The sequence below is a fragment of the Acinetobacter sp. TSRC1-2 genome, assembly GCF_049895885.1.
GTDB lineage: Bacteria > Pseudomonadota > Gammaproteobacteria > Pseudomonadales > Moraxellaceae > Acinetobacter.
Genome location: NZ_JAFCTF010000002.1, coordinates 57,672 through 288,357 on the forward strand (window position 1 = coordinate 57,672; position 230,686 = coordinate 288,357).

220 protein-coding genes, 9 tRNA genes and 11 pseudogenes (1 of these 240 running past the window's edge) are annotated in these 230,686 nt (G+C 41.1%); 160 read left to right on the forward strand and 80 right to left on the reverse strand.

The genetic code is table 11. The features are described 5' to 3' along the window. The first annotated feature begins 208 nt into the window (after positions 1 to 208). Both ACP69Y_RS03245 and ACP69Y_RS03250 read left to right on the forward strand, forming a co-directional pair. Positions 209 to 1,327 carry a DNA/RNA non-specific endonuclease gene (locus tag ACP69Y_RS03245; protein ID WP_425916569.1) on the forward strand — a complete coding sequence of 373 codons (1,119 nt, stop codon included), beginning with the start codon at positions 209 to 211 and terminating at the stop codon, positions 1,325 to 1,327. Between the two features lie 69 nt (positions 1,328 to 1,396). Further along, positions 1,397 to 1,642, forward strand: coding sequence for a hypothetical protein (locus ACP69Y_RS03250; RefSeq protein WP_425916161.1), 246 nt, complete (start codon positions 1,397 to 1,399; stop codon positions 1,640 to 1,642). 501 nt (positions 1,643 to 2,143) lie between these two features. Here the strand turns inward: ACP69Y_RS03250 and ACP69Y_RS03255 are convergent. Both ACP69Y_RS03255 and ACP69Y_RS03260 read right to left on the reverse strand, forming a co-directional pair. Beyond that, positions 2,144 to 2,608, reverse strand: a pseudogene (locus ACP69Y_RS03255) (aquaporin); the annotation flags it as partial. Next, on the reverse strand, positions 2,609 to 3,610 hold the full coding sequence (locus ACP69Y_RS03260; RefSeq protein ID WP_425916163.1) for an AraC family transcriptional regulator ligand-binding domain-containing protein: 1,002 nt from the start codon (positions 3,608 to 3,610) through the stop codon (positions 2,609 to 2,611). A gap of 111 nt (positions 3,611 to 3,721) precedes the next feature. On the opposite strand from ACP69Y_RS03260, the gene ACP69Y_RS03265 reads away from it, so the two are divergent. Then, entirely contained in the window at positions 3,722 to 4,333 is a 612-nt protein-coding gene (locus tag ACP69Y_RS03265; RefSeq protein WP_425916165.1) for a sterol desaturase family protein, read from the forward strand. A gap of 357 nt (positions 4,334 to 4,690) precedes the next feature. Here ACP69Y_RS03265 and hisF read toward each other — a convergent pair whose 3' ends face one another. Continuing rightward, a complete protein-coding gene (gene hisF / locus ACP69Y_RS03270) occupies positions 4,691 to 5,449 on the reverse strand; it encodes an imidazole glycerol phosphate synthase subunit HisF (RefSeq protein ID WP_425916167.1) in 759 nt (252 codons plus the stop codon). 113 nt (positions 5,450 to 5,562) lie between these two features. On the opposite strand from hisF, the gene ACP69Y_RS03275 reads away from it, so the two are divergent. The 3 genes from ACP69Y_RS03275 to ACP69Y_RS03285 are packed head-to-tail and all read left to right on the forward strand — an operon-like array spanning position 5,563 to position 7,579. Continuing rightward, a complete protein-coding gene (locus ACP69Y_RS03275) occupies positions 5,563 to 6,513 on the forward strand; it encodes a homoserine kinase (RefSeq protein WP_425916169.1) in 951 nt (316 codons plus the stop codon). 19 nt (positions 6,514 to 6,532) lie between these two features. Then, complete coding sequence (locus ACP69Y_RS03280; RefSeq protein ID WP_425916171.1) at positions 6,533 to 7,156, forward strand: DUF1294 domain-containing protein; 624 nt, start codon at positions 6,533 to 6,535, stop codon at positions 7,154 to 7,156. Positions 7,157 to 7,186: 30 nt separating this feature from the next. Further along, positions 7,187 to 7,579, forward strand: a complete 393-nt coding sequence (locus ACP69Y_RS03285; protein ID WP_425916173.1) for a DUF4870 family protein — start codon at positions 7,187 to 7,189, stop codon at positions 7,577 to 7,579. Positions 7,580 to 7,732: 153 nt separating this feature from the next. Here ACP69Y_RS03285 and ACP69Y_RS03290 read toward each other — a convergent pair whose 3' ends face one another. The 6 genes from ACP69Y_RS03290 to hisB all read right to left on the reverse strand — a co-directional run bounded on the left by ACP69Y_RS03290 (position 7,733) and on the right by hisB (position 12,212). Then, entirely contained in the window at positions 7,733 to 8,635 is a 903-nt protein-coding gene (locus ACP69Y_RS03290; protein WP_425916175.1) for a DMT family transporter, read from the reverse strand. Between the two features lie 69 nt (positions 8,636 to 8,704). Beyond that, complete coding sequence (hisA, locus tag ACP69Y_RS03295; RefSeq protein WP_131215235.1) at positions 8,705 to 9,436, reverse strand: 1-(5-phosphoribosyl)-5-[(5-phosphoribosylamino)methylideneamino]imidazole-4-carboxamide isomerase; 732 nt, start codon at positions 9,434 to 9,436, stop codon at positions 8,705 to 8,707. A gap of 67 nt (positions 9,437 to 9,503) precedes the next feature. Beyond that, positions 9,504 to 10,181: a 3'-5' exonuclease gene (locus tag ACP69Y_RS03300; RefSeq protein ID WP_425916177.1), complete on the reverse strand. Its 678-nt coding sequence runs from the start codon at positions 10,179 to 10,181 to the stop codon at positions 9,504 to 9,506. Positions 10,182 to 10,287: 106 nt separating this feature from the next. Further along, the gene (locus tag ACP69Y_RS03305; protein WP_425916179.1) at positions 10,288 to 10,821 is read right to left on the reverse strand and encodes a DUF805 domain-containing protein; all 534 of its coding nucleotides are present in this window, start codon (positions 10,819 to 10,821) and stop codon (positions 10,288 to 10,290) included. 180 nt (positions 10,822 to 11,001) lie between these two features. Next, entirely contained in the window at positions 11,002 to 11,619 is a 618-nt protein-coding gene (gene hisH, locus ACP69Y_RS03310; RefSeq protein WP_425916181.1) for an imidazole glycerol phosphate synthase subunit HisH, read from the reverse strand. Beyond that, positions 11,619 to 12,212, reverse strand: coding sequence for an imidazoleglycerol-phosphate dehydratase HisB (gene hisB / locus ACP69Y_RS03315; protein ID WP_131215223.1), 594 nt, complete (start codon positions 12,210 to 12,212; stop codon positions 11,619 to 11,621). Before hisB ends, hisH begins: the two co-directional genes overlap by 1 nt. Before the next feature lie 96 nt (positions 12,213 to 12,308). Between hisB and ACP69Y_RS03320 the strand changes: the two genes are divergently transcribed. The 7 genes from ACP69Y_RS03320 (at position 12,309) to ACP69Y_RS03350 (ending at position 15,981) form a co-directional block, all read left to right on the forward strand. Beyond that, positions 12,309 to 12,686: an acetyl-CoA sensor PanZ family protein gene (locus ACP69Y_RS03320; protein WP_425916184.1), complete on the forward strand. Its 378-nt coding sequence runs from the start codon at positions 12,309 to 12,311 to the stop codon at positions 12,684 to 12,686. 198 nt (positions 12,687 to 12,884) lie between these two features. Next, positions 12,885 to 12,960 (forward strand) — tRNA-Phe (locus tag ACP69Y_RS03325). A 135-nt stretch (positions 12,961 to 13,095) separates the two neighbouring features. Continuing rightward, positions 13,096 to 13,171, forward strand: a tRNA-Phe gene (locus ACP69Y_RS03330). Between the two features lie 107 nt (positions 13,172 to 13,278). After that, complete coding sequence (locus ACP69Y_RS03335; RefSeq protein WP_425916186.1) at positions 13,279 to 13,728, forward strand: hypothetical protein; 450 nt, start codon at positions 13,279 to 13,281, stop codon at positions 13,726 to 13,728. A 30-nt stretch (positions 13,729 to 13,758) separates the two neighbouring features. Further along, a complete protein-coding gene (locus ACP69Y_RS03340; RefSeq protein ID WP_425916188.1) occupies positions 13,759 to 14,460 on the forward strand; it encodes a hypothetical protein in 702 nt (233 codons plus the stop codon). Positions 14,461 to 14,487: 27 nt separating this feature from the next. Then, entirely contained in the window at positions 14,488 to 15,222 is a 735-nt protein-coding gene (locus ACP69Y_RS03345; protein WP_425916190.1) for a class I SAM-dependent methyltransferase, read from the forward strand. Between the two features lie 267 nt (positions 15,223 to 15,489). Continuing rightward, complete coding sequence (locus ACP69Y_RS03350) at positions 15,490 to 15,981, forward strand: hypothetical protein (protein ID WP_425916192.1); 492 nt, start codon at positions 15,490 to 15,492, stop codon at positions 15,979 to 15,981. A gap of 141 nt (positions 15,982 to 16,122) precedes the next feature. Here the strand turns inward: ACP69Y_RS03350 and ACP69Y_RS03355 are convergent, their stop codons facing one another. Then, complete coding sequence (locus ACP69Y_RS03355) at positions 16,123 to 16,569, reverse strand: hypothetical protein (RefSeq protein ID WP_425916194.1); 447 nt, start codon at positions 16,567 to 16,569, stop codon at positions 16,123 to 16,125. A gap of 671 nt (positions 16,570 to 17,240) precedes the next feature. Between ACP69Y_RS03355 and ACP69Y_RS03360 the strand changes: the two genes are divergently transcribed. Together ACP69Y_RS03360 and tehB are read left to right on the forward strand one after the other, a co-directional pair. Beyond that, positions 17,241 to 17,510, forward strand: coding sequence for a hypothetical protein (locus ACP69Y_RS03360; protein WP_425916196.1), 270 nt, complete (start codon positions 17,241 to 17,243; stop codon positions 17,508 to 17,510). Positions 17,511 to 17,711: 201 nt separating this feature from the next. Then, positions 17,712 to 18,581 carry an SAM-dependent methyltransferase TehB gene (gene tehB / locus ACP69Y_RS03365; protein ID WP_425916198.1) on the forward strand — a complete coding sequence of 290 codons (870 nt, stop codon included), beginning with the start codon at positions 17,712 to 17,714 and terminating at the stop codon, positions 18,579 to 18,581. A gap of 82 nt (positions 18,582 to 18,663) precedes the next feature. Here the strand turns inward: tehB and ACP69Y_RS03370 are convergent, their stop codons facing one another. From ACP69Y_RS03370 to ACP69Y_RS03385, 4 genes are all read right to left on the reverse strand, one after another. After that, positions 18,664 to 19,515 carry a hypothetical protein gene (locus tag ACP69Y_RS03370; RefSeq protein ID WP_425916200.1) on the reverse strand — a complete coding sequence of 284 codons (852 nt, stop codon included), beginning with the start codon at positions 19,513 to 19,515 and terminating at the stop codon, positions 18,664 to 18,666. A gap of 167 nt (positions 19,516 to 19,682) precedes the next feature. Further along, positions 19,683 to 20,855: an acetyl-CoA C-acyltransferase FadA gene (gene fadA, locus ACP69Y_RS03375; protein WP_425916201.1), complete on the reverse strand. Its 1,173-nt coding sequence runs from the start codon at positions 20,853 to 20,855 to the stop codon at positions 19,683 to 19,685. A gap of 12 nt (positions 20,856 to 20,867) precedes the next feature. Beyond that, a complete protein-coding gene (fadB, locus tag ACP69Y_RS03380; RefSeq protein WP_425916203.1) occupies positions 20,868 to 23,021 on the reverse strand; it encodes a fatty acid oxidation complex subunit alpha FadB in 2,154 nt (717 codons plus the stop codon). A 477-nt stretch (positions 23,022 to 23,498) separates the two neighbouring features. Then, the gene (locus ACP69Y_RS03385; RefSeq protein WP_425916205.1) at positions 23,499 to 24,548 is read right to left on the reverse strand and encodes an AAA family ATPase; all 1,050 of its coding nucleotides are present in this window, start codon (positions 24,546 to 24,548) and stop codon (positions 23,499 to 23,501) included. Positions 24,549 to 24,738: 190 nt separating this feature from the next. Between ACP69Y_RS03385 and uvrC the strand changes: the two genes are divergently transcribed. The 3 genes from uvrC to pgsA all read left to right on the forward strand — a co-directional run bounded on the left by uvrC (position 24,739) and on the right by pgsA (position 28,138). Beyond that, the gene (gene uvrC, locus ACP69Y_RS03390; protein WP_425916207.1) at positions 24,739 to 26,538 is read left to right on the forward strand and encodes an excinuclease ABC subunit UvrC; all 1,800 of its coding nucleotides are present in this window, start codon (positions 24,739 to 24,741) and stop codon (positions 26,536 to 26,538) included. A 109-nt stretch (positions 26,539 to 26,647) separates the two neighbouring features. Next, positions 26,648 to 27,442 carry a thioesterase family protein gene (locus ACP69Y_RS03395; protein ID WP_425916209.1) on the forward strand — a complete coding sequence of 265 codons (795 nt, stop codon included), beginning with the start codon at positions 26,648 to 26,650 and terminating at the stop codon, positions 27,440 to 27,442. 108 nt (positions 27,443 to 27,550) lie between these two features. Then, positions 27,551 to 28,138, forward strand: coding sequence for a CDP-diacylglycerol--glycerol-3-phosphate 3-phosphatidyltransferase (gene pgsA / locus ACP69Y_RS03400; protein WP_425916211.1), 588 nt, complete (start codon positions 27,551 to 27,553; stop codon positions 28,136 to 28,138). 796 nt (positions 28,139 to 28,934) lie between these two features. Here pgsA and ACP69Y_RS03405 read toward each other — a convergent pair. After that, on the reverse strand, positions 28,935 to 29,204 hold the full coding sequence (locus ACP69Y_RS03405) for an oxidative damage protection protein (RefSeq protein ID WP_171528256.1): 270 nt from the start codon (positions 29,202 to 29,204) through the stop codon (positions 28,935 to 28,937). 11 nt (positions 29,205 to 29,215) lie between these two features. Next, complete coding sequence (gene argH, locus ACP69Y_RS03410; protein ID WP_425916213.1) at positions 29,216 to 30,646, reverse strand: argininosuccinate lyase; 1,431 nt, start codon at positions 30,644 to 30,646, stop codon at positions 29,216 to 29,218. Between argH and ACP69Y_RS03415 the strand changes: the two genes are divergently transcribed. The 30 genes from ACP69Y_RS03415 (at position 30,637) to ACP69Y_RS03560 (ending at position 60,122) form a co-directional block, all read left to right on the forward strand. Continuing rightward, the gene (locus ACP69Y_RS03415; RefSeq protein WP_425916215.1) at positions 30,637 to 31,791 is read left to right on the forward strand and encodes a sensor histidine kinase; all 1,155 of its coding nucleotides are present in this window, start codon (positions 30,637 to 30,639) and stop codon (positions 31,789 to 31,791) included. The genes argH and ACP69Y_RS03415 overlap by 10 nt on opposite strands. 54 nt (positions 31,792 to 31,845) lie before the next feature. Continuing rightward, positions 31,846 to 32,586, forward strand: coding sequence for a LytR/AlgR family response regulator transcription factor (locus tag ACP69Y_RS03420; protein ID WP_425916217.1), 741 nt, complete (start codon positions 31,846 to 31,848; stop codon positions 32,584 to 32,586). 107 nt (positions 32,587 to 32,693) lie between these two features. Then, positions 32,694 to 33,611, forward strand: coding sequence for a hydroxymethylbilane synthase (hemC, locus tag ACP69Y_RS03425; RefSeq protein ID WP_425916218.1), 918 nt, complete (start codon positions 32,694 to 32,696; stop codon positions 33,609 to 33,611). Position 33,612: 1 nt separating this feature from the next. Then, positions 33,613 to 34,380: a uroporphyrinogen-III synthase gene (locus ACP69Y_RS03430; protein ID WP_425916220.1), complete on the forward strand. Its 768-nt coding sequence runs from the start codon at positions 33,613 to 33,615 to the stop codon at positions 34,378 to 34,380. 8 nt (positions 34,381 to 34,388) lie between these two features. Continuing rightward, complete coding sequence (locus ACP69Y_RS03435) at positions 34,389 to 35,237, forward strand: hypothetical protein (protein WP_425916222.1); 849 nt, start codon at positions 34,389 to 34,391, stop codon at positions 35,235 to 35,237. Between the two features lie 7 nt (positions 35,238 to 35,244). Continuing rightward, complete coding sequence (locus tag ACP69Y_RS03440) at positions 35,245 to 36,438, forward strand: heme biosynthesis protein HemY (RefSeq protein ID WP_425916224.1); 1,194 nt, start codon at positions 35,245 to 35,247, stop codon at positions 36,436 to 36,438. Positions 36,439 to 36,448: 10 nt separating this feature from the next. After that, entirely contained in the window at positions 36,449 to 36,877 is a 429-nt protein-coding gene (locus ACP69Y_RS03445) for an acyl-CoA thioesterase (protein ID WP_425916226.1), read from the forward strand. A 155-nt stretch (positions 36,878 to 37,032) separates the two neighbouring features. Next, on the forward strand, positions 37,033 to 37,359 hold the full coding sequence (locus tag ACP69Y_RS03450; RefSeq protein ID WP_425916228.1) for an H-NS family nucleoid-associated regulatory protein: 327 nt from the start codon (positions 37,033 to 37,035) through the stop codon (positions 37,357 to 37,359). Between the two features lie 172 nt (positions 37,360 to 37,531). Then, a complete protein-coding gene (gene gspN / locus ACP69Y_RS03455) occupies positions 37,532 to 38,275 on the forward strand; it encodes a type II secretion system protein N (RefSeq protein ID WP_425916230.1) in 744 nt (247 codons plus the stop codon). Then, entirely contained in the window at positions 38,275 to 39,123 is an 849-nt protein-coding gene (locus ACP69Y_RS03460; RefSeq protein ID WP_425916232.1) for a type II secretion system protein N, read from the forward strand. Before gspN ends, ACP69Y_RS03460 begins: the two co-directional genes overlap by 1 nt. 43 nt (positions 39,124 to 39,166) lie before the next feature. After that, a complete protein-coding gene (gspD, locus tag ACP69Y_RS03465; RefSeq protein ID WP_425916234.1) occupies positions 39,167 to 41,440 on the forward strand; it encodes a type II secretion system secretin GspD in 2,274 nt (757 codons plus the stop codon). Between the two features lie 69 nt (positions 41,441 to 41,509). Beyond that, positions 41,510 to 42,241 carry an FHA domain-containing protein gene (locus ACP69Y_RS03470; RefSeq protein WP_425916236.1) on the forward strand — a complete coding sequence of 244 codons (732 nt, stop codon included), beginning with the start codon at positions 41,510 to 41,512 and terminating at the stop codon, positions 42,239 to 42,241. 93 nt (positions 42,242 to 42,334) lie between these two features. Further along, positions 42,335 to 43,006 (forward strand): phosphoglycolate phosphatase, encoded by a 672-nt coding sequence (locus ACP69Y_RS03475; RefSeq protein ID WP_425916238.1) that lies wholly within the window; start codon positions 42,335 to 42,337, stop codon positions 43,004 to 43,006. A 114-nt stretch (positions 43,007 to 43,120) separates the two neighbouring features. After that, a complete protein-coding gene (gene trpE / locus ACP69Y_RS03480; RefSeq protein WP_425916240.1) occupies positions 43,121 to 44,614 on the forward strand; it encodes an anthranilate synthase component I in 1,494 nt (497 codons plus the stop codon). Between the two features lie 98 nt (positions 44,615 to 44,712). Continuing rightward, positions 44,713 to 44,788 (forward strand) — tRNA-Thr (locus ACP69Y_RS03485). Positions 44,789 to 44,842: 54 nt separating this feature from the next. Continuing rightward, positions 44,843 to 44,926, forward strand: a tRNA-Tyr gene (locus ACP69Y_RS03490). Positions 44,927 to 44,963: 37 nt separating this feature from the next. Next, positions 44,964 to 45,039 (forward strand) — tRNA-Gly (locus ACP69Y_RS03495). A 14-nt stretch (positions 45,040 to 45,053) separates the two neighbouring features. Further along, positions 45,054 to 45,128, forward strand: a tRNA-Thr gene (locus ACP69Y_RS03500). A gap of 149 nt (positions 45,129 to 45,277) precedes the next feature. Next, entirely contained in the window at positions 45,278 to 46,468 is a 1,191-nt protein-coding gene (tuf, locus tag ACP69Y_RS03505) for an elongation factor Tu (RefSeq protein WP_425916242.1), read from the forward strand. Positions 46,469 to 46,519: 51 nt separating this feature from the next. After that, positions 46,520 to 46,595, forward strand: a tRNA-Trp gene (locus tag ACP69Y_RS03510). 73 nt (positions 46,596 to 46,668) lie between these two features. After that, positions 46,669 to 47,109: a preprotein translocase subunit SecE gene (secE, locus tag ACP69Y_RS03515; RefSeq protein ID WP_131218272.1), complete on the forward strand. Its 441-nt coding sequence runs from the start codon at positions 46,669 to 46,671 to the stop codon at positions 47,107 to 47,109. A 7-nt stretch (positions 47,110 to 47,116) separates the two neighbouring features. Continuing rightward, positions 47,117 to 47,650: a transcription termination/antitermination protein NusG gene (gene nusG, locus ACP69Y_RS03520; protein WP_067869011.1), complete on the forward strand. Its 534-nt coding sequence runs from the start codon at positions 47,117 to 47,119 to the stop codon at positions 47,648 to 47,650. Between the two features lie 120 nt (positions 47,651 to 47,770). Further along, on the forward strand, positions 47,771 to 48,199 hold the full coding sequence (gene rplK / locus ACP69Y_RS03525) for a 50S ribosomal protein L11 (RefSeq protein WP_086214352.1): 429 nt from the start codon (positions 47,771 to 47,773) through the stop codon (positions 48,197 to 48,199). Positions 48,200 to 48,202: 3 nt separating this feature from the next. Beyond that, on the forward strand, positions 48,203 to 48,898 hold the full coding sequence (gene rplA / locus ACP69Y_RS03530) for a 50S ribosomal protein L1 (RefSeq protein ID WP_425916245.1): 696 nt from the start codon (positions 48,203 to 48,205) through the stop codon (positions 48,896 to 48,898). A 302-nt stretch (positions 48,899 to 49,200) separates the two neighbouring features. After that, complete coding sequence (gene rplJ / locus ACP69Y_RS03535; RefSeq protein WP_425916247.1) at positions 49,201 to 49,725, forward strand: 50S ribosomal protein L10; 525 nt, start codon at positions 49,201 to 49,203, stop codon at positions 49,723 to 49,725. A 42-nt stretch (positions 49,726 to 49,767) separates the two neighbouring features. After that, on the forward strand, positions 49,768 to 50,133 hold the full coding sequence (gene rplL / locus ACP69Y_RS03540) for a 50S ribosomal protein L7/L12 (RefSeq protein ID WP_067726912.1): 366 nt from the start codon (positions 49,768 to 49,770) through the stop codon (positions 50,131 to 50,133). Between the two features lie 304 nt (positions 50,134 to 50,437). Beyond that, positions 50,438 to 54,526 carry a DNA-directed RNA polymerase subunit beta gene (gene rpoB / locus ACP69Y_RS03545; RefSeq protein ID WP_425916249.1) on the forward strand — a complete coding sequence of 1,363 codons (4,089 nt, stop codon included), beginning with the start codon at positions 50,438 to 50,440 and terminating at the stop codon, positions 54,524 to 54,526. A 186-nt stretch (positions 54,527 to 54,712) separates the two neighbouring features. Further along, positions 54,713 to 58,903, forward strand: a complete 4,191-nt coding sequence (gene rpoC / locus ACP69Y_RS03550; protein ID WP_425916251.1) for a DNA-directed RNA polymerase subunit beta' — start codon at positions 54,713 to 54,715, stop codon at positions 58,901 to 58,903. A gap of 251 nt (positions 58,904 to 59,154) precedes the next feature. After that, the gene (locus tag ACP69Y_RS03555; protein ID WP_425916253.1) at positions 59,155 to 59,625 is read left to right on the forward strand and encodes a hypothetical protein; all 471 of its coding nucleotides are present in this window, start codon (positions 59,155 to 59,157) and stop codon (positions 59,623 to 59,625) included. A 137-nt stretch (positions 59,626 to 59,762) separates the two neighbouring features. After that, entirely contained in the window at positions 59,763 to 60,122 is a 360-nt protein-coding gene (locus tag ACP69Y_RS03560) for a DNA transfer protein p32 (RefSeq protein ID WP_425916255.1), read from the forward strand. 49 nt (positions 60,123 to 60,171) lie between these two features. Here the strand turns inward: ACP69Y_RS03560 and ACP69Y_RS03565 are convergent. After that, positions 60,172 to 60,659, reverse strand: a pseudogene (locus ACP69Y_RS03565) (DUF4442 domain-containing protein). Between the two features lie 115 nt (positions 60,660 to 60,774). Here ACP69Y_RS03565 and ACP69Y_RS03570 point away from each other — a divergent pair. From ACP69Y_RS03570 to htpG, 5 genes are all read left to right on the forward strand, one after another. Continuing rightward, the gene (locus tag ACP69Y_RS03570) at positions 60,775 to 61,644 is read left to right on the forward strand and encodes an alpha/beta fold hydrolase (RefSeq protein WP_425916257.1); all 870 of its coding nucleotides are present in this window, start codon (positions 60,775 to 60,777) and stop codon (positions 61,642 to 61,644) included. Positions 61,645 to 61,773: 129 nt separating this feature from the next. Beyond that, the gene (locus ACP69Y_RS03575; RefSeq protein ID WP_425916259.1) at positions 61,774 to 63,186 is read left to right on the forward strand and encodes a Na+/H+ antiporter family protein; all 1,413 of its coding nucleotides are present in this window, start codon (positions 61,774 to 61,776) and stop codon (positions 63,184 to 63,186) included. Between the two features lie 319 nt (positions 63,187 to 63,505). Next, positions 63,506 to 64,120 (forward strand): OmpW/AlkL family protein, encoded by a 615-nt coding sequence (locus ACP69Y_RS03580; RefSeq protein ID WP_425916261.1) that lies wholly within the window; start codon positions 63,506 to 63,508, stop codon positions 64,118 to 64,120. Positions 64,121 to 64,285: 165 nt separating this feature from the next. Next, a complete protein-coding gene (locus tag ACP69Y_RS03585; RefSeq protein ID WP_425916263.1) occupies positions 64,286 to 64,630 on the forward strand; it encodes a lysozyme inhibitor LprI family protein in 345 nt (114 codons plus the stop codon). Positions 64,631 to 64,723: 93 nt separating this feature from the next. Beyond that, positions 64,724 to 66,643 carry a molecular chaperone HtpG gene (gene htpG, locus ACP69Y_RS03590; RefSeq protein ID WP_425916265.1) on the forward strand — a complete coding sequence of 640 codons (1,920 nt, stop codon included), beginning with the start codon at positions 64,724 to 64,726 and terminating at the stop codon, positions 66,641 to 66,643. 89 nt (positions 66,644 to 66,732) lie between these two features. On the opposite strand, the gene ACP69Y_RS03595 is transcribed toward htpG, so the two are convergent. The 5 genes from ACP69Y_RS03595 to ACP69Y_RS03615 form a co-directional block, all read right to left on the reverse strand. Next, positions 66,733 to 67,857: a hypothetical protein gene (locus ACP69Y_RS03595; RefSeq protein ID WP_425916267.1), complete on the reverse strand. Its 1,125-nt coding sequence runs from the start codon at positions 67,855 to 67,857 to the stop codon at positions 66,733 to 66,735. An 84-nt stretch (positions 67,858 to 67,941) separates the two neighbouring features. Next, a complete protein-coding gene (locus tag ACP69Y_RS03600; protein WP_425916269.1) occupies positions 67,942 to 69,063 on the reverse strand; it encodes a hypothetical protein in 1,122 nt (373 codons plus the stop codon). Positions 69,064 to 69,408: 345 nt separating this feature from the next. Further along, positions 69,409 to 69,588 (reverse strand): hypothetical protein, encoded by a 180-nt coding sequence (locus tag ACP69Y_RS03605; RefSeq protein WP_425916271.1) that lies wholly within the window; start codon positions 69,586 to 69,588, stop codon positions 69,409 to 69,411. Between the two features lie 346 nt (positions 69,589 to 69,934). Next, the gene (locus tag ACP69Y_RS03610; protein WP_425916273.1) at positions 69,935 to 70,120 is read right to left on the reverse strand and encodes a hypothetical protein; all 186 of its coding nucleotides are present in this window, start codon (positions 70,118 to 70,120) and stop codon (positions 69,935 to 69,937) included. A 223-nt stretch (positions 70,121 to 70,343) separates the two neighbouring features. Further along, positions 70,344 to 70,571, reverse strand: a complete 228-nt coding sequence (locus tag ACP69Y_RS03615) for a glycine zipper domain-containing protein (protein ID WP_425916275.1) — start codon at positions 70,569 to 70,571, stop codon at positions 70,344 to 70,346. A 243-nt stretch (positions 70,572 to 70,814) separates the two neighbouring features. On the opposite strand from ACP69Y_RS03615, the gene ACP69Y_RS03620 reads away from it, so the two are divergent. Continuing rightward, a complete protein-coding gene (locus tag ACP69Y_RS03620; RefSeq protein WP_425916277.1) occupies positions 70,815 to 71,015 on the forward strand; it encodes a dodecin family protein in 201 nt (66 codons plus the stop codon). A gap of 92 nt (positions 71,016 to 71,107) precedes the next feature. On the opposite strand, the gene ACP69Y_RS03625 is transcribed toward ACP69Y_RS03620, so the two are convergent. Continuing rightward, complete coding sequence (locus tag ACP69Y_RS03625) at positions 71,108 to 71,806, reverse strand: DsbA family oxidoreductase (protein WP_425916279.1); 699 nt, start codon at positions 71,804 to 71,806, stop codon at positions 71,108 to 71,110. Between the two features lie 180 nt (positions 71,807 to 71,986). Between ACP69Y_RS03625 and ACP69Y_RS03630 the strand changes: the two genes are divergently transcribed. Continuing rightward, complete coding sequence (locus tag ACP69Y_RS03630; RefSeq protein ID WP_425916281.1) at positions 71,987 to 72,736, forward strand: hypothetical protein; 750 nt, start codon at positions 71,987 to 71,989, stop codon at positions 72,734 to 72,736. A 141-nt stretch (positions 72,737 to 72,877) separates the two neighbouring features. On the opposite strand, the gene ACP69Y_RS03635 is transcribed toward ACP69Y_RS03630, so the two are convergent. From ACP69Y_RS03635 to ompR, 3 genes are all read right to left on the reverse strand, one after another. Continuing rightward, positions 72,878 to 74,395 carry an acetyl-CoA hydrolase/transferase family protein gene (locus ACP69Y_RS03635; RefSeq protein WP_425916283.1) on the reverse strand — a complete coding sequence of 506 codons (1,518 nt, stop codon included), beginning with the start codon at positions 74,393 to 74,395 and terminating at the stop codon, positions 72,878 to 72,880. A gap of 205 nt (positions 74,396 to 74,600) precedes the next feature. Next, positions 74,601 to 76,061, reverse strand: coding sequence for an ATP-binding protein (locus ACP69Y_RS03640; protein ID WP_425916285.1), 1,461 nt, complete (start codon positions 76,059 to 76,061; stop codon positions 74,601 to 74,603). 275 nt (positions 76,062 to 76,336) lie between these two features. After that, positions 76,337 to 77,101, reverse strand: a complete 765-nt coding sequence (gene ompR, locus ACP69Y_RS03645) for a two-component system response regulator OmpR (protein ID WP_067726874.1) — start codon at positions 77,099 to 77,101, stop codon at positions 76,337 to 76,339. Between the two features lie 336 nt (positions 77,102 to 77,437). Here ompR and ACP69Y_RS03650 point away from each other — a divergent pair, with 336 nt between their 5' ends. Both ACP69Y_RS03650 and ACP69Y_RS03655 read left to right on the forward strand, forming a co-directional pair. Beyond that, a complete protein-coding gene (locus tag ACP69Y_RS03650; RefSeq protein ID WP_425916288.1) occupies positions 77,438 to 79,804 on the forward strand; it encodes a Tex family protein in 2,367 nt (788 codons plus the stop codon). A gap of 83 nt (positions 79,805 to 79,887) precedes the next feature. Then, positions 79,888 to 81,859: pseudogene (locus tag ACP69Y_RS03655) on the forward strand (DUF2075 domain-containing protein). Positions 81,860 to 81,887: 28 nt separating this feature from the next. Here the strand turns inward: ACP69Y_RS03655 and ACP69Y_RS03660 are convergent. From ACP69Y_RS03660 to ACP69Y_RS03670, 3 genes are all read right to left on the reverse strand, one after another. After that, positions 81,888 to 82,202, reverse strand: a complete 315-nt coding sequence (locus ACP69Y_RS03660; RefSeq protein WP_425916290.1) for a hypothetical protein — start codon at positions 82,200 to 82,202, stop codon at positions 81,888 to 81,890. 94 nt (positions 82,203 to 82,296) lie between these two features. Beyond that, entirely contained in the window at positions 82,297 to 83,184 is an 888-nt protein-coding gene (locus ACP69Y_RS03665; RefSeq protein WP_425916292.1) for an SDR family NAD(P)-dependent oxidoreductase, read from the reverse strand. A 313-nt stretch (positions 83,185 to 83,497) separates the two neighbouring features. Further along, positions 83,498 to 84,775, reverse strand: coding sequence for an O-acetylhomoserine aminocarboxypropyltransferase/cysteine synthase family protein (locus ACP69Y_RS03670; RefSeq protein ID WP_425916294.1), 1,278 nt, complete (start codon positions 84,773 to 84,775; stop codon positions 83,498 to 83,500). 307 nt (positions 84,776 to 85,082) lie between these two features. Between ACP69Y_RS03670 and ettA the strand changes: the two genes are divergently transcribed. Beyond that, positions 85,083 to 86,744, forward strand: coding sequence for an energy-dependent translational throttle protein EttA (gene ettA, locus ACP69Y_RS03675; protein ID WP_425916296.1), 1,662 nt, complete (start codon positions 85,083 to 85,085; stop codon positions 86,742 to 86,744). 61 nt (positions 86,745 to 86,805) lie between these two features. On the opposite strand, the gene ACP69Y_RS03680 is transcribed toward ettA, so the two are convergent. Then, on the reverse strand, positions 86,806 to 87,183 hold the full coding sequence (locus ACP69Y_RS03680; RefSeq protein ID WP_425916298.1) for a tetratricopeptide repeat protein: 378 nt from the start codon (positions 87,181 to 87,183) through the stop codon (positions 86,806 to 86,808). Positions 87,184 to 87,394: 211 nt separating this feature from the next. Between ACP69Y_RS03680 and ACP69Y_RS03685 the strand changes: the two genes are divergently transcribed. Then, entirely contained in the window at positions 87,395 to 88,360 is a 966-nt protein-coding gene (locus ACP69Y_RS03685; protein ID WP_425916300.1) for a cation diffusion facilitator family transporter, read from the forward strand. A 30-nt stretch (positions 88,361 to 88,390) separates the two neighbouring features. On the opposite strand, the gene ACP69Y_RS03690 is transcribed toward ACP69Y_RS03685, so the two are convergent. The 5 genes from ACP69Y_RS03690 to ACP69Y_RS03710 form a co-directional block, all read right to left on the reverse strand. Next, on the reverse strand, positions 88,391 to 88,732 hold the full coding sequence (locus tag ACP69Y_RS03690; protein ID WP_131268439.1) for a hypothetical protein: 342 nt from the start codon (positions 88,730 to 88,732) through the stop codon (positions 88,391 to 88,393). Between the two features lie 137 nt (positions 88,733 to 88,869). Next, positions 88,870 to 88,945, reverse strand: a tRNA-Glu gene (locus ACP69Y_RS03695). A 30-nt stretch (positions 88,946 to 88,975) separates the two neighbouring features. Then, positions 88,976 to 89,051 (reverse strand) — tRNA-Ala (locus ACP69Y_RS03700). Positions 89,052 to 89,108: 57 nt separating this feature from the next. Beyond that, on the reverse strand, positions 89,109 to 90,617 hold the full coding sequence (gene gltX / locus ACP69Y_RS03705) for a glutamate--tRNA ligase (RefSeq protein WP_425916302.1): 1,509 nt from the start codon (positions 90,615 to 90,617) through the stop codon (positions 89,109 to 89,111). A gap of 131 nt (positions 90,618 to 90,748) precedes the next feature. Further along, complete coding sequence (locus ACP69Y_RS03710; protein WP_425916304.1) at positions 90,749 to 91,051, reverse strand: hypothetical protein; 303 nt, start codon at positions 91,049 to 91,051, stop codon at positions 90,749 to 90,751. A gap of 368 nt (positions 91,052 to 91,419) precedes the next feature. On the opposite strand from ACP69Y_RS03710, the pseudogene ACP69Y_RS03715 reads away from it, so the two are divergent. The 9 genes and pseudogenes from ACP69Y_RS03715 to ACP69Y_RS03755 all read left to right on the forward strand — a co-directional run bounded on the left by ACP69Y_RS03715 (position 91,420) and on the right by ACP69Y_RS03755 (position 101,941). Further along, positions 91,420 to 92,420: pseudogene (locus ACP69Y_RS03715) on the forward strand (sulfate ABC transporter substrate-binding protein). Positions 92,421 to 92,668: 248 nt separating this feature from the next. After that, entirely contained in the window at positions 92,669 to 93,688 is a 1,020-nt protein-coding gene (locus ACP69Y_RS03720; RefSeq protein ID WP_425916306.1) for a sulfate ABC transporter substrate-binding protein, read from the forward strand. Between the two features lie 236 nt (positions 93,689 to 93,924). After that, a complete protein-coding gene (rsmH, locus tag ACP69Y_RS03725) occupies positions 93,925 to 94,848 on the forward strand; it encodes a 16S rRNA (cytosine(1402)-N(4))-methyltransferase RsmH (protein WP_425916308.1) in 924 nt (307 codons plus the stop codon). Continuing rightward, the gene (ftsL, locus tag ACP69Y_RS03730; RefSeq protein ID WP_425916310.1) at positions 94,848 to 95,180 is read left to right on the forward strand and encodes a cell division protein FtsL; all 333 of its coding nucleotides are present in this window, start codon (positions 94,848 to 94,850) and stop codon (positions 95,178 to 95,180) included. Before rsmH ends, ftsL begins: the two co-directional genes overlap by 1 nt. A 13-nt stretch (positions 95,181 to 95,193) precedes the next feature. Further along, complete coding sequence (gene ftsI / locus ACP69Y_RS03735; protein WP_425916312.1) at positions 95,194 to 97,017, forward strand: penicillin-binding protein PBP3; 1,824 nt, start codon at positions 95,194 to 95,196, stop codon at positions 97,015 to 97,017. A 10-nt stretch (positions 97,018 to 97,027) separates the two neighbouring features. Further along, positions 97,028 to 98,524: a UDP-N-acetylmuramoyl-L-alanyl-D-glutamate--2,6-diaminopimelate ligase gene (locus ACP69Y_RS03740; protein WP_425916314.1), complete on the forward strand. Its 1,497-nt coding sequence runs from the start codon at positions 97,028 to 97,030 to the stop codon at positions 98,522 to 98,524. Between the two features lie 9 nt (positions 98,525 to 98,533). After that, entirely contained in the window at positions 98,534 to 99,940 is a 1,407-nt protein-coding gene (locus tag ACP69Y_RS03745; RefSeq protein WP_425916316.1) for a UDP-N-acetylmuramoyl-tripeptide--D-alanyl-D-alanine ligase, read from the forward strand. Then, positions 99,940 to 101,058 (forward strand): phospho-N-acetylmuramoyl-pentapeptide-transferase, encoded by a 1,119-nt coding sequence (mraY, locus tag ACP69Y_RS03750; protein ID WP_425916318.1) that lies wholly within the window; start codon positions 99,940 to 99,942, stop codon positions 101,056 to 101,058. The genes ACP69Y_RS03745 and mraY overlap by 1 nt, the downstream gene beginning before the upstream one ends. A gap of 79 nt (positions 101,059 to 101,137) precedes the next feature. Then, positions 101,138 to 101,941 (forward strand): putative RNA methyltransferase, encoded by an 804-nt coding sequence (locus ACP69Y_RS03755; protein ID WP_425916320.1) that lies wholly within the window; start codon positions 101,138 to 101,140, stop codon positions 101,939 to 101,941. Positions 101,942 to 101,982: 41 nt separating this feature from the next. Here the strand turns inward: ACP69Y_RS03755 and ponA are convergent, their stop codons facing one another. Next, positions 101,983 to 104,502 (reverse strand): penicillin-binding protein PBP1a, encoded by a 2,520-nt coding sequence (gene ponA / locus ACP69Y_RS03760; protein ID WP_425916322.1) that lies wholly within the window; start codon positions 104,500 to 104,502, stop codon positions 101,983 to 101,985. Between the two features lie 165 nt (positions 104,503 to 104,667). On the opposite strand from ponA, the gene ACP69Y_RS03765 reads away from it, so the two are divergent. From ACP69Y_RS03765 to ACP69Y_RS03860, 20 genes and pseudogenes are all read left to right on the forward strand, one after another. Further along, positions 104,668 to 105,741: a pilus assembly protein PilM gene (locus ACP69Y_RS03765; protein WP_425916324.1), complete on the forward strand. Its 1,074-nt coding sequence runs from the start codon at positions 104,668 to 104,670 to the stop codon at positions 105,739 to 105,741. Continuing rightward, positions 105,728 to 106,369: a PilN domain-containing protein gene (locus tag ACP69Y_RS03770; RefSeq protein WP_425916326.1), complete on the forward strand. Its 642-nt coding sequence runs from the start codon at positions 105,728 to 105,730 to the stop codon at positions 106,367 to 106,369. The genes ACP69Y_RS03765 and ACP69Y_RS03770 overlap by 14 nt, the downstream gene beginning before the upstream one ends. Beyond that, positions 106,366 to 107,091, forward strand: coding sequence for a type 4a pilus biogenesis protein PilO (locus tag ACP69Y_RS03775; RefSeq protein ID WP_425916328.1), 726 nt, complete (start codon positions 106,366 to 106,368; stop codon positions 107,089 to 107,091). Before ACP69Y_RS03770 ends, ACP69Y_RS03775 begins: the two co-directional genes overlap by 4 nt. Then, positions 107,091 to 107,618, forward strand: a complete 528-nt coding sequence (locus ACP69Y_RS03780; RefSeq protein WP_425916330.1) for a pilus assembly protein PilP — start codon at positions 107,091 to 107,093, stop codon at positions 107,616 to 107,618. The genes ACP69Y_RS03775 and ACP69Y_RS03780 overlap by 1 nt, the downstream gene beginning before the upstream one ends. A gap of 61 nt (positions 107,619 to 107,679) precedes the next feature. Next, the gene (pilQ, locus tag ACP69Y_RS03785) at positions 107,680 to 109,800 is read left to right on the forward strand and encodes a type IV pilus secretin PilQ (RefSeq protein ID WP_425916571.1); all 2,121 of its coding nucleotides are present in this window, start codon (positions 107,680 to 107,682) and stop codon (positions 109,798 to 109,800) included. Positions 109,801 to 109,836: 36 nt separating this feature from the next. Next, complete coding sequence (gene aroK, locus ACP69Y_RS03790) at positions 109,837 to 110,385, forward strand: shikimate kinase AroK (protein WP_131217374.1); 549 nt, start codon at positions 109,837 to 109,839, stop codon at positions 110,383 to 110,385. Between the two features lie 17 nt (positions 110,386 to 110,402). Beyond that, on the forward strand, positions 110,403 to 111,488 hold the full coding sequence (aroB, locus tag ACP69Y_RS03795; RefSeq protein ID WP_425916332.1) for a 3-dehydroquinate synthase: 1,086 nt from the start codon (positions 110,403 to 110,405) through the stop codon (positions 111,486 to 111,488). A gap of 3 nt (positions 111,489 to 111,491) precedes the next feature. Next, complete coding sequence (locus ACP69Y_RS03800; protein ID WP_425916334.1) at positions 111,492 to 112,352, forward strand: hypothetical protein; 861 nt, start codon at positions 111,492 to 111,494, stop codon at positions 112,350 to 112,352. 163 nt (positions 112,353 to 112,515) lie between these two features. Next, entirely contained in the window at positions 112,516 to 113,658 is a 1,143-nt protein-coding gene (locus ACP69Y_RS03805; RefSeq protein ID WP_425916336.1) for an RNA-guided endonuclease TnpB family protein, read from the forward strand. 583 nt (positions 113,659 to 114,241) lie between these two features. Further along, the gene (gltB, locus tag ACP69Y_RS03810) at positions 114,242 to 118,717 is read left to right on the forward strand and encodes a glutamate synthase large subunit (RefSeq protein ID WP_425916573.1); all 4,476 of its coding nucleotides are present in this window, start codon (positions 114,242 to 114,244) and stop codon (positions 118,715 to 118,717) included. A gap of 73 nt (positions 118,718 to 118,790) precedes the next feature. After that, the gene (locus tag ACP69Y_RS03815) at positions 118,791 to 120,212 is read left to right on the forward strand and encodes an FAD-dependent oxidoreductase (protein ID WP_425916338.1); all 1,422 of its coding nucleotides are present in this window, start codon (positions 118,791 to 118,793) and stop codon (positions 120,210 to 120,212) included. 316 nt (positions 120,213 to 120,528) lie between these two features. Then, positions 120,529 to 121,416: a metal-dependent hydrolase gene (locus ACP69Y_RS03820; protein ID WP_425916340.1), complete on the forward strand. Its 888-nt coding sequence runs from the start codon at positions 120,529 to 120,531 to the stop codon at positions 121,414 to 121,416. A gap of 144 nt (positions 121,417 to 121,560) precedes the next feature. Further along, positions 121,561 to 122,151, forward strand: a complete 591-nt coding sequence (locus ACP69Y_RS03825; protein ID WP_424618947.1) for a LemA family protein — start codon at positions 121,561 to 121,563, stop codon at positions 122,149 to 122,151. A 28-nt stretch (positions 122,152 to 122,179) separates the two neighbouring features. Next, positions 122,180 to 123,274 (forward strand): TPM domain-containing protein, encoded by a 1,095-nt coding sequence (locus tag ACP69Y_RS03830; protein ID WP_425916342.1) that lies wholly within the window; start codon positions 122,180 to 122,182, stop codon positions 123,272 to 123,274. Continuing rightward, positions 123,268 to 123,828 (forward strand): TPM domain-containing protein, encoded by a 561-nt coding sequence (locus ACP69Y_RS03835; RefSeq protein ID WP_425916344.1) that lies wholly within the window; start codon positions 123,268 to 123,270, stop codon positions 123,826 to 123,828. The genes ACP69Y_RS03830 and ACP69Y_RS03835 overlap by 7 nt, the downstream gene beginning before the upstream one ends. A 208-nt stretch (positions 123,829 to 124,036) precedes the next feature. Beyond that, positions 124,037 to 124,486, forward strand: a complete 450-nt coding sequence (locus ACP69Y_RS03840) for a pilin (protein ID WP_425916346.1) — start codon at positions 124,037 to 124,039, stop codon at positions 124,484 to 124,486. Continuing rightward, complete coding sequence (locus tag ACP69Y_RS03845; protein ID WP_425916348.1) at positions 124,486 to 125,754, forward strand: O-antigen ligase family protein; 1,269 nt, start codon at positions 124,486 to 124,488, stop codon at positions 125,752 to 125,754. Before ACP69Y_RS03840 ends, ACP69Y_RS03845 begins: the two co-directional genes overlap by 1 nt. 23 nt (positions 125,755 to 125,777) lie before the next feature. Next, positions 125,778 to 126,510, forward strand: a pseudogene (gene tfpZ, locus ACP69Y_RS03850) (TfpX/TfpZ family type IV pilin accessory protein). A 102-nt stretch (positions 126,511 to 126,612) separates the two neighbouring features. Next, positions 126,613 to 128,250, forward strand: coding sequence for an O-antigen ligase family protein (locus ACP69Y_RS03855; RefSeq protein ID WP_425916350.1), 1,638 nt, complete (start codon positions 126,613 to 126,615; stop codon positions 128,248 to 128,250). An 84-nt stretch (positions 128,251 to 128,334) separates the two neighbouring features. Next, positions 128,335 to 129,701: pseudogene (locus ACP69Y_RS03860) on the forward strand (IS3 family transposase). 57 nt (positions 129,702 to 129,758) lie between these two features. Here the strand turns inward: ACP69Y_RS03860 and bfr are convergent. Beyond that, positions 129,759 to 130,223 carry a heteropolymeric bacterioferritin subunit Bfr gene (bfr, locus tag ACP69Y_RS03865; protein ID WP_425916352.1) on the reverse strand — a complete coding sequence of 155 codons (465 nt, stop codon included), beginning with the start codon at positions 130,221 to 130,223 and terminating at the stop codon, positions 129,759 to 129,761. A 253-nt stretch (positions 130,224 to 130,476) separates the two neighbouring features. On the opposite strand from bfr, the pseudogene ACP69Y_RS03870 reads away from it, so the two are divergent. After that, positions 130,477 to 131,546 (forward strand): annotated as a pseudogene (locus tag ACP69Y_RS03870) (RNA-guided endonuclease InsQ/TnpB family protein). Positions 131,547 to 131,697: 151 nt separating this feature from the next. On the opposite strand, the gene ACP69Y_RS03875 reads toward ACP69Y_RS03870, so the two are convergent. The 5 genes from ACP69Y_RS03875 to gmk all read right to left on the reverse strand — a co-directional run bounded on the left by ACP69Y_RS03875 (position 131,698) and on the right by gmk (position 135,814). Further along, on the reverse strand, positions 131,698 to 131,892 hold the full coding sequence (locus ACP69Y_RS03875) for a bacterioferritin-associated ferredoxin (RefSeq protein ID WP_407306984.1): 195 nt from the start codon (positions 131,890 to 131,892) through the stop codon (positions 131,698 to 131,700). 164 nt (positions 131,893 to 132,056) lie between these two features. Beyond that, the gene (locus ACP69Y_RS03880; protein ID WP_425916354.1) at positions 132,057 to 132,440 is read right to left on the reverse strand and encodes a RidA family protein; all 384 of its coding nucleotides are present in this window, start codon (positions 132,438 to 132,440) and stop codon (positions 132,057 to 132,059) included. Between the two features lie 68 nt (positions 132,441 to 132,508). Continuing rightward, on the reverse strand, positions 132,509 to 134,614 hold the full coding sequence (locus tag ACP69Y_RS03885) for a RelA/SpoT family protein (protein ID WP_425916356.1): 2,106 nt from the start codon (positions 134,612 to 134,614) through the stop codon (positions 132,509 to 132,511). A gap of 218 nt (positions 134,615 to 134,832) precedes the next feature. Next, positions 134,833 to 135,114, reverse strand: coding sequence for a DNA-directed RNA polymerase subunit omega (rpoZ, locus tag ACP69Y_RS03890; protein WP_131217345.1), 282 nt, complete (start codon positions 135,112 to 135,114; stop codon positions 134,833 to 134,835). 76 nt (positions 135,115 to 135,190) lie between these two features. Next, on the reverse strand, positions 135,191 to 135,814 hold the full coding sequence (gene gmk, locus ACP69Y_RS03895; protein ID WP_425916358.1) for a guanylate kinase: 624 nt from the start codon (positions 135,812 to 135,814) through the stop codon (positions 135,191 to 135,193). A gap of 134 nt (positions 135,815 to 135,948) precedes the next feature. Here gmk and ispH point away from each other — a divergent pair, with 134 nt between their 5' ends. From ispH to rplS, 12 genes and pseudogenes are all read left to right on the forward strand, one after another. After that, positions 135,949 to 136,899 carry a 4-hydroxy-3-methylbut-2-enyl diphosphate reductase gene (ispH, locus tag ACP69Y_RS03900; RefSeq protein ID WP_425916360.1) on the forward strand — a complete coding sequence of 317 codons (951 nt, stop codon included), beginning with the start codon at positions 135,949 to 135,951 and terminating at the stop codon, positions 136,897 to 136,899. 102 nt (positions 136,900 to 137,001) lie between these two features. Then, positions 137,002 to 137,697 (forward strand): IS1 family transposase, encoded by a 696-nt coding sequence (locus ACP69Y_RS03905; protein WP_425916362.1) that lies wholly within the window; start codon positions 137,002 to 137,004, stop codon positions 137,695 to 137,697. Between the two features lie 180 nt (positions 137,698 to 137,877). Continuing rightward, a complete protein-coding gene (locus ACP69Y_RS03910; RefSeq protein ID WP_425916363.1) occupies positions 137,878 to 138,336 on the forward strand; it encodes a prepilin-type N-terminal cleavage/methylation domain-containing protein in 459 nt (152 codons plus the stop codon). Continuing rightward, positions 138,330 to 138,803 carry a pilus assembly FimT family protein gene (locus ACP69Y_RS03915; RefSeq protein WP_425916365.1) on the forward strand — a complete coding sequence of 158 codons (474 nt, stop codon included), beginning with the start codon at positions 138,330 to 138,332 and terminating at the stop codon, positions 138,801 to 138,803. Before ACP69Y_RS03910 ends, ACP69Y_RS03915 begins: the two co-directional genes overlap by 7 nt. Then, a complete protein-coding gene (locus ACP69Y_RS03920; protein ID WP_425916367.1) occupies positions 138,778 to 139,194 on the forward strand; it encodes a type IV pilus modification PilV family protein in 417 nt (138 codons plus the stop codon). The genes ACP69Y_RS03915 and ACP69Y_RS03920 overlap by 26 nt, the downstream gene beginning before the upstream one ends. An 11-nt stretch (positions 139,195 to 139,205) precedes the next feature. After that, positions 139,206 to 139,910, forward strand: a complete 705-nt coding sequence (locus ACP69Y_RS03925; protein WP_425916368.1) for a PilW family protein — start codon at positions 139,206 to 139,208, stop codon at positions 139,908 to 139,910. A gap of 67 nt (positions 139,911 to 139,977) precedes the next feature. Next, the gene (locus ACP69Y_RS03930; RefSeq protein WP_425916370.1) at positions 139,978 to 141,399 is read left to right on the forward strand and encodes a hypothetical protein; all 1,422 of its coding nucleotides are present in this window, start codon (positions 139,978 to 139,980) and stop codon (positions 141,397 to 141,399) included. Between the two features lie 798 nt (positions 141,400 to 142,197). Continuing rightward, positions 142,198 to 142,371: pseudogene (gene pilV, locus ACP69Y_RS03935) on the forward strand (type IV pilus modification protein PilV); the annotation flags it as partial. A 338-nt stretch (positions 142,372 to 142,709) separates the two neighbouring features. Then, the gene (rpsP, locus tag ACP69Y_RS03940; protein WP_067868778.1) at positions 142,710 to 142,970 is read left to right on the forward strand and encodes a 30S ribosomal protein S16; all 261 of its coding nucleotides are present in this window, start codon (positions 142,710 to 142,712) and stop codon (positions 142,968 to 142,970) included. 29 nt (positions 142,971 to 142,999) lie between these two features. Continuing rightward, a complete protein-coding gene (gene rimM, locus ACP69Y_RS03945; RefSeq protein WP_425916372.1) occupies positions 143,000 to 143,548 on the forward strand; it encodes a ribosome maturation factor RimM in 549 nt (182 codons plus the stop codon). Between the two features lie 57 nt (positions 143,549 to 143,605). Continuing rightward, positions 143,606 to 144,346, forward strand: a complete 741-nt coding sequence (trmD, locus tag ACP69Y_RS03950) for a tRNA (guanosine(37)-N1)-methyltransferase TrmD (protein ID WP_425916374.1) — start codon at positions 143,606 to 143,608, stop codon at positions 144,344 to 144,346. A gap of 149 nt (positions 144,347 to 144,495) precedes the next feature. Beyond that, positions 144,496 to 144,870 (forward strand): 50S ribosomal protein L19, encoded by a 375-nt coding sequence (rplS, locus tag ACP69Y_RS03955; protein WP_131217323.1) that lies wholly within the window; start codon positions 144,496 to 144,498, stop codon positions 144,868 to 144,870. A gap of 68 nt (positions 144,871 to 144,938) precedes the next feature. Here rplS and ACP69Y_RS03960 read toward each other — a convergent pair whose 3' ends face one another. The 5 genes from ACP69Y_RS03960 to ACP69Y_RS03980 form a co-directional block, all read right to left on the reverse strand. Then, entirely contained in the window at positions 144,939 to 145,073 is a 135-nt protein-coding gene (locus ACP69Y_RS03960) for a hypothetical protein (protein ID WP_425916375.1), read from the reverse strand. 428 nt (positions 145,074 to 145,501) lie between these two features. Further along, positions 145,502 to 145,645, reverse strand: coding sequence for a hypothetical protein (locus tag ACP69Y_RS03965; RefSeq protein ID WP_425916376.1), 144 nt, complete (start codon positions 145,643 to 145,645; stop codon positions 145,502 to 145,504). A 346-nt stretch (positions 145,646 to 145,991) separates the two neighbouring features. After that, entirely contained in the window at positions 145,992 to 146,957 is a 966-nt protein-coding gene (locus ACP69Y_RS03970) for an esterase/lipase family protein (RefSeq protein ID WP_425916377.1), read from the reverse strand. Between the two features lie 201 nt (positions 146,958 to 147,158). Further along, positions 147,159 to 148,142 carry an esterase/lipase family protein gene (locus ACP69Y_RS03975; RefSeq protein ID WP_425916380.1) on the reverse strand — a complete coding sequence of 328 codons (984 nt, stop codon included), beginning with the start codon at positions 148,140 to 148,142 and terminating at the stop codon, positions 147,159 to 147,161. A 92-nt stretch (positions 148,143 to 148,234) separates the two neighbouring features. Then, positions 148,235 to 149,263, reverse strand: coding sequence for a lipase secretion chaperone (locus ACP69Y_RS03980; RefSeq protein ID WP_425916382.1), 1,029 nt, complete (start codon positions 149,261 to 149,263; stop codon positions 148,235 to 148,237). A 154-nt stretch (positions 149,264 to 149,417) separates the two neighbouring features. Here ACP69Y_RS03980 and truB point away from each other — a divergent pair, with 154 nt between their 5' ends. From truB to ACP69Y_RS03995, 3 genes are all read left to right on the forward strand, one after another. Further along, positions 149,418 to 150,323 carry a tRNA pseudouridine(55) synthase TruB gene (gene truB / locus ACP69Y_RS03985; RefSeq protein WP_425916384.1) on the forward strand — a complete coding sequence of 302 codons (906 nt, stop codon included), beginning with the start codon at positions 149,418 to 149,420 and terminating at the stop codon, positions 150,321 to 150,323. Between the two features lie 29 nt (positions 150,324 to 150,352). Next, a complete protein-coding gene (locus ACP69Y_RS03990; protein WP_425916385.1) occupies positions 150,353 to 151,123 on the forward strand; it encodes a sulfite exporter TauE/SafE family protein in 771 nt (256 codons plus the stop codon). A gap of 135 nt (positions 151,124 to 151,258) precedes the next feature. After that, the gene (locus ACP69Y_RS03995; RefSeq protein ID WP_425916387.1) at positions 151,259 to 151,717 is read left to right on the forward strand and encodes a hemerythrin domain-containing protein; all 459 of its coding nucleotides are present in this window, start codon (positions 151,259 to 151,261) and stop codon (positions 151,715 to 151,717) included. Between the two features lie 67 nt (positions 151,718 to 151,784). Here the strand turns inward: ACP69Y_RS03995 and ACP69Y_RS04000 are convergent, their stop codons facing one another. The 3 genes from ACP69Y_RS04000 to serA form a co-directional block, all read right to left on the reverse strand. Further along, on the reverse strand, positions 151,785 to 152,660 hold the full coding sequence (locus ACP69Y_RS04000) for an EamA family transporter (protein ID WP_425916389.1): 876 nt from the start codon (positions 152,658 to 152,660) through the stop codon (positions 151,785 to 151,787). Between the two features lie 178 nt (positions 152,661 to 152,838). Beyond that, positions 152,839 to 153,720 carry an EamA family transporter gene (locus ACP69Y_RS04005; RefSeq protein ID WP_425916391.1) on the reverse strand — a complete coding sequence of 294 codons (882 nt, stop codon included), beginning with the start codon at positions 153,718 to 153,720 and terminating at the stop codon, positions 152,839 to 152,841. 411 nt (positions 153,721 to 154,131) lie between these two features. Further along, positions 154,132 to 155,364, reverse strand: a complete 1,233-nt coding sequence (gene serA, locus ACP69Y_RS04010) for a phosphoglycerate dehydrogenase (protein WP_424619394.1) — start codon at positions 155,362 to 155,364, stop codon at positions 154,132 to 154,134. Between the two features lie 356 nt (positions 155,365 to 155,720). Here serA and ACP69Y_RS04015 point away from each other — a divergent pair, with 356 nt between their 5' ends. The 4 genes and pseudogenes from ACP69Y_RS04015 to ACP69Y_RS04030 all read left to right on the forward strand — a co-directional run bounded on the left by ACP69Y_RS04015 (position 155,721) and on the right by ACP69Y_RS04030 (position 159,438). Further along, positions 155,721 to 157,130, forward strand: a complete 1,410-nt coding sequence (locus ACP69Y_RS04015) for an FAD-binding oxidoreductase (protein WP_425916392.1) — start codon at positions 155,721 to 155,723, stop codon at positions 157,128 to 157,130. Between the two features lie 109 nt (positions 157,131 to 157,239). Beyond that, entirely contained in the window at positions 157,240 to 157,620 is a 381-nt protein-coding gene (locus tag ACP69Y_RS04020; protein WP_425916394.1) for a hypothetical protein, read from the forward strand. Between the two features lie 213 nt (positions 157,621 to 157,833). Continuing rightward, a pseudogene (locus tag ACP69Y_RS04025) lies at positions 157,834 to 158,106 on the forward strand (transposase); the annotation flags it as partial. Between the two features lie 267 nt (positions 158,107 to 158,373). Then, positions 158,374 to 159,438: an RNA-guided endonuclease InsQ/TnpB family protein gene (locus tag ACP69Y_RS04030; RefSeq protein WP_425916396.1), complete on the forward strand. Its 1,065-nt coding sequence runs from the start codon at positions 158,374 to 158,376 to the stop codon at positions 159,436 to 159,438. Between the two features lie 230 nt (positions 159,439 to 159,668). On the opposite strand, the gene ACP69Y_RS04035 is transcribed toward ACP69Y_RS04030, so the two are convergent. From ACP69Y_RS04035 to ACP69Y_RS04055, 5 genes are all read right to left on the reverse strand, one after another. Beyond that, positions 159,669 to 159,980 carry a DUF3817 domain-containing protein gene (locus tag ACP69Y_RS04035; RefSeq protein ID WP_425916575.1) on the reverse strand — a complete coding sequence of 104 codons (312 nt, stop codon included), beginning with the start codon at positions 159,978 to 159,980 and terminating at the stop codon, positions 159,669 to 159,671. Between the two features lie 121 nt (positions 159,981 to 160,101). Next, complete coding sequence (gene yccS, locus ACP69Y_RS04040) at positions 160,102 to 162,252, reverse strand: YccS family putative transporter (RefSeq protein ID WP_425916398.1); 2,151 nt, start codon at positions 162,250 to 162,252, stop codon at positions 160,102 to 160,104. 164 nt (positions 162,253 to 162,416) lie between these two features. Continuing rightward, the gene (gene sodC / locus ACP69Y_RS04045; RefSeq protein WP_425916400.1) at positions 162,417 to 162,968 is read right to left on the reverse strand and encodes a superoxide dismutase [Cu-Zn] SodC; all 552 of its coding nucleotides are present in this window, start codon (positions 162,966 to 162,968) and stop codon (positions 162,417 to 162,419) included. Positions 162,969 to 163,077: 109 nt separating this feature from the next. Next, positions 163,078 to 164,208: an AI-2E family transporter gene (locus tag ACP69Y_RS04050; protein ID WP_425916577.1), complete on the reverse strand. Its 1,131-nt coding sequence runs from the start codon at positions 164,206 to 164,208 to the stop codon at positions 163,078 to 163,080. Positions 164,209 to 164,347: 139 nt separating this feature from the next. After that, a complete protein-coding gene (locus tag ACP69Y_RS04055; protein WP_425916402.1) occupies positions 164,348 to 164,992 on the reverse strand; it encodes a ParA family protein in 645 nt (214 codons plus the stop codon). A 119-nt stretch (positions 164,993 to 165,111) separates the two neighbouring features. Between ACP69Y_RS04055 and ACP69Y_RS04060 the strand changes: the two genes are divergently transcribed. After that, on the forward strand, positions 165,112 to 165,579 hold the full coding sequence (locus tag ACP69Y_RS04060; RefSeq protein ID WP_425916404.1) for a Holliday junction resolvase-like protein: 468 nt from the start codon (positions 165,112 to 165,114) through the stop codon (positions 165,577 to 165,579). Positions 165,580 to 165,646: 67 nt separating this feature from the next. Here ACP69Y_RS04060 and ACP69Y_RS04065 read toward each other — a convergent pair. Continuing rightward, a pseudogene (locus ACP69Y_RS04065) lies at positions 165,647 to 166,269 on the reverse strand (class I SAM-dependent methyltransferase). Between the two features lie 172 nt (positions 166,270 to 166,441). Here ACP69Y_RS04065 and ACP69Y_RS04070 point away from each other — a divergent pair. Beyond that, positions 166,442 to 167,002 carry a hypothetical protein gene (locus ACP69Y_RS04070; RefSeq protein WP_425916406.1) on the forward strand — a complete coding sequence of 187 codons (561 nt, stop codon included), beginning with the start codon at positions 166,442 to 166,444 and terminating at the stop codon, positions 167,000 to 167,002. Positions 167,003 to 167,154: 152 nt separating this feature from the next. Here ACP69Y_RS04070 and ACP69Y_RS04075 read toward each other — a convergent pair whose 3' ends face one another. Next, entirely contained in the window at positions 167,155 to 167,487 is a 333-nt protein-coding gene (locus ACP69Y_RS04075) for a HopJ type III effector protein (RefSeq protein ID WP_425916408.1), read from the reverse strand. Between the two features lie 175 nt (positions 167,488 to 167,662). On the opposite strand from ACP69Y_RS04075, the gene crcB reads away from it, so the two are divergent. Continuing rightward, the gene (gene crcB / locus ACP69Y_RS04080; protein ID WP_425916409.1) at positions 167,663 to 168,043 is read left to right on the forward strand and encodes a fluoride efflux transporter CrcB; all 381 of its coding nucleotides are present in this window, start codon (positions 167,663 to 167,665) and stop codon (positions 168,041 to 168,043) included. A gap of 117 nt (positions 168,044 to 168,160) precedes the next feature. On the opposite strand, the gene ACP69Y_RS04085 is transcribed toward crcB, so the two are convergent. The 4 genes from ACP69Y_RS04085 to ACP69Y_RS04100 form a co-directional block, all read right to left on the reverse strand. Then, positions 168,161 to 168,415: a type B 50S ribosomal protein L31 gene (locus tag ACP69Y_RS04085; protein ID WP_425916411.1), complete on the reverse strand. Its 255-nt coding sequence runs from the start codon at positions 168,413 to 168,415 to the stop codon at positions 168,161 to 168,163. Positions 168,416 to 168,518: 103 nt separating this feature from the next. Next, entirely contained in the window at positions 168,519 to 169,817 is a 1,299-nt protein-coding gene (locus ACP69Y_RS04090) for an ABC1 kinase family protein (protein ID WP_425916413.1), read from the reverse strand. Between the two features lie 223 nt (positions 169,818 to 170,040). Next, the gene (locus ACP69Y_RS04095; protein WP_425916415.1) at positions 170,041 to 171,399 is read right to left on the reverse strand and encodes an MATE family efflux transporter; all 1,359 of its coding nucleotides are present in this window, start codon (positions 171,397 to 171,399) and stop codon (positions 170,041 to 170,043) included. 38 nt (positions 171,400 to 171,437) lie between these two features. Next, entirely contained in the window at positions 171,438 to 171,899 is a 462-nt protein-coding gene (locus ACP69Y_RS04100; RefSeq protein ID WP_425916417.1) for a DMT family transporter, read from the reverse strand. A gap of 123 nt (positions 171,900 to 172,022) precedes the next feature. Here ACP69Y_RS04100 and hemW point away from each other — a divergent pair, with 123 nt between their 5' ends. Further along, positions 172,023 to 173,177, forward strand: coding sequence for a radical SAM family heme chaperone HemW (hemW, locus tag ACP69Y_RS04105; RefSeq protein WP_425916419.1), 1,155 nt, complete (start codon positions 172,023 to 172,025; stop codon positions 173,175 to 173,177). Between the two features lie 123 nt (positions 173,178 to 173,300). On the opposite strand, the gene ACP69Y_RS04110 is transcribed toward hemW, so the two are convergent. The 7 genes from ACP69Y_RS04110 to ribA all read right to left on the reverse strand — a co-directional run bounded on the left by ACP69Y_RS04110 (position 173,301) and on the right by ribA (position 180,622). Continuing rightward, positions 173,301 to 173,894, reverse strand: coding sequence for a DUF4142 domain-containing protein (locus tag ACP69Y_RS04110; RefSeq protein ID WP_425916421.1), 594 nt, complete (start codon positions 173,892 to 173,894; stop codon positions 173,301 to 173,303). 309 nt (positions 173,895 to 174,203) lie between these two features. Next, positions 174,204 to 175,163, reverse strand: a complete 960-nt coding sequence (locus ACP69Y_RS04115) for a hypothetical protein (protein ID WP_425916423.1) — start codon at positions 175,161 to 175,163, stop codon at positions 174,204 to 174,206. A gap of 124 nt (positions 175,164 to 175,287) precedes the next feature. After that, a complete protein-coding gene (locus tag ACP69Y_RS04120; RefSeq protein ID WP_425916425.1) occupies positions 175,288 to 177,111 on the reverse strand; it encodes an acyl-CoA dehydrogenase C-terminal domain-containing protein in 1,824 nt (607 codons plus the stop codon). A gap of 389 nt (positions 177,112 to 177,500) precedes the next feature. Then, positions 177,501 to 178,289, reverse strand: coding sequence for a shikimate dehydrogenase (aroE, locus tag ACP69Y_RS04125; protein ID WP_425916427.1), 789 nt, complete (start codon positions 178,287 to 178,289; stop codon positions 177,501 to 177,503). A gap of 146 nt (positions 178,290 to 178,435) precedes the next feature. Further along, positions 178,436 to 178,642, reverse strand: coding sequence for a hypothetical protein (locus tag ACP69Y_RS04130; RefSeq protein ID WP_131217239.1), 207 nt, complete (start codon positions 178,640 to 178,642; stop codon positions 178,436 to 178,438). 304 nt (positions 178,643 to 178,946) lie between these two features. Further along, a complete protein-coding gene (gene hemF / locus ACP69Y_RS04135) occupies positions 178,947 to 179,888 on the reverse strand; it encodes an oxygen-dependent coproporphyrinogen oxidase (protein ID WP_425916429.1) in 942 nt (313 codons plus the stop codon). A 131-nt stretch (positions 179,889 to 180,019) separates the two neighbouring features. Beyond that, on the reverse strand, positions 180,020 to 180,622 hold the full coding sequence (ribA, locus tag ACP69Y_RS04140; protein ID WP_425916431.1) for a GTP cyclohydrolase II: 603 nt from the start codon (positions 180,620 to 180,622) through the stop codon (positions 180,020 to 180,022). Positions 180,623 to 180,932: 310 nt separating this feature from the next. On the opposite strand from ribA, the gene dxs reads away from it, so the two are divergent. From dxs to ACP69Y_RS04180, 8 genes are all read left to right on the forward strand, one after another. Continuing rightward, positions 180,933 to 182,843 (forward strand): 1-deoxy-D-xylulose-5-phosphate synthase, encoded by a 1,911-nt coding sequence (gene dxs, locus ACP69Y_RS04145; protein ID WP_425916433.1) that lies wholly within the window; start codon positions 180,933 to 180,935, stop codon positions 182,841 to 182,843. Positions 182,844 to 182,955: 112 nt separating this feature from the next. Next, a complete protein-coding gene (locus ACP69Y_RS04150) occupies positions 182,956 to 183,786 on the forward strand; it encodes an inositol monophosphatase family protein (RefSeq protein WP_425916435.1) in 831 nt (276 codons plus the stop codon). A gap of 546 nt (positions 183,787 to 184,332) precedes the next feature. Beyond that, positions 184,333 to 186,261, forward strand: coding sequence for a DEAD/DEAH box helicase (locus ACP69Y_RS04155; protein WP_425916437.1), 1,929 nt, complete (start codon positions 184,333 to 184,335; stop codon positions 186,259 to 186,261). A gap of 390 nt (positions 186,262 to 186,651) precedes the next feature. Beyond that, positions 186,652 to 187,464 (forward strand): ABC transporter ATP-binding protein, encoded by an 813-nt coding sequence (locus ACP69Y_RS04160; protein WP_425916439.1) that lies wholly within the window; start codon positions 186,652 to 186,654, stop codon positions 187,462 to 187,464. Next, a complete protein-coding gene (mlaE, locus tag ACP69Y_RS04165; RefSeq protein WP_425916441.1) occupies positions 187,461 to 188,240 on the forward strand; it encodes a lipid asymmetry maintenance ABC transporter permease subunit MlaE in 780 nt (259 codons plus the stop codon). Before ACP69Y_RS04160 ends, mlaE begins: the two co-directional genes overlap by 4 nt. Beyond that, complete coding sequence (locus ACP69Y_RS04170) at positions 188,237 to 188,905, forward strand: outer membrane lipid asymmetry maintenance protein MlaD (RefSeq protein ID WP_425916443.1); 669 nt, start codon at positions 188,237 to 188,239, stop codon at positions 188,903 to 188,905. Before mlaE ends, ACP69Y_RS04170 begins: the two co-directional genes overlap by 4 nt. An 18-nt stretch (positions 188,906 to 188,923) precedes the next feature. After that, entirely contained in the window at positions 188,924 to 189,556 is a 633-nt protein-coding gene (locus ACP69Y_RS04175; RefSeq protein WP_425916445.1) for an MlaC/ttg2D family ABC transporter substrate-binding protein, read from the forward strand. A gap of 15 nt (positions 189,557 to 189,571) precedes the next feature. After that, positions 189,572 to 189,862 carry an STAS domain-containing protein gene (locus tag ACP69Y_RS04180; RefSeq protein ID WP_425916447.1) on the forward strand — a complete coding sequence of 97 codons (291 nt, stop codon included), beginning with the start codon at positions 189,572 to 189,574 and terminating at the stop codon, positions 189,860 to 189,862. Between the two features lie 114 nt (positions 189,863 to 189,976). Here ACP69Y_RS04180 and ACP69Y_RS04185 read toward each other — a convergent pair whose 3' ends face one another. Then, positions 189,977 to 190,990, reverse strand: a complete 1,014-nt coding sequence (locus ACP69Y_RS04185; RefSeq protein ID WP_425916449.1) for a CorA family divalent cation transporter — start codon at positions 190,988 to 190,990, stop codon at positions 189,977 to 189,979. Between the two features lie 149 nt (positions 190,991 to 191,139). On the opposite strand from ACP69Y_RS04185, the gene ACP69Y_RS04190 reads away from it, so the two are divergent. Together ACP69Y_RS04190 and ACP69Y_RS04195 are read left to right on the forward strand one after the other, a co-directional pair. Next, positions 191,140 to 191,733 (forward strand): TIGR00730 family Rossman fold protein, encoded by a 594-nt coding sequence (locus tag ACP69Y_RS04190; RefSeq protein WP_425916451.1) that lies wholly within the window; start codon positions 191,140 to 191,142, stop codon positions 191,731 to 191,733. Between the two features lie 2 nt (positions 191,734 to 191,735). After that, positions 191,736 to 192,143 carry an NUDIX hydrolase gene (locus tag ACP69Y_RS04195; RefSeq protein WP_425916453.1) on the forward strand — a complete coding sequence of 136 codons (408 nt, stop codon included), beginning with the start codon at positions 191,736 to 191,738 and terminating at the stop codon, positions 192,141 to 192,143. A gap of 56 nt (positions 192,144 to 192,199) precedes the next feature. Here ACP69Y_RS04195 and ACP69Y_RS04200 read toward each other — a convergent pair whose 3' ends face one another. Next, positions 192,200 to 192,832 (reverse strand): ComF family protein, encoded by a 633-nt coding sequence (locus ACP69Y_RS04200; protein WP_425916455.1) that lies wholly within the window; start codon positions 192,830 to 192,832, stop codon positions 192,200 to 192,202. A gap of 320 nt (positions 192,833 to 193,152) precedes the next feature. Continuing rightward, positions 193,153 to 195,198 carry an ATP-dependent DNA helicase RecG gene (recG, locus tag ACP69Y_RS04205; protein WP_425916457.1) on the reverse strand — a complete coding sequence of 682 codons (2,046 nt, stop codon included), beginning with the start codon at positions 195,196 to 195,198 and terminating at the stop codon, positions 193,153 to 193,155. A gap of 35 nt (positions 195,199 to 195,233) precedes the next feature. Here recG and ACP69Y_RS04210 point away from each other — a divergent pair, with 35 nt between their 5' ends. Further along, entirely contained in the window at positions 195,234 to 196,040 is an 807-nt protein-coding gene (locus tag ACP69Y_RS04210) for an NAD-dependent epimerase/dehydratase family protein (RefSeq protein WP_425916459.1), read from the forward strand. A gap of 127 nt (positions 196,041 to 196,167) precedes the next feature. Here the strand turns inward: ACP69Y_RS04210 and plsB are convergent, their stop codons facing one another. Beyond that, positions 196,168 to 198,744 carry a glycerol-3-phosphate 1-O-acyltransferase PlsB gene (plsB, locus tag ACP69Y_RS04215; protein ID WP_425916461.1) on the reverse strand — a complete coding sequence of 859 codons (2,577 nt, stop codon included), beginning with the start codon at positions 198,742 to 198,744 and terminating at the stop codon, positions 196,168 to 196,170. A gap of 292 nt (positions 198,745 to 199,036) precedes the next feature. Here plsB and ACP69Y_RS04220 point away from each other — a divergent pair, with 292 nt between their 5' ends. Both ACP69Y_RS04220 and ACP69Y_RS04225 read left to right on the forward strand, forming a co-directional pair. After that, positions 199,037 to 199,909: an acyl-CoA thioesterase gene (locus ACP69Y_RS04220; protein WP_425916463.1), complete on the forward strand. Its 873-nt coding sequence runs from the start codon at positions 199,037 to 199,039 to the stop codon at positions 199,907 to 199,909. Between the two features lie 378 nt (positions 199,910 to 200,287). Next, positions 200,288 to 201,526, forward strand: coding sequence for a dicarboxylate/amino acid:cation symporter (locus ACP69Y_RS04225; RefSeq protein ID WP_425916465.1), 1,239 nt, complete (start codon positions 200,288 to 200,290; stop codon positions 201,524 to 201,526). Here ACP69Y_RS04225 and ACP69Y_RS04230 read toward each other — a convergent pair. The 7 genes from ACP69Y_RS04230 to ACP69Y_RS04260 form a co-directional block, all read right to left on the reverse strand. After that, complete coding sequence (locus ACP69Y_RS04230; protein ID WP_425916467.1) at positions 201,523 to 201,942, reverse strand: VOC family protein; 420 nt, start codon at positions 201,940 to 201,942, stop codon at positions 201,523 to 201,525. The genes ACP69Y_RS04225 and ACP69Y_RS04230 overlap by 4 nt on opposite strands. Before the next feature lie 93 nt (positions 201,943 to 202,035). Continuing rightward, positions 202,036 to 202,980 (reverse strand): metal-dependent hydrolase, encoded by a 945-nt coding sequence (locus ACP69Y_RS04235; protein ID WP_425916579.1) that lies wholly within the window; start codon positions 202,978 to 202,980, stop codon positions 202,036 to 202,038. 154 nt (positions 202,981 to 203,134) lie between these two features. Next, on the reverse strand, positions 203,135 to 203,995 hold the full coding sequence (gene yihA, locus ACP69Y_RS04240) for a ribosome biogenesis GTP-binding protein YihA/YsxC (protein WP_425916469.1): 861 nt from the start codon (positions 203,993 to 203,995) through the stop codon (positions 203,135 to 203,137). A gap of 101 nt (positions 203,996 to 204,096) precedes the next feature. After that, on the reverse strand, positions 204,097 to 204,540 hold the full coding sequence (locus ACP69Y_RS04245; protein WP_425916471.1) for an RrF2 family transcriptional regulator: 444 nt from the start codon (positions 204,538 to 204,540) through the stop codon (positions 204,097 to 204,099). Between the two features lie 94 nt (positions 204,541 to 204,634). After that, complete coding sequence (locus tag ACP69Y_RS04250) at positions 204,635 to 205,399, reverse strand: globin domain-containing protein (protein WP_425916473.1); 765 nt, start codon at positions 205,397 to 205,399, stop codon at positions 204,635 to 204,637. Positions 205,400 to 205,549: 150 nt separating this feature from the next. Next, positions 205,550 to 207,133 carry a helicase HerA-like domain-containing protein gene (locus ACP69Y_RS04255; protein ID WP_425916475.1) on the reverse strand — a complete coding sequence of 528 codons (1,584 nt, stop codon included), beginning with the start codon at positions 207,131 to 207,133 and terminating at the stop codon, positions 205,550 to 205,552. A gap of 33 nt (positions 207,134 to 207,166) precedes the next feature. Next, complete coding sequence (locus ACP69Y_RS04260; RefSeq protein WP_425916477.1) at positions 207,167 to 208,369, reverse strand: PLP-dependent transferase; 1,203 nt, start codon at positions 208,367 to 208,369, stop codon at positions 207,167 to 207,169. Positions 208,370 to 208,527: 158 nt separating this feature from the next. Here ACP69Y_RS04260 and ACP69Y_RS04265 point away from each other — a divergent pair, with 158 nt between their 5' ends. The 30 genes and pseudogenes from ACP69Y_RS04265 (at position 208,528) to ACP69Y_RS04410 (ending at position 224,761) form a co-directional block, all read left to right on the forward strand. Continuing rightward, complete coding sequence (locus ACP69Y_RS04265; protein WP_425916479.1) at positions 208,528 to 209,265, forward strand: type 1 glutamine amidotransferase; 738 nt, start codon at positions 208,528 to 208,530, stop codon at positions 209,263 to 209,265. 258 nt (positions 209,266 to 209,523) lie between these two features. Further along, positions 209,524 to 209,835 (forward strand): 30S ribosomal protein S10, encoded by a 312-nt coding sequence (gene rpsJ / locus ACP69Y_RS04270; RefSeq protein WP_000070912.1) that lies wholly within the window; start codon positions 209,524 to 209,526, stop codon positions 209,833 to 209,835. A 60-nt stretch (positions 209,836 to 209,895) separates the two neighbouring features. Next, positions 209,896 to 210,534 carry a 50S ribosomal protein L3 gene (gene rplC, locus ACP69Y_RS04275; protein ID WP_131217797.1) on the forward strand — a complete coding sequence of 213 codons (639 nt, stop codon included), beginning with the start codon at positions 209,896 to 209,898 and terminating at the stop codon, positions 210,532 to 210,534. Between the two features lie 11 nt (positions 210,535 to 210,545). Next, the gene (rplD, locus tag ACP69Y_RS04280; protein ID WP_425916481.1) at positions 210,546 to 211,148 is read left to right on the forward strand and encodes a 50S ribosomal protein L4; all 603 of its coding nucleotides are present in this window, start codon (positions 210,546 to 210,548) and stop codon (positions 211,146 to 211,148) included. Continuing rightward, positions 211,145 to 211,465, forward strand: coding sequence for a 50S ribosomal protein L23 (gene rplW / locus ACP69Y_RS04285; RefSeq protein WP_425916483.1), 321 nt, complete (start codon positions 211,145 to 211,147; stop codon positions 211,463 to 211,465). Before rplD ends, rplW begins: the two co-directional genes overlap by 4 nt. A gap of 11 nt (positions 211,466 to 211,476) precedes the next feature. After that, on the forward strand, positions 211,477 to 212,301 hold the full coding sequence (gene rplB / locus ACP69Y_RS04290) for a 50S ribosomal protein L2 (protein ID WP_067726653.1): 825 nt from the start codon (positions 211,477 to 211,479) through the stop codon (positions 212,299 to 212,301). 19 nt (positions 212,302 to 212,320) lie between these two features. Then, complete coding sequence (gene rpsS / locus ACP69Y_RS04295) at positions 212,321 to 212,596, forward strand: 30S ribosomal protein S19 (RefSeq protein WP_004281508.1); 276 nt, start codon at positions 212,321 to 212,323, stop codon at positions 212,594 to 212,596. A 9-nt stretch (positions 212,597 to 212,605) separates the two neighbouring features. Beyond that, positions 212,606 to 212,935, forward strand: coding sequence for a 50S ribosomal protein L22 (gene rplV, locus ACP69Y_RS04300; RefSeq protein ID WP_131217794.1), 330 nt, complete (start codon positions 212,606 to 212,608; stop codon positions 212,933 to 212,935). Between the two features lies 1 nt (position 212,936). Then, positions 212,937 to 213,753, forward strand: a pseudogene (gene rpsC, locus ACP69Y_RS04305) (30S ribosomal protein S3). Then, positions 213,693 to 214,106 carry a 50S ribosomal protein L16 gene (gene rplP, locus ACP69Y_RS04310; protein WP_067726649.1) on the forward strand — a complete coding sequence of 138 codons (414 nt, stop codon included), beginning with the start codon at positions 213,693 to 213,695 and terminating at the stop codon, positions 214,104 to 214,106. Before rpsC ends, rplP begins: the two are co-directional and overlap by 61 nt. After that, positions 214,106 to 214,303 carry a 50S ribosomal protein L29 gene (gene rpmC, locus ACP69Y_RS04315; RefSeq protein ID WP_005012982.1) on the forward strand — a complete coding sequence of 66 codons (198 nt, stop codon included), beginning with the start codon at positions 214,106 to 214,108 and terminating at the stop codon, positions 214,301 to 214,303. Before rplP ends, rpmC begins: the two co-directional genes overlap by 1 nt. Then, entirely contained in the window at positions 214,300 to 214,557 is a 258-nt protein-coding gene (rpsQ, locus tag ACP69Y_RS04320; RefSeq protein ID WP_131217792.1) for a 30S ribosomal protein S17, read from the forward strand. The genes rpmC and rpsQ overlap by 4 nt, the downstream gene beginning before the upstream one ends. A 91-nt stretch (positions 214,558 to 214,648) precedes the next feature. Then, a complete protein-coding gene (rplN, locus tag ACP69Y_RS04325; RefSeq protein WP_004650480.1) occupies positions 214,649 to 215,017 on the forward strand; it encodes a 50S ribosomal protein L14 in 369 nt (122 codons plus the stop codon). A gap of 9 nt (positions 215,018 to 215,026) precedes the next feature. Further along, positions 215,027 to 215,347 carry a 50S ribosomal protein L24 gene (rplX, locus tag ACP69Y_RS04330; RefSeq protein ID WP_131217791.1) on the forward strand — a complete coding sequence of 107 codons (321 nt, stop codon included), beginning with the start codon at positions 215,027 to 215,029 and terminating at the stop codon, positions 215,345 to 215,347. Positions 215,348 to 215,363: 16 nt separating this feature from the next. After that, positions 215,364 to 215,900, forward strand: coding sequence for a 50S ribosomal protein L5 (gene rplE, locus ACP69Y_RS04335; RefSeq protein ID WP_131217790.1), 537 nt, complete (start codon positions 215,364 to 215,366; stop codon positions 215,898 to 215,900). Positions 215,901 to 215,909: 9 nt separating this feature from the next. Beyond that, positions 215,910 to 216,215 (forward strand): 30S ribosomal protein S14, encoded by a 306-nt coding sequence (gene rpsN, locus ACP69Y_RS04340; RefSeq protein ID WP_086164635.1) that lies wholly within the window; start codon positions 215,910 to 215,912, stop codon positions 216,213 to 216,215. Positions 216,216 to 216,228: 13 nt separating this feature from the next. Continuing rightward, positions 216,229 to 216,624, forward strand: coding sequence for a 30S ribosomal protein S8 (rpsH, locus tag ACP69Y_RS04345; RefSeq protein ID WP_067726639.1), 396 nt, complete (start codon positions 216,229 to 216,231; stop codon positions 216,622 to 216,624). A 13-nt stretch (positions 216,625 to 216,637) separates the two neighbouring features. Next, positions 216,638 to 217,171: a 50S ribosomal protein L6 gene (gene rplF / locus ACP69Y_RS04350; RefSeq protein ID WP_425916488.1), complete on the forward strand. Its 534-nt coding sequence runs from the start codon at positions 216,638 to 216,640 to the stop codon at positions 217,169 to 217,171. Between the two features lie 14 nt (positions 217,172 to 217,185). Further along, positions 217,186 to 217,536 (forward strand): 50S ribosomal protein L18, encoded by a 351-nt coding sequence (gene rplR, locus ACP69Y_RS04355; protein ID WP_086184234.1) that lies wholly within the window; start codon positions 217,186 to 217,188, stop codon positions 217,534 to 217,536. A 2-nt stretch (positions 217,537 to 217,538) separates the two neighbouring features. After that, positions 217,539 to 218,036 (forward strand): 30S ribosomal protein S5, encoded by a 498-nt coding sequence (rpsE, locus tag ACP69Y_RS04360; protein ID WP_086164633.1) that lies wholly within the window; start codon positions 217,539 to 217,541, stop codon positions 218,034 to 218,036. A 6-nt stretch (positions 218,037 to 218,042) separates the two neighbouring features. Continuing rightward, positions 218,043 to 218,219 carry a 50S ribosomal protein L30 gene (gene rpmD / locus ACP69Y_RS04365; RefSeq protein WP_034682838.1) on the forward strand — a complete coding sequence of 59 codons (177 nt, stop codon included), beginning with the start codon at positions 218,043 to 218,045 and terminating at the stop codon, positions 218,217 to 218,219. Positions 218,220 to 218,222: 3 nt separating this feature from the next. After that, positions 218,223 to 218,663 carry a 50S ribosomal protein L15 gene (gene rplO / locus ACP69Y_RS04370; protein WP_425916491.1) on the forward strand — a complete coding sequence of 147 codons (441 nt, stop codon included), beginning with the start codon at positions 218,223 to 218,225 and terminating at the stop codon, positions 218,661 to 218,663. A gap of 45 nt (positions 218,664 to 218,708) precedes the next feature. Next, positions 218,709 to 220,028 carry a preprotein translocase subunit SecY gene (gene secY, locus ACP69Y_RS04375; protein ID WP_425916581.1) on the forward strand — a complete coding sequence of 440 codons (1,320 nt, stop codon included), beginning with the start codon at positions 218,709 to 218,711 and terminating at the stop codon, positions 220,026 to 220,028. 19 nt (positions 220,029 to 220,047) lie between these two features. Then, positions 220,048 to 220,164 carry a 50S ribosomal protein L36 gene (gene rpmJ, locus ACP69Y_RS04380; protein ID WP_000867907.1) on the forward strand — a complete coding sequence of 39 codons (117 nt, stop codon included), beginning with the start codon at positions 220,048 to 220,050 and terminating at the stop codon, positions 220,162 to 220,164. 106 nt (positions 220,165 to 220,270) lie between these two features. After that, a complete protein-coding gene (gene rpsM, locus ACP69Y_RS04385; RefSeq protein WP_053579520.1) occupies positions 220,271 to 220,627 on the forward strand; it encodes a 30S ribosomal protein S13 in 357 nt (118 codons plus the stop codon). 19 nt (positions 220,628 to 220,646) lie between these two features. Then, complete coding sequence (rpsK, locus tag ACP69Y_RS04390) at positions 220,647 to 221,033, forward strand: 30S ribosomal protein S11 (RefSeq protein ID WP_004281491.1); 387 nt, start codon at positions 220,647 to 220,649, stop codon at positions 221,031 to 221,033. Between the two features lie 12 nt (positions 221,034 to 221,045). Beyond that, positions 221,046 to 221,669, forward strand: coding sequence for a 30S ribosomal protein S4 (rpsD, locus tag ACP69Y_RS04395; protein WP_131217788.1), 624 nt, complete (start codon positions 221,046 to 221,048; stop codon positions 221,667 to 221,669). 18 nt (positions 221,670 to 221,687) lie between these two features. After that, positions 221,688 to 222,695 (forward strand): DNA-directed RNA polymerase subunit alpha, encoded by a 1,008-nt coding sequence (locus tag ACP69Y_RS04400; protein ID WP_004650465.1) that lies wholly within the window; start codon positions 221,688 to 221,690, stop codon positions 222,693 to 222,695. Between the two features lie 18 nt (positions 222,696 to 222,713). Continuing rightward, positions 222,714 to 223,079: a 50S ribosomal protein L17 gene (gene rplQ / locus ACP69Y_RS04405; protein WP_067726622.1), complete on the forward strand. Its 366-nt coding sequence runs from the start codon at positions 222,714 to 222,716 to the stop codon at positions 223,077 to 223,079. 191 nt (positions 223,080 to 223,270) lie between these two features. Then, entirely contained in the window at positions 223,271 to 224,761 is a 1,491-nt protein-coding gene (locus tag ACP69Y_RS04410) for a flavin-containing monooxygenase (protein ID WP_425916495.1), read from the forward strand. 48 nt (positions 224,762 to 224,809) lie between these two features. On the opposite strand, the gene ACP69Y_RS04415 is transcribed toward ACP69Y_RS04410, so the two are convergent. Continuing rightward, positions 224,810 to 225,982: an acyl-CoA dehydrogenase family protein gene (locus tag ACP69Y_RS04415; protein ID WP_425916497.1), complete on the reverse strand. Its 1,173-nt coding sequence runs from the start codon at positions 225,980 to 225,982 to the stop codon at positions 224,810 to 224,812. Between the two features lie 187 nt (positions 225,983 to 226,169). Here ACP69Y_RS04415 and ACP69Y_RS04420 point away from each other — a divergent pair, with 187 nt between their 5' ends. From ACP69Y_RS04420 to ACP69Y_RS04440, 5 genes are all read left to right on the forward strand, one after another. Further along, complete coding sequence (locus ACP69Y_RS04420) at positions 226,170 to 226,427, forward strand: succinate dehydrogenase assembly factor 2 (protein WP_425916499.1); 258 nt, start codon at positions 226,170 to 226,172, stop codon at positions 226,425 to 226,427. Further along, the gene (locus ACP69Y_RS04425; protein WP_425916501.1) at positions 226,420 to 226,806 is read left to right on the forward strand and encodes a hypothetical protein; all 387 of its coding nucleotides are present in this window, start codon (positions 226,420 to 226,422) and stop codon (positions 226,804 to 226,806) included. The genes ACP69Y_RS04420 and ACP69Y_RS04425 overlap by 8 nt, the downstream gene beginning before the upstream one ends. Positions 226,807 to 227,322: 516 nt before the next feature. Further along, a complete protein-coding gene (locus ACP69Y_RS04430) occupies positions 227,323 to 228,375 on the forward strand; it encodes a hypothetical protein (RefSeq protein ID WP_425916503.1) in 1,053 nt (350 codons plus the stop codon). Positions 228,376 to 228,462: 87 nt separating this feature from the next. Further along, a complete protein-coding gene (gene rrtA / locus ACP69Y_RS04435; protein WP_425916505.1) occupies positions 228,463 to 229,032 on the forward strand; it encodes a rhombosortase in 570 nt (189 codons plus the stop codon). Between the two features lie 184 nt (positions 229,033 to 229,216). After that, positions 229,217 to 230,686 carry the 5' portion of a TRAP transporter large permease subunit gene (locus tag ACP69Y_RS04440; RefSeq protein WP_425916507.1) on the forward strand. It continues 729 nt past the right edge of the window, so only the first 1,470 of its 2,199 coding nucleotides appear in the window; it begins with the start codon at positions 229,217 to 229,219; the stop codon falls past the right edge of the window.

Sequence of the window (230,686 nt, forward strand, 5' to 3'; positions counted from 1 at the left end):
CTTGTCATAGTTAGGATCGGTTTTTCAATCAAACATACGTAAAGTCATTAAGAGTCTTCATAAAAGCTTTAGAAAATTAGACATATTGTTACAACAACTGTATTTTTGTTAACCATGTTTTGTTTAAATGTTAAACAAACAACTTTCGCTACATATACTTCATTTTTCCTGCTTGTTAAGCTCATGGAAAATGAGTGTTTATTTAGAAATGGCAATTAAGAAACGTAAAACCAGTAAATCTTGGCTTCAACTTTTAAATCAAAATAGTTTAAAAATTATTTTGGGTTTAGTCGCGACCAGTAGTTTTGCGATTGCCTTTGGACAAGAAAAAATTCAGCAATTTGTTTCATTGCCATCTTCATCGAATTCAGCGTGTTTAGATCAATTTTATCGTGATATTCCACCTTATTTAACAAAAGAAAGTCTTCATAAAAATACTTATCCCTTGTGTTTTAATGGTTTCAATGTGATGTATTCAGGCGTGTCTAAAACGCCTTTGTGGGTTGCGGAAGCCTTGACTCCGCAACGTTTAAGTCAAAAAATTCCGCGTGAAGATAGTTTTCATGAAGAATCCAAAGTCAAAGTAGAGCATCAGGCGACATTGTCGGACTACAAAGCATCAGGTTATGACCGCGGACATATGGCGCCAAATGCAGACATGCCCAATAAAGCTGCACAAAATGACAGTTTCTCGTTAGCCAATATGGTGCCGCAAGCACCAAAAAATAATCAGCAAGTTTGGCGTGAGTTAGAAGAAGCCACACGTGCGATTGTGACCAAGCAGAAGCAAGATGTTTATGTGGTGACTGGACCAGTATTTGCTGCTAAAAAACTTAAAACCATTGGTAAGGGTGTAATTGTTCCAACAGCGACCTATAAAGCCATCTATATACCAAAAACAGGAGCGGCAGGGGTGTACTATGCCGACAATACCCTGAAAAATACTGCACCAAAAGTTCAGGTGATCAGCATATGTGCCTTGGAAGATCTCACGGGAATTAATATTTTTCCTCAGTTAACAGAAGACCAAAAGCGTAATACTTACAATTTGCCATTAAAGGCAAGTGCGGTCAAAGCGACGCAGAAAATTGCTTATTCATATTGGGATGCAGAAAGCCAATGTGCCGAAGAGGTCAGTACAGATGCACTTGCCACTTTACAGAAACAGTTTAAATCTTCCTCTGTAAGTTCATCTTCAAAGGCTACGACAACGCAATCGGGTGAGAACAAGAATGCAGCTCCGACAATTGATCCAAATACTCAAGATGCGATTGTTAAACAATTGATCGAAGGACTTTTACAGTACATTTTACAGTTGTTGAAATAAGCCTTTTTTAGGTAGGATGGAGGTAATCATCCTACTTTTTAAATGACAACAAAGATCAGTGAGAATACAATGTTCAAGCCTTTTGAAAATGGTAGCGAATCGCATGCTATTCATGACCTCACTTTAGAAAACCAAGAAGATTGCGTCAGTATTTATGGCAACTTGCAGCTGACTAAAGATCAGGCCGGTTTGCAGGCTGCTAAAGCCTTACAGGCTTTTTTAAATGCTGTAGTCAGTGCTTTAGAAAATGAAGCCAACTTGCCTGAAAAAATTGATCGTCAAGATGAACAGGAAATTGAGAATCCATTTTTATAAATACCACTAAAATATTATGTTCCATATGGAACATAAAAAAACTTATCAGAGGTGTAATATCAATTGGTTGACAATTGATAGGAGTTTTTAACTTTGAATTCATCATGTTATTTGATAAGTGGAAACGTCATTCGTAACTTGAGCAAGAACAAAGCCATGCTTTGTTTACAGCGCAAGGTAAAACTAAATTTAAAAAATACAGTTTTTGCAATTTTTCTTCATTTACGCAGTGGACAAGTTTTGTGATGAAAAGAGTTTAAATAAATGATTTAAACTCTTTGTAAGGTGCTTTTCTTGCGAACTCAAAATATATTTTGAGGCTTCTTATTTTGTTATTGAGAAGCAAAGCTTCGCAAGGAGCAAAACAAGCTACAAATATTTGATTTAGAAAGATAAGTATCTGCTGTGGATTACTCCAGAGGTCAAGAAGTTTATGGTGAAACCCCTTAACTGATCGGCATTACACCAGATGTGAGCTTTTTTTATTGAGGTTGTTTTAGTCTTTTCCGAGACCACTACTTTATAAATCAGTGTGCCAAGAATGGCACCAAAAGTTGGAGTTACCCTGAATGACCAAAGCTGGCTTATAATGTGACTGTTTCTGCAAAGAAGGCAACACCGCTACTACGTGCCGGATTCACCAAGGTTTGTACTGGAATACTGATTAAATGAATCAGGGTTAAAGTCAGACCGATGGCAATAGGCGAAAACCCCGCAGGTGCACGTTTTTCAGTCCCCCCATAATCCCAATCAGAAATATGGCAGTTAATACAATCCTAATAATTAAAGCCGAGGTCATGGAATATTTACCCCGAGATAACTCGGAAAATCCATTACTGGCAAAACCGTCTGTGCCTGTAAAGCCTGCTTGACCTTGTACAATCACATATAAAAAAATAGTGCTGCTAAGGTGGCATCAATGACTAGATAAATAACGACTCGATAAATAATACAAGGAATCAGATTTTATAAATATTGCTGTTGTCGCCATTGTTGAGGGGTAGAGCCAGTCCACTGTTTAAAGGCACGTTGGAAGGCACTTTGTTCAGAATAGCTCAGTAATAAAGCAATTTCTTGTAGGCTCAAATGCGGATCTTTTAAATATTGTTCGGCCAACAGATGTCGAACTTCTTGCATACGCTGCTGGTAAGTGGCACCTTGCTGGTGTAAATGGCGTTGCAACTGGCGTACAGACATGCCTAATTGTTCGGCAATCGGTTTAATTTGATAGCGGTTTTTTTGAAGACCGGTCAAGATAGCTCTTTGCAGACGATGGTCAAGCTGGGTGGAGTTAGGGAGCTTATCGAGTAAAGCATACGCTTGCTGCATCAGTAAATGCTGTAAGGTTTGATCGCCTTGAGGGAAGGGTTTAGCCAGTTCTTGAAGTGGTATAATAATCTGAGCAGTGGGTTGAGAAAAGCGGACTTTACAATGGAAATACTGCTCATACAACGCGATATTTTTTGGAACCGGATGGACAAAATGAACCTCATGTAAATGTATATCTTCAAACTCCATAAAGTGTTTAACAAACTGCAGCATTAATGCGATAGCAATTTCATGAGTGACTTGAGTGGTCAAATGAACAGGAATTTCTCCCCAACCAATTGCCAAATAATCTCCACGCATATTGACATGTAAGCTACTGCCATCATAAACCAAACGATGAAAATCGTGATAACGATATAAAGCTTCGCCCAAGGTATTACAAGACAGCGCAATATAGGCAATAATTCCGAGATGCTTGGGTTGCATATGTTCGGCAATGTCCAGACCCAAGGTCGCAATTTGGACCTGTTGTTCAATATCTATCAGTAACTCGCGCCAAAGACTGAAGTCGAAACGTTCAAGATTTTGAACCCGTTCCAGTTTTTCAGAAATAGCGAGACCCTTAGCTTGACTGTAAGCGTAAAGTAAATGCCCGAGTCCACCGTATACCGAGCCTGTATAGTCTTTTAATTGCTGCATCGTGATCGTGATCTTTTTGTTGTCGTAATTTGTCAATGAGGTTTTATTTTAGGGTCAATATTTAGCACAGTTCATTGCCTATATTCAATACAGGATGAGGAGAAAATAGATATGTGGAAAGGTTTTCTGGTTGGATTGGTGGTGGCCAATGGCTTTGAATGGGTCGCTCATAAATATATTTTGCACGGTACTCATCGAAGTGGAAAGCCGCGCTATAGTCCCGTACCTGACAGTATGAAATCGCATTGGGAGCATCATCGTGAAGTTCGAAAAACGGATTTTTATGACCATGGCTATGTCGAAGGTATTTCAAATTGGCGTACGAAAAATGAAATCGTTTCTCTGGCAGTGGTAGCGACCAGCACCAGCTTAATGTTTTATCCTGTCTCTAAAGGCATGGCTCTGGCTGCGGTATATAGCACCTGTAACTATTATTATATTCATCGACGTGCCCATTTAGAGTCGGATTGGGCAATGAAAAAAATTCCCTGGCATTATGATCATCATATGAACTCAAATCAGGATGCGAACTGGTGTGTGACCAAGCCCTGGTTTGACTACGTGCTCGGAACGCGAGTGATTTCAACTAAAGATTTGCAAGAACAGAATCCGTTAGGTATCACCTTACCCCAGTCTATTTCCAAGCTATTGAATTTTGTCGCAGATAGTTACTTTCCAGCAAAATGGGTAGAAAGGTTACCTGAAGAATCAGGGAAGCTATAAAGGAATTTATCTTATGATATTTTAATGCCAACGAATTACACTGAGCTTTTGAGCTAAAATATACGCTATAGACGGTCTTTTTTAAGATATGTCGTAAATTGTCAATATTTTCGGCATGGATAGTCAATATTTCGTTTATTTTTTACTCTATATTTGCCGCATCGTTAATTTATAAGATAACTTGACGGCGAATAGATATGTTTTTGGTTTTACGTTTCAGGAAACCGCGCTGTAGTTTTCTTGATTTATAGGGAGTCTCAAAGACTCCTTTTCTTTATCTCAAATTTTATTATTGCTTTATTAAAATAAAAAAGAGTGTTGTTAAAACACCCTTTTAAGCTTGATCACATCAAAAAATTAAAGACGCATTTCAATGCCTTGAGCTGCCAGATATTGTTTTGCTTCAGGAATGGTGTGTTGACCAAAATGGAAAATAGAGGCTGCCAAAACTGCATCGGCTCCGCCTTGTAAAATACCATCTGCTAAATGTTGTAAACAGCCGACCCCACCTGAAGCAATAGTTGGAATATTCACACGATTATTGATTTGACGCATTAACTTAAGATCATAACCGGCTTTGGTACCGTCTGCATCCATCGAAGTAATCAGTAGTTCACCCGCACCGTATTCGGCCATTTTCACCGCCCACTCAATGGCATCAATGCCAGTCGGCTTACGGCCGCCGTGAGTGAAAATTTCCCATTTATTGTCGCCGGTTTTTTTCGCATCAATGGCGACCACAATGCATTGTGCACCAAAACGTTGCGATGCCTCTTGTACAAATTCCGGATTAAACACCGCAGCCGAGTTAATGCTGACTTTATCTGCACCTGCATTGAGTAATGATCGAATATCATCTACTTTGCGCACACCGCCACCCACGGTTAGTGGAACGAATACACTTTCTGCCATACGTTCAACAGTACGATATGTAGTGTCACGGCCGCTAGAGGTTGCAGTAATGTCTAAAAAGGTAATTTCATCGGCACCTTGTTCATTGTAGCGACGTGCCACTTCAACCGGATCGCCTGCATCACGAATATCAAGGAATTGCACACCTTTCACCACTCGACCATTATCTACGTCAAGGCAAGGAATAATACGTTTAGCAAGCATAATTTTTTCCAAAAATAACAGCCGATTATGAAACTTCGCCACGAAGGTGCTACACCTTGGTAGTGGGAGCAGGTATTCTATCAAAATTATGTAAGTTTTTTTGCAGGTTTTCTATGTCGGTTTATACCACTTTGACTTTACAGGAAGTTCAGGCTTTTGCAGCACCTTATGGATTAGAGGTGATTGACCTGATTCCCATTCAAGGAGGTATTCAAAATACGAATTATTTTTTAGTCTGTGAAAATGGTACCCAGTACGTACTGACTATATTTGAAGAGATGGATGAGCAAGGTGCAGGGGAATTGGTTCCTGTACTTGAACATTTAGGCAAACAGGGTTTAGCGGTGCCGGTGCCATTAAATTATGCGGGTAAAGCTATTCATAGCTTAAAAAACAAGCCTGCTCAAATTGCGCCACGTCTGATGGGTCAACACCCAATGCCATCGACTATGGAACAAGCACAAGCGATAGCGATTGCTCAGGCGAAAATGCACATCGCACTACAAGATTTTCCCTTAGAACGGGCAGAATATCGTAATCATGATTATTGGTTACAAGTCGCTAAAGAATTAAAACCGACTTTAAATCCTGCAGATGCTATTTTATTGAGTGAAGTTTTGGGTCTGCATGATGCTTTAACAGCGGTCTATCCTAACCGTCCAAAAGGCTTTATTCATTCAGACTTGTTCCGTGACAATACCTTGTTTGAAGACAATGAATTAAAAGGTATTCTGGATTTTTACGAACTGAATAAAGATGAGTTCCTGTTTGATATCGCCATTACTTTAAATGACTTCTGTACCGAATATCCAGATGTGCATTTAAATGAAGTTAAAGCACAAGCGTTCTTAGAAGCGTATGAAACGGTACGTCCATTAACGACTGATGAAAAAGCCTGTTTAGAGATATATTTGGCGATGGCAGCAGCGCGGTTTTGGCTGATGCGTTTACAAGTGGCACAAAAAAATGCACAACAGGGACGTATTGGAGATGATATTTTGCAGAAAAACCCACAAGAGATGCGTAATATGCTCGTAGAGAGACTAAAATTTGTGACTGCTTAAAAATAAATAGGAAATAAAAATGCGCGATCAGGGGCGATTAGTCGAATGGTTTGATGAAAAAGGCTATGGTTTTATTCAACCGAATGATGCCTCGAAAGATCGCGTGTTTTTACACATAAAGGATTTTGTTCGTCAAGGTCCACGCCCGATTGTTGGTTGTGCACTAGAATACACGGTATTACTGGACGGGGAAGGGCGTTTTCGTGCGCAACAGGTCATGTATCTCAAAGCATCGCAAACACAAAAAATAGTGCCAAAACCGAAAAACGTAAAGGGACAACCACAAAAATTAAAACCAATGCAAATCGCCTGTGTGGGCTATATTTTGGCTTTGGCTGTTTTCGCTATAGCCGGTTTATTGAGTGGAATGGTGTTGTTATTTATCAGTATCATCAATGCTCTGACTTACTGGATGTATGGGCAAGATAAAGAGGCAGCATTATTGGGTAACCGCCGTGTACCTGAGCAGACTTTGCATATTTTATCTTTTCTTGGGGGCTGGCCTACAGCATGGCTGGCACAGGAAAAATTGCGCCATAAAACACAAAAACAACCGTTTAGAAAGATTTATTTTTGTACCATAGCCTTAAACATTCTTTTGATTTTATGGCTAATTTCTCCTTTAAATGTCATTAAATTTTAAAGGAGAGCAATTACTTTAAAAGGTATAACAATGAATTATTCTATAGATAAAGATTCTAATCGTACCCTGACTTTAGTTCTTTATATCCTTTATATTATTGCTATTTTTTCAGGTGGTTTACTGGCGGTCATTGCATTAATCATTAACTATGTCAAACGCAACGATGTACGCGGCTCTATTTTCGAAAGTCATTTTACCTGGCAAATTCGTACCTTCTGGTGGTATTTATTCTGGAATATTATTGCTTTTATTCCGTTCTTTTTCTTATTTTTTACCGGTGAAAATACCGATCTTTTTGCAGGTGTTGCACTTATTGCAACCACGTTCTGTGTTACGGTTATTGGCATTTCCTGGATCTGGATTGTCTATCGTGCTATCCGCGGCATTATCCGCTTGAACGATAATCAACCGATGTATCAATAAGAACGATTGATAATAAAAAAGGCAGCTTAAAGCTGCCTTTTTTATTTATTCTTTTTAAGGTAAAAATAATTTTGTCTAAGTGAGCTTATTCACTAATTTTGGTTAAATTTGATCAATTTTCATCTTAGTAATTGAGCTAATAAAAAGAGAAAATTAGCGAGCTAGCTCTTTATTCTTCTTCAAAAACTTCGGTTTCCATTCGCTCACAATCACACCCATTACCACCAATGCACCACCTAAAATGGCAACAATAGGTAAGCGTTCACCAGCGATACGTCCAATCAAGGCAGCCCAGACCGGTTCACCCGAATAGATAATAGCAGCTTGTGAAGGATCAACTTCGCGCTGTGCCCAGTTCATCACCAATTGAATGGCTGCACTGGCCAAGCCTAGTCCACATAGAATGATCATCAGTGGCCAAGAAAATGATGGATTCCATGCTTCACCCGTCACAGGCATCATGCAAAAAGCAAAAACAGACGCAAAGCCGAGCTGAATCACGGTTACGCGGCGTACATTGACTTTACCGGCAAAAAAACCAATCAGGATAATTTCAAGGGCAATCGCGATTGAACCGAGAATGGTAATAATTTGCCCAAAGTTCAGTTGTACTTGCCCAAAGCCATTGCCGGTCAAAAATACTAAACCGAGAAAAGCCAATCCTGCACCACACCAGGTCATAATTTGCGGAGTTTTACGAAACAATAGCCACAATAGAAGCGGTACTAAAGGCACATACAGCGCGGTTAGAAAAGCTGATTCACTGCTACTGATACTTTGTAGCCCAATGGTTTGGGTGCCATAGCCAATCGCGATCAACAAGCCAATTAATGCACCCGCAGCAATTTCTTTCAGATGAATACCCCTTAAATCTTTCCAGGAAAACAAGCTGACAAAAAGCATGGCTGTCATAAAGCGACAGCCGACAAAAAACATTGGACTGGCAAAATTTAAACCGTATTGCACGGTAAGAAATGACCCGCCCCAAATCATGGTAATCATAATTAAGGCCAGTTGCGGGGCTTTGTTTTTAAACCAGGAAGGAGCGTTTGACATGTCTACACAAAGATAAATTGATTGAAATAAAAAAGAGGTCCGAAGACCTCTTAAGGATGTGGAACCTTATTAAATGGATTGATCATCCCAAAGTGATTGCGCTTCACGAAGGTTCAGTGTGCCTTCATAGATTGCACGGCCGGTAATCGCACCTAAAATGCCGGGTTGGCCTTTTAAGTTGCGAACGTCGTCAAGGTTGGTCACACCGCCAGACGCGATCACAGGAAGACCTGAATAGGTCGCCAAATTTACAGTCTGTTCGATGTTAACACCTTGCATCATGCCATCACGTGCGATGTCAGTATAGACAATGCTCGATACACCCGCATCTGCAAAACGTTTGGCAAGATCAGTCGCTTTTACATCAGTGACATTTGCCCAGCCATCGGTAGCCACCATGCCATTCATGGCATCGATACCAACAATAATGCGGCCTGCAAATTTCTTGCATGCTTCTTCGACGAAAGCTGGATCTTGAACCGCTTTCGTTCCGATAATGACAAAAGATACGCCTGCATCCAAGTAATGTTCAATGGTTTCAAGCGAACGAATACCGCCACCAATTTGAATTGGAAGTTCAGGCTGCGCTTTAGCAATCGCTTCAACCACAGGTTTATGAATTGGCGTACCGGCAAAAGCACCATTTAAATCAACCAAATGTAAGCGGCGCGCGCCTTCATTTACCCAATGCTGTGCAGTTGCCACGGGGTCGTCGGAAAATACGGTATCATCTTCCATACGGCCTTGTTTTAAACGGACACATTTGCCATCTTTCAGGTCAATTGCAGGGATGATCAGCATGCTTTCGCTCCTTGCTTAATCTCGTTAAAGTTATTGTTTGTCATCTTAGCAAAATATTGTTAAATCTCTAAGCCTCAGTTTCAGCTTTTATTTTATTCGGGCGAATGCGTAATTTTAATGAAGTGTTGGGAATAAGTTTAGGCACTAAGCCTAAACCCAGCAATTCTTCAAACACCAGTACAGGTGCATACGCATCGGCAGCCGCATATTGAATTTGATGGGGTGTCAGTGTTTTACGTGCCCAATTTGAGGTACTGATTTTTTTGCTTTTGGGAAAATTCACTTGAAATAGAAGTGCCATGGCATTTTTTAGCCCCATGGGATTAGAAAAGCCAAAGGCGGAAAAACATTTCGACAGTTCAATCACGCTATTCAGCTCAATGCCTTTTTTGCGAAAAAGATGGGCATCATTTTTTAAGCCGAAACCTACTTTAACTTGATCCCGATTCTCAAAAACAGGTTTTAGAAATTCTAATATTTGAGGGTTAATTTGAAATAAATAGGCTGTGTCATGACTGGCCAATTGAATCAGATGCGGCCCTGTTGACACTTCACCTTTGGCAAAGGTCGGTTTGGATTCGGTATCGAAACCCAGTAATGCATAGCTTTTCAGCTCATTTTCAAGGGCAAGACATTGTTCAATGCTGTTAATAAGATGAATCTGTTGCATGGGAAGATTCTGAAATATAGGTAATTCCTGAATTTGTTCTTTGCTGGGTAGCGTTTGAAGCAGAGGCTCTTCCATGATGAATCGATACAGTGATTTATTTTAAATTCAGCTTAATCGCTTTTCAGATTTTAGGCAAAAATAAAGCCCATTCATTATGAGCTTTATCCAGAATTTAGAAGCATTAATCAACGTGATGGATACTCTGTTCTATCTGCGCTTGTTGAGAGGGAGTCACGTAGTCTTGATAAGCTGGTATCGCAATCGCTGCTAAAACACCGATCGGAAAAATGAGTATATACATCCATCCTAAAACCTTTTCCCAGCCTTTGGTGATACGTCGAGGCCCATATTGGTTGCTTCTGTCATCGCCTTTGGCAAAAATCAGGTAAACAGCAAAAATAATATTGATTCCAGGAACCAAGATTAAAAGGGATAACCAACCCATGTGATTACGGTCATGCAGGCGGCGAATGGTAAAAACAAAACTAAAATATAATAAGGCAAGGTAGGCGATCCCCATGAGCACAGCCGCCACCATGGAAGAGCCGGTCATGGTAGAAGGATCAGTAAATAAGTTAGGTGAAAAGGCCGCAATAATCCCAATAATGATCAGGATGAAAAAGCTCATCAGCATGTTCCAGCCTAAATAAGAGAGGCGGCCAAAACGTCCACTTGGGCTTAATGCGGATTCACTGGTTGGATATGTTTGATTCATTTTTTTATTCCCCTTAATTTTAATTATTGTTTAAATATAATGATTTGTTTAATCATCATAGCAACTGAAATGCATAAAAAACAGTCAAATTTATATAAGTCAGGCAATTTACGGCAATAAAAAAGCCCAACCAGAGTTGAGCTTTTAAAATGTTTATCTAAGTTTTTTAAAAGTCTGATTTTAGATGCTCCATTCCACAAAGTTTTTCAGTAACTGTAGACCTGCGGTATGACTTTTTTCTGGATGGAACTGGGTCGCAAACAGGTTTTCTTTATGCAAGGCCGTGCAGAACTCTAAACCGTAGTCACAGGTTGCAGCAACCAGGGCAGCATCTTTCGGTTCAACATAGAAACTATGCACAAAATAGAAACGCGCATCCTGTTCAATGTCTTTCCACATGGGATGGCTTGGGTCTGCCTGATGGACTTGATTCCAGCCCATGTGCGGCACTTTTAAACCCGCCATCTCAGGAAAATGCTTTACTTCGCCTTCAAAAATACCCAGTGCATCTGCACCGCCATTTTCTTCAGAGTGCTGCATTAACGCTTGCATACCGACGCAAATTGCTAGAACTGGTTTGTTGAATACGGCATTGCGTACCACTTCATCAATACCAGCTTCATGCATGCCTTGCATACAGTCACGCATTGCACCGACACCGGGAAATACAATTTTATCGGCCTGGGTAATTAATTTAGGATCATTGGTCACATCGACAGTTGCGCCCACATGTTCCAGGGCTTTGGCTGCAGAGTGTAAATTTCCCATGCCATAGTCAAGAAGGGCAATACGGGTCATTACAACGTTCCTTTGGTTGAAGCAACAGTATTTTCAGCACGTGGATCAATTTCACAGGCCATACGTAGCGCGCGTGCAAAGGCTTTAAATGTACATTCGATCTGGTGATGACTGTTTTTGCCTTTCAGGTTGTCAATGTGCAGCGTCATTAACGCATGATTCACAAAGCCTTGAAAAAATTCAGAGAATAGATCAACATCAAAGGTACCAATACGGGCGCGAGTGAATGGAATATCCATCCATAAGCCAGGACGACCGGATAAATCGACCACAACACGGCTTAAAGCTTCATCCAGTGGTGCATAGAAATGACCATAACGTCGTAAGCCTTTTTTATCACCCAATGCTTGGGCGAAAGCCTGACCGAGTGTGATACCACAGTCCTCGACAGTATGATGGTCATCGATATCCAGGTCACCATCACAGTGAATATCGATATCGAACAAGCCGTGTCGCTTGATTTGATCAATCATATGATCTAGAAATGGAACACCTGTGTTGAGGGTGCCTTGACCCGTACCATCAAGATTCACACGAACTCGGATTTTGGTTTCGTTAGTGTTTCTTACCACTTCACTGATACGTTGCGTCATAGACACGTTCCTCAAAAACGTCAAAAATGATGATGTAAAATGTTTTTTCGCGATGACGAAATCATCGCATATTAGATTGCTCAGGAGGGTTAATCAATGCCTATTACCGTACATGCTTATACTTCACTAGAAAATGACGAAGTGCGCAGCCAGCTTGAGCGACTGTATGACACTAGCCCGGAATTTGGAGATGGGCAGGATGCCATTGAACAACTAGAGCAAAACTTGGCTCAGTATACCTTAGTTTACACAGCAGAATTTAATACTAAGTTGATTGGGGCGATTTGGTGCACTGGACAAGGGGAAAGCAAGATCCTGGAAAATATCGTAGTTCATCCTGCGAACCGTGGACGCGGCGTCGCGGAAAGGTTGGTAAGTGAAGTCTGCCGAATCGAAGAAGAAAAAGGCGTTAAAGTTTTTGAACCGGGCTGTGGGGCAATTCATCGTTGTCTGGCGCATTTAGAAAAAATTTAAACCTGAATAAATGATAAAAAAAACAGCCATTGCGCTGTTTTTTTATACCTAAAAATAGTTTTGGATTAAATAATGAATTAAGTTTTAAATAAAAAATAATCAAACAACTTGAGATTTGCTGTAAAAATAAACGTTTGTTTAAAAAAGCATAAAACCTGCTTGACTGAAAAACACTTAGACTGTTTAATACGCGACATCGGCGTGATAGCTCAGTAGGTAGAGCAACGGATTGAAAATCCGTGTGTCCCCAGTTCGATCCTGGGTCTCGCCACCATATTCAAAATCTATTCCAAGATTTCAATCCCTGATCCCATCAGGGATTTTTTTTGGGTAAAAAATATTCGATCAAATAAAAATGTGATGAATTATATTGACTATTGATGGCAGATCCGGCTTAATACACCGCATCGGCGTGATAGCTCAGTAGGTAGAGCAACGGATTGAAAATCCGTGTGTCCCCAGTTCGATCCTGGGTCTCGCCACCATATTCGAAAAAACCTCAAACTATGTTTGAGGTTTTTTTTTGTCAGCGTTTTTTTCGGCTGAACTTTTTTCGTATAAAATAACGTCAATAACAATTCGAGCATAAAAAATGAAAAGAATCGGATGTTCAATTTTAACTTTACTCTCTGTCCTGCTGACTGCCTGTGGGGGCAGTGGAAGCGGAGATAACTTTAACTCTTCTTTTGAAAAAACTTTTACTTTTGGTTCACAAACCTATATCTGTCGCAGTGAAAGAGCAGCCAATGCTTGTGGCGGTGCGAGTCAGGATTGTTCCGCATGTGATTTACAGTCTTCATCTTCACCAGTGGTTACTCAGGTATGTGCTCAGCCAGTGGTAAATACGCAGAAAGTAACAACGAATGGCTGCGTGTTAAGACTCACAAATAATACCCAGACGGGAATCTGTACTTCAGAAGGATTAAGACTGCTGTCCGGAACCAATTTCACCAGACAGCAAGTCAGTGCAGGCACATTATTTCCGAGTGGAAGTTTAAGTGTGAATGTCGGAAACCTGACTGAAACCATCACTTGTAATTAAAAATTGTAATTAAAAATCATGAAACTTTTTATGCCGCTCATTATTGGCATTCTCTGCTTTGGATTGGGCTATTTTTTTGCCTCATCCCAGCTTGAATCTGAACAGCCTGTTCCTGAGCACAATCAGGATATTGCTGTGGAAAATTTTATTCAGCGTATCCAACCCAAAGGGCAGACTCAGCCTGAAGAGGGTCTTGTCTTACAACAGCAGCTGAAAAATCAGAAAGCGCAGGTTAATTCAGTTATAGATAGCGCGACCACTGAACAGATCAATAAATATCTGAACCAATCCTTTCCAGGCTATGACTTATCCGATATTCAAAATAAACACGCGTTTGCCAAGCGTCTGATCGCTGAATTTATCGATGCAAAAAATGATCCGAATGAAGTTTTGGCAGGTCGTGCTACGGTGACGACCCAGCAACAATATTCAGTAGGGAGTGTGTTGCCGAGGCAGATTTATGCCGGACAACAGTTATTTGCCCATTTTGATACTTTGGGAAAAGTACCCAATAATGAGCAGGTCTTTGTGCGCTGGAGCAACCAGTCTACAGGTGAAGTGCTGTTTTTTATGCCACAGCGGGTGAGCGTCAATCGAGAGCAGAACTGGGTTAGTTTTAATCCAGTGAAAGGCTGGAAAGTCGGGACTTATGATGTTAAATATTATCAGTTGAATGATCAGCTCAATCCAATTGCCCAGACCAGTTTTACACTTGATCAGGTAATGGATTAAATTAAGAAATATTTTGAGAATAATTAAATGAAAGACCTCTTTTCTAATCATAGTCTTCACTATAAACAAGCGCGTCCAAATTATTCCATCCAAATTGTGAAAGAAATTTTAAAGCATGTTTCAGAACGGACGTTTGCATGGGACTGTGGAGCAGGCTCTGGACAATTCACCCAATTATTAGCTCCGTATTTCGATCATGTGATCGCAACTGATATCAGTGAAGCACAGTTGCAGCAAGCGCCTTATTTTGAAAATGTCAGCTATCAGGTGCAAGCGGCAGAACAGAGTAATCTTCCTGCACACTCTATTGATCTGGTCACGGTGGCTCAAGCCATTCACTGGTTTGACTTTGATGCCTTCTATAAAGAAGTCAAACGGGTGCTTAAACCAAAAGGGGTTTTTGCTGCCCTTGGTTATAGCTTAATTCAGGTAGAGGATGCTGCGATTAATAGCCTGGTTCAACAGCTGTACTTTGAAACGCTAAACGGTTATTGGGATGCTGAGCGCCGTTATATTGATGAGCTGTATCAGACTATTCCATTTCCTTTTAATGAACAGGCTGTTCCAGAATTGCATTTACAATATCAATGGGCACCGCAGCAATTGTTGAGTTATTTAAAAACCTGGTCAGCGCTCAAGCATTATCAAGATAAAAATGATCATGATCCGCTACAGCTGATTTCAGAGGCTTTACAAGCTGCACCAGACAATTTAGATGTAACATTTCCTGTCTTATTACGCGTGGGAACGATGGAAAAATAAAGATTTAGCTGCTCGCTTTATATCGTGATGTTAATGTGATCAAGTGAATATAAAAATATGATTTTTTAAGTTTTAATAGAATAAATATTTTATTTTTTATTAGAAATCCTAAGTATATAAAGATTCTTAATCAAATGATTTTTAAATAAAAATTAGAATTTTTTCGGGACCGCTTATCTGAGCAAAGGCAGTCAAATAGAGCATTTATTATAGAATAATGGGTGTTGAAGGGTGTTTGTTTACTTTTATTTTTCGAGTAAAACTGCCATGAATCTCCTGAAATATCTATCTTTTGCTGTCGTTGTGATGGCTACAAGTTTTTCAACCTCCTTTACTTTTGCCGATACAGTCGATTTACCTGGATTAAGTGCCTTAACAGAATCCGAGTTAAGTGCTGAAACCGAAACCACACGTGTAATTCAATATCAACAAGACCTTCAACAAGAGAGAGTTTTGCAGCATCGGATTATGCAGATCCAGCTGGATACTCAAAATTTTGTTGTTGATCCGACTATTGTGGCGACCATAGATCTGGTGCCTGATGGACCAATGCCCGATATAAACAGTTTGCCATTGGAACAGCAGCAATATGTTCTGGCGGTTGCACGAGGTTTACAGTCACCTGATCCAAGAGAAGGCTTGTATATTATCCTCGCGCCTTTTGGTATAGACCGTAATGCCGTCAATGTACAAATCGCTCGAGAGCAAATTTTATTGGGTCTTCTGGAAAATACCTCGCAAAATGAAGCAATCAGGTAGTTGCAACAACAGCAAGGAACTACACTGAATAATGGTATTCGTTAGTCGAGCAGTATTTAAATAAAAATATTTTTTCCTCTAACTAAAAAGGATGCTCATTAATGGCATCCTTTTTTTACGGCTAAAATGCGTTACCGCAGATTAAGCAGCAGATTTTTTAAACCAAGAGAAGAAACCTTTTTTCTCAGCTTTTACTTCAGCTTTAGCAGCATCCGCTTTTTCAGCAGTCGCATCTTTCACTTCAGCAGTTTTTTCTACTACAGCATCTTTAGCTTCAGTTGCTTTAGCAACAGTCGCACCTTTAGCTGCTACAGTTTTAGTAACAGTCGCATCTTTTGTTTCTACTGCTTTTGCTACAGTTGCATCTTTAGCTGCAACAGTGTTTGCCACAGCAGCATCTTTAGTCGCTACGGCTTTAGCTACCGCAGCGTCTTTAACTGTGGTTGCAGTTGGAGTGGTATCTGCTTTTACTTGTGCTTTTAATGCAGCAATTTTAGCAGCTGGAGTTGCTTCTACAGTGGTAGTCGCCATAGCAGAAGTGGTTACAGTAACTAAAGCAATCGCCATCGTCGTTTTAATCGTATTCATAGTCATCATTCTATAAAAAATGTTTTGAAAATAATGCGTTGTGAATACTATGCTTTCTGTGGATTCGTTTGGTTACAGGGTGCTTGACAAGTGTTTTGGTTGCATGATTATTCAACCAAAATTACAAAGTGCTAACATGATGTTGCGGATGGGTTACATTGCCTTTAGTTTTTATCTAGGTTGGATGATATAGAAATTGATATTTTTTGATGATTGTAATGATTCAATTTTCTTGATTTTTCGCGGCAGAGCTATAGCGATTTACGAAAATAAGTCATACGCTAGGTAATCAATAAAATTTATATCAAATAAAATACCTATATAAACTTAAAGAAATGCTGATATTTAAATATTCTCGCGTAGATGATTTTTTACTTTGCTGGCACAAAGTAAGCAAATGCCTGTGCTGAACAGAAGTTCATCCCTGAAACCTCTGTTCAACCGTTGGCATCCATGCCACCTTGGCGCGTATCCATGATGGGTTAAAAGTTTCTCAATGGAATTAAACATAAATATTCTTTAGAATTTAGCTATATCATGCAGTTGAACAAAAGCATCTCATCTTTTCAAACATGACAGTTTTGCAATAAGACTGTCATTTGTTGTTCAAACTCTGTTGTTAGATTAAAACGGTCGCAAAGATCACAACATGAAATCTAGGCAGGTGAGTCATGAAAACCCTACATGTTTTTGATGATATTCAGCATGTATACAGTGAGTTTGTTGAAAATAAAAAATATCCGAAACTGGAAAGCCTGAACAATTGGGGCAAGAGTCGGTCTTTCTTCAACCAGTATTTCCAGCTGATTGAAGGCTGGCATCATACCGAACAGATTGTGATTCAGTTCAATCAGCAATATTTTAGTCTGGACACAGGCAATTCGCCTGATTTTATGGACCGAGAAAAATACATGGCGTGGTTACGCGAACAACTGTTGTAGTAAAACCGAAGTTTTATTACTTCTCTTTTTTAAAAAACAAAAAACTGTCCGTACCGGACGGTTTTTTGTTTTTTATAGGGTAGCTGGTTTGTATGCAATACGATCGGTTTATTTCAATTTGCTGTTAAACGGCATATGCTAAAAACCTAGTCAACTGATTGATTTCAGACCGACAATCGATGCTTTGGAGCGCAGTCTTTTATGGAACAGCTTATTTGTTATAAAGAACTTCCTGTCTGGACACAGCAGAGTATTCCGCAAGGTTTTAAAAATCAGCACAATACTAAAGTCGGTACTTGGGCAAAACTGACCGTATTAAAGGGTGAGTTGCATTTTGCCATGCTGGATGAATCGGGTGCTGTACAGTCTGAGCATGTATTTACCCCAGAGCAACAGCCTCCATTTATTGAACCACAGGCCTGGCATAAGATTGGTTCTGCCAGTGATGATGTGCAATGTCAGCTACGGTTTTATTGTCTGCCACAGGATTACTTCAGCAAAAAATATCAGCTGACCGCCACCCATTCCGAAGTACTGGCAGCCATGCCTTATTTACACGGTGGCCGTGCTTTGGATGTGGGTTGTGGTTCGGGTCGTAATGCCCTGTATTTAAGTCAACACGGCTTTAAGGTTGATGCCTGGGATGTCAACGAAAACAGTTTGCAGACCTTAAGACAGATTGTGCAGACGGAGCAGATTGATCAGTTACAGATACAGCGCCGCGATCTCAACACGGATACAAGCATTCCAGGGCAATATGAATTTATCTACTGTACCGTGGTGATGATGTTTCTGGAGGCGAAAACTATTCCATCGCTCATTGCACAGATGCAGCAGGCGACTGTATCTGGTGGCTATAACCTGATTGTCTGTGCAATGGATACGCCTGACATACCTGCACAGCCTGATTTTCCTTTTGCCTTTCAGCCAGGGGAGCTAAGTTCTTATTACGAAGGTTGGAAAATTGTGAAATACAATGAAAATGTCGGTGAATTGCATCGGGTAGATGCGCAAGGGCAGCAGATTAAACAGCATTTTGCGACTTTGTTGGCGCAGAAGCCTGAAGCGTAATGTTCTAAGTTCAGCAAGTTGAAAAAAGGTTTTTTCAACTTGCTGAACTGTATTTTTAAAACTTAAAGCATGGAATTTGCTACTAATTCACTTTTACTTCAAATAAAGGATTTAATATAGTATCGGCTTGAACAGTATGATTTTTAATAGAATAAATTTTACCTTTAAGCAAATCATATTTATTCCATTCAAATGCTTGTTTATCTAAATCTAAAAGACGAACAGAATATTGTTGCCCTTCTCTTGGCATATAGGCAGTCACGATTCCAGCACCTGCACCCATCGTTGCAAGTGTTACCCCTACACTTAAAGCACCGAATGTGAATTTAGAACCCAAAGACGCATCTAATCCATCCAATGAAACAACAAAAATATAATTTGATTTTGACCAATTTTTTAGTGTGTTGATGGTTCTATCATCTAGCTGAGGTATGTCTAAGATTGTCTTTTGCTTTTGCACCATCTTTAGCTGTACTGCATCAAATTTAGCAATATATTGATTTAAAACTAGAACAGCTGCCCTTTGCTCATCGGTCATATTAATATTATTTTGATTTAACAGAGGATAGGTATTAATCAGTGCTCTTTTAGATTTTGTATCTGCTTGAAACTCATATTTTTTAAGTTGTTCTTCTGGCATTGTTCCACAAATGAATGGTACGGCAGAAGCGCTGACGGTCACATTATGTTGGTTTAACTGTTGTGTAAATGCTTGAATGAACTTCTCAGCAGTGAGTTTAGAAGGCTCATTGAGTACTAAATCTTTCCCCAATTCATTGTTTAAAAGGCATGAATTGACTAAAATTGCAACAGGTTTTGCTTGAATTGCAGCTTGTGTTTTATTTAATTGTTGGCGCGCTTCTGGTGAAATTTTTGTCGTAGCACAACCAGTAAATACCAAACTAGCAATAAGGGGTAATATAATTTTTTTCATAAGTGCTCTTATTTGATTTTGATGAATTTGCTTGAGCATTATGTATAAGTAATATTAAAAATTTAATAATTTTTTTATTTAAATGAATATATTTCATAATTTTATTTTTAAAAATAGATAAAAAACCCCGCATTAAGCGGGGTTCTTTTTATCTAAGTATTTAAAAATTAAACACGTTCGATAATCGTTGCAATACCTTGACCCAAACCAATACACATGGTCGCAAGTCCGATCTGCGTATCTTGCTGTTCCATCACGTTAAGCAATGTCGTCGTGATACGCGCACCAGAACAACCCAGTGGGTGACCAAGCGCAATCGCACCACCATTCAAGTTCACACGGTCTTGCTGGTCATAAATGCCTAAGCCTTTAAGAACAGACAAACCTTGTGCAGCAAACGCTTCATTCAATTCAAAAGTCTGGATGTCAGCAATTGACAAACCAGCACGTTTCAACGCTTTTTGAGTCGCTGGAACTGGACCATAACCCATAATCGCAGCATCACAACCTGCAACCGCCATAGAGCGAATGACAGCACGTGGCTTAAGACCAAGCGCTTGAGCACGTTCAGCAGACATAAGCAACATTGCAGAAGCACCGTCAGACAACGCTGAAGATGTTGCAGCAGTGACTGTACCGCCTTTCGGATCAAACACAGGACGTAAACCAGCAAATGTTTCAATGTTTGCATCAGGACGAATTACTTCGTCTACATCACACAAAATTTTGAAACCGTTTTGGTCGTGACCTTCAACACCAATAATTTCGTTTTTGAAACGACCTTCTTGCGTTGCGGCCCAAGCGCGGCGGTGAGATTCCACACCAAACGCATCTTGTTCTTCACGCGTAATGCCGTTCATGCGACCCAACATTTCAGCGGTTAAGCCCATCATGTTAGACGCTTTGGCATAGTGCTTAGACGCTTCAGGGTTTAGGTCGATGCCGTGCATCATGCCTACGTGACCCATGTGCTCTACACCACCAATGATGAAGATATCACCTTGGTTGGTTGCAATTTGTGCCGCCGCAGTATGAATTGACTGCATAGACGAACCACAAAGACGGTTGACAGTTTGACCTGCAACAGTTTTTGGTAGGTCAGCAAGCAATGCGATGTTACGCGCAATGTTCATACCTTGTTCTAGGGTCTGGTTTACACAGCCCCAGATCACGTCTTCAACTTCGTTTATATCAAACTGGTTACGAGCAACCAAGGCACGAACTAATTCAGCAGATAAGCTGTCAGCACGTACATTGCGGAACATACCGTTTTTGGTTTTACCCATTGCTGAACGTACGCCATCAACGATGACAACGTCACGTGGATTTAAAGTAGCCATTCACGTTGCTCCTTAACCGTAGAATTTTTTGTTGTTAGCAGCCATGTCACGCAACATTTGTGGCGCTTCATAAGCTTTACCTAAGTGTGCATATTTGTCGCAAAGCGCAACGTATTCAGCCACACCTGTTTGGTCGATATAACGTGCAGGACCGCCACGGAATGGAGGGAAACCTACACCCATGATCATTGCCATGTCTGCTTCTGAGGCAGTCGCTACAATGTTGTCTTCCAGGCAACGAACAGTTTCGTTACAGAAAGCCAGCATCATACGGTCAATGATTTCTTGCGCATCAAATTTACGTTTTTCGCCAGTCACTACAGATGCAATCAGATCATACGCTGTAGGATCAACTTTTTTCGCTTTCTTGCCCTTACGGTCTAACTCGTATTTGTAGAAACCAACGTCATTCTTTTGACCTAGACGTTTGTTTTCATACATGGTTTGAATCGAACCTTTAAAGTCCGGTTTCATACGGTCAGGGAAGCCTTCAGCCATGACTTCTGCACCGTGAACGCCCGTGTCGATACCAACAACGTCCATCAAGTAAGCAGGACCCATCGGCCAGCCGAAGCGTTCCATCACTTTGTCAATTTGCTGGAAGTCAGCACCATCTTTAAGAAGAAGGTCAAACGCACCGAAGTAAGGGAACAATACGCGGTTTACAAGGAAGCCTGGGCAGTCGTTGACAACGATTGGTGTTTTACCCATTTTCTGAGCAAGTACAACAGTCGTTGCAATCGCTTCATCAGATGTCTTCGCACCACGGATCACTTCGACCAAAGGCATCATGTGAACTGGGTTAAAGAAGTGCATACCGACAAAGTTTTCAGGACGTTGCAGGTTTTCCGCCAAACGAGTGATTGAGATGGTTGAAGTATTTGAAGCAATAATCGTGTTTTCACGAACATTCTTCTCAGTTTCAGCCAATACAATGCCTTTTACTTTTGGATTTTCAGTCACCGCTTCAATCACGATGTCCACTTCTTTAAACTCGTCATAGCTTAAAGTTGGGCGGATGCGCGCAAGAGTTTCACCCATTTTTGCAGGGGTCATTTTCTTACGTTCAACTTGTTTGGTCAGTAAGCCATTTGCTTCTTTCATACCCAAAGCAAGTTGCGGATTACCAATATCTTTCATAATGATTGGTGTGCCTTTGCTTGCCGCTTGGTAAGCAATACCACCACCCATGATACCCGCGCCGAGAACAGCCGCCTGGTTGACTGGGTGCGCGCCTTTTTCATAGCGCTTCGAGGTTTTTTTCACGATTTGATCGTTGATGAATAAACCAATCAACGCACCTGCTTGAGGCGTAATTGCAGCTTTAGCGAAACCTTCAGCTTCAATTTTTAATGCTTCGTTACGTGGAAGGCTTGCACCCGCTTGTAAAGAATCAAGAAGAAGTTTTGGCGCAGGATATTGCGCAGGGTTTGCTTTTGCTAAAACCATCCCTTTAGATGAGTTAAACGCCATCATCTGTTCGATTGGGCTGAGTTTAACTGGATCCAGCTTTTCCTGACGTTTGGTTTTCCAGTCAAGGCGACCAGCAATGGCTTGTTTAACCAGGTCAATTGCAGCTGCTTGAAGTTTGTCCGCAGCAACCACCGCATCAACCGCACCGTCTTTCAGTGCTGCATCAGGGCGTTTAGGATTCGCCATCGCCATCCATTCAACGGCGTTGTCGATACCAATCACGCGGCTTAAACGAACTGTACCACCAAAGCCCGGGAAAATACCGAGTTTGATTTCAGGCAGGCCCACTTGAGCTGCTTCTGACATGACACGGTAGTCACAGACCAAGCACATCTCAAAACCACCGCCCAATGCCATACCATTGATTGCAGCAACTTTAGGAACATCTAAATCTTCAAAGCTGTTGAAAATTTCGTGAACAGGCATTGCCCAATCCACAATTGCTTTTTCGCCTTGAGCAAAGTTATCACCAAATTCAGTGATGTCTGCACCCACGATAAATGTTGATTTACCAGAGGTAACGATTAAACCTTTAACGTCGCTATTGGCTTTAACAGCCTCAATAGCGGCTTTAAAGTCTTCAATCGTTGCACGGTTAAATTTGTTGACCGACTCACCTTGTAAGTCAAAGCGGAATTCTGCAATTCCGTCCGAAAGCATTTGGACGGTAATGGCATTGCCAGCGTGGATCATGCCTGATCTCCTTTATTTTGGAGGACTTATTAAGTTGATGTTTTGAAGCATGTACGCATTTCCCGCGTACATCGAGCTTCGCTAATCTTACGATAACTATATCCAAAAAGAACATAACAAGTTGTATCAAGCGGTGACGCAAGGGTCATCAATTTTTTTTCAACACACCCTTGTAGTGGACAGCTTTACTTTTACCGTGCTTTATAAAAATGTAATGAACTTTTTGTTTAAATTAAGTTTTTTTAATCATTGCGTGGCTATTTATAGCGGGTATAGGTTTTCAATTTCAAGTTTTTTATTACTTTGTTTTAGTCAAAATGGTCAATCAATTAAAATTTTCTGCTTTATAAAGGGTCTTTAAACATGAAATTTTAAGCTAAATATTGCCAGTTCAACCTTTTTGAAGGATATTGAAGTTGATCAGAATGCTACTGTTTGCAGCCAAATTTTGGGTGAGGCATTTGACTGCTATAATAATTAATCTGGCTGAATCATCAATTGCCCGTCCGCATAGTTCACGGTAAGCAGGGCTTTTTCCGGGTAATTTAAAAAGTAAATGGCTAGAATCGGTTCCAGTTCAGTCCGCATTTTACGTGCCAAATGACGTGCGCCAAAACGAATATCATGTCCTGTATAAAAGTGCGCTTTGGCAACATCGGTTAAAACCACCGCACGTTTTTGATGTTGCAGGCGTTGGTTGAGTTTTTCCAGTTCAATTTCCACCAGCTTCGGTAGGGCATTTTCCTGTACCGCTTGATAATGCAAAATACGATCAATCCGGTTTAAAAATTCAGGATCGAATTTTTTAAACATGACTTTTTCAATAATAGTTTTGGTTGGTATTTTTTTAAGGCAAATAGCCTGCATTTTCTGGGGAAGGAAATTCAATTTATTCAGGTATTGCTGCGCAGCTTGAGTGCCGACATTACTGGTCATAAAGATCATGCAGTTGCGAAAATCAATGGTTTTTGTGCCTGAGGTTAATGTCAGTTTTCCGGTATCCAGTATATTCATTAAGCCGCGAATCACTTCAGTGGAAGCCTTTTCCAACTCATCAAACAATACAATCCCGGGGCGGGTATGACTGCCCGCAATCGCGGTTTCATCAAACAGGCTATGACCTTCTTTAGAACCGACATAACCGGGAGGGGCACCAGTTATGGCTGCGGCATAATGTTCTTGTGCCAAGGTGTTCATATCAATCCGACAAAAAGCATCGGGACGGCCATAAATGGCTTCAGCGATCAGGCGTACCGTTTCGGTTTTACCCACGCCGGTTGGACCCAGCATAAGCGTTACCGAGAGAGGGCGTTCCGGACTGGAAAAATCGGCTTTGACCACATGCAGCATTTTTTCGATTTCTTGTAATGCGGCGTCCTGTCCGATAATGCGGGTATGCAAGAGTTGCATGACCTGTTGAGGTTCAAAATGAAAACGAGGTTTGCCCATCAATTTATCTTTTTCAGATGTGCTATGCGTTGCAGTTACCGGCTTAACGATATGCATGGCATGATTGTGGTTCGTCATTCAGTTTGATCCAAATTCTTCAGATGGCTTGAGCATAGCAAAATAAGCCCGATTTACTTATAGCTTTTAGCAATCAAGTGATTGTTATAACTTTGTATGATTACGGGAAAAATCCCGAATTGGCTTGAAAATGGCGTGAAAACCATCACATCATGTAGCAAAGCAGACATCATTGTAAATAAGGCTGAATGTGAACGAAAACGCACGTGATAATATTGAAAAGATTTTAGCCCATATGACGACTTTGCCCGGCGTTTACCGGATGCTGGGTAAAGACGGTGAACTGCTGTATGTCGGTAAAGCCAAGAATCTAAAAAACCGTGTGTCGAGCTACTTCGTTAAAACCATCGAGCATCCGAAAACCCAGGCTTTAGTAGCGCGGATTTATAATATCGAAACGCTGATCGTCCGTTCGGAAACCGAAGCCTTATTGCTAGAACAGAACCTGATTAAACTGCATCGCCCGCCGTACAATATTATGTTGCGGGATGATAAATCCTACGTCTATATCTTTGTCTCTAGCGACAAGCCTTATCCACGTATTGCAGCAGGACGAGGCAAAGGCAAGCATCAGGTCGGCAAGTTTTTTGGACCTTATCCGAGTGCCTATAATGCCCGTGACACCTTGGTGGTGCTGCAAAAACTGTTTAACGTGCGCCAGTGTGAAAATAGTTATTTTTCCCAGCGTAAACGTCCTTGTTTGCAATATCAGATCAAGCGCTGTACCGCACCTTGTGTCGGCTTGATTTCGCCTGAAGATTATCAGGAAGATGTTAAAAATTCGATTCGCTTTTTACAGGGTGATACCAGAGAGCTGAATCAGGAACTGATTGCCAAAATGGAAGCAGCGGCTGAAGCTTTGGAATTTGAAAAAGCAGTATTTTACCGTGACCGAATGGCACTACTGCGTGACGTGCAATCGCAACAGGCGATTTATAAACTCAAAGGTGAAGCTGACATTCTGGCGATTGCCTATCATGCCGGGGTGACCTGTGTGCAGATTATGCATGTACGCAATGGCAAAATGCTTGGTGGGAAAAGCTATTTCCCGGATATGCTGGGCGATGATCTGGGGCAAATGCTGTCTGACTTCATGGCGAACTTCTATTTTCAGGTCGCAGATGAAGTCCCTGTCGAGCTGATTATAAATACCGAATTACCCGATCGCAAAGAACTAGAACAGGCGCTGCAACAGGAATTTGGCAAGAAAGTTCAGATTAAGTCCAATGTTCGGGAAACCCGTGCCGAGTGGTTAGAGCTGGCCAATATGAATGTACAGCATGCCATTAAAGGACAGTTGGCCAATCATTTTGAACTGAATGAACGTTTCCATCAGTTAGAAAGTGTGGTCGGTCGTCCGATTGACCGGATTGAATGTTTTGATATCTCGCATACCATGGGTGAAGCCACGATTGCTTCCTGTGTGGTGTTTGATTCGGGCGGTGCACGCAAACGTGATTATCGCCAGTTTTCCATTGAAGATATTACCGGTGGCGATGACTATGCGGCCATGCGCCAAGCGCTGACCCGCCGTTATAAGAAAGCCATGTTGCCCGATTTACTGCTGATTGATGGCGGTAAAGGTCAATTGCATATGGCGATGCAAGTCATACAGGATCTGGGACTGGAAGCCTTTATGGTCGGAGTATCCAAAGGCGAGGGGCGTAAACCCGGTCTGGAAACCTTACATTTTACTGATGGTACTAAAATTCAACTCCCTGAAGACCATAAAGCGCTGCATTTGATTCAGCAGGTACGAGATGAAGCACATCGTTTTGCCATTACCAAGCATCGAGCCAAACGCGATAAACGTCGTGCTGGTTCGGTACTGGAAGTGATTCCGGGTCTTGGTCCGAAACGCCGCCGTGATTTGCTGACCCATTTTGGCGGCATTCAGGGTGTACTCAAAGCCTCGGAAAATGACTTGAAGCTGGTTCCGGGTTTGGGCGATGTCATGGCTCGAACAATTTATAAGGTACTGCATGAATAAATACAGACCGATTGGCCGAAGTGCTCACTGACGCTGCAGTCATTGATCATTCACAACACTTCAAAATAAGTAAAAGATAGAGCAAATCAAAAACTTCAAAGGACAAAGGATGTCACTGCACCAATTATTTACCGACATTGAACAAAATGAATGGGTTGATATGCCACAGGGATGGTTACAAGGCCGCACCATTTATGGGGGCTTGGTTGCAGGGATGATGATGCAAAAAGCAGTGGTGGCAATTGCTGATCCCTTAAAACGTTTATTAAGCACCAGTGTGACTTTTGTCGGCCCCGTACAACAGACACCCGTTCAATTAAGTGCTGAAATCTTGCGTCAAGGCAAGTCCGTGACAACGGTTGAAGTACGGCTCTGGCAGGATGATGCGGTGCAAAGTATTTTGATTGCCAGTTTTGGTACCCAGCGTCAGTCGGCAATTTCGGTACAACAGGAACGCGTTGCACCAGCGTTTCCAGCACCTGAGCAATTAAACATTGCACAGCATCACCCTCTAGCACCTGAATGTTTTGGACAGATGGACTTGATCTGGGTGGATGGGCAGTATCCATGTAGCGGTAGTGTGAAACCTGATTTTAGTGGCTGGATGCGTTTTAATCCGGATCTACATGAGAACCGGGAAATGACAGTGGCTGATTTGATGGTGGCCTTTGATATGTGGCCTCCTGGTGTTTTGCCCATGTTTAACAGCATGGCACCAGCCAGTTCACTGACCTGGCATGTGACTTATGTTCATCCTTTGAATAACCATCTGCAGGATTGGTTTAAATATAAAGTATTTACCGATTATGCTGCAGAAGGGTATTCCACTGAATATGCCCATCTCTGGGATGCCGAGAATCGACTGATTGCGATTTCCAGACAGACAGTTACCGTGTTTGCCTAGTGACACTTTATAGCAATTCGTATAAAGTGAGTCTGAATTAACGATGAATCCATCCCAAAATATGTGTGGTTTTTCATTGTACATACAGGGGAAAAATTGGCGGTGTCTATGACTACAGGTCGCATCCTGAATATTCCAAATATCTTGACTTTGGCGCGTATAGCTTTAATACCTGTTTTTTTGTTGGTGGCTTATTGGCCGCCTGCAGTTGGTGTTGCGGAACACGACACTAACATGACTCGTCACATTGTTTTAACGGCGATTTTTGTGGTTGCTGCGGTAACTGACTGGTTCGATGGTTATTTGGCACGTTCACTGAACCAAACTTCAGCCTTTGGTCGTTTTCTTGACCCTGTAGCCGATAAGCTGATGGTTGCAGCTGCACTGATTGTTTTGGTGCAATGGCAACCGAGCATGTCCATGGCATTTGCAGCGATTGTGATTATTTCGCGCGAAATTACCGTATCTGCTTTACGTGAGTGGATGGCTGAATTGGGCGCACGTACCAATGTGGCGGTATCCACCGTCGGTAAATATAAGACGGCGTTTCAAATGATTGCGATTTCAGTGTTTTTACTGAACTGGCAACCACTGGATACCTTAGCTTATCTTTTACTCTATACCGCGGTGATTTTGACGTTATGGTCCATGTTCATTTATTTGAAAGCTGCATGGCCGTATTTAAAACAGCCCTAAATTAGATTTAAAAATTAAGTAAAAGCACCCGTTTCAGGGTGTTTTTTTTGATCTTATTTTAAGAGATTTCAAAATCTGAACACAAAAAAAATCCTAGATTTTGGGGGAAACCTAGGATTGAAATCGGGTATCGTTATATCTTTTATAAGATGTTTAACCATCTTCTTGAAACTGATTATAGGAGAATGAATTCTATGAATCATGTAGGTTATTGTATTGTAATGTAGAGTTTTATTGAGAAATGTAGTTTTGGTTTACAGTTATTTCTAGATGTAAAAAAATCGTATCAAAGATGAGGTTTTAATGGCACAGAAAATTAAAAGATTGTTCTAAAAAATGAAAATCAATCAATCTTATCTTTTAATAAGTCTCTAACTTACTAACTACGCACTTTCATCGGTTTTATAGAAAAATAAGGCAGCATCTTCAAAATATTAAAAAGCCTAAATTATGTCATCAAGGCTTTTATAACATCGAAATTAGGCACTTCGCTTGTCTTGCAGAAAAATAAGGCAGCGCATAAAAAAACCTATTTTTTGTGGGCTTTCAAATTAAAGCCTGCGCGAGTCAAGCTCTTTGCCTTGCGGCGTGGCGGAGCAGTGCTTCCAAAAATAAAAAAGGAGCCTTTTAAAAGACTCCTTTATGACGCTTGAAACTACGCGCTTCACTTGTCTTGCGTAATTTTCAGAGCAGTTTAAAAAAGAAATCCCCTTAGATAGGGGATTTCTTTCGGATTAAAGCCTACGCGCCCCTTCGGTACTTGTCTTGCGTAAAACTTAAAGCAGCGCTTTAAGTTTTACTCAGGCTTTAGGCCTTCAGCTTTTTCTAGTGACTCATCGTTACTAAAGAATTTTTCACGTTGCTCTTCTAGAAATTTTTTCGCATCTGGTTCAAACACGTTTAAACGCTTTTCATTGATTAGCGTGGTCTGGTGTTTGAGCCATTCTTGCCAAGCCTGTTTAGATACGCTGTCAAACAATTCTTGACCTTTTGCACCTGGGAAGGGTGCAAAATCTAAACCTTCCATGTCAGCCTGATACTTACGGCAAAATACTTGTCGAGACATATCATTATTCCTTAAGCGTAAAGTTTTTCTAAGCGTGTATAGGCACGAGCAATTGCAGCTTCAACTTGAGCCGGTGCAGTACCGCCAATATGGTTACGTGCATTCACCGATGCTTCAAGTGTTAATGCTTTTTCAAATACGTCTTCAGAAATCAAATCAGAGAACTGTTGCAGTTGTTCAAGTGTCAGTTCAGACAAGTCTTTAGACTCGGCAACACCTAAAGCAACCGCTTTACCGACAATTTCATGTGCATCACGGAACGCAACGCCATTTTTTACCAAATAATCGGCAAGATCGGTTGCAGTTGAGAAACCGCGCAGTGCAGCTTCACGCATAATTTCGATGTTTGGAACCAATGCAGGAATCATGTCGGCAAAGGCCATCAATGAACCACGAACGGTATCAATTGCATCAAACAATGGTTCTTTGTCTTCTTGGTTGTCTTTGTTATAGGCCAATGGTTGACCTTTCATGAGTGTCAAAAGACTCATTAAGTCACCATAAACACGCCCGGTTTTACCACGAATCAATTCAGGAACATCCGGGTTTTTCTTCTGCGGCATAATTGAAGAGCCGGTGCAGAAACGGTCCGGAATGTTCACAAACTTGAACTGAGCAGATGTCCACAAAATCATTTCTTCAGACATACGAGACAAGTGCATCATAATTAAAGATGCAGCAGCATTGAATTCAATACCAAAGTCACGGTCAGACACGGCATCCAGCGAGTTTTCACAAACCGCTTCAAAACCTAAAAGTTGTGCTGTGTATTCACGTTCGATTGGGTAAGTTGTACCAGCCAATGCAGCAGAACCTAATGGTAGACGATTGACACGTTTACGACAGTCAATCAGACGTTCAGAGTCACGTACCAGCATTTCAAACCAGGCCATTAAATGGTGACCGAAAGTCACAGGCTGAGCAGTTTGTAAGTGAGTGAACCCAGGCATAATGGTTTGGGTGTTTTTAGCGGCTAAGCTCAAAATGCCTTTTTGTAATTTTTCCAATAATTTTAAAATCGCATCAATTTCGTCACGTACGTATAAGCGAATATCAGTTGCAACCTGGTCGTTACGGCTACGACCGGTATGTAGTTTTTTACCTGTAATACCAATACGCTGAGTCAGGCGAGACTCAATGTTCATGTGGACATCTTCCAGGTCAACGCGCCATTCAAAGTTACCCGATTCAATATCAGCCTGAATAGCAGTTAAGCCAGTGATGATATCGTCACGTTCTTGCTCGGTAAGTACGCCAACTTTTGCAAGCATGGTTGCATGTGCAATAGAACCTGCAATATCTTGTTTATAAAAGCGTTGGTCAAATTGTACAGATGCTGTAAATTCAGCAACAAAAGCGTCCGTCGCTTCAGAGAAACGACCGCCCCACATACCCGAAGTTTGGGTTTGTGACGGATTTGAGGAATTAGAAGATGTGGTCATGTCGGCTCAATAGGATAAAAAGCATTAGAACTAAAAAGAGTATAACAAATTCAGGTTCACTTGCCGAAGGACAAGACGACCAAACTTTTGCTCATACGCAGGGAAATAAAACATACGCTTATTTTTTTACGAAAATAGGACGTTGGCAACATTTAATCGAATTATTTATTGCCAGTAATATTTTGGCAATGATTTTAGCTTTAGCGGAAGCACAATCATGGACGGCCTTAAGTGTAGAGCGTTTATTGCAGTATATGTTTTTCATTAACTGGGTGTTACTGGCTTTTGCGGCATTGCTTGAACTGTTTCAGAAAAAAATTCAGCATTTAAGTTTTGGCCAAGTCTTATGTGTCAGCTTCATTCTGTTGCAAATGATTGTTTTATTGACCACCGTGGTACTAAATGGTGTGATTTATTTTGGACAAAATTTTCACATTCATAATTTGAATCTTGCTATTTTATTCGATGGTGTGGTGTTACATCTTAGTTATGGCGTGCTGATCGGGACATTTTGTTTCCGTTATCTGTATTTTCGAGAACAATGGGCACGTCAGCAAAATAGTGAGTTGAATGCAAGAATTCAGGCGATGCAGGCACGAATTCATCCACATTTTTTGTTTAACAGTTTAAATACGGTAATCAGTTTAATTACCATTGATCCGGATAAAGCAGAGCAAATGTTACTGAATTTATCACGGCTATTTCGTGCGAGTTTTAAAGAACTTAAACTGGTTCGCTTAAAAGATGAAATTGAACTGTGTCAGCATTATTTAGCGATTGAGCAGATTCGTTTGGGTGATCGGTTACGCGTAGAGTGGAAATATGACGATGAAGTTCTGTTTTCTCAGATACAAATTCCGTTATTAACTTTACAACCTTTAGTAGAAAATAGTATTTTTCATGGAGTTGAAAAATTTTTAACAAAGAGTACGATAAGCATATTGGTTGAAATATTGCAAAATCAAGTCAATATAGTCATTACTAACCCCTATACACAGGATAAAATAAATATACGACAAGGAAATGGTATTGCAGTTGAGAATGTGAAACAGCGTCTAGAGGCTTATTATGGACGGACTGTGATCTTTCAGACATACGCGGGAAAGGGAATGTTTACCACAGTTGTGCAATATCGATATAAATAAAAAAATCATAGTTAACCTATAAAAAAAATCATGGTAACTGTGAAAGGAGGAAAAATGGACATCCTGATTTGTGATGATGAGCCTCTTGCCGTAGAGCGCTTATCACGTTTAGTCACACAACTGGGACATCAAGTGGTTGCAACCGCAACTCATGGTCAGCAGGCGATTGAGATGGTTCAATTTTATGAACCAGATGTCGTGCTTTTAGATATTCAAATGCCTGAAATGGATGGTTTAAGCTGTGCGCAGTATTTGCGTCAGCTAGAGCCCATGCCCGCTATTATTTTTTGTACTGCCTATGATGAACATGCTTTAGAGGCATTTAAGTCGAATGCAGAAGGCTATCTATTGAAACCGGTAATGCAGCAGGAATTGCAACAGGTTTTAGATCATTTAACAAAACTGACTCAAGCACAAATGAGCACTTTAAAACAAAAAGAAGATATGAACGAAATTAATATAAAACGCCATCAAATTGTGGCAAAAACCTACCGTGGGGTAGAGCTGGTGCCTGTGGAAAATATTTATTATTTTTTAGCAGACCAGAAATATGTCACGGTACGCCATAAAAATGGCAGTGTACTGATTGATGAAACCTTGAAAGACCTGGAAAATGAATTTGGCGATCAATTTGTCCGAATTCATCGTAATGCTCTAGTTTCTGTACATTTTCTAGATGGACTTGAAGTCATTAGTTCAGGGCAATATCAGGTACGTTGTCGTGAATTGGAGGAACGCTTGGCAGTCAGCCGGCGACATTTACCCAATTTAAGAGAACGAATACAAAAAATTTAAATCTGTCTTCATGGTTTTAGTGACAACAACTGTGCGAATGTACTTGCATTTTTAAGTCAGCGCGTTAAGTTTAGAATAACGCACTTAATTGACTGTTTCTAAAATTTATGAAGATTTTGAAGATTGCAACTCGACAAAGCCCGCTTGCATTATGGCAGGCTGAACATATTCGTGCCCGTTTAGAGGCATTGCATACTGATCTTAAAGTTGAGTTGGTGACCTTCGTCACTCAAGGTGACAAAATCCTGGATACGCCTTTGGCAAAAATTGGCGGTAAAGGTTTATTTGTTAAAGAGTTAGAAGCCGCGTTGCTGGATGGCCGTGCAGACTTGGCGGTCCATTCGATGAAAGATGTTCCTATGGCTCTGCCTGAAGGCTTGAGCTTGGCGGTGATTTGCGAACGTGAAGATCCTCTGGATGCTTTCGTATCAAATACATATCACAGTTTTGATGAATTACCGCAGGGTGCAAAAGTAGGGACTTCAAGCCTACGTCGTAAAACCCAGATTTTAAAACAACGTCCGGATTTAAATATTATTGATTTGCGCGGAAATGTTGGCACGCGTTTATCTAAACTGGATTCAGGTTTATACGATGCGATTATTTTGGCAAGCGCGGGTTTAAAACGTCTGGGTTTAGTCGAGCGTATCCGCCATACCTTGCAACCTGAAATTAGTTTGCCAGCAGTTGGACAAGGGGCACTCGGCTTGGAATGTCGCGCCACCGACCAGGTTGTACTCGATCTTATTTTACCGCTTTTACATGCTGAAACTGATGTGTGCGTTCGTGCAGAACGCGCATTCAATGCCTATTTGGAAGGGGGTTGCCAAGTGCCTATTGCAGGTTATGCCACTTTAAATCAAGGAAAACTCCATATAGAGGGTCGTGTGGGTAGTGTCGATGGTTTAACGCTATTAAAGGTTGAACTGAGTGGCACTCCAGAACAAGCTGAACAGTTAGGGGTGAGTCTCGCACAGAAATTGCTGGAACAAGGGGCAGGTGATTTGCTTAAAGCACTCTATTAATATGCTGTTTATTAATACCCGTCCTCAAGACCGCGCAGAAAAATTGAGTCATACCTTGCGTATGGCTCAAGTCCCTGTTTTGGATTTACCTTTACTGGAATTGCTGGCTCGACCTTGGTCAGAGGCATTGTCTGAGTTGTATCCGCAATTACTTTCTGCACAGGTGATCGTGGTGGTGAGTCCAACTGCGGTTCAAGTGGGGATGGATTATTTAAAACAGGCAGGGATTAGCCTTGATGAACTTTTGCATATTCAGTGGATTGCGGTAGGTGAAACAACGGCGCAAGCTTTAGCGAACTATGGAATTGCTGCTGAAGTTCCTTTGGTTGAAACATCAGAAGGGATGTTGCAACTTCCAATGCTTAAAAGTATGAATGCTGGAACGTGCATTGCTTTTTGGCGAGGGGAAGGTGGTCGTCCATTTATGATGGAGCAGTTAAAACAGCAAGGCATGCATATTCTAAATTTTATTTTATATGAACGCCGTTGTCCTTTACTTACTCGGCAGAACCTTCCACATATATTGCCTTTATTAGAACGAGAGCAACAGTATGCTATGGTGGTGAGCAGTGAGGCGGGCTGGCTAAACTGGATTAAGTTAATGCAGGGCCAAGATGCGATTATTGCAAAAGGCTATTATTTTGTTTTGGGCGAGCGCTTGTATCAAGTTGTTTCAGATTATAAAAAAAATCAACAGGCATGTTTTAATATCGCGCGATTACCTGATTTAAAAACAGATTCAATTTTGCAGCAGCTTGTTGTTGTGTAAGGGAACACATGAAGAAAATTCTTATTTTATTACTCATTTTAAGTTTACTCTGGATTATAAAATTAAGTTATGACGTATTTAATGTCTCTGCACAACAAACAGAATTAATCAGCAGTCTGCATCGTATTGAACAAAACAATGCAAATTTAAATGACCAACTGGTGGCTTTACAGCGTCAGGTAAAGGGTGAAGTTGGGGCAGTAGCGCAAGGTGCTAAAACTCAAACAGAGCATGATTTAAAAACCATCGAAGCATCCAGTATTGATCCGGTTGTGGTGATTAAACAGCAGTTAGATTTGATTGAATTTATGTTGAAACAGCAAAAAATCAGTGATGCCCTCGACAAGTTAATGTATTTAGACCGCAATTTAGAGCAATATGCTTTAGCACCCTCCTTGAAGCAGAGTTTACATCAGGTGATTGCGAAAGATCAGCAGGTGATTCAGCAGTTTGCAAGTACTCGCGTTGCACAGCAGACAAAAGTAGATGGGTTAATACATCAGTTAGATCAAGCCTTATCTCAAGAAATAAATATTCCAAAATTAAGTTCAGGCCAACCACAAAGTAAATATTTTTGGCAGCGCTGGGTGGTTATTGAACCTGCAAAACAACCTGCTATCGCTTTAATGCAACGTCCCTTAATCTTGAAGGAAGCGCAACTGAGATTATTATTGGCTCATCAGGCTCTACAACAAGGTCAATATTTAGAATATCAGGAATCTCTAACTGAAATCATCCAATTGTTAAATCAAATACCGGATGAGAAATCACGCCAACTGATTCAGAATATCCAAAAAATAAAAGGATTTACTGTTATTCCGACGCCAATTTTAAATACGCGTGCATTATTGGGGTGATGGATCAATGAAACAGGTTTTACTTGCCTATGCTTTTATAAGCTTATTTATAATCGCCGGTCTGAGTGTTTTAAGTTATGGTTATGGTGCAGGTTACGTTTATTTATATTGGCGTGAATGGCAAATTCAAACCAATATCTGGGTTATTTTTATTTTCCTGGCCTGCCTGAGCTTAATCATTCAACTGTTCTGGTTGGTAATCAAGCGCTACTTAAAAAGAGAAAAAAGAAAGCTGGAAACTGTTTTTGATTTTAAAAATTTACATCCTTATGAACAATTGGCTGTGGTTTGGTTGTTAGAAGCAGCGCAAGACCAACGTGAATTTATTCAAGGGGTATTTTCGCAATCGGGTTTATTAAAAGGCATTATTGGTTCGAGATTGTATTGGATGCAGCAGCAATACCCACAAGCGCTCGCAATATTAAATCAAAGCAATGCCATGGCATTTGAGTTGGCTGAAATACAACGCATTGAAATTTATTTGTCTCAAAATGATGGAGAGCAAGCCTTAACCCATCTTGAGTTCTTAAATCAGCATGAACTTTCGCCGTGGTTAAACGATGTAAAAAGTGCCTATAATTTACGCTTGACCGCCCTGTGGGGAGAGTTTGCCATTCAATTTCCATGGATGTATTTACGTTCGACTAAATATGGTCATTTAGGAGCCGAAAACAAACAGGAATGGTTGCAACAGTTATTGCTTGGCTTTGATCAAGCTAGTGTTGAGGATTTACAAAATTTACAACAACGTTATTTAGACTTGCAAGATCAAATTTATAGTCGCAATTATGAGATAAAAACTTTATGGTTGAAACTGTTATCTCGTATGCCAGAAATGAGTCAGTCACATGAAGACTTGGCCTTGCATTTGTTAGATGAGCAATTTAATCAAGATGTTTTTTATTTATGGTTTCAACAGCAATTATTGAAACAAAACCCCGATTATTTAAAGGTTGAGCAACGAATTGACTATTGGGAAAATAAATATCTTTCTTTGCCGGTTTTTAGCTTTGCAAAATGGCATATATATGATGCAACAGCCCGTTATGCTGAAGCCGAAAAATTGCTTGAATTATATCCAGATAATGTAATGATGAATTATTTAAGAATTAAATCTACCTTAAAAGGTCAGGATGATTTAATTAAACAGTTAAATTTAATATTTGAAAATAATGCAAATTTTGTTGAAATAAAAATATGAGGTCAATTCAATGTTAACCCTGTCAGATTATCCTGTTATTTATGAACAGCCAGTTGCCTGGGGAGACATGGATGCTTTCGGGCATGTAAATAACGTCATGTATTATCGTTATATCGAAAGTGCACGCATCCGTTATATGGATGAGCTCAATATTTTTCAACAAGATATTTATACGGTGGTGGCATCAAATCAGTGTAAATATATTCGTCCGGTATTTTATCCAGATCAGCTTAAAATAGGCGTACGTGTTGAGGAAATGCGTAATAGCGCACTTCGTATGAGTTATTTATTATGGAGTGAGGCGCAGCAAACTGTAGTTGCATTGGCAGAGGCAGTTATTGTTTGTGTAAATAAAGAAAATATGAATAAAACTGAAATACCCGCTGTGATTCGAGAAAAAGTGATTGAAATTGAATTAATCGTAAATCATCAAATTTAAAAATATTAAAAAAGTGGTCATAGATAAATATAGATATGTTAAATCTTTTTTAAATATTTTTATTTATTTGAATATTTGTATTGAATATTTGGGATAATAAAAATATTATGAGCGAGTTCAAATAAATAAAATATAAAGTCTGTTTTGGAGTTAATATGATGCCGGACATCAGTAATTTATCTGTTGAAGAGTTAAAACGTTTACAAGTTGAAGCAGAAGTATTAATTGCTTCTAAAAAAGATCAAGCCGTTGAAGATGCTTATCAGCAAATTTTAGATATTGCAGAGAATGTGGGTTTATCGATTGAACAAATTTTAGAATTTGGCGCAACGAAACGTAAAAAAAATACTCGTAAATCTGTAGAGCCTCGTTACCGTAGTAAACAGAATCCATCTGATACTTGGACGGGTCGCGGTAAACAACCACGCTGGTTAGTTGCTGAACTGGAAAGCGGTGCGAAACTGGAAGACTTCCTCATCTAATTTGAAAATTCATGAGATTGTCATCCAATTGGATTAGGCTAAAAAAACCAAGCATATAGGCTTGGTTTTTTTATATCTTTGAATTGGCGTTGTGGAAAAAGTGTGCATAATGTGTATAGAAAGATAATATCGTGGCTCAGGGAAGAAAAATAGATATGTTGGTCGTGGTGGGATGATAAAGAAACCCAAATACATAACGTGGTGGATCTTTGCCATCATCGTTTTTTTTATTTTCGTATTACTCCAAATTCCAGCGGCTTGGCTCATTTCAAAATTTTATAAAAACAACCAGGTTTTGCAAAATGTAAGCGGTAATATCTGGCAAGGGCAAGCAGATTGGCATAAGGGAAATTTAAGAGGGTCGTTAAGTTGGAAAACACGTCCCTTGGATCTGTTTTTGCTACGTTTAGGGGCACATGTCGAAGTTCATAGTGGACATACCGAGCTTGATGGTGTGGTGGGGTATGGTTTTGGCAAGAAAGTCACGATTCATGATTTGAATGGACAAATTGCACCTGAAACCCTAAAAAATATAGTGGACTGGCAATGGCCTGCAAATGCCATTCAATTGCAGGATATCAATTTTAACTATAAAAAAGAGCAGGGCTTTTCACAGACAGAAGGTCAATTACAGTGGGCGGGTGGTGAGCTAATTTATACCTATGCTCAGCGACAGGATCGAATGAATATGCCGTCATTGAAAGGAAAACTGTCAGATGAAAATAATAAGCTGATGTTTGATATTCGTGACCAGCGTGATCAAAAACTGATGGCTTTGACTTTGGATCAAAACTTGATGCTTGATGTGCAACTCACCCAGCGTTTATTGATCAATATTCCTTCCTACGATGGTAAAGCAGGTCTAGATACGTATGTGATTAGTTCGCGACAGCCTTTATTTAAAGGTGGTTTCTAATGAATGAATGGATTGAAAAAATTCAACAGTTAAATTGGAAACAAGCGGATCGGATTGCACCAGCGGTAATGGCACTGCTTATTTTATATCTATGCTGGAAGTTGGCGAGTATTTTCTGGTTATTGTTGGCGCCGCCTCAAGTCATGCAAGTCGAGCGTGTGGAATTGGGCTCACAACAGCCGCAAGTTCCAAACATTTCTTCGTTTGCATTGTTTCAAGAGACTGGAAAGACGGCGGCAGCGGACGAGAACATCAATTTAATATTACAAGGTGTCGTGGTTGGCTACCCAAGTCAATTTTCTTCTGCCGTAATTAAAGTCAATGACGTCGCAGATCGCTATCGGGTTGGAGAAAGTATTGATACCACGTCTTACCAGCTGGCTGAAGTGTACTGGGATCGCGTGGTATTGCGTCAAAATAATGGCACCACCCGAGAGTTACAGTTTAAAGGAATTGAAAATGGATTGGATCAATCTATTATTCCACCTGTAGTGAATGCGGCGAACTCTAATAATCAATCGAGTCAAACGACTCAAGCTGCGCCGAGTCAGGAAAATAATGCTTTGGGGCAAGCAGTACAGAAAATACAGGAAGACCGGGAACAATATTTAAAAGATATGGGGGTGAATGCGGCTAGTGGCGGATATGAAGTTACCGCAAGAACACCGGCAGCATTACGCAGCAAGCTGGGTTTGCAACCGGGTGACCGAATTATGTCTTTAAATGGACAGGCTGTGGGTCAGGGGCAAAGTGATGCTCAGTTGCTGGAACAGGCGAGACGCGAAGGTCAAGTTAAACTGGAAATAAAGCGTGGTGATCAGGTGATGACCATACAACAGAATTTTTAAGTGATGTATCGTCACATTATAGGGTTAGGAAGCACGGAATTTTATGGCTTTATTTAATCATCATCGTTCAGTTTGGACCTTATTTGCAGCTGCACCACTTATTGCTATGGTGAGTACTGCGAGTCACGCACAGACATGGAAAATCAACTTACGTGACGCGGATTTAACAGCGTTCATTAATGAAGTTGCAGACATTACTGGGAAAAATTTTGCTGTAGATCCGCGTGTGCGTGGCAATGTGACCGTAATTTCGAATAAACCCTTAAATAAAGCTGAAGTTTACGAGTTATTTCTGGGTGTATTAAATGTGAATGGCGTGGTGGCCATTCCTTCGGGCAACACCATCAAATTGGTGCCTGATAGTAATGTTAAAAGTTCCGGTATTCCTTATGATGGCAAACAACGTGCCACGGGTGATCAAATCGTGACTCGGGTGATTTGGCTTGAAAATACCAATCCAAATGACCTGATTCCTGCGATTCGTCCTTTAATGCCGCAGTTTGCACATTTATCCGCGGTCGCGGGGACCAATGCGCTGATTATTTCAGACCGTGCCAGTAATATTTATCAGCTTGAAACCATTATCCGTAACCTGGATGGTACCGGACAAAATGATATTGAAGCGGTGACGTTGCAATCCAGTCAAGCTGAAGAAATGATTGGTTTACTGGAGTCAATGAGTTCGACTGGCGCAGCCAGAGATTTAAAAGGCTCGCGTATTCGCATCATTGCCGATACACGTACCAATCGGATTGTACTGAAAGGCGATACTGCAACCCGTAAACGTATCCGTCAAATGATTGAAATGCTGGATGTACCTGCGGCAGATCGTTTGGGGGGCTTAAAAGTCTTTCGGTTAAAATATGCCAGTGCAAAAAATCTGGCGGAAATTTTACAAGGCTTGGTCACCGGTCAGGCGGTTTCAAGCTCATCCAATTCGAACAGTTCATCGTCGAACACCAGTAATGCGATGAATAATTTGAGTAATAGCAATTCGAATAATTCAAACAGCGGCTCATCGAATATTTCAACCCCAAGTATTAATTTGAGTGGTGGCTCGAACAGTAATAATCAAAATAGCATCACCAGTTTTAATGGTAATGGCGTCAGTATTATTGCCGATGACAGCCAAAATGCGCTGGTGGTGAAAGCTGATCCACAATTGATGCGTGAAATTGAATCCGCCATTCAACAACTGGATATCCGTCGTCAGCAAGTGTTAATCGAAGCTGCCATTATCGAAGTTGAAGGTACCGATGCCGATCAACTCGGTGTGCAGTGGGCACTGGGCGACTTAAGTAGTGGTATCGGATTGATTAGCTTTGATAATGCAGGGGCAAGTCTGGCGAGTTTAGCCGGTGGTTATTTAACAGGTGGTTCTGCCGGTTTGGGTGCCGCAGCAGCTGGGTTAAAAGGCACCTCATTGATTCTTGGAGATTACAAGGAAGGCAGTGATGGATCTCGTCGACTTTATGGTGCACTGATTCAGGCACTCAAAAGTAATACAAAATCCAATTTACTTTCCACGCCATCCATTGTGACCATGGACAATGAAGAAGCCTATATTGTGGTGGGACAGAACGTACCCTTTGTCACAGGCTCTGTCGCCACGACCACAGCCGGCATTAATCCATATACCACGGTTGAACGTAAAGATGTCGGTGTGACTTTAAAAGTGGTGCCGCATATTGGTGAAGGTGGCTCGGTTCGGTTAGAAGTCGAGCAGGAAGTTTCTGCAGTACAGGCAAAAGGTGAAGCGCAGGATTTGGTCACCAGTAAACGTGCCATCAAAACCTCAATTTTGGCTGAGCATGGTCAGACCATCGTGTTGGGGGGGTTGATTTCCGATAACTCGATTCATGGTCGTCAGTCTGTACCGGGGTTGGGGGCTATTCCGGGAATTGGGCGTTTGTTTAGATCTGATGTTAAATCCAATGAAAAGCGCAATTTATTGGTCTTTATCCATCCCACTATTGTCGGTGATGCTAAAGATGTGAAGCGTTTATCGCAGCAACGTTACAGTCAGTTGTATAGCTTGCAGTTGGCCATGGATCAGGATGGCACTTTCTCGAAGTTACCCGAAAATGTGGATGATATTTATCAGCAACGTATTCCAGTCACGCCTTCAGCTCCAAAAGTATCGGGCTATCAAACAGTACCCTCAGGTGGGCAGCAGAATCAGTCCGGTGCTGCTGTGGTCACTACCCCTGTAGCGATTGAGCCAGTGGTACAGAGACAGGTCATCCCGGCACCCAAGTCTGAGATTAAAAAAACTAAAAATACCGTAACCACGACTACGATTCGATCAGGTTCTTAACAGAGTAGGTAAAAAATTGAAGATTTGCCGTGATATGATGAGAAAAAATCGCAAAGAGAAGTGCATTTCATGACTTGGAAAATACAAGCAATTACCGGTGAATTGACGGGACAAGAAATTAGCATCGACCGTGATATGGTGGTCGGTCGTCATCAGAGCGCAGATATTGTATTGCAGGCCGGGGAAATCTCACGCAAGCATGCGGCTTTCTTGCTGAAAGAGCAGGCCTTGTGGGTGCAGGATTTGAATTCATCTAACGGCACATTTGTAAATGATTTACGGATTGAACATGAAACCTTGTTGAAACAAGGCGATATCCTCCAGTTTGCCAGTCTGAAGTTTTCCGTACTGGAACCTGCAAAAGACATTGCACGTGTCGTAATTGAATCAGCTGCAGTTGCGCTTGAGCCTGTAGTCACTGAAACAGAAGTGGTTCCTGCCACTGAGCAACCTTCGGAAGCCGTTGCTGTTTCTGAAACTGCAGCCGCAGAAGCTGAAGAAGGATCTAAAACAGTCGCTCAACAAATGAATGATCAAGGCATGCCGGAGCTGAAAGAACGTGATAGTAATGTTCAGGTCAGTCGTGATGGTATGCCGCAAGGTGTTGCAATCCCGAAACCTGCGCCTATTCCGGAAGGCATTGATATTAAAGCACAGCTTGAACCGCAGCCTGTTGCAATTGAAGAGCCGGTATCTCGTGTTGAGCTGGAAAAAACCGAGCAAAAAAATGCATCGGTTGGCTTAATGACCATTATTGCATTGATTATCCTTGCAATCATTGCATGGTTATTATTTAAATAAATGTGTGCTCGACATACAATTAAGGCATGCAATCGCATGCCTTAATTGTTTGACTGGATGTTGTTGTGTGAGATGAATCAAGAGAGGAACAAGATGTCTGTAGCAAACTTGGCAAGTCGTGAACTTATTTTATTTGACTTGGATGGCACATTGGTGGATTCCGCATCTGATTTATATCGCGCCATGAATATGAGCCTGAATGTTTTGCAATTACCGGAAGTAACTGAAGAACAGGTTCGGACGTGGGTGGGTAAGGGCACATCACTTTTTTGTCATAGCACTTTGCAGTATTTAACCGGACAGGTCGATCCGGCTCAACATCAACAATTATTAGACACATTTTTGGAAATTTATAATGCCGAGCCATGTGTAGACACTCAGCCTTTTAATGGCGTGGTAGATTTTCTCGAATGGGGTTTAAGTAATAACAAACACATGATCTGCGTGACCAACAAGCCTGAACAACCGGCGCGCATGATTGTGGAAGCCTTGGGCTTAAGCAAATATTTTGTCGATGTGATTGGTGGCGATCGCTTTGAAGAACGCAAGCCGCATCCGCGCCAATTGCTGTTTTGTGTCGATGAATATCAGCTGGCAAAAGACCAGGTATTAATGCTGGGCGATTCCAGTAATGATGTAGAAGCAGCACGACGTGCAGGAGTGGATTGTATTGTGGTTAGCTATGGCTATAATCATGGTGAAAATATTCAGGACTGCCAGCCACAACAAGTGGTCGATGATTTAACAGAATTACTCGCGAAATAATTTAAAAGTAAGGATATTGGAATGAGAAATTGCATGGTTTTTCGATGGCGACACTAAGTCAGATAATACCAAAACCAACTTAAATAAGCCCCTATCGAAAAATAGAGAATACTCATGACCACTCAAACTCAGTTCGACAGCTTGAAATCTGACGGTTACAACCTTATTCCTGTTTACCGTCAGCGTTTGGCTGATACTGAAACGCCACTTTCCGTGTTTGCGCGCCTTAAAGACCATCTACAAGCCTATTTATTTGAATCGGTGGAAGGTGGCGAAAACTGGGCGCGTTATTCTATTATTGGCTTGGGTGAATCGACTATTTTTTCATGTAATGAAAGTGTTTTAACCATCCAGCAAGCCGATGGTTCAATTAAAACCCAAACCTGTAGCGATCCATTTCAATATATTCGTGATTTTCAATCTCAATTTCATGTGCCAACGCAAAAGGACTTGCCAGCCTTGCCTAGTTTTACCGGGGGCTTGGTGGGTTACTTTGGCTATGATGCGGTGCGTTATATTGAACCGCGCTTGACCAATGTACCGGCAGCCGATCCGGTCGGATTACCTGATATCTGGATGATGCTGTCTAAAACTGTGATTGTATTTGATAACTTAAAAGATACCTTATTCTTGATCGTACATGCAGAGGCCAATGATCCTGATGCTTACGCCAAGGCCCAACAGCAATTAGATGATTTAGAAGCAGTACTGGCTCAACCGATCAGTCTGCAAGCAAAAAAACACACTGCGCCGCATTTTGAATCGCTCACAGGCAAAGAAAAGTATCTTGAGTCGATTGAAACCGTCAAAGAGTACATCCGTGCAGGTGATGTGATGCAAGTGGTGCCTGGGCATCGTATGGTGTCAGATTTCGATGGTGAGCCATTACAGGTTTATCGTGCGCTACGTCATCTCAATCCATCACCGTATTTGTTTTTGGTGCAAGGTCAAACCTTAGACAATAAAAAACCATTCCACATTGTGGGATCTTCTCCTGAAATTCTATCGCGTCTGGAAAATGGCATTGCCACAGTTCGTCCACTGGCAGGTACACGCCCACGTGGCAAGACCAAAGAGGAAGATTTAGCATTAGAAAAAGACCTGCTGTCTGATGAAAAAGAGATTGCTGAACATTTAATGCTGATTGACCTGGGGCGAAATGATGTCGGACGCGTGTCAAAAATTGGCAAAGTGCAAGTCACGGATCAAATGGTGATCGAGCGTTATTCACATGTCATGCATATTGTCTCGAATGTACAGGGCGAAGTGCGCGATGATGTCGATGCTTTGGATGTCTTTAAAGCCACTTTCCCCGCAGGGACCTTATCTGGTGCACCGAAAATCCGTGCCATGGAAATTATTGATCAGGTCGAGCCGGTAAAACGTGGTGTTTTTGGTGGTGCTGTCGGTTATTTAGGCTGGCATGGTGAAATGGACATGTCGATTGCCATTCGAACCTGTGTTATTCGTGAAAATAAGGTCTATGTACAGGCTGGAGCAGGGCTGGTGGTGGACTCAAATCCTGAATCTGAATGGAACGAAACCCAGATAAAAGCCCGTGCAGTGATCAAGGCGGTTGAATTATCGTCAAATGGATTGATTTTATGAGTTTTTGAGGGGTTTTTTAAAAAAAACACTTGCAAGGATTCAGAGTTTTGCTAAACTGCACACCGTTCCGATACGAAACGTACGAAACACTAAGAAACGCCGGCATAGCTCAGTTGGTAGAGCAACTGACTTGTAATCAGTAGGTCCACAGTTCGAATCCGTGTGCCGGCACCATCTTGGAGTGTTTGAATAGTTAAGTTGAAGGATGACACTGAAATAAGTGTATGTGGTGAGGTTCCCGAGCGGTCAAAGGGGGCGGACTGTAACTCCGCTACGAAAGTTTCGAAGGTTCGAATCCTTCCCTCACCACCAATTTAAGAAATTCGATACAGTGTAGTTGTACCAATATGCGGGAGTAGCTCAGTTGGTAGAGCGGCAGCCTTCCAAGCTGCATGTCGCGAGTTCGAACCTCGTCTCCCGCTCCATCGAAGATTTTATTGCTCTTATAGCTCAGTGGTAGAGCACTCCCTTGGTAAGGGAGAGGTCTCCAGTTCAAATCTGGATAAGAGCTCCAGATATACAGTTTAGTGACTTGTTCACAAAGTTTAAAAGAAAGCAGGCTTATTAGTCTGCTTTTCAAGTATTGGGTGTTTAGTTTTTTAGGCGACCTGTCGAAGCTGAGTTGTTTAAGACCGTGTTCGACGTAAAACGAGGAAGATCATCATGGCTAAGGCTAAGTTTGAACGTAATAAGCCACACGTAAACGTGGGTACAATTGGTCACGTCGACCATGGTAAAACAACTTTAACTGCTGCAATTGCAACAATCTGTGCAAAAACTTACGGCGGTGAAGCTAAAGATTACGCAGCAATTGACTCTGCACCAGAAGAAAAAGCGCGTGGTATTACCATTAATACTTCACACGTAGAATACGATTCTCCAACTCGTCACTACGCTCACGTAGACTGTCCAGGTCACGCCGATTATGTTAAAAACATGATCACTGGTGCTGCTCAAATGGACGGCGCGATCCTTGTATGTGCTGCGACTGATGGTCCTATGCCACAGACTCGTGAACACATCCTTCTTTCTCGTCAGGTTGGTGTACCTTACATTCTTGTATTCCTTAACAAGTGTGACCTTGTTGATGATGAAGAATTACTTGAATTGGTAGAAATGGAAGTTCGTGAACTTCTTTCTACTTATGACTTCCCAGGTGATGACACTCCAATCATCCGTGGTTCAGCGCTTCAAGCATTGAATGGTAATGAAGGTCCGTATGGCGAATCTGCTGTAATCGAATTGGTTGCTGCGCTTGATTCTTACATTCCTGAACCAGAACGCGCAATCGACAAAGCATTCTTAATGCCAATCGAAGACGTATTCTCAATTTCAGGTCGTGGTACTGTAGTAACAGGCCGTGTTGAATCTGGTATCGTTAAAGTTGGCGAATCAGTTGAAATCGTTGGTATTCGTGACACTGTAGTGACGACTGTAACTGGCGTAGAAATGTTCCGTAAATTGCTTGACGAAGGTCGTGCTGGCGAGAACTGTGGTGTTCTTCTGCGTGGTACTAAACGTGAAGACGTTCAACGTGGTCAAGTACTTGCTAAACCAGGTACAATCAAACCGCATACTAAATTCGACGCAGAAGTATACGTACTTTCTAAAGAAGAGGGTGGCCGTCATACTCCATTCCTTAACGGTTACCGTCCACAATTCTATTTCCGTACAACTGACGTAACTGGCGCAATCCAATTACAAGAAGGCGTGGAAATGGTAATGCCGGGTGACAACGTTGAAATGTCAGTAGAACTCATTCACCCAATCGCAATGGACCCAGGTCTACGTTTTGCGATCCGTGAAGGTGGTCGTACAGTGGGTGCTGGTGTAGTTGCTAAAGTAACTCTATAATACGACAAGTAAAACTACAAATCGGGAACTGTGGTTTCCGATTTGTGTTATAGGTCAGTAGTTCAATTGGTAGAGCGTCGGTCTCCAAAACCGAATGTTGGGGGTTCGAGTCCCTCCTGGCCTGCCATTTTTTTAAAAAAAAGCTTGATGCTGGTTAAATTGTCATATAATAAGTCGCGAAGCCTACGACGAGTACAAAAATGTCGAATGATAAATCGCGTGACGCATTAAGCGAAGCGCCAATTCCACAAAGAAATAATCCTGCTGAAGTTGTTAATTCTGGGTCTCCTTTAGATATAGTTCTATGGGTTATCGCATTGATTTTATTAGTCGGTGCAGCCATGGCGGGTCAGTATTTGCCAGCGTATTGGGCACCGGCGAATAATGTTGGTGTGCGCGTTGGTGTGATTTTGGCTTGTATCATCGTGGCTTTAGGTTTATTATACGCCACCCATCAAGGCAAAGGCTTTGTTCGTTTATTGAAAGATGCGCGAATCGAGTTACGTCGTGTGACTTGGCCGACCAAGCAAGAAACAGTGACCACATCTTGGCATGTTCTTGCAGTTGTTGTAATCGCTTCCATTGTTTTATGGTGTTTTGATTACATTTTAGGCTGGTTAATGAAGTTTATTATCGGGTAAGAGAGCTATGAAACGTTGGTACATTATTCATGCCTATTCAGGTTATGAAAAACAGGTGTTACGCTCGCTTAATGATCGAATCCAGCGTAGCGCTGTTGCCGATAGCTTTGGTGAAGTCCTTGTTCCGACTGAAGAAGTCGTAGAGATGAAGGATGGTAAGAAGCGTAAATCAGAGCGTAAATTCTTTCCTGGCTATGTATTAGTTGAAATGGAAATGAACGATGATACTTGGCACATTGTTAAAGAATGTCCAAAAGTATTAGGTTTTATCGGTGGGACTGCAGAAAAACCTGCACCCATTACGCAAAAAGAAGCTGATGCGATTCTTGCGCGTGTACGCAATACTGGCGAAGCACCTCGTCCTAAGACGATGTTTGAACCAGGCGAAGAATTACTTGTGACTGACGGTCCATTCACCGACTTTAAAGGCGTGGTGGAAGAGGTTCAGTACGAGAAGTCACGTTTAACGTTGACGATTAATGTATTCAACCGACCAACTCAAGTTGAACTCGAATTTCGCCAAGTCGAAAAAGCGAACTAATTTAAGTTGGTTGGAAAACGCCCGATTTTTTATGAGTCGGGCATTGTTGTTGTAACGGTTATCGTTACTTAGAATCATTGGGGAGCCTTCATCGGCGTTTGCACCCAGAGGTAATTTGAAATGGCTAAGAAGATTGACGGCTATATCAAGCTGCAAGTTCCAGCTGGTAAAGCGAATCCATCTCCACCGATTGGTCCTGCACTAGGTCAACGTGGTGTTAACATCATGGCATTCTGTAAAGAATTCAATGCTGCTACACAAAAAGTTGAAGCTGGTCTACCAATTCCAGTCGTGATCACTGTGTACAACGACAAGTCGTTCACATTTATCATGAAAACTCCGCCTGCTGCGATTCTTCTTAAGAAAGCTGCGGGTATTGCTAAGGGTTCAGCTGTACCTAACAAAACTAAAGTTGGTAAGTTGACTCGCGCTCAATTAGAAGAAATTGCGACTACTAAAGAACCAGATTTAACTGGTGCTGATTTAGACGCACGTGTACGTACCATTGCTGGTTCTGCGCGTTCTATGGGCTTGGAAGTGGAGCTATAAGACATGGCTAAATTAACTAAACGTCAAAAAGCCATTGCTGCTGCTGTTGAAGCACACAAAGTTTATACTTTGGAAGAAGCAGTACAAGTTCTTAACACTATTCCTGCTGTTAAATTCAAAGAATCTTTGGATGTTTCAGTAAACCTTGGTGTTGACCCTCGTAAATCTGACCAAGTTGTTCGTGGCGCGACTACACTTCCTGCAGGTACTGGTAAAACTGTACGTGTTGCTGTGTTTGCTCAAGGCGCTGCTGCTGAAGCTGCTAAAGCTGAAGGCGCGGACATCGTTGGTTTTGAAGATCTTGCTGAAAGCATTCAAGCTGGCAACTTAGACTTCGACGTAGTGATTGCTGCTCCAGATGCAATGCGCGTTGTTGGTAAGTTGGGTACGATTCTTGGTCCACGTGGCTTAATGCCAAACCCTAAAGTGGGTACTGTAACTCCTGACGTAGCTAACGCTGTTAAAAACGCGAAAGCTGGTCAAGCACGTTACCGTGTAGACAAAGCGGGTATTATCCACGCTGCGATTGGTCAAGTTGGCTTTGAGGCTGCTGCGATCCGTCAAAACCTTGAAGCTCTTGTAGCTGACCTTAAGAAAGCGAAACCTGCTACTTCTAAAGGTGTTTACATCCAAAAGATCACTTTGAGCTCAACTATGGGTCCTGGTCTTATTGTTGATGTGGCTAACGTTTCTAAATAAGTTTCGACTTATTACAGAATTTTAAAGCCCTGAGTAAAAATCAAAGCACTGCTTTGATTTTTACGCAAGAAACGCTCAGTCTCTTGCGACACTTAGGCAAACTTTGAATTGATAAATATTTGTTTATCAGCGTCAAAGACCTCGGGCGAGGGGAGTTCTTCGGAATTCACTTCTTAAAAATCCAGTCCGAGTAGACGCGGTGGTGTGATTTGTTCATCCTCCGCGTGTAAATTCAGCAATGAATTTACGAATTGGGAGTGTGCTTCGCGTAAGCACATAAATCACCGTTAGGAGGTTTTACAATGGCTCTTCTTATCGAAGGCAAAAAACAGATCGTAGCTGAAGTAACTGAAGTTGCTTCTACTGCATTTGCTGCTGTTGTTGCTGACTACCAAGGTTTAACTGTTGAGCAATTAACTGCTCTTCGTGTTGAAGCTCGTAAACTAGGTGTTGCTACACGTGTTGTACGTAATACTTTAGCTAAACGCGCTCTTCAAGATACTCCATTCAATATCTTGAACGACAACCTTGTTGGCCCAACAATCTTAGCTTTCTCTACTTCTGAAGATGACATGGGCGCTGCTGCTCGTTTGTTTGAAGAATTTGCGAAAACTAACAAAGCATTTGAACTTAAAGCTGCTGCATTTGATGGCAAGCTTTATCAAGGCGAAGAAATTGGCGTTATCGCGAATCTTCCGAACCAAGAAAAAGCGCTTACTATGCTTGCCTCTGTTCTTCAAGCTCCTATTTCAAAATTGGGTCGCTTACTTACAGCGCTTCAAGAGAAAAACGAAGCTCCAGAAGTTACAGAAGTTACAGAAGCTTAAATTCACTTTCACACCATTCAATACCCATTTGGAGTTACTCTCATGGCTTTAACAAACGAAGAAATCCTAAACGCAGTTGCTGAAAAAACTGTTCTTGAACTTGTAGAACTTATTTCTGCTTTCGAAGAAAAATTCAATGTATCTGCTGCTGCAGTTGCTGTAGCTGCAGGTCCTGCTGCTGCTGCTGCTGAAGAGCAATCAGAATTCAATGTTGAATTGACTTCTTTCGGCGCGAACAAAGTTGCTGTAATTAAAGCAGTTCGTGAAGTTACTGGTCTTGGCTTGAAAGAAGCTAAAGACATGGTTGAAAGCGCTCCAGCTATCCTTAAAGAAGGCGTTTCTAAAGAAGAAGCTGCTGAACTTAAAGCTAAGCTTGAAACTACTGGTGCTACAATTACTGTTAAGTAATGGTGCCAGGGGGCAATTTTTAAATTGACCCCGAAATTTGGCTGATGGCTCTTGGGTCATCAGCCTTTTTGCGTTACAATAATCGGCTCGATTTTTGTTTGATTGATGTAAAAACCGTCAATTATTATAATAAATCAATAAAATCAAACGTTTACCAATGTTTATCATATTTGAAAATATTGCTAAGCGTTTTAATACCACTAAAAATTGCAGCATTTGTAAAAAGTGGTGGCCATATCGGCCTGTATAATTCCTTCTAGGCTCGTTCTGCAGGCGGGCTTAGTTTACTTTCCGAGGACTCCAGATGGCATACTCATATACCGAAAAGAAACGGATCCGTAAGAATTTTGGTAAATTGCCTAGCGTCATGGATGCTCCGTACTTGCTTTCGATTCAAGTCGACTCGTACAGAACATTCCTACAAGATGGCAAAACTCCAAAAAACCGCGAAGATATCGGTCTGCAAGCCGCATTTCGTTCAGTTTTTCCTATTGAAAGTTATTCTGGCAATGCTGCTTTAGAATTTGTTGAGTATAGTCTTGGTAAGCCTGAGTTTGATGTGCGTGAATGTATTTTACGTGGTTCGACTTATGCAGCGCCAATGCGTGTAAAAATTCGTTTGATCATTAAAGATCGCGAAACCAAATCAATTAAAGACGTACGTGAACAAGAAGTGTACATGGGCGAAATGCCGCTCATGACCGAAAATGGTACCTTTGTCATCAATGGTACTGAGCGTGTAATTGTATCTCAATTGCATCGTTCACCAGGTGTATTTTTCGACCACGATAAAGGCAAAACTCACTCGAGCGGTAAAGTTCTTTATTCAGCACGGATTATTCCTTACCGTGGTTCATGGTTAGACTTTGAATTCGATGCGAAAGATCTAGTTTTTGTACGTATTGACCGTCGTCGTAAATTACTCGCGACTGTTGTACTTCGTGCATTAGGTTATAGCAACGAACAAGTCCTAGACATGTTCTATGAAAAAGTCCCTGTCTATCTTGACATGGGTAGCTACCAAATTGACCTTGTGCCTGAACGCCTGCGCGGTGAAATGGCTCAATTCGACATTCTTGATGCTGACGGCAAAGCGATTGTTGAACAAGGTAAACGTATTAATGCACGTCATGTACGTCAAATGGAGGCATCTGGCTTAACCAAGCTTTCTGTTCCTGATGAGTACTTGTACGAGCGTATTACTGCTCAAGACATCGCATTAAAAGATGGCGATGTGATTGCTGCAAATACCGTATTGAGCCATGAGATCATGGTGAAGATTGCAGAAGGCGGCGTTAAGCAGTTCAATATTCTATTTACCAACGATATCGATCGTGGTTCTTTCGTTGCGGACTCTTTGCGTGCAGATACAACTTCTGGTCGTGAAGAAGCACTTGTAGAAATCTACAAAGTAATGCGTCCAGGTGAGCCACCAACAAAAGAAGCTGCTGAAAACTTATTCAACAACTTGTTCTTCTCATCAGAACGTTATGACCTCTCTCCAGTGGGTCGTATGAAGTTCAACCGTCGTTTGGGTCGTCCTTACGAAGTGGGTACTGATCAGAAGTCTCGTGAAGTTGAAGGCATTCTCTCAAATTCAGATATTACAGATGTTCTAAAAACACTTGTTGAAATTCGTAACGGTAAAGGTGAAGTCGACGATATCGATCACTTGGGTAACCGTCGCGTACGTTCAGTCGGTGAAATGACAGAAAACCAATTCCGTGTTGGTCTGGTTCGTGTAGAACGTGCTGTTAAAGAGCGTTTAAGCCAAGCTGAAACAGACAACTTGTCTCCACAAGATTTGATTAATGCGAAACCAGTTGCTGCTGCAATCAAAGAATTCTTTGGTTCAAGCCAGTTGTCTCAATTCATGGACCAAAATAATCCACTGTCTGAAATCACGCATAAACGTCGTGTTTCGGCGCTTGGGCCCGGCGGTTTGACGCGTGAACGTGCGGGCTTTGAAGTACGTGACGTACATCAAACTCACTACGGTCGTGTGTGTCCAATTGAGACTCCTGAGGGACCAAACATTGGTTTGATCAACTCGCTTTCTGTTTATGCAAAATGTAATAATTTCGGTTTCTTGGAAACACCATACCGCAAAGTTGTTGATGGCCGTGTAACAGATGATGTTGAGTATTTATCTGCGATTGAAGAAGTAGGTACTGTGATTGCACAGGCCGATTCTGGCGTAGATAAAGATGGTAAATTAATGGAAGACTTCGTATCTGTACGTCACCAAGGTGACTTCGTACGTATGCCTCCTGAAAAAGTAACACATATGGACGTATCTGCTCAGCAGATCGTATCTGTTGCGGCATCACTTATTCCATTCCTTGAACATGATGACGCCAACCGTGCGTTAATGGGTTCAAACATGCAACGTCAGGCTGTACCTACGCTGATTGCTGACAAGCCACTTGTCGGTACCGGTATGGAAGCAAACGTAGCGCATGACTCCGGTGTGTGTGTGCTTGCGAAACGTGGCGGTCGTATCGAATTTGTTGATGCATCACGTGTCGTTATTCGTGTAAACGAAGAAGAAATGATCGCCGGTGAAGCGGGTGTAGATATCTACAACCTGATCAAATATACACGTTCGAACCAAAACACTTGTATTAACCAAAAAGTTCTTGTGAACATTGGTGATAAAGTGGGTCGTGGCGACGTATTGGCAGATGGTCCATCGACTGATGGTGGTGAATTGGCGCTTGGTCAAAACATGCGCGTAGCGTTCATGACGTGGAACGGTTACAACTACGAAGACTCGATCTTGTTATCTGAACGTGTTCTTCAAGAAGACCGTTTAACTTCGATTCATATTCAAGAATTGTCATGTGTGGCTCGTGATACCAAGTTAGGTGCAGAAGAAATTACTGCTGATATTCCTAACGTAGGTGAAGCTGCACTGTCTAAACTGGATGAGTCAGGTATCGTTTATATCGGTGCTGAAGTGACTGCGGGTGACATCCTTGTTGGTAAAGTTACACCAAAAGGCGAAACCCAGTTAACACCGGAAGAAAAGTTGCTTCGCGCAATCTTCGGTGAAAAAGCCGCTGACGTTAAAGATTCATCTTTACGCGTGTCTTCGGGCGTTAAAGGTACAGTCATTGACGTTCAAGTGTTTACACGTGACGGTCTTGAAAAAGACGAACGTGCTCAAGCAATTGAAAAAGCGCAATTGGATGCTTACCGTAAAGACTTGAAAGAAGAGTTCAAAATCTTCGAAGAAGCAGCACGCGAACGTATTATTCGCTTGTTGAAAGGTCAAGAATCGAACGGTGGCGGTACAACTAAACGCGGTGACAAACTGACTGAAGATTTGTTATCTGGTTTAGAGCTTGTTGATCTACTTGAAATTCAACCTGTTGATGAAGGCATTGCTGAACGCTTAACTCAAATTCAAGTGTTCTTGAAAGAGAAAGGCATTGAGATTGACGAGAAATTTGCAGAGAAAAAACGCAAACTTTCTACAGGTGATGAACTGACAACTGGCGTATTGAAAGTTGTTAAAGTTTACCTGGCTGTAAAACGTCGCATCCAACCGGGTGATAAAATGGCGGGTCGTCATGGTAACAAGGGTGTTGTATCTAACATCTTGCCAGTAGAAGACATGCCGCATGATGCCAACGGTGTACCTGTTGATATCGTGTTGAACCCACTGGGTGTACCTTCACGTATGAACGTGGGGCAGATTCTTGAAACTCACTTGGGTATGGCTGCAAAAGGTCTTGGCGAGAAAATCGACAAGATGTTGCAAGAACAGCGTACCATTGCCGAACTGCGTATCTTCTTAGACAAGATTTACAATAAAGTTGGCGGAGAGCAAGAAGATCTTGATAGCCTGACTGATGATGAAATCTTGGCGCTTTCTAAAAACTTGCGTAAAGGTATTCCTTTAGCAACTCCTGTATTTGATGGCGCTGATGAAAGCCAAATCAAAGAGTTGCTTGAACTTGCAGACATTCCACGTTCTGGTCAAACCGTATTGTTTGACGGACGTACAGGTGAACGTTTTGACCGTCCAGTAACTGTAGGTTACATGTACATGTTGAAACTGAATCACTTGGTTGATGACAAGATGCATGCGCGTTCAACAGGTTCTTACTCACTTGTGACTCAACAACCATTGGGCGGTAAAGCTCAGTTCGGTGGTCAGCGTTTCGGTGAGATGGAAGTCTGGGCGCTTGAAGCATATGGCGCAGCTTACACGCTTCAAGAAATGCTTACTGTTAAGTCGGATGACGTTGAAGGCCGTACTCGCATCTACAAGAACATTGTAGATGGTAACCATTATATGGATCCGGGCATGCCTGAATCGTTCAACGTATTGACCAAAGAGATCCGTTCTTTAGGTATCAACATTGAACTGAAAAATGGTGACTAAGTAACCATTCAATCCCCCCGGCCCCCTTTGTGAAAGGGGGGGATTTGCTCCTCTTTATGTAAGGGGAGTTTCTCCCTGAGAAGCGTCGCTTCCTAAGAGAGAAGCGAAGGGGATTACTCAGTTAAAAAACAATATTTGTGACCCAGTCGGGGAGGAGAAAAACTCCTCGACACACGGAGAAAAAAATTGAAAGACTTGCTCGATATCATGCGCAAAAAGACGGATTCAGACGGTCATGCTCCAGTAGAGTTTGATCGCATCCGCATTGGTCTTGCGTCACCAGAAATGATTAAGTCATGGTCTCATGGTGAAGTTAAAAAGCCTGAGACAATTAACTATCGTACGTTCAAACCAGAACGTGATGGTTTATTCTGTTCCAAAATCTTTGGTCCAGTAAAAGATTACGAATGCTTGTGTGGTAAATACAAGCGTATGAAATACAAAGGCGTCATTTGTGAAAAATGTGGCGTTGAAGTAACAACTGCTAAAGTACGTCGTGAGCGTATGGGTCATATTGACCTTGCGTCACCGGTTGCACACATCTGGTTCTTGAAATCATTACCATCCCGTATCGGTCTTCTTTTAGACATGACTTTACGTGATATCGAACGTGTATTGTATTTCGAATCTTATGTTGTAACAGATCCGGGTATGACTCCAATGGAGAAATACCAACTTCTTAACGATGAAGAATACTTCACAGCGTTAGAAGAACACGGTGATGAATTCAGCGCGAAAATGGGTGCGGAAGCGATTCAAGATTTGTTGAAAGACATCGATCTTGAAGCTGAAATTGCGCGTCTTCGTGAAGAAATTCCACAAACAACTTCAGAAACGAAGCTTAAGAAAGCGTCTAAGCGTTTGAAGTTGATGGAAGCATTCAACGATTCGAACAACAAGCCTGAATGGATGGTGTTGACTGTACTTCCAGTACTTCCACCAGATCTTCGTCCGTTAGTTCCTCTTGAAGGTGGTCGTTTCGCGACTTCTGACTTGAATGACCTTTACCGTCGTGTGATCAACCGTAACAACCGTTTGAAACGTCTTCTTGACCTTTCAGCTCCAGACATCATCGTACGTAACGAAAAACGTATGTTGCAAGAGTCTGTAGATGCATTGCTTGATAACGGTCGTCGTGGTCGCGCAATCACGGGTTCAAACAAACGTCCTCTTAAATCTTTGGCAGACATGATCAAAGGTAAACAAGGTCGTTTCCGTCAAAACTTATTGGGTAAACGTGTCGACTATTCAGGTCGTTCGGTTATTACTGTAGGTCCGACTTTACGTTTGCACCAATGTGGTCTTCCTAAGAAAATGGCACTTGAATTATTCAAACCATTTATCTTTGCGAAACTACAAGCATCTGGTCAAGCAACAACCATTAAAGCTGCGAAGAAAATGGTTGAACGCGAAACGCCAGAAGTTTGGGACGTTCTTGCTCATGTAATTCGTCAACACCCTGTGATGTTGAACCGTGCGCCAACACTTCACCGTTTGGGTCTTCAAGCATTTGAACCGACCCTGATTGAAGGTAAAGCGATCCGTCTACACCCCCTCGTATGTGCTGCGTTCAACGCCGACTTCGACGGTGACCAAATGGCGGTACACGTTCCATTAACAATCGAAGCTCAATTAGAAGCTCGTGCGTTAATGATGTCTACCAACAACATCTTGTCTCCAGCGAACGGTGAACCAATCATCGTACCGTCTCAGGACGTTGTCTTGGGCTTGTATTACATCACGCGTGATGCAATCAATGCCAAAGGTGAAGGCATGGTGTTTGCGGATACTGATGAAGTAAACCGCGCATTGGCTACCGGTCAAGTGAACTTGCACGCTCGCGTAAAAGCACGTGTACACCAGACTGTGATTGATGAAGATGGTAACCGCGAACAGCAAACCATTATTGTTGATACCACTCCTGGTCGTTGCTTGCTTTGGGAAGTTGTTCCTGAAGGTATGGACTTCCAGCAAATTAACGTTGAGATGACGAAAAAGAACATCTCTAAGTTAATTAACTCTTGCTACCGTAAATTGGGTCTTAAAGATACCGTTATCTTTGCTGACCAGTTGATGTACTTGGGCTTCCGTCAAGCGACTCGCTCTGGTGTATCTGTTGGTATGGAAGATATGCTTATTCCGCCAACCAAGTATACGATTATCGAAAAAGCAGAAACTGAAGTTCGTGAAATTGAACAACAGTTTGAACAAGGTTTCGTAACTGCCGGTGAACGTTATAACAAAGTGGTCGATATTTGGGCGCGTACCAATGACCAAGTCGCGAAAGCGATGATGGACAACTTGTCTTTCACTACTGTTAAAAACAAACAGGGTGAAGACGAGAAGCAAAAATCATTCAACAGTATCTACATGATGTCTGACTCTGGTGCCCGTGGTTCGGCAGCTCAGATTCGTCAGCTTGCAGGTATGCGTGGTTTGATGGCGAAACCGGATGGTTCGATCATTGAAACTCCGATTAAAGCAAACTTCCGTGAAGGTTTGACCGTACTTCAGTACTTCATCTCGACACACGGTGCGCGTAAAGGTTTGGCCGATACAGCACTTAAAACTGCGAACTCTGGTTACTTGACGCGTCGTTTAGTAGACGTAGCGCAGGATTTGGTTATTACTGAACCTGATTGCGGTACTTTAAGCGGTCTTGTGATGACTCCATTCATTCAGGGTGGCGATGTCATCGAGAACCTTGGTGCTCGAGTATTGGGTCGTGTTGTTGCTGAAGATGTGAAACGTGCTGGTTCTGACGACGTTATTCTTCCACGTAATACGCTTATTGACGAAAAACTTGCTACCTTTATTGAAGAAGCGGGTGTCGACGAAGTTAAAGTACGTTCAGTGGTTTCTTGTGAATCTACGTTCGGTGTATGTGCGAAATGTTATGGTCGTGATCTTGCACGTGGTCATCAGGTAAATCCTGGTGAGTCTGTAGGTGTTATGGCTGCACAATCAATTGGTGAACCGGGTACCCAGTTAACCATGCGTACATTCCACGTGGGTGGTGCTGCAAGCCGAACCTCTGCTGCAAACAGTGTTCAAGTACGTAATAAAGGTACTGTACGTTTCCATAATGTGAAAACGGTACAACATGCCAAAGGTCACTTGGTATCGACTTCCCGTTCAGGTGAAATCGGTATTGCGGATGACTTAGGTCGTGAACGCGAACGCTACAAAATTCCATACGGTGCTTCGATCATTCTGAAAGATGGCGAAGCAGTAGCAGCTGGCGGTATCGTTGCAACTTGGGATCCGCATACGCATCCACTTGTTACCGAAGTTGCTGGTAAAGTACGTTTCAGCCAAATTGCTGATGGCGTAACTGTGACATCGAAAACTGATGATGCAACAGGTATGACGACGATCGAAATCTTGCCAGTGACTTCACGTCCTGCATCAGGTAAAGATTTGCGTCCTGCAGTTGTACTGGATACAGTGGAAGGCGGTGAACAGTTCTACTTCTTGCCACAAAACACGATTCTTTCTGTCCGTGATGGCGAAACGATTGGTGTGGGTGACGTTATTGGTCGTGTACCACAAGAAACTTCACGTACTCGTGATATTACCGGTGGTCTTCCGCGTGTAGCTGACTTGTTCGAAGCACGTAAACCGAAAGAGCATGCAATCCTGGCTGAAATTTCAGGTGTTGTAAGCTTCGGTAAAGAGACTAAAGGTAAAAACCGTTTAGTGATTACTCCAGACGACGGCTCTGAAATTTACGAAGAGTTGATTCCGAAATGGCGTACCATTAACGTGTACGAAGGCGAACATGTAAACCGTGGTGAAACAGTTTCTGACGGTCCACAAAACCCGCATGACATCTTACGTCTAAAAGGTGAAGTGGCGTTGACTAACTACATCGTGAACGAAGTTCAGGACGTTTACCGTCTGCAAGGTGTAAAAATCAACGACAAGCACATCGAAGTTATTGTGCGTCAAATGTTGCGTAAAGTTGAAATCACTGATGGTGGTGATACGAGTTTCATTAAAGGCGAACAAGTGGATTACATCCGCATGGTTGCTGAAAACCAAGCTGTACTTGCTCAGAACAAGTTCCCTGCGAAGTATGAACGTCAATTGATGGGTATTACCAAAGCCTCGCTTTCTACTGACTCGTTCATCTCTGCTGCATCGTTCCAGGAAACAACTCGTGTGTTAACTGAAGCGGCTGTAACAGGTAAAGAAGATGATTTACGCGGTCTGAAAGAGAACGTCGTTGTGGGTCGTTTGATTCCTGCAGGTACTGGTTTGGCTTACCATTTAGAACGTCGTCGTCAAGAAGCTGAAGCTGCAGAGCATGAGCTTGTAAATGACTTCTCTGATGTAGACCAAGCATTAAGCCAAGCATTTAACCAAGAGTTTTAATTCTTAAGTTAAGTGAGTGAAAAAGGCGCCTTCGGGCGTCTTTTTTTTATGTCTTTTGTTACCCTGTAACTAAATGCCTTTAATAACAATCACATTTTTTTTATAGTAATAAAATAAAGTTTAAATTTATGACTCGTTGTAATTAAAAGTATTAATAAAATATTAAAGGATAATTTAAAATGAAATATCTATAAAAAGTCTTAAGTGTAGCCATTCTTACCACATGTGCGGGTAGCGGTTTTGCTGCGCCTATGCCACCTACCATTGTCATAGAAGATAAAGCGGTAGTGCCGGTATTAAAGACCGAAGTGATTCGTACCGTTAAAGGGCAACAGCCGGTTCGAAGCGTGGATGCAACGATTTTTGAAGTGACTAATCAGGGTAAAGATATTATTGCACGTGAAGTTTATTTAGAAGATAACCAAACCCAATTTTCGGAGAAAAAACTTGCCGTTCCAGTGCTTCAAAAAGGAGGCGTAATTGTTCCCACTTCTAAAATTGAAGTGTCTAGCCAAGTAAAGAAAGCTGGAGAAACCGTTGCTAAAACTAAAAAAATTGATGCTGAAGGAGTGGAGTTCAAATCAGGTCAAGATCCAGTGAAACGAACATTAAAGTTAGATCAGAAAAAGAATGTAAAAAATAACATTCAAACCTCACATGCAGTTTTAACCGAAAATGGAGAAATGACTAAAGATATTGTGATACTCAGTGAGGATGAATAAACCAGAATAAAGAACTCTAAAATGTTTCAGGATTTTTTACAAAATGATGCATTTTAGCTGTAATAGATAACATTTTAAGATCATTGCTTCCATAAAATAGGCATAAGCTGAAAGAATGAAAAAAGGAGAGAAATCCCATGAAAAAGTTAATGAGTGTAATGGCAATGGCAACCTTGTCAACTTTCATGCTGGTGGGTTGTGATTCGATGTCTCCAAGGGAACAACGCATTGGCGCAGCTGCACTGGGTGGTGCAGTGGGTGGCGGTGTAGGTAATAAAGTCGGCGGTGGCGTGGGTGCGGCAGTCGGTGGTGGTGCAGGTGCAGCAGTGGGTAGTAAAGCCCAAGGCGGTTCTAACCGTAATGCCACTTATAGTGGTGTAGGCGGTGCCATTGGTTCTGCAGTCGGTAAGGGCGTATTTGGTGGTAATACCGGTGCTGCGATTGGTGGTGCGATTGGTGGCGGTGCTGGAGCTGCCATTGAACAGAAAAAACGTTAATTCAACGTCTTAATTGAAATAAAGCGCTTGATCAACAAGCGCTTTTTTATTATCGAGTAGTAGGTTTAGGATTTTTTCTACGGATATAGACAGTTTTTTCAACTTCTGCAATGCGGATAGCCGCATCATCAAAAATATGGACGGTGTATTTGCGATGTACAGCAGCATAATTGTGGGTTAGCTCTTTAATGTGAGCTATTTCAGCCGCATCTAGGCAAATATCAGCATAGACGGTACTGCGTCCAGTAGATAGAAAATTAACATTAGCCCGATTTGTCCCAGACGATATATTTTGATCCGAGATGATGCATCAGTAAAAGCATAAAAAATGGATCGACCATGGAATACAAGCTTCTTCCAAAATGCACCCCCAACCACATTTTGATTTTTACGCGTTAAAGGCATTTTCACACGAATGTGATAATTTGCCAGATCCATTTTTTCAATCTCAATACCTGCCCCACGCTAAGGTGCATAGCGATTGATCATGAATTTAGAGATCGCAGGTATTGTCTGTAGTTTTTTTAAAAGGCGCATATGGGTCAATTGTTTTTATGGCTACCCAGACCATACTAGAGTAGAACTAAAATTGAGGCATTGATCAGATTGCCCCATCATCAAGATAAATAGTCAATAAAAATGAGAAAGGATTATGCAAGCGAAAACCCAATGGATAGCGACCCAAGATCAACAGCGTCTTTATGTGAAAACGTGGGGGAGCGATGAAAAACCGGCTTTAGTATTGGTTCATGGTTATCCTGATAATCAAGAAGTGTGGGAGCCGATTATTCAGGAACTGATTCAAGATTTTTATATTATTACTTATGATGTACGCGGAGCGGGGCAGTCCTCCATTCCAAGACGTATTCGTGACTATCGCTTAGAACAGTTATCTTTAGATTTAGAAAGTGTAGTCAATGCTGTATTAAAAGATCGGCCTTTTCATTTGGCAGCGCATGATTGGGGTTCTATCCAGTCTTGGGAGTCAGTCACTGAAGCTAAATTTAAATCTCGAATTTTATCTTATAGTACGATTTCAGGCCCGTGTTTAGACCATGCTGCATTTTGGATGCGCAATCAGTTTAAACAGCACAAGGGCAAGTTCTTTAAGCAACTCACCAAGTCTTGGTATATTGCAGTATTTCAACTGCCATTATTGGCACCTACGGTATGGAATTTCTTCACTCCTGAAAAATGGGGCAAAGTGTTGGAAAAGTTAGAGCACAAAAAAAACTTAGCTTTAAATCCTCATATTGCATCAGATGGAAAACATGGAATAGGACTATATCGTGCCAATTTTCTACCACGCTTAACTCGGCCACGTCAGCGTTTTGCAGTTTGTCCCGTCCAGGCGATTGTGCTGAAACGAGACAATTTTGTCAGTCCTGAACTGATTGATGAAATGCCAAAATGGGCTGAAAATTTTCAGCGTGTAGATATTGATGCCAATCATTGGGCAATATTAAGCCAACCCGAATTGGTCGCAGATTATATTCGCAGCTTTGCATTGGAACAGATTTAAAACCGTTTACTTGTATTTAATTATATGAATTTAAATGGAAATTTACATGACGGATAAAAGCAAGCAATTTACAGTTTCAATGTCTGGGATCTGCTAAAATACCGACTTTTCATCTTCCTCAAAATTTCCATGAATGCAGTAGTAATTGCGATTGCCGTGATGTTTATTCTCTCACTGGCACGAGTTTCTGTTGTTTTGACTTTGGTCATTTCAGCGATTATTGGTGGCTTGGTTGCAGGACTAAGTTTGTCAGATACCGTAGCTGCCTTTAATGCCGGTCTAGGTGATGGGGCAGAAGTCGCCCTCGCTTATGCGGTATTGGGTGCTTTTGCTTTAGCCTTGTCAAAATCGGGTTTACCTGATTTGTTAGCACATAAGTTAATTGGTTTATTGGGTGCAGAAGCAACCCATCAAAGAGCCAAAAAAGTGAAATATCTACTGTTAAGTATTTTGCTGATTGCCGCAATTTGCTCGCAAAATTTAATTCCTGTACATATTGCCTTTATCCCGGTCTTGGTTCCGCCTTTATTAAAAGTGATGAACCACATGAATTTAGACCGTCGTGCAGCAGCATGTGTGCTGACGATGGGTTTGGTCGGAACCTATATTTTCCTGCCAGTCGGCTTTGGTGCCATTTTCCTTGAACAAATTTTGATGGGCAATATCAATAAAATTGGTGCTGCTTACGATTTGCATGTCGATCGCTGGATGATGCCGATGGGTATGGCGATTCCTGTGGTTGGTATGTTGATCGGGACACTTTTTGCGGTATTCGTGAGTTATCGTAAACCGCGTCATTATGTCGATCGTGCGGTTGCTCGTGTCACCACAATTGATCTAGATAAGCCTATTCGTGCCAGTGAAGTGAATTTAGCAGCCGATGCGAAAGAGCTACAGCAAGAGGCAGAACAGGCTCCTGTGATTGCGAAAAAAACCATTTTTATGGCATTGCTCGCGATTGTTTTGACCTTAATTGCACAATTGTATTCAGGCTCGATGATCTTAGGTGGTTTGGTTGGTTTTGCAGTGCTGTCGGGTGCTGGAATTTTCAAATGGCAAGATGCTGATGATGTCTTTGTACAAGGCATGCGCATGATGGCATTGGTTGGCTTTATCATGATTTCAGCCGCCGGTTTTGCTGCTGTCATGACGCATACAGGCGACATTAATAGTCTGGTCAATGGAGTCGTCCATCTGATTGGTGACAATAAAGCTTTGGCTGCATTCTTAATGCTGTTTATTGGCTTATTTGTGACCATCGGGATTGGTTCTTCTTTCTCTAGTGTGCCGGTTTTAGCCGTGATTTATGTCCCGCTTTGCGTGCAATTTGGTTTTTCTCCATTAGCGACTGTGGCCTTAATTGGTACAGCAGCAGCCTTGGGAGATGCCGGTTCTCCAGCTTCGGATTCAACCTTGGGACCAACAGCAGGTTTGGGCGTAGATGGTCAACATGATCATATCTGGGATACGGTTGTTCCTACATTTATCCATTTTAATATTCCATTATTAGTATTTGGATGGATTGCGGCAATGGTTCTTTAATCCAAACTGATATTTTAATTTGGTTTTCTTTTATTTTATATCTAATATTAATAGATGTATTTAAAATGAATGTTTTAAATAAATTAATATAATAAATCCGAGTAATATAATCAGATTATAATAATAAACTTGATTAACCTGGTTGGTTTTAAATACCAACCAAGTTAGTCTGTTTAAAATAAATACATATAACTATCAATATCTTAAAAATAAATAAAAACATTATTAAATTACCTCTATTGCATATTATTAATACTCATGTTTATTATTAATTAATACTTATGTTTTTTAATTATTATTCTTCCAGAGGTTATTTAAAATGTTAAAGCAAACTGCTTTTATTGCATTATTGGGGATGTCTTCTTCAGCGATGGCTGGTGATTGGCAGGTGAAATTTGGTGCTTCTGCTTTGGCGCCACAAAATGATGATAATGGTATTATTGCAGGTGGTAAGGCGACTGTAAGTAATGAGCTAGGTTTTACCCCTTCCGTAGAGTATTTTTTTGCTAACTCTCCTATTTCTGTAGAATTATTATTGGCGACTCCTTTCAAACATGATGTAAGTATTGAAGGTGTGGGCGAGAACGTAGTGAGTTTTAAACATTTACCACCAACAGTGACTGCTAAATATAACTTTAAAAACTCAACTCGCTTTACGCCATATGTAGGTGTGGGTGCGACAGTTGTTATTCCTTGGGATGAAGAACTAAAAGGTAATTTGAAGGGAGCAGGTAAATTAGAAGCTGATGTAGCTTATGGCGTTGCCGGGCAAGTCGGTTTTAATTTCCAACCTGCAGATGCTAAAAACTGGGGTGTATATGCAGATGTACGCTATGCTCAGGTTGAAACAGATTTAGAGTTAAATGGTACAAATATTGGCGAATTGGAAGTAAACCCTTGGGTCTACACTCTTGGTTATAGCTACAAATTCTAAGATAAAAATAAAAAGCAGCGTAAACAAACCTCATCTTTATAGATGAGGTTTTTTAATGAAAAACTTACAATAAATCACATAGATTGATCACATTGATACTATTTAATGAGCAAAATTTTGTTTAAGTTGATGATAGAAAATAAGCTAAAAAGAGAAGAACAAATCATGAAATTATTCAACTTCTACAGTATGGTCTTTTTTAGCCTATTCAGTGGATCTGTTTATGCCGCGAGTTTCAATTGTGATCATGCCCGAACACAGACAGAGCAGGTCATTTGTGAGCATCTGGCTGTAAATGATGCCGATGTGAAAATGGCAACTACCTATACTATTATTAAGCGTCTGGTTCCTATGGGAACACGTGGCGTCATTCAGGATGAACAGGTGAAGTGGTTACAATTACGTGATCAATGTGGCAATTCTCGTAATTGTCTTATTGAAGTATATAAAATGCGTCAACAAAAACTGGATATGTATATGGATCGTGTTTATAGACAAGGTCCATTTTAAGAAAAATTTATTATTTACTATTGAAAATTTCTTAAGTCACTCCATTCATTAAGCATTCAATAAAAAGTGTTTGATGAATTTAAGGAGTGACTGATGAGCGAACAAAGTACACAAAAACATAGTTTTCAGGCAGAAGTAGCACAACTTCTCCATTTGGTGACACATTCACTTTATTCAAATCCTGATATTTTCTTGCGCGAACTGATTTCGAATGCGTCTGATGCCTGTGATAAGTTGCGTTTTGAAGGGATAAACCATCCTGAATATTATGAAAATGATCCGGAACTGCATGTTCGTGTCAGTCTAGATAAAGACAATAAAACTCTTACCATTTCAGACAACGGCATTGGTTTGACTGAACAAGAAGCCATTGATAACTTAGGGACCATTGCCAAATCTGGCACCAAAGACTTTATGTCTAAATTGTCGGGTGACCAAAAAGCCGATGCGCAATTGATTGGTCAGTTTGGTGTTGGTTTCTATTCCGGTTTTATTGTGGCTGAAAAAATTACTGTTGAGTCCCGTCATGCTGCTACAGATACTGCTGAAGGAGTACGTTGGATCAGTACCGGCACAGGTGATTTTGAAGTTGAACAAATCAATAAGACTTCACGTGGAACAGATATCATTTTACATTTGCGTGACAATGCGCTTGAGTATTTAGAATCTTATAAAGTTAAGCAAATTATCAATAAATATTCTGACCATATTAGCCTGCCAATTGAAATGCAAAAAGAAGTTTGGCAGCAAGAAGAAGCAGTTGAGGGTGAAGAACCTAAACCAGGTCAGATGGTCAAAACAGATGAATGGGAAGCGATTAACTCTGCCAGTGCCCTTTGGACTCGAAATAAGAATGAGATCACTGACGAGCAATACACAGAGTTTTACAAGAACTTAAGCCACGATTTTGAAGCACCCTTGGCGTGGGCGCACAATCGAGTTGAAGGCAGCACTGAATATACCCAGTTACTCTATATACCGAGTAAAGCAGCAAACAATATTTTCACCCGTGAAGCCAAAGCCGGTATCAAACTGTATGTAAAACGGGTTTTCATTATGGATGAAGCGGATAACCTGATTCCAAATTATTTGCGTTTTGTACAGGGCGTGGTAGATAGTGCTGATCTTCCGCTGAATGTTAGCCGTGAACTGCTACAAGAAAGTCGTGATGTGAAAACCATTCGCGAAGGCAATACCCGCCGTATTTTGACCATGCTGGATGGTTTGGCGAAGTCGGAAGAGGAAAAAGATCAGCAAAAATTCAAACAGTTCTATGCTGAATTTGGTTCAGTGATTAAAGAAGGTTTGGGTGAAGATTTTGGTAACCGTGAACGTATTTTAAAACTATTACGCTTCTCAACGTCAACCAATGATGAAATTTCAACTTCATTGGCAGGTTATAAAGCCCGCATGAAGGATGGCCAGAAAGCGATTTATTATGTCACTGCGGACAGCTTAACTGCTGCGAAAAATTCACCGCAATTGGAACTGTTCAAGAAAAAAGGCATCGAAGTGCTATTGATGGCGGATCGTGTTGATGAATGGGCGATGGAATTCGTCAATGAATTCGATGGTACGCCTATGCAAAATGTATCTAAAGGTGCAGTGGACTTGGGCGACTTGCAAGATGCTGAGGAGAAAAAGGCGTTAGAAGCTGCGGCTGAACAGTTTAAACCTGTTGTAGATAAACTTTCAGATTCACTCAAAACTAAAACTAAAGAAGTGCGTGTAACCACACGTTTGGTTGATTCCCCTGCATGTTTGGTGACGGGTGAAGGAGAGCTTTCTCCGCAATTGATTCGTATGTTGAAACAGGCAGGTCAGGCTATTCCGGAAAGCAAACCGATTCTGGAAATTAATCCAGAACATCCCTTGGTGAAAAAACTGGAGGAATCGAACCAGTTTGATGATTTGGCCAACGTGATCTTTGATCAGGCCGTAATTGCAGAAGGGGGCTTGCCTGATGATCCAGCGGCATATATTAAACGTATCAATAGTTTACTGTTGAAATAAGTCTATGATAGATAATAAAAAACCTCCTTCGGGAGGTTTTTTATTGTAAATTATCTGGAGGACAAGTAAATAGTCATGCTTAAGCCTAATTAAAACAATGCTTCTAAGCGCACCGATGTACCAATGAAATGACTGCGATCATCCCGATGATTATTAAGGTAATTTAAATTGCCTTGTACATAAAACCATTCACGCCATAAAGGTTGTCGCCAAGAAACGAAGGGACCCCAGCTATTTAAACGCAAGTCATTGTTATTTAAAAAACCGCCGGTATAGATACCATAACTAAAGGTATTTTCACGAAAAAACTGATGCTGTCTAAACAGGTTGTTATCCCAGGTAAGGTCATCATCTTGATCATCGGCATAGGTAAGATTGAGCTGATTGGAAAGAATGGCTTGATTTGGACGGGCATGGGTGAGCTCAAGGTTGGTTCTTGAGTAATTTTTACTATCAATGCCATAACGATAAATTTCTTCTACGTAAAAACTGAAATCATTTTCCAATTTCCAGTCTTTGGAGGCTTTAAAACGCAGATAAATATCATCTCCGGAACGAAGACCTAAATCTACATCAGTTTCAAAAGGTAAGTGCTTGGAAAAGTCTGACCAGCGAAATGCAAAAGAACTGTTATTTTCACGGGTACGTTGCCGATCCAAGGTTTTATCATCGCTATTGCCTGGATTTTCATCGGTAATGGCAACATTATTATCCAGTTCATTATCTAGGGAGTCATCACCAAACACTAAGCTCAGTTTCTGCTTTAAAGTTGGAAGTTTAATTTTGCCTCGAATACGCGGTTTAATTTCATAACCATCATGTTTATTCCAGCTGTTGTCCACGATCACGCGTAAGGTCGCAGACGCTGGTTTCTCTGGATCTGTTTTGCCAAACCAATTGTCAATTTTATGCGAGGTATGATCTGCCCAGTTTCGAACTCTAAGCTGGTTGCGGTCTAACCAAGTTCGATCTGCAGTTTGCAAGATGGGTGGAACAATAGGTTCATTTGACTGCTGTGGCAAAAATGTCGGCAGCGCATCAACCCAACTAGGAATTTGATACAGCAAACTATGATCTTCATCCTGAGTCGAAATTGAACTCGTGGCTGGGTCAGTACTTTGTTGTGAATTCTCAGATCCATTTGAGGCGTTCATGATCCCCGATAACAATATAAATAACACGAGTTTTGATAAACTTATTCTCTTTTTGGGCATATCCTTGCTCTTAAATTTTGATCATTTGATAGTCTTGTAAAAATTGCGATAAAAAAGCAAGCTTTGGCTACAAAAAAATAAAACTTAATCTGAAATATGCTTTTGAATTGCCTCATATAATTGATAACAGTCGATTGGAGATTCCACTCGGTTAATAATATTCTGAATCAATTGCCAGCTTACACCGTGGTGACGTTCTAATAAAAAATAAGGATAAGCAGATTCAATTCGTGACAGATTTAAACGTTTTTGCCCATGAATAACCCGAATTTTCTGCCTCTCTTTTAGTAAGAGTAGCGGTGTCTTAAAGTCAGCAGGACTTTCCTTAAATTGAATAAATTTTTGTGTTTGGAAAAGTCGTGCAGGAATAAAGGGAAGATAGTTTTCATTTTTCCAAATTAAAGCTGCTTTTTGTGTATAGCTATAAAATAGTGCCTCGAAACCGGTAAAGTTTTCTGCAAGGTCTTCCCAGGAAATTTCTTTAATCGCAGCGATACGATGTTGGTATGGTTCAGTAAATCTATGCATTACATGAACCGCTTGGATTTGATTTTCAGCGCCCAACAACACTAAATATTTCATAAAACAATTCTGCGAATCGATTTGTTCAGCCAGATAAATTGGACGTTCTTGCCAATTTTTTACATCTGAAGCATGGATGAGTAAATCAACATATTGAGAAATTTCTGGAAGACTTGAAATTTCTAAACCATATACCGCTTCTGCAGCAGCATTTTTTTCATGAAGAGGCTGAAGATGCGCAATATACGATGCTAGTTCTACTGTTTGTGGAAAATCCTTACTGATTGATTTTTGATTTGTTGTTGCAGCAATTGCCTGTTGATTATTCTCTGATATAGGGGGCAGTTCATTAATACCTTGCGTATTCGTTTGCTGCACTTCTGAAGCGATGCGGTTTACATGGTCGGAAGCAGGAATGATATCAACTTTGGGTTCAAGCAAACTTGAATTATAGACCTGATTTTGTTGCTGTATTGCAGGTGTATCCGGACTCAAATTTGTTTCGGGTTTGGCTGAAGTAAGGGTAATGGGTTGTTCTAACATGCCCAGTTTTTGTTTTAACTTATCGTCAGTTTTCAGGCAGCTATAGCGTTGTTGCTGTTCTAGCATCCACCGATAAATATCATCTAGACTCCCCCAAGCACTTGTCAATGCGCTGCGGTTTGAGGCTGGAATTAACCACATTTGCCAACCTTGTGCAGGGCGGTACAAAATGGCCCAACCTGATTCAGCATTTTGGTAAAGTGCTTGTTGTAAATCATGATCTTGTTGAAAAAAACCACGATAAGAAAGTTTAAATAGCGTTTGATTCGCAAAATTTGTTGCGGCTTGCTCAGGTTGAGTTCGAGACTTAAATTTTAAAATTTGTTTTTTAAAAATGGGTTCATCACATAAACGAAAAATTTCGATTAAACGTGATTTTGATTTTGCAATTTCAAAAAAAATAAAGAACCATGTTCCGAATTATTTAGCAAATGATGTAATTCTTTAATCAGCAGAGCTTTTTCTAGGGTATTCATAAACTGATCTCTAGAGATGTTTTTGTGCTTTTTCTAGATAACTTGCCAATACTATATTAATAGCAAGTTCAAGTAATTTATATTCTGCAGAGCTGGGTTTTGGATAGCATTCGGCGAGTGCAATCAAACGATCAATGTTGATGGTTTGCGGAGGAATTTTACCTTGAATCAATGCTTGAAGTTCGTGCATAAGAAAACGGTTTCATTCAATGAAGTTATTAAGTTAATACTTTGATTATATGGATTTAAAAAGAAAAAGCATGGAAAAATATTGTCATATTTTGAGCATTTGTAGACATAAACAGCGAAAAATGTAGATTTTAGATAAAAAATATTCAAATTTTTTACTGCTAAAGTTGGAAAATAGACCGTGATTTATTGTTTTATTTTTCATCACATTGAACATAAGTAGATTAATTTGTAGTCAATATTTTATATCGAGTATAAAGAGGATAAAAGAAAATAAAATTAATTTTTGACCAAAAAAAACAGACTGAGTTAGGTCAGTCTGTTTTTTTAATGGAATAAAGTAGCTTTTAAGCTGCTTTTTTAACGGTCATTTTAGTCTGCTCTACGGATTCCGAAGCAGGAGCTTTTTGTTCCGCATTTACAGTTTCAACGGCCTTTTTAGCAGGAAAATCTGGAACAAAAACAATTTGAGCAGATACATTTGCAGAAAAAGCCAACACAGCGATAGCAAAAAAAGATTTTACAGCGTTCATCATTATTTCCTTTAGGTGAAAGGATGCCTAAGAAAAATAGGCAAGGGAGAGAAATAAAATAGATTTCATATAAAGAGTATCAAAAAATGAGCAAGTTATGGAAGTGCTAAAAGCAGGAAAAAAATGAACGGTGAGTTTAAATTATTATATAAATCATATATTTAGAGTTTTTGCTCTAAGACAGATTGCCATTTCACAATCTGTCTTAAATGGTTTAAAAATATCAATTTTTATGACATTTGCTTTGGCATTTTTTCTCATAAACTTTGCCAGAAATGCCGCCAATAATAGCGCCACTCACGGTACCAAATACAGGTAATATACTACCCGCAACAGCACCAATCAAAGCACCGGTGACCGTAGGAGAAAAAGGTGATTTTATGCTTGAGCGCTGTCCAGGCGTAGAATCGACAGTTGAATCAACACTAGAATTTTGAGCTTCAGTATTCATATTTACCTCTTATAAAGTTAAATGATTGAGAACTTAAATGTTCCGCATATCAGCCTAGCGAATTGTGCCTCTGGTTGTGTCAAAGCCTTGTATATATAAGTTGTGTTTTGTAAGAACTAAATCGTTGATATTGGTATTGTGTCTTACGTGTAAGTTTTTGCGGTGTAATGTTAAAACCCAAAATTTTGTTTAGAAAATATCCTATGATCAGGACTCACAAAAATAAAACTCGAGGTTTAAACTATGGCTATCGCAAAGGTTGTTGAAGTTAATTCAAGCAGTAATAAAAGTTTTGAAGATGCAATTCAGACCGGTATTGAGAAAGTAACCGAAACAATAAAAAATGTGCAGGGTGCATGGATCAATGAGCAAAAAGTAGTGATTAAGGACAATAAAATTATTGAGTATCGCGTGAATTTAAAAATTAGTTTCTTGGTCGACTAAATTGATGAAGTGTAAAATTAAAAAATCCCCTACGTAGGGGATTTTTTAATGATTATTCGCCATAAATCTATAGCATCAATCATGAGATAAAATTATTTTTCTGGAACATCACAGAGATCATCTTTGCAGACTGCTGCATCATCAGTTTTAACCTCCGCTTGAGGTGCTTCCAAAGCTTTCTCGAAGACTTGTAAAAACACTTCACGCGGTTGTGCGCCAGCTAATGCAATGCGTTGATCAAAGACAAAAAACGGTACACCAGTTACTTTTAATTGATCACGTGCGACTTCTTCATCAAATTTAACGAAGTCAGCATATTCTTCGGAGTTTAAAACATCTTCCACTTCAACTGGATTTAAGCCAATACGTGCAGCAACATCTTCAATTGTTTCACGTTCACCAATGGGTAGACCTTGAGTCATATAACTATAGAAAAAGGCTTCTTTGGCTTCTGAACCCAAACCTTTACTTTGAGCCAGGTGAATAATGCGATGTGCATTGAAGGTATTTCCCGAGTTGGCATTTTCCCAATTGAATTGAATCCCTTCTTCAGCTGCCATAGCGGCAATATTGCGTTGCATCTCTTCAACGTCCGCAACGCTGCGCCCGTATTTTTGCGCGAGACGTTCAGAGTTTGAAACTTCCTGGCGGATGGGCGCTTCTGGATCTAATTCATAACTATGCCAATGAACTTCAAGTTCTAAACCTGCTTGTTCAGCAGCAGCTTCAAGACGTTTTTTACCAATATAACAAAATGGGCAAACCACATCTGACCAAATATCTACGCGCATGAGAAATCTCGAATCTTTTATTGCCTATATTGATGGGGGTTCGGATAAAAATTTAAAGCATGAAAATTGAATTAAAGCTGAATTGGGCTGGAAAAACTCGATCTGTTTTAGCAGAATAAATAAACGGTATGGTTCTGAATCGGGTTATGCTATGGAAAAGTCAGTAGAGGGGAGTTTCGCATGCCAAGGATTTTTCTCATCTTAGGATTGGCGACATGTACCGTATTTGGTTGGCTATTTTATCAGTATTCGGTACAACAAAATGACCTGAGCCAACTTAAGGACTACCAAAAGGTATTGTATGAAAAAGCAGAACTCATTTATGAGCAAGCCCAAGACTGGTCTGAACCGATTGATATCAATGTGTCAGATAGCCGTTTACAGGGTGACTATAAAGTAATGGCAGACTTTGTCCTCAGTCAGATGATTCAAAATGCTGAAGCCAGGAATGAATATTTACGAGCGCTTAAAGCGATTCATTGGGATGAGTTTTTAAATATCGATCGCTTAGATAAAGACCGTAAACAGAAATATGTAGAAACCGAGCAGATGCTGAAACAGGCACATCTACTTACTTCTCAGTATCAACAGCAAACCCAGCAACGTGAAGAAGATACTTTAACGCGAGCCAAGCATTTATCCATTAAAGCCAATCTGCGACATCAGTTAACGGATAGCCTGCGGGAAAGTCGAGACAGTGATAAAACCCATGCTTTATTTGCATTGGAGTTGCAAATGTTAACTAAAGCCGATGCTTTGTTTGAAATTCTGAAAAATAATAAATGGGAGAAAAAGAACAAAACGTTTATGTTTTATGAAGATCAACCTTTAAAGCAATTTAATGCCTTGTATCAGGAGGTATTGCAATTAAATGCAGAAATGGAAAAAATTAAAAAGCAAAATCGCAAAGCGGTGGAACAGCATTTATAGGGTTTGAACGTGCATCATCTTGAACAGATCAGGATTGAATTTAATTTTTTCTGTAAAAGAAATGATCTGCTTGGAATCATTTTCTTAAAATCAAAAAAGCGTACCGAAGTACGCTTTTTTAATGTCATTCAATCTTTGTGATTAAGCACTTTTAGCTTCTGGCTGAGCTGCAAGCATATGGCCAGTTTCTTCAAAGTTAGAGTGCCATGAAAGCGCTTCACGAAGCAGGTGAGGAGTATGGCCACCTTTTGCACATGAACGGTCAAAGTAATCATTCAATGCATCACGGTACATTGGATGCGCACAGTTGTCGATGATTGCACGAGCGCGTTCACGTGGTGCTAAACCACGTAAGTCGGCAAGACCTTGTTCAGTCACAAGAATATCAACATCATGCTCAGTATGGTCGATATGTGATGCCATTGGTACGATTGAAGAGATGTCACCACCTTTTGCAATCGACTTGGTCACAAAGATCGCCAAGTGAGCATTACGTGCGAAGTCACCTGAACCACCAATACCGTTCATCATTTTAGTACCGCAAACATGAGTTGAGTTTACGTTACCGTAAATATCAAACTCGAGCGCAGTGTTGATGCCGATAATCCCTAAACGACGAACCAATTCAGGGTGGTTAGAAATTTCTTGTGGACGAAGTACCAGTTTGTCTTTGTACGCTTCTAGATTGTTAAATACTTTTTCGCCATATTTAGCAGAAAGCGTAATTGATGAACCTGATGCAAATTTCATTTTACCGGCATCGATCAATTCGAAAGTACAGTCTTGCAGTACTTCAGAATACATCACTAAATCTTCAAAGTTTGAATCTTTAAGACCGGTCAATACTGCGTTGGCAATAGAACCAATCCCCGCTTGTAATGGGCCTAAATCTTTCGGTAAACGACCTTCAGCAACTTCTTGTTCAAAGAAATTGATCAAATGGTTGGCAATACCTTGAGTTTCATCATCTGGAAGGGTCACAGTAGATGGAGAGTCATGATATTCATTGTTAATTACAATACCGACAATTTTAGCAGGGTCGATATTGATCGCATGTGTACCAATACGTTCATCTACTTGAGTCAAAGGAATTGCTTGACGTGTTGGACGATAGGTCGGGATATAAATATCGTGTAAGCCTTCAAAAGCAGGGCTTAAGTTCGTGTTAATTTCTACAATTACTTTTTCAGCAAAAATGGCAAAGCTTGCAGAGTTACCTACAGATGTGGTTGGGATGATGCCGCCATCTTCAGTAATTGCAACTGCTTCAATAATTGCAATATCCGGTTTTTTAAGCTGAAGGTTACGCATTTGTTCAACGGTTTCAGACAAATGCTGATCGATGAACATCACTTCGCCTTGGTTAATGGCTTTACGTAAAGTATTATCCACTTGGAAAGGTAAACGGCGAGCAAGAACACCCGCTTCAGTTAATTGTTTGTCTAGGTCATTACCAAGACTCGCGCCAGTAATTAAAGTAATTTTCAAAGGATTACTGTGAGCTTGCTTTACAAGTGCTAAAGGAACAGCTTTTGCCTCACCTGCACGAGTAAATCCACTCATACCTACAGTCATACCATCTTGGATAAAAGTAGCAGCTTGTTCTGCATTCATGACTTTGTCATGAAGTGACGCTAAACGAATACGATCTAAAGACATGGTTTACGCTCAATTCTTGTTCAAAACTAGACGGATTGTACCGCCCTAAAAAGGAATTGTGCATGCCTGTTAGGCTAAGGTCTAATTTTTTGAAAAAATGTGGGTATAACAATTTTTTATGGTTTTTAGTGTATTGATTTTAAAAACATAAAAAACAACAGATTAATAGTTAAGCTAATCTGTTTGTTGGTTATTTATACAATTGTTAAAAGTGTTCAGTCAATGTTTGTTTAATTTTTCCCAAAGTAGTTGGGGGAACCTCATCTTCTGTTTGATTGTGAAGAATAGGTAAACAAATAAGCGCTTCCAACCCTCCTTGAGGGCGATTGTGAATTGTAAGTTGCCCCTGATGCATATCGACAATACGTTTTACAATGGCTAAACCCAAACCACTTCCTTGTATGGTGCGCGCTTCATTGCCTCGTACAAAAGGTTGCATCAAGTCTTCAACCTGATCTTCTGGAATACCCTCTCCATTGTCCGCAACACTAATAAAAATATGCTCATTTTCAACTTTGGCTGATAATTCAATCGGTTCAGCACCATAGCGTTTCGAGTTATTAATTAAATTGCCAATCATACGTTTTAAAGACTGGCTACGGGCCTGAATGAGGGGTATATCTTGGACTGTAAAACGGATATCTAAAGGTTTGAACTGAATGACTAATTCTTGCAACAGCATATTAATGTCAGTGTCTTGTAATTCCTCATCTGAGCCATCTCGCATGTATGAAATGAACTGATCAAGAATGGCATCCATATCTTCTACATCATAAATCAAACCTTCTTTAAGAAAGTCTTCATCAGGCATCATTTCTGCGCTTAAGCGAATTCGGGTCAAGGGCGTACGCAAGTCATGTGAAATTCCTGCCAGCATAATACGACGGTCACGCTCAGTCTGATCCAAGGTATAAATCATATGATTAAACGCTTGGTTTACCTCACGAATTTCTTGAGGACCATGATTGGTTTCCAGATAAGGTGCAGAACCGGTTTTACTATAGTTATTTGCCGCATTTTGCAAACGACGGAGGGGGCGATTTAATTGGCGAACCAAGGTCAAAATAATGGCGGCGGCAATCAGTGGCACACCGAGCAACCAGCCAAAAACCAGTTCCGGGCTATAGTTGGCATAGGTTTTTAACGGTTCACGTACCCAATGACCATTCATCTCCGGTGTTTGAATCCAAATCCGTGGGCTCGGTTTAAATTGAAAATAGACCGTCACATTCTCAACTTTTAGTTCTTTGGCCAGTTTCTTTTCAATTTGATTAGTAAAAAACTCGGCAATGACTTTGTCACGAACACTTGGATAGTCTTTAGGATTGGTAATGTATTCAATTCCAACCCGGTTTTTTAACCAGGTGTCGACATCCACTTCGGCATCGTTATGAAAAATCCGCAAGTCAGGATTATTGATAATTTCTAGTTCAACCCCTAAATAACGTGCATGCTGCTGAATTTCAGGTAAATAAAGTGTGCGCCAAAAGAACCACAACGACATAAATAAACTGAAGAATACAATGAATAACACAAGCACTGTGGTACGCATTGCAGCAGAACGTGGCTTGACCTTGTCAAAAAAGCGTTCCGAGCGGGTTCGCTTCTTTTCAGAATAAGTCTCAAAATCAGTAAATTTCTGTGGGTCGATGGGTTCGAGTTTCACACCTGATTCCTATGGTGAATTTGAGGCGAACAATTTAAGGCTAATAGCGGAGTCTTCCTGTTTGTACGTTTATTGGAAGGAGCTCAACACGTTACTTTTTCGAAAAAAGTAACCAAAAACTTTTGCCATTCACCAAACCTGTTCACTGTTATCTGTTTACTTAGAGCATCGCAGAAACAATATTTATCGAATGAAGGACAGGTTGTGAATGGCATGCATGCGTATCTAATCTCAGTTTGAATAACAAATAGCTTTGTATTCAAACATTGTAGTCATTATTCCGCGCCATCTGGAACAAAAACATAACCCACGCCCCAAACGGTTTGGATATAACGTGCACGGGCAGGGTTTTCTTCAACCAGACGACGTAAACGAGACACCTGAACATCAATCGAGCGTTCCATCGCGCCCCATTCACGACCACGGGCAAGGTTCATCAACTTGTCACGAGTCAATGGTTCACGCGGATGTTGTACCAGTGCTTTAAGTACAGCGAACTCACCTGTAGTCAGTGTAACCACTTGACCTTCACGGGTCAGCGTACGTGTCGATAAATCCAGTGACCATGGACCGAAGCTGACCACTTCCATGTGCTGGCTAGGCGCACCTGGAACTTCGCGTACTTGACGACGCAATACTGCACGAATACGCGCTAACAGCTCATTTGGGTTAAATGGTTTTGGCAAGTAGTCATCTGCACCGGCTTCAAGCCCGGCAATACGGTCAGAGTCACTACCGCGTGCAGTCAGCATGATAATTGGTGTATCAATATTGGACTGGCGTAAACGACGGCAAATGCTTAAGCCATCTTCGACAGGAAGCATGAAATCGAGCACGATCAGAGAGAAAAGTTCGCGCTGTAATAAACGATCCATTTGTGTTGCATCGTGTGCAGTTTTGACCACGAAGCCTTTATCTTCTAGAAAGCGCTGTAATAACGTACGTAAACGCACATCATCATCTACAACGAGAATGCGTTCGACGCGATCAGTTTCGTTTTGTACTGGATCTGTTTTTTCAGCAGGTACAACTAAACTCATGATGTGCTCCTTTATTCTTTATTGTCATCGTAAACAAAAGTTCGGATAGTCTTGAGTATACGATTCATTTGTATCTGTTTACTATGCTCTAAAGCAACAAATATAGCAGGTAAAATCAAGACATAGATACCAAATGTATACATCTAAATTGTAGGGAATCTCGCTCAATAAGTGGGTTAAAAATCTACTTATCACTTAATTTTGTAGGGAATTATGAAAATGACATGAATTGGCAATATTGACCACTTATAAATTTAATAAAAACAATTGTGGATTTTATAGTCTTGGTCTTTATAATCATGCCATTTAGTACTTATCCTTGTGGGATCAAACACGATGACTGACTTAGTTCAGCAGTTAGCAAAAGAAATTGCCGTACGTCCAAATCAAGTAGAAGCTGCCATCAAGCTGATTGATGAAGGTGCAAGCGTTCCATTTATTGCACGTTACCGTAAAGAGGTAACTCAGGGCTTAGACGATACGCAGTTACGCCAACTCGACACGCGTTTATCGTATTTACGCGATTTATTTGAGCGCCGTGAAAAGGTGATTGAATCTCTGAAAGAACAAAATAAATTGTCAGATGATTTACTGAACCGCGTCAACGCTGCTGAAACCAAGAATGCTTTAGAAGAACTTTACGCGCCGTACCGTCCAAAACGTACCAGCAAATCTTTTAAAGCCAAAGAAGCAGGCTTAGGTCCAATCGCGGAAAAAATCTTTACAGAGCAAGTTGATCCAACTGAAGCTTTAGCTGGCTTTAGTCATGAAGATTATCCAGATGTGGAAAGTCAGCTTGATGCGATCCAACATATTCTGATTGATGACTGGGCGCAAAACATTGCTTTGACTACAGAATTAAAAGCGAGCTTTGCGAAAACTGCGGTTTTAAAAAGCGCAGTGGCAAGTGAAGAGAAAAAAGAAGTTGGCAAGAAATTCCGTGATTACTTCGATTTCTCTGAAAACTTCAATAAAGTCCCTTCACACCGCTTGCTTGCAATGTTACGTGGCCGTCAAGAAAACGTATTGGGCTTAAAGGTGGATGGTGAAGATGATGCACTATTGGCGCGTATTGAAACTGAATACAATCTTGATTCGGTTCAACCACAAGCGCGTGCAGATTACTTGAAACAGACCGCTAAACTGTTCTGGTTAGGTAAGGTTCGCCCGCAAATCGAACATTCATTGTTGACTGAAAAACGTCTTGCCGCTGAAAGCGAGGCAATGGATGTATTTGCAGAAAACTTACGTCATTTATTGCTTTCTGCACCTGCAGGCGCGCGTACCACTTTAGGTGTCGATCCTGGCATCCGTACTGGCGTAAAATTAGCCGTGGTTAATGCTTCTGGTGATGTTGTTGCACACAGCACGATTTACCCATTTGCGCCAAAAGAAGACAAAGAAGGTTCAATTACTGAACTTGCACGTCTGTGTCGTGAATTCAATGTCGATCTAATTGCGATTGGTAACGGTACAGCAAGCCGTGAAACTGAAGCTGTAGTTGCGGAAATGATGGCTGCAAACACAGACTTGAACCTTACCCGTGTTTCAGTATCTGAAGCGGGTGCATCGGTTTATTCAGCGTCTGAATTGGCATCACAAGAATTGCCAGAATTAGACGTTTCTATTCGTGGTGCCGTATCGATTGCACGTCGTTTACAAGATCCGTTAGCGGAACTGGTAAAAATTGATCCGAAATCAATTGGTGTAGGTCAATATCAACATGACGTAAACCAAACAGGCTTGGCGAAAACCCTTGAAGCTGTGGTTGAAGACTGTGTGAACTCGGTTGGTGTAGATGTAAATACCGCATCTCCTGCAATTTTGTCGTATATCGCAGGTTTAAACAAATCAATTGCACAACAGATTTTTGAATACCGTAAAGAAAATGGTCGTTTTGACAACCGTCAAGCCTTGAAAAATGTACCTCGTTTAGGTGAGCGTACTTTTGAACAGGCGGCTGGTTTCTTGCGTATTCAAGATGGCTCTGAACCATTGGATGCATCTGCGGTTCACCCTGAAAGTTATGCTTTGGTGAGCAAAATTGTTGAAGCAAAAGCAACGACTGTAAAAGATATTATTGGTAATTCAGAAATCATTCGCCAAGTGAATGCTGAAGCTTTTGCGGATGAAAAATTTGGTCTGCCAACGATTCAAGACGTACTGAGCGAACTGGAAAAACCAGGTCGTGATCCACGTCCAGAATTCCGTACTGCGAAGTTCCGTGAAGACATTACCGAAGTATCGCAATTGACTGATGGCATGCAACTTGAAGGCGTGATTACCAATGTCACGAACTTCGGTGCATTCGTGGATGTCGGCGTACACCAAGACGGCTTGGTACATATTTCTGAACTGGCGAATGAGTTTGTGTCGGATCCACACAAAGTGGTGAAACCAGGTCAAATCGTTCAAGTACGTGTATTACAAGTAGATGCTGAGCGTAACCGTGTGAACTTGTCTATGCGTCCTGAAGGTTCTGAAGCACCCGCTAAAGCGCCACGTCAGCCACGCCGTGAGCAAAATGCTCAAACTGAACAACGTGGTGAACGCAAGCCACAAGCGAAGCGTCCGCAAAATGCACGTCCTCAAGGCGACCGTCCACAAGGTCATAAAAAACCTCAAACTGCTAAACCACAAGAGCAAAAAATTGGTGGTTTGGGTGCATTGTTATTACAAGCTGGGATTAAAGGTTCGAAATAATCTTTAATTGCTAAAAAAACCTCCCTAATGGGAGGTTTTTTATTTTATATTTCAATATATTAAATATATGATTTAAAGTGAAAATGCTTCGTAGTTATTACCACAATATAATTCAAAATTTCATTTCTACTTCGTCCGAAGAGATTTTTGGTGTTTTGACCCAAGCACATCAATTTGCATTGGAAGAACGACAAAAAAATGCGTGGCTTAAACAAATTCAAATTTTAAAAAATAGCTTTGCCGAATTTGAACAAGGACATTTATTTTTCGAGTTTTCAATTCCTCGTATGGGAAAACGAGTTGATAATATTTTGATTATTAAAAATTTAATTTTTGTCATTGAATTTAAGGTAGGTGAAAAAGAATATTCGTCTTATGCAAAGACACAAACCATCGATTACTGTTTGGGTTTAATTAATTTTCATGCAGAAAGCTACAACCGAAAGGTTATTCCTGTATTGGTTGCGACACAGGCGGATGAGAAAGAGATCGACTGGTCTGAGGTACTAAGCCTTGAGGAAGTTGTGTGTTGCAATGAGTTAAATTTAAAAGAAACAATAGAACAGATTATTCAGCAATATGCAGGTTTAGAGCGCATTGATGCAATGAGCTGGTTAAATTCAATTTATAAACCTACACCTACGATTATTGAAGCAGCCCAGGCACTTTATCAAGGGCATCAAGTTGAAGAGATTTCTCGCAGCGATGCGGGGGCTATTAATCTAGAGTTAACCTCAAAAAAGATTGAATCAATTATTGAAAAAAGTAAGCAAAACAATCAGAAAGCAATTTGTTTTTTAACTGGGGTTCCAGGTGCTGGAAAGACTTTAGCAGGGTTAAATATTGCTAATCAAAGATTAAAGGCAGATGAATCGGAGCATTCAGTATTTTTATCTGGAAATGGTCCTTTGGTCGATGTGTTAAGAGAAGCTTTGACCCAGTAATACTGTAGAAATTGGAAAAAGTGTAGCTAAAAATATTAAACGCTCAGAGGCTGAACGGGGGGCAAAAACATTTATTCAAAATATTCATCACTTTCGTGACCATTATTTAAAGTCGGCAGAAGTTCCGATTGAGAAAGTCGTTATTTTTGATGAAGCTCAAAGAGCATGGAAAAAAGAACAAGTTTCTAATTTTATGAAGCAAAAAAAGGGCATTGATGACTTTGATATGTCTGAGCCTGAGTTTCTGATTCAAGTTATGGATCGTCACCAGGATTGGTGTGTCATTGTATGTCTAATCGGGGGTGGGCAAGAAATTAACACCGGAGAGGCGGGTGTCACGGAGTGGATTTCGGCATTAAGACAGAATTATCCGAATTGGAATATTTATTACTCAGATAAAGTTTTGAACGAGCCTGTTTATTTAGCTGAAACTGAAAAGAAAAAATGGCTAAAAGAGCAAGGTGTTAGTGAAAAATCACTTCATTTGGCAGTATCAGTTCGGTCATTTCGTAGTGAACGTGTTTCTCAATTAGTCCAATATCTTTTAGAGGGTCAGTCCGAATTTTCAGCTGAACTTTATCAACAAATAAAAAATGACTATCCGATTTATCTAACGCGAGATTTAAGGCAAGCAAAAAAATGGCTTAAGACCAAAGCTAAAGGCTCCGAGCGTTATGGATTAATTGCGAGTTCTAGTGCGCGCCGATTGAAAGCAGATGGAATAGATGTAAAAAATAAAATATCTCCAGCAGATTGGTTTCTAAATTACAATACGGATGTTCGGTCTTCTTATTATTTAGAGGAAATAGCGACTGAGTTTGATATACAAGGTTTAGAAATAGACTTTACATGTTTGGCTTGGGATATCAATTTTTACTATGATAATGGATGGCGGTATCAGTCGTTTAAAGGGACCTGTTGGCAACAGATAAAACAGAATGAAAAACAGAAATATTTGTTAAATGCATATCGGGTGTTATTGACTCGAGCTCGGCAAGGAATGGTGATTTATATTCCGAATGTAGATGATAATGATTGGACACGTCCAAAGTCAAAATATGACAGCACATACACATATTTAAAGACATGTGGCTTTGAAGAAATAATTTAAAGCAAAACCTCCCAAGCGGGAGGTTTTTTTATACAAGCTTTGGCACAATCCAGCTACAGATAATCAGCATAATGCCCAAATGCCCCAATTTACGGCTCACTTTTTCTAATGTTGAAACTTCTACTGGTGACTGTTGAGATGCACCTTTCATTTTTATCGATGCCATCGACTTATTGAAATGCAGAAATATAGCCAGATCGATACAAATTAAAATACTACCGACATCACTGACTATATCCATCAATTGATAATCTTGTTGATAGATAGAAGTTACTATTTGGTAACAAAGGAACAGGGCAAAAGCACAACATGCATATTGAAAAATAACAGCAGCAATCCGCATAAAAAATCTAAAAGCAAAAAATGATGCGTGTTTATAACATAAAAAAGCCAGTCTCATGACTGGCCTTCATTTGAAAATATTTTATGAAAAGATCTTACCAATGTTCACCCGGGAACAAACGAGCATACGCTTTTTGCACCCAATTCAATTTCTGTGGTTGACCTACCGAAGCTGAAGAGCTTGGAAACAGGTTATAACCAATAGACATCAATTTGTTATTGATGTCTGGCGCAATAGAGTAGGTGATAGAAGCCAAACGACCTAAGTGAGTCGCCACTTTCTTCGGACGCTTCACAATGGCATAAGCAATTAGATCTGCCGCCTGTTCAGGAGAAAGAGTAGGTACATATTTATAAATTTTGGTTGGCGCAATCATCGGTGTGCGTACCAACGGCATGTAAACTGAAGTAATCGCAATTTTATGCGAATGAACTTCGGCAGACAGACAGCGGCTAAACGCATCCAGTGCAGCTTTAGATGCGACATAAGCTGAAAAACGTGTTGCATTGGCCAATACACCAATCGAGCTGATGTTAATGATATGACCATCACGGCGCATCATCATCTGCGGCAAGATATTCATTACTAAACGGATGGCACCGAAGTAATTCAGTTGCATTGTACGTTCAAAATCATGAAAACGATCGGATGATTCGTGTACTGCACGACGAATAGAACGTCCCGCATTATTAATTAAAATATCAATATGATCGACAGAATCTAAAATTTGTTTAGAGACTTCATCAATCGATTCCATGTTATTTAAATCACATGGAAACACTGAGGCCTGTCCACCTTTTGCTTCAATTTCTTGTTTAACTTGATCTAATGTGTCTTTGGTACGGGCCACCAATAAAACATGTGCGCCTGCATCGGCAAGTTTATGTGCAGCAGTTAAGCCAATACCACTGGATGCACCTGTAATTAAAACCACTTTGCCGTTGACGCGGTTGCGAAAAAGTTTCTCTAGTCTTGAATTCACGCTGTTTTTCCTAATTTAAATAGAACAAAATGCTAGCTTATGTTTTTTCTAGTTGATTATTTGACTCAAAATATTGGGGAATTGAGCTCTTCTCGTGTAGGTTATGATAACCAATGTTAAAAAAAAATCTATAAATAAGTTGTTGAATTTACAAATATAATTAGAGTAATTGCTCTATTTTTATTCTTCTTATAACTTAATTTTTACCATGAATTTAAAAAAAAGCAAAGAGAAATAAGCAAAAACCATTTAATAAATAAAAACCTTCTTCTCATCGAGGAAGAAGGTTCAGTCTAAAGTAGATTATAAAAAATTAAACTTGAGCAAGCGCCTGTTCTAAATCATCAATTAAATCATCAATATGTTCGATCCCAACCGACAAGCGAACCATGTCAGTGCTGACACCCGCTGATTTCAATTCTTCCTCATTGAGCTGGCGATGGGTGGTCGTGGCAGGGTGGCAAGCGAGACTTTTTGCATCCCCAATATTCACCAGACGGGTAAAGAGTTGCAATGCATCGATAAATCGAGTTCCACCTTCAAGCCCATCCTGTACCCCAAAAGACAGAATCGCAGATGGTTTACCTTTCACGTATTTTTGCGCCAAAGCATGCTGTGGATGATCTTTTAAGCCAGCATAATTGACCCATTTTACTTTTGGATGCTGCTGTAAATATTCCGCCACTTTTTGCGCATTTTCAGTATGTCGTTCCATACGTAAATTTAGCGTTTCTAAACCTTGCAAGATGAGAAAGACACTGAGAGGACTAATGGCAGCACCTGTATTGCGTAGTGGCACCACACGTGCACGCGCAATATAAGCCGCTTCACCTAAAGCTTCCACATAGTTCACACCGTGATAACTCGGATCAGGTGTATTCAGCACTTTGAAACGTTCAGGATATTTGCCCCAAGGGAATTTGCCACTATCCACAATGGCACCGCCAATTGAGTTACCGTGACCGCCAATATATTTGGTCAGTGAGTGCACCACAATATCGGCACCATGTTCAAAAGGTTTGAGTAGAGCAGGGGTGGCAACCGTGTTGTCGACAATGACGGGTACGCCATATTCATGCGCAATTTTCGAAATCGCTTCCAGGTCGATAATATTGCCCAGTGGATTGCCAATCGATTCCACAAACACCAGCTTGGTTTTGTCATCAATCAGACCACGCAGCGCTTCAGGATTTTGATAATCAAAAAAACGTACTTCAATGCCTTGTTTTGGCAAAGTGTGTGCAAATAAGTTGTAAGTGCCACCATATAAAGTGGAAACAGAGGCAATATTGTCACCGGCTTCAGCAATGGTCTGAATAGAATAGGTAATGGCTGACATGCCGGATGCCAATGCTAATGCACCAATACCACCTTCAAGCGCAGTTAGACGTTGCTCCAGTACAGCTGTGGTCGGGTTCATAATCCGGGTGTAGATATTGCCCTGAACCTTTAAATCAAATAAATCGGCCCCATGTTGCGTATTATCAAAGGCATAAGATGTGGTTTGATAAATCGGTACTGCCACTGCTTTTGTGGTTGGATCTGGACTATATCCCGCATGAATGGCCAGCGTTTCGTCTTTATAGGTCATGTTTACATCATCTTCGTGAGTTAAATATTGATCGAGTTTAGCATTTCTATATATGAATCAAAGTGCTATTTAAATGAAATTGTTATCTTAAATATTCATATCAATGATGATTTTTCAATTCAGCTTGAACCAGTTTAAGTTTGGGTAATATGTTTAAAAAATAAACGCGACCTGAGTTGTAACATTCTATTGAAGATGCGAGCTATGCCTTATTTTTTCGGCACTTTCATCGTATAATGCCCGCTATTATTTGTTCGCATAATATTATGGTTATGCGAATGTGGTTTTTTCTATAGAGGAGTCCTACGTGGCCCAATATATTTACACGATGAACCGTGTGTCAAAGATGGTTCCGCCTAAGCGCGAAATCCTGAAAGACATCTCTTTATCATTTTTCCCAGGCGCAAAAATTGGTGTGCTTGGTTTAAACGGTGCAGGTAAATCTACCTTGCTTCGTATTATGGCGGGCGTAGATAAAGATTTCTCAGGTGAAGCACGTGCTCAACCGGGTATTAAAATCGGTTATCTTGAGCAGGAACCACCATTAGATCCAAATAAAGACGTTCGTGGTAACGTTGAAGATGGTTTACGTGAACCCCTAGATGCCTTGGCGCGTCTGGATGAAGTATTTGCTGAATATGCAGCAGAAGATGCTGACTTCGATGCACTTGCAAAAGAACAAGAGAAGTTGGAAGCAATTATCCATTCTTGGGATGCGCATAACCTGACTAACCAAATGGATCAGGCTGCAGCAGCACTGAACCTTCCAGCTTGGGATGCAGACGTAAACTTGCTTTCAGGTGGTGAACGCCGCCGTGTTGCATTGTGTCGTTTATTACTTTCTAAGCCTGACATGTTGCTTCTTGATGAACCGACCAACCATTTGGATGCAGAATCTGTCTCTTGGTTAGAACGTTTCTTGAAAGACTTCGCCGGTACAATCGTTGCGATTACGCATGACCGTTATTTCTTGGATAACGTTGCCGAGTGGATTCTGGAGCTTGACCGTGGACATGGTATTCCTTACCAAGGCAACTATTCTTCTTGGTTGGAACAGAAAAATGCCCGCTTAGAACAAGAGAATAAACAGGAAGAATCTTTTGCTAAAGCATTGAAAAAAGAACTTGAATGGGTTCGTTCAAATGCTAAAGGTCAGCAAAAGAAAAACAAAGCGCGTATGGAACGTTTTGAAGAGCTTAACTCTAAAGAATTCCAGCAACGTAACGAAACTTCTGAAATCTATATTCCACCTGGTCCACGCCTAGGTAACAAGGTTGTAGATGTTGAAGGGATCAGTAAATCATTTGATGGTCGTTTGCTCTATGAGAACTTAACCTTCACTGTGCCACCGACTGCTATTGTGGGTATTGTGGGTCCTAACGGTGCAGGTAAAACCACACTGTTCCGTATGATGACCGGCGAGCAACAACCCGATACTGGTACAGTAACACTGGGTGAATCCGTTAAAGTGTCTTACGTGGGTCAGCTGCGTGATACTTTGGATGACAATAAAACCGTTTGGGAAGAAATTTCTGGTGGTCTCGATATCTTGAAAGTAGGCGATTACGAAATTGCATCACGTGCTTATATCGGTCGTTTCAACTTTAAAGGCCAAGATCAGCAAAAACGTGTTGGCAGCTTGTCTGGTGGTGAACGTAACCGTCTGCAACTTGCAAAAGTCTTGCAACAAGGCGCAAACGTGATTTTGCTGGATGAACCATCAAACGACTTGGATATCGAAACGTTACGTGCACTTGAGGATGCAATTCTTGTATTCCCAGGTACGGTAATGGTGGTGTCGCATGACCGTTGGTTCCTCGACCGTATTGCAACGCATATCTTGTCATTTGAAAATGAACAGCCTGAATTCTATGCAGGTAACTATGCAGAATATGAAGCATATCGCCAGTCACGTTTGGGTGATGCTGCTGTACAGAAGCGTTCTAAATACAAAAAAATCGGCGTTTAGTTGATTGTTTTTATATAATTAAAAAACCAGCCTCAGGGCTGGTTTTTTATGCAATAAACCGTTATGAAAATACTATTTGGCCATATGCTTTTTCTAAGGTGATTTGTGCTTCATGATGACCTTGCTTAGCGGCTTTTTTTAGCCATTCTTCTGCATGTGTATAGTTTTTATCTAAGCCTAATTGTCCATGAAGATAACATAAGCCTAATTGGAATTGTGCTTCACTCTGACCTTTCAGTGCTGAACTTAAAAAGTTCCAGATTGCATTACGTGCATCACGGTCATCTTCAAGTGAAGTTGAATGCGAAGGTTTTGAAGGATTTTTTTCGAAGTAATGGGTTGGGGTTAACTCATATACGTGATTAGGGTTCACCAATTTATGAGAATATGTATATGCAACTATTTGCTTTATAAAACTTTTGAGGATATATAAAAACATACAATACCTCCTTGCATTATTCATGCATAAAATAACATCTATTCATTTAAGGTATCTAATTTTATGTATTTTTCCAATGAATAATTTGTAATTATTGGCTTATAAAATATATAAATATTTTAGTCATTCTATAAAATTTAAGTTAATTTTAAGGTGATGTTAAAACAGAGGGAATGAATTAAATTATCTAAAAATAATAAGGAGCCTTAGCATGGGCAACCACCATAGGCATGATCATAGTCATGCGGTTGTGACTGAAAATAACGCCAAGAAATTAACCTTTGCCTTGCTGCTGACCACCACGTTTTTAATTGTAGAAGTGGTAGCAGGTTTTATTACACAAAGTTTGGCTTTACTCTCCGATGCGGCTCATATGTTTACTGATGCTGCTGCGCTTGCCATAGCACTTGTTGCCATAAAAATAGGCAAACTTCCTGCTGATGATAAACGTACTTTTGGCTATCAGCGCTTTGAAATTTTAGCCGCCTTATTCAATGCATCTATGCTATTTGTGGTTGCGATGTATATTTTGTATGAAGCTTACCAACGTTTTTCAAACCCGCCTGAAATTCAAAGTGTGGGAATGATGATTGTCGCGATTATTGGTCTGGTCATTAATTTGATTTCGATGAAAATTCTATTTTCAAGCAGCCAAGAAAGTCTGAATGTAAAAGGGGCGTACCTAGAAGTTTTGAGTGATGCTTTGGGTTCTGTAGGCGTGTTTATTGGGGCCGTTATTATTTATTTCACTCACTGGGTTTGGGTCGATACCTTGATTGCAGTACTGATCGGGTTTTGGGTGTTGCCTAGAACATGGCTCTTATTGAAGCAGAGTATTAATATTCTGCTTGAAGGCGTACCTGAAGAAATTGATATTGAAAAATTACGTAATGATCTTTTGAATTTAAAAGATGTCGAAAGTATTCATCAACTTAAGGTTTGGGCAATTACTTCGAAAAATGTGCATCTGACCGTACATTTATATGCGCCACAGGCAGATCGTAACGCGTTGTATCAGCAAGCGCTGGAAATGTTAAGCCATATTCATGGCATTACTGAAATGACGCTACAGATTGAAGAGGATGCATGCCTTGCGCATTCACATTCTCATCCGGACGATCATCAACAAAAACATTCGCATCATCATGATGAAGATTCACATCAGCACCGGGACTGAGCATGGGGCTGATGTGAAACGAATTTTATTTTAAATTTCCCACTCGTGGTTGCACTCACGACATTTCCATTTCTTTTGAGACTGCATAAAGCCTTGCATTGAAATTTTAAAGTCAGGTAGGTCACGGTAAAACATAAAGCCTGCAATCAGACACAGCACAAATACCACCACAGTTGCTGATTGGAGGGTTGTTCCTGCACCATCACCAAAAATCCACATTGCAATACTAATTAAAACCAACAGCAATAAGATGAAAACAGCAGGAATTAACAAGACTAAGCTTTTAGGTACCACTGGTCGTACCGCAGGTCCGCCGGATTGTGCGACCGGCATAATTTTAGGGCTTTGGCATTTTGGGCAACGGTATTGCATTACAACTCCAGAATTTTAATCTATGCGTTATTCTAATCTGAATGTCACGGAATGCAAAAATACCGCTGATAAAATATCGTGAATAAAAATTTAGACAATAAAAAAGCCACTGAATAGATCAGTGGCTTTTTTGAATTTGGCGTCCCTACGGGGATTCGAACCCCGGTTACCGCCGTGAAAGGGCGATGTCCTAGGCCTCTAGACGATAGGGACTTATCGAGGCAACACAGGTAAAACATGAGATGGTGGAGTCAAGGAGGATCGAACTCCTGACCTCTACAATGCCATTGTAGCGCTCTACCAACTGAGCTATGACCCCAGTCTGTGTGGACGCAATATTAGGGATATTGCATCTACACGTCAACTATAAAATCACTTATGCTTCATCAACTGGGTCATTTTTCGGCAATTTTAAGCTTTCATTGAGTTTTTCCCAAACTTTTGCTTCTTTTTTGCTCGGACCGCCCACAATTTCAAGTGCATAACGTAAACGGGCAAAAGTTAAATCGGGACCAATCGTCACCATGGACTGCATGACAGGAGTTGAACTGGTCGAACCGGCAATGGCAATAAAGAAGGTAGGCATGAAATCACGAAGTTTTACTTCCATCTGATTTGCTAAGTCCATTAGGGTTTGACTAACAGTGTCGTTATTCCAGGTAAATAAGCTTTCTAAACGCCAAATCGCGAATTGCAGGCTCTGACGCACTTGTTCTTCAGACAGTTTTTTGCTTTCAAACTGTTCTTTTGACAGTTGTGGGAACTGGTTGAAGTAGAAACCGGCCCAGTTCACCGCTTCTGACAATAAGTTGATTCGCGGTTGAATCGCAGCAGCAATATCTTCCAAAGTCTTACGATCTGATTTCCAAGCCAAAAGTGTATTTAACAATTCAGCAGGAGTCAGGGCTTTAATCCATTGACCGTTGAGCCAGTTGAGTTTTTCGACATCAAAAATTGGACCGCCGAGAGATACACGCTTAATGTCGAAATGTTCAATCATTTCAGTCAAAGTGAATTTTTCACTTTCATCTGGCATTGACCAGCCCATACGGCCTAAATAGTTCAACAACGCTTCTGGAAGTACACCGATATCTTTGTAGTAATTGATTGAAGTTGGGTTTTTACGCTTCGATAATTTTGATTTATCAGGATTACGTAACAATGGCATATGGCAAAGTACAGGCATATCCCAGCCAAAGTATTGGTACAATAATTGGTGTTTAGGCGCAGATGGAATCCACTCTTCCCCACGAATCACGTGGGTAATTTGCATTAAATGGTCATCGACTACATTGGCCAAATGGTAAGTTGGCAAGCCATCAGTTTTAAGCAAAATTTGCATATCGACTTGAGCCCATGGAATTTCCACTTCGCCACGAAGCATATCGTCAAATTTACAGCTACCTTCAGCTGGCACTTTCATGCGAATTACGTGGGCTTCGCCTGCAGCTAAACGACGTTGCACTTCATCTTCAGACAAAAGTAAACCACGACCGTCGTAACGCGGGCTTTCACCGCGAGCTTGCTGTTCAGCGCGCATTTGATCTAGTTCTTCGCTCGTTGCGAAGCAGTAAAATGCATGACCCTTTTCAACAAGTTCTAAAGCATATTTTTTATAGATGTCCATACGTTCAGATTGACGATATGGTGCATGAGGACCACCCACATCGGGACCTTCTGACCAATTCAAACCCAACCAACGCAATGAATCTAAAATCATTTTTTCAGATTCAGGGGTAGAACGAAGCTGATCGGTGTCTTCAATACGAAGAATAAATTCCCCCCCATGCTGTTTGGCAAAACATAAGTTGAACAAGGCAATGTATGCAGTGCCTACATGTGGAAAGCCTGTAGGAGAAGGGGCAATACGAGTACGAACAGTCATAATCAATATTTTTCAGAATGTGAATGAAAAGTATTATAACGAAAAAGCCTAATCACTTAATGTTAAATTCAACATTGAAATGATTAGGCTTAATTTAAACTTCTTAAAGGGGCAGGAAGTTCGGGATCGAATTAAGAGTTATTCTGTGGGAAAAACACTTGTACAAAACGAGTAAATTTTTGATTTTGAGAAGCAAAAAAGCTTTGTGTAGGTGCAACTTTAATTTCAGTAAGGACTTTTAAATCATTGTCGTTACGAAAAGTTTGCGAGCCTTGCTTTTGTTGCTGCAATGCTTTTTCAATCAGTGAAGATTTTTCAGGTGAAAGACTGATTTTGGTATCTGTAGCTTTAATCGCAGCCGCGTTTCCAATTTGAGCCATCAAACCTAAAGTCAGCGTTAAACTCAATGCTGTTATAACCGGTGTATATTTCATTTCCACATCCCCCTTTCTGGTGCTGGACTTCGCTAGTAGGTATTATTTTTCTATTCTAGTGATACCATTTAAACACATAAAAAAATACAAAAGTAGAACTAGGTCACACTTTATTACAAATTGATAAGAAACTCATTCAATGTAGCCACTTTGTATCAAATAACTATGGAGATAGCATGGAGATTGATACGAAAGATGAAGATTTATACCTGTTTGTGAGTATTTTAGTCATAAAAATGCATAGAAAAGCATTTTAGTCGATATCCATAAAACTGATTTTTAATCAATAAAACAATATAATTGTATGATTGTTAAAAGTATTTTAGCTTTATATAGTGCTTTTAATCATTCAGTACGAGTTTAAAGCCATGAAAAAAATAATAGCATCTACAATCCTTGCAGTGTTAGGAGGAATGACTTCACATAGCTTCGCTGCAAAAGATTTTCTCAATGTTTCTTATGATCCGACGCGCGAATTTTACCAAGAATATAATCAGGCCTTTGGTGAGTTCTGGAAACAGCGTACTGGACAAGAAGTGAATTTCAAACAATCTCATGGCGGCTCGGGTAAACAAGCACGTTCAGTGATTGATGGTTTACAAGCCGATGTGGTGACTTTGGCCTTAGCCAATGATATTGAAGAAATTGTTAATGCAGGTCTAATTAATAAAAACTGGCAAAAACAGTTCCCCAATAATTCGGCACCCTATACCTCAACCGTGGTGTTCTTGGTGCGTAAAGGTAATCCCAAGCATATTAAAGACTGGTCTGACTTAACCAAACCGGGCGTAGAAATTATCACGCCAAATCCGAAAACCGGTGGCGCACCACGTTGGATTTATCTTTCAGCTTGGGGCTATGCACTGAAACAACCGGGTGGTAACGATGCCAAAGCCAAAGAGCGGGTGAAAAACTTTATCAAAATGTGAAAGTACTGGATTCGGGGGCACGCGGTTCTTTAACCACTTTTGCAGAACGTGGGATTGGTGATGTGTTGTTGTCTTGGGAAAATGAAGCTTTATTAGCGACTCAAGGTTTGGGTAAAGATAAATACCAGATTATTTATCCATCCATTTCAATTTTGGCAGAGCCTTCGGTGGCAATTGTCGATAAAAACGTGGATAAAGATGGCAACCGCAATTTAGCCAAAGGTTATTTGAACTATTTATATTCACCCAAGGGACAGGATTTGGCAGCACAATATTTCTTCCGGCCACGTAATTCACAAGTTGCAGCAAAATATGCGGCACAATTTCCAAAAATTAAACTGTTTACCATCGGTGATGTGTTTGGTGGCTGGACAAAAGCACAGAAAACCCACTTTGTGAATGGTGCAATTTTCGACCAAATTTATGCTGAAAAAAAGTAATTGGGTAAGTTGTTATTTAGGTGAATGAAAAGAAACGAATATTAGAACATATTCGTTTCTTGCATAAGAAAAGCATAACAAGGCATTTAATTGTGATAAAGGCCTTTATTTAATTATTTGTAAATAAAACAATCAATTATAACAAATAGCAGCGTGTTTTTTTAAGTATAAAATTGTATGTATGAATTGCGATTTATGATTTTATTTCATATATTTAGCAGTAATGAAGATAACTTGTCTGTACTGTGATGAAAACTCAATTTAAAGCGTTATTCAGTGTGGCATTGCTGGCAACCGGCATTGCTTTTACTGCAACGACTGCTCAGGCAGCAGATCGTGAATTTTTAAACGTCTCCTATGATGCAACGCGTGAATTTTACGATGAATTCAATAAATCCTTTGGTGCTTACTGGAAAGAACGTACCGGTCGTACTGTAAATTTTAAACAGTCGCACGGTGGTTCAGGTAAACAAGCGCGTTCAGTCGTGGATGGTTTAAAAGCTGATGTGGTTACTCTGGCGTTAGCCAACGATATTGAAGAAATTGTAAAATCAGGACAAATCCAGCCAGGTTGGCAAAAAGAGTTCCCTCATAACTCTGCACCTTATACCTCTACCATCGTATTTATGGTGCGTAAAGGCAATCCCAAGCATATTAAGGACTGGTCTGATTTAACTAAACCGGGCGTACAAATTATTACCCCAAATCCTAAAACAGGCGGTTTACCACGTTGGGTTTATTTATCCGCTTGGGGGTATGCACTTAAACAACCGGGTGGTACTGATGCTACAGCCAAAGACTTTGTCGGTAAAATGTACCACAACGTAAAAGTGATGGATTCTGCTGCACGTGCGTCAATGACGACTTTTGCTGAACGTGGCATTGGTGATGTGTTACTGACTTGGGAAAATGAAGCCCTCGTGACTCAAAAGACCCTGGGTAAAAACAAGTTCGACATTATCTATCCGTCTATGTCAATTTTGACTGAACCTTCAGTGGCGATCGTGGATAAAAATGTCGAAAAAGATGGCAACAAGTGGTTAGCCAAAGGCTATATCAACTACTTGTATTCGCCATTGGGTCAAGACATGGCAGCAAAATATTTCTACCGGCCACGTAACCCGGAAGTATTAGCTAAATACTCTGCACAATTTCCTAAACTTAAAACCTTCACCATTGATGAAGTGTTTGGTGGCTGGGCTCAAGCACAAAAAACTCACTTTGTGAATGGGGCAACCTTCGATCAGATTTATAACACACGTAAATAAATGAATGATTTGTGATTTAAAAAGCCTCCTGCATTGGAGGCTTTTTTATTTCCGACAAGATATATTTTTAAAATGATCTCAATGCGGATCAAATATGAGCTAAACCTGAGTTGAATAAATCTAAAAACGGTTTTCTCTATGAAAAGTAATATTTCCCTACAAAAAGTCGTTTGGAGCTTTATCAAAACAAGGTAATAATGTGCAGTTACATTTTTCATAGTATTGATTGAACCCTTATGTCGCATATTTCTGTATTACTTCACGAAACTGTTGATGCCTTATTGGCAGATCGAAATACAGGAATTTATGTCGATGGTACCTTTGGTCGAGGTGGTCATACCCGTTTATTGCTTTCTAAGTTAGATGAAAATGCACGTGTATATGGGTTTGATAAAGATCCACAAGCTTTAGAAACTGCGGCATTATTAGAACAGGAAGATTCACGTTTTAAAATTATTCATGCCAGTTTTGCAGATTTAAAACATGAGCTTGAAGCGCGTGGCATTGGTTTGGTTGATGGCGTGATGGCAGATTTAGGGGTGTCATCTCCGCAACTCGATCAGGCTGAACGTGGTTTTAGTTTTATGAAAGATGGACCACTCGATATGCGTATGGATAATTCAAAAGGTCCGACTGCAGCTGAATGGCTGGTAAATATCGAAGAGGAAGCCTTGGCCAATATTATTTTTCAATATGGGGAAGAACGTTATAGTCGTCGTATTGCCAAAGCCATTAAAGCTGCTGGCTATATTGAAACAACTGCACAACTGGCTGAAATTGTAAAAGTTGCCCATCCGAAATGGGAAAAAAATAAACATGCGGCAACCCGAACTTTTCAGGGCATCCGTATTGCCATTAATAAAGAATTAGAAGATATTGAAGCTTTCTTGCCGCAAGCGGTGGATGTGCTAAAAACAGGGGGACGTTTAGCTGTGATTAGTTTCCACTCGCTAGAAGACCGTTTAATTAAACAATTTATTCAAAAAGAATCGACGTTAGCGGAAGATACCAGTTGGGGTATGCCACAAGAACGGGAAGACACCCGTCGGTTAAAGAAAATTTCCCGTGTACGTGCCAGTGAAGAAGAGATTAAAGCTAATTTTCGTTCACGTAGTGCATGGCTTAGAGTTGCAGAACGATTAGCTTCGAAAGGCGAATAATGAAAACTGAAGTTATTGAAAAGAAAACAGAAAAATTGGCGATGAAAAAAACCATCAGTTATGTCGTTTTACTGGTATTGGTCTTTTTTAGTGCAATTATGGTGGTTTTTCAAGTTTTTGAATACCGTCATGATTACCGTGAACTAAGTGCCTTTAATCGGGAAAGGGATGACCTGAATGCAGAGTGGGGGCGTTTGCTCATTGAGCAGCAAACCTTTGGTGCAACAGCGCAAATTGGCACACGTGCTGTGACTCAGTTGCGAATGTACTCCCCACCTGCAGCGCAGACGGTTGTAATTTCTTTACCAATGACTTCAGAAGATAAAAAATAAGGCTAGCTGTAATATGGTGGACAAGAGAAACAAGCAAGTGCGTAAAAAGCAGCAGTCTATTAGTGATAAAAATACCCTTAGCGTGGATATGTGGCGTTTTTATCTGATGTGGAGTGTAGTTTTACTCTGCTTTTTAGCTTTAGTGGGTCGTGCATTTTACGTGCAGGTCATCAACAAAGACTTTTTACAAAACAAAGCCAATGCCAATATTTTAAGAACTGAAAAAGTCAAGGCGATGCGTGGCGTGATTTATGATCGTCATGGTGTGCCCTTGGCCATTAGTACACCGGTCATGAAAGTGGTCATTGATCCGCGTGACTATTTCGAAACTAAAAAACAGTTTGATGAGATTACTGCTGAACTGGCTAAAGATCCAAATAACCGCAAGTTAAAACGTCAATTACCGGATAAAAACTTAAACCTGGACGAACTTGCGGATGCGGTTGGCATTGATCGTGCCGAGTTAAAAAAGAAAATGAACGAGAAACCACGTTCACGCTATTTGGTTCTGCAAAAAGAAATTCCACCGCAGCAAGCTGAACTGATCGCCAAACGCGAGTTCCAAGCGGTTTATACCGAGAAAAACTATAAGCGTTACTATCCTCAACCGCAGCCGAATGCACAAATTATTGGCCTAACCAATAGCGAAGGCACTGGGATTGAAGGTCTGGAAATGCAGCTAAATACTGTTTTATCCGGTCATGATGGTGAACAGCAGATCGTACGTGATAAAAAAGGCAACCGTTTTAAAGATCCGGAAGTGATTAAAGAAGTTGAAGCTGGGGAAAATATCACCTTAAGTATTGATTCACGTCTGCAATATATTATGTACCGTGAATTGACCGCGGCTGGTGTAGCCAATAACGCCCGTTCAGCCACTGCCATAGCAGTGGATATCAAAACAGGTGAAATTCTGGCAATGACCAGTTGGCCCTCTTACAACCCGAATGATAAAAAAAGTTTAGGCAATAAAGATGCCATGCGTAACCGTGGGGCAGTGGATTCATTTGAACCGGGTTCAACCATGAAACCCTTGACGGTCGCTATGGCTCTGGAAAGTGGTAAATACACTGCAAATTCAGTAGTGAATACTTCACCGGGCAGTATGCGCATTGGTAACCATACCATTCGTGATACGCATAACTATGGTGCACTGACTTTGGGTGGCATCATCCAGAAATCATCTAACGTCGGTGTTGCGAAACTTGCATTGTCCTTGCCTTATGCCACCTTGCCGACCTTTTATAAGCGTGTAGGAATGGGGCAGCGTTCAGCAGTGAAATTCCCGGGTGAAAGTGGAGGTTTAATCTTGCCACCAAGCAAATGGAATGTCTCTGAAGTGGGCACCATGGCTTATGGTTATGGCTTAAATGCGACAGTGCTGCAAATTGCGGATGCCTATGCCATGCTTGCCAATAAAGGCGTCAAGGTTCCTTTAAGTTTATATAAATTGGAACAGCCACCGAAGGGTGAGCAAATCGTTGATGCAAAAATTGCCGATCAAGTGCTGTTGATGATGGAAACAGCGACATTGCCAGGCGGAACTGCTACACGCGCCACTATTCCGGGTTATCGTGTGGCCGGTAAAACAGGTACTGCCCATAAGCTCCGTGCTGACCGCAAAGGCTATTCAACCAGTGAATATCGTGCTTTATTTGCCGGTGTCGCACCAGTGAGTGATCCGCGTTTAGCCATGATTGTCGTGGTGGAAAATCCTCAAGGCTCTTACTATGGTGGTACGGTATCTGCCCCTGTATTTGCACGCGTAATGCAAGAATCGCTACGTTTAATGAACGTACCTTTAGATAAACCTTTAGATACTCCCAAAATCCAGTAACAGGTGATGAATGTCCCTTACATTTCAAGATCTTTACACTGCCGCAGAAATCACTGGATGGATGACTAAGCCATTCAGTGGCTTTGGTTTAGATAGTCGTAAAGTTGAGCCAGGGCAAATTTTTATTGCCCTGAATAGTTTTTCCCAACCTGAAAAAACCTTGCAGTTTGCCCAGTCGGCTTTGGCAAATGGTGCCTTGGCTGTGATCAGTGAAGCGGATTTAGGGTTGGAAAATAGTCTCATGGTGCCGAATGTCCGTCATCTGATGGGACAGTGGCAAAAACAATATCTGCAAGCGACTCAGTCAGTACCCGCAGCACGAATTCTTGCAGTGACAGGAACCAATGGTAAAACTACCATTTCAAGACTTGTTGCTGAATTATTGATGTTGCAAGGTAAAAAATGTGCAGTGATGGGGACTACGGGTAACGGAATTCTGCCGAATCTGGAAGCGTCTTCGCATACCACATTAGATGCCTTACATCTACAAAATGCCTTGCATGGCTATGCTCAAACTGGCGCTGAATTCGCCGCGATTGAAGCCAGTTCACATGGTCTGGAACAAGGTCGTTTGAATGGATGCGATATTGAAATTGCAGCCTACAGTAATTTAAGCCGTGATCATCTGGATTATCACGGTACGCTTGAAGCGTATGCTGAAGCCAAGTCATGCTTATTCAAATTTCCGACTTTAAAAGTCGCGATTATCAATATTGATGATGAATATGCCAAAATCATGATTGATGCGGCAAAAGCTAATCCTGCACAACCGAAAATTCTGACGTATTCAACCACGCAAACTGCGGATTATCAGGTTGAAGATATTCAATACAGTTTAAATGGTGCAGACTTTAAACTGATTACCCAGCAAGGTAAGTTTGATGTGCAGAGTCCGTTACTGGGTCATTTTAATGTAGAAAACCTGGTGGCAAGTTTAGTGACTGCAGAGCAAGCCGGCTTTGATCTTGCCACACTAATTTCAACAGTTGGACAATTGAAAGGTGCACCGGGTCGTATGCAGGTGATCCGTGATGCAGACCGGTTATTTGTGGTGGATTATGCACATACACCGGATGCCTTAATTCAGGTGCTCAAAACTTTAAAACGTCATGTATCGAATCAATTGTGGGCTGTGTTTGGTTGTGGCGGTGATCGCGATCGTGGCAAGCGTCCACTGATGACGCAAGCGGCACTCAATGGTGCAGATATTGCGTTGATTACCTCAGATAATCCACGTACTGAAGATCCAAAACAAATCTTTGCTGACATGAAAGCGGGGATCAATTTTTCAGTTCATACTGTGTATGAAATTCATGACCGCCGTGAAGCAATTAAATTTGCCGTGCAAAAAGCACAAGCAGGCGATATTGTGGTTATTGCCGGTAAAGGTCATGAAAACTATCAAGAAATTGATGGGGTACGTCATTGGTTTGATGATGTGATTGAAGTGCAATCGGCAATTGCTAGCCAACATCACACTACAGCTTCAGCTTATCCGGCTCAATAGGAAACAAAAATGCATACATCGACTACCAGTACAGTGCCTTTGGAGCCGTGGACAGCTGCACAGCTTACTGAGGCCACTCAAGGTTACTGGTTGAATGAGAAAGTGCCTCAAGGCAACATTAAACGGATTTTGACGGATTCCCGTGATGCTGAAAAAGCCGATGCTTTTTTAGCGCTGCAAGGCGAACGTTTTGATGCACATGATTTTATTGCTCAAGTCGCCGCCAAGGGTTGTGAAATTGCCATTGTCAGTCATCCGGTCGATGCGGACATTTGTCAACTCGTGGTTGAAGATACGCGTTTGGCCCTCGGTCATTTAGGCGCTTATCGCCGCGCGCAAAATTCACAATTGAAAGTAATTGCGCTGACTGGCAGTAGCGGTAAAACTACCACCAAAGAAATGCTTGGTAGTATTTTATCGCGCTTGGCACCCACCTTGATTACTCGCGGTAACTTAAATAATGATTTGGGTGTGCCGGTGATGCTGTTAGAGCTGCGTGCTGAACATCAGTATGCCGTGATGGAGCTGGGTGCGAGTCATCAAGGTGAAATTGATTACACCTCAAATCTGGTGCAACCGCATGTTGCCGGAATCCTTAACATTGGTACGGCGCATTTGGGTGAATTTGGTGGACGCGATGGTATCTGTCGGGCTAAATCTGAAATTTATGCCCATATCGCCAAAACCGGTACCTCGATTGTACCGGCTGCAGATGATTTTACCGATACGATCCGTCAAGCCGTACAAACCGAACAAGTATTAAGTTTTGGCGAAAATGGTGATGTTTTTGCAACGGAAATTGAATTGCATCCGCAATCATCCAGTTTTAGTTTAAATACACCGAATGGTGTACGTCAGGTAAACCTGCCGTTTGCCGGTGAGCATAATGTCCAAAACGCCACTGCTGCGACCGCTTTCGCACTCGCAATTGGTGTGCCTCTAGATGATATTGTGATGGGTTTGGAACAGGCGATTGGTGCCAAAGGTCGCTTGAATTTTATTGCAGCTAAAAACCATTTGTTCATTGATGATACCTACAATGCCAATCCGACCTCGATGCGTGCAGCAGCTGAAGTGCTTGCTCAGCAAGAGGGGGTAAAAGTGATGGTGATTGGCGATATTGGCGAATTAGGTGCAAGTGCGGCACAACAACATTATATGTTGGGCCGAGATCTGGTTGCGACAGGCGTCAATTTTGTGGTGGCAGTGGGTGAGTTTGCACCGGCTACACAAGAAGGGGCACGTAGTACCCAATATGGTAAAAAAATGCAGGCTTTCCTGACCCAGGAACAAGCTTTGCCTTTCTTACTCAGTTTAATTGAAACACATCAACCTCAATCCATGAGTTTCCTGTTCAAAGGTTCTCGTTATACCCACATGGAAACATTGATGGCTGATTTGATGGAGAAAATTTAATGCTGTTATGGTTATTTGAACAACTTGCGGGTTATAACAGCTCGTTTCAGGTGGTTCGTTATTTAACATTACGTGCGTTGCTCAGTGTCTTAACCGCATTGACTATTGGACTGGTCTTAGGTCCAGTGATGATCCGCAAGCTACAAGCACTCAAATATGGCCAAGCAGTCAGTTCGTTTGCTCCTGAAGGTCATGCCAAGAAAATGGGCACACCCACTATGGGCGGGATTTTGATCCTGCTCTCGATTGGGATATCCACATTGCTTTGGGCTGATTTATCCAATCCTTATGTCTGGATTGTGCTTGGCGTGATGGTAATCTTTGGTGCCGTTGGCTGGGCAGATGACTGGATTAAAGTCCGTTATAAAGACAATGCTGGCTTGCCTGCAAAGAAAAAATTCTTCTGGACCTCAGTGGGATCGTTAGGTGCAGGTATTGCGTTGTATGTGATTGCGACGCAACAGGCGAATCCTGTGCATACTGCGAATATGCTGGATCTGCTGATCCCATTCTTTAAAAACATCAGTATTCCTTTTTCAGCCATTCCACTGGGTATTGGTTTTATTATCTTTACTTATTTGGTGATTAATGGTGCATCCAATGCAGTTAACCTAACTGACGGTCTGGATGGTTTGGCAATTATGCCTATCGTCTTGGTTGCCGCGGGTTTAGGAGTATTTGCCTACCTTGCGGGTGATGTTCGTTTTGCCAATTACCTGCATATGCCATATGTGAAATATTCATCTGAATTGGTGGTAATCTGCGCTGCAATGATTGGTGCGGGCTTGGCCTTTCTTTGGTATAACGCGCATCCTGCACAAGTATTTATGGGTGATGTCGGTGCATTATCTTTGGGTGCAATGCTGGGTACAATTGCTGTGATGGTTCGCCAGGAAATCGTCTTTGCAATTATGGGCGGTGTGTTTGTGGTCGAAGCCATTTCGGTATTCCTGCAAATTGGATCACTGCGTATGCGTAACAAACGTGTATTCCTGATGGCGCCGCTGCATCATCATTATGAGAAAAAAGGCTGGCGTGAAACTCAGGTGGTGATTCGTTTCTGGATTATCACAATTATGCTGGTGGTTTTAGGCTTAATGACTTTAAAATTGCGTTAAGCAAATATTCGAAAAGCCGGCATTTGCTCCCACATCTGCCGGCTTTTTTATCGCCTGATTTTAGGCACTGGAGAAAAATATGAATCTGCTGATATGTCCTGTCTGCCGTGAAGCCCTCAAGCTGACCGAGAAAACATGGCGCTGTATCAATAACCACAGTTATGACGTGTCAAAACAGGGTTATGTCAACTTGCATGTGGTACAGCATAAACACAGTAAAAACCCAGGTGATACTGTGGAGTCAGTACAAGCGCGCCGTGCATTTCTAAGTGCCGGTTTCTATGCGCCATTGCAACAGGCTGTAGTCGAAAAAATTCGTGACTTACGCATTGAGAACCTGCTTGATATTGGCTGTGGCGAAGGCTATTACACCAATGCCATGCAAGCTGAAGTGTTGCAGTGTATAGGAGTAGATATTGCTAAAAATGCAGTTCAGGTTGCAGCCAAGCTAAATAAAAATGTGACCTGGGTAGTGGGAACGGGTGCAACCTTACCTGTTTTGGATGCTTCAATTGACTTATGTAGCAGTTTGTTTAGTCCTATTCCAAAACAAGAAATATTGCGAGTGCTTAAGCCGAATGCATATTTAATGGTCGTGACCCCGGCGACTGAACACTTATATGCGATGCGTGAGGCATTGTTTGAAGAAGTCAATCCACATGAACCGCATAAGTTCGTTGATCAATTGGCAGATGTCTTTGAATTGGTAGATCAAAGTGTGATTGATGCGCCTTTTACCGTACAGCAAACGGACTTGAAAAACCTGATTGCCATGACCCCTTATGCTTATAAATCGAAACCTGAGCGTCGTCAGGCCTTAGAGCAGAACGAACACTTTGAGTTAAAAGGACAGTTCCAGATTTATTTATTTAAAAAGAAATAAGCCAAATAATAAAGCCCTCATCTGAGGGCTTTATTATTGCTTTATTCGAATACATCAAGAAGCTGTTCAATTGCATCCGGTCTATTATTGTTGGTTGGTTTTTGTGGGGTATTTTCTGGAGCTTGTATTTCTTCTCCAGGTAAATCATCAAAGTCACGTTCAGGTGCGCTTGTTGGGGCAACAGGCGCTGGACGGTACAATGGGCGAGCCAATGGTGGGGAAGAGCGATCCTCTCTAACCGGTTCACCAATAGTTACAGTCTGGGTACGGTTGGTTGGTGCTTTGGCATTTTTATCGAAATGAACCCATGCTGCTGGGGTGCCTTGCAAAGCATCACCCATAAAATTGGTCCAAATAGGTAAAGCGGCTACACCACCATATTCACGACGACCGAGGGTAGTGGGTTGGTCAAAACCCACCCATGTTACAGTAACAAGCTTGCCATTGAATCCAGCAAACCAGGCATCTTTAGCATCATTGGTGGTTCCTGTTTTACCACCAATATCGCCACGACCAATTTTAAGCGCCGCACGACCGGTACCCTGTTGAATCACATCACGCAGAATGTTGGCCATGTCATACGCAGAGCTGGATTTTAGAATGCGCTGTGCTTGGCGATATTTACTTTTTGATGCATCTAGTTGCAGTTGCGCCAGTTCTTTTTCTGCTTGCAGGGTTTGATTGGTGACTTCAATCACTTCGTCATCTGGGGTCACTGGTTCAGCTGATTCAGTCTCTTCTTTTTGATTGATACATGCAATACATGCATATTCTGGATTGCTTTGATAAATCACTTTGCCATAAGCATCTTCAATGCGGTCAATAAAATGTGGTTGAATACGGTAACCCCCATTGGCAAAGGTGGCATAACCCGTTGCCATTTGAATTGGGAGCACTTGAGGTGTGCCTAAAGCAATGGTGTAGTTGCGCGGAATTTGATTTTCCTGCAGGCCAAAATCCATGAATAACTGGCGTGTACGTTCAATTCCCACAGTTTGTAACAGTCGAACAGAAACAGTATTTCGAGATAAATATAAAGCACGACGTAAAGGAATCATCCCTAGATAACGCCCATCCGAGTTCCTCGGTGACCATTTGCCAATCGTAATCGGGCTGTCATTGACCATGCTATAAGGCGTCATACCACGTTCGAATGCCAAAGCATAAACAAACGGCTTAATGATTGAACCAGGCTGGCGCCAGCCTTGTAGCGCACGATTGAATTTAGATTGATAAAAATTATATCCACCAACAATCGCTTCAATTGCACCGTTATTTGGATTGATTGCAATCAGTTGACCCTGAACTTTAGGAATTTGAACCAGCGCCCATGAGGTCTTATTATCGTTAGGACGTAATCGAATAATATCTTTAACTTTAACAATTTGAGAAGCTTGACGTGGAGCAGGACCGACACTGTTGGCATTTCTATAAGGAGAAGTCCATGACATGCCTGACCAAGGCACGGTCACGGTAGAGCCATCTTGCATCATTGCATCAAAAGAATTGCTATTTACTTTAATAACTTTCGCTGGATAAGTATTTGCATAAGCGCTGAATTCAGTAAGTGGTTTGTCGTTTGCTTCAGCACCGCGCCAACCATGTCGACGATCGTAAGCTTCTAAACCTTCTTGCACCGCCTGCTCTGCATAAGCTTGGCGCTTACTGTCGACAGTTGTATAAACTTTATAACCAGAATCAATGGCTTGTTCGCCAAATTTTTCAACCAGTTCAGAACGAACCATTTCCCCGACATACGGATATTTGTTGTTAATGCCACGATCAGGCATATCTAGATTAACGGGTTCAGCAATTGCTCTTTGATATTGTGACTGATTGATATAACCCAATTGCAGCATACGTCCAAGAATCCAGTTACGACGTTCCAAGGCACGTGTTGGGTTAACCACAGGATTATATTTAGATGGTGCTTTGGGTAGACCAGAAATCATCGCCATTTGGGCAATACTCAGCTGGTCCAAGCTCTTGTTGTAATAGATTTTCGCTGCAGCAGCAATACCGTAGGCATTTTTTCCTAAGAAAATTTTATTTACATAGAGGGTTAGAATTTCTTCTTTAGTTAAGTTTTGTTCTATTTTGCGAGCCAGAAAAATTTCAGTCAGTTTGCGTTTCAGTGTCCGTTCAGGACTTAAATAATAATTTTTTGCCACTTGCATGGTGATGGTTGAACCACCCGTTTGGACATTTGATCCTGTGATGGTTTCACTTACCGCTCGTCCTAAGCTTTTAAAACTAATACCGCTATGTTCAAAAAAAGAGGAATCTTCTGCTGCCAGAAAGGCAGAGATAAATGGTTTAGGAATTTGTTTGTATTCTACAGGGACAGATAACTTGCCGCCATACTCTGCAATAAGCTCATTATCAGCACTATATACCTGCAAGGGCTTTAATAACGGCGCCTTTTTTAAAGTGGTCATTTTAGGTAAAGATGGGGCAATATAGAGATACATGCCATAGAATCCCATCGGAATTGCGACCAAGGTTATAATTATGATCAAAAAAAATGGATGAACATGTCCCGAACGAGATAGCTTTTTCATAACAAGTAAGTTTTAATAAGAGCTAATGGCAAACTAATTGGCGGTCAGTATAGCCTTTACACATACAGATTGTTAGATGCGTTATTGTATCTGTATAAAATTATAGACCAACCCCAATTAGTAGGTTACTTTTATTGGGGATAAAAAAATAATAGGAATTATATTGTGCTCAGGTTATATCGTAAGCCAAATAAGGGGTTAATTGGAGTAGATATTAGTTCTACTTCTGTTAAATTGTTAGAACTTTCTGTTAAAAGCGGTAATAGGTATTGGGTTGAAAGCTATGCGTTGGTGCCTTTGCCTGAAGGTAGTGTTGTCGAAAAAAATATATTGAATCCAGAGGCCGTGGGGGATGCGTTAGAGCGAGCACTTAATCTAGCAAATACCCAATCTACAGTTGCAGCCCTGGCAATTCCAACTTCAATGGTCATTACCAAAACGATTGAGATGGATGCGGATATGACGGATGACGAACGAGAAGTTCAGATTCGTATGGATGCAGAGCAATATATTCCTTTCCCCTTAGATGAAGCGAGTCTTGATTTTGAGGTGTTGTCGGAACGTTTGGCAAACCCGAATCGGGTGAATGTACTTTTGGTGGCTACTCGTATTGAAAATGTTGAAGCACGTTCAGAAGTATTGGAACTTGCCAACTTGACACCAAAAATTGCTGATGTTGAAAGCTTTGCTATCGAAAATGCATATCAAGTGTTTTCCGATACTTTACCTATGGGTGTCAATACAGTCGGTATTTTAGATATTGGCCATACCATGACCACCTTATCGGTCATGCAAAATAATAAAGTGATTTATACGCGTGAGCAGGTATTTGGTGGGAAACAACTCACTCAAGAAATTCAAAATCGCTATGGTTTGTCTTTTGAAGAAGCCGGCCGTGCCAAGAAAAGTCGTTCATTGCCTGATGATTATGATATCGAGGTTTTAGAACCTTATTTAGAAGCAGTGGTTCAACAGGCAGCCAGATCATTACAGTTCTTTTTCTCATCTTCACAATTTAACGAGATCGATCATATTTTATTGGCAGGCGGTAATGCCAATATTCCTGGACTCGCGAAGCTACTTCAACAAAAGCTGGGTTATCGTGTGACTATTGCCAACCCATTTTTACAAATGGGCTTTTCTCCACAAATTGATATTAAAAAGATAGAGAATGATGCTCCCTCACTCATGGTGGCATGTGGTCTGGCATTGAGGAGTTTTGTTAATGGCGAGAATTAACCTGCTCCCTTGGCGTGATGAGCTAAGAGAGAAAAGAAAAAAAGAATTTATTACCATTTGTATTGGGATGGCATTAATCGGGGCTTTAGCGGTCGCATTGGCATGGTTTTACTACGATCATAAACTTGAGGATCAAGAGCAAGCCAATCAGCTGATTACAAGTACCAATCAAAATCTTGATGTGCAACTGAAATCCTTGGAAGGCTTAGAAGCTCAACGAGATGCCATTATTGAGCGCATGAAGTTGATTCAAGGTTTGCAAGGGCAACGCCCGATTGCGGTTCGCCTCATTGATGAAATGGCACGCGTTACGCCAAGTAATCTGTACATTACGAAATTTGTTCGTACAGGGGATAAGTTTACCATTGAAGGTAAAGCTGAAAGTCCGAACACGGTTGCAGAGTTCTTGCGTAATTTAGAAGCATCAGCTTGGTATAGAAATGCATTTATGAATTCTTTTTTAGCTGTTGAAGAGCAAAAAGATAAGGCACCTAGTTCAGTGGTTCCACGTGTTGAAGAAGGTTATGGTGCATTCGTCATTACTGCTGACCTGGATGAAATTGCACAACCTACTACGCCCGAAGCATCACAAAATACAGCTAATTCAACAGTGGGGGCAGCACAATGAGTCTCGATGAATTTGATGAATTAAACCCAAACGAAGGTGTTGTTACTCCTAAAAAGAAGATGACGTTGGATAAGTTTCTTCAGCAGTTCAATACTTTGGATATGAATAATTATGGGAGCTGGCCATTATCCGTTAAAATCACTTGCTGGATTTTAATTGTGATGATGATTGGTCTTATGGGTTATTTTGCGATGATTAAAGGTCAAATAGAAGCAATTTCCAATGCCAGTGCTCAAGAGCAAAATTTACTGAATGAATTTCGTGAAAAAGATTCAAAGCTCCGTAATTTGCAACAGTTGCAAGCGCAGTTACAAGAAATGGAAGCGAATTTTAATCAGCAGCTTGAACAATTACCTAAAGAAACTGAAATTCCAGGATTGGTTGAAGATATCAACGTCAGTGGCGTGAATTCTGGTCTGAAATTTAAAAATATTCGTTTAGAAAATGAAATTAAGCAAGAGTTCTTTATTGAACAGCCTATTTCTATTGAAGCAACCGGTGACTATCATGCCTTTGGTTCTTTCGTTAGTGGTATTGCAGCACTTCCGCGTATTGTGACTTTGCATGATTTTGATATTACAGGTACGGAAAATAAAGAGAAGAAAACCGATATTCCTCAAATTACCTATAACGTTAAAGCCAAAACCTATCGTTATATCGGTGCTACGGATACTCAAGCAGCAGATGCTAATGCAACTGCTACAGCTGGGGGGGCACAGTAATGAAAATAGAAAAAATGACTTTAAGCCTACTAGTGGGTTTGTTATTGGTGGGGTGTGATTCTCGTATTGATGCGGTCAATGAGCAGATGGCGAGTATTCGTAATCAACCGCCATTACCTATTGAGCCGGCACCGGTTTTTCCACCTGTACCCACATTTGACTATGCAGCGCATCAACTGAAAAGTCCATTTTTACCGAGCTCACTTGCTGCTGAACTGAGGGTGATGGCAGGCAAGCGTGTCTATCCTAATTTGTCACGCCAGTTGAAACCTTTAGAAAGCTATGCCATTGAATCCTTGAATATGAAGGGAAGTATGCGTAGCCAGGCTGGGCAGATCTTGGCATTAATTCAAACACCAGATGGCGAAATAGAGCGCGTACAACGTGGTAGTTACATGGGTGTGAATCATGGTCGTGTGGTGAATATCACGCCAACACAAATTGATCTCATGGAAATTATTCCAGATGGACGGGAAGGATATGTAGAGCGTCCAAGAAGTCTGATATTAATTGGACCAGCGCCTTAAGTTTAAAGGAATAAAAATGAATAACAGTTTCAAAGATTTTATATTTGGGGATGGCAATACAATGAACCATTTGTTCCGTCAATTTTCTATGGGTGCTGTTGCAATCGCAGTAATGCAAGTTGCCAGTGCACAAGTCAGTATGACCAATATTGTACCTATGCAAGTTGCAGGTCAGGGTACCGAAATTCGTGTCATGTTTAACGGCTTGCCTCCACAGCCCCAAGCTTATCAATTAGAACAACCCTCACGTCTGATTCTGGATTTTGATAAAGCACAGCAAAATTTAAAGCAAAACACTATTGCTGTTGCAACCAAAGAAGCAAGTTCCGTGGATGTAAGTTCTGATGCACAACGTTCACGTTTAACGGTCAATTTAGCGGATGCCGGTGCCTTTACCACACGTATAGAAGGTAATACGTTCATTTTAAAAATTAATTCTGCTGCGGTTAATGCATTTGCACCTCAGCAGGTAGCAGCTCAAAGTCAAAGATCTACGCAAGGAATTTCCAATATTGGTTTCCAGCGCGGTGGTCAAGGTGAAGGGCAGGTTGTTATTGATTTGCTCGGCACCAACACACAGGTGGATGTACAACAGCAAGGCAGTAAAGTTGTCGTACGTACTTTAGGTAATAAAGTGCCTGCACACTTGGCTCGTCGTTTAAATGTAAATGATTTTGCAACACCAGTTTCTACGATTGATGCAAATAATAATGGTGGCAATGGTGTAATTACCATTCAGACTTCTGGTAGCTATGAATATATGGCATATCAGGCGGACAATAAACTTACAATTAGCTTAAAACGACCTGAAGATAAAAATCCGCTTAAACCGAAAGCAGCGAATAGTTATACCGGTAAAAAGATTTCTCTAGATTTTCAGGACATTGAAGTACGTCGTGTGCTGCAATTATTGGCAGACTTCACTGAAATCAATATGGTGACCGCTGATAGCGTACAAGGGAATATTACTTTACGTCTGAAAGATGTACCTTGGGATCAGGCATTAGACATTATTCTAAAAACGAAAAACTTAGACAAACGTCGTAACGGAAATGTAATCTGGATTGCGCCAGTTTCTGAATTAATTAAAGCAGAAGAAGAGCAGGCGAAGGCGATAGAGCAAAGCGTAAAATTGGCACCAATTCAGACAGAGTATATGCAACTAAGCTATGCAAAGGTTGCGGATATTGAAAAACTGATTACCCAAACAAAATCTTCAAATAATGCTAATTCCGGGAATGGTAGTAACAATAATAATTCTAGTGAAAGTTTATTAAGTTCACGTGGGACAATATCGGTTGATGCCCGTACTAATACACTGATTATGAATGATACTGCACAGAATATTGATAAAGTGCGCAAAATGGTCGACTTGCTAGATATTCCAGTCAAACAAGTGATGGTTGAAGCTCGTATTGTCCGTGCTTCAACAGAGTTTAGTAAAGAAATGGGTGTAAAGTGGGGGATATTGTCGCAAGGTATTAATCAAAATAATGATTTATTGGTCGGCGGTAGTGATCAAACTTTGTGGGATTTAAAAACGCCGGATGATGATGGAAAATATACCATTGAACGTCCACAAAATTTAAATGTGGATTTAGGCGTAACTAATGCAGCAGGTAAAATTGCCTTTGGTTTGATTAGCTTGTCTGACTTTATGCTAGATCTAGAGCTTTCTGCATTGCAAGCAGATGGTTATGGTGAAGTGATTTCAACACCTAAAGTCCTAACTGCAGACAAACAAACGGCCAAGGTTTCATCGGGTACACAGATTCCCTACCAATCTTCAGAAGGCGGCGGTGCAAATGCAGTGTCAACCACTGAATTTATTGATGCGACGTTAAGCTTGGATGTAACACCAAGTATTACACCTGATGGCAAAGTTCAGATGTTACTGAATATCACCAGTGATACTCCTGGGAATCCAACACCAACAGGTCAATTGACGATTAATAAAAATCAAATTAATACCAATGTCCTGGTTGATAATGGTGAGACTGTGGTATTGGGTGGTATTTTTGAACAAGAAACACGTAATGCTCAAACTAAGGTCCCATTCTTAGGGGATATTCCTTACGTAGGTCGTTTATTCCGCAAAGATGTGAAGTCAGATAATAAGCGAGAGCTATTGATTTTTGTTACACCACGAATTGTTAATGACAGTGTTTCAAGAAATCATTAATATATTTTGAATTTAGCAGAATAAATAGGTGACTCCTTGCCAAGCAATGAGTTTGAAACCCTACCAAATGTTTATTTGGTAGGGCCAATGGGGGCGGGGAAAACTACTGTTGGTCGACATTTGGCGGAACTGTTAGGACGCGAGTTTCTTGATAGTGATCATGAAATTGAACGGAAAACAGGTGCAACAATTCCTTGGATTTTTGAAAAAGAAGGTGAAAAGGGATTTCGTAACCGTGAGACAATGGTGATTGATGAACTCACTGCTCGTTCGCAACTGGTTCTCGCAACTGGTGGTGGCGCAGTGACCCAAGCTCCTAATCGTGAATTTTTAAAACAACGCGGAATTGTTGTTTATCTTTATACTCCTGTCGAGATTCAATTACAGCGAACTTACCGAGATAAAAACCGCCCTTTGTTGCAAGTTGAAAATCCTGAACAAAAGTTACGTGATTTACTGGCCCTTCGCGACCCTTTATATCGAGAAGTTGCTCATTATATTATTGAAACTAATCAGGGGGCTGCACGTGATCTGGCTCAAAAAATCTTACATATGATTGTTTCTCAAGAAGCAGATTTAGTCTAATTAACGGTCTTAATTTCATGCAAACTCTACATGTTGAACTTGGCGATCGCCGCTATCCTATTTTTATTGGCAGTGATTTAAATCCAGAATCATTACTTGAGCCTTATATCAAAGGTAAACAAGTGATGATTGTGACCAATACTACGGTTGCGCCGTTGTATTTAGAGCATTATTTGACTGCGATTGAAGCTTTAGGTAAAAAAGTTGCAACATGTATTTTGCCTGATGGTGAAAAATACAAAAACATTGAACATTTAAATTTGATTTTTGATGCCTTATTAGAAGCAGGATTCAATCGTGATGCGACTGTTCTAGCTCTCGGTGGTGGGGTGATCGGGGATATGGCTGGCCTTGCATCCGCATGTTTCCAACGCGGTGTGTACTTTATTCAGGTACCTACTACGCTTCTGTCTCAAGTCGATTCAAGTGTGGGCGGGAAAACAGGTATTAATCATCCCTTGGGTAAAAACATGATTGGTGCTTTCCAGCAGCCACAAGTGGTGCTTGCCGATATGTCGCAGCTTTCGACTTTACCTGATCGTGAATTGTCAGCAGGTTTGGCAGAAGTGATTAAATATGCCTTATTGGGTGATCTGGATTTCTTGGGGTGGCTCGAAGAAAATATGGATGGCTTGGTTGAGAGGGATTCAGCATTACTGGCTGAAGCGGTTTACCGTTCTTGCGCACATAAAGCACGTATTGTGGCTAATGATGAAAAAGAGCAGGGTGAACGGGCTTTACTTAATTTAGGTCATACTTTTGGTCATGCGATTGAATCATACTTGGGTTATGGTATTTGGCTTCATGGCGAAGCTGTTGCCACGGGTATGGTGATGGCCGCAGATTTATCGCAACGTCTGGGCTGGATTTCAGTGGAAGATTTGGAGCGTACAAAAAAAATCATTCAACGTGCCCATTTACCCGTAAAATGCCCAGCTATTCCACTTGATGAATTTCTCGCATATATGGCACATGATAAAAAAGTGCTGAATGGACAGTTACGCCTGGTGCTGATGAAATCTTTAGGACAGGCAGTAATTACCAAAGAATTTGATGTGGAATTGATGAAACAGGCGATTTTGGCGAATCAAGAGAAGGCATAAGTCATGGCAACCATCCGTACACAATGGCAACGTATTCAAAACTATATCTGGCTAGTGTGTGGATTGGTATGTCTGTTTGCAGCACTTATTTTTTGGGCAATCACCGATACTGATGCTTTGGTCGAAGTGGAAAAATCCGCTGAAACTGAATCTGAATTGCAAATTCAACCGGAAAAAGTCGCTGCAACCAACCTTCTTGGTGCACTTCAAGAAGAGGTGCGTCCTTTAGAAATGACTACACGTGTCGTAAATACTGGCAGCTATGAACCGGAATTTCGTGGCACTAAATTTGTGACTGATAATAAAAATGCTTCTACCATTGAATTATTTCGCGTAACTAAAGAAGATGTGATTCGAAGTTTTTTAAAAAAACAGTCTGACCGTAAAAACTTTTTCTACATTCGCGTGAGTGGCGAAAATCAAATTGAACAATATGTTCTGCTTTATGGAATCTATCGAAATAGCGATCAAGCAAAACAAGCCCTTCAACAATTGCCATTCCAGTTTCCCAAGTCTATTCAACCTCAAGTTCAGGATATTAAAAATTATGCTGCCTTGGTCAATGACACGGGGGCAGATGAAATGGGTTCTAATAACAAATTATATGCAGTCAATTTAAAATCTGCACCATTGCCTCGTATTGATGAGAGTCTTTTGGCTCAGCCTAAACCCAAGCCGACTGAACCTGCGGTTGCTCCGAAGGCATCAACTACCACTACAACGGTTACACGTCGCGATGAAGAAGGGAACGTTGTTGATGTACAGCAGTCACATTCTTCAGTTGAACTTGCACCAAAAGCAAAACCACAAAATAATTCAGCGAATAAAACACCAGAAAAAGAAATTAGTGATCCATTTAATTAAGTATCTGTAATTCTATAACTATAATCTGTTTGCAAAGCAGATCTTTTTAGCTGGAGATGGATAGTACAGTTAGCGAATAGCTCTTTTATTTATACGACACAATATGTCGCACTAGTGTATTGGTTGTATGTATTTATCTCTTTAATATTATTAAAATTATTGTATGAATAACCCAGTTTTGAAAGCGTATAAATATCGCATTTATCCAAATCGAGAACAGCAAGTGTTGATTGAAAAACACTTTGGATGCGCTCGTTTTACTTTTAATTGGGCATTGGCTTTACAACAGAACTATTACGAAAAACATAAAAAATCTTTATCTCGAAAAGAAATTCAAGATCAGCTTGTATCTCTAAAAAAAACTCATGAATTTGAATGGTTAAATGTAGTCAACAGCCAATCGTTGTTGAGTAGTTTATTGAATGTCTATACAGCATTCTGCAATTTTTTCAAAGGTCGGGCAAAGTTTCCTAAATTCAAATCTAAAAAAATACCGCAATGCTCTTATCAATGCCCTCAACACTGTACAGTGAGTTTTGCTAGTGGGGTGTTGAATTTACCTAAAATTAAAGGAATTAAAACCGTATTTAATCGTCAATTTGCTGGCAAAATCAAAACAGTGACCATCAGTAAAATAGCGACAGGTAAATACTATGCTTCAATCCTTGTTGAAACAGAGGTTAATCTACCTGTACCCAGCATGATTGAAGCAGACAAGACCGTGGGGATTGATCTAGGCCTGACTCATATGCTGATTCAGTCAGATGGCAACAAAGTTGAAAATCCACGATATTTGAAAAAAGCTCAAAAACGATTGGTGATACAGCAAAAGATATTTTCCCGAAAAAATAAAGAAGCCAAGAATTATCGACGACAAAAATTAAGTGTTGCGCGTGTCCATGAAAAGGTACGAAATCAACGCTTAGACCTACATCATAAACTCACGCATAAATTGATCTGTGAAAACCAAGCGACCACGTATGCAGTAGAGGATTTAGGGATTAAAAGCATGGTGAAGAACCGTAAACTTGCAAAATCTATTAGTGATATTGCATGGGGTCAGTTCCTCACACTCTTGCAATATAAGGCTGAATGGTACGGTAAGAACATCCTTAGGATTGGTCGTTTTGTACCAAGTTCAAAAGTATGTTCTCAATGTGGCTACACAATGGAAAAGCTACCCTTGCATATTCGTTCATGGAGCTGTCCTGACTGTTTATCTGTCCTAGACCGTGACTTGAATGCGAGTCTGAATATACGTAATTTCGCTTTAGCTGATGTGCTAGGACAATTTAGCGCTGTGTAAAGAGTTCCTGTACCACTATATCTGTCAGCGCAGGTGTGGTATCGAAAGGTGTAAGTATTACTACTTACATGGGTCGCAAAAATTCCCTATTATGGCTTTCAGCTTAGTGATGGGAGTATGTCAATTAAAAATAGAGTTCTAAAATAGAGCAAATTGAGTTATAAAAATATTTAAATGCACAAATATAGTGCGAAAAATTGTTCCAATAAAATAAATGTGAGTATTTGAAACTTTAATATTTCTATATTTAAAACATTTAGCCTTCTCTTTTTTGAATTGGCATCATTTTTGCTTTATTGGTGCATGAATTGAGTAATTGTCCCTATTTTGGCGCGAAAAGATTCAATGATTGTGCGAAGTTACTGAATTTACCCGCTTTAAAAGAGTGCGTAAAATCAGCAAAATTTTTTTGTAATTGATCCATGCACAGAAGATGAAATGCGATTATCTTAGGTATGTGAAGAAAATGATTTTGCCCAGTCTTGATCTGAGTGTGAGGAAATTGGACTAAATCGCAAAGAAGATATTTGATTGTTAGATGCCCGCTTTATGGGCCATGTTGAAAGAAGGGTACGCTATGCACATGCCATCGCCTAATACTGTAGCTCCCGCTCAAGGTTTATACCAACCGGATGAGTTTAAAGATAACTGTGGTTTCGGTTTAATCGCCCATATGCAGGGTGATGCAAGCCATGATTTGGTCAAGACCGCGATTCATAGTTTAAGTTGTATGACCCACCGTGGTGGTATTGCCGCAGATGGCAAGACAGGGGATGGTTGTGGTTTATTGCTGGCTATGCCGAAAGCATTTTTCCGTGAAGAAGCAAAAAAACTCAGTGACATCACGTTAAGCGAAATCTTTGCAGTCGGTACTGTATTTTTAAATCTCGATCCGGCAATTGCAGCCCATTCAAAACAAGTTTTAGCCAAAGAAATCGAATCTGAAGGTTTAAAAGTCCTTGCTTGGCGTGTGATTCCAACCAATGTCGAGGCTTTGGGTGAAATTGCACTTCAATCGATGCCGGCATTTGAACAGATTATTGTCAATTGCCCAATGGGTGTCACTGAAGTTGAATTTAACCGCAAGTTATTCCTCGCGCGTCGTCGTGCGGAACAATTGCTGAGCAATGATTCTTCATTCTATGTCACTACATTGTGTTCAACTGTCATCACCTATAAAGGTTTGATGATGCCTGAAGCAATTGCAGACTTTTATACCGATTTAGCAGATCCGCGTCTGGAATCACACATTGTGGTCTTCCATCAGCGTTTCTCGACCAATACCTTGCCGCGTTGGCCTTTAGCACAGCCGTTCCGTTATCTTGCACACAATGGTGAAATTAACACCATTACTGCAAATCGTAACTGGGCAATGGCACGCGTTCCGAAATTTGAAAACCCATTACTTCCTGGTTTAACCGAGCTTAATCCAATTGTGAACCGTACCGGTTCGGATTCTTCAAGCTTAGATAATATGCTGGAGATTCTGGTCGGCGGTGGTATGGACTTGTTCCGTGCACTACGCATGCTGGTTCCACCTGCTTGGCAAAACGTTGAAACTTTAGATGCAGATCTACGTGCATTCTACGAGTTTAACTCCAAGCACATGGAGGCTTGGGATGGTCCTGCGGGTCTGGTGATTCAAGATGGTCGTCATGCCATTTGTATGCTGGATCGTAACGGTTTACGTCCTGCACGTTGGGTCATTACCAAAAATGGTTACATCACCCTTGCATCAGAAATTGGGGTGTGGGGCTATCAACCTGAAGACGTGATTTCTAAAGGTCGTGTTGGTCCAGGTCAAATTCTGGTGATTGATACCCTCACGGGTAAACTGCTTGATACTCAAGATGTCAGCAACCACTTGAAAAAAATGCGCCCTTATCGTGAATGGTTACGTGAAAACTCAATTCGTTTACAAGGTAGCCCAGAACTTGAAGAATATTTATGTGATCAAGGCTTAAAAGGCGATGCCTTAAAAGCCTCACAAAAAATGTTTATGGTGACCTTTGAAGAACGTGATCAATTGCTTCGTCCAATCGCAGAAAGCGGTCAGGAAGCAGTCGGTTCAATGGGTGATGATACGCCAATGGCAGTATTGTCCCGTCAGGTGCGCCATGTATCGGATTATTTCCGTCAACAGTTTGCCCAAGTAACGAATCCACCGATCGATCCATTGCGTGAATCAATCGTGATGTCATTGGAAACTTGTTTGGGCCGTGAGCAGAATGTATTTGAACAAAGTCCTGAACATGCAGATCGCCTGATCATTTCTAGCCCGGTATTGTCAAACTCAAAAATGCATCAGATGCGTACTTTGGGTCGTAAAGGCTATGAAATTGCCGACATCGATTTGAACTATGTGGCAAGTGAAGGTTTGCAGGCAGCGATTGCACGTATCTGTGAGGAAGCAGCTCAAGCGATTCGTGATGGCAAAACTTTACTGGTGCTTTCAGACAAGAAAATTCGTGAAGGTTATTTACCCGCCAATGCATTGATGGCAACAGGCGCAGTACATCACCACTTGATTCAAGTGGGTTTACGTACCGATGCCAACATCATTGTAGAAACCGGTCTGGCACGTGATGCGCACCAATTTGCGGTGATCCTAGGTTTCGGTGCCACTGCAATTTATCCATATTTAGCTTATGACGTGATCAATGACTTGATTGCCAAAGGTGAATTGTTGGGTGATCCAATTCATGCCCAAGCGAACTTCCGTAAAGGGATTGAGAAAGGCTTGCTCAAAGTTCTTTCTAAAATGGGTATCTCAACGGTTGCGTCTTATCGTGGTGGTCAGTTATTCGAAGCCGTTGGTTTATCCAATGAAGTCGTGAACAAATGCTTCACTGGCGTGCCAAGCCGTATTCAGGGTGCAACATTTGCTGATCTTGAAAATGATCTTAAAAAATTGGCTGAAAATGCGTGGAAAGCACGTAAGCCAATCGATCAAGGCGGTTTGCTGAAATTTGTATTCGACAAGGAATACCATGCATTTAATCCGGATGTAATTAATGCATTACATAGAGCAGTGCGTTCGGGTGATTATGCTGATTTTAAAGAATATGCAGAATTAGTGAATACTCGTCCAATTGCAACGATTCGTGATTTATTCAAACTAAAAACTGATAATTCAATTGCTTTAGAGCAAGTAGAGGCTGTTGAAGAAATCTTGCCGCGTTTCGATTCTGCGGGAATGTCTTTAGGTGCATTGTCACCGGAAGCGCATGAAGCGATTGCGATTGCCATGAACACCATTGGTGGTCGTTCAAACTCGGGTGAGGGCGGTGAAGATCCTGCACGTTATGGCACCATCCGTAACTCGAAAATCAAACAGATTGCATCGGGTCGTTTTGGTGTGACACCAGCATATTTAACGTCCGCCGAAGTTTTGCAGATTAAAGTCGCGCAAGGTGCGAAACCGGGTGAAGGCGGTCAGTTACCGGGTGGTAAAGTGAATGGCTTAATTGCCCGTTTACGTTACTCAGTTCCGGGTGTAACCCTGATTTCACCTCCACCGCACCATGATATTTACTCGATTGAAGATTTGTCACAATTGATCTTTGACTTAAAACAAGTCAATCCTCAAGCGATGGTGTCGGTGAAATTGGTGTCTGAACCGGGTGTAGGAACCATTGCGGCAGGTGTGGCGAAAGCCTATGCAGACTTCATTACCATTTCTGGTTATGACGGTGGGACTGCGGCTTCTCCATTGTCTTCAATTCATCATGCAGGTTCGCCATGGGAGTTAGGTCTAAGTGAAGCGCATCAAGCCCTTCGTGTAAACGACCTGCGTGGCAAAGTACGTGTACAAACCGATGGTGGTTTGAAAACAGGTTTAGACGTGGTTAAAGCGGCTATTTTAGGTGCTGAAAGCTTCGGTTTCGGTTCAACGCCAATGATTGCGTTGGGTTGTAAATATCTGCGTATTTGCCACTTAAATAACTGTGCAACTGGTGTAGCAACTCAGCAAGACCATTTACGTCAAGAGCATTACATTGGCGAGCCAGAAATGCTGATCAACTTCTTCCACTTCATTGCAGAAGAAACGCGTGAATGGTTGGCGGCTTTAGGTGTGTCAAGTTTGAAAGACTTGATTGGTCGTACAGATTTACTTGAAGTCTTACCGGGCGATACAGATAAACATGCTCACTTGGATTTAAGTGCCTTGTTAACCTCGCATCCTTCTGCGGAAGGTAAAGCGCAATATTGCCAAGTTCAAGGCAATGCGCCATTTGATAAAGGCTTGCTTGCAGAGAAAATGGTTCTCGAGATGCTTCCGACCATTGAAGCGGGTAAGAGTGGTGAGTTTAACTACAATGTTGTCAATTGTGACCGTTCAATTGGTGCACGTATTTCAGGTGAAATTGCGCGCCGTTATGGCAACTTGGGTATGGAAACACATCCTGTAGTCATGAATTTGAAAGGTACAGCAGGCCAGTCACTCGGTGTTTGGAATGCCGGTGGTTTGCATATCAAACTTGAAGGCGATGCCAACGATTACGTGGGTAAAGGTATGGCAGGTGGCCGTATCTCGATCTTCCCGCCAAAAGGTTCTCCTTTCCAGACTCAAAACACTGCCATTATTGGCAACACCTGCCTATATGGTGCAACTGGCGGTAAAATCTTTGCGGCAGGGACTGCAGGTGAACGTTTTGCAGTGCGTAACTCGGGCGCATTTGCCGTAATTGAAGGTGCAGGCGACCACTGTTGTGAATACATGACCGGTGGTATTGTGACTGTACTGGGTAAAGTAGGCCATAATTTCGGTGCCGGTATGACCGGTGGTTTTGCTTATGTACTTGACCTGGATAATGACTTCGTGGATCACTATAACCATGAGTTAATCGAGCTAAACCGTATCTCTACAGAGGCGATGGAAGAACATCAAGAATTCTTGCTTCGTATCCTGGATGAACACATTAAAGAGACAGGTAGTGCCTGGGCGTACAAGATCCGCAATGAGTTTGATTATTACAGCCGTAAATTCTGGCTTGTAAAACCAAAAGCTGCTAATTTGCAAACGCTTTTGAAAACGACCAAAGCCGATCCACAATAATTCCACGACGAACAGATTGATAGGCAGGTGTAGCGGATAAATAAACCGACTACACCTACCCACGGAGAGAGACATGGCAGAGCGCCTAAACAATGACTTTCAATTCCTGGATGTAGCACGCCAAGATCCAGAGAAAAAAGATCTCACTGTCCGCAAAGCAGAGTTTGTGGAAATTTATAAACCCTTTACAGCGGAAATTGCGACCAATCAATCGCACCGTTGTTTAGGTTGTGGTAACCCGTATTGTGAATGGAAATGTCCAGTACATAACTACATTCCAAACTGGTTAAAACTGATTGCTGAAGGTCGTATTTTTCAGGCAGCGGAACTTTGCCATCAAACCAATACATTGCCAGAAGTGTGTGGTCGTGTATGCCCGCAAGACCGTTTATGTGAAGGTGCTTGTACCTTAAATGACGGTTTTGGTGCAGTCACCATTGGTAATGCTGAAAAATATATTAATGATACCGCTTTTGCTTTGGGCTGGCGTCCAGACATGTCCAACGTAAAATGGACAGATAAAAAAGTTGCGATTATTGGCGCAGGTCCTGCAGGTTTGGGCTGTGCAGACATTCTGGTACGTAATGGTGTTAAACCGGTCGTATTTGATAAACGCCCTGAAATTGGCGGTTTATTAACTTTCGGTATTCCAGAATTCAAGATGGAAAAAGACGTTATGAAACGCCGCCGTGAAATTTTCGCGGGTATGGGGGTTGAGTTCCGTTTAAACACTGAAATCGGTACAGATATTACCATCGAGCAGCTTCTTGCTGACTATGAGGCGGTATTCATGGGTATGGGAACATACACCTACATGAAAGGCGGTTTCGCGGGTGAAGATCTTGAGGGTGTGCATGATGCGCTTGATTTCCTGATTGCCAATGTGAATCGTACCCAAGGCTGGGAAAAAGACGCTTCTGAATATGTCAGCGTTGAAGGCAAAAAGGTGATTGTACTGGGCGGTGGTGACACTGCAATGGACTGTAACCGTACTTCAATTCGTCAAGGCGCTGAATCTGTGGTGTGTGCTTACCGCCGTGATGAAGAAAATATGCCGGGTTCACGTCGTGAAGTAAAAAATGCGCGTGAAGAAGGTGTGGACTTCATGTTCAACCGTCAGCCAATTGAAATTGTCGGTGAAAACGGTAAAGTCACAGGTGTTAAAGTGGTAACGACACAATTAGGCGAGCCTGACAGTCGTGGCCGTCGTAGCCCGGAACCAGTTCCAGGTTCAGAAGAAGTTTTACCTGCGGATGCAGTACTTTTAGCGTTCGGTTTCCGTGCGAGTCCAGCAGACTGGTTTGCAGGCGCAAATATTGGTCTAGATGGTTCGGGTCGTGTGGTTGCAGCTGAAAAGCAACAATACCGCTTCCAAACATCTAATCCGAAAATTTTTGCCGGTGGTGATATGGTTCGTGGCTCTGACCTAGTGGTTACTGCAATCTGGGAAGGTCGTGAAGCAGCTGAAGGTATTCTGGATTATTTGGATATATAAGCAGAATCTCTCATCTGATTAAGCTTTAAATGAATTTTAAAAACCCGCTTCGGCGGGTTTTTACGTTGAGAAAATGAGAAAGTAGTAAATGTAATGGAGGTTCTCTCTCCCTTTGGGAGAGAGTTAGAGAGAGGGCGGAATTTCAAAAGTAAATTGTGAGAATTCGACAACATATCTGCTAGAAGGAAAGGGAGAATTTTAGAAGAAAAAACTTTTGAAACTTTTCGCAAATCCAGTAAGCGCTTCTGCCATACCTCTCATAAAAATTGCTGTCCATACTGTGCTTATTATCTGATCAATTTTTAGGATTAAGACTATGACACAACAAGTGGCGACAGAAAAATTATATCAAAATCGTCCAAAAGCTATGGGAATTACAGTCAGAAAGCTGCAATTTAACCCAAAACTGATTCGCAGACACTATTTTGCCAATTCACCCGTAATGTCACATTTGCTGACCGCACTTTCTTCAACGTTTCCGATTGGCGAGCAGTTCTTTGTGCATAGCGTTCGGAATGTGCGTGATCAAGTCAAAGATGAAAAGTTGCAGGCACAGATCGCGGCTTTTATAGGGCAGGAAGCGATGCATTCAAAAGCCCATGCCGAGTTTAATGATGCTTGGCGGAGTGAGGATTATAATTTAGATCGTTTTCAGGCATGGCTCGCGCGTAAAAATGACTATGTCAAAAATTTACATCCTAAAATTCAATTGGCTATTACCTGTGCCTTTGAGCATTTTACGGCATTACTGGGCGGATATATTCTTCGACATCCAGAAGTGTTAGCCACTTTAGATGATGATGCGGTAAAGCTTTGGGTTTGGCATGCGATTGAAGAAATTGAGCATCGTGCAGTGGCTTTTGATGTCTATCAAGCCGTGTATGGTGATGATAAAATTCGACGTATGATTATGCGTAGCGTAACTACAGGTTTTGCCAGTCTTACTTTCTATTCTGCAACACGGTTGTTTCTACAGGATAAACGTAAAAGCTTGCCGAAAGCTGGTGGCAATATCTTTGGTCTTTATTTACTCGCTAAGATGTTTGTACAACTCATGCCAGAATACTTATCTTATTTTAAAACTGATTTTCATCCTTCGGAAATTGATTATAGCAAAATGGTGAATTATTGGAAAAGGCATTTGGCAGAAGATTACCAGATGAAAAGTTTTCAACATGAATTAAAACTAGGTTTAATCAATTAGGCAACTAAACCGCAAGGGCTAATAGAAATATTGGCCCTTTTTTATGCAAGCTCTGAAGTACTGAAATTAAACAGAACTCGGCCTAAATATGTTTACAATAAAAATATTTAAACAAATACAAAGAAATATAGAGGATATAAATTTATGAACGTGATGAAAAAAAGTTTAGTCACTATGGCTCTTGTAAGTACTTTAACCTTATCGGGTTGCGGCTATAACACGCTCCAGGTCAAAGATGAGGCGGTAACAGCATCTTGGTCTGAAGTGCAAAACCAATATCAGCGCCGTGCCGACCTTGTACCCAACTTGGTGAATGTTGTAAAAGGTTATGCCAAACATGAAGAAAAAGTTCTAACAGAAGTGACCCAAGCCCGTGCGAATGTCGCCGGATTAAAAGTAGATAAAGAAGTTTTGGAAGATCCTGCCTTATTTCAAAAATATCAACAAGCACAGGCGCAGATGACCAGTGCATTATCGCGTTTGATCGCAGTCTCTGAAAATTATCCCGATCTAAAAGCCAATGAACAATTCCGTGATTTACAGGTTCAACTTGAAGGTACTGAAAACCGGATTGCAGTCGCACGTAACCGTTATATTACTACAGTTCAAGACTTTAATTCCTATTCACGCCAGTTCCCGCAGGTCATGACGGCTAAAGTGATTGGGATGCATACCAAACCGAACTTTAGTGCTGAACAAGGTGCACAAAATGCTCCTAAAGTATCTTTCGACTAATTCATTGACTGTTAAATAAGGATTGCTGATGTCTGATTCTTATAAAAAATACTTTTCATCCATAACTTTGCTGCAAGCATTGTTGGTTTGCTTTGGTATGCTCTTCAGTTCGGTTACATGGAGTGAAGTTGCTACAGCTACAGATGAAAACGCTGAAGCTGTCGTCGTCGGTAAAATCATTCAGAATCAGCAGCAGCCCTCTCAAAATCAGACAGCAACGAAAGCAAATGCTACTGCAACCACAGTCCCATCACCGCAAATTGCCAATGATATGGCTGAGGGTGAATCGATTCGTGGACTGCCAACGCTCAATTCACCGGTTGTAGATCAGGCAAATATATTAACTGAAAGCCAGAAGCAGGAAATTAGTCAGCGAATTTTGGCGCTACATGAGCAGGGTAAAGCCCAAATTGGGGTGGTGATTGTTCCCACTACAGGGCAAGAAGATATTTTTGATTTTGCCATGCGTATTGCGGAAAAATGGCAACTCGGTTCAACCAAGCAAGACAATGGTTTGCTGATGGCAATTGCAGTAAATGATCATCGTATTCAAATTTTGACCGGTTATGGCTTGGAAGGTGTAATACCCGATATTGTGGCGAGTCGTATTATTCGAAATCAGATCACGCCTTATTTTAAACAGGCACAATATGCCCAAGGCATTGATGCGGGTCTGGTTGAAATAGAACGAATACTCAATATGGATCCCGAAGTAGCCCAGAAAGCTGCACAAGAGCTGAAAGAGCGTCAAGAAAAAGCTTTACACGAACAGCAAGCCAAAGAAAAAACTTTTAGTACGGCCTTGTTTATTTTAATTGCAGGAATTATCGGCTCATTTATTGTAGGTAAGCCTTTAAGTGCATCTACTGCCGCCGTTGCTGGAACAGTAGCGGGTTTGGTGAATGGAGCGGGATTAGTCACCAGTTTATTGATTGGTGGTGGGATTTTCTTTTTACTGATTACGGCTATTGCGCAAACTATTTTTCAGCTATTTTTAGCGTCTGCAGGTCGTGGCGGTGGTGGAGGACGTGGTGGAGGACGTGGTGGCGGCTTTGGAGGTGGCGGTGGATATAGCGGTGGAGGCGGTGGTTTTGGCGGGGGAGGAGCATCAGGATCATGGTAACTAAAACAGAAACAACAGAAATTATTACACAACCTAAAATGGAAGAAATGAATCAGCCAAGCTTTAAACGCTGGTTAAAGCATTTTTTCTATATGCCTGCGGCTAAACGCTATTTTAATAAAATGGATCAATATGCAATCGCACAGGCAGTGATGGAAGCGGAATATGGACATGCAGGAGAAATTCAGGTGGTAATTGAGGGAAATATTCCTTCAAATCAAGCCTACTATCAAAATACTCAAATGCGGGCACGACAACTTTTTGCTGAACTGGGTGTTTGGGATACCGAGTTTAATAGTGGCATTCTTTTATATCTAAATTTATGTGAACAAAAAGTTGAAATTGTGATTGATCGGGGAATTCAAAAAGAAACCCAACAAACTGTTTGGGATGGAATTTGCCAAAAAATGACTGAACAACTTTCCAAACATCAATATCGGGAAGCTGTTATGGCAGGTGTATTTAATATAGGCCATGTATTAAATAATTTTTATGCGCAGTCAACAATAGATCAGCAGAATGAATTGAGTAATAATCCGATCATATTAGGCTAGAAAATAGGTGGATTAGTGACGTAAAATGTCACTTTTTTACCAAATTAAACAATAAAACCACATTGTAACAATTTTATTTCTACAAATTGCTGTTTTTTCTGTGAATTTTATTATAATCAAATTTGGCACAGTTAGTGCTAACTATAAATTAAGCTAAATTAGCTTTACAAAGCTTATAAATAAACAAAAAACATTTGTGGAGAATGTTATGAATGCTCAAAAAGGTTTTACCTTAATTGAATTAATGATCGTTGTAGCGATTATCGGTATTTTGGCTGCTATCGCGATTCCTGCCTATCAAGACTACACCGTTCGTGCACGTGTTTCTGAAGGTATTACAACCGCTTCTGCCATGAAAGCTACTGTATCAGAAAATATTTTAAATGCAGGAGATCTTGTAACAGGTACACCTAGTACGGCTGGTTCTGCTTGCGTTGGCGTTACTGAGATTTCTGGCAGCACAGGTAATGTAGCTTCTGCAACTTGTGGAGCTAGTAAGCCAGGACAAATCATTGTAACAATGGGTGCTACAACAGCAAAATCTGTTCCTGTATATTTGACACCGACATATAGTGCTTCTGCAGTTAATTGGTCTTGTTCGACTACAGCAGGCATGGAAAAATATGTACCTTCAGAGTGTCGTAAAGTTGGAACCTAATGCCTAGCTTTAGTAAGCATTTAAAAAATAAAGAGCTTTTTATAGCTCTTTATTTTTTATCATTTATTTTGGGTCTTTCAATGCATATAAGTTCAAATTTTTATAATGAATCACGAGTTCTTGAGACTTTTCTTTTATTAAGCTTAGTCTTTAACAAAAATTCACACCTAAAAAAAATTGAATATATTTTTATTATTTTTATTATTTTTCACTTCTTTTTTCTAAGAAATAGTCAATTTATTATTTTTGAAATATTGCTATATTGCCTTCTTTATAAAGCATTTTTGATTATTAATTATAATGAGTTGTTAGCAAAATTTATTATTTGGATTAGTTTCTCAATTTTTTTCATGTTGCCAATAGAGATTGTAAAATATATACATAATAGTATGTACGCCAATTGGTACCCAACACCTTGGAATATTAGAGTTTATAATAGCTATTTCTTTGTATTATCTATTTTTGCAGTTTGGTTTTACTTAAAACAAGAAAAATTTAAAAATCTCTATTTAACTTTTTTATTTTTGGCATTTTTATCTATTCTTTTAGATGGTGGTCGTTCAGCAACTTTGGCATATAGTATTTTTATTACATGCGTATGTATTTTTAACCGCACTGTAAGATTTAAAATATTATTCACTTATGTCGCTACATGGCTCGCATATTTTTCTATTTTATTTTTTTCAAGTCATTCTGCTTCTAGTGTAAGGTCAATTGTTAGAGAGTCAACGAGTGGACGCTATGAGCTTTGGGTAAATGCATTTCAGTGCTGGTCACAAAACCCAATCTTTGGATGCGGATTTTATCAATTAGATCAGTACTCAGGTGTGATTTCAGCACATCCACACAATTTATTTATTCAAGTTTTAACTGAAACAGGACTACTGGGTTTTAGTTTTCTTATTTTAGTCATTTGGAGTATTTTAAAAAGAATAAAATGGAATCTTAAAGAAAATTATTTTGTAATTTCTGCGCTTGTGACAGTAAGTATCGACTTATCTTTTTCAGGTATACATATTTACCCCATTACACAAGTTGCACTTTTGTGGTTATTCGTCTTTTTGCTTAAAAATCCTGAATTTCAGCATGCGGCTTCTTTTAACCTATTAACACATGAAACTTCAAGAGTTTCTCAAGTTTTTGAGCTTATAGTCTATATTTTAATTACTTTAGCTTTTATTTATTTGTTCTTTCATACATCTGCTTTATCAGAAAGTTTACCATCAACACCGCCCCGATTTTGGGAGTATGGTTATCAACTATTTTAAAATAGCAGTGCAGTGAGGCTTGAATGCCCAAACGCTTAAAATTTTTTCTCAGCCATTTATTGCTTTCATTTTTAGTCGCTTTATTAGTGATTGGACTAGTCTTTCTTATTTGGTATCCATCTCCACTCGCTACAGCCGTTGGTGTGATCCATATCTTTTTAATGCTGTTGGCTATAAATGTCATTATTGGGCCAGTATTAAGCTTATTGGTTTATAAAGAAGTCAAAAAAACCCTTAAAGTTAATTTAACTGTAATTATAGTGATTCAAATTGTAGCGCTATGCTACGGTACCTATAGTATGGAACAAGGTCGTCCAGCATGGTTAGTGTATGATGTTGACCGTTTCGAATTGGTTCGATAAAATGAAATCATGTGGAATAATATTACAAAAGCGTTCCCCAAATATCAACTACCTTCATGGTTAAAACCGCAATATGTGGCAGTAGAGTTTTCCAAAAATACTTACCAGCGTAATGATGATATGTTTGCAGAAGTTTTGGGTAGTATTTTTCTTACCCAACGTCCAGAACATTAGGTTGATTTTGATCAAGCAAAAAGACACATGCAGTAACGTGCACAAAAAATCGAATTATTACAGCAGTACAATAACAAAAACAATATAGAAAAAATCTTAACAAAATATCCAGAGGCAACAGCTTTTTCTACCCATGAAAGCAAATGCTGTGGATATGACTATTTTAATAGATCAAAAAGCGAATGTTGTTAAAATCGTAGATTTACGTCCATGGCATTAAGCTTATGACAAAAGCACCTATTTAAGCCCAAATAAAAAGCAGATTACCTTTTAATCTGCTTTTTTATTATCATATGCCCATTCTATTTTCACTGATTTATTCATGAAATTTTTCTTATTGCTGTTGGCTGCTGTTTTTATATCTCTTGGCTGGCTCCTCCCTATCCATTACCGCCCTTGGGTCACTTACACAGGCGAGCTTTTTACCTTTTTATCTCTTTTTGCCTTAGCTGCAATGTATTTAAAAGATAAAACTAAACTGCCTGTATTAAGTTTGCCTTTATTGCTTTTAGCAATTATTCCGCTAATTCAATGCTTAGGTGGGGAATTATTCTTTTTTGATAAAGCCTTGACCAGTACGCTATTTGTCTTTGGGTTCTGGTTGAGTATCGTCATTGGTTATAACTTGTCGGTAGAAAAGTTAGATCGAGAAAGTATATTCACTGGTTTTAGTATAGTTTTACTCTTATGTGGAACATTGACCGGAATTATTGCTATTTGCCAGTGGTTAACACTGGATGCTTATATTCCCGGTATGGTGAATATGCAAAATGCGGTTCGTCCCTATGCAAATTTTGCTCAACCCAATAATATGGCGACCTTCTTGGTTATGTCATTACTAGGCTGTCTGTATTTATATGAAAAACAGAAATTAAAAATCTGGATAACCTGTCTGTGTTCTTTAATTATGTTATTGGCTTTGGCATTAAGTCAGTCTAGAACTTCATGGGTAGCGTGTTGCTGTATTTTGATTTATGGAGCTTATCAACAATATAAAGGTTTTATCCGCTTAAAATGGTATTACGCTTTAGCTTGGTTTGGATTGTTCATTGGCTTCATTTTAATATTGCCTGCTGTTACTCAGTTAATTGGACAAATCAGCGATGCAAATATTGCACAAACTAAAGATGTAATTGCGCGTGCAACCGGGGATATGTCACGACTAGCCATTTGGGAGCAGATGCTGCATGCGATTGCAGATCGCCCATGGTTTGGCTATGGCTGGAATCAGACCAGTGTCGCTTATACACTGGTCAGTGATCACTTCCAAGGGCCTGTGTGGATTCGTAGCGCACATAATTTTATTCTTGATTTTGTGCTCTGGAATGGTCTGTTGATTGGGTTGCCATTTTTAGCCTATTTGGGCTATTGGGGCTATCAACTCAACAAGCATGTCAATTCAGTTGAATCCGTGATTGGTATTTTAATGATTGGTGCTGTGCTGATTCACTCAATGCTGGAATTCCCGCAGTATTATGCTTATTTCTTATTACCGGTCGGTTTTATTATTGGTCTGGTTCAGTCTCAGCAAGCCAATATTAAAACCATTACACTTTCACCCAACTATATGCGCGTGAGTTATGCGATTTCTTTAATATTGCTGATTTTAATTGTCAGGGATTATTCAGTTATGGTGCCCAAACTGAATCAATCCATGCGTTATGAGCAAACGCCTGAGAAAATTACCAATCAAGATCAAATTTATTTATTAGAAGAGTTTAACCGACGTATTGCATGGATTCGCATGAATCCCTATACCAAGCTAAATGCGCAACAGTTGGAGGATATTAAAGAAATAGTGCTGAACTATCCGACTAAATACGACCTGATCAAGTATGCCAAAGTTTTGGCTTTCAATGGCTATGAGCAAGAAGCCAAACATCAACTGTGGTTGTTGAAAACCTTACGCAAAGTTGATTTGGATTATGCGTCATTGGCTCAACCTACTATTGAAAAATAAGATTCTAAAAACTAAAAAGCCGGTTCAATTTTGATCTGCACCCCGAAAGTTGGATACTTCGTCTAATTTGGAGGGTGCTTTTCTATGGCTAAATATTCGAAAGAATTCAAACTTAAAGTTGTTCAATATTACTTATCAGGTTTTGGATTAAAGACAACAGGTCATAAATTTAATATAAATCCTAGTAGTGTTGATGAATGGGTGAAATCTTATAATCAACATGGTGAGTCAGGCCTGGATACTTTGAGAACGAAACCAGTTTTCTCGATCGAGTTCAAATATAAAGTAGTAAAAATAGCCTTAGATGAACGTTTATCTATTAGAGAAACAGCCCAGCGGTTTAATATTAAAGAGAAGGAAACAGTTCGTAGGTGGTTATTCCTTTATCAGAAAGATGGTATAGATGGCCTGAAACCCAAGCCCAAAGGACCACTCAAAGGTATGTCAACACCCAAGTTAATTAAGAGTAAATATGCTCAAGAAGATCGTGATAAAACACAGGACCAGTTGCTTGAGGAGCTGGCATATCTACGTGCGGAGAATGCCTATTTAAAAAAGCGGAGAGCCTTGATTCAGAAGCAGAAAGAACAGGAAAAAGTCGAACTGCAACGATTGCAAGATTTGTGTCTGAATTAAGGCAAATCTATCCGCTAAGATACTTGATACGTGCATCTAAAATGGCTCGAAGCACGTATTTTTATCATGAAAAGCAATCCAGGCTTGACGATAAATACAGTGACCTCAAGCATCAAATAAAGGTGATATATCATAAGCATAAGGGGCGGTATGGGTATCGCAGGATCCCCTTGCACTCAGGAACTTAGGGCTAACTATAAATCACAAGTGCGTCCAAAGGCTTATGCAGTCCATGCAGCTTAAATCACGCATCAGGGCTGTGAAATATCGTTCATATAAGGGACAGGTTGGTAAAATTGCAGACAATATATTGCAACGCCAATTTGAGGCAGATAAACCTAATCAAAAATGGGTTACAGATGTGACCGAATTTAAGGTGGGTAGTGAAAAGCTCTATCTATCACCCATCATGGATTTGTTTAATGGTGAAATTATTGCCTTTCAAACACAGCGCAGACCGATGTTCGGATTGGTTAAAGATATGCTGAAAGAAGCTGTAAACAAGCTAAAAGCCTATTGTCCACTCAGATCAGGGGTGGCAGTACCAGATGGCGCATTACCAAAGACAATTATCGGAGAAAGGATTAATCCAAAGTATGTCACGTAAAGGGAACTGCCTAGATAATGCATCTATGGAGAGTTTCTTTGGAATACTCAAATCAGAATGTTTCTACGGTGAAGAATTTAAAACGGTTGATGATTTGGAGCAAACCGTGAAAGAATATATTCACTATTACAACCATGAACGAATCAAGGTTAAATTAAAAGGGCTGAGTCCTGTAGAGTACAGAAATCAGTCCTTAAAAGCTGCTTAATCAAACCGTCTAACTTTCTGGGGTCAGATCATTTTGAACCGGCTTTTTTATAGAGAATTAAATTTGGCTTTGAATGTAGTTTTCGATGCCGACTTTCTCAACCAAGTCGAGCTGCGTCGTGGTCCAATCCCAGTATTCTTCTTCTTTTTCTAGAATTTCTTGTACAAGGTCACGCGTCACATAATCCAGTTCCTGTTCAGCCAAGCCAACTGTTTTTTGTAGGACTTCAATATTTTCTTTAACTTTACGCACATCACAATTCAAAACTTCAACCGTATGTTGACCAATGTACAACTTTCCTAAATGTTGAAGATTAGGTAAACCTTCCAAGAATAAAATGCGTTCGATAATTTTATCCGCATGTTTCATTTGGCGAATGGATTCTTTATATTCTGCAGAACCGAGTTGCTCGACTCCCCAATCATTAAACATACGTGAATGCAGGAAATATTGGTTAATTGCAGTTAAGTGGTGAAAGAGCACCTGATTTAACTGATTAATCACATCGCGATTGCCTTTCATTGTAAGTACTCCATTAACAATTTCTGCCTTCACAAAGGATCAGGCAATCAAAAAATTATTATTTCAATTTTCTTAAACAACTATCTTAAACAACTCGCAAAACAATGGCGAGTAATTTATTAAGTTGAGTGTAAAGCTTTGCTGTTCTTCAGAGTAGTAGTATAAGAGACTGATCTAAGTCATACGACATGAAATGTCGTCTAAATTGGAATATATCTAAAATAATAAAAAGCTTAATGTTAAATTATAATGTATGAAAACACTTAAACTTCGCATTAAAGATAAACATTGCAAGATGCTAAATCAATTAGCCTCTGAAGTTAATTTTGTCTGGAATTTTGTAAATGATTTGTGTTTTAAGCATTTGCAAAGGAAACAGCAGTTTTTTAGTGCCTACGATGTCGCAAAATATACAAAGGGTGCATCTAAAGAATGTCATTTGCATAGCCAAACGATTCAAGCTGTCACTGAAGAATTAATTACTTGTAGAAAGCAATTCAAGAAAGCAAAATTAAAATGGCGCGTCACTAATAAGAAATCAGCTAGACGTTCTTTAGGATGGATTCCCTTCAAAAAGGTTGCTGTGAAATATGCAGATGGTTATGTGCAATATGGTAAGCATCAATTTAAACTGTGGGATAGCTATGGACTATCGAAATACAATGTTAAAACAGGTTCATTCGTTGAAGATAGTCGTGGACGTTGGTATGTGTGTTTGGTTGTCGATAATGCGCCACAAATTAAAAGCAAAGGCAAAACATCAATCGGCGTCGACTTGGGTTTAAAAGATCTTGCAACATGCTCCGATGGTATAAAACTCAAAGCTCCTAAAATTTATCGCCAATATGAACAGAAGCTTGGCGCTGCTCAACGTGCCAAAAATAAAAAGCGTATACGTGCAATTCATGCCAAGATTAAAAATATTCGTCAAAATATGTTACATAAGTTTAGTCATGAGCTTGTGAGCAAACATGCAGCAATCTTTATTGGCAATGTAAATGCCAAAGCATTTGCACAGACTAAATTATCAAAATCTGTGTTAGATGCGAGTTGGTCCACACTGCGAACCATGCTTAAGTATAAATGCGAGAACGCAGGAGTATGGTATGCAGAAGTCAATGAAGCCTATACCACCCAAACTTGTTCGTGTTGTGGCTCACGCTGCAGTAGCCCGAAAGGTAGGAGACAGGACTTGGAATAAGAGAATGGCAGTGCATGGAGTGCGGTACACTCCATGATCGGGATATAAACTCGGCTCTAAACATTCTTGCGCTTGGACATGAGCGTCTCGCAGGAGGAATCACCCTTCCGTTAGATCGGTGAAGATGTCAATGAACGGCAAATGAAAATCGGAATCAAAAACGGTTAAAGGTAAACTTGGAATAACAGGATAAGAAAACCCGCTTAGAGTCATAAGCGGGGGAGGAAGAATGATCTTTCGATCACTAAACTTTTATGATTATGTTTATAGCATTTAAGCAGCAATAGATATACGAGCAGCGATTTCTGAAAGTTCATCGCTAATGATGGCGCGAGCTTCTGGGGCGCAGCGACCACAGCAAGTACCCAGATCAAGTAAGTCGCGAATTTCACGAAAGCTTTCAGCGCCATTTGCTACAGCATCTTTAATATCTTGATCAGTAATACCACGACATAAACAAACGTACATTTTCAACTCGCCACAAGAGTTAAATAGGATAAGTGATATTATTGATAATTATTATCGTTTGTCAATGAAATTCATTTAAAATATCATTCTTATTTATTGAGATTTTGAATAAAAAAATACCACCTGATTGGTGGTATTTTAGACAAGTATTTAAATATCTGATTTTATTTACTAATAATGACCACACCATCCATCTCGACAAGCGCATCTTTAGGTAGGCTTGCAACACCTAATGCAGCACGTGCAGGGTAGGGTTGTGCGAAGTATTCACCCATAATCTGGTTCACCAGCTGGAAATGGGAAAGATCAGTCAGGAAAATGTTTAACTTGGCGATATCCGCCAGAGAGCCACCTGCTGCTTCACAGACTGCTTTTAAATTATCAAATACACGACGAATCTGAGCTTCAATACCTTCAACCAATTCCATACTGTAAGGATCTAAGCCAATTTGACCTGAAAGATACAGTGTATTTTCAACTAAAATTGCCTGAGAATATGTACCAATTGCTGCGGGTGCATTTTCCGTATGGATTACTTGGCGGGACATTGATTTCTCCTTATATCATCTTCATACATCATAGCGTATATCAGTTAAAAAAGTTGCATATGTTTGAATTAACTTACTTTAGATACTTCTGTAATGTTGACAGGCTGAGCTAAACGGCTAATGCGCGGAAAACCAAAATGCATGCGTAAATCACGAATAATCTGCGCAATCTGATTGCGGTTATGCACCACAATATTGACGTAGGTTTTTCCTTCATGGTTATGAACCATTTCTACACCGGTTTTTTCTTTACGGCATTGGTAGATAAGGTCGGAAATTTGTTCATCATTCATCGCCATATCAATGCTTAAATAAGCGGTAAAGCTAATATCATCGGCATCTTCAGAAGCCCACTGCAAAGGCATGATATTTTCTGGATGTTGGTGTTGTTCGTGTAGAAGGTTGTGACAGCGTGCCCGATGGACGATTAGTCCACGACGTGATAAATGTCCCTGAATAGGATCACCAAGAACAGGGTTGCAACAATGGGCATATTTGACATCGACACCGTCAGTGCCTTGAATCAGGCGGGTTGATGACTGAGTCTCTATGCTTTGATCTTGTGCAAACAGATGATTGGCAACCAATTGCGGAAGCAAATCTCCTACGGCAACTTGTTCAAATAACTGCGCTTTAGATTCGATGTGTCGCCATTGCAAAATATCGATCCAATCGGCTTCGGTTAAATCTTTTACTGAGCGATTAAACAGTTTTAATGCACGATTCAGGGCTTGCTGACCGACCAGTTGCTGCTCTTCAATATCTTGATCACGCAAAATATTTTGTAAAGCGCGACGTGCTTTTTGGGTGTTAATAAAACTGAGCCAATCTGGATTGGGTGTTGCAAGAACATCGGTAATAATCTCAACCACTTGCCCACTGACCAGTGGAGTCGAAAGAGGCTTGGTTTCACCATTTACTTTTGCACCCACAGCATGGTTGCCTAAAAATAGACTGGCTGAATAAGCAAAATCGACTGCTGTTGCGCCTTGAGGAAGTTCATGTAACTGACCATGAGGGGTATAAACCCAAATTTTTTCTTGATGTAAATAATCTAACAAGTCGCTAAATGTCGTCTTTGCACATTCACCATCAATCAGTACATTCAGGTTTTGCATAGAGGCTTGAATGGCTGATCTACAGGCTTGTGGCGCATTCTCACCCAGAACTACACCAAAACGGGCTGCCTTTCGCATGAGCTCGGTTTGAAGCGTAAGAGATAGCGTGGTTTTTTCACCTTTTAAACGCATCATCAAGGATTGGTTGCCACCCGGTAAGGGACGGCGAATATGATCCTCATAACGTAAAATCTGAAAATTTTCACGTAAAATTTCAGCTAACCGGTCGCAGTCGGCAATGCTTTGTAAAATAATTTCAAATGCATGGCTGTGGGTGAGTTCTTGTAAGTTAATGTCATTTTTAACAAAGTGACGCAATAACTCAATATTGTTATTTTTCTTTTTAATCCGACCACTAATTTGATGGGTCTTTAAGAGCTCAGTGAGATTGTTTTCCCACAGACTTTGATATTCACAGCGTTTAGGCTTGGTTTGTAACAGGGCTTCTTGTACATTATCAAACATATCGAGATCGAGATTTTGATAGCACAAATGTTCCAGGTTATCGGCCATCTCATTCATACCGACAATACGGGCCATGGGAACAAAAATATCAAAGGTTTCTTGAGCAATACGTCGACGTTTATCGGGCCGTAACGACTCCAAGGTGGTCATATTGTGATAGCGATCTGCCAGTTTAATAATAATCACACGTGGGTCTTGTAGGGTTGCTTGCAGAATTTTACGGAAGGAGGCTGCTTTATTATATTCTTTATCACTGGAATGACTGAGTTTAGTCACCCCGTCGACCAGCTCTGCAACTGTATGTCCAAACTTTTCGCTAATATCGTCTTTATTAAAGTCGGTATCTTCAATCACATCATGTAAAAGCGCAGCCATCAGGGTTTCTGCGTCCAGACGCATATGCGCAAGAATGCTACTGACTGCAATCGGGTGCAGGATATACGGTTCACCACTTTTACGGGTAATGCCGTCATGGGCGATATCTGCATAATCACAGGCCAAAAGCACACGCTCGACATCGCTTGCATTCAAGTAAGCGTCGATAATGATTTTCAGTTGTTGTCTGGCTTGGCTGACCTGTGGGCCTGGCATATAACACCTTTCTACTTCAGTTTTACAGTTTAAATTGCTAGACCTTTAATGAAAAACATATGGCATGATTTGTCAATTTTTTCATTCAAAAAAAATCAAAAAGATACATCCTTAATAACGTACCTTAATACCTATGTTATAACGGTTATTGAGCAAATATAAAAGTTTTCCAATAAAAAAAGCCTAGTTTTTAACTAGGCTTTTTAAAGATTTTTTTCTTATTGGAAAGAAAAACCATCTAAATTCAAGTTATTTGCAGAAAGTGCAAGATCTAGACTAGACGTTTGATAGTCTTGATCACGTTGTTTCAAAATATCTTTAGATACATGACCCGCTGCAATTTCACGTAAAGACACAACAGTTGGTTTGTCGTTATCCCACTCTACAGTTGGTTCGATCCCTTGACGTGCCAATTGACGCGCGCGTTTGCTTGCCACTAGTACAAGCTCAAAGCGGTTGTCCACATGGTCTAAACAATCTTCAACGGTTACGCGTGCCATAAGAATTCTCGTTTGAATATTAAATTTGAACAGACTGAGCAGTATAAAAGGCTTTGCCTGTAGACTCAAGTTTTAATCACAATTCAACAGGAGTAATTAATTTTTCAATCAATTCTTGATGACGGACCGCTTGTTGAGATAAAACCAAACGATTGGCAATAATGACAGACTCTAAGTCATGCAGGGCTTTATTAAAGTCATCATTAATAATCACATAGTCAAAGTTTGTGTATTGCTGCATATCTTCTACTGCACAATCTAAACGCTGTTCAATCACTTCAACAGAGTCGGTGCCACGATTTGAAAGACGTTGACGCAAATCAAATTGGCTCGGTGGCAAAATGAAAATTTGTTTAGATTCGGGGAAAAGCTTGCGAACTTGCTGCGCACCCTGCCAGTCAATCTCAAGTAAAACGTCATGACCTTTAGCCAGTTGTTGTTTTACTGTGGCTTGAGCTGTGCCGTAATAATTACCAAACACTTCTGCATACTCAATAAAACCGCCTTGCCCAACTAAAGCAAGAAAATCTTGTTTTTGCGAAAAATGATAATGCACACCTTCGAGTTCACCAGGACGTTGACCACGAGTTGTGTGAGAGACAGAAACATGTAAATTATTCACACGCTCAAGTAGGGCTTTAACGAGAGATGTTTTGCCTGTTCCAGATGCAGCAGAAACGACAAACAAGAGACCCGACATGATATTTTTCCTGATATGATAAAATATCTTCTCTATTTTAGAGCAGACAGCCAGTAAACTAAATAGCTGTTCGTAGGTTGTTTGCATTTATTTTAAATTATTCAGTCCAAATTCAAGTGAACATTGAGGGTCTTATGGAAATTGTATTGGCCAATCCACGTGGTTTTTGTGCAGGTGTCGACCGAGCAATTGCGATCGTTAATCGGGCACTTGAATGTTTTAATCCCCCCATTTATGTGCGCCATGAAGTGGTACACAACAAATTCGTGGTCGATGATTTACGTCAGCGTGGGGCAATTTTTGTCGATGAGCTGGATGAGGTCCCTGACGATAATATCGTGATTTTTAGTGCACATGGCGTCTCTAAAGCAGTACAAACCGAGGCTGAACGTCGCGGCTTAAAAGTCTTTGATGCAACTTGTCCATTGGTGACCAAAGTACATATTGAAGTGACCAAATATGCCCGTGAAGGTACGGAAGCGATTTTAATTGGTCATGAAGGTCACCCAGAAGTTGAAGGCACCATGGGGCAATACGATAAAAAAAATGGTGGGGAAATTTATTTGGTTGAAGATGAAGCAGATGTTGCTGCATTAACCGTTAAAGATCCAGACAAAGTGGCTTTTGTAACGCAAACCACCTTGTCCATTGATGATACAGCCAAAGTGATTGATGCTTTACGGACTAAATTTCCACATATTCAAGGGCCACGTAAAGATGATATTTGCTATGCCACGCAAAACCGCCAAGATGCGGTGCGTGACTTGGCCATGCAATGTGATGTAGTTTTAGTGGTCGGTTCGCCAAACTCATCAAATTCAAATCGCTTACGTGAACTTGCGGAGCGAATGGGTAAGCAAGCGTATTTGGTTGATAATGCCGACCAACTAGATCAGACATGGTTTAATGATGATACTAAGATTGGGGTCACTGCTGGTGCATCTGCCCCAGAAATTTTAATCAAACAAGTCATACAGCGTTTACAAGATTGGGGTGCCCAAGAACCAGAAGAACTTGCAGGACGTGAAGAAAATATTACCTTTAGTTTGCCGAAAGAGTTACGTATCTCTGTAATTCAGGCATAACTGTTAAAGAGGTAGCATTCTCTTTAAATTCTGGTGGTGTTCTAAAAAGTATGCTCATCTTAAAAGGAGGCAACGAGACACAATTCGGTTATATTTAAATGTGTGAAAATCGAAATAGAACTTCATTGTCCTCGTTGCCAGAGTACAAGTATAAAGAAGAATGGCATTAAACGCGATGGTAAGCAAAACTACCGTTGTAAAGCGTGTGGTAGACAGTTTATTGGCGATCATAATTTGACTTATTTAGGCTGTCATTCAAAAGCAGTAAAACTGATCTTAATTATGCTTGTCCGTTGTTGTGGGATTCGGGATATTTTCAAAATCACTCGTTTCAGTATTGGCAAGATACTTAAAACTTTAACACAGTCGAACTATGAAATTATTCCAAAGAAAAATCATTATAAGTGTTTGGAAATTGATGAGTTTTGGACATTCGTTGGTGATAAAAAGAGTAAGTATTGGTTGCAATATGTCTATGATAGAAGTAGTGGAGAAATTGTCGCTTTCGTATGGGGTGGAAGAGATGCTGTTACAGCACAAAAGCTAAAAATGCGTATGGAAGAACTGAATATTACTTATGATTGTATGGCGAGTGACCATTGGGAAAGCTTCATCAAAATCTTTAAGCCAAATCACCAAGGCAAATATCATACAGTTGGAATAGAGGATAACAATTGCCGATTAAGACATCGAATAAAGAGAGCAGTAAGAAGAACCTGCTGTTTTTCGAAGAAAGTTTTGAATCATATAAAAGCTTTTAATCTGGGTTTCTTTTACATTAATCATGGTTTTGTATAGTGGTGTTAAAATGAGCAGCATACATTTTGAAACACCACCTAAATTCTTAATTTGACAGGTAATTGTATTTTGGCAATTATCTGTTTTTTTATGCCTTTTATCCTTTATGTGTTTAGTTTGTAATTAAGTTGGGTATTATTTTTAATAGGGTAAAGTTTTATTACTTGTTTGGGAGGAAATATGCAGCAAATAAAAAGAAGTCAAGGTTTTACCTTAATTGAGCTCATGGTTGTGGTTGCAATTGTGGCGATTTTGGCTGCAATTGCACTGCCTGCTTATGGACAATATATCAAAAAAGCAAGAGCGAACAGTGCAGGTTCTGATTTAGCGACGTTAAGTTTGATGATGGGACATATCTACCAAAAATCATTAACTTATCCAGCGTCTTCAGCAACTAATACAACTGCAACACAAACTTATATTTCAACGAATACAGGTATTAGTTGGACACCTGCAGAAGCTGCTAATTTTGTGTATAAGATTTCTTCTCCAGCCGCTATTGGAGATACTGCAGGGACAACCTATAAACTGACCGCAACAGGTCAAAATCAGAATAATGGTTGTGAGTTAACACTGACCGATAAGAATGTGAGAACAATTTCAGGTGGTGCTGCCTGTGGTGGATTAACGTCATGGTAGCGGCATCTAAAGGGGTAACCCTCATTGAGCTGATGATTGTGATTGCCATTATTGGGGTTTCAGCTGCTGCACTGATTCCGCTTGGAACCTCGTGGGTCGCCAAAACGCAGGTGGATAAAACCCAAAAACTACTGGTTGAGGCTTATAGCAAAGCTGTTACAGAAGCGATAAAAAACCCCAATGGTATACGGCAAACCGATACTGACTCCATGGTCGCAAAACTCACAGTTGCTAATGGTAGTGGGGGGGCGGAAGGTGTCATTAATGTTAAAGCATCAGATGACAGCACCGTATTATGGAGTGCAAAATATCCTGCTGCGGTTTCTATTGCGTTAAATGCATCTAGTTCTACATGTACAGCACTTGAATTAAATAACAATGCTGCACGCATAAGCACGACATGTACTGGTGGATATACCATTTCTCGCTCGGGAGTTTCTAATGTTACAGTTACAGCGCAGTTCTAAATATCAGCATCAGGCGGGTATTACCATGATCGAAGTGCTGATCACTTTATTGCTCATGACGATTATTGGTTTGGGTGGTGCGTATATTGCTGCACATACTGCTGTTGTTCAAAGAAATGGCAATATTCAGCTTCAGACCATTAACAAAATGCGCCAGATTGCGGTGAAGGCAGATGCTTCAAGCTGTGTGAATACGAGCAGTATTACAATCAATGGCACAAGTGTTACTACGCCATGTACGTTGACCTCAACCACCTATACAGTAAATAGTTATCAGGCAAGCAGCCCAACAAGCATATACCAATCGCAAAGCGTTACTGTTAATTCACCTGCCATACAGGTGAGTAGTTCTGATACGTTTGTTCCTGTTAAATCAGTAATTTCTCCCTGAAGGTGCTTAAAATGGACAGTACATTAAAAAAACAGCAGGGCATGTCACTTATTGAGATTATGATTGCGCTGACCATTTCTTTAGTTATTATTCTAGCAATACTAAGAGCTTATGTGTCTTTAGGTTATGTTTCTGCTGAAACGACACGAGGGGCCAGCATTGATGCCAACATTACCACAGGTTTGATCGTTGCTGACCGTATTTTGCAGGGTGTTGGTTATAACATTGCTGCACCTACAGATTCTTATGGGAGTGCTAGTGATAAGCTAATTCAAGCCTACGACACCGCAGGTACAGCAACGGCTTTAAATACTGATGCTGCTGCAATTGTATGGAAATTATCAAGTGGTAATTGCCAAGCACTAAAATCTGAAGGTAAGAGTTTAATTTATTATCTTGGTACAGGTGGTGCAGGATATAGCTGTACGACGTTAGCACTTCCTTCAACAACCACACCTCCACCTTCACAAACGCTGATTTCCACTGCCCCTAATATGCCGAGCACTGTGAATTCAGATGTAGGAAAAATATCGCTGAAAGTTACTAAATTAACAGGTACTAATATATGTACGCCTTTTAGTGTGACTAACACGACTGCAACGGCATCTGGCGGTAAGTATTATGTAGAAGTAAAAGCCAATATTTATGCCACCAGTACCAGTTCTACGTTATCTACTCTAAGCAATTCAACCTGTTTATTTAATGTGACTACCTAAGGGAGCGTTTAATATGTGTAATCATCAAGTTTTTCGAACTATGCATCTTCCTGTGAGTAGTAGACAAATGCATAAACAGGCTGGATTTGTTTCTATTTTGTTTATTTTATTGATTGGTCTTGCCTTAACCGTTTTGGTTGTGGGTATGGTCACGTCTGTACGGAGTTTGCAGGATAGTTCACTTACGACCCATGCGCAAACGCAGGCGCAGATTAAGTCGGCGATTGGTTATCAAGCTTTAACTGGTTTGTTAAAACCGTTGTCCGCTACGCAGATTGCTCAAATCGATAGTGGTGAAATCAAGGACAATGGCTCCACACCAGCAGCGACGATCGCAACGTATAAGGTAGTGACTACAGGTTGCCCTACCAGTACAAGCAGTCAAAGTTATTTTTGTTATGATATTACCGCTAAAAGCGGCGGTGCTTCCTCAGTTGTTCGGGCAATTTATACAGATATAACGACAGGAGGTGGGGCTTTTAATGGTTCAATGTTTGCAGGTGGATTAAGAAAGGATGGTAGCGCTACCCTAGGTGGGGATCAAACTATTGCTGTAAAAAATGATAAGGTGGTAGATAATAATAATAATGCTATAGCTATAGCAGATTTGGGTGGCTTATCCCTTGGTACTTTCGATCCTAATGTTACTTTTTTAAAGGCTGAGGATGTACGCGATCATGCTAATTATATCTTTTACAAGAATAATACATGCGCTAGAAACAATCTTGCTAATGTAAGTTATGTTGAAGGTGGGGTAACGAAATATAAAGATATTACTTCACAAGAATCCGTAACTTGCAGTGATATCAGTAGTGGTATTTCGGGCAATACTGGCAATTGGAGTATTAGTGGTAATCAAACCCTGCCTGTAGGAGTATTGTGGTTCGAAGGTAATGTTGATATCACCTTATCCAATACCAAAAATTTTGTTAATACGCTCATTGCGACAGGTAACATACAAACATATATTTCGAATGCAAATACTGAGATTAAGGTTCAGGGCACACCTAACGATTATTTTTCTTATGCTCCTAATCATTATTACTTATTAAATCCAAATAGTAATAAGTTACAAAGAGTCTGTGGTTTAAGTACATTATCTCCACCAGTATCATTGGTACCAAGACCAACACAATACTGTAATGCAGATGGAACTCTAAAGGATATGAATACATCACCTGCAAATATTGCCAATATTTTATTTTTAAGTAATGGGCATTTAGGTCTAGATAGTATTCCAGGAGGTAAGAGCAAGGTGAATTACTATGGAAATATGCTGAGTGGTTCTTTAGCTGGGGGTACAGGGAATGCTTCAGGTGATTTTAGAGGTTCAGGTATTGTTAATGTTTATGGTAATCTTGTAGTTACAAGCGCTGTACAAACATCACTACTAGGTAATCTTAATCTACAGCTAAAAAGCGGGCAAAATGGGGGAAATACTGTGCCCAGTAAAAAAGTAATGATTTTATCTGGTTTGCGTTATATGTGAGATTTTATGAGGGTAGAGCCTTATAAAAAGGTTGTTAGAGATGGGTTTGCTGAATAAGCAAACCCATTTTTTTATTGGTTCTAAATGGTTTTGTTGCGCAAACCTGTTGGTAAGGGTCTATTCAATAATATCATTCACAGGTGAATAAGCCCGCAGCTAAAATCTACTGCAACATCAATTGGTCTTCTTATAAGCAGGCTGTGATTAATCGAGGAAATCTCTCGATTTGATTTGCCCCCTAATACTCAATGGTAGCTGAATTAAAAGGTAATAAGGCTGAAATCAAGCCTACTCAGATATAGCTATCTAGAGCTTTTTAATGATGAAAATCTTATTTTGTTTAACTTTATAAACCGCCATAAGATTTGTTCAAGTTCTCATTTTTATTTGCGGATTAGCTTGTAAAGCATTAGATTACTTCGCAATTTGCAGACGGTAAAAATATGTAATAAAGCCTATAATTAATAAAATTCTCTAAACTATTAAACATTTAACTAAAACAAGAAGTATTGAAAAAATCAAAACATGATTATTCATCGGTAGTGAAATGAATATTGAAACTTCTTTCTCTTACTCCATATATGGCTCAGGGGAAAGGTTGGGAGGGAATAATTTTTCTAATTTTAAATTAAAAGAATATAAATAACTGAAAAATATAATAAATTTAAATTTTTAATTAAATATTGTTCAAAAAAATGACTTATAAAACAAACTTAATATGCATAAAAAAACAATTCCAAAAGTTGTTAGAAGGAACTCGCACATGAAAATAAAACGAAATCAAAAAGGTGGGGGCTTATTGAAATATTGGTGGCTTTACTGATATTGGCCGTGGGGATTTTGGGTTTTGTGGCCTTGCAATATCGGGCGGTGGAAGCAACTTCAGAAGCAATAAACCGGGTACAGGTGATTAATATTGCACGAGATATGGCGGAGCGTATTCGTGCCAATCGGGGTGGGTTGGCGGCCTTCCTCTAGATACCTGCACCAAATGGTAAGTTGCAAACTTTTGTTATTGGAATGACTTGAATCTTAGTTTCAGGTTGTTCCAATACAATCAATTACATCATAACTATTAACGCTCTAAATAGCTGTTTCAATAACCATCCTCAGTCTTACTGCTCCGTAAATACACTTAAATTGGTAAATAAATCTCTTCGCAGATATTAGATTTAAAACCGTGGACAACTTAAAATTTGATCTTTCTTTCGAAGTAAATATGACGTAAAATATTGCCCTCTATGAAAGGGGTTTGAAATGCTGCCGATGGTCGGCACAGGGATAATCCGTAAAAACTATAAGGTTGTATCATGGTCGTAATTCGTCTAGCACGCGGTGGTGCTAAAAAACGTCCGTTCTATCAAGTTATTGTAACTGATAGCCGCAATGCGCGTGACGGTCGTTTCATCGAACGTATTGGTTTCTTTAACCCTACAGCTCAAGGTCAAGCAGAAAAACTTCGTTTAGATGCTGATCGTTTTGCTCATTGGGTTGCTCAAGGCGCTCAACCGTCTGAACGTGTTGCTTCTTTAGCTGCTCAAGCTAAGAAAGCTGCTGCAGCTACTGCATAATTTATTGCGAATTAAGTAGTAGGTAACCCATGACACCAACACAGAATGTTCCCGAAGATCGTATTCAGATTGGACAGCTACGTTCAGCATATGGATTAAATGGGTGGCTCTGGGTCTATTCCAATACAGAACCCATGAGCAACATCTTTGACTATCTTCCTTGGTACATTGAGACCAAAGCAGGTTGGCAAACAGTAGATGTAAAACGCTGGAAACCGCATGGTAAAGGCTTGGTCGTCAGCTTAAAAGGTGTGAGTGATCGCACGGCAGCGGATGGCTTGGTTGGCACAAATGTCTGGATTTCAAAATCGCAACTTCCGAAAGCAGGAATGGATGAGTTTTACTGGACAGATTTGAAAGGCTTAACAGTGTTAGGTTTGGATGATACTGAACAAGAAGTAAATCTCGGTAAAATCCATGAATTGTTTGAGACCGGTGCTAACGATGTGATGGTGGTTCACGCAACACCAGACAGCGTTGATGCTGAAGAGCGTATGATTCCATGGCATAAAGATGTGGTGCAGCGCGTTGATCTTGAAGCTGGTCGTATCTACGTAAATTGGGGCGTAGATTACTAAATATTTAAAAGCTTGTCCTTTAAGGATGAACGCAGCAGGAAAGTAGAGGAGTCTGCGATGTTTTTTGCAGTCATTACGCTTTTTCCTGAAATGTTTGAAGCGATTACAGCCTACGGTATTAGCGGGCGTGCAGCAAAGCGTGAAATAGTACAAGTCACTTGTATTAATCCACGTGATTTTGCAACGGGCAACTATAAACGAGTGGATGAACGTCCATTTGGCGGTGGTCCGGGCATGGTGATGATGGCTGAGCCTTTGGCTCAAGCAATCCAACATGCCAAAAATCTTGCAGCGCAAGCGGGATGTGTTCAAGCGCCTGTGGTGTATATGTCTCCACAAGGCAAAACTTTAAACGAACCTGCGGTACAGCAATTTGTCGAATATGACGGGCTGATTGTACTCTGCGGACGTTATGAAGGGGTCGATGAGCGTTTGATCCAGCACTATGTTGATCAGGAATGGTCGATTGGTGATTACGTTTTATCTGGCGGCGAACTACCTGCGATGGTTTTGTTGGACAGTATTATTCGGAGACTTCCGGGTTCCATGTCTGATGAGCAATCACACGTTCAAGATTCTTTTGTGGATGGTCTTTTAGACTGCCCGCAATATACCAAGCCAGACCAGTTTGAAGGTTTGGATGTGCCTGAGGTGTTAAAGTCTGGGCATCATGCAAACATTGAAAAATGGCGGTTTTTGCAGCGTTATCAACGAACCCTCGATCGCAGGCCTGAGCTTGTTGAGAAAGTTGAGTTGACCAAGCAGCAAAAAAAATGGCTAAAAGATTCGAATATTTAAAGTTAAATTTAAGTATTTTTAAACAGGCTCTTTATCGACCGAAGTGAAGACTGAGGTGGTAAAGGGAAAGATAAACGGGTCGATATGTGCTTTAGCCTCTGTCCCCAGCGGTAACAGACCTCTTCTGTCCGCACATTGGAGATTCCCACATGAGTGGTAAACATCCTTTAGTTCAAGTTATTGAAAATGCTCAATTAAAAACTGATATCCCAGCTTTTGCACCAGGTGATACAGTTATTGTATCTGTAAAAGTAAAAGAGGGTGATCGCGAACGTCTTCAGGCTTTTGAAGGCGTTGTAATCGCAATCAAAAACCGTGGTTTAAACTCTGCGTTCACAGTACGTAAAATTTCTAGCGGTGTTGGTGTTGAGCGTGTATTCCAAACTCACTCTCCAATCGTTGCTAAAATCGAAGTTAAACGTCGTGGTGACGTTCGTCGTGCTAAACTTTACTACCTACGCGAATTGTCTGGTAAAGCTGCACGTATTCGTGAAAAATTACCAGCTCGTAAAGTTAAAGCTTAATTTTAAGTTTTATCTCGAGTTAAAAAATGCGCCTTTTGGCGCATTTTTCATGCCTGAGTTTTTTAGTTTTATAAACCTTGCAGTTTTAAACGATTGGCATGCTGACGGTAAATTGCCACAGGACCTTGAGCGAACATGCCATATATCCGAAAGAAATGGTTAATTTCATCAAAGTGATTGTGTTTATAATCTTGACGAATCACTTGGTCATAGCGACCACTACACAGTCAGACAAGGCCATCATGGTCTTTGCTTTTTAAAAGTGGTTCCTAGCGCGACAATTGAGGTATCGATCACATCTAAAAGATGGGTGATTTACCGATTGCCCATTCAGGAATAATGATACATGCCATCAATAGCCAGCTTTTAACCCTGACTCTTGCAACCTTTGCTAATGGCTGCTAAACCATATATCGCATTAGATTCATTAATTTCTGTTGTACTTAAGGATTGCATTTAAGCTTCATAATCGACTGTGAGTTTAGGATTCAACTGGATTAGCGAGATTCGTCTACTGAATAAGCCAAAAATCACTTCTGCAATCGGATCGAAAAATTTATTTTCTACAATCACATCTGCCAGTGTCGTATTTTTTTATTGGTCCTGAGACTGCTGTCATGGAGACAACTTTTTAGGGTGTGATGGCTTCACTATATTGAATGGTTGGACTGCCTTGACCATGAGCAAGTAGATTCAGTTCCTTAGCACGGGTAATCGCTAAAACTTCATAGACTTGGATTAAAAGCGGTTCACTACAAAACTCATTGGAAGTCACGGTTGAAAGTTCAGCAGTAAAAACCTTTGTCCCATCTCAATCTAAATCCTCTGGAATTTGATATTAATAATCTAAACCAATGCTAGTCTAGACCAATCCGGTTAAAACCCAACCCAAACCCATGCACAAAGACCAGGGAATAACAGATCTAGGCATAATTCGATAGAGTAAATCTGGCGTTATATTATAAGACTGGCATCTGATTGGAATAGGCCAGTTGCAGTGTCTTCATACTACATAGGGTCAAAGCGAGAAATAACTTATACATACGTACTTTTCAGAATCGAATTATTTTTTAAATGATAAAAAAAGGGATTTACACGACCACGCATAAATCCCTCATTTTTTATAACCCTTGTAATTTTAGGCGGTTCACATGTTGACGATAGACATCCACAGGATCGGGTGCAAAGAGTGCTTTTAGACCGAGCACCTGATTCACTTCATCTAAATGATTCCAGTTGTAATTATCACGAATGGTTTTACCGAATTTCGCGCTACAGCGTGACACCAAACCATCATTTTCCTTGCCGCCATCAATCAATAAACTGGTGACTTTTAAGGCTGAATCAGGATCTAAAATATTGGTCACGTCACCAATACCGGTGAATGAATAGTTATAGATACCGTTTTCCAGTGCTTTGCCTTCGGCGCAGGCTTTTGTTGGCAGGCCGAGTGGAAATTGGCTGTTAAATTTGGCTGAACCTGCAAGGGTAAGGCTTTTACCACCGGCCAATGCATCATGTGGGAAGCTTTTGGGATTGAGTCCTTGTGCCCAAGTTATGGCTTTAGAGAAAAAGTTTACTAAAGCTACTAAAGGACCTTCGATACCTGTACCTTCAATTTTCAGAATTAAATCGGCAACTGGTGAGCCGGCATTCGGCGCGCCGACACCAGTTAACGATGCCACCAATTTCGGCGCAACACCGGCCACATAGCGAATGGTTGGTCCGCCATGCGAGTGGCCAATCAGATTGACTTTACTGGCACCGGTAATGGCGGTAATTTCTTGAACCTGCTGTAAAAGCTGCTCACCACGAATTTCTGATGAGTTAAATGGAGAGACACGTGTTGCCCAAACATTGGCACCATTACGTGCTAAGTCGGGAAGGATTTGATAAAAATAATCCAGTCCAAAGTCATTCGTACCGAAGGTAATAAAACCTGACATACCATGTGAAAAGACTACAGGGTATTTGGTTTTAGCATAGCTTGAGCTTGCGTTGCTCGTGACTTGGGTGGCGTTACCTGCTTGTATTTGGCTAAAAGCACTGAGCGACATTAAGCCTGCAATGAAGAATCCGTATTTCATATTAAGTACTCAAAATATTGTTGTTTTAAACCCGTTGTTACATCTGACCATGTGAGTTATCAAATTTAATTATTGAATAGAAAAGACCTGATTTTTAAATTTAATAGACCCATGTAATATAGAGTTGTAACAAGGTGTGGATATGAAAATGCCCATAAAAAATAGTGTTTTTATGAGCATGAATGGATGGTAACTGCAGGTTTATAAACCTTGAAGCTTTAAGCGGTTGGCATGTTGTCTAAACAGGGCAACTGGATCAGGTGCAAATATTCCTTTTAAGCCAAACAGCATGTTGGCAAGGTCAGTATGATTGAGGTTGTAATCATCACGAATGACTTGACCGATATGGGAACTACACCGGGCGACCATGCCGTCATTGTCTTTGTTGCCATAAGATAATGGCCCCAGTTGCATCAGAATGGTATCAATGTCCAAAAGGTTGGTGGTTTGGGCTGTACCGCCCCAAGAATAATAATAGATACCCTTATCCACTTTAGCACCGCTCTTGTTATAGTCGGAAGCTAAAGCTGTAGTCGGGAAGCGTTTATTGAATTTTGCCGATTCTACTTCGGTCAATGACTTCATCGAAGCATCAAAGTCAACCGGGATTTCAGGATTGGCTTGAGCCCAGGTCAGGAGTGGTCCAATCATATATTGTCCCACAATATTAAACACGGTACGGCTGGCTTGATTACTCTGAATATCATCGGCGACTTTAGAACCACGGTATGTTCCGCCCACGCCTGTCACCGATGCGACATAGCCGGCTTTCACTGCTGCTACATATTGTACGGTTGGACCACCATGACTGTGACCAATCAGGTTTACTTTGTTCTTACCGGTAATGGCGAGTACTTCTTCTACTTGAGTGATCAGTTGTTCACCACGGAACTGAGTGGTATTGGCCGGTGATAGCTGTGCGGCAAAAACAGTCGAACCATTGCGCGCCATATCGGGCAAAATTTGATACCAATAATCAATATTGAAACTATCATTGCCAATACGTGACCAACCCAACCAGCCATGCGTCATCACAATGGGATATTTGGTTTTTGCATAGTCAGATTTGACCGTTTCTTTGATTTGCAAAACTCCTTTTGCTGCTTGTATTTCAGCGGTAAAACCTGTTGTCAGAGTCGTTATCACCGCAAGCATGAGCGCTTTTTTGTTTTTTAAAGTTTTCATCAACTTTTCCTTATCCTTAAATACTTTTGTTTTTATTCATATAAGTACATCAATCAGATGATCAATCTAGTCACCTGATGGCTACATTGCGATTACTCGCTATATGGTAATTTTCCTCCCTGATCATGAACTGATTCAAACGTTTCCACCCGGAGTTGTTCTTCGGGTTTACTAAAATGCTGCATCCGTAATTGTTGCACGGCTTTCTGTTTGGCATCATCGTTTAAGCCGCTTTTGATAATGTTGTCGCGTTCTTTCAGATAGCCATCGACCTTGTTTTTCCAGTCACTACGTTGTCCATCTAAGCTTTCTAAACGCTGTGTGGCTTCAGGGCCGACCAAATTCATCCGCATCTGGTGAATTTCTTCTGCAGAACCACCACGTGCTTTAATGGCTGCAGTAAGTTTACGCAAGTCTTCGAGTTTATTGAGCTGCTCTAAGTTTTCTTTCCAGTCTTCGGGCAATTGATTGAACAAATCTTTTAATTTTTGGGCCTTTTGCGCTTCGCTTAGATTTTTATCATCCATGACGGTCATGCGACTTAATGTGTATTCATGATAAGTATCTTCTGTGCCGAATAAGCCTTCAATTTCGTAATCAGAAAAAAGTTGTTTACGCAGATTTTTCATATTGGCAAAGATGCTTTGATAATATTTGGGATCTTCTTTATCTATATTCGGTGCTGGCAGATCACCCAGTTTTTCGCGGTAATCGATATAGCGATTCCATAAATCTAGAATTTGTGCGAGGGCAGGCGCTTTATAAGCTTGTTGGATATAAGTCTTGAAATCATTTTTAATCTGCTTGAGATCTTTTTCCCCATATTGGGTAATGAAATATTCAAAACAGTTCCTGGTTTGCTCATTCACAATTAAACGATTGGCGCCATCGAGGCGTAACTGACAGTTCACTTCAGTGTCTTGTTGGCTTTTACTCATAAAAGCCCCACCTTGAACCAAGTTTGCGGGTGTGGTTGACGTTAAGCCATTAGCTTGAGGGTCGAGGGTTGGTACTGTACGTATTTTTTCTGCAATAGATTGCGAGGGCGCTAACCAAAATAATAATGCGCCGATACTTACAATAATAAGAGCCAAAATAATCCATAACTTATATCTCTGCATTTCCTATGCAACCTTTTTGCCTGTTTTGTTTTTATAAGTCTAAAAATAGAATTTAAATTTGCCATTAAAGACCTAAAACTAACGTAGAAAAGTTGTAAATAATGATAAGCGGTTGTTAACATGTCACCCGTTTCAACTTGCTTGATCTTTCGCTATGAAAAAGACTTCACCTAAGATTCAACGCCGGCATATTAGCGGTGTGTTTTTATTGAATAAGCCTTTGGGTATTAGTTCTAATGCGGCTTTACAGAGAGTACGTGGCTTATATCGAGCACAAAAAGGCGGTCATACCGGTGCTTTAGACCCTTTAGCGTCGGGATTATTGCCAATTTGTTTAGGTGAAGCGACTAAATTTTCCCACTATTTACTCGACTCGACCAAGCGTTACCAAACCACCATTTATTTAGGTCATAGTACAACCACGGGTGATGTCGAAGGTGAGCGGTTATTAGAGCAAGCTGTTCCGGCACTGACAGAAGAAAAAATCCAACAGGTTTTAGCGGGTTTTGTAGGCGATATTCAGCAAGTTCCACCGATGTATTCCGCTTTGAAAAAAGAAGGGCGTCCGTTGTATGAATTGGCGCGTCAAGGGATTGAGATTGAACGTGAAGCACGCCCAATTACCATTGAAGCGATTGAATTATTGTCCTTTAAGGAAAATAGCCTGACTTTAGATATTACCTGTTCTAAGGGAACTTATATTCGGGTGTTGGGTGAAGATATTGCCAAAGCCTTGGGGACATTCGGTCATTTAACTTATCTGCACCGGATTAAGACCGGTCAGTTTGACCTGATTCCAAGCTATACCATTGAGTATTTGGAAAGCCTGACTGAACAAGAGCGTGAGGCTTTATTATTGCCTGCTTACGCACCTGTGGATCATTTTCCTAAAGTTCAAGCACCTGAAGGTCGTGCAGAATATTTTAGCCGTGGCATGGAAAGCAATATTGAGCATGAAGCTGCCACAGAAGTACTGGTTTTTGATGGTGAGAAATGTTTGGGTTTAGCTGAAATTACCGATAAAAAACGTCTGGTGCCAAAACGTGTTTTAAATCTCTAATCATTATTTCAAGATAGGTAAAAAGCTACATGGATATTGAGATCATCCTCAGCCTGATTTTTTTTGCATTTTTTGCAGGTGCGATAGATGCAGCAGTCGGTGGCGGTGGTCTGATTCAGATTCCAGCTCTCATGAATGCTTTTCCGCATATGAGCACAGCAACCCTGTTCGGCACCAATAAAATGGCCTCCATTTGTGGTACTGCCTCAGCGGCATGGTCGTATTTACGCCGTGTCAAACTGGCCTGGAAATTACTGGCAGTGATTGGTATCACTGCCTTTATCAGTTCTTTTGCAGGAGCGGCTTGTGTAACCCTGATTCCACAAGCAGTACTCAGGCCCTTTGTGTTATTTATGCTGATCGTGATTGCCATTTATACCTTTATGAAGAAGCAGTTCGGTCAAGTGCATTTTCAGCAAAGTATGACCAAAAAAACCTTAATTCTAGCCGGAATTGGTGGATTGGCTATTGGATTTTATGATGGTATTTTTGGTCCTGGTACGGGTAGTTTTTTTATTTTCTATTTTATTCGGTATTTAAAAGTCGATTTCTTACATGCGTCTGCCTTATCTAAAATTGGCAATTTTATGACCAATTTCGCTGCCTTAAGTTTCTTCATTCCAACCGGGCATGTGCTGTTCAGTTTAGGTTTGATGATGGCGGTTGCCAATGTCGCGGGTTCAGTGGTGGGTGTGAAGATGGCCTTAAAGTATGGCAGTGGCTTTATCCGGATTCTTTTTCTTGTCTTAGTCTCGGTTTTGATTTTGCGCTTAAGTTATCAGATGTTGTTTGCAAGTTAATAAAAACATTCACAAAAATTAACAGTATTAGAGCATGTTCCTGCATAAGAATAAGCAATCGGCATGGGCATAATTGCCCATTTTTATCAGAGTTTGCCCTGATCATATAGCATAAAGCCAGAGGTCATTAGAATAATGAATATTTTTGAAGCATTACGTCAAAGCCATGAAATACAAAGAGAACTGTCTGAGAAATTAATCCAGACATCGGGGAATAGCGAAGAGCGCCGGGAGATATTTGATCTGCTTAAAAATGAACTCTTTGCGCATGCAGTCGCGGAAGACCGCTATCTTTACATTCCTTTAATGATGACCGACTCGGGTTTAAGCATTACTCGTCATGCCTTGGCAGAGCACCATGAAATAGACGAGTTCCTTGAACAATTAACAGAGACAGACTTTAGTAATCCGGGCTGGCTTGCGATTGCGAAAAAACTCTCTGAAAAGGTACATCATCATTTAAAGGAAGAAGAACATGGTTTTTTCCAGCAAGCGGGTAAAATTTTGGAGCAGAAGCAAAAAGAAAGCTTAGCCCAGCAATATTTAGCGGAATATAAAAAATATAAAAATTTAAATAAAGACAGTTTGACTTAAATGCCTTCAAACAAGATCAATATAAAAAAGATGGTTTGAAGCCATCTTTTTTATTTAGACTTATTGATTAGTCAGGTTGAGGATTTTTATTTTTACTTGCCCTAAATGTTACACCGACCGAGGCAATCATAATGCAAAGTAAGGCAACACTTTGTAAAAGCGTAATTTGTTCTTTCAGCAATAACCAGCCTGCCAAAGCAGCCAGTGCTGGGGATAAACTGGACAGTGTGCCGTAACTGAGCTTGCTTAATCGTTTTAGTGCCATCAGGTCCAAAGCATAAGGAATAGCAGTCGCAAGCAGTGCAATGACCAAGGCCTGTCCCCAATATTGAGTCTGAATCAGGGCCGTAGGATTATGCACTGCACTGATCGGTAACATCACCATGGCTGACAGCACAATCGCAATACTCAGCGCATGCATGCCAATATTTTGCCGCACTACACGTTGCCCAAAATAAATATAAATGGCCCAGCAGACACCGGCACCCAAAGCAAATGCTGCACCCAGATAAGAGAAGTTATCGGCTGATGCATCTTGCCATGGCACCATCAGCGCAACTCCTAAAATCGCCAGACACACCCAGAGATAATCAGTTTTTTGTTTAATCGAAAGCAGGGCCAGAGTCAGTGGTCCCAAGAATTCTAAGCCGACCGCAATACCTTGCGGTAATTTGCCTAAAGAGGCATAAAACAACACATTCATTAAGCAGACGGAGCCACTATAAAACAGCAAGTCCTTCCATTTTAGATAGGGTAAACGTTTGATGATTTTCCAGGAACGGAACATCAGCACAATTAAAATGGAAGCAAAGGAAAGCCGTAATGTGACTACAGTCAGTGGATCAAGCACTTCAAATAGTTGTTTGGCAAAAGAGGCACTGATCTGATAAGCGACCATGGATAAAACCATGAACAGTACAGCAGTAAATTGTGAGTTAGGCATGGCGCACGCAGGATCACCGAGTCAGGTGAATCCACTGGGAAAGAGGGTGCCAGTATAACAATTCTGTTTGATTTTTGAGGAGTTGAAAGGTCTTAAACGCTTTAAATTTAAAACCTTGAATTTAAAGAATCAGCGCGTAAATTTAGCCTGATTAATTTGAATTTAAATGATGTATTTTCTATTTTCCTTCAGCCTTGTTCTTGGCTTGTTGCGTGGTATAAGTACAGCCAATCGAGGCTGCAATAATGGTCGCAAGTGCCAGCCACTGATTCCATAATAAGTGCTCGCCTAAAAATATAAATCCTGATAATGCGGCAATCGCCGGTTCTACGCTCATTAATGTGCCAAAACTCAGCGCAGTTAAATTACGCAGTGCAATCATTTCCAGCGTAAAAGGCAGGGCACTGGCAAGCACAGCCAAGGCGACAAAATAAACTAAATTTGAAGGCTCAAAAACGTTGACTGACATGCCTGAAAATAGGGCGATAGGCATCAAACACAGCATGCCGATAAACATGCCTAAGCACACGGTATGATTACCTGAAATACCCGAAGGTTTCTGTCCGGCAACGATATACAGCGCCCAGCAAGCGCCTGCACCCAATGCAAAAGCAATCCCGATTAAATCCAGGTTTTGTGAAACCTGGTCGAATGGAAACAATAGAATTAAACCCAGAATAGCCAGTCCAACCCAGATAAAATCGAATTTTTGTCGTGCATAATACAGCGCGATGCTGAGTGGACCAATGAATTCAAAAGAAACGGCAATGCCGAGGGGAAGGCGATTAATCGACAGGTAAAACATGGCATTCATACCGGCGAGCGCAATACCGTAGCTGATAATGGCTTTCCATTTCACCTGTCTAAAATCAATTTGCCAAATTTTAAAAATAAGCGCCAAGATTGCAGCGCCAATGAGCATACGCATGGCTGCAACGGTCAAAATCGGAAATTGACCGAACAGGATTTTGGCAAGCGAGCCACTGCTCTGCACGCTGATCATTGCAATCAGCAATAACAGCAGTGCCTGAACATGTGGCGTATTTTTAAAATTCAACATGGACTAAATTGGTTTCGATTTCTAGAATAGCGGGAGAGTAGCAAAGGCTTAATAAATATTTCCGAATATGAGTGAAATAATAGAGGAACGACGGTGTCTTGGCTTTGAGATGTTTATTTCATCTTTAGCGTATTGTTACTTTGGTTTCGCCCTGAGAAGCATTGCTTCGTAAGACCAAAGCCACCTTGCGAACAGTTGAAACATGTTTCAAATGTTCTCATCGCAGAACTCGACGGATTGAGATATTTAAATAAATTGTTCGCAGAAACATTCATTATTTAATCTCTGTCTGCCTCGAACAGTTGCGAATGGCTTTGTCACGAAATTCAATTCCGTTCAGGATATTAAATTTTGAGCTTAAAAAAATAAAAAACCACAGCACGAATGCTGTGGTTTTTTTAAAATCTTAAATTAGAACAATACGCGAACGCGGATGGTACCTTCAACGTCTTGAAGTGTATCAAGTGCTTCTTTAGACGCAGTTGCGTCAACGTCCATTACCAAGTAACCCACATCGCCTTTAGTCATTAATGACTGACCAGAGATGTTGATGCCGTGTTCAGCAAACAGGTTGTTGATTTTAGAAAGCACGCCCGGAATGTTTTTGTGGATGTGCAGTAAACGGTGTTTACCTTCAGTCAACGGCAACGCAATTTCTGGGAAGTTCACCGCAGATAAAGTCATACCTTTATCTGAGTACGCAACAAATTTCTCTGCCACTTCTAAACCGATGTTGGCTTGCGCTTCCATAGTCGAACCACCCACGTGAGGAGTCAAAATCACGTTGTCCAAGCCACGAAGTGGAGAAACAAATTCTTCACCGTTTGCTTTAGGTTCTTTAGGGAATACGTCAATTGCAGCGCCGGCAATGTGACCCGATTTAATCGCATCAGCCAAATCTTCAATCAGTACACATGTACCACGTGCAGCATTAATGAAGATAGAACCTTCTTTCATTTGTGCAAATTGGTCTTTGCCAAAGAAGTTGCGCGTTGATGGAACGTCTGGAACGTGTAGAGATACCACGTCAGCATTTGCAAGTAACTCGGCAAGAGAACCCACTTGACGTGCATTACCCATAGGAAGCTTAGTCACTGCATCATAATAAATCACGTGCATACCCAAGCTTTCAGCAAGTACTGAAAGTTGAGAACCGATTGAGCCGTAACCCACGATACCTAAAGTTTTACCACGAGTCTCAAATGAACCCACTGCAGACTTGTTCCAACCACCACGGTGAGTAGAAGCAGATTTCGCAGGAACACCACGAAGTAAAAGAATTGCTTCAGCAAGTACCAGTTCAGCCACTGAACGGGTATTTGAATACGGGGCGTTAAATACTGGAATACCGCGAATCATCGCAGCATTCAGATTAACCTGGTTGGTACCGATACAAAAACAGCCAACAGCGATGAGCTTGTTGGCTGCTTCAAATACTTCGTCAGTCAACTGAGTACGTGAACGAATACCGATGAAGTGAGCATCTTTTACCGCTTCTTTCAACGCTTCACCCTCAAGCGCAGTTTTACGGGAATCGATGTTGGTGTATCCAGCAGCATTTAATGTGTCGATTGCGTTTTGATGAACGCCTTCTAACAACAAGAAACGAATTTTATCTTTAGGTAGAGAAAGATGTTGGCTCATTACGGCTCCGCTACAAAGGCCAAATTTAGTCGCGATATGATAACATACGAGAACGGTCTATATACATTTCCTTTATGACGCAGAGGATAGGTATTTTTGCCATACATACTGCCGTGCACTACAGATTTGGGTCTAACTAAAGCTGTAATTTTTAAGGCGAGATTGTCAAAATGCTTATTTCCGCAGGGTCTCAGTGGAAAATGTCTTATAATGCTGCGTAGTGAAAAGCGCCACAGTCACGCTGTCGGTTTTATGTTCATGCCCGGTCTAAGACACATTGCATTGTAAAACTTTCAATAAATGAATGATCTATAGACCATCTACCACTTGTATATTTCTTGCTAGGTCTGCAAACGATGAATGCTTCAGTCGCTTTAACACCTGAGTTATTAACCCAATTGACAGCCATTGTCGGTGAAAACCGCATTAAAACTGATGCTGCTAGTCTCGATGCCTGGGGCAAAGACTACACCAAGCATTTTGATCCAAATCCATCAGTCATCGTTTTTCCATCGAGCACGGAACAGGTGCAGGCGATTGTTAAATTTGCTAATCAGCACAATATTGCCATCACGCCGTCTGGCGGCCGTACCGGTTTATCTGCCGGTGCTGTTGCATCGAACGGTGAAATTGTGGTGAGCATGGACAAGATGAACCAGATTCTTGAGTTCTTCCCGGCAGACCGTATGGTACGTGTACAGGCGGGTGTGGTGACTGAGCAATTGCAGAATTATGCTTCCGATCAGGGTATGTATTACCCGGTCGATTTTGCATCTTCAGGTTCTTCACAAATTGGCGGCAACATTGGTACCAATGCTGGCGGTATTAAAGTTATTAAATACGGCATGACCCGTAACTGGGTGCTTGGTTTGACGGTTGTGACAGGTAAGGGTGACATCCTGCGTCTGAACAAAGGCATGATCAAGAATGCAACAGGTTATGCGCTTCAACACTTATTCATTGGTGGTGAGGGGACGCTAGGTTTGGTGACTGAAGCTGAAATCAAGCTTGAGCGTCAACCGCATGACTTGCAAGTCATGGTTTTAGGCGTACCTGACTTTGATGCAATCATGCCGGTACTGCATGCATTCCAAAATAAAATTGATTTAACTGCATTTGAATTCTTTGGCGAACTCGCAATGCAGAAAGTACTGGATCATGGTCATGTACAACGCCCATTTGAAACGGCGTGTCCTTTCTATGTATTGCTTGAGTTTGAAGCTCCATTTGAACCAATCATGGATGCGGCGATGGAAATCTTCGAGCATTGCATGGAACAGGGTTGGGTACTTGATGGTGTAATGAGCCAAAACCTTGACCAAGTGCATAGCTTATGGCGTTTACGCGAAGATATTTCTGAATCGATCGCGCCGTTCACACCATACAAAAATGACATTTCAGTGTTAATTACCCACGTTCCTGCATTTATTAAAGAAATTGATGCAATTGTGGAAGCCAATTATCCTGACTTTGAAATTTGCTGGTTTGGTCATATTGGTGACGGTAACTTGCACTTAAATATTTTAAAGCCTGCTGATTTAAGTAAAGATGAATTCTTTGCCAAATGTCAGGTAGTGAACAAATATGTGTTCGAAACTGTGAAAAAATATGATGGTTCGATTTCTGCTGAACACGGTGTGGGTATGACTAAAAAGCCATATCTTGATTACTCACGTTCTGCTGAAGAAATTGAATACATGAAAGCTTTGAAACAGGTATTTGATCCAAACGGCATTATGAACCCGGGCAAATTATTTGATCTTTAATATTTGATCTATAAGTTGTTTTTTCGGTGACTACATAACTGTTATCGAGTGTGAAAAAAAGGCATGGCATCATAGGTGCAATGTCTTTTTTTATGGGGAAGATTTCCCAATGTTACGTTTATTATCTACCTCTATAATTTGTTTGGGTTTAATGACGACGGGTTGTGCAACAACAAAAAAACTAGCATCTAAAGTCAACCTCGGTTCATCAGATACGCCTTTGCAACAAGTCTTGAAAGAAAGACCTGATTTACGTAAGAACTCGGCAACAGTTGAAATTCGTCAATTTTTTAATAGTGTAGAGTCACCGACTGCTGCACAAGTGAAAGTGACTGAAACTGGGTTAAAAGATGATTCGGTTCGCTCGATGCGTACCGTTTATAGTTTTAAACTGGTGAAGGACGACTGGAAGAAGGTTGATACAGAAAAGTCGTATCAATGTATGCGCAGTAAAAACACCAAGTCTTTTCAAAAAGCTAAATGCTCTTAATAAATCTTTGATTTATGGTTGAAAGTTAGGCTGCTATGCCTCATAAAAAGCGTATCGATTGATGCGCTTTTTTGCGTTTGGGGGAATAACAAGAGTGGATATTAAGCAAATTATAGAAAATGAATTAAATAACCTGAGTTCGATATAAAAAAGAGTAGAAAAAAAGCCCTGAATTTGTAAAATATTGGTTCTCAAGACAAAATTTTATAAAATAAAGTTGAAGCTTTAGCAGCCAGAGTACTAAAAATATTGACCCCATCACGCAGGAATATGAAAAATAAATCCATCCCCATCGAAGAAGAAAGACAATTGCTTTGCAAAAGAGGATTGATTGAAACAGTGAATGATCAGTTAAAAAAATTGCAGTAACTTGAACATTCACGTCATCGTTCGATCAATAACTTTATGGTGAATATTATGGCTGCTGTAGTGGCTTATTGCTTGAATCCCAATAAGCCAACTTTCCAAAATATGCTAAAAGGCTAAGCTGATTTCATCGAACTCTTAAATACATTAGCATCCGAATTTTTGAATTCTTTAGAGTATAAAATTGATATAAATAAAGGTACTTTTGATCAACCTCTAAAGCTAAAACATTGGATTATCTAAATCTAACGTAAGACCCTCACTGACAATCATGTGTGGGATAGTTAAAGTACTGCTTTAACGGAGTGGCAAAATCCATGCGACACAGCTTGTCACAAAATGTTGAAAAATAATGAAATATTGTTTGAGTTAATATAAAATAAAACCATGAAAGCACTTAAATTACGCATTAAAGATAAACATAGTAAGGTACTAGACCAATTGGCATCTGAGGTGAACTTTGTCTGGAATTATGTGAATGATTTAGGTTTTAAGCACCTTAAAATAAAAGGTGAATTTCTCAGTGCCTATGACATTGCCAAGTACACAAAAGGCACATCAAAAGAATGTAATTTGCATAGCCAAACCATTCAGGCGGTGACAGAAGAATTGGTCACACGTAGAAAGCAATTCAAAAAAGCAAAACTCAAATGGCGTGTAAGCAATAAGAAATCAGCAAGACGATCACTTGGATGGATACCATTCAAAAAGGTGGCTATCAAATATGCCGATGGATACGTCCAATACGGCAAGCATCAATTTAAAGTTTGGGACAGTTACGGCTTAAGCCAATACAGCGTTAAAACAGGCTCATTCGTTGAAGATAGTCGTGGGCGTTGGTACGTTTGTTTGGTTGTGGATAGTCCTAAAATTGAGAAGACAACTGCAACCAAAGCCATAGGTATTGATCTAGGGTTAAAAGATATTGCGACCTGTTCAGATGGCACAGTGATTTCTAATCCTAAATTCTATCGAAAATATGAACAGAAATTAGGGATTGCTCAACGAGCAAGAAATAAAAAACGTGTACGTGCATTACACGCCAAGATTGCAAATTGTCGTAAAGATCATTTACACAAAGCAAGCACCATGCTTGTTAAAGAAAATACACTCATTGTTGTGGGTGATCTGAGTGCTAAAAAACTTATAAAAACCAAAATGGCAAAGTCTGTTTTGGATACAGGATTTTCAGCACTAAAAACAATGCTCAAGTATAAATGCGAGAACGCAGGAGTATTGTTTGAAGAAGTCAACGAAAGTTTCACAACCCAAATTTGTTCGTGCTGTGGTGAAATCACCACAAGCAGTCCGAAAGGTAGAGCAGATTTGCGAATAAGAGTATGGGAATGTGAAAACTGTTTAAGTGTCTTAGATCGGGACTTAAACAGTGCTAAGAACATACTTGCGCTTGGGCATAAGCGTCTAGCAGTAGGAATCTCCCACTTGAGCTAAAGCGAAAGTGGTCGGAGGGTGTCAATGAACTGGTTCGGATGATGTATGAGCAATACCATCTTTGGACCTATGCAGTGGTATGCTTTGTTTTAATCGCGCTGTGGTTTAGTTTTCCTCGAGCGATGCTCAAAGAGATTTTAAAAGAACGAAAACAGAGTGGCGCGTTTTAAACATTGATGCCACACCATCTTCTCCTTCAAAAATGCAGGATAGGACGAATGAGCTTGAACTTAGAGAAATAGTTTTTTTTCAGCGATTGGCTGTTCAAAGTTCTTTAATTTACGATCGAAAATAAAGGTTCCGAATGGTAAAATGGATGCGATTAAACCCAATATAAACATGGTAATCGACCATTTCTGTCTTTCGCAAACGGTAAACAAAACAATCAAAAACAGGATAAACAATACCCCATGTCCCATGCCGACATATTTCACTAAAATTGGATTATCCAGCATATATTTCATCGGCATCGCGATGAAGAGAAGCAGCAGAAAGGAAATACCTTCTAAAAGACCGACAACACGTAAAGTTTGGATATTCATGGTCATGCTTAAATCAATGAGAATCAAGCATGAGTGTACCCAATATTGGCGCAGCGGTGAATGAAAATTTGGTGTATTTATAAAATATATCAAATGCTTATAACCAAGTATTTAGCTCGGATTATTTTATTTCTTGCGCCCATAATTCGGTTCTTAAATTCAATAATTCAGGCAATGTTTCGAGTAACAAACTGATCTGTTTCAGTACCAAGAGTAAATCTTCAGACAGATTTTCTTGCTCACTCATCTGTTTAATGTCATTGAGCTTGGCCTGAATTTTATCTTCCTCTAAAGGCTGCTGCTGTAACAGTACGGCAAATAGCGTGTCTTTACACCACAGCATTAAATCCAGTATCTGTGCATCCTGAACCTGTTCGCGGTGACTACCCAAAGCCGAAACATAACTGAGTTGACTGTGGCTATACACCAGATAACGAAAGGCAGAATGAATCAATGCCTGATTGGGATTCGGTTCGGTACTGAGACTGGAAATCATGCTGGATAGTTCGATTTGAGCATTATGGGCAGTACGACGCGCACGACGGTAATCCAGACTGTTATTTTTACCGAATTGGTACTGCTTCACCACCGCATCGAAATACTCCAAGGTCGCTTGATTACTCTTTTTGATGGTGCTGGAAATATTGCGGAAGTTCCAGTCGGGCCAGATAAAGCTGACTGCAAACCAGGCAATCAGACAGCCTAAAAGGGTATCGATAATGCGCGGTAAAATGATGGCGTAACCGGCACCTTTTAAATTGAAAATCAGCAGCACCATTAAAGTGGCCATCAGGGTTGCCATGGCATATTTTTTGGAACGCAGATAGAAAAAATACACCCCAAAAATAATGGTTAGAACCAGTTGTCCCTCAATACTTGGCACAAAATACAATATTGGAATACCGAGCAACACCCCTAAAACCGTGCCTAAAGTCCGTAGTTTTAAACGGCTTTTGGTGGCGAAATAACTGATCTGGCAGACGAATAAACTGGTGAGTAAAATCCAGTAACCATTTTTGGCAAATGGCAATAAGGAGATGGCGTAGCCGACGGCAAATACAAAGGCAATCCGTACTGCATGCCGAAATAGCGCTGAATTAGGGGCGAGGTGCTGTTTCAGTTTTAGCCATAAATCTGGCAGGTCATGAATATCATCATCCAGTAAATTTAGGTTTTCCTGATGCTGTAAATAATTCTGACGATAATTGTTTTGTTCATGACTTAAATTTAAAAACTGTTCCTGAATTTTTTTCAGATTGCGCAAAATCAGCAGTAGGTTTTTTACCTCTAAATTCTGCGGATTTTCTTCAATCCATAATTGAATCGAATTTTCCAGATTGGCAATGGAAATATCCGTGTCTGGATTCGATTGATAGCTTTGATGGGTGAGAATATCGTGCGCCAGTTTCTGACACGATAAAGCATGCAGTTTTACATTTTTTTGAATCCGGAAAATCAGGTCGGTACGGCTAAAGTTTTGATGAATATTTTCGTAATGCAGATAGTTTGATGTTGCTTGCTCATGAATATCTTGTGCCAAAAAATACAGATTGAGCCAGTAAATGGTATTTTTATTGGCACGCGATGCCTTTAAACGAGTCAGCAAAGATGCCTTGGTGGTATTCAGGCTCTGCACCACTTCACTGTTTTTTAAGGAAAGCTCATACAGTAGCGGTTCAATATTGTCAGTATTATCGGGGTCAAACAGACGGGCTTTAGCCAACAGTAATCCGGCAATGGCATTGAAATTGGCAGCCAAATTATCCTGGACTGCTTGAGTCGGTTTGAGCAAATAAAAGATGATCGAAGTCAGACCATACCACAGCGCACCCAGTACAAAATAGCTGGGCTGCTGATACCATTGGCTGTATTCTCCCAGTCCAAACATGGTGTAAATAGACAATAAAATAGTGCCAAAAGAAATCGTGGCATAACGCTGTCCCAATGCGCCCATTAAAATAAAGCCGGCACTCGACAGCGATAAATACAGGATAAAAAGCAGTTTATAAGGATAGAGAAATTCAAGAATGCTACTGACGCCAAAACACAGAATACAGACATAAACCAGATTACGTAGACGAATACTCAGGCGATCATCAAAGTCGGTCAGGGCAGTAGCAATGGCCCCCAAAGTCACCGGAACAATGAGTGATTCATAGTCTAAAAAAAGCAGGCCTAGAGTGGTTCCGCTAAGGACAATAAAAATCTGCAAGCAATAGATCAGAATGGAATTGGATTTAAAGCGTTGAATTAAGTCTTTCAGGCTATTCACGATTTTTCTAAAGATCAATTATTGTGAATATAGCCTGAGCTTTTTTAGTGGCTGTGTCAATTTATGCTTGTGTTAAAGATCATTGATTTTTTAATGATGTAGCAAGGTATGAAGCAAAAAAAGCAGGGTTTTAACCTGCTTTTTTCTTTATATTTTTAGGACAATTATTTAATCACCCCACAGGCAATACGGTCACCGCCACCACCTAAAGGTTTGGGTTGATCGGCATAGTTATCGCCACCAGCATGCACCATCACTGCCAAACCTTGCACATCGGCCAGTTTTAAACGCGGTGCAACCAAAGTCACCTTCGCATGACCTTGAGCATCAACATTTAATAAAGGTAAATCGCCCAAATGACCGGTAAGGGGCGTTCCATGATGAGGCGCTTGGTTCGGATTAAAGTGACCACCCGCTGCAATGGCCGCACCGATTTTTCCATCTTTTTCAGCCGGGTCACAGGAACCTTTTTCATGAATATGGAAACCGTGTGGGCCCGGTGGCAGTTCAGCCAAGTCAGTCGTAAGTACTAAACCTGCTGGACTGTCTTTGAATTGAATCGTACCAATGGCTTTACCTACGCCTTGAGCCGATACCGCATGAACGGTCGTCTGATGTTGAGCATTATGAGATGAGGTGGGTGAGTTGGTGCAGCCCAGCATGGCAAAGCTTGCGATAGAACCTAGTGCGGTTAATTTAAACAGTGAAGATGACATTGACTTGCTTCCTTTTGTTTTATTTTGACCTTGACCATTCAAACAATGTGTCGGATGCAACGCAATGATGATTAAGTATTTGAATGTATGAGTTTCTTAAACTTAAAGCTTAAGTTTTATCTGGGTTTGGCTCATCTTTATCATCATCCAGATCATACGCCATAGTGGATTTTGGCAGCATGAAAGGCCCAAATTCATTGGTTTCATGCAACCATTCACGCCAAATCGCCAGCAAGACCGCTAGAATCACCGGACCAATAAATAGACCCACCAGACCAAAACTGGCAATCCCCCCTAAAACCCCGAACATGATCAGCAGGAATGGAATTTGGGTTGCACCCGAAATCACCAGTGGACGAATCACGTTATCTGAAGTACTGACAATACAGACCCCCCAGACCATCACCCCAATCGCCTCCATAGTCTGTCCTTGAGAGAACAGCCATAATGCAACTGAACCGTAAGCAAGGGGTGTTCCAAACGGAATCAGTGCCAATATGAAGGTCACAATGGTAAGTACCATTGGGTTGGGGACACCGGCAACAAAATAACTTAACCCGGCTAATACTGCTTGCGCCACCGCAGTTAAACCAACTCCATAAACCACAGCACGAGTCGTTTCAGAAATGGTATCTAAATAATGATGGACCCGTGGACCAATGATCATTTCCAGAGCCTTGCTGACTTGGTTCAGAATGGTTTGACCATCACGGTAGAAAAAGAACAGTGACAGGACTGCAAAACATAGCTTAATGATATTTTTGCCAATCTCATTCAGAACGAAACGACCATAATTGAGATGACCCTGAATCCAGATGGAAACATTTTGTATAATACTGTTTGGATCGGTATTGATATCCTTTAAGGTCCGGCTGACTTCCTTGCCTATAAACGGTAAATCGCGAATAAATTGCGGAACATTTAAGTGACCTGAAAACACCTGTTTTTGCAATTCATAATATAAATTCCGACCTTCATGTTGCAGCATGAAAATACCGAAGGTCAGCGGAATACCGATCAATAAAATAATCAGGCTGATCATGATCGTTGCGCTTAGCATGGCACGTGAGCCGGACTTGCGATAAATCCATTGATACCAGGGCCAGGTCATATAGGCAATAATGGCTGCCCACAGTACAGGCACAATAAAATATTTGAGAACGTTAAAACTCAAAAAAAGGAGGATGAAAAATAATCCAAATAATAATACTTTTTGTAATGTTGGCGCGTACTGTTGCACTGCATTCACTGATTTGTTTCTAAGGTCCATGCCATCTTAACTGAAAAAAAAGCTCGCGAAAATGAAAGCCGAGTAAGTTCTAGTGAATAATGAATAAACAAACACTGCTTCTGGACGGAAAGCTAGACCCTGTAACACCCTAAAACCATTTAGTCGCATCATCAATAATGGCATTTAAAACCGGCTGCCACTGATTTTGCATGCTTAAATAATTTTTTTGCGTTTTATCAAACACGGTTAGTCCCTGCATGGCCAACTGACTATAAGCAGTTCGTTCAGAAATCCAGGCCACCGGTTGCTGTTCAATTTTATTGAAAAAATCTTGAATCTCTTTCGTGCTGGCACTGTTGGCTTTGACGCGATTGGCCAAAAGTAAAATCTGCACTTTACCTTTACGAATACGCTTGATGTCTTGTAAATGTTTTAAGAAACGGCGCGTGCTGTCGATATCGAAAAACGAAGGTTGTAAGGGCGTGATAATGGCGTGAGCTTCCCCAATCAGTTGTTCTGCCTGTTCACCAGAAAGTGCGCCCGGCGCATCTATAATCAGATACTCAATATTTTTAGGTGCATCACCAATTGATTTTTCATGTCGCCAGTCCAGACTTTGAATCGGGGCAGCATTTTCAGGGCGATGTTTAAGCCATTGCAAAGTCGACTTTTGGTTATCGGCATCCGCCAGTGCAACACGGTAACCTTTTTGTGCCAAAGCCGCAGCCAGACTGATCGCGGTAATGGTTTTACCACATCCACCTTTTTGATTTGCAATTAAGATTGTTTTCATGACCCTGACGATTTTATTCTGCTCCGCCCTAGCATATCATTGTTTGATGCGACGAATATGACACATGACAAAAGTCTTAAAGACCCATGTGGCGATACTTTTTTGAATTAGGAAAAAATATGTCCATTTGGATGGCAATGTTGATTGGTGGCTGTATAGGCGTGGTATTAACCACCCTGATTTTAAGTAATACCCGTAATGGACGGGTCAAAGCAGAGTATGAACACTATATTGCCGAGCTGGAGTTAGAGCATCAACAGGCTTTAATCCATGCACAAAAGCGTAGTGTGAATACCAGTCGCGCAGTGTTGAAAGGAAAAATGGCAGAGCAAATGGCACCGATTATGCCCGAGTTTCAATACTTGCCCAGTGATGCCAAATTCTTGGGTGATCCGGTCGATTACGTGGTATTTGATGGCTATACCGACTTACGCGATGGTGAAGGTCGGGCAGAGGATATAGAAGTGGTGCTGATTGATATTAAAAGTGGTGGGGCACGACTCACCAAGGGGCAACAAGCGATTGCCCAGGCCATTAGTGATGGACGGGTGCGTTTTGAAACGGTTCGCATCAACTTTAATGATTAATTTGCTCAGATTCAATCTGGGCAATAGATTTATTGAGCACAAGGTTGAATCTAGGTGAGTTTCATCGCTATGCTTTTTCTGCCCGGGCAAAGAACATGCGCCTGCCAATTTTGGAATACCTTGAGCGTCAAAATAATGCTGTTCTTTAAAGCGGAAATTTGCATCTAATAGGGCTTGCTCAATATTGCGATTCAGATGACAGCCATCCGCCAAACACTTTTGAATTGGGGTCAGTAAATCTTGTAAATGCTTAAGCGTATTGTTGTCCTGATATTGAACATGCTCGACCAAATGTAAAGTACCGCTAGGCTTGAGTACCCGATGCAGTTCATTTAAAGCCTGTGGTAAATCTTCAATACTGCATAAAGTCCAGGTACTGACAATGTGCTCAATACTGTGATCTGCAAAAGGCAGCTTTTCAGCACTCGCCTTAATATGCTGTACATGTATCGCACTTTCATGCACACGTTGAATAGCGAGTTGATAAATATCTGGATTCGGTTCGAGTGCGTATAGCGTATCGACATTTTGATAAAAAGGCAGATTTAGCCCTGTACCAAAGCCAATTTCCAGAACTTCACCTGAAATAGGTAACAGTAATTCACGACGCTGATCCATAAGGCTCGGCGTTTGCATCACTTGATTAAGCAAATGCGGGAAAATATGTTGCTGATAAAATTTATAAATCATTGATCGCTTAATTTTTCTTTATATCTATCTAGATTAATGGAAATTTCCGTCAATTAATAAGACAAAAAAGTGACTGAATATATCTATATTGTTACCAAGTCCATATGGTGATTTAAGTTTCATGATTTAAGATAAAAGTTGAAAATAAAGAAATTCGCTTTGAGGTACACAGATGAATAGACAATTATTATTTAGTGTTTTACTTGCAACCACAATGTTACAAGTAAGCGCCAGCGCATCTGTCGATCATAATATTGCTAAAGGTTTAGCGCCGGTTGCTAAAGATCAGTCGATTAAAAAGCTACAATCTTTTAGAGGTGATTTTCGTATTTTAGGCTCTAAAATTTATACCAATGATGAGCAAGCCAAGTTTTCTCCGATTGATTATGCGGTAAGTTGGGGCTTATTTGCTGAACCTGAAATTGCACGGCATATATCAGTCAATCAATATGACCGTTATCTAAACTGGAAGATTGATCGTCTGCCTGTGCCGAAAGAGCAAGCCATGCAGATGGTGTCAAATATGCATATCATTCCTGCAAACCCACAGATTGCCAAGCAAATTAAAAATGTAAAACGTGGTGATCTGGTGCGTTTAACCGGGGAGCTGGTCGAAATTAAAGATAAAGATTTGGTCTGGACCTCATCTCTAACTCCAACAGATACCGGTGATGGTGCCTGCGAGTTATTCCGCGTCAGTTCAATTGAATGGATTGAAAAAGTAAAAGGTTAATCCTTTTTAAATCCCCGTTTGGAAAGGGGAGTTAGGAGGGGAGTTGAATTGTTTTTTGAATCCCTCCCGACCTTCCTATCAAAACAGGAGGAATAAAAAAGCCCGCTTTAATAAAGAGGGCTTTTTTATGTTCTAAGACTTATATTAGAAACTTATTTCGCTGTTAAAGCTTGACCTTCAAATTGAATACCATCCCAACCATTTTGCATAAACTGGCGGATATTCTGGTGATCCGTGGCTTCAGGAGTCGCTAGCACCGCAGCATAATGTTCCGCGAATAAATTTAAAGTTTGTGCCTGATCTAAACCGTTCAATTGCGCAAAAGAAAATACTTTTGCACTGCCCTGATTTTCAGTCGCAGCATTGGCTTGTTGTCCATTTTTAAATGCTGTTGGCGTGTGATTATAACGGGCTTCAATATATGTAAGCACATCTGTAAATTTCGCTTCGCCTGCTTGAAGTTGTGCCAATAAATCTTGAGCCATAATTTCCTCAGTCCATATAAATAGTCAATTTAACCGCAAGACTATAGCAATTTTTATGCATTTTATTCAGCATTATTTCTTTTTAAAAATACAGAATCATGTAAAAGTATTGTGCAATGAAAACAGGGCTGTGGATAAAACATGGGTTATGCACAGCCTATACTGGATGAAATAAATGAGCTGGTTACTGGTAGCGATGGGCGGGGCGATTGGCGCAAGTTTGCGTTATGGCGCAGGGGTATTTTTACTTAAACCCACACATGTATTTCCCTGGACCACATGGTGGGTGAATATCTTTGGCTGCTTGCTTGCTGGTATTTTCTTTGCCTATAGCCAAAAATTTCCGAGCTTGCAAAATGAGGCGCGCCTGTTTTTGATGGTCGGGATTTTAGGCGGCTTCACCACATTTTCCAGTTTTGGTCTGGAAACCTTTCAGCTATTAAAACATGGTCAGGCCACACTCGCTTTAGGCTATGTGATCTCAAGTGTGATCATTGGAGTGATGGTTTTGGCATTGGGTTTTTATCTGTTTCAATGGTTATTACACAGCAAATAAAAGCTGAAGGCTTTTGATAAAAAATACAATAGGTAAAAAAAGAAGCCTAAGTGGAGGAGGAGGCTTAGGCTTCTGAATAAGGAAAAAATAACAACATCAGCTTAACTGAATATTAACTTATTGTGAGCGTTTGAAACGAGCAAAACGTTTGTTGAAACTTGCCACACGCCCTTCATTACTGGTTTGACGTTGTTCACCTGTATAGAACGGATGGGATGCACTGGAGATATCTAAAGTCACATAAGGATAGTCCTGACCTTGATAACTCTTGGTTTGTGAGGTTTGCAAGGTACTGCCAATAATGAAATAGGCATCCGCATTGGTGTCATGGAACAGGACTTCACGATATTCTGGATGGATATTAGCGCGCATGTTTGACTCCAAAACTATTATTGATTTAATTATGTTATAACATAACATTCGCTTTGGCAAATAAAACCCAAATCAGAAACTGTATTTGGGTTGTATGAAAGGCTTATTGACGCGGTGGCACCAGTTCATCAAACAGGTCATTGAGATTGTCATGCATTTTTAAATGAATCATATTCCAGTAATGACCTGATACGGTACGATTGACCATCAATGTCTCTGGTGAAGGCTTGAATACATCCCAATACTTTAATGAAGGCTTAAGCAGTTCCATGCCATCATGATGTGCCGAGTTTTCTTCAAAATCATACATGGTCGTAAGTGGACGCATCAGCACTTCTAACCATTGATTATAGAGTTCAGCCGGAAATTTTCCTTGTTCTGAAAGGGCGTGTAGGGCATCCAGCTGTTGTTCCATCTCGGCAATATTGCCTTCACGGGCAGACTGCACCAAATGTTTAAAGTGCTGTACGGTTGCACTGGATAATGTTTTTACACCGCCGTAATCGTAAATAATCACCGTGCCATCTTCACGGAAAGCAAAGTTGCCCGGATGCGGGTCACAATGGAAACGTTTTAAATAGAAAATTTCTTGTCCAATGGCACGGAATAAACGGCGTCCTAGCTCATTTCGAGTATCTTGAGACCAGATACTGGCAATTTCAATACTTTCACCTTGCTCCAAGCTCAAGGTTAAAATATGTCGTGAAGAATAGTCTTTATATACTTGCGGGATAATAATTTTATTGTCTAAGGTTTTATGGAATGTACGCGCGACTTCTAAATTTTGTGCTTCAATTTCATAATTTAATTCATTGTCTAAACTTTCCTGAATTTCCTTGAATAGTCGATCTTGTAATTTACGATCAACTTTCAGCACACCCATTAAACGTAAAGCCAAACGGACTTGTTTCAGATCGCTTTCGCACGCTTCATCGACCCCCGGATATTGCACTTTAACCACAACTTGCTGCCCATTGGGCAGAAAGGCTTTATGCACTTGACCAATAGAAGCTGCGGCAAAAGGTTGTTCATCGAAGTGTTTAAAGATTTGATTGAGCGGTTTACCCAACTCTTTTTCGACTTGAGCTTTAATTTCAGCAAAAGGCATTGCAGGGGCTTGGCGCTGTAATTTGCTGATGGCACGTGCGACTTCAGGCGGAAAGATGTCTTTATATTGGGAAGCAATTTGCCCCACTTTCATGACTGCACCCTTCATTTCCCCAAGGGTATCCGCAATTTGTAGACCTATATCTTGAAAAAGCTTGCTGCGTGAGGCATTTTTTTGTTCTTCATCGGCATTAAAATTTTTGATCGAGTTTGAGACGGTTTTAGTTGCGATGCTCGCCGTCATAGTGGCAAGTTTCATAAAACGACGACCGGGTGTGCTAGCCGTTTTTGCCATGCGATATTCCTCAAGATCATCATAGAAGTGTTTTAATGATCATAGGCGTTAAACTTGATATTGCCTACTTTAAATTGTTAAAAGCTGCATTTTTACTGTTCAATTTTAAAAATTAAAAATATTTTTTGTAGCTTAAAGGGATGAAGTAGCTATGGTTATTTTTTATTCATATTGTTATTCATCTCATTCCTTTTTCATGAGAAAAGGAATGAGATCGAGATATTTAAGCAGTTTTGATCCGGTGATTAATCCGATATAAACGGGTCAATAACAGCACACAGGCAACAGTTAAACCAACAATCAAGCCGACCCACACCCCAGCCGCTTTCATTTCTGTAAAGCGTGCCAAGTAAATCCCAACAGGCAAGGCAATTACCCAATAAGCGATCATGGTGATCCACATTGGACCTTTGGTATCTTGCATACCACGCAGGCAACCTGCTGCGCTGACTTGCCAGGCATCCATTAACTGATAGGCAATCGCAAATAACAATAGATACATTGCCACTTGTGCCACCTCATAATCAGAAGTGTAAATCGAAACAATTTCAGGCCGGAAGAACCATATCAGTGCCATGGTGGCAAGGGCTAAAATCGTACCGGTCAGTAAACCCAGATACTGAACTTTACGCATCGCCTGCCAGTTTTTCTCACCATAATAAGTACCAATACGAATGGTGAGCGCAATTGCGAGCGACATCGGGATCATAAACAACTGTGAGGTCACAGAAATGGCAATCTGGTGTGCTGCAACCAAGGTTTCACCTAATGGACTTAAAATAATTGCTGCGGTACTGAAAATACTGACTTCAAAAAAGATGGCTAAACCAATTGGGAAACCGAGCTGTAAAATACGTTTTACCCAATACAGATCAATTTTTTCCCATGCAGCAAAAACTTGGGTTTTGCGGTAAGCGGTGCCTTTAAAGATATAAGTTGCTAAAGCAATGAACATCAGCCATTGTAAAATAGCAGTGGCAAAACCACAGCCGGCACTGCCCAGTTCAGGAATCGGGCCAAGCCCATACATAAAAATAAAGTTCAGTGGAACGAGTGCAACCAATGCAACCAGACTAATGATGGTGACGGGGCGCGGATAACCGAGTGCTTCAGAGTAACCGCGTAGCGCTGCATACATGGTGACTGCCGGCATACCCAAACCAATGGCATGCAAGAACAAGCTTGCTTTAGGCAGTAACGCTTCAGGTACGCCCAAAACAGGCAATAAAAACGGCATGGCTTGTAAAATCAGTGCCGCAATGATTCCGAGAATAAATGCGACCCAAAGTGACTGCCGTGCAATAGTGGCAATTTTTTCAGGGGTACGAGCCCCATTGGCCTCTGCAACCAAAGGTGTGGTCGCAATCATGATGCCACTGAATAACAGCATCACTGGAATCCATAAACCTACCCCGACTGCAATGGCAGCAAGGTCTGTTGGGGAGAGATGTCCCGCCATAATGGTATCAATTAAACCCAAACCTGCTTGGGCAAATTGGGTTATTAAAATGGGAATCATCAAATGAAAGAGTTGCTTTAATTCAAAGCGGTTTGTTGTCGTTAAAGCAGTGACATTAGACACAAAAAATACTCATTATTTATTAATAAAGATCATGATCTTTAGCGTTGCAAAGTGAGCAGTACGCCAAGGAAAATAACCATACTTCCTAAAAGACGTTGCCAGTTAATCGGGGTTTTTTCAGCACCAAACCAGCCAAAATGATCCAGTAACATCGACATGGCAATTTGCCCAAAAATAACCAGTCCGGTCAGGATGAGAAAACCCAGTTTAGGTACAGCATAAATACTCAAACTGATGGCATAAACGCCTAAAAAACCCCCTAGCCAAAGAAACCAGGGAATTTGGATTAAGTTTGCAAAATGAGGTTTTTCTGCGGATTGAAAAAAAACCAGTATAGCAAGCACTATTGTACCAACCAAAAAAGATAAAAGGGCAGCTTGCAAGGGAGAATGTAAATATTCCCGTAATTGGTTATTTAAGGCATTTTGCAGACTCATCGCAATACCGATTCCTATCGCAAGCGGTAACAGCAAGAGCAGGTGACTGGATATTTTCATCATATTAAGTATGTATTCTTGTTGGGTTTTTCTCAGTCTAAAACAATCATCCACAGTATTCCTTAGCGTCTTGATGCAGTCATGTTAAAATATATTTCCCGTTTTTTGTTGTTTTGAGCTTATTCCTTGGCTGAATTAAATCCTGCGTTTGTTCCATTGTCTTTATATATTCATATGCCTTGGTGTGTGCGTAAGTGCCCGTATTGCGACTTTAACTCGCATGCCGTACCGGATGGGAAACTGTCTTTAGATTTAGAGCAGGAATATTTACAGGCTCTGGTTGCAGACTTTAAAACCCAGGTTGAATTTGCCCAAGGTCGCAAGATTCATAGTGTCTTTATTGGTGGGGGTACGCCATCTTTAATTTCAGCCAAAGGTTATGTGTGGTTGTTCGAGCAACTTAAAAGCACTGTTGCCTTTGAAGATGGCTGTGAAATTACCTTGGAAGCCAATCCGGGAACCGTGGAACACGATCCTTTTGGGGGCTATTTAGAAGCAGGGATTAACCGTCTTTCGATTGGGGTACAAAGTTTTAATACCGATCACCTGAAAAAATTAGGTCGTATTCACAGTAATGATGATGCGATCAATGCCATTCATTTAGCCCGTGATGCCGGTTTTGAACGAATCAATGTGGATTTGATGCATGGCTTGCCGGAACAGACTCTAGAACAGGCTTTACTGGATTTAAAACTGGCGGTAGAAAATGGTGCAACGCATGTGTCGTGGTATCAGCTGACCATTGAACCGAATACGGTATTTTTTCGTACCCAACCTGTTTTACCCGTTGAAGATGTGTTGGAAGATATTCAGGAACAAGGCGAAGCCTATCTAAAAACCAATGGTTTTGTGAATTATGAAGTGTCAGCTTGGCGTAAGGAAAAGCCGTCTGCACATAATTTAAATTACTGGCAATTTGGCGATTATTTGGCAATTGGCGCGGGAGCACATGGCAAAGTGACACAGCCTGATGGTGTGTATCGTTTCCAGAAAACCCGTTTGCCTAAAGACTATTTAGCCAAAGTACCGGCAGAGCATCTTCAATTTAAAAAGATTGAAGATGAAGATATGCCGTTTGAATTTATGATGAATGCCTTACGTTTAAATAATGGCGTGGATGCCAAGCTTTATACAGACCGTACAGGTTTAGATTTGGCTGATTTAAATGAGCTTTTAAATTCATTACGTTCACGTAAATTGATGGTTGAAGATCAAAACCGTTTGTCTTGTACAGAGCAGGGGCATGTGTTTTTAAATTCAGTGCTGGAAGAGTTTTTGTAATCTTTAAACGTGATGTTGAAGTGATTTTTAAAAATAGTTTGGAACATACAAGGTATTAAAAAGCCTAGCGGATCGATGCTAGGCCGGTTAAGAATGCTTGTTAAATAATATTCTGATTTTATGTTATTTCATCTTTGCAACGATTTGTTCAGCCATTTGTAAATGCTTGGCAACCGTAGTACGGGTTTGCGTAAGCATATTTTTTAATTCAGAATTTTTAGCATTAGGGATCAATTGCTTATCAATAATCATCAGAACTTTACGATGTACTTTCACTTGACTCATCATATAGTCTTTATCCGTTGCTGCTGATGATTGGCTAAGCTTTTCAGTCATCTTATCGCTTTCATTTTGCAATGATGTACTGATATTGCTCGCTTGTGGAGTTAATTTTAGACGACTTGCCAAGGCTTGGCCTTTTTTCTCATTCGATGAATGTGCATTAATCATCAGCTGAGCATATTTACGGGTTTGATCCATTTTCAGCTTTGGCAAGGCAGTTTTTGCCTGTATAATCTCACCGTTATTCGCTGTACTTAACACCTTGATCACTTGACTATCAGTTAAACGCTCATGAGCATCATGCGATAACTTAGAATGCTCTTTGCCTTCATTGGTAGATTGATTATCCATTGCCATACTGTGAGATGCAGCAAAACTCAATGCACTAGTTACTGCAACACAGTGAATAATTTTCTTCATGCTAATCGCTTTCATATCGGCAACCTTTAAAGTTTATTATTTAAATTTGCCTTTATAAAATAGGCGCATTACCTTAAAAGCAGTGTAATGTTTCAGTGGTTTTCTTAGAGAAATATATAAAGTGACGATTGATTTAAGCAAAAATGATTGACTATTAATTTTTTTGAGGGCGGGACAGAAAATAAAAATAGGATAGTAATTATTCAATGAGCTCATCATAGGATAAGGCTAGGATAAATAACTTGATATAGCGGAGCTTAAATCACTCTTCACTCATACATCGAGAGTTATCTAAAATATTCAGCTTTTATCAAATTTATTTTTTTATGTATTAATTTTTATTCGATAAATACGGCCCAAGAATTGTCCAGTATTTCCTATCGCATATAAAATATAAAGCTGATGGTTTTGACTATCTACCGTTAGGCCTTCTGGCTCCCAATATTGAATGGCAGGATTGGATAAGGTATCAAAATGACCCAGTGTCACATAATCCATTTTTTGAATCAATTTGCCGGTTAAGTCATAAACATAAATTCTTTTAGGCCCTTTATTTTTATTTCCACTTAACAGATACACATATTTTCCATCGGTAGTTAGACCTTGAAATGCAGATTTGTCATGAGTGAAACCTGAATCAATAGGCCATTCATCTTCATACAAGAAACGAATATCCGTTAAGTTTTTTTGGGTAATCAAATCTAATTTAAAGATACGTATCACATTGATTTTATAGTTATTGCCTCGCACCAGCAGATATTTTCCATCGGGGGTGATTGAAGGCATGGTATTGGTCATCTGGTTATATGTTTTATCAAATACCTGAATCACTTGAGTATTGTTGGGTTCTGCATTAGGCATGTATTGAAATTTTAAGATATACCAACCTTTATTGGGAATGGCTGAGCCAGCAGAAGCATAAATAAAGTCACGCTGCGGATCGACAGAAATGCCTTGATGGCCAATCAGGGCAGAAGGTTTCTGAGCATCTTGTGCAGACCATAAATTTGAGTGGTGCAACTTAAATCTATTAATCACGCCTTGTTCAGGATTGCCCTCGACATGCGTGGTGTACAAAAAATTGTGTCTGTGATCGAGCGCCAAGCCTTGAATAATATGATCATTCCCCAGTCCTATTCTGATCAGGGTAATCGGCTGGGCAGCATCACCTAGGTTGGGAGGATAAGAAGAATCAAAATTTTGTTCAAGATGATGAGTATTTAGAGGGGTAGTTGCACTATATCTCTGATAAAAGCGACTTAGAATCGAAAATATTTTTTTCATCTTCAAGGCCAGCGGATTGATTTTTTATTATTCTATGCCTTTAGAAATTGAGCTTACATTGGGATTATTGTAGCGCATAAAAAAGAGCACCGAAGTGCTCTTTTTTTAATTCAGGCTTTACAACTTAGTAGTCAAAGCTGAAGTGTTCAGGTGCTAAAGAAATCATGGTTTTCGATGGATTCACCATGGCTTCGGCATGACCCTGAGTACGCGGCAATAAACGTTCAAAGTAGAAATCGGCCACTTTGATTTTCGCTTTATAGAATTCAGGCGTTTCTGCGCCGTTACCCGCTTCCAATTTCTCAGAAGCAACTGCAGCTTGTTGAGCCCAGTAATATGCCATCATCGCATAACCCGAAAACATCAAGAAATCTGTAGATGCTGAAGAGACGATATCACGGTCTTTACGTGCTGCAAGCATAATGCGTACAGTTAAAGCGTTCCATTGTGCACAAATCTTGGTTAAGTCCCATGCAAAACGGCGCATGTATTTGTTGCGTGCATGACGACCGCAGAAACGTAAGATTTCAGCAGTATAGTCACGAACCACTTTGCCTTTAGAAGAAAGCAGAACTTTACGACCAATCAAGTCGAGCGCCTGAACACCGGTTGTACCTTCATACAGGGTAGCAATACGCGCATCACGGACAATTTGTTCCATGCCATGTTCTTTAATATAACCATGACCACCGAACACTTGCATACCGTGGTTAGCCGCTTCAAGACCGAGTTCAGTCAAGAAACCTTTTAAGATTGGAGTGTAGAAGCCCAGTTTGTCATCATATTCCTCAAACTTTGCTTGGTCGCCTTGAGTCAGCGCATCCGTCATTTTGTCAGCAAGCTGTGCAGCATGATAAATCATGGCACGACCACCTTCAGCAATGGCTTTTTGCGTCAGCAACATACGACGCACGTCAGCATGATGAATGATCGCATCAGCCACTTGGTCAGGGTCTTTCTTACCTGATAGCGCACGCATAGACATACGCTCTTTGGCATACGGTAATGCGCCCTGGAAAGACAATTCTGCATGTGCAATACCTTGAACCGCTGTACCAATACGTGCAGTGTTCATAAAGGTAAACATGGCATGCAAACCTTTGTGCGGTTCACCAATCAGGTAACCTGTCGCAGCATCAAAGTTTAAAACAGCAGTTGCAGAAGCACGGATCCCCATTTTGTGTTCGATTGAACCACAAGTCACAGGATTGCGTTCACCTACACTACCATCAGCATTCGGGGTAAATTTAGGCACGATAAACAGCGAAATACCGCGCGTACCTGCAGGTGCATCTGGAAGGCGAGCAAGCACAATATGGACAATATTTTCAGTCAGGTCATGTTCACCTGCAGAGATGAAGATTTTTGTCCCGGTAATTTTATAGGTGCCATCCGCTTGTGGTTCAGCTTTGGTTTTGACTTGTCCCAAGTCTGTACCACATTGTGGTTCAGTCAAGCACATGGTGCCCGACCAGGTTCCCGCAGTTAAATGCGGCATGTAAGTATTTTTTTGTTCTTCGGTCCCGAACTGCATGATGGTATTCATACAGCCCATGCTCAAACCTGGATACATGGTGAATGACCAGTTCGCTGTCCCCATCATTTCAGATTTGATCAGGTTAAGTGACATCGGCAAGCCTTGACCACCAAACTCTTCAGGATAAGACAGACCTTGCCAGCCACCTTGCACAAATTGGTCGTAGGCTTCTTTAAAGCCTTTCGGTGTGGTAACTTCGCCATTTTCAAAATGACAACCTTCTTCATCACCCGACTGGTTTAAAGGAGAGAGTACGTTTTCACAAAAATCTGCTGCACCTTCAAGAATCATATCTACAGTGTCAGGGTCGGCCAATTCGCCATTAGATAAAGTTTTATAATGTTCTGGGTAATCAAAAACTTCATTCATTAAAAAGCGAATGTCGTGTAAAGGGGCTTTATAAGCTGGCATAGTGTTAATCCTAATTTAGAAATAGTTTTGGATTATCCGAATCGATAGTTTGATTATTCACATTGTTCATCAAAATACATTGATAGTGTAGCCTTGGAAAAATGTCAGAAAGGCGAATTTTAAGTGGATGAATTTAACCATTAATGTAACTGACTAGATTGGTTAGTTCACTTTTTTAATCGGTTTTAAGAAAATACATATTTAAAATAACAGTTAAATTAGACTGTTATTGTATCTATTAAGTTTTAGTTGGCTGAATATTTTAATCACTTTAAGGAATTTTACGGAATCAATTTTGCTGTCATAAAATCCAATTCGAATAAATTTTTATAGTGTATGTTGAAAAGAAGCAAGAATTCGCTTCTTTTCAATCATTTTATTTCAAGTTGCTAAAGAAAATCTTTCAGATCTAGTTTTACTCCATTCCAGATTGAGAAAGACTCAATCGCTTGACCTACCAGCATGCCATAGCCTTCAGAAGTCGGAATGCCACGCGCTTTAGCCTGATCTAAAAAGCTCGATGGTTTGCCATAGGCCATTTCATACGCATGTTTAAACTGTAAGGATTCAGGTAAAACCAGAGCATCACCACTTAGGCTGGCAGAGGTTGCATTAATCACAAGATCAAACTTACCGGCCAAATCATTTAAAGAAATCGCAGCAAGTGTTGCTTGGGGAACCGCCTCTTTTAAATCGGCAACCAGTTGTTCGGCACGGGCAAGAGTACGATTGGCAATCACGATTTTTTTTACACCCGCCTGAACCAATGGATAAACCACCCCACGGGTTGCACCTCCTGCACCAATAATTAAAAGATCAGTATTTTCTAGGTTCCAGTCTAGGGCTTTAATCGCATCGACCAAGCCTTGACCATCGGTATTATCGCCATATAGCTTGCCATCTTGCATCCAAAGCGTATTAACCGCTTTGGCAATTTTGGCTCGTTCTGTCAGAACTTGGCATTGTACGAAGGCTTGTTCTTTAAAAGGTACCGTCACATTCATGCCCATACCGCCCTCAGCAAAGAAGGTCTTGATATTGGCTTCAAAACCATCAAGCGGCGCAAGGCGTTTGCTGTATTGCAGGTCAATACCTGTTTTTTGTGCAAAAGCATGATGAAGTTCTGGTGAACGTGATTGTTCGATCGGATGACCAACTACTGCGAATTGTTTGCTCATTTCACGAGGTCCATGTGCGGAAATGGCATTCAATATACGTGATTTTTAAACTAGGCTAAAGTCAGAAGACGGAAGAAAATAAAAGGTTAAGAAGGTAGAAAAGTAATTGAGTTAAGTTTAAAAAATTAAAGCCTATTAAAATAATATTAAGGATTACAGATTTCGTGAACCATGTCTTCTAGCCACATTGCTGCGGTAAAAAATAAGGCAAATCCCGCAAATACACTGAATGTAATGGATAAGCTATCAGAAAGCGTATTGTCTGAGGATAAGGTAATGGCAATAGAACAAAGAATGAGGGTGAAAATCGACCAAAATAGCATTACCTTATGATTTAAAATTTTATCTAACATTGTTGACTTCCTAAAGCACGATTTTTTTAATTGATATGTGCTTTTTAAATATGTGTGAATAGTAAATTGAATTTATGAGTCTAAACGATTTTATAAAATCTACAGAGTCTATTGCTGTAAGGAAATATGTCAGTAGAATTATTATGGATGAAATATGATAAATTTTTTATGAAACAAAAATATTGATTTAAAAGGTTTTTATTATTCTAAGTTTTTAATTTTATATGCGAAGAAAATTATGAATATAAAAAAATCCCTTCATCCAGAGTGGAGAAAGGGATTAAAGATTTTAAATATATTTTAATTATTGAAATTCAGTCAACCAATCCTGTGGTTTTAAATAATAGTCAGTTAAGCGTTTTTCAGCGGAATCTTCATCCCATTCCGGACGATATGACCAAGCGGCAAGCGGAGGCATACTGACTAAAATTGATTCAATCCGCCCACCGGTTTGCAGACCAAATAAAGTGCCACGATCATAAACCAGATTATATTCCACATAACGGCCACGACGGTACAGTTGGAAATCGCGTTGCGCTTTGGTATATGGCTGATTTTGATGGCGCTGGAAAATCGGCAAGATCGCTTCTAAATAACCGTTGCCGACGGCTTGAATGTATTTAAAGCAGGTTTCGAAATCCCACTGATTTAAATCATCGAAGAATAATCCACCCACGCCACGCTGTTCATCACGATGTTTTAAATAGAAATAGTCATCACACCACTGTTTGTGTTCCGGATAAACCGTGTCACCAAATGGCGCGCAAAGATCATGCGCTTTTTGGTGCCAAGCCAATACGTCTTGATCATCTGGATAGAATGGGGTCAAGTCAAAACCGCCACCGAACCACCACACAGGATTTTGTCCTTCAGGCTCTGCCACAAACAAACGCACGTTGGCATGTGAAGTCGGAACATTCGGATTTTTTGGATGAATCACCAAAGACACACCCATGGCCTGAGCTTTGGCACCGGCAATTTGTGGATGGCGTTCAGTTGCCGAAACCGGTAATTTTGAAATGTTGATGTGAGAAAACATCACACCGCCTTTTTCAATCACGGTGCCATTTTGCAAAACACGTGAACGACCACCGCCACCTTCCGGGCGTTCCCAATCATCAATCTCAAATTGAGCAGTGCCGCCACTCTCTAATTCTCGTTGTTCTAAACCTGCACAAATGCGTGCCTGTAAATCGAGGAGAAATTCGCGAACGCGTTGAATATCAGCTGAAGTTGGGTTCTGCATAGATGGCCTCTATTGCCTAATTTTAAGGACTGAATACATCAAAACATAAAGTCATAAAAAAAGTAAGGGATTTTTTAACATCTTGTAAAAAATCCCTGGGTACTATGATTTATAAAGCTTTGTAAAATGAATTAGAAGTCACCTTTTTTATACATGTGCGCCATACGTTCATGTTTGGTTTTTAAATATTCAGCATTGAACGGATTTAAACCGACAGTAAGGGGAACACGATCAAGCACATCAATACCCAGTTCTTCTAATGCGGCAATTTTTGAAGGATTGTTGGTCACCAGTTTGACTTGTTTAACCTTTAAATGATCCAGCATAATTGTACACATGTCATAACGTCGTGCATCTGCAGGCAAATTCAACATTAGATTGGCATCGACCGTATCGTGTCCCTGATCTTGCAGGGCATAGGCGCGAATTTTGTTGGTCAGTCCAATACCGCGACCTTCTTGGCGCAGGTATAGAACGATACCTTGACCGACATCGTTAATTAACTTGAGTGTCGCCTGGAGTTGGGGACCACAGTCACATTTCAGTGAGGCAAACGCGTCACCGGTTAAACATTCAGAGTGAATCCGGACCAGAACCGGATCAGTCGGTGGAGTATCGAGTCCTTTAGAAAGTGCGACATGTTCTTCACCGGTTTGAGGATCTTGAAATACAGTGATTTTAAATTCACCAAAAGCGGTTGGTAATCTTGAAGTTGCGACAAATTCTATAGGCACTGCTTAACCCGTCAAATAGTTCATTAATTGGCTAAAGTATAGCGTAATGCTTGGACATTGGTAGAATTGCTATGATGAAATTATGCAGAAGATTTTCTTTTTTGTATAAAGCGAACGATAATGGTTGATAAATAGTAAGATTATTCAGGATAATCTCGCTCATGAACAAACACCCAGTGTAGAGATCTGCCTCTAAACTGCATCGCTAGAAATGTGGCTGATTTAAAGGTGATACAATTCGACCCTTGTGCTCGAATAACCCATTTTACCTAGCTTAGGATTTGCCAGGCTTTAGAAGGCTTTGCCATTTATGTTGTATACAGAAATACCGACTCATCGCCCTGTAACACCGTTGCTAGATACGATTGATCATCCGCAACAATTAAGATTGCTCGAGCGCAGCCAATTAGAAAAAGTGGCGGATGAGTTACGTCAGTACATTTTGTATGCAGCAGGACAAAGTGGTGGGCATTTTGGTGCCAATCTGGGTGTGATCGAACTGACGGTGGCTTTGCACTATTGTTTCAATACCCCACATGACCGTTTAATTTGGGATGTCGGTCATCAGGCCTACCCACATAAAGCCTTAACCGGTCGCCGTGAACAACTCACCACTATTCGTGCTAAAGACGGTTTAGCGGCTTTCCCAACCCGTGAAGAGTCAGTTTTTGATACCTTTGGAGTGGGGCATTCCTCAACAGCGATTTCTGCTGGACTGGGGATGACGTTGGCACGTCGATACCAAAAAGACCCATGTGAAGTGGTATCTATTATTGGTGATGGCGCGATGACTGCGGGAATGGCTTTTGAAGCCATGAATGATGCCGTGGCCCATAATGCTGATTTAATCGTGGTGCTGAATGACAACGATATGTCGATTTCATGCAGTACGGGTGGTTTTGCCAAGCATCTGGCGGCAATCTGGGAAAGTGGTCAATCAGTCAATATTTCAGAAACAGGAGAGGCTTTTGTCCAGCCGCATCCTGAATGGTTATATAACTCACGTTTACACAGTTCAGCTACGGATGCTGCGGATAACTTATTCAAAGCGATTGGTTTTGATTACTTCGGTCCTTTCGACGGACATGATGTCAATCAGCTGGTACAAGTCTTTGATGCACTAAAAAAACGTAAAGGTCCGCGTTTGATCCATGTCTATACCAAAAAAGGTAAAGGCTTTGTCCCTGCTGAAGCCGATCAGATTAAATACCATGCCATCAGCAAATTAAATACGGCCTCTTCAAGCAATACAGCACCAAAATATTCCGATGTCTTTGGACAATGGCTGTGTGATGAAGCTGCACAGGATGAGCGTTTGCTGGCGATTACACCTGCGATGTGTGAAGGTTCAGGCATGGTAAAGTTTGCCAAGCAATTTCCTGAACGTTTCTTTGATGTCGCGATCGCTGAACAGCATGCAGTCACCTTGGCTGCCGGTATGGCATGTGAAGGTTTAAAACCTGTAGTGGCGATTTACTCGACCTTCCTGCAACGGGGTTATGATCAGCTGGTGCATGATGTCGCTTTACAAAATTTAGATGTCACTTTTGGCATCGACCGTGCCGGTTTGGTCGGTGAAGATGGTCCCACCCATGCCGGTGCTTACGATTATGCCTTTATGCGTACCGTACCGAATATGGTGATCATGGCACCTAAAGATGAAAATGAATGTCGCCAAATGTTGCATACAGCTTATCAATATAATGGTCCGGCAGCTGTACGTTATCCGCGTGGCAATGGTATCGGTGTAGAAATTCAACAACAATTGACTGCTTTAGAGATTGGTAAAGCAGAAATTGTGGCCAGTTTTAATGAACAGCAAGATGAACAGATTAGTATTCTTGCTTTTGGCAGTCGTGTAACTGCTGCAATTGAAGCAGCCCAATCATTGACACAATTGCATGAGGTTGGTGTGCGTGTAGTGAATATGCGTTTTATTAAACCTTTAGATGAACAGATGATTACAGCACTTGCGAGTACCACCAGCTTGTTTGTGACGATTGAAGAACATGCGGTTATGGCAGGCGCGGGTAGTGCGGTCAATGAATATCTGGCACAAGCACAAATTGTTAAACCGACTTTGAATCTAGGTTTACCTGATATTTTCATGCACCAAGCTTCACATGCACAAATGTTGCAACAGGCTGGGCTTGATGCAAAAGGCATTGAAAAATCAGTTGAATTGGCTTGGCTAAAGCTTGTACAAACCGTTTCATCGTGATTCATTAAATTTTAGCAACATTTTTTCCCTAAAAGCCCGCATATTTGCTAAAATATGCGGGCTTTTATGCATTATTCTTTATCAGTATCTTCAAATTTGTAGTGGGTGTTCAATGGAACCTATGGTGGTTATGGCTGCGCGTGCGGCTCAATTAGTTGGTCAAGAGCTTTTAAAAGCGCATCAAAATCGTCATAAACTCGATCTACAAGTCGAAGAAAAAGGGATTGATGGCCCGGTAACGCGTGTAGACCGTTACTTGGAACAGTTGACTATCGATACTCTACGTAAAAGCTATAAAAACCACAGCTTCCTTGGTGAAGAGTTTGGTATGCAAGAAGGTAAAGGTCACGACGCCGATTGGTGTTGGGTGATCGATCCTTTGGACGGTACTTTAAACTTCATTAACGGTTTTCCGCATTTCTGTATCTCAATTGCAGTTCAACATAAAGGCGTAACTCAACACGGTGTTATTTATGACCCTGTGAAAGATGAGCTTTTCTCTGCAAGTCGTGGTCGCGGTGCCATGATGAACCAACGTCGTATTCGCGTAAATATTAAAGACAGCCTGGACAATACCTTCCTGGCTGTAGGCCATGCTTACCGTAATAAACGTAACGGTGAAGTGGTTTCTTATGCGAAAAACCATTTTGATTCATTATTAAACGTGACTGCAGCGGGTGCACAATTCCGCCGTTCAGGTTCTGCTGCGTTAGACTTGGCTTATGTTGCTGCAGGTCGTCTTGATGGTTATTTCGAACTCGGTTTGAAACCTTGGGATATCGCTGCAGGCGAGTTACTCGTAAAAGAAGCTGGTGGTACTGTAGTGGATGCACGTGGTGGTGCCGATTCTATGGATAATGGTCAAGTCATTGCTTGCTCTATGAAAATGCTCAAACCTCTAATGCAAGCTGTTGTTCCAGCTTGGGGTGAAGCCGCAAAGTGATACCGATTTAATTGAGTGATATGACAAAGAAAAGTTCTCCAAGTGAGGGCTTTTTTATTGCTGGTCAAAGTTTATTTTTATCTTTAATGCTCATTTAAAATACTTTTAAAGTGATTAAGTTAGAAAACGGTATAGCCAATTAGAGGTTTTTGATTAAAAAATAAACAAAATTGAGTTGTAAAATAGACTGTTACTGAAAAAAACAGTATCTATGCATAATTTAATCGAAAAAAATGATTACTTTTTAAAATGATTCTGTTATTATGCTGCCACGCACTTAAATTTCCGTTCTTTACCTGAACATTATCTTCTAATCATTGTATGCGCGTTCTGTCCATAGAGAGGACATATCCTTCGCGCCCCAATCGCTTAAGCGATTCCTTCAGGTTTGCGGCCGTAATCATATACGTGCGTTATATCCACATCGTCGTTATTCGGATCGCTGCTGAATCCTTATTTTTTCAGCTCTATTTGCTGTGCCGCTTTTTGCCGATGTCCATATTGTAATTTTTAAATGGAGCACCCACTTCAGGGTGAACACTCTCTATGAGCAAAACTTTTGCTGATTTTTCCCTCGATGAGTCTTTAACACAAGCGATCGAAGGTTTAGGCTTTACTACGCCAACTCCTGTACAAGAACAAGCCATTCCAGCTGCACTTGAAGGTAAAGACCTTCTTGTATCAAGCCAAACAGGTTCTGGTAAAACTGCTGCATTCTTGCTTCCTACCCTAAATGCGCTAGCGAACCAAGATACTTTAGTATCGTTTAAAGACCGCATGAAAGCGGTTACTCAACCGAATATTCTTGTGATTTCTCCTACTCGTGAATTAGCACAACAAGTATGTCAAGATGCGATTGCATTAGTACGTCATATGAAAGGTGTTCGTGTTGCTGCGATCATGGGTGGTATGCCTTTCGGTAAACAAATTCAACAATTAAAAGGCGCACAAGTTGTTGTTGCGACTCCAGGTCGTTTACTTGATCTTGTAAACCGTCGTCAAATTAAACTTGACATGGTTGATGCATTAATCGTCGACGAAGCTGACCGTATGCTTGACTTAGGTTTCTCTGAAGACCTAGAAGCGATTGGCGATTTAGCGGCTAACCGTAAACAAACTTTGATGTTCTCTGCGACTTTTGCACCGCGTATCGTTACGCTTGCTGAACGCATGATGAATGATCCTATGCGTATTGCGATCGAAACTGGTCACTCTACAAATACTGACATCACTCAAACATTGCATTGGACTGATGGTTTTGAACACAAGAAAAAATTGCTTACTCACTGGTTATCTGATGAATCAGTAGATCAAGCAGTTGTGTTTGCAAGCACTCAAGAAGATACAGACATGTTGGCTGAAGAACTTGCTGAAGCAGGTCTATCAGTTGTCGCACTTCATGGTGCTATGCCACAGACTGTTCGTAACCGTCGTTTACGCAGCATCCGTGAAGGTCGTGCAAAAATCCTAGTTGCTACAGATGTAGCGGCTCGTGGTCTTGACGTACCAACAATTTCACACGTAATTAACTTCGGTTTACCGATGAAAAATGAAGACTATGTACACCGTATCGGTCGTACAGGTCGTGCCGGTCGTACAGGTAATGCAATTACTTTAGCGACTTACCGTGAACGCGGTAAAATCCGTGCGCTTGAAGACTTCCTGGATGCACGTTTAAGCGTGTCTGAAATTGAAGGTCTTGAGCCATCTCCACCTCCTGCTCGCGGTGCTCGTGATGGCGGCGGTCGTGGTCGTGATGGCGGTCGTGGCGGTTTCGGCGGTGGTCGTGGTCGCGATGGCGGCGGTCGTAGTTTCGGCGGCGGTCGTGGCGGTGATCGTCCACAACGTAGCTTTGATGACAAACCACGTGGTGAACGTCCTTCTTATGGCGATGATCGTCCTAAGCGTGATTTCGGTGATCGTCCAGCTCCACGTCGTGAAGGCGGTTTTGGTGATCGTCCACAACGTTCTTTCGATGACCGTCCTAAGCGTGATTTCGGTGATCGTCCACAACGTTCTTTTGATGACCGTCCTAAGCGTGATTTCGGTGATCGTCCAGCTCCACGTCGTGAAGGCGGTTTTGGTGATCGTCCACAACGTTCGTTTGATGATCGTCCTAAGCGTGATTTTGGTGATCGTCCAGCTCCACGTCGTGAAGGTGGTTTCGGTGATCGTCCACAACGTTCGTTTGGTGACAAACCACGTTCGAATGATGACAACCGTGGTAATCGTGTAGATTACAAACCAGCTCGTGAAGGTGATCGTCCAGCTCCACGTCGTGATTTCGGTGATCGTCCGGCTCCACGTCGTGAAGGCGGTTTCGGTGATCGTCCACAACGTTCATTCAGCGATGATCGTCCTAAGCGTACTTTTGGTGGCGAAGATCGTCCACGTCGTAGCTTTGATGATAAACCACGTGCTGAACGTCCAGCTTTTGGTGGCGAAGATCGTCCACGTCGTAAATTTAACGACTAATTTAATCGTTAAATTTAGATAGAAAAAACCGGTGGAAACACCGGTTTTTTTATGGATTAATCTTTGATCTTTTAGGATAAAAATGTATACTAAATCATGTTTTGTTTTAAAATCGTTAAATATGAACAATGAATCTGCCAACTATATTTGGAATTTTAATCAAGAGGTGATTATGCCTTATATTGGTTTGACTTTATTGTTATACAATATTGTGTATTTTATCTATCACTTTTTTCCGTAACACAGTGTCCGGTTTTTTATAAAAAATAGAATTACAATTATATTCATTAGAAAATTCACTGGATTGGTTACCTTTTATCTAAAAGTAACATTTTAAATTTTAATCCTTTATAGTATGCATGCTGAAAAAATGTAGGAAAATGCTCAGCTATGAATAATCAAATACCCTCTCGGTCTCTGATTGAGATTAAAAATCTGAGCTTTAAACGAGGGGAGCGTATCATTTATGACAATATCAGCTTAACGATTCGTCATGGTCAAATCACTGCCATTATGGGACCTTCAGGTACAGGTAAAACCACATTACTTCGTTTGATTGGCGGGCAGCTAGTGCCAGATCAAGGACAAGTTCTGTTGGATGGAAAAGATATTGCGACAATGTCGCGGTCTGACCTGTTTGCTGCACGGGCGCGTATGGGCATGCTTTTCCAGAGTGGGGCTCTGTTTACAGATATGACCACCTATGAAAACGTAGCATTTCCACTTCGTGCCCATACCAAGTTACCTGAACACCTCATTGCTGAAATTGTGGCATTAAAATTAGAGTCGGTGGGTTTACGCGGTGCAGAACAATTGATGCCGTCCGAGCTGTCGGGGGGTATGAACCGTCGTGTCGCATTGGCTCGTGCCATTGCACTTGATCCAGAACTGATTATGTATGATGAACCATTCGCAGGTCAGGATCCGATTGTGATGGGGGTTTTGAGCCGTTTAATTCGTTCGCTCCGTGAAGCTTTGGATTTAACCACCATTATTGTCTCGCATGATGTGGCTGAGACATTATCGATTGCTGACTATATTTATGTGGTGGCTGAAGGCAAGATTCAGGGAGAAGGAACGCCTGCTGAACTCAGAGAACATGCTTCACCTTTTGTTCGTCAATTTCTCACTGGTTCAATAGAAGGTCCAGTCGATTATCAATTTAGCCATCAAGCTTATTTAAGTGATGAGGTACGTTCATGAATGCCATTGCCTTATTAGGTAGACGCGTTATTGAACGTGTACGTGGTATCGGCGTAGCAACGGTGATGTTGCTGCAAATTTTATTTTCCATGCCGACCAGACTGGGCGTAACGCTATTTATTTATCAAATGCACCGTATTGGGGTCATGTCTTTATTGATCATTGGTGTGTCTGGTCTGTTTATTGGCTTGGTACTGGGTCTGCAAGGCTATTCAATTTTGGTGAATGTCGGTTCCGAAGCCATGCTCGGAACGATGGTATCCCTGACTTTATTACGTGAACTTGCACCTGTAGTCGCTGCATTATTATTTGCAGGGCGTGCCGGTTCGGCACTGACCGCTGAAATTGGCCTAATGAAAGCCACAGAGCAACTTTCCAGTATGGAAATGATCGGTGTTGATCCGCTAAAACGTATTGTTTCACCACGTTTGTGGGCAGGTGTTGTCAGTTTGCCGATGCTGACTGTGATTTTTGCTGCCATTGGTATCTTGGGCGGGAAAATGGTCGGGGTCGATTTTTTAGGTGTTGATGAAGGTTCTTACTGGAGTGGTATGCAAAATGCAGTTCAGTTTGGACATGATGTGGTAAATGGCATTATCAAAAGTATTGTTTTTGCCCTGATTTGTACCTGGATTGCGGTATATCAAGGTTATGCCTGTGAGCCGACATCTGAAGGGATTGCAACATCCACAACCCGTACAGTGGTTTATTCGTCATTGTGTGTATTAGGTTTTGATTTCGTGTTGACTGCGGTCATGTTTGGAGGGGTTCAATGAAATCACGTACAAGTGAGCTGACCGTCGGTATTTTTGTCATTATCTTCGGTGTAGCGCTATTTTTCTTAGCCATGAAAGTAAGTGGATTATCGGGCACCAATTTACGTGATGCTTATGATATGACTGCGCAGTTTGACAATGTGAATGGGTTAAAACCGCGTGCCAAAGTCACTATGAGTGGGGTAACGATTGGTCGTGTCACCGATATTACCCTTGATCCAGTATCGCGTTTAGCTACCGTTCATTTTGAACTCGATGGTAAGCTGACTTCATTTAATAAAGAGCAGCTTAAAACGGTTAAAGCCAATGCTTTAGAAGAACTTCGCTATAGCACAGAATATACTGAAGCAGCGCCTGCACAACAAAAAGAAATGGAAAAACAACTTGTTGATAACATGAACTCCATCACCAGTATTGATGAAGATGCTTATATTATGGTTGCAACCAATGGTTTATTGGGTGAAAAATACTTGAAAGTGGTTCCGGGCGGTGGTTTGAACTACGTGAAACGTGGAGAAAGTATTGCCAATACACAAGGCACCATGGACCTTGAAGATTTAATTAGTAAGTTTATTACTGGTGGTGCGGGTAAATCATCAGAAAAAACGGCAGATGCAAAAACATCAGGTGAATCAACCGATGCAGAAGCATCATTTGTTGAATAATTTGGAGAGGAAATTTTAGTGAATACTTTAGTTAAACGTACACTTACAGCTAGTATTTTATCAACAATGATGGCCACTACTGCATTTGCAGCACCCGCAGAAGCTCCACCTGCTTTTGTTAAAAAAGTTGCAGATGGCCTGATTTCACGCTTAAAAGCGGATAATGCTAAATTGCAAAATAATCCGACTGCAGTGAAAGCGATTGTACGTCAAAATCTTGACCCATATATTGACTCACAATCATTTACACGTATTGTAATGGGTACATATGCGACCAATCAATATAGTACTGCTGCTCAGCGTGCTCAATTTGAACGTAACTTCCGTGAAACTTTAATTGAAAACTACGGTAGTGTATTTGCGAAATTCTCAAATCAATCGTATAGCCTTCGTCCATACAAAGAGACCAACAGTAAAAATCCTGTTGTGACTATGGACTTTAATAACAAAGGTGAAAAAATCCCTGTATCTTTCCAATTGGTGGATAAAGGCAATCAATGGAAAATTCGCAATATTAATGTGTCTGGCATTGATTTAGGTTTGCAGTTCCGTAACCAGTTTGCAGCCACAGTAAAGCTTAATGGTGGCAGCTTGGATAAAGCAATTGCAAACTTCCAGCCAGATGCAGAAGTAGCTGTTAATAAAAAATAACTGAGTAGGTGTTCGGTGATTGAAGTCATTAATCAGGAATTACAGGTTTCTGGAAAAATAGATTATGTGAATGCTGAAAGCTATTACCAGCAGGGTTTGAAACTGATTCAATCTCAAAATCAGTTTCCCGTGGTGGTAAATTTGGCGAAGCTGGAGCATGGTAGTACCTTGGCTTTGGCGGTTTTAGTACGCTGGTTGCGCCAAACTCCAAAAGCTCAAGGTCTACAGTTTAAAGCTGTACCTGAAAAAATGATAAAAATTATTCAAGCTTGTCATTTGCAAAACGACCTGCAATTGATTGCCTGAACACGGACAATAAAAAAGCACCTTAAGGTGCTTTTTTATTGTCTGCAAATAGGTATTTATCAAATCGGGAGCGTTTGTTGCGCTTCGCTTTAAAAGCAGTGCTTTAAAGCTCGCTCAAATCCATTTCTTCCAGCGGAAATAGGCCAGCGGGCCAATCAAGAAAGCGAGCAAAATAATACCGACCATAATAAAGCTGGTGGTACCTCTGGCAAAAGGCAGCACATCGGTATTCATGCCATACACACTGGCAACCAGCATCGGTGGAGCAAGCATACTTGGCAAGATTGAGAATCGACGGATCGTGTCATTCTGTTCGGTGTTAATGAATCCGGAGGTGGTATCGAGTAAGAATCGTACTTTCTGGAACAAGAAGGCATCATGTTCTACCAAAGAACGCACGTCTTCACTGAGCTCTCGAATATCAGCATCATAAATATGACTACCCAAAGCACGTGGGCGAGACAAGAAAGTCAGCACACGACGCAAGTCAATTAAACATAATTGCGCTTTTCCAAGCATGTCTTCTAATTGTGCCAAACGGGTAATCATATCGTCCAAATCGAGTATTTGTTCACGATGACGGTTATTCAATACTTCGGTGGAATATTTTTCCAGGTCTTTGTGGACATCTTCCAAAATATCCGCAAGCTCATCCAGTTTGGCTTCAAGCAGACCCAGTAACACCCAGGTGGGATCTTTATAGTCAATTTCATAATCATTGCGACGCGCGCGCGCGCGAAAGGCACGAAACGCGACCAATTTTTCACCACGTAAAGTAAACAGGTGTTGTTTATGCAGAATAAAAGCAACAGTTTGTACGGTGGCTAAAATACTCGAATCGTCATCCGTTTCACCATCGACCTGAAAGTTTTTATTTTTCGTTAAAAAGTAGGTGCTGATATGTAAAATACCATCATCATCACGGTAAAATCGTGCTGATGAGGAAATGTCTTCTAATGATTTTAGCGTGGGTAAATTTTGTTCATAGGCATCTAAGACCCATTGTTGTTCTTCTTGTGAGGGTGCAATTAAATCAATCCACACCAAATCTGGGTGAAGATCAAAGCCCCCATTAATAATGGCATCTTCCAAACTACCGCGCTCTGTGGCGTAAAAGGCTTCAAGCATGCTGTCTTTTCCCTGCGCAGTATAGGTTAATCAATGCGTGTATTTTAGACAAGGAATTGAATAAAAACACTGATTGAATCGCTTTTTTATTAAAAAATCTCCTGAAAAGTTACTTTATTAGTATGACATCTTAAAAACATGGTGAAAAAATGACGAAATCAATCGCAATTTTTTGTGGTTCAGCTGTGGGGACAGATACCATATTTCTGGACACTGCACAGAAAATGGGTCAAACCATTGCCCGGCAAGGCAAAACACTGGTCTATGGTGGTGGTCGGTCAGGTTTGATGGGTATTGTTGCGGATAGTGCCTTACAGGTAGGCGGTAAAGTCATTGGTGTGATTCCGAATGCATTGGTCGACCGTGAGCTTGCACATCCATATTTAACTGAATTGCATGTGGTTAAAAATATGCATGAACGCAAAACCAAGATGTCAGAACTGTCCGATGCTTTTATTGCTTTACCGGGTGGCGCAGGAACTTTGGAAGAAATTTTTGAGCAGTGGACTTGGGCGCAGTTGGGTATTCATTTAAAGCCGTGTGCATTTTTAAATGTGGCAGGTTTTTATGATGATTTGCTGAAATTTATCCAGTTGACCACCGTAAAAGGTTTTACTCATTCACGCTTTTCGGACAGTATTATTGCCTCAGATTCTATCGAAGACATTTTACAGCAATTTAATACTTTTCAAGCACCTCAACCGAAATGGGGCATGGTTGATCAGCAAGAATTGGTGAGATAAAGATGAAAGTGATTACCGTTGCTGCAGCCATTATTTTAAATGATCAGCACCAGCTTTTAGTGGTTCGGAAGCAGAATACTGCATGTTTTATGCAGGTCGGTGGAAAGTTGGAACCGAATGAGCCACCTGAACACACCATGCTGCGCGAAATTCAGGAAGAAATTGGATGTCAGGCATTGATTGAGCAATTTGTCGGGCGTTTTGAGACGGCAACAGCCAATGAGCCAGATCATTTATTGGTGAGTTATGTCTATGTGGTGACTTTGGATCATGTACCGAAAATTGATGCAGAAATTGCAGAGATGAAATGGGTTGATTTAGATGATCAGAACACTAAACTTGCACCATTGACGACTGAAATTGTAATGCCGTGGGTAAAGCAGTTTTTAATCGAAAGCACAATTGCTTAGATAGTGGCTAAAGCAAGTTTTACATTTCTACTTATCTTTCAAAAAGAGAGGAATGTTTAAGTTTCGGCACTTGCGATACACGCTGCGTAAACTTTATGACAACCCAGTTCTTCAAGTTTTTGTTTTAATGCATAAATAGAGCTGCCTGTTGTTACGACATCGTCTAAAATAAGCACACGGCGATAACAAAGTTTTGCTGTGGTGTTGATCTGGAACTGTTGTTCAATATTATCAAGACGTTCTAGCCGGCTTAAGCCTTTTTGTGAATGTTGCTGTAAGCGGCTGACGGGTTGCCATATAGGAATGTCCAGTTGTTTGGACATGATTTTAGCCACGACCAAAGACTGGTTGTAACCACGTTCTACCAGTCGTTCAGTTGAGATCGGCATCGGGACAATAGCCTGAATTTTGGGTAGGCAGAGTTGCAATAATGCGCCTGCAAGCAAGTTCTGAAAATGCAGTTGCTGCTCGTATTTAAATTTTTGAATAATCCTGTCAATTGGATAGTCATAATGGCAGGCTACCTGAATATCCATTTCCTGACGCTGAACCGCACTTTTAGACCATGGCAATTGTTGCCAGCAATCTTCGCACAGTGAATGATGGTGTGTTAAGTCTATTCCACAAAGTACGCAGGGGGAAATGCTTTGGATTGCTTTGTGAAGTAATGGGTTAATGAATTGAAGCATGTTTTTATTCTTCTTTTATTTAGCCTTAATTTTGCATAGTTTTTATTGGGCTTCAAGAAAAATTTATTTTGTATTACATCGCTCATTTGAAATTTAGAATACGCACTATCCTTCTGATTAGAAAAATATTTTTATAACATTGCCTAGGTAATTCTTTTTTTGAAAGATCAAAAGCAACAAAAAAAACCGTTATTGAATGGATCGTTACTTCCATATATCACAGTTCAATTACAGCATCCATGCCGCTCACGTGATAGTTGCGACTTGATTAAACATCTTATCTGTACTTGTTATCCAATATGTGCTTTTAAAATTATGCTTTACACATATGCATAGCGTGGAGCTTCAGGCAGCCAGCGTTTGAGTAAAGCTTTGGCATTTTCAGGATAATCTTTGAGAATTTGTTGTGCCACATAATGCGCCTGATTCAGCAGATGGTCATCACGCTCTAACTTGGCCACCCGGAAACCCATATCCCCGGTTTGTTTGGTGCCAAGTAGCTCACCCGGACCCCGAATTTCTAGATCCTTTTCTGCAATCACAAAGCCGTCATTACTTTCGCGTAAGATGCGTAAGCGTTCCTGACCATTTTGCGATAAAGGACTTTTATAAAGCAGGGCACAGAAACTGGCGGTTGCGCCACGTCCAACCCGCCCACGTAATTGATGTAACTGAGAAAGCCCCAAGCGTTCTGCATTTTCAATCACCATAATCGAGGCATTCGGCACATCGACACCCACTTCAATGACTGTCGTGGCAATGAGGAGTTGCAGCTGATTATCTTTAAATTGTTGCATCACCGACTGCTTTTCATCGGCTTTCATTTTGCCGTGTACCAAGCCAATATTGATATGTGGAAAGCGTTCTTTAATTTCCTGATAAGTCGCTTCAGCCGCTTGGGCATCTAAAGTTTCAGATTGTTCTACCAAGGTACAGACCCAATACGCTTGCTTACCATCAGCACAGTTTGTAGTAATCCGGTTTAAAACTTCTTCACGGCGGTCTAAAGGAATGGTCACGGTTTGAATCGGGGTACGACCTGGGGGGAGTTCATCAATCACCGAAGTATCCAAATCCCCATAAGCCGACATTGCGAGCGTACGTGGAATGGGTGTTGCAGTCATCACCAGCTGATGCGGAGTCATGTTATTGGCCCCTTTATTACGCAGTGCCAGTCGTTGATCGACCCCAAAGCGATGCTGTTCATCAATAATCACCAAACCAAGTTTGGCAAATCCGACATTTTCCTGAAATAGGGCATGGGTACCGACCACTAAATTGGCGGTGCCTTCTTTGATGCCTTGTTCTGCAGCTGCGCGCGCTTTACCTTTCTGTTTCCCTGAAAGCCAGGATACGGTTAAGCCAAGTGGTTCAAACCATTTTTTAAAATTTAAATAATGCTGTTCAGCCAAAATTTCAGTTGGTGCCATCAGTGCCACTTGCCAGCCTTCTTCTAAGGCATGACACGCTGCCACGCCAGCGACCAAGGTTTTACCTGCGCCGACATCCCCCTGAACTAAACGCTGCATCGGTTTATTTTGTTTTAAATCCTGCACAATTTCTTTGGATACGCGTTTTTGCGCACCGGTCAGGCTAAATGGCAAGCTGCCTAATAATTGTTTGGCAAAATTTTTACTTGGTGAAAAAGAAGGTGCTTCGATTTGCTGAATATAAGCACGGCGTGCAAGCAGACTGATTTGATGCGCAACCAGTTCTTCAAAAATCAGGCGCTGCTGGGCAGGGTGGGAGCCTTGTGCCAGTTGCAACATATTGGCATTCAGCGGTGGCTCATGAATATATTCCAGTGCCTGTTTCAGCGCATAACCATTGGTGAATTTTTCTGGCAATAATTCAGGCAGGTCATCACTATGCTGTTTCAGTGCCTGTTTGACATAGTCACGGATTTTGGCTTGGGTTAAACCTTCAGTGGCAGGATAAATCGCGGTGAGTTCAGTTTTGGGTAAGGGAGTATGTTCGGTAATCAGCTGGATTTCAGGATGATACATTTCCAAACCACGTGCACCGACCCGGACTTCACCAAAGATGCGCAGTTGATTGCCTAGTTTAGCTCGATCGGTCAGGGCTTTATAAATATGGTAAAAACGTAAAGTGACTTTGCCAAAATCATCCTCTAATAGCACCGCCATAGATTTGCGCTTACCCGGTGGAAAATCCACACCTTTGACCACGCCTTCTAGCAAATAGCTGCGCCCCACGATCAATTGGTTCATGGGGATGATCGTGCTACGATCTTCATAATCACGTGGCAGATGAAACAGTAAATCATCTGTGCTGAAAATATTCAGTTTTTCCAGTAAAGCAGCAGAGGCATTGCCTACCCCTTGCAATTGATGGACTGCAGCCATTTACCCTCAACTTAGGTTATGTAATCAGGTGTTTAATGCATATATTATTTATTGGTTATGGTAAAACATCTCGGCGCGTTGCTAAACAATTATTTCAACAAGGCCACCAAATTACCACAATTAGCCGAAGTCTGAAAACGGATGACTTTGCCACGCATCTGATTCGGGATGTTCATCAGCTAGATTTAGCGCATGTTCCAGCCATCGATTGGGTTTATGTTTTGCTGTCACCTGCACAAAGCACTATAGACGGGTATCAGCAGGCCTATGTTGATTCTGTTGCACCTATTATACAAGCGTTAAAACATCATCCGATTCAAAAGATCGTGGTTGTGTCGTCTACCCGTGTGTATGGTGAAAATAAGGGTGAGCGAATTGATGATGATTCAATTATGCAGCCCCGTGATGAACAGGGCCAATTACTCTTAAAGATGGAGCAGCTGTATCAGCAGGCTTTCCCAAATCAATGCATCATCATTCGTCCGACCGGAATTTATGGCACTTCAATTGCCCGAATGATCAAGCTGGCTGAACTCAACAAAAGCTATCCTAAAGTTCACTATAGCAACCGGATTCATATTGATGATTTAGCCCGATTCCTGACGCAATTGATTCACGTGGAACATCCAAAAAATTCGTATATTGTCAGCAATAATCAGCCGATACCTTTGCATGAAATTATTCAATGGTTTCAACGACAGCTGAATTTGCCTGAACTGGTTTTAGAAAATGGCGAACAGTCGGGAAAAAGGATTTATGCAACACGAATGCTTGAAACAGGATTTGAGTTGGAACATGAAGATTGTTTTAGAGATTACTTGCAGATGTTAGAAAACATATAAGAAAGTCCCCCCTCCTTTTTAAAGAAGGGGTTAGGGGAGGATTAAAATTAAACCCTCCCCCTTGCGGAATCGAAATATATTTCGAGTTCCTTATTTCCTAAAAGGAGAGGGAACGGATCAGGAAAAACTATTTCTTTTTACGCTTCAAACGACGTTTCGCTTGTTGAGCAGCAACTGCATCTAATGCTTCTTTTAACTCTTCATCGCTAAAGGTGGTAATGTGTTGCAGCATTTGCAAAGTCACATCATCCAGAACCAGGTTGGCGTACTGAGCCACATTTTGGAAGTTCTCATCAAATACAATGGCGTTGTCTTCGTTGTTACGAATGTAACCTTGTTGAGTCAGCACTTTAATAAAGCTTTGGAATAAGGCTTTATCAAAGAATTCTGGGGAATTGAATTCATAAAGTACCGACAAACGTTGACCGACGAGATGACTCAGCTCTTCAACCTGACGGGTCGAAATATTACCTGAGCCACGTTGTGTGATCAGCGCTAAGGTCATGTAATAACGTTCAAGACTTTGCATCACAGGAGCAGCCAGAACCACAAGCTGATTATGATCTTCCGAGTTTGGCGCTGGAGATTCCAGGTTGCCTTCTGCATCTACAGAGATCAATTTCGCATGAATTAAAGCTTCAACATAAGCGCAGATTTGATCTTTCAGTTCATCATCTTGCCATTTTAAGAATAATTCAGCTTTTAAGAATGGATAAAGCGTGCGAATCACACTGATCAGGTCACCACGATGAATCGAACCGTTATGTTCAACCAAGGCAGCAATTAAAGATGGCAATACAAAGGCATGCAGAATGTTATTGCGGAAGTAGGTCAGTAATACAGCTTGATTATCTTCAATCGCAATAATATCGCCCAACACGTGTTTGATGCGTTTAATCAGCTTCAGTTTTAGACCGTAGGCAATAATTTCTTTGCCTGAAAGCGGTGTGACTTGGGTGCGTTCATCGTAAGGTAAGGCAGCAACCAAATTGCGGTATGCATCCAGCTGCTTAATGCAGATCTCTTCATCTAAGGTATGTTTTGGCGTTGCCAGTAGAATCAGAGAAAGCAGCGATACCGGGTTAATCACTACTGCACGGTTAATGTTTTCTAAAATTGCATGCGCTGAACCGTTGACTGCATCCGACACTTCTTGCGGAACTGGGTCATCATTCTTTTCAATCTTGATTTGATCTGCACCGTGTTTTTTCAGCATGTCATCTAAAAATACCGGTTCACCAAAGTTCACATGCACTTTACCGAAAATGCGCTCGATTTTACGCAAGGTTTTTAAAATACCAATAATCGACTCAGATTCTTTCGGCTTGCCTTGCATTTCACCGACATAGGTTGAGCCTTCCATCAGGCGTTCATAGCCAATATAAGTCGGCAAGAATACGATCGGTTTTGATCGGCCACGCAAATGACTATGTACGGTCATCGCAAGCATGCCTGTTTTCGCTGGCAGCAAACGACCGGTACGTGAACGGCCGCCTTCAATAAAATATTCCAGCGGGGTGTTACGCGATAAAATGCTGTACAGGTATTCTTTAAATACAGTGGTATATAAGCCATTGCCACGGAAGGTGCGACGAATAAAGAATGCACCGCCCCCACGTAATAATTGACCCACAAACGGCATATTCAGGTTATCACCTGCAGCGATGTACGGCACCATCATGCCACGTTTATAAATCACATAAGACAGTAATAAATAGTCGATGTGACTACGGTGACATGGGGTATAGATGATCTCGTAGTCTTTGGCGAGTTCACGCACGGTACTGAAATTATGGACTTCTACGCCGTCATACAGCTGCGTCCATAAACGGGTCAGTGCCATATCGGCAAAATGCACCGCAGAATGTGAATAATCAGAGACAATTTCATTTAAATAACCAATCGCACGACGTTCCGATTCAATCATGCTGACTTTGCTGCGTATACTTTCACGGCGAATTGCTTCTTGCACATCCTTGGATTTGATGAGTGAATGCATCACATTACGACGGTCTGACAGGTCAGGACCGAGCACAACTTCGCGCTGCCCATCTAGATAGTTATTTAGGGTATTGAGAATATAAGTCGCAGGCGACAAGTTTGGATGAGTCTTTTTGGCAAATTCGACCAGTGCGCGCAAGGATTGCCCTTGATGGAATTCCAAATAAGACTGACGACCATGCAAACCAATATTCACCAATTGTTTAACTGTACCTGGGGTGGCCCAAGTATCAGTAAACAGCAGTTTGAACCAGGAATCTTCTTTATCAGGTGAGCGTCCCCACAGCACAGTCACAGGAATAAGCTCGATATCAACTTCAGGATGATTATCTAAAAGATCAAGTAAACGTAATAAGCGTGGCGGAAAAGCATGCGGTGGAGGATTGAGTAAATTATTTTCATTGTGATGTTGCAAGAACAACACCGATGCTTTTTCTTTCTGATTCCCAACCACTAATGGGTCTAAGGCAGGTGAAAGTTTGAGACGTCGTGTTTCACCATCGACAATCAGTGCATTGCTACGTGAGTAATTTTGTAGAACATAGCAGATCATTTTTTGCTTAATCGGTTGCTCTGCTGCTGTATTTGCTTCTGTAGTTGTCGGTTCAGTAGGAACCTCACCAAGAACATGTGGGGTTACCACGAGGTCAAGCAGCTTACTGGAAAGCTGACGATACATTTGACCAAAGCCACTCTTGGACATATACACTCCTACTTAAATGACCGGAACCACAGATTTTCTGAGGGGAAAATTGTTTAGCATCATTATAATTTAAAACATTATGTCATTTTCTGACAAAATGCATATTGATTGTGAAATTTATCGTTAAAAATCGTATTTTTAGCCACTATACACCATAAACAATCTGACAGACCAGTCAGTCTAATTCTAGGGTTTTTGTCTGGATTTGTGGCAAAATAGCTGCAATAGTTTATCTGATTGATTTAAATTTTTCGCCTACATTTCAGGTATCCCCCAGCAAAATAGGTCGTTTATGAATGCGTTAACCCAAGAATTGGTTGAATTACTTAGCCTTGAAAAAATTGAAGAGAATGTCTACCGAGGGATAAGCCGAAACTTGGTCGGAAAACGTGTTTTTGGTGGTCAGGTGTTAGGACAGGCATTACGCGCGGCTTCGTATACAACTGATCGTCCTGCACATTCATTGCATGCTTATTTCTTGTATGGAGGGGATGTCAATGCACCTATTCTGTATCAAGTCGACCGTTTGCGAGATGGCAAGAGTTTTGTCAGTCGCCAAGTCCGTGCCATTCAACATGGTCGTACCATTTTTACCGCGATGATTTCTTTTGCTCATCCAGAGGACGGTTTAAATTACCAGATTAGTGAACCTGAATATCCGGCACCAGAACAGCTAAAATCAGAAGCTGAACTGAAAAAAATGATAGTAGAATTTGTGCCGGAAAATGTGCGTGCCAGCTTTATGCGCGATCGCCATATTGATATCCGTCCGATTGATCCAAGCAATCCATTTCAACCGCAGCCTGAAGCGCCATCTTATGCGCACTATTTACGCACACACGATAAAATCGCGCCAGAAATTGACGAGATTTCTTTGCATCAAGCCATTGCCGCATTTTATTCAGACTTTACCTTAATGACCACAGCGCTTCGTCCGCATGGTTTAAGTTATTTATCGCCAAGTTTGCAATGTGCCAGTATTGACCATGCCATGTATTTCCATAAGCCATTTCGTGTCGATGAATGGATGCTATACGACATGGATGCAACCGTGAGTGCAAGTTCGCGTGGCTTAAATTTCGGTCGCATGTGGCAAAACGGCGAGTTGGTGTGTAGTACCACCCAAGAAGGTTTAATTCGTATCCGCGAAATTGAAACCCAGTAACAGATCATATCTGCTTTAAAAAAACCGGGCATAAAGTCCGGTTTTTTTATGATGTTATTTTAATGGCAGTGCGGAATGTCTTCCGATACATCTTTATGACAACCATGACCGGAATGAGCAAAAGCTGTTCCTATGCTGAATAGGAACGTGGTAATAAGAATTATTTTTTTCATATTGGTACTCTTTTAATTATTAGTGAATTTCTTGTAATTCAAAAGCAGATTTTATGCCATATATGCTTCGGGGGATTGCTGATTCAGACAAAGTGAAGCGCTTGCTTTTGCTTATTTATGCAGAACTTGTGACAAAAAATTCCTCGATTCTAAAAATAGGGCATGGCATAGTGCCTGCAAGACTTAACAATAAAAGCATGCAGAGATGAGCTTAAATACCCAAATTTTGATTGCTGCAATTTTAGGCGTGGCTTTCGGTTTTATTATGAATCTTTATCCCGACACTGCATTTTTTGATGCCAGTTTGTATGGGTTGGGAATTGCCAGCAGTATTTTTATTGGCTTATTGAAGATGCTGTTAATTCCCCTGATTTTTAGTTCAATTGTGGTCGGTGTATCCAACTTGCAATCGGGTGGGCAATTAGGCAAAGTCTGGAAAATTACCTTGGCCTGCTGCGTCACCACCACCACATTAGCCCTGATTCTCGGGATCAGTTCTGCGCATTTGTTTGATGTTGGAAAGGGCGTAGACATCGCCATGTTCCAAGATGCGATGAGTACTCATCAGACTCCGGATACCTTAACGCCGACCTCATTTTTTACCAATTTTATTCAAAATACCTTAATCAATCCCTTTAAAGCATTTTCTGAAGGCAATGTCCTTGCCGTAGTGTTGTTTGCCTTATTTTTTGGGGTAGCTTTGGTACATGGCGGTGAACGCTTCAAAACTGTACGTCAGGTCAGCCAGCAGTTTTTTGACATGATGATGTTCATGATCATCTGGGTGATGCGACTGGCCCCGATCGGTATTTTTGCTCTATTGGCAAAACTCATTTCAACCGAAGATATTTCTGTACTGAACCGTCTGATGGAGTTTGCTGCTGTGGTTACCGGAACCACTATTTTTCACGGTGCCGTGGTTTTACCGCTACTACTGTGGATTTTCGGCAAGATGAATCCGATTACCTTTTTTAAAGGCACGCGTACAGCCCTGATTACGGCGTTTGCCACCAGTTCCAGTTCGGCCACTATGCCACTTTCCATGAAGTGTGCCCAAGAAAACTTGGGTGTGCGTCCAGCAACAGCCGGTTTTGTCATCCCGTTGGGAACACAGCTGAATATGGATGGCACAGCACTTTATGAAGCGGCTGCGGCTTTATTTATTGCCAATTTGATGGGGCTGGATTTAAGTATTGGACAACAGCTTATTGTTTGTGTCACAGCCATGATTGCCTCACTCGGTGCACCGGGTATTCCAAGTGCCGGCATGGTGACCATGATTATGGTATTGCAATCAGTCGGTTTGCCGGCGGAAGCCATTGCCATTTTATTGCCGATTGACCGTTTACTGGATACCGTGCGGACTGTGGTGAATGTTCAAGGCGATATGATGATTAGTGTGGTAGTGGATCGTCACACCCGTGATGAGGAAATTCCAACTTAATCATTTTCCCAGCATGGATTCCATACGACCTCCCAAACATGTCCATTGGGATCTTGAAAATAACCTGCATATCCGCCGTAAAAGGTGGCTTGTGCAGGTTTAATAATTTGAGCACCTGCACATGCTGCTTGTGCCATGACTTGATCGACCTCTAATGGACTAAAGACATTATGTCCCAGGGTCATTTGGGTCGGGCACATTGGACTCAGTTCTAGACCCGTATCATGCTGAATACTCTGTTGCGGCCATAAGGCGAGTTTTAAATCTGATTGCAGTTCTATAAAAGCGACTGCACCATATTCATAGTCTTGACCCAGAATACCTTGGCTATTTAAGCCTAAACCTTCACAATAAAATTTAAGGGATTGCTCTAAATCCTTGACGGCAAGCGTGATGACTGAAATATAGGGTTTCATCTTTTATCCTGATCTTTTTTCTTATCTGGATTTATTGTAGTGCAAATAAAAGCAGGGCATAAAGCCCTACTGTTTGGTATTTGTGTGCTTGCCTTAAGCGACTTTCAGTGCTACTCGTTTTGCTGCAGGGGAGTGATCTAAATAGGCGATTGCATCTTCTGTTTTAGCTTCATGCACTGGATCGTACCAAGGCATTAAATATCCCAGTTGTTGTGAAACCAGCCACAGTGGATTAGGCATTAGACGGTTATCTTGTTGTGAAATGCGATACCATTCACGCCAAATCCACGGTTTAAATACTTTAAGTCGAATCGATTTAAAGCGTTCATCCTGCTGCATGATATAGGCTGCACCATCAACCCATAAGCCCGGTACACCCGCGATGACCACCACACTTAAATAGTAGCGTGCAATATAACCACCGCCAAGATGACGATATACATCAAAGGCCACAGTACGGTGTTCTATTTCTTCTGCGCCGTGCCATTTGACCAGATCGAGCATGGCAGGATCGGCTCCAAGTTGCTCCCAATATTGGTTATACAGGACATATTTCCCCAGTACGCAGGTCATATGTTCAACTGTGGCAATAATACCGAGACGAAATAAATCCCACTGATGTTCGAATGATTTTGGTAAATTTAAACCGAGCGGTCGGTCTGCCAGTACCTTGCCGAAGAGAAAATCCATAAGCTTAAGATTGCGCTCTACATCAATGTTGCGCACCGAGAGATATTCTTTATTCGCTGAGGCATGTGCCTGTGCATGCATGGCTTCCTGGCGGATAAAAGCTTTGACATCCTGTTTGAGTTTTTCATCGCTAATTTGCAGCAAGACTTTGTTATATAAACGGCAGAACCAGAATTCACCCGCAGGTAAAATCATATTAATTTCATTGACGAAATAACTGACAAAAGGATGATTGGGAATCCAGTCAACAGGGGTCTGTTGCCATTCAAATTTGACTTTACGCGGCTTGATTTGGTAATCAATTAAAGATCCAGTTTTAGACTTTTTCAATAAGGATAAAAACTTCATCATTCTGTCCTTATTTTGTCTGTGATCAAGTTATTTGGTCCGTGATCATGATTGCATCGACTTGGGGGCAGGATAAAAAAATGCCCTCAATTGTGCTTAGCAATAGAGGACATTCAAATCTCAATAGATGATGAATTTTGTCAGACAACTGGTATTAATCAGCTTGTCTACTATCATCGGTTACATCGTCGGCAATTTCGATCTCTGCCTCATCATCTGCATCCATAAATTCTACTGGTTCATCCAGATCGTTGGCGTCAGCTTCAGGAATGCTATCTAAATCGAATTCAGTCGATTGTTCCAGGGTAAAGTTCAGACGACCGGCCATCACGCTGGCAAGTTCTTCCAAACCTTGTTTGTTCATGGATGAGAACAGCTGAATCGAGAATTGAAGCTTCATTTTTCTCAATTGCTGTTGCACTTCTTGCAGTGCTTTCGAGGCAGGACCACGGTTCAATTTATCTGATTTGGTCAATAATACATGCACAAACAATTTACGTGAATAGGCCCATTCCAGCATCATCACGTCAAAGTGTTGCAGGGGATGGCGAATATCCATCAACAACACCAAACCTTGCAGGCTTTGACGATGAATTAGATAATTTTCCAGTTCTTTCTGCCAAACCAGTTTCATTGCTTCAGGTACAGCTGCATAACCATAACCCGGCAAATCGACCAGACGCTGATCCGGATTACCCAAGCTAAAGAAGTTGATCATTTGGGTGCGACCTGGCTTTTTCGATGCACGTGCCAACTGTTTTTGATTGGTTAAGGCATTGATGGCACTGGATTTACCGGCATTTGAACGGCCCGCAAAAGCAATCTCATAACCTGTATCTTCTACACACAGGTTGAGCTTTGGCGCACTCATCAAGAATTCAGCTTGGCGTAACCAGTTGAGTGAACGCACAGAATATTCAGTAATGACAGAATCAACTTTTTTCTCATAGCTGATCTTTTGCTTAGGCGCATTCGCTATCTTACTGTTTTTGGATTTTCCTCTGCTGTGGTGCATAACTCAACTTCAATAAATGATCTACAAAGAAACATTATAAAGGAAGTCGTCTAGGCAAGCGACCTTTGCATTTTGAAAGCAGTAAAACTTCGGCTGGCGATTTAAAGATTAATCAGGGAAATGGGAGATGAGGTGGCGACTTTGCTTGAGCTACTTTGATCAAGCACATCGCCTAAACGATAGTGATCTAAGGACTGATAAAACTGTTCAAGTGCTTGATCTAAAATACCTTTAAGACCACAGTTGCTGCGCAGTACGCAAGGTGGAGTATTGCATTCCACAATCTGGTTATTGCCTTGCAGGATACGGACGATTTGGCCCAGATTTAAATTTAAAGTTTCTATATTTAAGCGAATCCCACCGCCTTTTCCACGTGTGGTAATGATCCAGTCCTGTTTTCCCATGAAATGAACAATTTTAACCAGATGATTTTGAGAGACATGTAAATCCCGTGCAATTTCTGCAATGGTATAAGGGATGTCTCTGGGTCTGGAGATGTACATCAATAGACGCAAGGCATAATCAGTAAATTTATTGAGTTGCATAGAGTCTTTAAAATGTGGGGAAGGGCAATAGGGTAGCTTGAAAGTCCCCCGAAAGGAACTTTCAATAACAGGCAATTAATTAGTTCTTAAGCATTTAGCCTTTAACTGGTGCAGAAACCTGAACCACATCGCCTGCTTTATAATTTTCAAGCAAAATGTTGGCTACAGAATACTCTGTATGATTTTCTTCAGGTTTTACATCAAACGTAAACTGATCTGCAGATTGAGCATCAGCAAAGGTAAATTGTTGAGGCTGTTGAATGTCATGTCCAGGTACTTGAACTTTGACTGAAATATAGCTACCAGCTTCAGCACCAACAACAGGCTGACCATCTTGTGCTTTTAAAGTAAAGCGTTTACCGGCATCGGTTGCTTCAACTGCAGCAATTTCAAAGGCACGCCATCCAGCCCAACCGCCATTTTGTGCAGCCAAACCTTCATATTTCTGTTTTTCCACCCCAGCCAAGATACCTGCCAATTGCATATAAGCCTCTTTCCAGGCAGCAATCAGGTCAGATTCAAAGGGTACATTTAAAACTTCGCTAATTGAATGCAATAGGTTGTCACCTACAATGGCATATTGATCAGGTTGAATATCAAGACTGACATGCTTAGTGGTGATGTGTTCAATCGCTTTAGCTAAAACACTTGGATTTTCAATATGTTCTGCATAGGCCAATACCGCTGCTGCTAAGGCACGTGGCTGACGGCCACTAGTTTGATGATCTAAGTTAAAGACATTTTTTAATTCTGGATTATTGTTCAGCATGCGGTTGTAAAAATAGCTGGTCAGTGCAACACCATTTTCACGTAGGACAGGGACAGTTGATTTAACAAGTTCGATATGTTGTGGAGTCATGGCTAGAACATCTTTTTTTGTGGCTATAAGATATATTTAAAATACATCTTATAAAAATTATTGTAAATACATATTTTTAAAAAACCATAAAAAAAATATGGAATATCTGAATATCCCATAATTTTGAAAATCCTGATAGGAAAAAGAAAGTTATTTTCTGCCGAAAAGAGAACCGAGCAAACCACGAACAATTTTCTGTCCTGTACTGCCACCTAAACTGCGTGCTGCACTTTTGGCAAATGTCCCAACAATGTCTTGGGTTATTTTTTCACGTTGTTTCGATGCGCGTTCAGCTTCTTTCTGCTGCTCACGTGCAATACGTTCTTGTTCGCGTGCTTGCTGCTTTGCAAAAGCTTCCTGATCTTTTGCTTGTTGTTTGGCTAACGCTTCTTGTTGTTTGGCTTGCTGTTTCGCTGTTTCTTCAGCAACTGCTTGTTGCTGACGTTGTGTTACTTTTTGCTGCAACATTTCATAAGCACTTTCGCGGTCAATATGTTGTTCATAAACCCCGGCAACGATGCTTTGATTCATCAGTATTTTACGCTCATCTGCGCTAATCGGGCTAAATGAAGAGTAGGGCGGCATCACCCAGCCACGTTCTACAATTTGTGGAATCCCTTTTTCATCGAGGCAGCTAATTAAAGCTTCACCCACTCCAAGTTCGGTAATGGCTTGATCGACTTTAAATTCAGAATTGGCGCGGAAGGTATCTGCCGCCGTTTTTACCGCTTTTTGATCTTTCGGGGTGAATGCACGTAAGGCATGTTGTACACGGTTACCGAGTTGTCCTAATACGCTTTCCGGCAGGTCGAGTGGATTTTGAGTGACAAAATAAATCCCCACGCCTTTAGAGCGAATCAAACGTACCACTTGTTCAATTTTTTCTTGTAACGCTGCACTGGCATTATCAAACAATAAATGTGCTTCATCGAAGAAGAACACCAGTTTGGGCTTATCCATATCACCCACTTCAGGTAATTGTTCAAATAGCTCGGACAACATCCAGAGCAAGAAGGTGGCGTACAGTTTAGGAGTATTCATCAGCTTGTCGGCTGCCAGCAGGTTAATATAACCGCGTCCTTGGCTGTCAGTCTGAATAAAATCCAGAATATTTAAACTCGGTTCACCAAAAAATTGATCACCACCTTGGTCTGCAAGTGCCAATAAATTACGTTGAATGGCTCCCAGACTAGCCGGAGAAAGATTGCCATATTCAGCCTGAAATTCTGCTGCATGTTCAGAAATATAGGTGATGATTGATTTTAAATCCTTAAAATCAATCAAGAGTAAGCCTTGATCATCTGCAATCCGGAAAACCGCCGAAAGTACACCTTCCTGTGTGTCATTCAGATTGAGCATTTGTGCTAATAATAAGGGGCCTATTTCCGAAACCGTGGTTCGAATAGGATGACCTTGTTGGCCAAACAAGTCCCAAAACACCACGGGTGATGCAGCAAACGGAATAGATTCAATATTTAAGACTTTAAGACGTTCATCGAATTTAGCATTGCTTGAACCCGCTTTAGCCAGACTTGAAACATCGCCTTTGGCATCGGCTAAAAACACGGGTACACCAATTCGGGAAAAGTTTTCTGCAAGGACTTTTAAAGTTACCGTTTTACCCGTTCCGGTTGCACCCGCGATTAAGCCATGACGGTTGGCGAACTGTGAATGTAAAACAATCTCTTGTTGAGTATTCGAGGTTTTCTTTGCAATAACGATAGGTGTACCCATATCTGTTCCTGTTTTATTTTCTTATGTTTTGAGTTATTCGAGTTGTGGCGTATTCAATTGTTTTAACGCGTTTTCTATATCTTGAATTAAATCGCTTGGATGTTCCAGTCCTATACAAAAACGAACCAATAATCCTTGTTGCAAATGTGTATGCTCAAGTACACGCATATCCTTTAAGTTATAGAGCATCACCAAGCTAACAGGGCCACCCCAGCTAAAACCCAGCTTAAACAGTTGTAAGGCGTCACAGAATTTGCGGATATCTTTCAATGTATATTCAGGTTTGAAAATAACACTGACCAAGCCAGCACTTTCACCTGTAGTACAAATCTCTTTCCAATAATCATGACCAGCAGATGAGTCATCGGCAGGATGCAGCACCTGAACAAATTCTTGCTGTTGTTTCAACCAGTCCAGCAGTTTTAAAGTACTTTGAGACTGATGTTCATAACGAACTCGCATGGAAGCTAAACTGCGTTGAACTTGTGCAGCATCATCCCCTGAGATAGAGATGCCTTGAATGGCATGCATACGAAACAGTTTATGATGTAGATTCTGATCACGAGTCACCACCGAGCCCATCAAAATATCACCGCCACCACTTGGGTATTTCGTCAATGCATGAACGGTTAGATCGACACTTAAATGCTGATCAGAAAAATCAAATGCATTAAAGGAAAGACCTGCACCCCAAGTATTGTCTAAAGCTGTCAAGATATTGTGTGCTTGAGCTTTTTTAACCAAGCCGACCAAATCTGGAAACTCTAAAGTGACTGAACCTGCGGCTTCCAACCAAATCAGTTTGGCTTTATTCGTAGGTTGGAAACTATCCACATCTATTGGATTGTAAACCTTAACTGTAATACTATAACGTGTTTCCAGATTGCGCAAATGTTCCATGTTTGGACCATAGATATTGTCTGCAACCCAAACTTCATCTCCGTGTGCTAAAAAGCATGAATTCACCAGATTGATGGCTGACAAACCGCTCGGCGCCAGCAGGCAATATTCGCCCCCTTCAATTTGGGCAATGTTGTCCCCCAAGGTAAAAGTAGTTGGTGTACCGTGGGTGCCATAACTATAGTCATAGTCATCGGTCCAATGGCGATTAAACAGTGCATCGGTATCTTCAAAAATAATGGTTGATGCACGAAACAGGGGAGGTTGAACCGTAGAAATGTACTGAGGGGCTTTACGTGGTGCATGAATCAGTTCTGTTTGCGGATTCTTTTTCAATTTTTTGCTCTAAGTCGTATCAAAATTAGTCTTAGCTTAAGAGAAACTTGCACATTAGGCTATATAAATGCCGAAATGTATAGAAACGTTAATCTGCACATAATGTTGGCTTCATTTTTGCTAAACCTATATCAGAACACAACAATAGGCGGGAGCGCATGAAGTCGCATTTAAACGTACATTATTTTCAGCATATTGCTGGTGAAGGGTTCGGCAGTTGTTATCCATTTTTAAAACAGCACCATGCTAAAATTAGTGCAACGGAGTTTTTTGCATTACCTGTAGATCGTCCTTTGGATATTGAAGCTTTACCCCAAGTGGAAGATGTGGATTTACTCATTATTATGGGTGGGCCGATGAGTGTGAACGATGAAGCAAATTTCCCTTGGTTAAAAGTCGAAAAACGCTGGTTGCGACGTTATCTTTCAATGGGCAAACCCGCAATTGGTGTGTGTTTGGGTGGTCAGCTTATCGCTAATGCATTGGGGGCAGCCGTTAGCCGAAATGAAAAACAAGAACTCGGCTGGACTGGGGTACGTAAAGTTAATCATGTACCTGAAGAGTGTTTTGAATTGCCAGCGCAATTTAATGTGATGCAATGGCATAGCGAAACCTTTGAAATACCGAAAGGGGCGATTCATTTAGCCGAAAATGATGTTTGCCGCAACCAGATGTACCAAATTGGCAAAAATGTCTTGGGATTCCAGTTTCATCCAGAAATCACACCGGAAACATTAAAGCTGTTTTTAGAAAATGATGAAGAGCGGGTAAATTTTTCAGGAGAATATGTACAATCTGATCAACACTTGAAAAAGTCGCCAAAAAATAATTTTATTCAAGGAAATCAAATATTAAATCAAGCAATAGAGTATGTTTTGCAAAAAACGGCAAGTTGATTTGTTTTTAAACAATGTTACAAATTTATAATGTCAGAAAACTACTAAAAAGCTGAAAAGAGATTTGCTTAAGCGTTAAACAGTGGCTATAATGAGCGGCCCTTTAATGAAAGGGGTTAACTACGAATAAAGTAGTTAATATCGTGACAGTCGTGGCATCGATCATGACCTTAGTGATTTTCACTGCCTTTGACACTTACCGATAGGTAAGATGCGTCAGAGGTGATTCTTTATATTTTTGGCTTGGAGTTTACTGGTATGTCTAACCAGAGAATCCGTATCCGTTTGAAGTCTTTTGATCATCGTCTAATTGATCAATCTGCTCAAGAGATCGTAGAAACAGCAAAACGCACTGGTGCACAAGTTTGTGGTCCAATTCCGATGCCTACACGCATCGAACGTTTTAACGTTCTAACTTCACCGCACGTTAACAAAGACGCGCGTGACCAGTATGAAATCCGCACTTACAAGCGCTTGATCGACATCGTTCAACCAACAGACAAAACTGTTGATGCATTGATGAAATTAGATCTTGCAGCTGGTGTTGATGTTCAGATCGCATTGGGTTAAGGCTTTCGGGTTAATTAACACTCTAAGTTAATTAAGCCGCTTTTTTAGAGGTTTATGCACATGGCTATTGGTTTAGTCGGTCGCAAGTGCGGTATGACACGTATCTTTACAGATGCTGGTGTTTCTGTACCTGTTACAGTGATTGAGGTTGATCCTAACCGCATCACTCAAATCAAAACGCTTGAAACTGATGGTTATCAAGCGATTCAAATCACTACTGGTGAGCGTCGCGAATCTCGCGTAACTAATCCTCAGAAAGGTCACTTCGCTAAAGCGGGTGTTGCTGCTGGTCGTTTAGTTAAAGAATTCCGCGCTACAGAAGCTGATCTTGAAGGTCGTGAAGTTGGTGGTTCTCTTACTGTTGAATTGTTCTCAGTTGGTCAAGTTGTTGACGTAACTGGTCAATCTAAAGGTAAAGGTTTCCAAGGTGGTGTTAAGCGTTGGAATTTCCGTACGCAAGACGCAACTCACGGTAACTCACTATCTCACCGTGTTCTAGGTTCTACTGGTCAAAACCAGACTCCTGGTCGCGTGTTCAAAGGCAAAAAAATGGCTGGCCATTTAGGTGCTGAACGCGTAACTGTACAGGGTCTTGAAATCGTTTCTATCGACACTGAACGTTCAGTTCTTGTTGTTAAAGGTGCGATTCCTGGTGCTACTGGTGGCGACGTTATTGTTCGTCCTACGATCAAGGCCTGAGGGGAAATATTGTGAATTTAAATACTGTTTCCGGCTCTGCTGTTGAATTGTCTGAAGTTGCTTTCGGACGTGAGTTTAACGAAGCTCTTGTACACCAAGTTGTTACAGCTTACTTAGCTGGTGGTCGTCAAGGTTCTAAAGCTCAAAAATCGCGTGGCGATGTATCTGGCGGTGGTAAAAAACCTTTCCGTCAAAAAGGTACTGGTCGTGCGCGTGCTGGTTCTATTCGTAGCCCGATCTGGGTTGGTGGTGGTAAAACTTTTGCTGCCCGTCCACAAGATTGGTCTCAAAAAGTTAACCGTAAAATGTACCGCGGTGCTATGCAATGCATCCTAGCTGAACTTGTTCGTCAAGATCGCTTAGTTTTAGTTGAAGAGTTTGCTGTTGCAGCTCCAAAAACTAAAGAATTGCTTGCAAAACTTAACGACTTGAATACGACTCGTGCATTAATCGTTACTGATGCTGTTGATGAGAACTTGTATCTTGCTGCTCGTAACATTCCACACGTTGATGTGGTTGATGCTGCTGCAATTGATCCTGTTAGCTTGATCGCGTTCGATAAAGTTGTTATGTCTGTAGCTGCTGCTAAGAAAATTGAGGTAGAACTCGGATGAACAACGAACGTATCTATCAAGTCCTGCAAGGACCTGTATTCTCAGAAAAAGCACAAGCTTTAGGTGAAGCTGCTGGTGTTCAAGTTTTTAAAGTTGCTATCAATGCAAATAAACTTGAAATCAAAAAAGCAGTGGAACAACTCTTTGGTGTTCAAGTTGTTAAAGTTAACACAACGATCACTAAAGGTAAGACTAAACGCTTTGGTAAAACATTGGGACGTCGTTCTGATGTTAAAAAAGCATACGTCACCCTGAAAGCTGGCCAAGAAGTTGAAATGGCTGACTTGGGCGATACCGCTGAAAGCGCAGCGGAATAAGGACGAGAATTATGCCTATTCAAAAATGTAAGCCAACGTCACCAGGACGTCGCTTTGTAGAGAAAGTCGTTCATGACCATCTTCACAAAGGCGCGCCTTATGCACCGTTGGTTGAAGCTAAAAAACGTACTGGTGGTCGTAATAACAACGGTCACATTACGACTCGTCACGTTGGTGGCGGTCATAAGCAGAACTACCGTATTGTTGACTTCAAACGTAACAAAGATGGTATTCCTGCAACTGTAGAGCGTATCGAATACGATCCTAACCGTACTGCACACATTGCTTTGGTGTTGTATGCGGATGGTGAACGTCGTTATATCATCGCTCCTAAAGGTTTACGTGCTGGTGATAAAGTACAGTCTGGTAACGATGCTCCAATTCGTCCAGGTAACTGCTTACCACTTCGTAACATGCCTATCGGTTCTACTCTTCACAACATCGAACTTAAAATCGGTAAAGGCGCGCAATTAGCTCGTTCAGCTGGTACTTCTGTTCAGTTGTTGGGTCGTGACGGTTCTTACGCAATTGTTCGTCTACGTTCTGGCGAAATGCGTAAAATTCACGTTGAATGCCGTGCAGTTCTTGGTGAAGTTTCTAACCAGGAAAGCAACCTTCGTTCACTCGGTAAAGCGGGTGCTTCACGCTGGCGTGGCGTTCGTCCTACCGTACGTGGTATGGCGATGAACCCAGTTGACCATCCACATGGTGGTGGTGAAGGGCGTAACAAAGGTATTCAACCTGTAAGCCCATGGGGTCAAAAAGCTAAAGGGTACAAGACACGTACCAACAAGCGTACGACTAAGATGATCATTCGCGACCGTCGCGTTAAGTAACAAGTAAAGGAATCTGACAATGCCTCGTTCTCTGAAAAAAGGCCCATTCGTCGATGCGCACTTGTTCGCTAAGGTTGAAGCGGCTATCGCGGCTAATAACCGTAAGCCGATCAAAACTTGGTCGCGTCGTTCGATGATACTCCCAGATTTTGTTGGTTTAACAATTTCTGTTCATAATGGTCGTAACCATGTTCCGGTAATTGTGTCTGAACATATGGTTGGTCATAAACTCGGTGAATTCGCGCCAACTCGTACCTATCGTGGTCACGGTGTTGACAAGAAATCTAAACGTTAAGGTGCTATGATGGAAGTTACTGCTAAATTACGCGGTGCCGCTATCTCGGCACAGAAAGCACGTTTGGTTGCAGATTTGATTCGTGGCAAGTCTATTGCTCACGCTTTAAACATCTTGAACTTCAGCAACAAAAAAGCTGCAGTTTTAGTGAAAAAAGCGTTGGAATCTGCAATTGCAAACGCTGAACATAATAACAGTTTAGATGTAGACGACCTTAAAGTTGCTACGATTTACGTTGATGAAGGCACTAGCCTTAAACGTATTATGCCGCGTGCTAAAGGCCGTGCAGATCGTATCACTAAGCGTACTTGTCACATCACCGTTAAGGTAGGGGTTTGATATGGGTCAGAAGGTTCATCCAATCGGTATCCGCCTAGGTGTTGTGAAACGTCATAACGCTAACTGGTATGCGAATCCGAAACAATACGCTGAATATTTGCTTAAAGATCTTCAAGTTCGTGAGTTTTTAACTAAAAAACTTAAGAATGCGATGGTTAGCAAAATTCTTATCGAACGTCCTACAGGCGCTGCTAAAATTACAATTAGTACTGCTCGTCCAGGTATCGTGATCGGTAAAAAAGGCGAAGATATTGAGAAATTACAACGCGAATTAACATCTATTATGGGTGTTCCTGCGCAAGTAAGCATCAACGAAATCGACCGCCCAGACTTAGACGCTCGTTTAGTTGCTGAAGCAATCGCTTCTCAATTAGAAAAACGTGTAATGTTTCGTCGTGCTATGAAGCGTGCGGTTCAAAACTCTATGCGTGCTGGTGCTAAAGGTATTAAAGTTGAAGTTTCTGGTCGTTTAGGTGGTGCTGAGATTGCCCGTACTGAATGGTATCGTGAAGGTCGTGTACCTTTGCATACACTTCGTGCTGACATCGACTACTCATCTGTACGTGCTGAAACTACTTACGGTACGATCGGTGTTAAAGTTTGGGTATTCCGCGGCGAGATTTTAGGTGGCATGAAACAAGTCATGAACCCTGCTCCTGCTGAAGAACGTCCAGCTAAACGCGGTCGTGGTCGTGGTGAGGGTCAGGAGCGTCGTGGTCGTCGCAATGATCGTTCTGCTGAAAAAGGAGAATAATCCATGTTGCAACCTAAACGTACTAAGTTCCGTAAGGTACAAAAAGGCCGTAACACTGGTCTAGCGCATCGTGGTAGCACTGTATCTTTCGGTACTATTGCACTTAAATCTCTCGAGCGTGGTCAAATGACTGCTCGTCAAATTGAAGCTGCGCGTCGTACAATCAGCCGTCGTGTAAAACGTGGTGGTAAGATCTTTATCCGTGTTTTCCCAGACAAACCAATTACTGAAAAACCATTAGAAGTTCGTATGGGTAAAGGTAAAGGTTCTGTGGAATACTGGGTTTGCCAAATCAAACCAGGTAAGATCTTGTACGAAATGGATGGTGTTAGCGAAGAATTGGCACGTGAAGCGTTTACGCTTGCAGCTGCTAAGCTTCCGTTTAAAACCACTATCGTTACTAAGACGGTGATGTAATGAAAACTAATGATCTACGTGAAAAATCGGTAGAAGAGTTGACAGCTTTGCTTGATGAGCAACAGCTTAACCAATTCCGTCTTCGTATGGCTAAAGCAACTGGTCAATTGGGTAAATCGCATGAAGTTGCGCTTACTCGTAAGACTATTGCTCGTATTAAGACACTCCTTACCGAAAAACAGGGGAACGGACAATGAGTGAACAAACAGTTCGCACGTTAACCGGCAAGGTCGTAAGCGACAAAATGGATAAATCTATTGTTGTACTTATTGAACGCCGCGTTCAACACCCGTTGTATGGCAAATTAATCCGCCGTTCAACTAAATTACATGCTCATGATGAGAACAATGTTGCTAAAACTGGCGACTTGGTAACCATTAAAGAAAGCCGCCCAATTTCTAAAACTAAGTCTTGGACTCTAGTTGAAGTTGTTGAAGCAGCTGCTGAGTAATTAACGTTCTTGTTGCATCATCGGTTGATTTCGAGTACTCTTTGAGCCTTTCGAAATTTCGACCGGTGTTGCTCGGTTTTGGAGTAGGGCAATGATTCAGACCGAAAGTATGCTCGACGTAGCAGACAACAGTGGTGCACGCCGCGTACAATGTATTAAAGTACTTGGTGGCTCGCATCGTCGTTATGCTTCAGTTGGCGACATTATTAAAGTTACTGTAAAAGAAGCTATTCCTCGCGGTCGTGTTAAAAAAGGCGACGTGATGAATGCTGTGGTTGTACGTACGAAATTCGGTGTACGTCGTCCGGATGGTTCTATCATCCGTTTTGATGACAATGCTGCTGTGATTTTGAACAACAACAAAGCGCCGATTGCAACTCGTATTTTCGGACCAGTGACTCGTGAACTTCGTACTGAACAGTTCATGAAAATCATTTCATTGGCTCCTGAAGTTCTATAAGAGGCACTCATGGCTAAGATTAAAAAAGGCGATCAAATTATTGTGATCGCAGGTAAAGAAAAAGGCAAACAGGGAACTGTTCTGTCTGTTTCAAACGACCGTGTTAAGGTTGAAGGCCTTAACTTGGTTAAGAAGCATCAAAAGCCGAACCGAGCTACTGGCGCTGAAGGCAGCATCGTAACTCAGGAAGCTACGCTTCATATCTCAAACGTGGCAGTTTTTAATGCTACAACCCAAAAGGCTGACCGTGTTGGTTACCAATTTGATGCTGAAGGCGTGAAAACTCGCGTATTCAAATCAAATGGTGAATCAGTGGCGGTAGCGAAGTAATAGGTTGATATAGGCCATGGCCAGACTTAAAACACGTTACAACGAAGAACTTAAAGCTCAATTGTTAGAAACTTTGGGCGTTAAGAATGTGATGGAAATTCCACGCATTACAAAAATTACCATCAACATGGGTGTTGGTGCTGCATCAGCTGACAAGAAATTGTTAGACGGCGCTCTTTCTGATATGCAAGCAATTGCTGGTCAAAAACCAGTACTTACTTTAGCTCGTAAATCAATCGCAGGTTTTAAAATCCGTGATGGTTGGCCGATTGGTTGTAAAGTTACTTTACGCGGCGAACGTATGTACGAATTCTTAGACCGTTTGATCTCTATTGCGATCCCTCGTATTCGTGACTTCCGCGGTTTTTCTGCGAAATCATTTGATGGTCGTGGTAATTACTCGATGGGTCTCAAGGAACAAATCATGTTCCCTGAAATCGATTTCGATAAGATTGATCGTATTCGTGGTATGGATATTACCATTACTACGACTGCTCGCACCGATGACGAAGGCCGTGCGCTTATGCGTGCATTCGGCTTCCCGTTCAAATAAGAGGTCGATATGGCTAAGAAAGGTATGATTAATCGCGAATTGAAACGCGAAGCTACTGTTGCTAAATTTGCTGCAAAGCGTGCTGAATTAAAAGCAATCATTGCAAATGTAAATGCATCAGAAGAAGAACGTTTCGAAGCGATGATGAAATTTCAAGCATTACCACGTAATGCGTCTCCAGTACGTCTTCGTAACCGTTGCGGTTTAACTGGTCGTCCTCATGGTTACTTCCGTAAATTCGGCTTAAGCCGTAACAAATTACGTGAAACAGTAATGCAAGGTGATGTACCGGGCGTTGTTAAGGCAAGCTGGTAAGGAGCGACTATAAATGAGTATGCAAGATACCGTTGCCGACATGCTAACCCGTGTTCGTAACGCACAAATGGCTAAGAAACAAACTGTTTCTATGCCTAACTCTAAGTTGAAGGTTGCTATTGCTAACGTTCTTCAACAAGAGGGTTACATTTCTAACGTAGAAGTTGCTGATGCTGAAGGCAAAGCAACTTTAACAATTACGTTAAAATATTTTGAAGGCAAACCAGTTATCGAAACTGTGAAACGCGTAAGCCGTCCAGGTCTACGTCAATATCGCGGTAAAGATGCACTTCCGAGCGTTAAGCAAGGTTTAGGTATTGCAATTGTTTCTACAAGCAAAGGCATCATGACTGATCGAGCAGCACGTTCTGCTGGTATCGGTGGTGAAGTTATTGCTTTTGTTTCTTAATAGGTGAATCCTCATGTCTCGTGTGGCTAAAGCCCCAGTAACTGTGCCTAACGGTGTTACAGTTACTCAGAACGGCCGGCAGGTCGAAGTGAAAGGCAGTAAAGGTACATTGTCTTTCAACCTGCATGCGCTGGTCGAGCTAAAACAGGAAGAAGGTCAGCTTCATATTGCTCCAGTTAAAGAATCTAAAGATTCTTGGATGCAAGCTGGTACTGCTCGCGCTGTACTTAACAACCTTGTAAAAGGTGTTAGTGAAGGCTTCGAACGTAAGTTACAACTAATCGGTGTTGGTTATAAAGCTGCGGTTAAAGGTGATGTTGTTCATCTTAACCTAGGTTATTCACACCCAATCGATTATAAACTTCCTGAAGGTGTAACTGCTGAAACTCCAACTGCTACTGAAATCGTTTTGAAATCAGCAAGCAAACATATGTTGGGTCAAGTAGCTGCAGATATCCGTTCATATCGTGAACCAGAACCTTATAAAGGTAAAGGTGTTCGTTATTCGGATGAAGTTGTTCTTCGTAAAGAAGCTAAGAAGAAATAAGGCGCGAGGTTCTTATGAACGAAAAGAAACAATCCCGTTTGCGTCGTGCGAAAAGCACACGCTTGCACATTCGTGCATTGGGTGCGACTCGCTTGTGTGTAAACCGCACTCCGCGTCACATCTATGCTCAAGTTATTTCAGCAGATGGTGGCAAAGTTTTAGCGCAAGCTTCAACTTTAGATGCTACTTTACGTGCTGGCACAACTGGTAACGTTGAAGCAGCTCAAAAAGTAGGTGCTTTAATCGCAGAACGTGCTAAAGCAGCTGGTGTATCAAAAGTTGCATTTGACCGTTCTGGTTTTAAATATCATGGTCGTATCAAAGCCTTGGCTGATGCTGCTCGTGAAAACGGCTTGGAGTTCTAATCATGGCTAAAGTTGAACAAAACGAAGGTCTTGTTGAAAAGCTGGTTGCCGTTGATCGTGTAGCCAAAGTTGTTAAGGGTGGTCGTATCTTCTCTTTCACAGCATTAACTGTTGTGGGTGATGGTAATGGTCGCGTAGGTTTTGGTCGTGGTAAAGCACGTGAAGTTCCAGCTGCTATTTCTAAAGCACTTGAAGCTGCACGTCGCAACATGATTACTGTTGATCTTGTTAACGGTACTGTACAACATCCTATTAATGCTCGTCACGGTGCAAGCCGCGTTTACATGCAACCTGCTTCTGAAGGTACTGGTGTAATTGCTGGTGGTGCTATGCGTGCAGTTCTAGAAGCTGTTGGCGTACATAACGTATTGACAAAATGCTACGGTTCTACAAATGCTGCTAACGTAGTTAACGCAACTTTCAAAGGTTTGCGTGATATGACTTCTCCTGAGAAAGTCGCTGCGAAACGTGGTCTTACTGTTGAACAAATTCAAGGGTAATCAATCATGAAAACGATTAAAGTTACCCAGACTAAATCTTCATCGCATCGCTTGAAAAATCACAAGCTTAGCCTTCAAGGTTTAGGTCTGCGTCGTATTGGTCATACTGTAGAAGTGCAAGATACGCCTTCTAACCGCGGTATGATCAACCAAGTCTACTATATGGTTAGTGTAGAGGAATAAGCCATGACTCTGCGTTTAAATACTATTGCACCTGCAGAAGGTGCTAAGCGTGACAACCTTCGTCTAGGCCGTGGTATCGGTTCTGGCGTTGGTAAGACCGGTGGCCGTGGTGTCAAAGGTCAAAATTCGCGTAAGAGCGGTGGTACACGTCCAGGTTTCGAAGGCGGTCAAACTGCGTTATATCGTCGTTTGCCTAAATTCGGCTTCACTAGCCAATTGGCTTTGAAAACTGCTGAAGTACGTTTATCTGAGCTTGCTAAAGTTGAAGGTGAGATCGTTTCACTTGAAACTTTAAAAGCAGCGAATGTTGTACGTAGAGATATGACTCGTGCTCGTATCGTACTTTCTGGTGATATTACTCGTGCATTCACTATTCAAGGTGTTGCATTGACTAAAGGCGCTAAAGCTGCTGTTGAAGCTGCTGGCGGCAAAGTCGAGGAGTAATCGCTAGTGTCTATGTCTCCTAGTTCTTCAGGTCATGTTAACATGATGAAAGGGCAGCCATTTCATGTGAAATATCGTGAAATAATTCGCCGAATGATGTTCCTTATTGGTGCATTAATGGTCTTTCGACTAGGAGCACATATTCCAGTACCAGGCATTAATAATGCTGCACTCGAAAATCTTTTTAATGCAAACCAGGGTACTATCCTTGGTTTGTTTAACATGTTTTCTGGTGGTGCATTAGAGCGGATGTCAATTCTTGCTTTAGGGATCATGCCTTACATTTCTGCTTCAATTATTGTGCAGTTAATGTCTACGGTTGTTCCTTCGCTGGAAGCTTTAAAGAAAGAAGGCGAGCAAGGTAAGCGTAAGATTAATCAATATACGCGACAAGGTACATTGTTGCTTGCACTTGTGCAGTCTGTAGGGATGTGTGCAGGACTTATTAGTCAAGGGATTACTTTGACTGGAGGTCTGGCTTTTTACATTCCTGCGGTAACTTCACTGGTCGCGGGTACGATGTTCTTGATGTGGTTGGGTGAGCAAATTACTGAACGCGGAGTAGGGAATGGTATATCCATGATCATCTTTGCTGGTATTGTTGCAGGATTGCCGAATTTAATTATGCAGTCTTTATCATCAGTAGATAATGGCCAAACAAGTCTTATTGGCTTGGCAATCTTTGGTTTGTTGTCTATAGGTGTATTAGCAGCGATTGTGTTTATTGAAAAAGCACAACGTCGCATAGCAGTCAATTACGCTCAAAAACAACAAGGTCGTCGTGTATTTACTGCACAGCAGACACATTTGCCATTAAAAATTAATATGGCAGGTGTTATCCCGGCAATTTTTGCAAGTTCATTGCTTTTGTTCCCTGCGAGCTTAGGGCAATGGGTGGGTAGTACTGATCCTAGTGCAGGAATTATCAAACGTAGCTTGCAAGATTTGGCGCTCGTGTTGTCGCCTGGACAGCCGTTGTATTTGGTGCTCTTTGGTGCGTTAATTATCTTTTTCTGTTACTTCTATACTGCGCTAGTATTTAGCCCTAAAGAAGTGTCGGAAAACTTGAAACGCAGCGGAGCTTATGTGCCTGGTATTCGTCCAGGTGAGCAAACTGCTCGTTACTTAGATCATATTCTCAGTCGTTTGACCTTTATTGGCGCGATTTATATCACAGTGATTTGTTTAATGCCGATGGTATTACAAAGCTCATTTGGTATTCCATTCTCTTTGGGTGGTACCTCTTTGCTGATCGTTGTGGTAGTCGTGATGGACTTTATGGCTCAGCTACAAGCACATCTCACCTCGCATCAATACGATAATCAAACGTTAATGAGAAAAACGACTGCTCATCCTAAGGGATAAGCGCACTTGAGGTTTCATCATGAAAGTACAAGCTTCTGTTAAAAAAATTTGTGGTAGCTGTAAAGTTATCCGTCGTAATGGGGTTATCCGCGTGATTTGTAGCGCAGAACCTCGTCATAAACAGCGTCAAGGTTAATCTGATCAAGACCTGTTGATTTCAGTAGGTGAATTGGGTTAATATCCGCCCCTCAAGGTTTTTGTCGGGCGGTTGATTATCTCTACTGCCTTTTTGGAGAAAGTGAATGGCTCGTATTGCCGGTGTAAACATTCCGGATAACAAGCATGCTGTTATCTCCCTCACGTATATTTTTGGTATCGGTCGCCACACTGCTAAGAACATCTTAGCTGCTGTAGGTATTCCAACTACTACTAAGATCCGTGAATTGGATGATGCTCAACTTGATGCGATTCGTGCAGAAATTACCAAGGTTCCGACCGAAGGTGATTTACGTCGCGAAATTTCCATGAACATTAAACGTTTAATGGATTTAGGCTGCTACCGCGGTCTTCGTCATCGTCGCAGCTTGCCTGTCCGTGGACAACGCACCAAAACTAACGCACGTACCCGTAAAGGTCCGCGCAAACCTATTAAGAAATAAGATTTCTGGAAGCTAAAAGATGGCTAAAGATACTCGCGCACGCAAGAAGGTCACCCGTACCGTCTCTGAAGGTGTTGCACACATTCACGCTTCTTTTAATAACACCATTGTGACTATTACCGATCGTCAAGGTAATGCACTGGCTTGGGCCACTTCAGGTGGACAAGGCTTCCGTGGATCACGTAAATCAACTCCGTTCGCTGCTCAGGTAGCTGCTGAAGTTGCTGGTAAAGCTGCTTTAGACTATGGTTTGAAAAACTTGGACGTCCTTGTAAAAGGTCCTGGTCCCGGTCGTGAATCTGCGGTTCGTGCTTTAGGTGCAGTGGGTTATAAAATTAACAGCATTACCGATGTGACGCCAATCCCGCACAACGGTTGTCGTCCACCTAAAAAACGTCGCGTGTAAGGAGAAACATTCATGGCTCGTTATATTGGTCCAAAATGCAAACTCTCTCGCCGCGAAGGGACAGACCTGCAACTTAAATCAGGCGTTAAACCGTTTGACGTTAAGACAAAAAAACATGCAAAAGCTCCTGGCCAACATGGTCAAAGCCGCGCAAAACAATCTGAGTACTCACTACAATTACGTGAAAAACAAAAAGTACGTCGTACGTATGGTGTGTTAGAACGTCAATTTAGTAATTACTATAAAGAAGCTGCTCGTGTTAAAGGCGCAACAGGTGAAAACTTGTTGAAATTGCTAGAAAGCCGTCTTGATAACGTTGTTTATCGCATGGGTTTTGGTTCTACACGTGCAGAAGCTCGTCAGCTTGTATCTCACCGTTCAATCACTTTAAATGGTCGTCGCGTTAACATCGCTTCAATCCAAGTTAAAGCGGGTGACGTGATTGCAGTTCACGAAGGTGCTAAACAACAATTGCGTATTAAAGGCGCAATCGAGTTAGCTACTCAACGTGGTATTCCTTCTTGGATGGAAGTTGACCATTCAAAATTGGAAGGTACGTTTAAAGCTGCACCGGATCGTTCTGATTTACCTGCTGAAATCAATGAAAGCTTGATTGTAGAATTGTATTCTAAATAATCCCTTGAGGTAGCAATAATGACGCGTACTGCAAATGAGTTTCTAACTCCGCAAGCGATCAAGGTCGAAGCGGCTAGCGGGACCTCGGCAAAAGTGATTCTGGAACCATTAGAGCGTGGCTTTGGTCATACTCTGGGTAATGCTTTACGTCGTATCCTTCTTTCTTCTTTACCTGGCGCTGCTGTGGTGGAAGTTGAAATAGAAGGGGTTGAGCACGAGTACAGTACCTTGGAAGGCTTGCAGCAGGACATCGTCGAGCTCTTGCTGAACCTAAAAGGATTGTCGATTAAGCTGTTCGATCAAAACGAAGCATATTTGACATTAGAAAAACAAGGTCCTGGCGACGTAACTGCCGCCGATCTTCGTTTACCTCATAATGTTGAAGTGGTAAACCCTGAGCATTTGATTGGCACGTTAAGTGCTTCAGGCTCATTGAAAATGCGCCTGAAAGTTTCTCAAGGCCGTGGTTATGAGACTTCTGACTCACGTTTCCCAGAAGGCGAAACTCGCCCTGTGGGTCGTTTACAGTTAGATGCTTCTTATAGCCCAATCAAACGCGTGTCTTACACAGTTGAAAATGCTCGTGTAGAACAACGTACTGACCTTGATAAATTGATCATTGATCTTGAAACCAATGGTACAGTTGATCCAGAAGAAGCAATCCGCAAAGCGGCAACAATCTTGCAACAACAAATTGCAATTTTTGTTGATCTTCAGAAAGATCAAGCTCCTGTTGCTCAAGAGCCTCGCGAAGAAGTGGATCCAATCTTGCTTCGTCCAGTAGATGATCTAGAGCTTACTGTTCGTTCTGCTAACTGTTTGAAAGCAGAAAATATTTACTACATCGGTGATTTGGTTCAACGTACTGAAGTGGAGCTGTTGAAAACTCCTAACTTAGGTAAAAAATCGTTAACTGAAATCAAAGATGTTCTGGCATCGAAAGGCTTGCAATTGGGCATGCGTTTAGAGAACTGGCCACCGGCTAGCCTCCGCATGGACGATCGCTTTGCTTATCGTAGCCGTTAATTAAGTAGGACTATCACCATGCGTCATCGTAATAGTGGTGTGAAATTAGGCCGTACAAGCAGTCATCGTAAAGCGATGTTCCAAAACATGGCTAATTCTTTGTTCGAACACGAGTTAATTAAAACTACTGTTCCTAAAGCAAAAGAATTACGTCGTGTTGCTGAGCCTTTAATCACTTTAGCTAAAGTCGATTCTGTAGCAAACCGTCGTTTGGCGTTTGCTCGTACTCGTTCAGCTGCAACTGTAGGTAAATTATTTACAGTTCTTGGCCCTCGTTACAAAGAACGTAACGGCGGTTATTTACGTGTTCTTAAAGCGGGCTTCCGTGCAGGTGATGCTGCACCGATGGCTTACGTTGAGCTAGTAGATCGCGAAGTTAAATAATTTCGCAAAAAGAACTTCAGTTGTTCGAAAAAGACCGGTGTTTCACCGGTCTTTTTTATGCTTTTTTATTAGCTATTTTTAGATTTTGTCCTGAACTGTTATATTTTTTGTCAGATTTTTTAAACTTGACATTGTGTATTGTCAAATTTATGGTTTAATAAAATAAATTTCAACAAGGTCATAAAAAGAACATGGAAAAGCACATTGATATTTTGATTGTTGGCGCAGGAATTTCAGGTATTGGTCTTGCTGCACATCTTTCAAAGAACTGTCCGCAACGTCAATTTGATATTATCGAGCGTCGTGAAAGTTTTGGTGGGACGTGGGATTTATTCAAATATCCCGGAATTCGCTCGGACTCTGATATGTCGACCTTTGGCTTTAATTTTAAGCCGTGGCAAAAAGCCAATGTCCTTGCGGATGGGGCATCCATTAAAGGTTATTTATCTGAAGTCGTGGATGAATACCAATTAAAAAACAAAATTCATTTTAACCATCGTGTGCTAGCTGCCAATTATGATTCTTCAATCGGTAAGTGGGTGGTACAAATTGAAGATGCAAATCAAAAACAACAAACCTGGATTGCCAATTTTGTCTTAGGTTGTACTGGTTATTACAACTATGACCAAGGTTTCCAACCGGATTTTCCACATCAAGCAGCATTTAAAGGCAAGCTCATTCATCCCCAACATTGGCCAGAAAATTTCGACTATGTAGGTAAAAGAGTCGTGATTATCGGCAGTGGTGCGACTGCCATCACACTGGTTCCGGCAATGGCAGAAGGGGGAGCATCGCACGTCACGATGCTGCAACGTTCTCCGACTTATATCGCTTCTGTCCCCTCAATTGATTTTGTTTATGACAAAATGCGTAAAGTCTTGCCTGAAGAGCTTGCTTACAAATTAACGAGAGCCCGAAATATTGGAATGCAACGTGGCATTTATGCCCTTGCTCAAAAGCAGCCGAAATTGCTGCGTAAATTATTACTCAAATCAATTGAGATGCAGCTCAAGGGTAAAGTGGATATGAAGCACTTTACGCCATCTTATAACCCTTGGGATCAACGTCTCTGCGTGGTACCTGATGGAGATTTATTCAAGGTTTTACGCTCAGGTAAGGCAAGTGTAGAAACGGATCAGATTGAGAAATTTACTGAAAAGGGGATTCAGCTGAAATCAGGTCAACATTTGGATGCCGACATTATTGTCTCTGCGACAGGCTTAGAAATTCAAATTTTAGGCGGTATTAAAGCGACCATTGATGGGAAGCCCATGGATACTTCTAAGCATATGTTGTATCAAGGGATAATGGTCAGCGATGTACCAAATATGGCGATGATTATTGGTTATATCAACGCATCTTGGACGCTTAAAGTTGATATTGCAGCAGAATATATTTGTCGTCTGATCAATTACATGGATAAGAGTGGCTATGATCAAGTGATTGCTCAAGCTGATCAGACTGAATTGATGGAAGATACTGTCATGGGGAGCTTATCTTCAGGTTATATTGCACGTGCAGCGGATGTAATGCCGAAACAAGGTAAACATGCGCCTTGGAACGTGACCAATAATTATCTGGCTGACCGCAAAGTGCTAAAAAATGCCAGATTTGATGATGCTGTACTTAAGTTTCAAAAACGCAATACACAAGTTTCAGCTAAACCTAAATTAGTGTCTTAATTCAAACATCAAATAAAAAAGGAGACTAAGGCTCCTTTTTTTATTTATTTACAGGGAACGAGAGATTAACTCTTTCATAATCTCGTTGGTTCCTGCATAGATCCGGTTTGCACGATTATCGATATAGGCTCGTGCAATCGGGTATTCCATCATGTAGCCGTAGCCGCCATGCAATTGCAGACATTCATCGACAACTTTAGAAAACATCTCGGAAATTTTGTACTTCGCAGCAGCAGCTGCATCAATGCCAAGTTTTTCTTCAAGCTGTAATTCCATGCAGCGGTCTAAATAAGCCCGACAGAAATCAATTTCAGTACGCAATTCGGCAAGTTTGAAACGCGTATTTTGGAAAGTGCTGATCGGTTTACCAAAGGCTTGCCGCTCTTTGGTGTATTTTACAGTGTGAGCGAATGCAGCTTCTGCGCCAGCTTGGCAAATGATCGCAACTAGCATGCGTTCCCAGGCCAGTTCTTTCATCAGCATCATAAAACCCATGCCTTCCATACCGAGCAAATTTTCTTTAGGCACGCGGACATTGTCAAAAAACAATTCACAGGTATCTTGTCCTTTCATGCCAATCTTGTTGAGTGGTTTTCCTTTGCTAAAACCCGTTCGATCAGCCTCAACCATCAGCAAGGATAAATTGGCAGACCCTTTATCTGCACTGCCCGTTTTGCAGACCACAATCGCCATATCGCATAAATAGCCATTGGTAATAAAGATTTTTGAACCATTAATTACATAATCGTCACCATCCAGAACCGCAGTAGTACGTACTGCTTGCAAGTCTGATCCTGTTCCAGGTTCGGTCATTGCAATAGCTGTAACAAGTTCCCCGGTTGCCATTTTCGGTAACCATTGCTTTTTTTGTTGTTCGTTACCGAAATTATTTAAGTAGTTGGCAACAATATCCGAGTGCAGGGAAAAACCTGTGGATGAATCCATGGCATAGGCTTGCTCTTCAATCAAAATCATGCTGTAAAGTCGGTCTACACCCGAACCTCCATATTCTTCCGGCATCGTGGCGCAGAGCAGTCCCATTGCGCCGGCCTTATTCCATAAATCACGGTCGACATGCTGTTGCTGCTCATATTTTTCAATATTGGGAACCACTTCTTTTTCATAAAACTTGCGCACGCTTTCGCGAAAGGCTTCATGTTCTGCTGTGAATAGATTACGCGCTAACATATTGGGTAGGGGGCGAATCGCCGCTGATTGCATTTTTATGGTGTCCATTTTCTGAGTCATTGTTGTATAGAAAGTAAAAGATCTATGCACAAGCGACAATGTGCTGAATGCTCAAATATTTAACCTAAATGATGAATTTGGTCAATTGCAGGAAATGGCTCGAAACTTGCCGCACTGATAAGGTAAACTAGCAAAAATTTGCACACTGTTGGGGAATGCTATGAGTGAAGAAATAAGCTTGGAAGAACGCAAAGTAATTTACCGTGCCCGTCGTGGTTTAAAAGAAATTGATGTGTACTTTGACCCTTATGTAAAAAATCATTATTTACAAGCCGATGCAGCAGAGAAAGAAACTTTTGCTGATTTAGTGGCGCAAGAAGACCCAGATTTACTGGATTGGTTTATGGAAGTGTCTGAACCGCCACGTCCTGAAATGAAAGATCTGATTATTAAGCTGAAACATTACGTACATGGTTAATCGATCTTTTCAACTGAAACGCAGCCGCTTGGCCTTTGTGTTTCAGTTGATCATTTTTACCCTTGTGATTGCACTTTTGCAGCAACTGTTGTCGCCATGGCTATGGTTGTTTTGCGTGCTGTTGGCTGTGATGGCTTATGCTTATGGTTTAAAAGTACCGCAACCCATGTATTTTGAACATTTAGAGGCGCGAGAGTGGTCACTCTCAAGTGTTAAATTCAGACAGATTAAACGTGTTTCGATTAGTCATATTATTGATCACCAAGTTTATATTGTGATTTATTTCCAGCATTTTCAGGAAAAACCGTTACTCATTTGGATTGATCAATTGCCGTTAAAACAATGGAAAACATTAAAGAAACTGGCGAAACTGATTTGATTGTTAGACAATTAAATCTTTAAAATTCTAATTAAAATATTAATAATCAATAATATGTAATTTTAAACTGATCGTTGTAAGACAGGGTGAATACAAAATGATGAAATATTTCAATTGTCAGACAATTTATCCTGTTAATTATTTGCGCTAAATGTACATTAAATCTACCAACAGCAAATGAGGAAATCATGATGGTGATTCCAACTTGGATGTTTCTGGTGGTAGCGATTGTTTTGGCAATTGTTATTGGACGACTAGGAACAGTACTGAAGGATCGATTTGCACAACATGAAAGCCGTTAGGCTTTTACCTCTTAATAAGTAGCATGTGCCGAACCGTCGCAATGCTACTTTTTTTTGCCCAAAAATTATAACTTCATTGAATTCAGTCAATTTTCCAAATCTCATTTCATGGCAAAGTAGCTAATCTGATTAGAGTAAATACTCTTTTATTCAGATTTCGCATCTGATATGTTTAGTTGCTATGGACATAAACACAATTATAGAGGACAGGAAAATGTCGAGAGTCCAAAAAATATGCCAGGGTATGGCAGTTATTGCAGTTGCAAGTTCTTTATTATCAGGTTGTTCTCAAGTGGTTAAATCAGGGGCAAATATTGCACTAGGTTTTAGTGAGAAACATATTGTACCGCCTATTTTAGCAATGGATGATGCTGATATGGCGTGTAATTCGGGGAATGCATTGACCCCAGCGATTATGTCAACCAAAGATATGGGCGCAGATCCAACCCGTATTGCCGTTCTTTTATATGCTTCCTCTGGAATTTGCGCTGAAAATCAGGCGCTCGAATCAGAGCTACGCTATTTGCGTGCCTCGAAATCTGGTCAAGTTTCAGAAGCTCAAGATGCCCGTATAGAACAAAAACGCTGGGCTGCGATTGCTGCACAGCGTCAATACGCAGGTTATCAGCTGCTGGAAAATCGTTGGGAAGCAAAATATAACAAGAAACTGGGCGAAGGTTGCCCGAAAATGAAGAGCGATCTGGATCAGACCGTTTATTTGATGGGGATGATTAGCGGTTTGCAAGCCATGACCAATGATATTAATTCTGGTGGAGCAATTAATGTTCCGAAAGATATTGCTGCAGTGGTTGAACGGGGCATGGCATGTGTAGACAACGCCAAATTTTGGGGTGCACCCAATGCTGCTCGTGCGGTGATTTGGACGCTATTGCCAGGTGCGGGAGAGGGTAAGCCTGATCCATATCAAACCTTAAAAGAATCAGTGCAATTGGGTGAACAAAAAGGGGTACGCCTGTCACATGCCTTATATGCCGTTGCTGCACAGGCCAGTGGGGATGATGGCAAAATTCGTGATGCACTAAAAACCTTTGCCGCTTCACGTTCAGAAGAAAAACTGGTGAATCCGCAATTTAAGCTGGTGGATAGCATGGCGAAGAATATGGTACAGGGTATTTCAGACCGCTATTGGACTGAACATACCGGTATTCGTACAAGCGATGATGGAATGCAGCGCTTCTGGGACGATAAAGAAAACACTGCAGAACTCGATGATTTATTTAACGAAGATGTAACTACTAAGTCCTAAGTTGAGTTCAGTTAAAAGAGGATTTTAATTGGCCTGAATGGATGGTTTTAATCTTTGATAAATCATTTTTAAATGGAGGACATGTCAATGAAAGACCAATTTCTTACGCGGAAAATTGTTTTTATTGCAATTGTGGTGTCATTTTCGGCATGCCTTCAAGTTTTCGCAGATTCATTTATATATTGGCAAGCAGGCTTGTTTCAAGAATTTTGGCGTATATGGACCGGGCATTGGGTGCATGTAGGGTGGGTCCATTACGCGCTGAACATGCTGGCTTTTACCTGTTTACCTTTCATTTTCCCCCGGGTAAAAGTCTGGCATTTTGTTGCTTTGCTTCTTTTACTTCCGTTATTTATCAGTCTGTGTTTCTACTATTTTTTTCCTGATATTGAGGCCTATGCAGGGTTGTCTGGGGTCTTGCATGGCGCTTATGTCACGGTTGCCTGCGTACATTTGTTATATAAGAAAGAGCGTAATTTTGCAGCATTCGTCTTGTTCCTTATACTGGCCAAATTGATTTGGGAAAATACCATCGGCAGTCTAGGGACAGCTGAACTGATTGGCAGTCCGGTATTGGTTGAGGCACATTTATTAGGGGTAATTGGGGGGGTAATTATCGCAATATTTTATATTTTATGGGATTATTTTTTTGAATAGTGATGAGATTGACATTTAAAACATAAAAGAAAATGCATATTGTCATTTTTATTAATACAGAATTGATGCAAATTTGTTCATAACAATAAAGAGATTGAATAGAGAAAGGGTGTTTTCTATTCGAAAAAGGAAAGTTGGTATTGCTGAACCCGTGGCAATGACCAAGATAAAAATAGGAATGCACATGCAAAATGATGAAAATAACAGATCAGGATTAGGTCTGTTACGTTATATATGGACAGAGTGGATCTCGACTTTTGTCATTCTATTACTACTTTTGCTTACCCTCATCATCGGTACTGGTGAGATGATTCATGGTCAGTTGTTACGTGTCGGCGAGCGCTTGTATGGCAATCAAGACATTGGCATGCAATATTCTTTTCTGCGCGCAGAGCCAGCATCGCCCACTTGTGACCGCCATCCCGATGTAGATGCGCAAGTCCAGAAGCAAATGAAATCCAATGCCAATGATGAATTTGCCGATATTTTTGGTACCACATCGGAAGCAGACGTGCGTGCTTCAGTATTGGCTGGGCAACAACAATGTGAAGAAAAATATCAGTTCTATGACAAAGCGGTGAAATATATTAATGATCATCCAAGTCTAAGAAGTTACCGTACCCTTGAAACATCATTTTTTGGTGTTTTTAAATTTGGTACGGAAAATCGCGTTATCATTTTATTGCTGATGGTCGTGGTTGCTGCAATTACCGCGTCCGTAAAGTTTCATCATATTGGATTGCGTGCTCCGACAACAAAACTGGATTATCGGGTCTATGCTTTGTTTATGGTGCTGGGTAATGGTTTGCTGACTTCTTCTGTACTCAGTCAATATCATTCAATCATCAATTCAGGTGTGACCTCGAGCTATGAAACGCTGGTGGTTTACTGGCTATGGATTTTCCTGTTTGTTAGCCTGACCTTGATCAGTTTACTCCAGTTTATTAAGCCACCTGCAGCCAAACAAGAAGGCAAAGGGAATTTTGGCTTAGCTTTACTGAGTGTGCCTCTATATGCCTACATGGCATTAGTGACCGGGATTGTCTTTACCTTTGTCATGGATTATCCGATGGGGCAAGGGATTTACCTCGGGATTCTGGTTGAATTCTCAGGCATCTTCTTAAACCTTGCACTGTTTATCTGGGCAGGTATGTTGCTGACCCAAACCCGGGTTATGGATTTATTCTTAGGGATTTTACGTCCGTGGAATTTGGCACCTGAAACGCTAACCTGGCTCATTTTGATTGCCGCAGCGATTCCAACCGCTTATACCGGTGCTTCTGGTATTTTCGTTGTGGCTGCAGGTGCGATTATTTATAAGGAAGTGTGGAATTCGGGTTCACGTCGTCAATATGCCTTGGCGGTATCTGCAATGTCGGGTTCGCTGGGTGTAGTGATTCGTCCATGTCTGCTGGTGATTTTGATTTCGATGCTGGATAGCCGTCATGTGACTTCGGATGAACTGTTTAATCATGGTATCTATGTGTTCTGGCTGACCGCGTTTATTTTCCTTGGGGTATCTTTATATCTGACTGAAACACGTTTCCGGGTGAATTCACCGAAAGTTGCGGTGCCAGGCATGTTGAAAGCTATTGTTCCCGTGATTCCTTATATCGTGATTACCATTATCGTGATTGCTTTATATAAATATGGT

Bases quoted from the DNA above. Each gene is read 5' to 3' on its own strand.
- ACP69Y_RS03245 (WP_425916569.1), top strand. From the start codon at position 209: ATGGCAATTAAGAAACGTAAAACCAGTAAATCTTGGCTTCAACTTTTA.
- ACP69Y_RS03250 (WP_425916161.1), top strand. From the start codon at position 1,397: ATGTTCAAGCCTTTTGAAAATGGTAGCGAATCGCATGCTATTCATGAC.
- ACP69Y_RS03260 (WP_425916163.1), bottom strand. From the start codon at position 3,610: ATGCAGCAATTAAAAGACTATACAGGCTCGGTATACGGTGGACTCGGG.
- ACP69Y_RS03265 (WP_425916165.1), top strand. From the start codon at position 3,722: ATGTGGAAAGGTTTTCTGGTTGGATTGGTGGTGGCCAATGGCTTTGAA.
- hisF (WP_425916167.1), bottom strand. From the start codon at position 5,449: ATGCTTGCTAAACGTATTATTCCTTGCCTTGACGTAGATAATGGTCGA.
- ACP69Y_RS03275 (WP_425916169.1), top strand. From the start codon at position 5,563: ATGTCGGTTTATACCACTTTGACTTTACAGGAAGTTCAGGCTTTTGCA.
- ACP69Y_RS03280 (WP_425916171.1), top strand. From the start codon at position 6,533: ATGCGCGATCAGGGGCGATTAGTCGAATGGTTTGATGAAAAAGGCTAT.
- ACP69Y_RS03285 (WP_425916173.1), top strand. From the start codon at position 7,187: ATGAATTATTCTATAGATAAAGATTCTAATCGTACCCTGACTTTAGTT.
- ACP69Y_RS03290 (WP_425916175.1), bottom strand. From the start codon at position 8,635: ATGTCAAACGCTCCTTCCTGGTTTAAAAACAAAGCCCCGCAACTGGCC.
- hisA (WP_131215235.1), bottom strand. From the start codon at position 9,436: ATGCTGATCATCCCTGCAATTGACCTGAAAGATGGCAAATGTGTCCGT.
- ACP69Y_RS03300 (WP_425916177.1), bottom strand. From the start codon at position 10,181: ATGGAAGAGCCTCTGCTTCAAACGCTACCCAGCAAAGAACAAATTCAG.
- ACP69Y_RS03305 (WP_425916179.1), bottom strand. From the start codon at position 10,821: ATGAATCAAACATATCCAACCAGTGAATCCGCATTAAGCCCAAGTGGA.
- hisH (WP_425916181.1), bottom strand. From the start codon at position 11,619: ATGACCCGTATTGCCCTTCTTGACTATGGCATGGGAAATTTACACTCT.
- hisB (WP_131215223.1), bottom strand. From the start codon at position 12,212: ATGACGCAACGTATCAGTGAAGTGGTAAGAAACACTAACGAAACCAAA.
- ACP69Y_RS03320 (WP_425916184.1), top strand. From the start codon at position 12,309: ATGCCTATTACCGTACATGCTTATACTTCACTAGAAAATGACGAAGTG.
- ACP69Y_RS03335 (WP_425916186.1), top strand. From the start codon at position 13,279: ATGAAAAGAATCGGATGTTCAATTTTAACTTTACTCTCTGTCCTGCTG.
- ACP69Y_RS03340 (WP_425916188.1), top strand. From the start codon at position 13,759: ATGCCGCTCATTATTGGCATTCTCTGCTTTGGATTGGGCTATTTTTTT.
- ACP69Y_RS03345 (WP_425916190.1), top strand. From the start codon at position 14,488: ATGAAAGACCTCTTTTCTAATCATAGTCTTCACTATAAACAAGCGCGT.
- ACP69Y_RS03350 (WP_425916192.1), top strand. From the start codon at position 15,490: ATGAATCTCCTGAAATATCTATCTTTTGCTGTCGTTGTGATGGCTACA.
- ACP69Y_RS03355 (WP_425916194.1), bottom strand. From the start codon at position 16,569: ATGAATACGATTAAAACGACGATGGCGATTGCTTTAGTTACTGTAACC.
- ACP69Y_RS03360 (WP_425916196.1), top strand. From the start codon at position 17,241: ATGAAAACCCTACATGTTTTTGATGATATTCAGCATGTATACAGTGAG.
- tehB (WP_425916198.1), top strand. From the start codon at position 17,712: ATGGAACAGCTTATTTGTTATAAAGAACTTCCTGTCTGGACACAGCAG.
- ACP69Y_RS03370 (WP_425916200.1), bottom strand. From the start codon at position 19,515: ATGAAAAAAATTATATTACCCCTTATTGCTAGTTTGGTATTTACTGGT.
- fadA (WP_425916201.1), bottom strand. From the start codon at position 20,855: ATGGCTACTTTAAATCCACGTGACGTTGTCATCGTTGATGGCGTACGT.
- fadB (WP_425916203.1), bottom strand. From the start codon at position 23,021: ATGATCCACGCTGGCAATGCCATTACCGTCCAAATGCTTTCGGACGGA.
- ACP69Y_RS03385 (WP_425916205.1), bottom strand. From the start codon at position 24,548: ATGACGAACCACAATCATGCCATGCATATCGTTAAGCCGGTAACTGCA.
- ACP69Y_RS03395 (WP_425916209.1), top strand. From the start codon at position 26,648: ATGTCACTGCACCAATTATTTACCGACATTGAACAAAATGAATGGGTT.
- pgsA (WP_425916211.1), top strand. From the start codon at position 27,551: ATGACTACAGGTCGCATCCTGAATATTCCAAATATCTTGACTTTGGCG.
- ACP69Y_RS03405 (WP_171528256.1), bottom strand. From the start codon at position 29,204: ATGTCTCGACAAGTATTTTGCCGTAAGTATCAGGCTGACATGGAAGGT.
- ACP69Y_RS03415 (WP_425916215.1), top strand. From the start codon at position 30,637: ATGTGGTCATGTCGGCTCAATAGGATAAAAAGCATTAGAACTAAAAAG.
- argH (WP_425916213.1), bottom strand. From the start codon at position 30,646: ATGACCACATCTTCTAATTCCTCAAATCCGTCACAAACCCAAACTTCG.
- ACP69Y_RS03420 (WP_425916217.1), top strand. From the start codon at position 31,846: ATGGACATCCTGATTTGTGATGATGAGCCTCTTGCCGTAGAGCGCTTA.
- hemC (WP_425916218.1), top strand. From the start codon at position 32,694: ATGAAGATTTTGAAGATTGCAACTCGACAAAGCCCGCTTGCATTATGG.
- ACP69Y_RS03430 (WP_425916220.1), top strand. From the start codon at position 33,613: ATGCTGTTTATTAATACCCGTCCTCAAGACCGCGCAGAAAAATTGAGT.
- ACP69Y_RS03435 (WP_425916222.1), top strand. From the start codon at position 34,389: ATGAAGAAAATTCTTATTTTATTACTCATTTTAAGTTTACTCTGGATT.
- ACP69Y_RS03440 (WP_425916224.1), top strand. From the start codon at position 35,245: ATGAAACAGGTTTTACTTGCCTATGCTTTTATAAGCTTATTTATAATC.
- ACP69Y_RS03445 (WP_425916226.1), top strand. From the start codon at position 36,449: ATGTTAACCCTGTCAGATTATCCTGTTATTTATGAACAGCCAGTTGCC.
- ACP69Y_RS03450 (WP_425916228.1), top strand. From the start codon at position 37,033: ATGATGCCGGACATCAGTAATTTATCTGTTGAAGAGTTAAAACGTTTA.
- gspN (WP_425916230.1), top strand. From the start codon at position 37,532: ATGATAAAGAAACCCAAATACATAACGTGGTGGATCTTTGCCATCATC.
- ACP69Y_RS03460 (WP_425916232.1), top strand. From the start codon at position 38,275: ATGAATGAATGGATTGAAAAAATTCAACAGTTAAATTGGAAACAAGCG.
- gspD (WP_425916234.1), top strand. From the start codon at position 39,167: ATGGCTTTATTTAATCATCATCGTTCAGTTTGGACCTTATTTGCAGCT.
- ACP69Y_RS03470 (WP_425916236.1), top strand. From the start codon at position 41,510: ATGACTTGGAAAATACAAGCAATTACCGGTGAATTGACGGGACAAGAA.
- ACP69Y_RS03475 (WP_425916238.1), top strand. From the start codon at position 42,335: ATGTCTGTAGCAAACTTGGCAAGTCGTGAACTTATTTTATTTGACTTG.
- trpE (WP_425916240.1), top strand. From the start codon at position 43,121: ATGACCACTCAAACTCAGTTCGACAGCTTGAAATCTGACGGTTACAAC.
- tuf (WP_425916242.1), top strand. From the start codon at position 45,278: ATGGCTAAGGCTAAGTTTGAACGTAATAAGCCACACGTAAACGTGGGT.
- secE (WP_131218272.1), top strand. From the start codon at position 46,669: ATGTCGAATGATAAATCGCGTGACGCATTAAGCGAAGCGCCAATTCCA.
- nusG (WP_067869011.1), top strand. From the start codon at position 47,117: ATGAAACGTTGGTACATTATTCATGCCTATTCAGGTTATGAAAAACAG.
- rplK (WP_086214352.1), top strand. From the start codon at position 47,771: ATGGCTAAGAAGATTGACGGCTATATCAAGCTGCAAGTTCCAGCTGGT.
- rplA (WP_425916245.1), top strand. From the start codon at position 48,203: ATGGCTAAATTAACTAAACGTCAAAAAGCCATTGCTGCTGCTGTTGAA.
- rplJ (WP_425916247.1), top strand. From the start codon at position 49,201: ATGGCTCTTCTTATCGAAGGCAAAAAACAGATCGTAGCTGAAGTAACT.
- rplL (WP_067726912.1), top strand. From the start codon at position 49,768: ATGGCTTTAACAAACGAAGAAATCCTAAACGCAGTTGCTGAAAAAACT.
- rpoB (WP_425916249.1), top strand. From the start codon at position 50,438: ATGGCATACTCATATACCGAAAAGAAACGGATCCGTAAGAATTTTGGT.
- ACP69Y_RS03555 (WP_425916253.1), top strand. From the start codon at position 59,155: ATGCCACCTACCATTGTCATAGAAGATAAAGCGGTAGTGCCGGTATTA.
- ACP69Y_RS03560 (WP_425916255.1), top strand. From the start codon at position 59,763: ATGAAAAAGTTAATGAGTGTAATGGCAATGGCAACCTTGTCAACTTTC.
- ACP69Y_RS03570 (WP_425916257.1), top strand. From the start codon at position 60,775: ATGCAAGCGAAAACCCAATGGATAGCGACCCAAGATCAACAGCGTCTT.
- ACP69Y_RS03575 (WP_425916259.1), top strand. From the start codon at position 61,774: ATGAATGCAGTAGTAATTGCGATTGCCGTGATGTTTATTCTCTCACTG.
- ACP69Y_RS03580 (WP_425916261.1), top strand. From the start codon at position 63,506: ATGTTAAAGCAAACTGCTTTTATTGCATTATTGGGGATGTCTTCTTCA.
- ACP69Y_RS03585 (WP_425916263.1), top strand. From the start codon at position 64,286: ATGAAATTATTCAACTTCTACAGTATGGTCTTTTTTAGCCTATTCAGT.
- htpG (WP_425916265.1), top strand. From the start codon at position 64,724: ATGAGCGAACAAAGTACACAAAAACATAGTTTTCAGGCAGAAGTAGCA.
- ACP69Y_RS03595 (WP_425916267.1), bottom strand. From the start codon at position 67,857: ATGCCCAAAAAGAGAATAAGTTTATCAAAACTCGTGTTATTTATATTG.
- ACP69Y_RS03600 (WP_425916269.1), bottom strand. From the start codon at position 69,063: ATGTGGTTAATTCCAGCCTCAAACCGCAGCGCATTGACAAGTGCTTGG.
- ACP69Y_RS03605 (WP_425916271.1), bottom strand. From the start codon at position 69,588: ATGCACGAACTTCAAGCATTGATTCAAGGTAAAATTCCTCCGCAAACC.
- ACP69Y_RS03610 (WP_425916273.1), bottom strand. From the start codon at position 70,120: ATGAACGCTGTAAAATCTTTTTTTGCTATCGCTGTGTTGGCTTTTTCT.
- ACP69Y_RS03615 (WP_425916275.1), bottom strand. From the start codon at position 70,571: ATGAATACTGAAGCTCAAAATTCTAGTGTTGATTCAACTGTCGATTCT.
- ACP69Y_RS03620 (WP_425916277.1), top strand. From the start codon at position 70,815: ATGGCTATCGCAAAGGTTGTTGAAGTTAATTCAAGCAGTAATAAAAGT.
- ACP69Y_RS03625 (WP_425916279.1), bottom strand. From the start codon at position 71,806: ATGCGCGTAGATATTTGGTCAGATGTGGTTTGCCCATTTTGTTATATT.
- ACP69Y_RS03630 (WP_425916281.1), top strand. From the start codon at position 71,987: ATGCCAAGGATTTTTCTCATCTTAGGATTGGCGACATGTACCGTATTT.
- ACP69Y_RS03635 (WP_425916283.1), bottom strand. From the start codon at position 74,395: ATGTCTTTAGATCGTATTCGTTTAGCGTCACTTCATGACAAAGTCATG.
- ompR (WP_067726874.1), bottom strand. From the start codon at position 77,101: ATGAGTTTAGTTGTACCTGCTGAAAAAACAGATCCAGTACAAAACGAA.
- ACP69Y_RS03650 (WP_425916288.1), top strand. From the start codon at position 77,438: ATGACTGACTTAGTTCAGCAGTTAGCAAAAGAAATTGCCGTACGTCCA.
- ACP69Y_RS03660 (WP_425916290.1), bottom strand. From the start codon at position 82,202: ATGCGGATTGCTGCTGTTATTTTTCAATATGCATGTTGTGCTTTTGCC.
- ACP69Y_RS03670 (WP_425916294.1), bottom strand. From the start codon at position 84,775: ATGACCTATAAAGACGAAACGCTGGCCATTCATGCGGGATATAGTCCA.
- ACP69Y_RS03680 (WP_425916298.1), bottom strand. From the start codon at position 87,183: ATGTTTTTATATATCCTCAAAAGTTTTATAAAGCAAATAGTTGCATAT.
- ACP69Y_RS03685 (WP_425916300.1), top strand. From the start codon at position 87,395: ATGGGCAACCACCATAGGCATGATCATAGTCATGCGGTTGTGACTGAA.
- ACP69Y_RS03690 (WP_131268439.1), bottom strand. From the start codon at position 88,732: ATGCAATACCGTTGCCCAAAATGCCAAAGCCCTAAAATTATGCCGGTC.
- gltX (WP_425916302.1), bottom strand. From the start codon at position 90,617: ATGACTGTTCGTACTCGTATTGCCCCTTCTCCTACAGGCTTTCCACAT.
- ACP69Y_RS03710 (WP_425916304.1), bottom strand. From the start codon at position 91,051: ATGAAATATACACCGGTTATAACAGCATTGAGTTTAACGCTGACTTTA.
- ACP69Y_RS03720 (WP_425916306.1), top strand. From the start codon at position 92,669: ATGAAAACTCAATTTAAAGCGTTATTCAGTGTGGCATTGCTGGCAACC.
- rsmH (WP_425916308.1), top strand. From the start codon at position 93,925: ATGTCGCATATTTCTGTATTACTTCACGAAACTGTTGATGCCTTATTG.
- ftsL (WP_425916310.1), top strand. From the start codon at position 94,848: ATGAAAACTGAAGTTATTGAAAAGAAAACAGAAAAATTGGCGATGAAA.
- ftsI (WP_425916312.1), top strand. From the start codon at position 95,194: ATGGTGGACAAGAGAAACAAGCAAGTGCGTAAAAAGCAGCAGTCTATT.
- ACP69Y_RS03740 (WP_425916314.1), top strand. From the start codon at position 97,028: ATGTCCCTTACATTTCAAGATCTTTACACTGCCGCAGAAATCACTGGA.
- ACP69Y_RS03745 (WP_425916316.1), top strand. From the start codon at position 98,534: ATGCATACATCGACTACCAGTACAGTGCCTTTGGAGCCGTGGACAGCT.
- mraY (WP_425916318.1), top strand. From the start codon at position 99,940: ATGCTGTTATGGTTATTTGAACAACTTGCGGGTTATAACAGCTCGTTT.
- ACP69Y_RS03755 (WP_425916320.1), top strand. From the start codon at position 101,138: ATGAATCTGCTGATATGTCCTGTCTGCCGTGAAGCCCTCAAGCTGACC.
- ponA (WP_425916322.1), bottom strand. From the start codon at position 104,502: ATGAAAAAGCTATCTCGTTCGGGACATGTTCATCCATTTTTTTTGATC.
- ACP69Y_RS03770 (WP_425916326.1), top strand. From the start codon at position 105,728: ATGGCGAGAATTAACCTGCTCCCTTGGCGTGATGAGCTAAGAGAGAAA.
- ACP69Y_RS03775 (WP_425916328.1), top strand. From the start codon at position 106,366: ATGAGTCTCGATGAATTTGATGAATTAAACCCAAACGAAGGTGTTGTT.
- ACP69Y_RS03780 (WP_425916330.1), top strand. From the start codon at position 107,091: ATGAAAATAGAAAAAATGACTTTAAGCCTACTAGTGGGTTTGTTATTG.
- pilQ (WP_425916571.1), top strand. From the start codon at position 107,680: ATGAACCATTTGTTCCGTCAATTTTCTATGGGTGCTGTTGCAATCGCA.
- aroB (WP_425916332.1), top strand. From the start codon at position 110,403: ATGCAAACTCTACATGTTGAACTTGGCGATCGCCGCTATCCTATTTTT.
- ACP69Y_RS03800 (WP_425916334.1), top strand. From the start codon at position 111,492: ATGGCAACCATCCGTACACAATGGCAACGTATTCAAAACTATATCTGG.
- ACP69Y_RS03805 (WP_425916336.1), top strand. From the start codon at position 112,516: ATGAATAACCCAGTTTTGAAAGCGTATAAATATCGCATTTATCCAAAT.
- gltB (WP_425916573.1), top strand. From the start codon at position 114,242: ATGCCATCGCCTAATACTGTAGCTCCCGCTCAAGGTTTATACCAACCG.
- ACP69Y_RS03815 (WP_425916338.1), top strand. From the start codon at position 118,791: ATGGCAGAGCGCCTAAACAATGACTTTCAATTCCTGGATGTAGCACGC.
- ACP69Y_RS03820 (WP_425916340.1), top strand. From the start codon at position 120,529: ATGACACAACAAGTGGCGACAGAAAAATTATATCAAAATCGTCCAAAA.
- ACP69Y_RS03825 (WP_424618947.1), top strand. From the start codon at position 121,561: ATGAACGTGATGAAAAAAAGTTTAGTCACTATGGCTCTTGTAAGTACT.
- ACP69Y_RS03830 (WP_425916342.1), top strand. From the start codon at position 122,180: ATGTCTGATTCTTATAAAAAATACTTTTCATCCATAACTTTGCTGCAA.
- ACP69Y_RS03835 (WP_425916344.1), top strand. From the start codon at position 123,268: ATGGTAACTAAAACAGAAACAACAGAAATTATTACACAACCTAAAATG.
- ACP69Y_RS03840 (WP_425916346.1), top strand. From the start codon at position 124,037: ATGAATGCTCAAAAAGGTTTTACCTTAATTGAATTAATGATCGTTGTA.
- ACP69Y_RS03845 (WP_425916348.1), top strand. From the start codon at position 124,486: ATGCCTAGCTTTAGTAAGCATTTAAAAAATAAAGAGCTTTTTATAGCT.
- ACP69Y_RS03855 (WP_425916350.1), top strand. From the start codon at position 126,613: ATGAAATTTTTCTTATTGCTGTTGGCTGCTGTTTTTATATCTCTTGGC.
- bfr (WP_425916352.1), bottom strand. From the start codon at position 130,223: ATGAAAGGCAATCGCGATGTGATTAATCAGTTAAATCAGGTGCTCTTT.
- ACP69Y_RS03875 (WP_407306984.1), bottom strand. From the start codon at position 131,892: ATGTACGTTTGTTTATGTCGTGGTATTACTGATCAAGATATTAAAGAT.
- ACP69Y_RS03880 (WP_425916354.1), bottom strand. From the start codon at position 132,440: ATGTCCCGCCAAGTAATCCATACGGAAAATGCACCCGCAGCAATTGGT.
- ACP69Y_RS03885 (WP_425916356.1), bottom strand. From the start codon at position 134,614: ATGCCAGGCCCACAGGTCAGCCAAGCCAGACAACAACTGAAAATCATT.
- rpoZ (WP_131217345.1), bottom strand. From the start codon at position 135,114: ATGGCACGCGTAACCGTTGAAGATTGTTTAGACCATGTGGACAACCGC.
- gmk (WP_425916358.1), bottom strand. From the start codon at position 135,814: ATGTCGGGTCTCTTGTTTGTCGTTTCTGCTGCATCTGGAACAGGCAAA.
- ispH (WP_425916360.1), top strand. From the start codon at position 135,949: ATGGAAATTGTATTGGCCAATCCACGTGGTTTTTGTGCAGGTGTCGAC.
- ACP69Y_RS03910 (WP_425916363.1), top strand. From the start codon at position 137,878: ATGCAGCAAATAAAAAGAAGTCAAGGTTTTACCTTAATTGAGCTCATG.
- ACP69Y_RS03915 (WP_425916365.1), top strand. From the start codon at position 138,330: ATGGTAGCGGCATCTAAAGGGGTAACCCTCATTGAGCTGATGATTGTG.
- ACP69Y_RS03920 (WP_425916367.1), top strand. From the start codon at position 138,778: ATGTTACAGTTACAGCGCAGTTCTAAATATCAGCATCAGGCGGGTATT.
- ACP69Y_RS03925 (WP_425916368.1), top strand. From the start codon at position 139,206: ATGGACAGTACATTAAAAAAACAGCAGGGCATGTCACTTATTGAGATT.
- ACP69Y_RS03930 (WP_425916370.1), top strand. From the start codon at position 139,978: ATGCATAAACAGGCTGGATTTGTTTCTATTTTGTTTATTTTATTGATT.
- rpsP (WP_067868778.1), top strand. From the start codon at position 142,710: ATGGTCGTAATTCGTCTAGCACGCGGTGGTGCTAAAAAACGTCCGTTC.
- rimM (WP_425916372.1), top strand. From the start codon at position 143,000: ATGACACCAACACAGAATGTTCCCGAAGATCGTATTCAGATTGGACAG.
- trmD (WP_425916374.1), top strand. From the start codon at position 143,606: ATGTTTTTTGCAGTCATTACGCTTTTTCCTGAAATGTTTGAAGCGATT.
- rplS (WP_131217323.1), top strand. From the start codon at position 144,496: ATGAGTGGTAAACATCCTTTAGTTCAAGTTATTGAAAATGCTCAATTA.
- ACP69Y_RS03970 (WP_425916377.1), bottom strand. From the start codon at position 146,957: ATGAAATACGGATTCTTCATTGCAGGCTTAATGTCGCTCAGTGCTTTT.
- ACP69Y_RS03975 (WP_425916380.1), bottom strand. From the start codon at position 148,142: ATGAAAACTTTAAAAAACAAAAAAGCGCTCATGCTTGCGGTGATAACG.
- ACP69Y_RS03980 (WP_425916382.1), bottom strand. From the start codon at position 149,263: ATGCAGAGATATAAGTTATGGATTATTTTGGCTCTTATTATTGTAAGT.
- truB (WP_425916384.1), top strand. From the start codon at position 149,418: ATGAAAAAGACTTCACCTAAGATTCAACGCCGGCATATTAGCGGTGTG.
- ACP69Y_RS03990 (WP_425916385.1), top strand. From the start codon at position 150,353: ATGGATATTGAGATCATCCTCAGCCTGATTTTTTTTGCATTTTTTGCA.
- ACP69Y_RS03995 (WP_425916387.1), top strand. From the start codon at position 151,259: ATGAATATTTTTGAAGCATTACGTCAAAGCCATGAAATACAAAGAGAA.
- ACP69Y_RS04000 (WP_425916389.1), bottom strand. From the start codon at position 152,660: ATGCCTAACTCACAATTTACTGCTGTACTGTTCATGGTTTTATCCATG.
- ACP69Y_RS04005 (WP_425916391.1), bottom strand. From the start codon at position 153,720: ATGTTGAATTTTAAAAATACGCCACATGTTCAGGCACTGCTGTTATTG.
- serA (WP_424619394.1), bottom strand. From the start codon at position 155,364: ATGAGCCAACATCTTTCTCTACCTAAAGATAAAATTCGTTTCTTGTTG.
- ACP69Y_RS04015 (WP_425916392.1), top strand. From the start codon at position 155,721: ATGAATGCTTCAGTCGCTTTAACACCTGAGTTATTAACCCAATTGACA.
- ACP69Y_RS04020 (WP_425916394.1), top strand. From the start codon at position 157,240: ATGTTACGTTTATTATCTACCTCTATAATTTGTTTGGGTTTAATGACG.
- ACP69Y_RS04030 (WP_425916396.1), top strand. From the start codon at position 158,374: ATGAAAGCACTTAAATTACGCATTAAAGATAAACATAGTAAGGTACTA.
- ACP69Y_RS04035 (WP_425916575.1), bottom strand. From the start codon at position 159,980: ATGAATATCCAAACTTTACGTGTTGTCGGTCTTTTAGAAGGTATTTCC.
- sodC (WP_425916400.1), bottom strand. From the start codon at position 162,968: ATGTCATCTTCACTGTTTAAATTAACCGCACTAGGTTCTATCGCAAGC.
- ACP69Y_RS04055 (WP_425916402.1), bottom strand. From the start codon at position 164,992: ATGAAAACAATCTTAATTGCAAATCAAAAAGGTGGATGTGGTAAAACC.
- ACP69Y_RS04060 (WP_425916404.1), top strand. From the start codon at position 165,112: ATGTCCATTTGGATGGCAATGTTGATTGGTGGCTGTATAGGCGTGGTA.
- ACP69Y_RS04070 (WP_425916406.1), top strand. From the start codon at position 166,442: ATGAATAGACAATTATTATTTAGTGTTTTACTTGCAACCACAATGTTA.
- ACP69Y_RS04075 (WP_425916408.1), bottom strand. From the start codon at position 167,487: ATGGCTCAAGATTTATTGGCACAACTTCAAGCAGGCGAAGCGAAATTT.
- crcB (WP_425916409.1), top strand. From the start codon at position 167,663: ATGAGCTGGTTACTGGTAGCGATGGGCGGGGCGATTGGCGCAAGTTTG.
- ACP69Y_RS04085 (WP_425916411.1), bottom strand. From the start codon at position 168,415: ATGCGCGCTAATATCCATCCAGAATATCGTGAAGTCCTGTTCCATGAC.
- ACP69Y_RS04090 (WP_425916413.1), bottom strand. From the start codon at position 169,817: ATGGCAAAAACGGCTAGCACACCCGGTCGTCGTTTTATGAAACTTGCC.
- ACP69Y_RS04100 (WP_425916417.1), bottom strand. From the start codon at position 171,899: ATGATGAAAATATCCAGTCACCTGCTCTTGCTGTTACCGCTTGCGATA.
- ACP69Y_RS04110 (WP_425916421.1), bottom strand. From the start codon at position 173,894: ATGAAAGCGATTAGCATGAAGAAAATTATTCACTGTGTTGCAGTAACT.
- ACP69Y_RS04115 (WP_425916423.1), bottom strand. From the start codon at position 175,163: ATGAAAAAAATATTTTCGATTCTAAGTCGCTTTTATCAGAGATATAGT.
- ACP69Y_RS04120 (WP_425916425.1), bottom strand. From the start codon at position 177,111: ATGCCAGCTTATAAAGCCCCTTTACACGACATTCGCTTTTTAATGAAT.
- aroE (WP_425916427.1), bottom strand. From the start codon at position 178,289: ATGAGCAAACAATTCGCAGTAGTTGGTCATCCGATCGAACAATCACGT.
- ACP69Y_RS04130 (WP_131217239.1), bottom strand. From the start codon at position 178,642: ATGTTAGATAAAATTTTAAATCATAAGGTAATGCTATTTTGGTCGATT.
- hemF (WP_425916429.1), bottom strand. From the start codon at position 179,888: ATGCAGAACCCAACTTCAGCTGATATTCAACGCGTTCGCGAATTTCTC.
- dxs (WP_425916433.1), top strand. From the start codon at position 180,933: ATGTTGTATACAGAAATACCGACTCATCGCCCTGTAACACCGTTGCTA.
- ACP69Y_RS04150 (WP_425916435.1), top strand. From the start codon at position 182,956: ATGGAACCTATGGTGGTTATGGCTGCGCGTGCGGCTCAATTAGTTGGT.
- ACP69Y_RS04155 (WP_425916437.1), top strand. From the start codon at position 184,333: ATGAGCAAAACTTTTGCTGATTTTTCCCTCGATGAGTCTTTAACACAA.
- ACP69Y_RS04160 (WP_425916439.1), top strand. From the start codon at position 186,652: ATGAATAATCAAATACCCTCTCGGTCTCTGATTGAGATTAAAAATCTG.
- mlaE (WP_425916441.1), top strand. From the start codon at position 187,461: ATGAATGCCATTGCCTTATTAGGTAGACGCGTTATTGAACGTGTACGT.
- ACP69Y_RS04170 (WP_425916443.1), top strand. From the start codon at position 188,237: ATGAAATCACGTACAAGTGAGCTGACCGTCGGTATTTTTGTCATTATC.
- ACP69Y_RS04185 (WP_425916449.1), bottom strand. From the start codon at position 190,990: ATGCTTGAAGCCTTTTACGCCACAGAGCGCGGTAGTTTGGAAGATGCC.
- ACP69Y_RS04190 (WP_425916451.1), top strand. From the start codon at position 191,140: ATGACGAAATCAATCGCAATTTTTTGTGGTTCAGCTGTGGGGACAGAT.
- ACP69Y_RS04195 (WP_425916453.1), top strand. From the start codon at position 191,736: ATGAAAGTGATTACCGTTGCTGCAGCCATTATTTTAAATGATCAGCAC.
- ACP69Y_RS04200 (WP_425916455.1), bottom strand. From the start codon at position 192,832: ATGCTTCAATTCATTAACCCATTACTTCACAAAGCAATCCAAAGCATT.
- recG (WP_425916457.1), bottom strand. From the start codon at position 195,198: ATGGCTGCAGTCCATCAATTGCAAGGGGTAGGCAATGCCTCTGCTGCT.
- ACP69Y_RS04210 (WP_425916459.1), top strand. From the start codon at position 195,234: ATGCATATATTATTTATTGGTTATGGTAAAACATCTCGGCGCGTTGCT.
- plsB (WP_425916461.1), bottom strand. From the start codon at position 198,744: ATGTCCAAGAGTGGCTTTGGTCAAATGTATCGTCAGCTTTCCAGTAAG.
- ACP69Y_RS04220 (WP_425916463.1), top strand. From the start codon at position 199,037: ATGAATGCGTTAACCCAAGAATTGGTTGAATTACTTAGCCTTGAAAAA.
- ACP69Y_RS04225 (WP_425916465.1), top strand. From the start codon at position 200,288: ATGAGCTTAAATACCCAAATTTTGATTGCTGCAATTTTAGGCGTGGCT.
- ACP69Y_RS04230 (WP_425916467.1), bottom strand. From the start codon at position 201,942: ATGAAACCCTATATTTCAGTCATCACGCTTGCCGTCAAGGATTTAGAG.
- ACP69Y_RS04235 (WP_425916579.1), bottom strand. From the start codon at position 202,980: ATGAAGTTTTTATCCTTATTGAAAAAGTCTAAAACTGGATCTTTAATT.
- yihA (WP_425916469.1), bottom strand. From the start codon at position 203,995: ATGCACCACAGCAGAGGAAAATCCAAAAACAGTAAGATAGCGAATGCG.
- ACP69Y_RS04245 (WP_425916471.1), bottom strand. From the start codon at position 204,540: ATGCAACTCAATAAATTTACTGATTATGCCTTGCGTCTATTGATGTAC.
- ACP69Y_RS04250 (WP_425916473.1), bottom strand. From the start codon at position 205,399: ATGACTCCACAACATATCGAACTTGTTAAATCAACTGTCCCTGTCCTA.
- ACP69Y_RS04255 (WP_425916475.1), bottom strand. From the start codon at position 207,133: ATGGGTACACCTATCGTTATTGCAAAGAAAACCTCGAATACTCAACAA.
- ACP69Y_RS04265 (WP_425916479.1), top strand. From the start codon at position 208,528: ATGAAGTCGCATTTAAACGTACATTATTTTCAGCATATTGCTGGTGAA.
- rpsJ (WP_000070912.1), top strand. From the start codon at position 209,524: ATGTCTAACCAGAGAATCCGTATCCGTTTGAAGTCTTTTGATCATCGT.
- rplC (WP_131217797.1), top strand. From the start codon at position 209,896: ATGGCTATTGGTTTAGTCGGTCGCAAGTGCGGTATGACACGTATCTTT.
- rplW (WP_425916483.1), top strand. From the start codon at position 211,145: ATGAACAACGAACGTATCTATCAAGTCCTGCAAGGACCTGTATTCTCA.
- rplB (WP_067726653.1), top strand. From the start codon at position 211,477: ATGCCTATTCAAAAATGTAAGCCAACGTCACCAGGACGTCGCTTTGTA.
- rpsS (WP_004281508.1), top strand. From the start codon at position 212,321: ATGCCTCGTTCTCTGAAAAAAGGCCCATTCGTCGATGCGCACTTGTTC.
- rplV (WP_131217794.1), top strand. From the start codon at position 212,606: ATGGAAGTTACTGCTAAATTACGCGGTGCCGCTATCTCGGCACAGAAA.
- rplP (WP_067726649.1), top strand. From the start codon at position 213,693: ATGTTGCAACCTAAACGTACTAAGTTCCGTAAGGTACAAAAAGGCCGT.
- rpmC (WP_005012982.1), top strand. From the start codon at position 214,106: ATGAAAACTAATGATCTACGTGAAAAATCGGTAGAAGAGTTGACAGCT.
- rpsQ (WP_131217792.1), top strand. From the start codon at position 214,300: ATGAGTGAACAAACAGTTCGCACGTTAACCGGCAAGGTCGTAAGCGAC.
- rplN (WP_004650480.1), top strand. From the start codon at position 214,649: ATGATTCAGACCGAAAGTATGCTCGACGTAGCAGACAACAGTGGTGCA.
- rplX (WP_131217791.1), top strand. From the start codon at position 215,027: ATGGCTAAGATTAAAAAAGGCGATCAAATTATTGTGATCGCAGGTAAA.
- rplE (WP_131217790.1), top strand. From the start codon at position 215,364: ATGGCCAGACTTAAAACACGTTACAACGAAGAACTTAAAGCTCAATTG.
- rpsN (WP_086164635.1), top strand. From the start codon at position 215,910: ATGGCTAAGAAAGGTATGATTAATCGCGAATTGAAACGCGAAGCTACT.
- rpsH (WP_067726639.1), top strand. From the start codon at position 216,229: ATGAGTATGCAAGATACCGTTGCCGACATGCTAACCCGTGTTCGTAAC.
- rplF (WP_425916488.1), top strand. From the start codon at position 216,638: ATGTCTCGTGTGGCTAAAGCCCCAGTAACTGTGCCTAACGGTGTTACA.
- rplR (WP_086184234.1), top strand. From the start codon at position 217,186: ATGAACGAAAAGAAACAATCCCGTTTGCGTCGTGCGAAAAGCACACGC.
- rpsE (WP_086164633.1), top strand. From the start codon at position 217,539: ATGGCTAAAGTTGAACAAAACGAAGGTCTTGTTGAAAAGCTGGTTGCC.
- rpmD (WP_034682838.1), top strand. From the start codon at position 218,043: ATGAAAACGATTAAAGTTACCCAGACTAAATCTTCATCGCATCGCTTG.
- rplO (WP_425916491.1), top strand. From the start codon at position 218,223: ATGACTCTGCGTTTAAATACTATTGCACCTGCAGAAGGTGCTAAGCGT.
- secY (WP_425916581.1), top strand. From the start codon at position 218,709: ATGAAAGGGCAGCCATTTCATGTGAAATATCGTGAAATAATTCGCCGA.
- rpmJ (WP_000867907.1), top strand. From the start codon at position 220,048: ATGAAAGTACAAGCTTCTGTTAAAAAAATTTGTGGTAGCTGTAAAGTT.
- rpsM (WP_053579520.1), top strand. From the start codon at position 220,271: ATGGCTCGTATTGCCGGTGTAAACATTCCGGATAACAAGCATGCTGTT.
- rpsK (WP_004281491.1), top strand. From the start codon at position 220,647: ATGGCTAAAGATACTCGCGCACGCAAGAAGGTCACCCGTACCGTCTCT.
- rpsD (WP_131217788.1), top strand. From the start codon at position 221,046: ATGGCTCGTTATATTGGTCCAAAATGCAAACTCTCTCGCCGCGAAGGG.
- ACP69Y_RS04400 (WP_004650465.1), top strand. From the start codon at position 221,688: ATGACGCGTACTGCAAATGAGTTTCTAACTCCGCAAGCGATCAAGGTC.
- rplQ (WP_067726622.1), top strand. From the start codon at position 222,714: ATGCGTCATCGTAATAGTGGTGTGAAATTAGGCCGTACAAGCAGTCAT.
- ACP69Y_RS04410 (WP_425916495.1), top strand. From the start codon at position 223,271: ATGGAAAAGCACATTGATATTTTGATTGTTGGCGCAGGAATTTCAGGT.
- ACP69Y_RS04415 (WP_425916497.1), bottom strand. From the start codon at position 225,982: ATGCAATCAGCGGCGATTCGCCCCCTACCCAATATGTTAGCGCGTAAT.
- ACP69Y_RS04420 (WP_425916499.1), top strand. From the start codon at position 226,170: ATGAGTGAAGAAATAAGCTTGGAAGAACGCAAAGTAATTTACCGTGCC.
- ACP69Y_RS04425 (WP_425916501.1), top strand. From the start codon at position 226,420: ATGGTTAATCGATCTTTTCAACTGAAACGCAGCCGCTTGGCCTTTGTG.
- ACP69Y_RS04430 (WP_425916503.1), top strand. From the start codon at position 227,323: ATGTCGAGAGTCCAAAAAATATGCCAGGGTATGGCAGTTATTGCAGTT.
- rrtA (WP_425916505.1), top strand. From the start codon at position 228,463: ATGAAAGACCAATTTCTTACGCGGAAAATTGTTTTTATTGCAATTGTG.